The sequence below is a fragment of the Pseudomonas sp. PDM14 genome, assembly GCF_014851905.1.
Lineage (GTDB): Bacteria > Pseudomonadota > Gammaproteobacteria > Pseudomonadales > Pseudomonadaceae > Aquipseudomonas.
Genome location: NZ_JACVAQ010000001.1, coordinates 2243882 through 2468881, shown reverse-complemented (window position 1 = coordinate 2468881; position 225000 = coordinate 2243882). Strand labels below are relative to the sequence as shown.

The window sequence follows — 225000 nt, the reverse complement described above, 5'->3', positions numbered from 1 at the left end:
GCCACCAGGATCACCTGGTCGCCATGGCCGAACTGGCCGCTCAGCGCGGCGCCGAGAAGATCTACCTGCATGCCTTCCTCGACGGCCGCGATACACCGCCGAAAAGCGCCCAGGCCTCCATCGAGCTGCTCGACAGCACCTTCGCCGGCCTCGGCAAGGGTCGCGTCGCCAGCCTGATCGGTCGCTACTTTGCCATGGACCGCGACAACCGTTGGGACCGCGTCGAGCAGGCCTACAACCTGATCGTCGACGGCAATGGCCAGTTCAACGCCACCAGCGCCGTCGAAGGCCTGCAGGCCGCCTACGCGCGTGGCGAGAGCGACGAGTTCGTCAAGGCCACCACCATCGGCGAGGCCGTCCGCGTCGAAGACGGCGACGCCGTGGTGTTCATGAACTTCCGCGCCGACCGCGCCCGCGAGCTCACCCGCGCCTTCGTCGAGACCGAATTCAAGGACTTCGCCCGCGCCCGCACCCCGCAACTGGCCGGCTTCGTCATGCTCACCCAGTACGCGGCGAGCATCCCGGCGCCCAGCGCGTTCAAGCCGGCGCCGCTGACCAACGTGCTCGGCGAGTACCTGGCCAACAACGGCAAGACCCAGCTGCGCATCGCCGAGACCGAGAAGTACGCCCACGTCACCTTCTTCTTCTCTGGCGGCCGCGAAGAGCCCTTCGCTGGCGAGGAGCGCATCCTCATCCCGTCGCCAAACGTCGCCACCTACGACCTGCAACCGCAGATGAGCGCGCCGGAGGTCACCGACAAGATCGTCGACGCCATCGAAAACCAGCGCTACGACGTGATCATCGTCAACTACGCCAACGGCGACATGGTCGGCCACACCGGCGTGTTCTCTGCCGCCGTGGCCGCCGTGGAATGCCTGGATGCCTGCGTCGGCCGTATCGTCGCGGCGCTGGACAAGGTTGGCGGCGAAGCACTGATCACCGCCGACCACGGCAACGTCGAGCAGATGGAAGACGAGTGCACCGGTCAGGCGCACACCGCGCACACCTGCGAGCCGGTGCCCTTCATCTATGTCGGCAAGCGTGCGGTCAGCCTGCGCGAAGGCGGCGTGCTCGCCGACGTGGCACCGACCCTGCTGACCCTGATGGGCATGCCGATCCCCGACGAGATGAGCGGCACCAGCATCGTCACCCTCGGCTGATCAGCCACTGCGCAGCCGGCGCTCATCCGGCTGCGCAGTTGTGACGCACAGCCTGCAGCTTGCTCCGGCTTTTTTAGGCATACTAGGCCGACCCTCCGCATAGGTGCTGCACAGCCCATGTTTCGCGCCCTCGCCCTCCTTCTCCTGACCTGCCTGATCACCCCGGCGTTCGCCGATGAAAAAGCCGATGCGCAAAAGCAGCTGAATGCCGCCAAGGCCGACGTCGCCGAGCTGAAAAAGCTGCTCGAGCAGCTGCAGAAGGAAAAGTCCGGCGTGCAGAAGGATCTCAAGCGCACCGAGACCGAGATGGGCCAGCTGGAGAAGCAGGTCAAAGGCCTGCAGCAGGAGATGAACAAGAGCGAGGAAGAGCTGCAGCGCCTCGATCAGGAGAAAAAAAAACTCCAGCAATCGCGCGTTGAACAACAGCGACTGATCGGCATCCAGGCCCGCGCAGCCTACCAGGGCGGCCAGCAGGAGCCGCTGCGCCTGCTGCTCAACCAGCAGCAGCCGGAAAAATTCTCACGCACCCTCACCTACTACGACTACCTCGGCCAGGCCCGTGTCGCCCAGCTGGCGACTTTCAACGAAACCCTGCGCCAGCTGGCCAACGTCGAAAACGATATCGCCAGCCAGAAAAATCAGCTGCTGGAACAGAAGGACATGCTCGACAGCCGCCGCGACGAACTCGCCGCCGTGCGCAAGGAGCGTCAGCAGGCGCTGGCCAAGCTCAACAGCGACTTCAAGGCGCGCGACCAGAAACTCAAAGCCCGCCAGCAAGAACAAGCCGAGCTGGGCCGCGTGCTGCAGACCATCGAGGAAACCCTCGCCCGCCAGGCCCGCGAAGCGGAAGAGGCGCGACGTCAGGCACAGCAGCTGGCGCAACAGCAGCAACAGCCGCGCAATCCGGGCGCTGCCAAGAACAGCAGCGGCCCATTGGTATCCAGTGCCGGCGCGTCCTACGGGGGGCCATTCGCCAGTGCCAAGGGCAAGTTGCCCTGGCCGGTCGACGGTCGCCTGGTTGCACGATATGGAACCCCCCGCAACGGCGACGTTCGTAGCAAGTGGGACGGCGTGCTGATCGGCGCCAGCGCTGGTGCCCAGGTGCGCGCCGTTCATGGCGGGCGCGTGGTGTTCGCCGACTGGTTGCGCGGTGCCGGGCTTCTCGTCATTCTCGACCATGGCAACGGTTACCTGAGCCTCTACGGCCATAACCAGAGCCTGCTGAAAGAGGCCGGCGACATCGTCAAGGCCGGTGAATCGATTGCCACCGTCGGCACCAGCGGTGGGCAGGACACGCCGGCGTTGTACTTCGCCATACGCCAGCAGGGCCGACCGAGCGATCCTGCACAGTGGTGCCGCGCGCAGGGATAAGCGCGATTTTCTATTTTCCGGGAGTCAGTACATGCCGCATTTCCGTCGTCTCACCCCTCTGGCCCTGGCCCTCGGCCTGCTGCTCGGCAGTCCCGCCGCGCTGGCCGCCCCGGAGCCTGCGCCTGCCACGGCGACGGATAGCGGCAAGGCGCCGCTGCCGCTCGACGAGCTGCGCACCTTTGCCGAGGTGATGGATCGCATCAAGGCGGCCTATGTCGAACCCGTGGATGACAAGACCCTGCTGGAAAATGCGATCAAGGGCATGCTCAGCAACCTCGACCCGCACTCCGCCTACCTCGAACCCGAAGCCTTCGCCGAGCTGCAGGAAAGCACCAGCGGCGAGTTCGGCGGCCTGGGTATCGAGGTCGGCACCGAAGACGGCTTCATCAAGGTGGTCACGCCGATCGACGACACCCCCGCCTCGCGCGCCGGTGTGCAGCCGGGCGACCTGATCGTGAAGATCGACGGCCAGCCGACCAAGGGCCTGTCGCTGATGGAAGCGGTGGAGAAGATGCGCGGCAAGGCCGGCAGCAAGATCGACCTGACCCTGGTGCGCGAAGGCGGCAAGCCGTTCGATGTGCAGCTCGAGCGCGCGGTGATCAAGGTCAAGAGCGTGAAGAGCCAGTTGCTGGAAAGCGGCTACGGCTACATCCGCATCACCCAGTTCCAGATCAACACCGGCGAGGAAGTCGGCAAGGCCCTGACCAAGCTGAAGAAGGACAACGAGGGCAAGAAGCTGCGCGGCCTGGTCCTGGACCTGCGCAACAACCCGGGCGGCGTGTTGCAGTCCGCGGTCGAAGTGGCCGACCACTTCCTGACCAAGGGCCTGATCGTCTACACCGAGGGTCGCATCGCCAACTCCGAGCTGCGCTTCAACGCCAACCCGGCCGACGCCAGCGAAGGCGTGCCGCTGGTGGTACTGATCAACGGCGGCAGTGCCTCGGCCTCGGAGATCGTCGCCGGCGCCCTGCAGGATCACAAGCGTGGCGTGCTGATGGGCACCGACAGTTTCGGCAAGGGCTCGGTGCAGACCGTGCTGCCGTTGAACAACGACCGCGCGCTGAAGATCACCACCGCCCTGTACTTCACGCCCAAGGGCCGCTCGATCCAGGCCCAGGGCATCGTGCCGGACATCGAGGTGGCACGCGCCAAGCTGACCCGCGAGACCGACAACGAGAACATCAAGGAAGCCGACCTCGCCGGCCACCTCGGCAACGGCAACGGCGGCGAGGACAAACCCAGCAGCAAGAAGGCCGCCGGCAAGCCGCGCCCGCAGGACGACGACTACCAGCTCAGCCAGGCGCTCAACCTGCTCAAGGGGCTGAGCGTGACCCGCGGCGACTGATAAGCGCCAACCATGAAAAAGCCCGGGCATGCCCGGGCTTTTTTGCGCAACCGAATCGCCAACCGGCCTGAATCACTCCAGGTAGCTTTGCTGCACCTTGTCGACGAAGCCTTCCTTGCGCAGCGCGTCGAGGGCCTTCTGCAGGCGCTCGACCACTTCGTCCGGGGTATCCGGGTTGAGGGCGAGGAACAGCTCGGCGCTGTCGAAGCGCAGCACGGTCTTCAGACCGGTCACACCTTCCTGCTTGGCCAGGTAGCGGCCGGCGGGGTCACCAGTGGCCCACAGGTCGATGTTGCCATCGCGCAGGGCCAGGGCGTTTTCCTGATCGCGGAACGCGGTGACGGCTTCCAGCCCTTCCTTGGCCAGGTGCTCGGCGATGGCATCGCCCTTGTAGGCACCGACGCGATACTTCTTGGCGTCTTCCAGGCTGTTGAGGGTAATGGTGCTGTCCGCTCTGGCCAGCATCACCCAGTCATCCGGACCGATCGGGCCGACCCACTTGAACAGCTTGTCCCGCTCCGGCAGACGCGCGGCGACGAATACTCCGTGGTTGGCCTTGTCCAGCGCCAGCTTGTAGATGCGCGCCCAGGGGAAGCGCAGGGTCATGTTGTACTTGATGCCGGCGCGGTTGAACATTTCCCGCACCACTTCCACGGCGATGCCGTTGAGGTTCTCTTCGCGGGCGTAGTTCTTGCCGTTGGTGGCCATGTTGTAGGGCGGGAAGTTCTCGGTCATCAGCACCACCGAGTAGTTCGGGTCCAGCTCGGCGCGCGCCAGCGAGGAGAACAGCAGACCGGCACCAGCCAGGACCAGCATCAAGCGTTTCAACGTCATATTCCTTTACCTTTGCGTCTGAGGAACGGGAGCCCGGGGCTGGCTCGACCGTCAGCCGACCGGGGCCTCGGCGCATGCGCGCGCGGGTGCCGGGTCGAGGGCGCCGAAGGTTATCACGAAGCACCGCCGACCTCTGCACAGGATAGGAGATCGGCGCGATTCGGTGCGGATCGGTCACCACGCCGTCCGCGCGGTGACCATCAACCGCGTTACAGGTAGTTGTTGGTGATCTGCTCGACGTAGCCTTCGGCGCGCAGGGTATCGAGGGCTTTCTGCAAGCGCTCGACCACCTCGTCCGGGGTGTCCTTGTTCAGCGCCAGGTACAGTTCGGCAGCGTTGAAGCGCAGGACGATCTGCATGCCGCTGACGCCTTCCTGGCGCGCCAGGTAGCGGCCGACCGGGTCGGTGGTGGCCCACAGGTCGATCTTGCCGGACATCAGCTTGGCCACGTTCTCCTGATCCCGCAGCGAGTTCAGCGGTTTCAGGCCCTTGCTTTCCAGGTGCTGGCTGACCGCGTCGTTCTTGTACGCGCCGATGTTGTACTTGGCGGCGTCAGCCAGGCTGGCGACCTTGATCGTGCTGCCCGGCGGGGCCATCAGCACCCACTCGCTCTTGGCCAGCGGACCGACCCACTTGAACAGCGGCTTGCGCTCCTCGGTGAAGGTGGTGGAGAACAGGCCGTAGCTCGGCTTGTCCAGGGTCAGGCGGTAGATGCGGTCCCAGGGGAAGCGCAGGCTGAGGGTGTAGCCGATGCCGGCACGCTTGAAGATTTCACGCACCAGGTCAGCACTGATGCCATCGATGCCTTCGTCGCGGGCGAAGTTCTTGTCGTCGATGGCCATGTTGAAGGGCGGGAAGTTTTCGGTGAGCAGGACCACCTTGTAGTCCTCGCTCAACTCAGCCCTTGCAGCGCCGGCCACGAACAGCACGCCGAGAAAAAGCACCTTGCGCAGATTTTTCAGCATTGCGGTACAGCTCCAGAATTGAGTGGGAATTGGCGACATCCGCCCACTGGCGAGGACCAGCGCACCGAAACGGCCCACAGGCGTGGCCGTCGATGATGCCAGGCCGACGCTGCGGCGCACGGGAACTGCGTCACGGCGAACCGGCGATGTCGCAAGACCCACTGCAGAGGCAAGAAGCGAACCAGAAGCCGCCGCCCCGGCGAACGCGCCCGGCAGCATGCAAAACGCCCGCGCAAGGCGGGCGTTTCGGCGACGCGGGTGTGGCTCAGCGCACGACGATACCGCGGCTGGCCATGTAGGCCTTGGCCTCCGGCACGGTGTATTCACCGAAGTGGAAGATGCTCGCGGCAAGCACCGCCGAGGCGTGCCCTTCGATGATGCCCGCGGCCAGGTGCTCGAGGTTGCCGACACCGCCCGAGGCGATCACCGGAATGCCCACGGCATCGCTGATGGCGCGGGTCACGCCGAGGTCGTAGCCGCTCTTCACGCCGTCCTGATCCATGCTGGTCAGGAGGATCTCACCAGCGCCGAGGTCTTCCATCTTCTTCGCCCAGAGCACGGCGTCGAGGCCGGTCGGCTTGCGCCCGCCGTGGGTGAAGATTTCCCAGCGCGGGGTTTCACCCAGCAGCGAGACCTTCTTCGCGTCGATGGCGACGACGATGCACTGCGAGCCAAAGCGCTGCGCGGCCTCGCCAACGAACTCGGGATTGAACACCGCGGCGGTGTTGATCGAGACCTTGTCCGCGCCGGCATTGAGCAGGTTGCGGATGTCCTGCACGGTGCGCACGCCACCGCCGACGGTGAGCGGGATGAACACCTGGCTGGCCATGCGCTCGACGGTGTGCAGCGTAGTGTCGCGGCCGTCGACGCTGGCGGTGATGTCGAGGAAGGTGATCTCGTCGGCACCCTGCTCATCGTAGCGACGGGCGATTTCCACCGGGTCACCGGCGTCGCGGATGTTCTCGAACTGCACGCCCTTGACCACGCGACCGTTGTCGACGTCGAGACAGGGGATGATGCGTTTGGCCAGTGCCATGGCGACTTCTCTCGTAAGGTGCGTCGTGCGCACCGGTAACCGTCAGCGGTACGCGCAGCCTAGGCGGCCCCGCGCGCCACCCCACTCTTTAGCCCTTGAAGCTGTCGCAGAAAGCCTGCGCCTCGGCCACGTCGAGGGTGCCTTCATAGATGGCGCGGCCGGTGATGGCGCCAACGATGCCCGGCGAACGGGCCAGCAGCAGCTTCTCGATATCGCCGAGGTTGTGGATGCCGCCGGAGGCGATCACCGGAATCCGGCTGGCCGCCGCCAGGGCCGCGGTGGCCTCGACGTTGCAGCCTTGCATCATGCCGTCTTTGGCGATGTCGGTATAAACGATGGCGGAGACGCCGTCGGCCTCGAAACGCTTGGCCAGGTCGGTGGCCTGTACGGTGCTGACTTCGGCCCAGCCGTCGGTGGCGACGAAGCCGTCCTTGGCGTCCAGGCCAACAATGACCTTGCCTGGGAAGGCCTTGCAGGCGTCGGTGACGAACTGCGGGTCCTTCACCGCCTTGGTGCCGATGATCACGTAGCTGACGCCGGCACGGACGTAGTGCTCGATGGTTTCCAGCGAGCGGATGCCGCCGCCGATCTGGATCGGCAGGTTCGGGTAGCGCTTGGCGATAGCGGTGACCACCTCACCGTTGACCGGCTGACCTTCGAAGGCACCGTTGAGGTCGACCAGGTGCAGGCGACGGCAACCCCCGTCGACCCACTTGGCGGCCATGCTCACCGGGTCATCGGAAAACACCGTGGAGTCTTCCATGCGGCCTTGGCGCAGGCGCACACAGGCGCCGTCTTTGAGGTCAATCGCGGGGATAATCAGCATTGCTTGGGCCTGCTCAAATCAGAAAATCAGGGTATCGGGGTCAGCTCTTCTCGAGCGCCCAGAGGTCGCTTTCGATGCTTTCGAACCGGTCTTTCAGGTGCGTCTGCACATCGAAAATCGCTTTGTTGTAGTAGTACGGGGCAATCTCGCGGCTGAACAGCTCCAGCACTTCCTGCGCCTCGAAGGAGCCCAGCTGCAGCTCGAAGCGCTCTTCGAGAAAGCGCTTGAGGGTCTGCAGCGCGGCCTGCTCCTGGGCGGCGTCGAGCACCAGCAGCGGTGCCTTGTCCCTGCGCGCCATTACCAGCGGCCGTCCCAGCCGACGAAATTCTGCAGCAACTGCAGGCCGTGGGTGTGGCTCTTCTCCGGGTGGAACTGCACGGCGAAGCGCGAGCCATCGGCCAGCGCCGCGGCGAAATCCTTGCCGTAGTGGCCACGGCCGACCACATGCTGTGGATTGCCGGCTTCGATGTAGTAGCTGTGCACGAAGTAGAAGCGGCCGTTGTCGGGAATTTCGTGCCACAGCGGGTGCTGCACGGTCTGCGCGACTTCGTTCCAGCCCATGTGCGGCACCTTCAGGTGCTCGCCGTCCTCATGCAGGTCCTTGCCGAAGAAGCGCACCTGACCGGGAAACTCGCCGATGCAGTCGACGCCACCGTTCTCTTCGCTGCGCTCGAGCAGCGCCTGCATGCCGACGCAGATACCGAGGAACGGCCGATCCCGGCTGACCTCATGCACCAGGCTGTCGAAGCCCAGGCGTTTGATTTCGGCCATGCAGTCGCGGATCGCGCCGACCCCGGGGAACACCACGCGGTCGGCTTCGCGAATCACCGCGGCATCGCTGGTCACCAGCACCCGGCCGGCGCCCACGTGCTCGAGGGCCTTGGCCACCGAGTGCAGGTTGCCCATGCCGTAATCGATGACAGCCACCGTCTGCATCAGAGCACGCCCTTGGTCGACGGCATCTGCCCGGCCATGCGCGGGTCCAGCTCGACGGCCATGCGCAGGGCGCGACCGAAAGCCTTGAACACGGTCTCGATCTGGTGGTGGGTGTTGCTGCCACGCAGGTTGTCGATGTGCAGGCTGACCAGGGCGTGGTTGACGAAGCCCTGGAAGAATTCCTGGAACAGGTCCACGTCGAAGCCACCGACCACCGCACGGGTGAACGGCACGTGCATCTGCAGGCCCGGACGACCGGAGAAGTCGATGACCACGCGCGACAGCGCTTCGTCGAGCGGCACGTAGGAGTGGCCGTAACGGGTCATGCCCTTCTTGTCGCCGACGGCCTTGGTGAAGGCCTGGCCGAGGGTGATGCCGACGTCTTCCACGGTGTGGTGGTCGTCGATGTGCAGATCGCCCTTGCACTCGATCTCGAGGTCGATCAGCCCGTGACGGGCGATCTGGTCGAGCATGTGCTCGAGGAACGGCACGCCAATATCGAACTTGGCCTTGCCCGTTCCATCCAGGTTGATCGAGACCTTGATCTGGGTCTCCAGGGTGTTGCGCTCGACGGATGCCGTACGTTCGGCCATCACCAGCTCCCGAAATTGCTCGCTGAAAAGGCGGCCATTATAGGCGGCGCGCGGGCTACGCGGCTACCGGCGAGCGCTGCGAGGAAATGCTATCGGTACGATTGAGCTGACTTTAAACTGCGCCACCGCTTCGGAGGATGTCGCCATGCCTGTTTTCGTCGAGACCGTGACCCGCCCGTCCGCTCAGGACCATACGGACCTGACGAAGATCTATGCCGACGCGCCAGCCTGGCTGCTGGCCCCGTATGGCAGCGCCGACGCCCTGATCGCCAGCGGTATCGGCAAGGGCATTCTCATCGCCGGGCGCTTCAACGACCGCCTGCTCGGCGCCGCGCTGCTCGAGCCCGGCAGCGACCGCTGGCGCCTGTCGCACCTGTGCGTGCGCAAGGTCACCCGCCGCCGTGGCGTGGCCACCCGCCTGCTCGACGAAGCCCAGCGCCTGGCCCGCGAAGCCGGCTTGCCGCTGCACCTCGCGGCGCCGAAGGATCACCTGGAAAGCCAGGCCCTGGCCGCGCGCTCCGGCCTGCCGCTGGATAACCTCTGACAGCTCCCGCCAGAACTACGGCGTCGACGCCACCAGTGGCGCCGGGCGTGACGCCAACCAGGCCAGCCATAGCAGGCTCGCCGCGCACAGCCCGGCAAGCACCACGCCAATCAGCCACTGTCCCGGCGCCAGCCACATGCCCCAGCTCAGCGCCAGCGCTGCCATCGCCAGCAAGCGCACGAACTCCAGACGCCACAACCCGCGTCGCCCCTCGAACAGCAGGCCGAGGCTGACGCAGCCGAAGAGAATCACCAGCGCCAGCAGCCACGGCTCCCATACCGCCGCACGCTTGACGCTGGCGAGGAAGCACAGTGCCAGGGCGTTGATCGCGACGAACTGGAAAAACGCGTAGAGCTTGAGGCTGGCCGGGTAATTGGCCTGGAACAGCTCGTCACCCATCTTCGGCCAGGGCCGATCGCGCACATCCGCCGGACGCCAGCCGGTCGGCATCCACCACAGGCGCAATTTGTCCCACCAGGAGCGAGTGGCCACGGCATCGGCCCAGAGCAGGCGCCACCAGGAAAACTGCAGGCGAATCGGATCGAAGGTGCGCACCGGCGTGGTCACCCCGTAGCGCACCGGCTCGCGCTCCACGGCGTAGGTGCCGAACAGCTGGTCCCAGATGATGAAGACGCCGCCGTGGTTCTTGTCGATGTAGCAGTCGTTCTGCCCGTGGTGCACGCGGTGCAGTGACGGCGTGATCAGCACCCGCTCCAGCCAGCCGAGCCGACCGAGTGCTGGCTGTGGATCCAGAACTGGTAGACCAGCTGCACGCCGAGCAGAACCAGAAACAGCGGCAACGGAATACCCAGCAGCGCCAGGGGCAAATAGAACGGCCAGTCGAAGGCGGTCTGGAAGGCGCCCTTGCGCAGGGCCGTCGACAGGTTGAAGTCCTCACTGGAATGATGCGGCTGGTGTGCGCCCCACAGCAGGTTGTAGCGGTGCAGGCTGCGGTGCGCCCAGTAGAAGCAGAAGTCCACGGCGATGAAGCCGAAGAGCCACACCCAGGGTGAGCTGGCATCGAGGTCGAACAGCCGCACGTGCTCGTACAGCCAGGCATAGGGAATGATCAGCAGCAGGCGCAGCGGGCCTTCCAGCAACACGCGCAGTACCGCGGTGTTGATGCTGGTGGAGGCATCGGCCAGGCGATAGGTATGGCGCCCGCTGTAACGCTCGTAAGCGAGTTCGAGCAGCATCAGCGCAACGTACAGCGGCACGGCCAGCACTACGACGTTCATCGGCCTCTCCGATTCAGGGTCAGGCTGCCAGCCTAGCGCCCAATGGCACCCGGCCCTTCAGCCGCACCCGCCAATTGCAGTCGCCGCTCGCGCCAGCCAGGCTGACGCACGGGGAACCGCTCGTCGACTTGGCCATCCAACACCGGGCAAGCACCGGCCGCATTACCCGCGCCACTGAGCCGGCGCGCCGCCATAGGCTGGCGCTATACTCGGCGACCTAACGAAATGTCATTCCAAACAAGGACGCGTCCATGAAATCTATCGGCAAACTCCTGGGCCTGCTATTCCTCGGACTGTTGCTGATCATCGTCGGCCTCGGCTTCGCCCTGACCCACCTGTTCGACCCCAACGACTACAAGGACGAGATCCAGCAGTTGGCCCGGGAAAAGGCCAACCTGGAACTGAACCTCAAGGGCGACATCGGCTGGAGCCTGTTCCCCTGGCTAGGCCTGGAACTGACCGACGCCACCCTGGCCAGCGCCGACACCCCGGACAAGCCGTTCGCCGACCTGCGCCAGCTCGGCCTCTCCGTGCGCGTGCTGCCGCTGCTGCGCAAGGAAGTGCAGATGAGCGACATCCGCGTCGACGGCCTCAACCTGACCCTGCAGCGTGACGACAAGGGCCGCGGCAACTGGGAAGGCGTGGGCAAACCGCCGGCCAAGGCCGCCCCCGATGCACCGGCTGGCACGCCGCCAGCCGAAACCACCGCGCAGAGCGAGCCGGCCGAGCCACAGTCGAGCGGCCAGCCGATCAAGCTGGACATCGACAGCCTGACCCTGAGCAATTCGCGCATCGACTACCACGACGCCAGCAATGGCCGTCAGTTCACCGCCGAAGGCATTGAACTGAGCACCGGGGCGATCCGCGAAGGCACCAACATCCCGCTCAAGCTGACCGCCTTCTTCGGCACCAACCAGCCGGTGCTGCGCGCCAAGACCGAGCTGCAGACCCAACTGCGCTTCGACCGCGCACTCAAGCGCTACCAGCTCGAAGATCTCAAGCTGGCCGGCGAAGCCTCGGGCGAGCCGTTCAAGGGCAAGACCCTGACCTTCTCCACCCAGGGCCAGCTGTTGCTCGACCAGGCCGCCCAGGTGGCCGAGTGGAACAGCCTCAAGCTCACCGCCAACCAGCTGCGCGCCATCGGCGAACTGAAGCTGCGCGACTTGGACAAGACCGCCCAGCTGCAGGGTGGCCTGGCCATCGCCCAGCTCGATCTGCGCGAGTTTCTCACCGGCCTCGGCATCGAGCTGCCGGCCATGGCCGACGGCAACACCCTCAAGCAGTTCGAGCTGTCGACCCGCCTGGCCGGCACGCCGACCAGCGTCAACCTCAACGACCTCAGCCTCAAGCTCGACGACAGCAGCTTCACCGGCAGTGTCGTGGTCGCCGATATCGCCAAGCAGGCCCTGCGCCTGCAGCTCAAGGGCGACAAGCTTGACCTCGACCGCTACCTGCCACCCAAGGACAAGGATGCCAGTGCCGGTGCCGCCCGCAAGAACGAGGTCAAGGGTACCGTCGCCGCGGCCGGCGCCGGTGGCACCACGCCGCTGCCCAACGCGCCGACGCAACAGGCCTGGAGCAGCGAGACCGTCTTGCCGCTGGCACAGCTGCGCAAACTGGACATCGAGGCCGGCCTGCACATCGGCCTGCTGACCCTGAACAAGCTGCCGATCGACAGCGCCAGCCTCAAGGCCAGCGCCAAGGGCGGCGTGCTCAACCTGCAGGAACTGCGTGGCGACCTGTACGGCGGCAGCTTCAACGTCAAGGCGCAGCTCGACGCACGCCCGGACATTCCGCTGCTCACCGCGCAGAAACGCATCAGCCAGATCCCCCTGGAAAAGCTCATCGAAAGCCAGGGCGAGAAAGCGCCGGTCAAAGGCCAACTCGACCTCAACGCCGACATCCGCACCCAGGGCAACAGTCAAAAGGCCTGGATCGACGCGCTCAACGGCACCGCCAGCTTCAACCTGGCCAACGGCGTGCTGGTCGACGCCAACCTGGAACAGCAGCTGTGCCAGGGCATCGCCACCCTCAACCGCAAGTCGCTGTCCGGCGAGCCGCGCGGCAAGGACACCCCGTTCGAGGAACTCGACGGCACCCTCAACTTCCGCAACGGCGTGGCCAGCAACCCCGACCTCAAGGCGCGCATCCCCGGCCTGAGCGTCAACGGCAACGGTGATGTCGACCTGCGCGTGCTGGGCATGGACTACCGCGTCGGCATCGTCATCGAAGGCGACAAGGGCGCCATGCCGGACCCGGCCTGCCAGGTCAACGAGCGCTACGTCGGCATTGAGTGGCCACTGCGCTGCCGCGGCCCGCTAGAGCTGGGCGCCAAGGCCTGTCGCCTGGACAAGGACGGCATGGGCAAGGTCGCCGCCAAGCTGGCCGGCGACAAGCTCAACGAGAAGATCGAAGAGAAACTTGGCGACAAAGTGAGCCCGGAACTCAAGGATGCGCTCGAGGGCCTGTTCAAGCGATGAGCCCCGAGCAATTCTCCAGCGCCGTGCTCGCCTGGTATGACCTGCACGGGCGCAAGGACCTGCCCTGGCAACAGGGCATCACCCCATACCGGGTGTGGGTCTCGGAAATCATGCTGCAGCAGACCCAGGTCAGCACCGTGCTCGGCTACTTCGACCGCTTCATGCACGCCCTGCCCACCGTGCGCGACCTCGCCGAGGCGCCGGAAGACGAAGTGCTGCACCTGTGGACCGGCCTCGGCTACTACACCCGTGCGCGCAACCTGCAGAAGACTGCACAGATCGTCATGCGCGAGCACGGCGGCGAGTTCCCCCGCGACGTCGAGGCGCTGACCGCCCTGCCCGGCATCGGCCGCTCCACCGCCGGCGCCATCGCCAGCCTGAGCATGGGCCTGCGCGCACCGATCCTCGACGGCAACGTCAAGCGCGTGCTGGCTCGCTACGTCGCCCAGGAAGGCTATCCGGGCGAGCCAAAGGTGGCCAAGCAGCTGTGGGCGGTGGCCGAGCGCTTCCTGCCGCAGACGCGGGTCAACCACTACACCCAGGCGATGATGGATCTGGGCGCCACGCTCTGTACGCGGAGCAAGCCGAGCTGCCTGATCTGCCCGCTGCAGAGCGGCTGCGAGGCACACCTGCTGGGCCTGGAGATCCGTTACCCGATCGCCAAGCCGCGCAAGGAACTGCCGCAGAAACGCACCCTGATGCCGATCCTGGCCAACCGCGAAGGCGCCATCCTGCTCTATCGCCGGCCGTCGACCGGACTTTGGGGCGGCCTGTGGAGCCTGCCGGAACTGGACGACCTGCAGGCCCTCGACCCGCTGGCCGACCAGCACGCCCTGCGCCTGGGTTCGCGTCGCGAACTGGCCGGGCTGACCCACACTTTCAGCCATTTCCAGCTGGCCATCGAGCCCTGGCTGGTGCAGGTCGAGGGCAGCGCCCCCGGCGTGGCCGAAGGTGACTGGCTCTGGTATAACCTCGCCAGCCCGCCGCGCCTGGGCCTGGCCGCCCCGGTGAAGAAGCTGCTCAAGCGCGCCGCGGATGAACTGAACGCTGGACTGAATACTGGAGAGCAGGCATGAGCCGCACCGTCCACTGCCGCAAACACAAACAAGACCTGCCCGGCCTCGACCGTCCGCCGTACCCGGGCCCGAAAGGCGAAGACATCTTCAACCATGTCTCCAAACAGGCCTGGGACGAATGGCAGGCGCACCAGACCATGCTGATCAACGAGCGTCGCCTGAACATGATGAACGCCGAGGACCGCAAATTCCTCCAGGGCGAGATGGACAAATTCCTCTCCGGCGAGGAATACGCCCAGGCCGACGGCTACGTTCCGCCGAGCGCCTGACCCTGCGCAGTCGCGCGGCCAACGCCGCGCGACAAGCGTAACCACCCGTCCGCACTGCAATTTTTTTCTTGGGGCGGCTTGACACTGCCGTTTCAAATCCGTTTAATTGCGCCCCGTTGCCCAGGTAGCTCAGTCGGTAGAGCAGGGGATTGAAAATCCCCGTGTCGGCGGTTCGATTCCGTCCCTGGGCACCACTAATACCGAGAACCCCGAGCGAAGCGATTCCTCGGGGTTTTTTGCTATTTATGGTGCTGAAACCCAGATCGCACTGAAGGAGCGGAGCCCAGATGGAATTCATCCAGCTTGTCATCGACTTCATCCTGCACATCGACCGCCACCTGGCGGAGCTGACTGCCGCCTACGGGCCGTGGATCTACGCGATCCTGTTCCTCATCATCTTCTGCGAGACCGGCCTGGTGGTGACGCCCTTCCTGCCCGGCGACTCGCTGCTGTTCGTCGCCGGCGCCATCGCCACCCAGGACGCGATGAACGTGCACCTGATGGTCGTGCTGCTGATCATCGCCGCGATCCTCGGCGACGCGGTCAACTACAGCATCGGCCGCTTCTTCGGCGCCAGGCTGTTCGCCAATCCGGACTCGAAGATCTTCCGCCGCCGCTACCTGGACGTCACCGAGGCGTTCTATGCCAAGCACGGCGGCAAGACCATCATCCTCGCCCGCTTCGTGCCCATCGTGCGCACCTTTGCGCCGTTCGTCGCCGGCATGGGGCAGATGCCCTACCGCCGCTTCGCCACCTACAACGTGGTCGGCGCGGTGCTCTGGGTGACGCTGTTCAGTTACGCCGGCTACTTCTTCGGCAACCTGCCGGTGGTGCAGAGCAACCTGCACTACCTGATCGTGGCGATCATCTTCGTCTCGATCCTGCCGGGCGTGATCGAGATCATCCGCCACCGCCGCGCGGCCGCCAGAAGCGCCTGAGCGGCAGGCGACGGACGCACCGTCGCCTATCTGGTAGCCCCTCGCCACCAGTGCAATACTTTCGCCCTGCGTTGCTCCAGCCGGAGTCGGCGCACCGCCGAAGGTAATCAGTGATGACAGCCAGTTTTACGGTGGGGCATAGCCCACTCTTTGCCGACTCCTCCCTGCACCAGCAGCTGCGCCAGCACGGCGTGCAGCTGCGGGCGATCAGTCAGCCCGATGACCTGCAGGCGCAACCCATCGAAGTGCTGCTGCTCGATGGCGCACTCACGGCGCAGCATCCGCTCGACGCCTGGCAGGCCGGCGGCCCGACCCTGGTCGGCTTCGAGCTGGCGGACGGCGTACTGCCGCTGCCGGCCTCGGCCAGCGAAACGGAAATGCTTGCCCTGCTCGGCTTCGCCGCCGAGCAGTACCGCCTGCGACAGAAGACCAGCCAGCTGGCCAATGCCCTGCACAACAAGGACGGCGACCTGCAGAAGCTGGTCGACGTCGGCCTGGCGCTGTCCGCCGAGAAGGACCTGGAGCGCCTGCTGAGCAAGATCCTCACCGAGGGCTGCCGACTGTCCAACAGCGACGCCGCCTCGCTGTTCCTGGTCGACAAGAAGAACGCCGAGCAGCCGCAGCTGATCTTCAAGTTGACCCAGAACAACTCGCTGCCGACGCGCTTCCAGGAACAGCGCATGCCGCTGACCAAGGCCTCGATCGCCGGCTACGTGGCGCTGACCAGCACCGAGCTGAACATCGCCGACGCCTACGCCATTCCCTCCGAGGCGCCTTACCGCTTCAACCGCTCGTTCGACATGCAGGTCGGCTACCGCACCATGTCGCTGCTGGCGATCCCCATGCTCAACCACCGGCACGACGTGGTCGGCGTGCTGGAATTCATCAACTGCCAGAACGCCGCCGGTGAGCCGATTGCCTTCGACGAGGTGATGGCCGCCTCGCTGCGCGCCCTGGCCAGCCAGGCGGCGGTGGCGATCGAGAACCGCCAGCTGCTCGACGACATCAGCCAGCTGTTCGACGGCTTCGTACAGGCCTCGGTGTTCGCCATCGAGCAGCGCGACCCGACCTCCAGCGGTCACTCCTTCCGTGTCGCCGACCTGTGCATCGCCCTCGCCCACCAGTTGCCGATGGCGCCGCAACCGAACGTGCGCCGCCAGGCATTCAACGACGAGGGCCTGCGCGAGCTGCGCTACGCCGCGCTGCTGCATGACTTCGGCAAGGTCGGCGTGCGCGAGCACGTGCTGACCAAATCGAAGAAGCTGCCCGAGCCGGTGGTCGACAACCTGCGCTACCGCGTGGCACTGGCCAAGGAGAGCCTGCAGAACCAGACGCTCAAGCGCATGCTCCACGCCTACCGCCACCAGGGCGGGCTGGACGAAGAACTGCGCCTGCAATGGGAAACGGAGCTGGCCCTGGAGTGCGACCGCCTGGACCGCTACCTGCGCGACATCCTCAAGGCCAACGAGCCGAGCGTGCTCACCGAAGGCGACTTCCGCCATCTGCAGGACATCCAGAGCGAAGTGGTGCGCAGCCATGACGACAGCCTGATCGGCCTGCTCTCGGACAGCGAGTTCTGCGCCCTGGCCATCCGCCGCGGCAGCCTGACCCAAGAAGAGCGCGCGGAGATCGAGCGCCACGTGGTGCACACCCGCGACTTCCTCAAGCTGATCCCGTGGACGCCGGCGCTGCAGCGAGTACCGGAGATCGCCGCCGCGCACCACGAGAAGCTCGACGGCAGCGGCTACCCCAAGGGGCTGGCCGGCGACGCGATTCCCTGTGCCTCACGGATCATGACCATCTGCGACATCTACGACGCGCTGACCGCCTCGGACCGGCCGTACAAGCCGGCGGTGCCGGTGGAACACGCGCTGGACATTCTCCAGGCCGAGGTCAAGAGCGGCCTGCTCGATGGCGAGTTGGTCAAGGTGTTCATCGACTCGCGCTGCTACCTCAACCCGGGGCAGAGCCAACTGCTGCCGGCGCCACCGCCGTCACCCGCAGACGCGGGTGCAGGCTATGCCCATCACGTCTGCGACTTCGAGCCGAGCTGCAAGCACCCGCACTGATCGGCTGCAGCCGCCCGCTGCCCGCCACGCCTTGCACGTGATGGGCAACGGCGAACCTCACTTGCTCGACAGCACCTGCTGGTAGCGCTGGTCCAGGGTCAGCTGGCTGCCGTTGGCACTAAACCGGTCCAGGTACTGGTAGGTGGGCTGCAGGTGGCTGAGGCGGTCGCCGATGTTCGGGTGCACCTTGAGGAAGGTCACCAGGGCAGCGTCATCCTGCTTCATGGTGCCCATTTCCTGCAGCACGCTGGCCAGGCCGTAGGCGTCGTAGCCGGCGCGCGCGGCGATCACCGCGCCCATGGCGTCGGCCTCGTACTCGTCACCCCGGTCCAGGCCGCGGGTGTAGAGGTTGGTCACCAGCGAATCGAATTTCTGCGTGGTCTGCGCGTCGGCCACGGTCGAGCCGGACGTTGCCTGGTGGGCCTGCAGGGCGAAGTTGCCCAGGTTCGACAGCAGCCCGGCCCGAGCCTGCTGCTTGATCGCCTGCAGGTGATGCTGCTGCACCACGTGGGCCACTTCGTGGGCCAGCACGCCGGCCAGCTCGGCCTCGTTGTCCATCTGCGCGAGCATGCCGCTGGTGATGAACACGTAGCCGCCGGGCGCGGCGTAGGCGCCGACCGCCGGGTTGGCGAGCACGCCGAAACGCCACGGCAGGTCCGGGCGCTCGCTGTTCTGCGCGACCCAGTTGCCGACCTGATTGACGTAGGCCTGCACCGCCGCGTTATCCAGCAGCGGCGCCTGCTTGAGCAGCAGGGTGGCGGTGTTGGCGCCGATCACCTGCTCCTCGTTCTCGGTCTTCTCGGACATGGCGTTGATGTTGCGGCTGGCGCTGGCCAGCGGGGTAAGGTCGACGCCCTGGATGTTCACCCCTTCCAGCGCTTCCATGCCCTGGCAGGCGGCGAGGCTGGCGAACGCGGCGATCAGGGCGCTGCGGCTGACGATGTTGTGCATGGCGGGCTCCCTGCTCACTTGATGTTGGTCGGATAGGCGATGGACTGGCTGCGCAGCCCGGCGGACTGGGCGAAGGCGCGGGCGTTGCCCGGCGTCACCGAGTAGCGATCGAGATCCTGCAGCGAGTTGCTGCCGCTGCCGGTACCGGCCTCCAGGCGGTCATCGCTGACGCCGCGCACGCCGGTGGCCACACCCGTCGCCGGGGCGACCTCGGTGCTGCTTTCCAGCAGCGCGCCGATGTTGCCGCCCTTGGCCGCCGCACTCTTGTCGAAGCGTACCGCCAGCAGCGCGACCCAGCCCTGCTGGCCGGCGCTGGTCTGCACCTGGAACCAGCCGCCCTGGCGCTTGAGCACCGCCAGGCGCGCCTGCGCCGGCAGTTGCTGGACTACCGCGGCCGACGGGTTGCCCGCCTCGCGCAGGGCGGTGGCTTCGACGGTCACGGCGCTGCGCGACTCGGCGAACAGGCTGGCACTGGCCAGCCAGCCGGTGAGCAGCAGAACTGCGGTTAACACGCTCTTCATGGGGCTTTTCTCCTGGGTTCGAAGAGGACGACGGATTCATTGCGACCTTTCACCTGAAAGTCGCCATGGGCAATGAAATCGAACTGGTCGGCGCAGGCCTGCATGGTCGCGGCGGACACCAGCAGGCGTGCCCGGCCCTTGGTCAGGCCCTCGATGCGGCTGGCCAGGTTCACCGTGTCGCCGATGGCGGTGTAGTCGTAGCGCTTGCTGGTGCCGACCATGCCAACCACGGCCGGGCCGGTGTGCAGGCCGATGCCGATGTCGAAGTCGGGGTGATCGAAATCGCGCTGGTAGCGCTCGACGTTATCGATCATCTCCAGCGCCGCGTTGATCGCGTCGGCGGCCTGGTTCGGGTTGTCCTGCGGGGCGCCCCAGAAGGCCATGATCGCGTCGCCGATGAACTTGTCGAGGGTGGCGTGGTGCTTGAACAGTACGTCGACCTGGCCGGCGAAGTAGTTCTCCAGGATCTGCATGATTTCCTGCGCGCTGTGCCGCTCGGACATGGTGGTGAAGTTGCGGATGTCGGAGAACAGCACGGTGAGCTGGCATTCGCGGCTGGCCATCAGCGCCTGCGGGTCGCCGCGCGCCACCAGTTGCGCGACCACCTTGGGGTCGAGGAAACGGCTGAACATGCTGATGGTGTTGTTCAGTTGCTGGCGCCGCCGGCGGTAGAACGCCGCCAGGCCCAGGCCGAGCTGCAGCCACAGCGCCAGCACGCAGGGCAGCACGCCGACCAGCAGGCCGCCGCGCACCAGCAGATAGCTGGCGGCGAACAGCGCCAGGCTGAGCAATGGCACCAGCAGGCTGACCAGCAGCAGCCGCTCGCGCAGCAACAGCAGCTGCAGCGCCAGCAGCAAGACCAGGCTCAGCAACGGCATGGCCCAGACGGGGGCGGCATGCAGCTGTTCGCCGTTGAGCAGGTTGTCGATGGCCGTGGCGAGGATGAACACCGCCGGGTACAGCTCGTCCAGTGGCGTGCGGCGCAGGTCGTAGAGACCCGCCGCAGTGGTGCCGATCACCACCAGCTTGCCGGTGAAGTAGTCAGCGGGCAGGCGCCCCGGCTCGCCGCGGGCCTGGGCCAGCGCCTCGGCGAAGGCGATGCGTGGGTAAGGCACGCGGCTGTCGCTCTGCCAGTCGAGCAGGAAGCTGTCCTGCGCCGCCAGGGGCACGCCGCGGTCCTGCGCCACCCGCGCCGGCAGCGAGGGCATGCGCCAGTCGCCGAACGGGCGATAGAGGTCGTAGCGGCGGCCAACGCCGTCCCAGTCGGGGGTGAAGTTGATCGTGCCGGTCTTCCACACCGTCGGCGGCAAGGCGTGCGGCAGCAGAAGCAGGCCGCGGCCCTCGGCATGACCGGGCAGTAGGCCGGCCTGAGCGGGGTATGTAGCGAGCAATGGCGCCTTGGCCGGGTCGGCGGCCTGCTGCTGCAGGGCGGCCAGGTAGACCTTGTCGGTCTGCGCCAGGACCTCGGCGAAATAGGCGTCGGCATCGGGGTGGAAGCGGTCCGCTTCGCTGAACAGCACATCGAAGATCACCGCGTCGGCCTTCTGCGCCAACAGGTGTTCGACCAGCTCGGCGTGCAGTGAGCGTGGCCACGGCCACTTGCCAGCCTCGCTCGCCAGGGCCTGCAGGCTGGTGTCGTCGATGTCGATCACCACCAGGCGCGGATCGGGCTGCTGCTCGGCGGCGCGCAGGCGGGTCAGCCAGTCGGTCTGGCTATTGCTCCAGCGCTGCAGCGGCTGCCACAGGTGCAGCAACGGCACCAGCAATAGCACCAGGGCACACACCAGCCAGAGGGCCGAGCGAAAGGATTGCGATGACTGCTGCGCCTGCTGCATGACCCCTCCCCGGCAGTTCCGCGCCACGCCCTGACCCCGGTCCACTGGGTGAGCGGCGGAACTTTACCAGAGTCATGCTGTCGCGCGCAGTGGCCGGTCGGCGGTTCAGCTCAGCGGCAGGAACAGGGTGAAGGACGAGCCCTGCCCCGGCGCGCTGTGCACCTCGATGCGCCCGCCGTGGGCACGGGCGATCTGCTCGGAAATGAACAACCCCAGGCCCAGGCCGGCCACGGCGTTGGCACCGTTGGCCCGCTCGAACTGCTGGAAGATCCGCCGCTGGTCTTCCAGCGGGATGCCGATGCCCTGGTCACGCACGGTGACCTGCGCGCCACCCGGCACCGCCGCCACATGCACCGCCACCGGGTGCCCGGCGCCGTAGCGCAGGGCGTTGCTCAGCAGGTTGCTGAGCACCTGCTCGATGCGGAACTCGTCCCAGATGCCGACCATTTCGCCCTCGGCATCCAGGCTCAGGCTGCAGTCGGCGGCGAGCATCTGCTGGGCGAAGTTCTCGCTGACATTGCGCACCAGCTGCACCAGGTCAAAACGCACCGGGCGGATCGACAGCTTGCCGGTGCGAATGCGCGAGACATCGAGCATGTCCTCGATCAGGCGGATCAGGCTTTGGATCTGCCGCTCGTCACGGTCGAACATCTTGCGCAGCTTGTCTTCGCCAAACGCCGCGCTGTTGCCCTTGGCCAGGTGCAGCTTGCGCAGCTGGGTGTCGAGGATCAGGCCGTTGAGCGGCGTGCGCAGTTCGTGGGAGACCACCGACATGAAGTCGTCGCGCATGCGCACGGCGCGCTGCAACTCGTCCTGGGTGGCACGCAATTCGGCGAGCAACGCTTCCTGCTCGGCACGGCCGCGCTGCAGGGCATCGAGCTGCTGGCTCATGACCTTGCGCTGGCGGTACAGCTCGACGAATACGGTTACCTTGCTGCGCACCGCGTGGGTGTCCAGCGGTTTCTGCAGGAAGTCCACCGCGCCGCTTTCGTAGCCCTTGAACGCGTAGTTCAGCTCGCGCCCGGCGGCGCTGACGAAGACGATGGGAATGTGCTTGGTCTTCTCCGTGCCGCGCATCAGCTCGGCCAGGCCGAAGCCGTCCATGCCGGGCATCTGCACGTCGAGAATGGCCAGGGCGAATTCGTGTTCCAGCAGCAGCGCCAGCGCCTCGTCCGCCGAGTGCGCCTTGAACACCTCACGGCCGTCCTCCTTGATCAGCGCCTCGAGTGCCAGCAGGTTCTCCGGCAGGTCGTCGACGATGAGCAGTTTGCTTCCCTGGTTACTCAGCATGGCAAGGGTCCAGTCGGGCTAGCAGTGCACGAATCTCGCGCAGCGGGAGGATGTGGTCTGGCACGTGCAACGCCAGGGCAGCTTCGGGCATGGTCGGCACCGCCGCCTCGGTTGGATCTTGTACCACGCTCAAGCCACCGAACTGCTTGATCATGGTCAGGCCGGCAGCGCCGTCCTGGTTGGCGCCAGTGAGCAGAATGCCGACCAGGCGCTCGCGGTAGACATCCGCCGCGGATTCGAACAACACGTCGATCGAGGGCCGCGAATAGTGCCGCGGCTCCTCGCGGCTGAGGGAAAAACTGCGGTCCTGCTCGATCGCCAGGTGATAGCCGGAGCCGGCGAAGTACAAGGTGCCGGGCTGCAGGGTTTCCTTGTCCTGGGCCTCCTTGACGCGCAGCACCAGGCGCTTGGCGAAGAGTTCGGCGAGATGGCTGGTGCGGTCTTCGGGCAGGTGCAGCACGCACACCAGCGGCAGGCCGTAGCTCGCCGGCAGAGCGTCGAACAGGCCAAGCAGGGCTTCGACCCCACCGGCGGAGGCGCCGATCACCACGGCGTCGCGAGTCGGCTGCTTCATAGTTTACGGAACACCCGTTCCTGCCGGTTCAGGCCCTCGAAGGCCCCGGCGTAGGCGGAGAAATCCAGGCTTTCCTTGCTGCCCAGGCCGAGGAAGCCACGCCGGCAGAGGGAATCGTGGAACAGCCCGAGGGCGCGGTCCTGCAGCTGCTTGTTGAAGTAGATCAGCACGTTGCGGCAGGAGATCAGCTGGGTTTCGGAGAACACGCTGTCGGTGGCCAGACTGTGGTCGGCGAAGGTCACGTTCTCGCGCAGCAGCTTGTCGAACAGCACGCCGTCGTAGGCCGCCGTGTAGTAGTCGGAGAGCGAGCCGCGGCCACCGGCCAGGCGGTAGTTCTCGCTGTACTTGCGCATGTCGTCGAGGGCATAGATGCCCTTGCGCGCCTTCTCCAGCGATTGCGGGTTGATGTCGGTGGCGTAGATCAGTGTGCGTTCGAGCAGGCCTTCCTCGTGCAACAGAATGGCCATCGAGTGCACTTCCTCGCCGGTGCTGCAGCCGGCGATCCACACTTTCAGCGACGGATAGGTGCGCAGCACCGGCACCACTTCCCGGCGCAGGGCCAAGAAGTAGGTCGGGTCACGGAACATTTCGCTGACCGGGATGGTGAGGAACTGCAGCAACTCGTGGAACGCACTCGGGTTATGGATGATCCGCTCCTGCAGGGCGGACACCGTTTTGCAGTCGAACTGGCGCATGGCGTGAGTCACGCGGCGCTTCAGCGAGGAGCCGGAGTAGTCGCGGAAGTCGTAGCTGTACTTGAGGTAGATGGCCTCGATCAGCAGGCGCAGCTCAATATCCAGCGTGCGGTCAGGCATGTCAGATGCGCTCCAGCTTGGGTAACCAGACGCGGATCAAGGAGAACAGACGGTCCAGCTCGATCGGCTTGGCCAGGTAGTCGTTGGCGCCGGCACGCATGCACAGCTCCTGGTCGTCCTTCATTGCCTTGGCGGTCACCGCAATGATCGGCAGCTTGACCCAGCGCGGGTCCTTGCGGATCTCGCGGGTGGCTTCGTAGCCGTCCATCTCCGGCATCATCACGTCCATCAGCACCAGATCGATGTCGGGCACCTGGTCCAGCTTGTCGATGGCTTCGCGGCCGTTGCGCGCGATCTCCACCTTGGCCCCCTTGTGCTCCAGGGCGCTGGTCAGGGCGAAGATGTTGCGCACGTCGTCGTCGACGATCAGCACACGGCGCGCCTCGAACACCTTGTCGCGGCTGCGCGCGGTCTTGAGCATGCTCTGCCGCTCGCTGGACAGGGTCGACTCGACCTTGTGCAGGAACAGCGTCACCTCGTCCAGCAGGCGCTCGGGCGAACGCGCGCCCTTGATGATGATCGAGCGCGAGTACTTGAGCAGCTCGGCCTCCTCGTCGCGGGTCAGGTTGCGCCCGGTGTAGACGATCACCGGCGGGAACGAGCAGATGTCCTCGCTGCCCATGCGTTTGAGCAGCTCATTGCCCTGCATGTCGGGCAGCTTGAGGTCGATGATCATGCAGTCGAACACGGTGCTGCGCAGCGCCTCCAGCGCCCGCTCGCCGAACTCCACGGCGGTGATCTCGATGTCCTCGTCGCCGATCAGGCGCGCGATGCTGTCGCGCTGCAGGTCATCGTCCTCGACCAGCAGCACGCGCTTGACCTTCTGCGTGAGCTTGGCCTCGAGCTTGCCGAACACATCCTTGAGCTGGTCACGGGTGGTCGGCTTGACCGCATAACCGATGGCACCCAGGTGCAGCGCGGCCTCCATGCGGTCTTCGACGGAAATCACGTGCACCGGAATGTGCCGCGTGCGGGGGTTTTCCTTGAGGCGCTGAAGCACCGACAGGCCAGACTCGTCAGGCAGGCGCATGTCCAGCAGGATGGCGTCCGGGGCGTGCTCGTCGGCCAGCTGGAAGCCTTCGTCCGCGCCGTGGGCGACCAGGCAGCGGTAACCCAGTTCGTGGGCCAGGTCGAAGAGGATCTGCGCGAACTTCGGTTCGTCCTCGATCACCAGTACGCTGCGCCCGGCGAAGGCGCCGAGGCCCCGGTCGTCGGCGAAGCTGGGGATGACCTCCAGGCGCTGCGCCGGCTCGCGCGGTGGTTCGGCCACCGGCGCACGCGGCGCCTGGGGCGGAGCGACGAGCAGCGGCGGTTCATGGCTGGCATCGTAGTGTTCCGGCAGCAGCAGGGTGAAGGTACTGCCCTTGCCCACCTCACTGGCAGCCTGGATCGAGCCACCGAGCAGTTCGGCCAGGTCACGCGAGATCGACAGGCCCAGGCCGGTGCCGCCGAAACGGCGGTTGATGGTGCCGTCGGCCTGACGGAAGGCCTCGAAAATCGGCTCCAGCTGGTCGGCACGAATGCCGATGCCGCTGTCCTGCACACTGAAGGCGATGCCGCCCTGGACGCGACTGACGCGCAGGCTGACATCGCCCTTGTCGGTGAACTTCACCGCGTTGGACAGCAGGTTCTTCAGCACCTGCTCGACACGCTGGCGGTCGGTGAACAGCAGCGTCGGCGCGTCGGCGTCGACCTCCACCGTGAACCCCAGGTGCTTCTCGCTGGCGAGCGGCTGGAAGACGTTCTTCAAGCCCTCGACCAGGCGCTGCACGTGGGTATTCTCCGGGCGTACGTCGAGCTTGCCGGCCTCGACCTTGGAGATGTCGAGGATGTCGTTGATCAGGTTGAGCAGGTCGTTGCCGGCCGAGTAGATCGACTCGGCGAACTTGACCTGCTCGGCGTCGAGGTTGCCGTGCTGGTTGTCCGCCAGCAGCTTGGCCAGGATCAGCGAGCTGTTCAGCGGCGTGCGCAGTTCGTGGGACATGTTGGCTAGGAATTCGGACTTGTAGCGGCTGGCCCGCTGCAACTCGTCGGCGCGGCTTTCCAGGTCACGACGGGCATCGTTGAGCGCGGTGTTCTTCTCGTCCAGGGCATCGCGCTGCGCAGCCAGCTCCTGGGTCTGCTCGCCAAGGCGCTCGTTGGTCTGCTCCAGCTCGGCCTGCTGGGTCTCCAGGTGCGCCTGGGACTCGCGCAGCACGCGAGACTGCTCTTCGAGCTCCTCGTTGGCGGTCTTCAACTCTTCCTGCTGCACCTGCAGCTCTTCGTTGAGCTGCTGGGTCTCGGCCAGCACTTCCTGCAGACGCTGGCGGTAGCGCGAGGCCTCGATGGCGGTCCCCAGGGTATTGCCGACCAGGGTGATGAACGCCTGGTCGCGCTCGCTCAGATCGCGCAGGAAGCCCAGCTCGATCACGCCGTTGATCAGGCCGTCGTTGTCGGTGGGCGCCAGCAGTAAGGCTTGCGGCTCGCCCGAACCGAGGCCGGAGCTGACCTTGAGGTAGTCGGCCGGCAGGTTCTCCAACCGCAGCACCCGGCGCTCGGCGGCCACCTGGCCGACCAGGCCCTCGCCACTGTAGAAGGACTGATCGGTCTGTTCCTGCTCGCGGGAGAAACCATAGGCCGCGACACGGCGCAGGCCGCCGTGCTCATCGCGCACATAGAGTGCACCGACCACCACGCCGAGGTAGCCGGCGAGGAACTCCAACATGCTGCGCCCCAGCTGCGGCAGCGCTTGCTGGCCGATCAGGCGCTCGGCCAATTGATTGTGCCCGTCGCGCAGCCAGGCCTGCTCCTGCAGGGTATCGGTGAAGGCCACCTGCTTCTGCAGGGCGACGCTGTAGCTGCTGGACAGGCCGAGCAGTTCGCGGCGGCCGAAGTAGGCAAGAAGACCGCTGAAGCTCAGGCTGAAGATCAGGTAGCCAAGAATGGTGAAGGTGGCGGTGGTGCTGGCGGCGTCGTTGCGCTCGTGGCGCAGCTGACGCTCGGTGTTGATGAACTGTGAGTACTGATCACGAATACCGTCGATCAGCACCTTGCCGCGGCCGCTGCGCACATCGTCGAACACGTCCTCGCCCTGGCGACGCAGCTCGATAATCCCGCGGGCATAGTTGTCCCACTCGGCCTGCAGCGCTTCGATGCGGCGCAGTCGCTCGGTCTGCGGCTGACTGTCCTTGACCAGTTCACGCAGGCTTTCCAGCTCGGCCTTGCCCCGCGGGCGCGCTTGCTCGAAGGGCTGCAGGAAAGTCGAGTCGCCGGCGATCAGGTAGCCGCGCATGCTCGACTCCTGATCGATGGACAAGCGCAGGCTCTCATTGGCCTTGCCGATCACCACGTCGGTGTGTTCGACCCAGCTGAGCACGTAGAGCAGGTAGATGATCAGGGCGACGAACAGGCCGGCACCGAATATGCCAACACCCAGCGGCAGCGCCACATTGCGCCCGAGGATGCGGCGAAAGCCCTGCTCATCGATGGAAGGTTTACTGTTCATTCTCTGTCCCTGGCCATGCGCCGGAATGCACGCCTGATATGTAGATGAAAAAAGTGTTCCGCATGGTAATGCGCTGGTCCGCAATATCCAATCACGACGCCTCGCGCCTCAATCGACTTTCCTGCCCCGCTGTGTTTCGCTTGCCGCAGCGCCGATGCAGGCCGAACGGCAGGTGGAATTTTTCGCCACCACCTCCTTCTAAACAGCTGAATCCGCTGCCTGCACCACCCGCCTATTCATGGACTTCAGCCCTCACGGACACAGACCGATGCCGACACCCACTGAGCCCCACCCGACCCTGCAAGGCTGGGCAGTGGACAGCGACTTCCTCGCCAGCGAGGGCACCATGGCGCCGATGATCCGCGCACTGGACTGGGACAACACCGGCCTGGGCCAGATCGGTACCTGGCCAGACACCCTCAAGGCGATCCTCGGCGTCGGCCTCAACTCGCGCTTCCCCGTGTGCATCTACTGGGGTCCCGACTACCACCTGCTGTACAACGACCCCTGGAGCGCGATCCCCGGCGACAAGCATCCCTGGGCGCTTGGCCGTCCCGCCCGCGAAGCCTGGGCCGACATCTGGCCGATCCTGCAGCCCATGTTCGACGGCATCATGCACACCGGCGTGGCCGTCCACACCGTGGATGGCCTGCTGCCGATGCAGCGTTTCGGCTATGTCGAGGAGTGCTATTTCAACTACAACGTCAGTCCGATCTTCGGCTATGACGGCAAGCCGCTCGGGTTGTTCAACACAGTTATCGAGACCACCGAAAAAGTCCTCGATTCGCGGCGCAGCAAACTGCTCGGCGAGCTGCGCGACAGCCTGCAACTGGCCCGCGACATCGACGAGGTACGCAGCCGCTGCGCCGCCCTCCTGGAAGCCGCCAATATCGACCTGCCGTTCTGCCTGCTCTACCTCAACGAGGCCGGGCAGGCAGGCACGCAGCGCCTGCACACCCGCAGCGGTCTCAGCGCGGACAGCCCGCTGGCGCCTCTATATATAGATGGCCAGGTACACAGCCATATCTGGGCACCGAGCACCGTCGGCCAGCAGCACCTGTTCGTGGAGCAGCAGCTCGAGCCCTGGCCGGAACCGGTAACCAGCGCCTACGTGCTGCCACTGCAGGCAGAAGACCACGGCGTACTCGGCACCTTGGTCTGCGGTATCAGCCCACGACGGCAGCTGGACGACAACTACCGCGAGTTCCTGCACAGCCTGGCCAGCACACTCGCCATTGGTATCGCTCAGGTCATGCGCCAGGTCGAGGAACAGCGTCAGGCCCGGGACATGCAGCAGCGTATCGAGCTGCGCACCCGCGAGCGCGACCGCCTCTGGGCGCTGTCCCACGACCTGCTCTGCGTCTCGGCCAAGGACGGCACGCTGGTCAGCATCAACCCGGCCTGGTCGACCACTCTGGGCTGGAACGAGAGCGAACTGCTCGGCCGCACCACGCACTGGCTGGAACACCCGGACGACACCCAGGAAACCGACGCCAAGCGCGAATTCCTGGCCCAGGGCAATCGTCTGCTGCGCTTCGAGAATCGCCTGCGCCACAGCGATGGCAGCTACCGCTGGCTGTCCTGGAGCGCCACCCCGGATGGCGACCTGCTGTATGGCGGCGCCCGTGACATCACCGAGGAAAAGCGCACCGCCGAGGTGCTCGCGCGCACCGAAGAGGCGCTGCGCAACGCCCAACGCATGGAAGCGGTCGGTCAGCTCACCGGCGGTATCGCCCACGACTTCAACAATCTGCTGGCCGGCATCCAGGTCAGCCTCGATTTGATCGAGCGCCGCCTGCCGAGTACCGTGCGCGACGACTTGCAGCGTTTCATTCAGGCCGCGGCCGAATCCGCCCGCCGTGGTGCGGCGCTGACCCACAACCTGCTGTCCTTCTCCCGCCGCCAGGCGCTGGACATGCGCCCGCTGCAACTGAACACCCTGATCCGCGACCTGCAGCCACAGCTGGCGGAGCAGGCGGGCGAACGCACCGAACTGCAGCTGGACCTGACCTCCGACTGCACGCATATCCTCAGCGACGCCGACCAGCTGCGCAAAGCCTTGCTGCACCTGGTCGACAACGCCCGCGATGCTCTGCCAGACGGCGGCCAGCTACAGATCAGCACCCACGCAATGCGCTTCGACGGCAGCAGCACCGACCTCGCGCCCGGCGACTATCTACTGCTGCAGGTTAAGGACAGCGGCACGGGCATGAGCGAGGACATCCTCGAGCGCGCCTTCGAGCCCTTCTTCACCACCAAGGCACCCGGCCAGGGCAGCGGCCTGGGCCTGTCGATGGTTTACGGCTTCATCAAACAGATCGGCGGGCAAATTCGCCTGCACAGCGCGACCGGCCACGGCACCACGGTCAACCTGTACTTTCCCAGGAGCCAAGCAGAGGAAGACAACGTGCAAGGTGATAGTGATGCCCCAGCGGTGCCGGCCAGCCGCCCCTGCGTACTGGTCGTGGAAGATTCCGACGTGGTGCGCATGCTCACCATCGAAGTGCTCGAAGAGTTCGGCTACCAGGTGCTCGAAGCCGGCGATGCCGAGGAAGCCCTGCCGATCCTGCAGAGCGCGCAGACCATCGACCTGCTGATGACCGATGTCGGTCTTCCCGGCATGAACGGCCAGGAGCTGGCCCTCGCCGCCCGCAAGCTACGCCCCGACCTGCTGGTACTGTTCGCCACCGGTTATGCGGAGATCGTCAGCATCGATGGCAGCGACCTGGCCACGCAGATGGACGTGATCGGCAAACCCTTCTCCCTGGAAAGCCTGCGCGACAAGGTCGCGGGCATGCTCCAAGGGCGCGGCAAGGCCCGCTGACGGACGAGGCGCGCAGACCACCTGCTCGACTGGCACTGGAATTGCCGTCGAGAAATGCGTAGGGTGCGCGCCGAATTGTCCGCACCCCGCAAAAAATGCGCGTTTTTGTATACGCGCGACATAGCCCTGCGACGATGCGACACACTCCGCGCAGCCGGCCGAACTTGCCCGCCTGCCCGCTTGGCGCCCCTGATGGCGCTATGCTAGGTTGACGCCACGCCAGGAGGGCGGCCTGCAGCCGGAGCGCACTCCGAATCCAAGAGGACACCCCATGGCCGAGGCCACGCCAGCGCTGGAAATCCGCAACCTGCACAAACGCTACGGCGATCTCGAAGTGCTCAAGGGCATCTCGCTGACCGCCCGCGACGGCGATGTGATCTCCATCCTCGGCTCGTCCGGTTCGGGCAAATCGACCTTCCTGCGCTGCATCAACCTGCTTGAGAACCCGCATCAGGGGCAGATCCTCGTCGCCGGTGAAGAACTCAAGCTGAAGAGCGCCAGCAACGGCGAACTGGTCGCCGCCGACAACAAGCAGATCAATCGCCTGCGCAGCGAGATCGGCTTCGTCTTCCAGAATTTCAACCTGTGGCCGCACATGAGCGTGCTCGACAACATCATCGAGGCGCCGCGCCGCGTGCTCGGCCAGAGCAAGGCCGAAGCCACCGAAGTGGCTGAGGCGCTGCTGGCCAAGGTCGGCATCGCCGACAAACGCCACGCCTACCCCAATCAGCTTTCCGGCGGCCAGCAGCAGCGCGCGGCGATTGCGCGCACCCTGGCCATGCAGCCTAAAGTGATACTGTTCGACGAGCCCACTTCGGCGCTCGACCCGGAAATGGTACAGGAAGTGCTTAACGTGATCCGCGCGCTCGCCGATGAAGGCCGAACCATGCTGCTGGTCACCCACGAAATGAGTTTTGCCCGCCAGGTTTCCAGCCAGGTGGTGTTTCTCCACCAGGGTCTGGTGGAAGAACAGGGCACACCCGAGCAGGTATTCGACACGCCGCAGTCGGCGCGCTGTAAACAATTCATGTCCAGCAATCGCTAACGGAGCAACAACGCATGCAGAACTATAAGAAGATCCTGCTGGCCGCAGTCGCCACCCTGACTTTCGGCACCAGCGCCATCGCCGCGGACAAACTGAAGATCGGCACCGAAGGCGCCTACCCGCCCTTCAACCTGATCGATGCCAGCGGCCAGGTCGGCGGCTTCGACGTGGAAATCGCCAAGGCTCTGTGCGCCAAGATGGCCGCCGAGTGCGAAGTGGTCACCTCGGACTGGGACGGCATCATCCCGGCCCTGAACGCGAAGAAGTTCGACTTCCTCGCCGCCTCCATGTCGATCACCGAAGAGCGCAAGGCCGCGGTCGACTTCACCGACGCCTACTACACCAACAAGCTGCAATTCATCGCGCCGAAAAGCTCCGACCTGAAAGCCGACAAGGCCAGCCTCAAGGGCAAGGTCATCGGTGCCCAGCGCGCCACCATCGCCGGCACCTGGCTGGAAGACAACCTGGATGGCGTGGTCGAGATCAAACTCTACGACACCCAGGAAAACGCCTACCTTGACCTGTCCTCCGGCCGCCTCGATGGCGTTCTGGCTGACAAGTTCGTCAACTGGGAATGGCTGAAGAGCGACGCCGGCAAGGACTTCGAGTTCAAGGGCGAGCCGGTCTTCGACAACGACAAGATCGCCATCGCCGTGCGCAAGGGCGACCCGCTGCGCGAGAAGCTGAACACTGCCCTGAAGGAAATCGTCGCCGACGGTACCTACAAGCAGATCAACGACAAGTACTTCCCGTTCAGCATCTACTGAACCGCCTGACTGCCGCCGCCCAGCCGGGCGGCGGTCGTCCCTTGCAGTAGCCTCCAGATGACTCTCGATCTCCATGGATTCGGCCCCGCGCTGCTCGCTGGCGCGCTGATGACCATCCAACTGGCGTTGTGCGCCCTGGTGCTGGGCCTCGTGCTCGGCCTACTCGGTGCGCTGGCCAAGACTTCGCCGTACAAGCCCCTGCAATGGCTTGGCGGCAGCTACTCGACCATCGTCCGCGGTGTACCCGAACTGCTCTGGGTACTGCTGATCTATTTCGGCACCGTCAACCTGATGCGCAGCATCGGCGAGATGTTCGGCAAGCCCGACCTCGAACTGAACGCCTTCGCCGCCGGCACCATCGCCCTCGGCCTGTGCTTCGGTTCCTACGCCACGGAAGTGTTCCGCGGCGCGATTCTGGCCATCCCCAAGGGCCACCGTGAAGCCGGCCAGGCCCTCGGCCTGTCCAAGTCGCGCATTCTCTGGCGCCTGATCCTGCCGCAGATGTGGCGCATCGCCCTGCCGGGCCTGGGCAACCTGTTCATGATCCTGATGAAGGACACCGCGCTGGTGTCGGTCATCGGCCTGGAAGAAATCATGCGCCGCGCGCAGATCGCCGTGACCGCGAGCAAGGAGCCCTTCACCTTCTTCATGGTCGCCGCCTTCATCTACCTGGGGCTGACCATCCTCGCGATGATCGGCATGCACGTCCTCGAGAAACGTGCCAGCCGTGGCTTTGTCAGGAGCGCATCGTGAACTGGGAAGTCATCGTCAAGTACCTGCCCAAGCTGCTCGAAGGCGCCTGGCTGACCGTCGAACTGGTCACCATCGCCGTCATCGCCGGGTTGATCCTCGCGCTGCCGATGGGCATCGCCCGTGCCTCGCGCCACTGGTACGTGCGCGCCATGCCGTACGGCTACATCTTCTTCTTCCGCGGCACGCCACTGCTGGTGCAGCTGTTCCTGCTCTACTACGGCCTGTCGCAGTTCGAGTCCGTGCGCCAGAGTGTGATGTGGACCGGCACCACGCTGGCCCACACCTTCGTTCTGGGCGACTGGAGCTGGGATTTCAGCCTGCGCATCAAGGGCCTGCGCGACCCGTTCGTCTGCGCCGTGGTGACCATGACCCTGCACACCGCCGCCTACATTGCCGAAATCATCCGCGGCGCGATCCAGGCCGTGCCGCCGGGCGAAGTGGAAGCCGCACGCGCACTGGGCATGTCCCGCGCGCAGTCGATGCGTTACATCATCCTGCCGCGCGCCGCGCGCATCGGCCTTCCGGCCTACAGCAACGAAGTGATCCTGATGCTCAAGGCTAGCGCCCTGGCCAGCACCGTAACCCTGCTCGAGCTGACCGGCATGGCCCGCACAGTGATTGCACGCACCTACCTGCCGGTGGAAATCTTCTTCGCCGCCGGGCTGTTCTACCTGCTCATCGCCTTCCTGCTGGTCCAGGGCTTCAAGCTGCTGGAACGTTGGTTGCGCGTCGATGCCTGCCAGGGCCGCTAAGCCCTACGCCCCTCGATACCTGTCGAGGGGCGCATGCTGGCGCCACGGCTGCCGCCCATGATCCTCACTGGCTCCGCCCTGCTCGAACGCTTCCAGGCCCTGGATGCGCTGCTGCTCGCGCACCAGCACCTGTGGCGGCCCAAGCCGTTCACCAGTCTGCGACTGGACTGGGAACAGGAGCACGCCGAACTCGCCCACTGGCTGCGCGGCCGCAGCCTGGAGCAGGCCGAAGCAGCGCATAACCAGCCACACCTGATGGCCGGCGCGCCCGCGCCGTTCCCGCAGCTGGCGGCCAGCACGCAGACGCTGAGTCAGCTCCACGAACTACCCGGCAACCCCAGCGAAGCGCTGCCTGCGCGCTACTCGGTCGACGTGCCCGGCCGCAAATGGCAGCAGATCGAGGCGTTCTCCAGCCGCCTGCAGTTTCACCGGCAGCCGAGCCACTGGCTCGACTGGTGCGCCGGCAAAGGCCATCTCGGCCGCCTGCTGGCCCATCGCGGCGCGGAACTGACCTGCCTGGAGTTCAACCCGGAACTGGTCGGCAGCGGCCAGCAGATGAGCGATCACCTGCACATCCGCGCTCGCCATCTGCAGCAGGACGTCATGGCTGGCGACACCGCAACGCACCTGCGCGCCGACCACACCCCGGTCGCCCTGCATGCCTGCGGCGACCTGCACGTACGCCTGCTGCAACTGGCCAGCGCCAATGGCTGCCAGCAGCTGGCCGTGGCACCCTGCTGCTACAACCGCATTGCCACTGCGCACTACCAGGTGCTCTCCCGCGCCGCGCAGGGCTCACGCCTGCACCTGTCGCTGGACGACCTGCGCCTGCCACTCAGCGAAACCGTCACCGCCGGCCAGCGCCAACGCCTGCAACGCGACCAGTCGATGGCCCGGCGCCTGGCCTTCGACCTGCTGCAACGCGAGCTGCGCGGCAGCGACAACTACCTGCCAACGCCTTCGCTGCCGGTCAGCTGGCTGCACAAGGATTTCGCCAGCTATTGCCGTGATCTGGCCGAGCTGAAGGGCCTCCGCGTGGACACCGCAGTGGACTGGTCGACTCTTGAACGCAGAGGCTGGCAACGCCTGGCCGAAGTACGCAACCTGGAACTGCTGCGCGACTTGTTTCGCCGGCCACTGGAGATCTGGCTCGCCCTCGACCGCGCCCTGTACCTGCAGGAGCAGGGCTACGCCGTGCAGCTCGGCACCTTCTGCCCGCACAGCCTCACGCCACGCAACCTGATGCTGCTGGCCGAACGCTGAGTTGCCCACAGCTTCTGTGGATAAGTCTGTGAGCAGTTTCTGCAGAACTCGCTGCAACGACGGCAGTATCTGGCTGCGAAAAGGTTGGATATTTTTTGATCAGATGAAAATATTCAGCAGAAACAGCTATTTAGCGATAACCGCGAGCTACCGCACAAAAGCGACTCACCCCCACCAGTCGGCGCCTCCTTATTGTGCATAAGCAAATAGCTGCTGATACCGGAGCCTCGTTTTTTCTACCCGCAGACGGGTTTACTCGGGCCTCCCAATGGCTATAATGGCGGCCCTTGCCGGTATAGCTCAGCTGGTAGAGCAACTGACTTGTAATCAGTAGGTCCCGGGTTCGATTCCTGGTGCCGGCACCATACAAATTAAGGCTTACGTGAAAACGTAGGCCTTTTTTGTGGCCAAAATTTGGCCCGGGGTAGGATTAGGGTAGGTATTTGTGGTCTGCCCCAGGTTTCGTGGGCACCTGCGAACCTCCAAATCGAGCACGTCCGCTTCTGGCCGATTCTGTTGAACAACTCCCTCGACGATTTCCTTCGCTGAAAATTGCGCGCCTGAGGCTGAAATCTAGATCGTTGCGATGCGATTTCGCGTAGCAACGCTTGATCTGGACGTTTTTCAGGCTATGAGCGCGGCTCTGTCGCACACCTTTTCAACAGAATCGGCCAAGCAGTAGCTGGTGACAGGCAGCCATATGCCCGTCATAGCATCGGGCTCCTTTCCCTCTCTCAACGTTGTCGCCGGGCTTGATCGGCGCAGGAGAGGAAGGTGTCGACCAGTTGGCTGACGCGACGCTCAGCCAGGCAGTACAGGTACGTCTCGGTATGCACCGGATCACCTTCGATACGAATAGCACGCAACTCATCGCCGGGGATGAACTCAGCCTCTGATACCACCCCTAGCCCGATGCCCCGTGCGACCGCTTCGCGCAGGGCCTCGCGGCTGCCAATCTCCATCACCATACGCGGCGTGACATCGTGCTCGGCGATGGCCTTCTCGAAGGCTAGACGCGTAGTCGAGCCGCGCTCTCGATGCAACATGGGCTGTCCTTGCAGGGCCTGAATCGGGATGCTGTCACGTTTGGCCAGCGGGTGGTCGTGGCGGGCGAAGACAATCACTGGGTGCCGGGCATAGAGGGTGGTGTGGTAGGTCGGGTCATCATGCAGGCCGGCCAGTACGCCCACGTCGATCACGTAGTTGTCGAGGTCGGCCAACACCGAGGCAGAGTTGCCGACGCGGATTGACAGCTCGATCTGCGGGTAGTCGCGGCGGAAGGCGTCGACCATTTCGATGACATGGAACGGACCGACCGCACCCAGGCGCAACTGGCCGCGTACCAGCGTGCCGCAATCGCGCAGCAGACCATCGGCCTCACTCTCCAGCATCAGCAACTGCTGGGCGATGGGTAGCAACTGGCGACCAACGCTCGACAGCTCGGCGCGACGCCCGCGACGGTGGAACAACTCGAGGTTGTGCTGACGCTCCAGCGCCTGGATCTGCGTGGTGATGGTTGGCTGGGTGAGGCCCAGCGAGCGTGCGCCGGCGCTGAAGCTGCCGTGTCGGGCAACGGCAAGGAAAGCGCGTAGTTTGCTGTTTGCCACCTATAGATCCTTTCAATACTTTTCCGTGAAAACGCATATTGAATCGATAGCGTGACCTTCACATTACAGGCCTAGCTTAAGCGGCATTCCAACCACCAACGCCGGGAATGCCATGAAAACTCTTCGCAAGCTGTTGTGTGTCGCCAGTGTTTCTCTGCCTCTGTTCGCCAGTGCTCAGGTGCAGGCCGAAACCGCTCTCAGCATCGGCCTGATTCCATCCGAAGACTCGCAGTCGATGATCGAAAGCAGCCAGCAGGTCCTCGACCAACTGCAGGCTCAGCTAGGCATGCCGGTCAAACCTTTCGTGGCGACCGACTACAACGGCGTGATCGAGGCGCTGCGTTCGAAAAAACTCGATGTCGCCTACCTCGGCCCATTCTCCTACGTGCTCGCCAGCCAGGTGGCCGATGCCGAGGCTTTCGCCGTTGCCGTCACCAAGAAGACCGGCAAGAGCGCCTACCGCAGCCTCATCGTGGCGCGTGCCGAGAGCAGCATCAATTCGCTGGCCGATCTCAAGGGGCATACCTTCGCCTTCGTCGACCCGAGCTCCACTTCCGGTCATCTGTTCCCCAAGGCGGGCATCGAGCAGGCCGGCTACCAGCCGGACAAGCTGTTCTCCCGCGTGATCTTCTCCGGCTCGCACGACGCCAGCATTCTCGCGGTGGCCAACGGCAAGGTGGACGCCGCGGCCGTGGCCGACCGCATCCTCAACTCGGCTGTCACCTCGGGCCAGGTCAAGCAGGAAGACCTGAAGATTGTCTGGAGCTCCGACGACATCCCCGAATCGCCGATGGTCTGGCGCAAGGATCTGGACCCGGCTCTGAAGCAGAAGCTGGCTGCCGCTCTGGCCAACGTAAAAGACGTGCCATGGGGTGACCAGGGCATGCTCAACGGCTTCCAGCCCACCAGTGATGCTGCCTATGACGTGGTGCGTGGTACCGCCAAGGTGCTCGATCTCGATCTGAGCAAGATGAAATGATTCGCGTCAGCCAGCTCACCAAGCACTACGGCGAAAACCCGGTCCTGCGCGGTATCGATCTGCAGATCGGTGCCGGCGAGTTCGTCGTGGTGCTCGGCCAGTCCGGCGCCGGCAAGTCCACTCTGCTGCGTTGCATGAACCGCCTGGCTCAGGCCGATGGTGGTGAGCTGGAAATCGCCGGCATTGATGCGATGCAGGCGCGTGACGAGCGCGCCCTGCGCCGCCAGGTAGCGATGATTTTTCAGCACCACAACGTGGTGCCACGCCTGTCGGTGCTGAAGAACGTGCTCACCGGGCGCTTGGGATCAGTCTCGACCCTGGCTTCGGTGCTGCAGCTGTTCAGTCGTGCGGATGTCGAGCTGGCGCAGCAGTGCTTGCGCCGCGTGGAGTTGGCGCACAAGGCGGACTCGCGGACCGACGCGCTGTCCGGCGGGCAGATGCAGCGGGTGGGTATCGCCCGCGCGCTGGCTCAGCAGCCCAAGGTGATCCTCGCCGATGAGCCGGTGGCCAGTCTCGACCCAAAGACCGCGCGCCTGGTCATGCAGTACCTGCGCGACGCCAGTCGTGAGCTGGGCATCACCGTGGTGTGCAACCTGCACCAGGTCGAATTCGCCCGCGAGTTTGGCGACCGCATCGTCGGTCTGGCTCATGGCCGTCTGGTCTACGACGGCGATGCAGGCGGCCTCGACGAAACCACGTTGCAACGCATCTATCCCAATGCCGAGGAGCAGACCTCGGACCTGCCGCACGGCCACACGCTGCAATTTCATTACGCCAACGGTCTGGGAGGCTGACATGCGTACGCACGACTATCGCTGGATGGTGAAGACGCCGGACAACCTGCGCGGCTGGGCAGCCAGCTCCGCACTGATTCTGGCGCTGGTCGCCCTGCTGCACTGGAGCGCCGGCGGCGCGCAGCTGAGCTGGGGAGAGCTGGCGGCGGGTCTACCGCAAATCGGCGATTTCCTGTCGCGCTCCATGCCGCCGAGCCTGGATATTCTGCCCAAGCTGGTTGCTCCGGCGCTGGAGACCATCCAGATCGCCATCTGGGGCACCTTGCTGGGTATTGTTTTCGCCGTGCCGCTGGCGTTTCTCGCCGCACGTAACCTGCATAGCAATCGCTGGCTCTACCAGGGCACCCGACAGACACTGAACGTGATCCGCAGCATCAACGAACTAATCCTCGCGCTGATCTTCGTTTCCGCCGTCGGTCTCGGGCCGTTTCCCGGCGTGCTAGCGCTGGCCGTGCATGGGGTCGGCATGCTCGGCAAGTTCTTCGCCGAGAGTATCGAGGAGATCGATCAAGGGCCGCTTGAAGCGCTGCGTGCCACCGGCGCCCGGCCGCTGCAGGTCATCGTGTTCGGCGTGATACCTCAGGTGATCACCGCCTGGATCGCAGTGATCCTCTATCGCTTCGAGGTCAACCTGCGCTCGGCTACGGTACTGGGCATGGTCGGCGCCGGCGGCTTGGGCTTCGAGTTGGTCAGCAGTCTCAAGCTGTTCAAGTACCCGGAAACCGCCACCTGCATCATCGTCATCACCCTCATGGTGATCGCCGCCGATATGCTCTCCAGCCGTCCGCGCAACGCCATTCAACAGGGTGGCCGACACTAGATCGGCCTACCCCAATCACTACCTGCCCGGATCCGGGCGCACTCGATTCATCTGCTCGAGCCTGCCGCATGCCCGTATACATCGGCGCGGCTAGGCCGTGGGCGGATACCCGAACAATATGAAAGGAAGTGTCATGCCTGCCTTGTATCACAACCCCGTGGCTACCCACTTCGGCGCCGGCAGCCTGAGCCAGATCGTTGCCCTGACCGAAGGGCAGACCGTCGCCCTGGTTATTTTCCCCGAGGCCCGCGGCCTTGGCCTGCTGGAGAAGATCAAGGCGTTACTCGGCAAGCGCTTGGTGCATATCGTCGAAGATGTACAGCCCAACCCCGACGTCGGCCATCTGCGAGCCACCTACGAGCGCTTCTGGCGCGAGGCTGCGGGTTGCGAAACCGTGCTGGCGGTGGGCGGCGGCAGCGCCATCGATACCGCCAAGGCGCTGATCGTCGGCACCGAGTCGGGCTGGTTCGATGATCTGTTGGCACTGCTGGCCAGCGGCAAGCCGTTCGTCCCGGCGCGCTGCAAGGCGTTGATTGCCGTGCCCACTACTGCCGGCACCGGCAGTGAAGTAACCCCCTGGGCGACCATCTGGGATGCGGCGCAGCAGAAGAAGTACTCGCTGCACCTGGACTGTACCTGGCCGAAGGCGGCGATCATCGACCCGGAGCTGATGCTCACGGTGCCGGCCGGTGTCACCGTTTCCACGGGACTGGACGCGCTGTCCCACGCGCTGGAGTCGATCTGGAACGTCAACGCCAACCCCATTTCCGACACCTTTGCCATCTCTGCCATCGAGGACATCCTCGAATGCCTACCCCGACTGCGGCGTGACCTGGCGAGCCAAGATCTACGTGCGCGCATGGCGCTGGCCGCCCTGAAGGCGGGGATGGCCTTTTCCAACACCAAAACCGCGCTGGCGCATTCCATCTCCTACGAGATGACCCTGCGTCACGGTCTTGCGCATGGCATCGCCTGTTCCTTCACCTTGCCCTATGTGCTGGGCCTGGCCTGGGGGCGCGATAGTTCGCGTGACCACGCCTTACAGCGCGTCTTCGGCCCCGACCTGGGGCAAGCCCAGACGTTTTTGCGCACCTTCCTCCACAGCCTCGATGTGAAGACCGAGTTCAGCGACTACGGCCTGAGTGAAGCCGAAGCTGAACAGATGATCCGTGACGCCATGCACGGTGCCCGCGGCAAGAACTTCATCGGATCACGTGCCGCCTGAACAGTCGAACCCTCGGTCGGCGCCATTGACCGGGCCGGCCGCGTCATTGGAGATAGCTACATGAACTACCAGCAACCCACACACCTGCAGGCCGTCATCCTGGACTGGGCGGGCACTGTCGTTGACTTCGGCTCCTTCGCGCCGACCCAGATCTTCGTCGAGGCCTTCGACGAGTTCGGCGTGCAGGTCTCCCTGGAAGAGGCCCGCGGACCGATGGGCATGGGCAAATGGGACCATATTCGTACGCTGTGCAATGTTTCCGAGATCGCCGAGCGCTACCGTGAGCAGTTCGGACGCCTCCCGAACGACGATGATGTGACCGCCATCTATGAGCGCTTCATGCCCCTACAGATCGAGAAGATCGCTTTGCATTCGGCGCTGATTCCTGGCGCGCTCGAGGCTGTTGCTACCTTGCGCAGCAAGGGACTGAGGATTGGTACCTGCTCCGGATACCCCGCAGTGGTAATGGCCAAGGTGGTGGCCACCGACGAGGTACCGAACGGCCGCCCATACCCGGCGCAATCACTGGCCAATGTTATAAACCTGGGCATAAGTGACGTGGCAGCCTGCGTGAAAGTCGACGACACCTGGCCGGGCATTCTTGAGGGGCGCAGCGCCGGTATGTGGACCGTGGCGCTGACCTGCTCCGGCAATGCGCTGGGCCTGACCTACGAGCAGTACCAGGCTTTGCCGCCGGATAGACTTGAGCTGGAGCGCAAGCGCATCGGCCAGATGTTCGAGGGTTCCCGCCCGCATTACCTGATCGATACCATCGCCGAGCTACCTGCGGTAATCGATGACATCAATACCCGCCTGGCTCGGGGCGAGATGCCGCAGGGTTGTTGAAGCCGTTACCCTCATATGGCCGGAAGCAGCCTCTGGCGAAGGTCAGCTATCGGCCGATTCTGTTGAAAAATACGCACTTCCTTACCCAAACCATGCTTTGACATGTGCGTGGCCGCGGTGCGGCGTACATCATGCACAGTCGCATGCGGATATCCGTCAGCGACTCGCATGTCGAGCCGCTCAGCACCCTTCACGTAATCATCTAGAAGCGGCGCATCGCGCGATCGAGCGAAGGCTGCGTCTACGGCTTGGCGGGCCACCGACCCGCAACACAAACTGTCCTGGACTGGGCAGTGCTTCATTGTTGATCCAGCGCATGGTCGGTATTCCGAAGCGAAGTAGATGACCCTCGCCTTACAACTCAAACCACTTAACAGCGCCCCTAAAACCATTGAGATAGACCGCTCGGCAGATAATTACCCGCTTTACGACAGTCCTCAAAGACACGAACTAGCCTCAGTCTGGACCGTCATTTCAGTTCAACGAAGGGGGCCGTCATGAATACGCGTATACACCTCAGCATCCTTGGTTTCATGCTCGGCACCATGGCGCTCGGTATGCCTGTACAGGCGGCCACGCCAATGCGCGCAGCGGACTTCATCGCCATGCAGGGGGTGAACCTGCACATCAGCCAGGGCAGCTCGAACTACAAGAAGATGGACATGATCAAGGCCGACATGGCCTATCTGGGCATCGTCAATGTGCGCGACAGCCTGAACCCCTTCTGGGCCAATCCGCCGTACAACTATTACACCGAGTTGGCCCAGGCGGGCCTGAAATGGAACTACATCAGCGCCGTCGGCGGCACGCGCTCGCCCGAGACCATCGCCACCTTCCTGGCCAATGTCAGCAAAGTCGAGGCAGCCGCGCCGGGCTCAACGCTCGCGGTGGAGGGGCCCAATGAAATCAACAATTTCGCCCTGACCTGGGCTCCCACTGGTGCGAAAGGCCTTCCGGCGGCATTGGACTTCCAAGCCTCGCTGTTTTCGCAGACAAAAGCCTCACCACTGCTGAAGAAGGTCAAGGTGTTCTATTTCACCGGGTACAACGCCGGCGGCATTCCGAAAGGGCCCGACCCGACAACTACATCCGGCCTGTCTGACTACAACAACCAGCATCCCTACCCCTACGAAGGCAAACCACCACAGCGCTGGGTGAGACGTCCTACCGCATTGGGCAACACACCCGCCGGCGCCGGCCCCGCTGTTTACACGGAGACCGGTTACCAGATCCCCAAAACGTCTAGCGCACAAGCTGCTGCCTGGGTGCTGAACATCTTCGCCAACAGTGCGGCGGACAAAATTTACCGGACCTACCTTTATCAGTTGATGGACGAGGACGATGGCTGGGGACTTTTCTCCAAAGCAGACAATGCGCCGACCCCGGCAGCCACGGCCATTCACAATATGAACGAGATACTCAAGGACACCGGAGCAGCTGCCCGCACCTTTACACCGCAGAAGCGGGTCAGCTATTCGCTTACCGGCCTGCCCGCGACCGGCAACAGTTTCACCCTGCAAAAGAGCGATACGGAAACCGATATCGTCGTCTGGGCCGAGCCAGATGCCTTTCCCGGCCCCGCAACCCTGGTCACCGTCAGGTTCGGAGCAACGCAGGCCATGGTGCAAGTGTACGACCCGCTACAGGGAACCCAGCCGATCCAGTCTTTGCGTAATGTGGCATCGGTCCAGATAAGCATTACCGATCACCCAATCATCATTCGCCTGCCCTCGGCCACCTCTCTCAGCAGCGCCACCTTGAAGGCTGAGTAGAGACGCTATCGCCAGCCAGAACGGCAGGCCGCACCTGCTCCGGCGCCATCCGGAGCGGCCATGCTGTGCCACTCTGGAACAGCAGCGACCATTGCGGCTTGCTTCTGCCGCAGCCTGCCGACACTCTATGCATCCGAGGTCACAAGGCCAAACGGCATGCGAATTCTGATTACTGGCGGTGCAGGTTTTATCGGCTCGGCGCTGATTCGCCACCTGCTGCAACACACCGAACACCAGGTGTTCAACCTCGACAAGCTGACGTACGCCGGCAATCTGGAATCGCTGGACGCCGTTGCCGGCAGCTCTCGCTATCAATTCCTCCAAGCTGACATCGGTGATCGTGACGCCGTCTCGCGCGTGCTCGCCGATTTTCGCCCCGACGCGGTAATGCACCTGGCCGCCGAGTCGCATGTCGACCGCTCCATCGAAGGTCCCGGCGAGTTCATCCAGACCAATATCGTCGGCACCTACAACCTGCTCGAATCCGTACGCGCCTACTGGTCGAGGCTGGAGGACGCGCACAAACAGGCGTTCCGCTTTCACCATATCTCCACCGACGAGGTCTACGGCGATCTGCATGGCGTGGATGACCTGTTCAGCGAAACCACGCCCTACGCGCCCAGCTCGCCCTACTCCGCCAGCAAGGCTGCGTCCGACCACCTGGTCCGCGCCTGGCAGCGGACCTACGGGCTGCCGGTGCTGATCACCAATTGTTCGAACAACTACGGGCCGTTCCACTTCCCGGAGAAGCTGATCCCGCTGGTGATCCTCAACGCGCTGGAAGGCAAGGCGCTGCCGGTGTATGGCAACGGCTCGCAGATCCGCGACTGGCTATTCGTCGAGGACCACGCCCGCGCTCTGCTCAAGGTAGTGACGGAAGGTGTCGTCGGCGAGACCTACAACATCGGCGGGCACAACGAGCAGCAGAACATCGACGTGGTGCGCGCCATCTGCACCCTGCTCGAAGAGCTGGCACCGAACAAGCCCGCAGGGCTCGCGCGCTATGAAGACCTGATCACCTTCGTTACGGACCGCCCCGGCCACGACCAGCGCTATGCCATCGATGCGCGCAAGATCGAGCACGAGCTCGGCTGGGTCCCGCAGGAGACCTTCGCCAGCGGCCTGCGCAAGACCGTGCAGTGGTACCTGAACAACCTCGACTGGTGCCGTCACGTCCAGGACGGCAGCTATCAACGCGAACGACTGGGAGCGGCACAATGAAAGGGATCATCCTCGCCGGCGGATCCGGCACGCGCCTGCACCCCATCACCCTGGGAGTTTCCAAGCAGCTGCTGCCGATCTACGACAAGCCGATGATCTACTACCCGATCTCGGTACTGATGCTCGCCGGCATCCGCGAGATCCTGATCATCTCCACGCCCCACGACCTGCCGCAGTTCGAGAAGATGCTCGGCGACGGCAGCCAGTTCGGCGTGCAGTTCAGCTATGCCGCACAGCCGAACCCCGACGGTCTGGCCCAGGCGTTCCTGATCGGCGAGCAGTTCATCGGCGCTGACTCGGTCTGCCTGATCCTCGGCGACAACGTTTTCCACGGTCAGCATTTCACCGAAAAGCTCCTGCGCGCCGCAGACCAGCCCAGTGGTGCCACCGTATTCGGCTACTGGGTCAAGGACCCGCAGCGATTTGGCGTGATCGAGTTCGACCCGCAGGGCAATGCCGTGTCCATCGAGGAGAAGCCGGAGAAGCCCAAGTCGAGCTACGCCGTCACCGGCCTGTACTTCTACGACAACGACGTGATCGAGATCGCCAAGGCGGTGAAGCCTTCTTCACGCGGCGAGCTGGAGATCACCGACGTCAACAACGCCTACCTCGCTCGTGGCGACCTGCGCGTCGAGCGTTTCGGCCGCGGCTTCGCCTGGCTCGACACCGGCACCCATGACAGCCTGCTCGATGCCTCGCAATACGTGCAGACCATCGAGCAACGCCAGGGCCTGAAGGTGGCCTGCCTCGAGGAGATCGCCTTCCAGCAAGGCTGGATCGAGCGTGAGCGCCTGCTCATGCAAGCCAAGGCATTCGGCAAGACCGGCTACGGTCAGTACCTTTACCAACTGGCAGGAGAGCGGGAATGATCGTCACCCCGGCCGCCCTGCCAGGCATCCTGCTGCTCGAGCCCCGTGTTTTCGGCGACGAGCGCGGTTTTTTCTACGAGAGTTTCAATGCCCGCGCGTTCGCCGACGCGACTGGCGTACAGCGCGAATTCGTTCAGGACAACCACTCGCGCTCGCAGCGCGGCGTGTTGCGTGGCCTGCACTACCAGATCGAGCAACCCCAGGGAAAGCTGGTCCGCGTCACTGCAGGTGAAGTGCTGGACATCGCCGTGGACATCCGCCGCAGCTCTCCCACTTTCGGTCAGTGGACCGGCGTTCATCTTTCAGCCGCCAACAGGCTCCAGGTCTGGATTCCGGAAGGCTTCGCCCACGGTTTCGTGGTGCTCAGCGAGTACGCCGAGTTTCTCTACAAGACCACCGACTACTACGCCCCGGCCCACGAGCGCTGCATCCGCTGGGATGATCCGGAGCTGGCCATCGACTGGCAGCTGAACGAAGCGCCCTGGTTGTCGGCCAAGGACCAGGCCGGCTCGAGCCTGCGTGAGGCCGAGCTGTTTCCATGAGAGTCCTCATCACCGGGCGTAACGGTCAGGTTTCCCGTGAGCTGCAACACGCGCTGGCGGGCAGCGCCGAACTGCTGGTGCGCGGCCAGGAGCAGCTCGACCTGGCCGATGCCGACGCGCTGCGCCGGGAAATCCGCGCCCTGCGCCCGGACCTGATCATCAATGCCGCCGCACACACCGCCGTGGACCAGGCCGAAAGCGAAGCAGCGCGGGCTTTCGCCATCAACGCCATCGCGCCGGCGCTGCTCGCCGAGGAGGCCGCTAGCCTCGACGTGCCGCTGATTCACTACTCCACCGACTACGTATTCGACGGCAGCAAGGATGCGCCCTACAACGAAGACGATGCCACCGGCCCACTCGGGGTCTACGGTCGCAGCAAGCTGGCCGGCGAGCAGGCGATTCGCGCCGTGGGCGGCAAGCACCTGATCCTGCGCACCAGCTGGGTGTATTCCCTGCATGGGCGCAACTTCCTGCTGACCATGCAACGCCTGCTGCAGGAGCGCGAGGAACTGCGCGTGGTAGCGGATCAGATCGGCGCGCCGACCTGGGCCGGCAGCATCGCCCAGGCCACCCGCGAACTGATCCAGCGCTGGCGCACCGACCAGGCCGGCCCGTGGGGCACCTATCACCTGACCGGGCTGGGCGAGACCTCGTGGTTCGGCTTCGCCACTGCCATCGCCGAACAGCTGCGCGTCACGGGCAAAACCTGTGCGCGCCTGGAGCCGATCCCGTCCAGCGCCTACCCGACAGCTGCGCAGCGTCCACTGAATTCACGCCTGGACTGTTCACGCCTGCAGAGCCAGTGGCACGTAACCCTGCCGCACTGGCACGACGCCCTGCTGGAGTGCCTGGTCAACCCTCGCTGAGGCCAGGCAGTGCATAATGCGTCTGTCCAACAGGCGCGTGATATGACCCCGACACCTCTCCCCCCTCGCCCGCGCTGGCGCAGCCTGGCGTTGCTGGCACTGCTCCTGGCCCCGCTGCTGTGGCCCCTGCAGCACCTTGCCGAGCGCTATTACCGCAGCGAGCTGATCGAGCAGAACCGCCAGACCCTAGACCTCTACGTGGCCAACCTGCTCGGCACCCTGCGGCGCTTCGAGGTACTGCCACCGATCCTCGGCGATCTGCCGACCCTGCGCGGCGTCCTGCAGGGTGAGCCGGACGCGCAGTCGGTCAACGACGCCAACCTGTTGCTGCAACGCGTACGCGAGCAGACCGGCGCCGACGTGATCTACCTGATGGATGCGCAAGGCACCACCCGCGCCACCTCCAACTTCGACCAGCCGGACACCTTCATCGGCCGCAACTTCACCTTCCGGCCGTACTACCGCGCTGCCAGTGACGGGCGCCTCGGACGCTTCTTCGGCCAGGGCACCACCTCGGGCAAGCGCGGCTACTACTTCGCCGCCGGTGTACGCAACGGCGAGCAGAAGCTCGGCGTGCTGGTGCTCAAGGTCGACCTCGACTACACCGAAACCCTGTGGGGTCAGACCCCGGAGCAGCTGCTGGTAACCGACGCCAACGGCGTGGTGATCCTCACCTCCAACCCGGACTGGCGCTTCCGCGCCAGCCGTCCGCTGACCCACCAGGAACTGGCGCGCATCGCCGCCGAGCAACCCTACCCGACGCTGAACCCGCAGCCGCTGCAGATCGACGACAACCGCTGGCTGATCCAGAGCCGCGAGCTCAAGGAAACCGGCTGGACGGTGACCATCCTCGCCCCGCGCACCCTCGTCGAACGCCCGGTGCGCACGGTGCTGGCGATCAGCGGCGCCAGCCTGCTGGTTCTGCTGTTGCTGTTCGGCCTGATGCTGCAGCGCCGCCGCCACTACATCGAGCGCATCGCTCTGGATGCCCGCGCCAAGCGCGAGCTGGAAATTCGCGTGCTGGAACGCACCCGCGATCTGGAAACCCTCAACACCCGCCTCAAGGACGAAGTGCTCGAGCGCGAACAGGCACAGCAGGAGCTGGTGCGCACCCAGGATGACCTGGTCCAGGCCGGCAAGCTCACCGCCCTGGGCACCATGTCCGCCAGCATCAGCCACGAACTCAACCAGCCACTGGCGGCGATCCGCAGCTATGCCGACAACGCCGGCGTGCTGCTCGATCACCAGCGCATCGACGATGCCCGCGGCAACCTCAAGCAGATCAGCGAGCTGACCGGGCGCATGGCCTCGATCATCACCCACCTGCGCGCCTTCGCCCGTCGCGACCGCCATGCCCCGGAAAGCGTGGCGCTGCAGCCGGCGCTGGACGATGCCCTTGCGCTGCTGGCCAAGCGCCGCCGGGCGCTGGACGTGGAGCTGATCCGCGACCTGCCCGAGGCCACGCTGTGGGTGCAGGCCGGCGAAACGCGCCTGCGCCAGGTGCTCGGCAACCTGCTGGCCAACGCCCTCGACGCACTGTCGGAGAAGGGACCGCCGCGGCGCCTGTGGCTGAGTGCCGAACAGCACGCCGACGGCGTCTACCTGCACCTGCGCGACAATGGACCGGGCTTCTCCGCGGCCGCCTTGCAGCACGCGCGCGAACCCTTCTTCACCACCAAGACCAGCACCCAGGGCCTGGGCCTGGGCCTGGCCATCTGCGACACGCTGATGCGCGCGCTGGGCGGCGAGTTGTCGCTGGCCAATCATCCCCAGGGGGGCGCGCTGATCACCTTGCACCTGCGCAATGCCGCGCCGGGCGCCAACCCGGAGTCTGCCGAGGATTATCCGCATGAGTAACCGCATCGACAGCCACATCCAGGTTCTGCTGGTCGACGACGACCCGCACCTGCGCCAGGCCCTGAGCCAGACCCTCGACCTGGCCGGCTTCCGCGTCGAGACCCTGGCCGAGGCCAAGGGCCTGGCTGCGCGCCTGAGCAACGACTGGCCGGGCGTGGTGGTCAGCGACATCCGCATGCCCGGCATCGACGGCCTGCAATTGCTGCAGCAACTGCACGATCAGGACCCGGACCTGCCCGTGCTGCTGATCACCGGCCACGGCGACGTGCCGCTGGCCGTGCAGGCCATGCGCAGCGGCGCCTACGATTTTCTGGAAAAACCCTTCCCCAGCGAGGCGCTGATCGACAGCGTGCGCCGTGCCCTGGAGATGCGTCGCCTGGTCTTGGAGAACCGCAGCCTGCGCCTGGCCCTGGCCGATCGCCAGCAGCTCGGTGCCCGCCTGGCCGGCCAGTCCGCGCCGATGCAGCGCCTGCGCGAGCAGGTCAGCGCACTCGCCTCGATCAATACCGACGTGCTGATCCTCGGCGAAACCGGCGCCGGCAAGGAAGTGGTGGCGCGTGCGCTGCACGACCTGTCGAGCCGCAGCAAAGGCCCGTTCGTGGCGATCAACGCCGGCGCGCTGGCCGAGTCGGTGGTGGAAAGCGAGCTGTTCGGCCACGAGCCGGGCGCCTTCACCGGCGCGCAGAAGCGCCGCATCGGCAAGTTCGAGTTCGCCAACGGCGGTACGCTGTTCCTCGACGAAATCGAGAGCATGAGCCCGGACGTGCAGGTCAAGCTGCTGCGTCTGCTGCAGGAGCGCATGGTCGAGCGCCTCGGCGGCAACCAGCTGATCCCGCTGGATATCCGCGTGATCGCCGCGACCAAGGAAGACCTGCGCGTGGCGGCCGACCAGGGTCGTTTCCGCGCCGACCTGTACTACCGCCTGAACGTCGCACCGCTGCGCATCCCACCCCTGCGCGAGCGCGGCGAAGACATCCTCCTGCTGTTTCAGCAATACGCCGTCACCGCTGCCGAGCGGCACAACCTGCCGGGCCGCGACGTGCCGACCGCCCTGCGCGCGCAGTTGCTCGGGCACAGCTGGCCGGGCAACGTGCGCGAGCTGCAGAACGCCGCCGAGCGCTTCGCCCTCGGCCTGGACAGTGGCCTTGAGCCGGCCCCCAGCGGCAACAGCGTGAACCCGGCCAGTGGCGCCGGGCTCAGCGAACAGGTCGAAGCCTACGAGCGCGCGCTGATCAGCGCCGAGATGGCCAACGCGCACAACTCGCTGCGCAGTCTCGCCGAAGCCCTCGGCATCGCCCGCAAGACCCTGCACGACAAGCTGCGCAAGCACGGCCTGGACTTCGCCGGAAGCAATAATGACGACCACGAATAAACGGCAAAAGAACCTGTTTACGATTTTCTGAATTAGAGCCAGACAAGGCAAAAGTGCCCGAGGAAGCGCAGTTTACGAGCTGTAAATGAGCATTCCGAGGGCACTTTTAACGCCGTATGGCCGACAGACAGAAGATCGTAAGCTGGTTCTAAGCGTCGCCATAGAACGTGACTCAATAGTCACACTCCGCGTCAACCGGGTATCCCGATTCATTTGAGTCGCCACCCGGCATGTGCCGTCTGGCTGGGGAAAGCCGTTGCCGCTGCGCGCCTGTCGCCAGTTGTGCACGCGCCCCGCCTCGACGCGCTGGTCGACTGCAGGAGTTCCGAGTGATGTCTCGACTACCCGTCATCGTGGGTTTCGGTGGTTACAACCCCGCGGGCAGAAGTTCGTTCCACCACGGCTTCCGCCGTGTCGTCCAGGAGTCCCTGGACAGCCATGCGCGCCAGGAAACCCTCGCCGGCCTAGCCGTGATGATGCGTTTGGTGCAGGTGATCGACGGCCGCCACTGCACCCCCGACGGCACGCCGCTGAGCCTGGCCGAGATCGAAGCGCAGCATGCCGAAGCGATTCTCGCCGGCACCATGGTGCGGCGCATCGACAAGCGCCACCTGGATGTCGACGCTGCCCACTGGCAGAAGAACCTGACCGTCAGCCACGCGCAGTTCACCACCACCCGCAAGCAGTTGCCCGAACCGCTGCCGGCCAACTGGAGTATCGAGCCGCTGGACGACCTGCAGGTGCGGGTGACCCTGCATGACAGCTGCGATTTCAAGGTCGACAGTTACCGTGCGCTGCCAGTGAAATCCGCCGGCCAGCTGCCCAGCGGCTTCGAGCCCGGCGAGCTGTACAACTCGCGCTTCCACCCGCGCGGCCTGCAGATGGCCATCGTCGGCGCCACCGATGCGCTGCGCTCCACCGGCCTGCCCTGGGCCCACATTCTCGACCACGTGCAGCCGGACGAAGTCGCGGTGTTCTCTGGCAGCATCATGAGCCAACTCGACGAGAACGGCTTCGGCGGTATGCTGCAGGCGCGCCTCAAGGGCGGCCGCGTCACCGCCAAGCAGTGCCCGCTGGGCCTCAACACCATGCCGGCCGACTTCATCAACGCCTACGTGCTGGGCAGCGTCGGCAGCACCGGCAGCGTCACGGGCGCCTGCGCCACCTTCCTCTACAACCTGCAGAAGGCCATCGAGCAGATCACCAGCGGTCAGGCCCGCGTGGCCCTGGTCGGCAACAGCGAGGCGCCGCTGACCCAAGAATGCATCGACGGCTACGGCGCCATGGGCGCGCTGGCCACCGAAGAAGGCCTGCGCAAGATCGAGGGCCGTGACGACGTCGACTTCCGCCGCGCCAGCCGTCCGTTCGGCGACAACTGCGGCTTCACCCTCTCCGAGTCGGCGCAGTTCGTGGTGCTGATGGACGACGCGCTGGCCCTGCAGCTGGGTGCCGACATCCACGGCGCCGCCACCGACGTGTTCATCAACGCCGACGGCTTCAAGAAGTCGATCTCCGCGCCCGGCCCCGGCAACTACCTGACCCTGGCCAAGGCCGTGGCCGCCGCCATGCAACTGGTTGGCGAAGACGGTGTGCGCCAGCGCAGCTTCGTCCACGCCCACGGCTCGAGCACGCCGGCCAACCGGGTTAGCGAATCCGAATTGCTCGACCGCGTCGCCGCCGCCTTCGCCATCGACGACTGGCCGATCACCGCGGCCAAGGCCTTCGTCGGTCACTCCCTGGCCAGCGCCAGCGCCGACCAGGTGATCTCCGCGCTCGGCACCTTCCGCTACGGCCTGCTGCCCGGGCTGAAGACCATCGACCGGGTCGCCGATGACGTGCACCAGCAACACCTGAGCCTGGAAACCCGCGACCGGCAGATGGGCCCGTTGGACGTGTGCTTCATCAACTCCAAGGGCTTCGGTGGCAACAACGCCAGCGGCGTGCTGCTGGCCCCGCACGTGGTCGAGCGCATGCTGCGCAAGCGGCATGGCGAGGCAGCGTTCGGCGCCTGGCAGGCCAAGCGCGAACAGACCCGCGCCACCGCCCAGGCCTACGACCAGCAGGCGCTGCTCGGCCAGTTCGAGATCATCTACAACTTCGGCCACGACCTGATCGACGACCAGGAACTGCAGATCGACGAGCAGGAAATCCGCATCCCCGGCTTCAACCAGCCGCTGCGCTACCGCAAGGACGAGCGCTACCGCGACATGCTCTAAGCGAGCGCCGGCCGCAAGGGGAAGGTGTGACCAACAAGCTCCTGGCGCGGGCGCCGTAGGCGGCCCGCGACAATCTGCAGACGGTCAGCGGTGCAGCACGTACTGCCCGCTGAAACGCACCGCCTCGGCACCACCTGCGAGGATGCGGCTGTGCAGCTTGATCCGCGCCAGCCCGCGACGCCGATAGAGGGCCAGGAACCGCTCCCACTCGGCCGCTGCCGGCGCCGCGCAGACGGCCACGGCATCGGCCAGCACTGGCTGTGGATAGTCGATCTGCCCCTGCTGGATGACGATGTGCCCACCTGCCACACCCGCCTCGCGCAGGCTCAGGTGCAGCCAACCCCAACCGGCCAGCACCGCGCCGCAGTAGAGGCTGCCGCCGAACATGCTGCTCTTGTGGTTGAGGTTCGGCTCCAGCGGCAATCCCAGGCGCAGTTCGCCGTCAGCCCAGCCCTGCACACGCAGGCCGAGGGCCTGGGTCAGCGGGATGTCCTGGTGCAGCAGCTGCTCCAGGTAGCGGCGGTCATCGCTCATCTCAATCGAGCGTGCGCGCCAGCTGCAGCAGTTCGGTGCGCCAGGCGGCGATGCGCGGCAGGCAGAGGAAGGACGGGTTGAGGTACGACTCGCGCGCCTCGTAGGTCAGCGCCTCGCCACTCAGGTCGAGCACCTCGCCGCCTGCGCCTTCGAGCACGCCTTGCGCCGCCGCGGTGTCCCACTGCGAGGTCGGCGCCAGGCGCGGGTAGCAATCGGCATTGCCTTCGGCGAGCTGGCAGAACTTCAGCGAACTGCCAACGCTGGCCAGCTGCAGGTCGCCGAAACGCGCACTGAGGCCGGCGAGCAGCGCTTCCTGCGCGGGGCTGCTGTGGCGCTTGCTGGCGACCACGGTGAAGGCATCCACCGGCGCGATGCGCACGGCGATGGCCTGCGGCTCGCCATCACGCTCGACGCGCCAGGCGCCCAGGCTGCTGCCGCCGTAATAGCAGCGGCCACTGGCCGGGATGCCGACCACGCCGAACACCACCTGGCCGCGTTCGATCAGCGCGACGTTGACGGTGAACTCCTCGCTGCCGGCGATGAATTCCTTGGTCCCGTCCAGCGGGTCGACCAGCCACCAGCGCTGCCAGTTGGCCCGCTCGGCGAAGGCGATCTCGCTGTCTTCCTCGGAGAGCACCGGGATGTCCGGCGCCAGCGCGCTCAGGCCGGCGACGAGGATATGGTGCGCGGCCAGGTCGGCGGCGGTGACCGGCGAGGAATCGGCCTTGGCGGTGACCGCCACGTCGTTGCGCCAGTGCGGCAGGGTGGCCTCACCAGCGGTCTGCACCAGCGCAACCACGGCATTCAGGTAGGGATGGATCACAGGCGAAACTCTCCACGCTGGCTGAGGATGTCGCGCGCCAGGTACAGCGCTGCCAGGGCGCGGCCTTCAGTGAACTGCGGATGCTGGGCCAGGCTGGTCAGCTCACGCAGGCTGACCTGGTCGACGCGCATCGGCTCGGGCTCGTCGCCCGGCAGGCGCTCCTCGTACAGATCGCGGGCCAGTACCACCTGGATCTTCTGGCTCATGTAGCCAGGCGACAGGCTCAGCTCGGCGATCAACTCCAGCTGGCGGGCGCCAAAACCGGCCTCTTCCTTGAGCTCGCGGTTGGCGGCATCGAGCACATCCTCGCCAGGTTCGATCAGGCCCTTGGGCAGAGACAGCTCGTAGGCGTCGGTACCGCCGCAGTACTCCTCGACCAGCACCGCGTGCTCGTCGTCGAGCAGCGCCACGATCATCACTGCGCCATAGCCCGCGCCCTTGCCGACCAGCCGCTCGTAGGTGCGCTCGACGCCATTGGCGAAGCGCAACTGCAGCTCTTCGACGCGAAACAGGCGGCTGCTGGCGACGATCTCGCGGGCCAGCACGACGGGTTTCTCACGCATGGGATCACTCCTTGAAACGAACGAGTATCATACCCCGGCGGCCGTGATTGTTCCGTTGCAGATTGCCGCCGTACACATCCCTTCACCTTTTTCATGCCAGAACCCGCCATGCCACTGCTGCCCTGGACCGAGATCGACACCGTGCTGCTGGACATGGACGGCACCCTGCTCGACCTGCACTTCGACAACCACTTCTGGCTCGAACACCTGCCGCAGCGCTACGCCGAACTGCACGGCGTGAGCCGTGAGGCCGCCGAGGCCGAGCTGCTGCCGCTGTTCCGCGAACATGCCGGCACCCTGCCCTGGTACTGCACGGACTTCTGGAGCCGCGAACTGAGACTCTCGGTGCGCGAGCTCAAGCGCGAAGTGGCCCACCTGATCGCCCTGCGCCCGGATGCCGACACTTTCCTCGCCGCCCTGCAGCGTGCCCGCAAGCGCGTGGTGCTGATCACCAACGCGCACCGCGACTCGCTGTCGCTGAAGCTGGAGCGCATCGAACTGGCGCCCTATTTCGACCGCCTGATCAGCTCCCACGACTATGGCTTCCCCAAGGAGAACCAGCAGTTCTGGTTCGCCCTGCAGCAGGATTTCCCTTTCGACCCGGCGCGCAGCCTGTTTATCGACGACAGCCTGCCGATCCTGCGCAGCGCCCGCGATTTTGGTGTCGCCCACCTGCTCGGCGTGTGCCAGCCGGACAGCTGCAAACCGCTCAAGGACACCGAAGAGTTCGCCGCCGTGGACGACTACCGGCGCCTGATCGACGGCCTGTAACGCCACGCCGACCACCACCAGGCCCGGCAGTTCGCTGCCTCCGGCTATATTTGCCCACCCCGTGAAGTACCTCGCGCGCGTGACCCGCCGCGCTTGCCTGACGCGTCTGCGCTGGCAGGATGCCCTCGTCACTCTGCAGAGGTTTGAACCATGAAGTATTCCTCCTTGCTCCTGCTCAGCCTGGGTCTCGCCAGCGGCGCGGCATGGGCCGGCAACACCGAAGCCGGGGTCGGTGGTGCACTGGGCGGCGTGCTCGGCTCGGTGGTTGGCCAGCAGGTTGGCGGCGACACGGGCGCAGCGATCGGTGCCGGCCTCGGCGGCGCCGCCGGCAGTGCGGTGGGCGCGGACAAGCGCAGCCGGGCGCAGGCCGCCGTGGGCGGTGGCCTGGGCGCGGCGGGCGGCAATGTGGTCGGGCAGAAGCTCGGTGGTGATACCGGCGGCCTGATTGGCGCGGCAGTCGGCGGTGGTGCCGGCGGCGCGCTGGGCAACAGCTTCGGCGCCGATGACGACGATGATCGCCATGAAGGCCGCCGCCAGCGCCATGACGACCGCCATCACCACGGCAAGAAGCATCGCAAGCACAAGCGTCATCACCACGACGATTGAGGCAGAAACGAAAAAGCCCGCAGATGCGGGCTTTTTCTTGCGCGGAAGCTTAAGGAACCCCTGAAAAACTACTGCGCTCGGTTATGCAGCGTTGAAATCAGCCCGGGACGCGGCGTCTCAAAATGCTCATTTACAGCTCGTAAACTGCGCTTCTTCGGCTGATTTCGCCTTGCCTAACCATCGCTCGCTACCTTTTTCAGAGCTTCCTTAGATGCCTTCGCGGCGCAGGGCGGCGGCAGTGAAGTCGCCCTTGTTCAGCTTGACGTTGAAGTCGTACATCGGCTCGTTGTTGTCGAGGCCGTCGACGAAGTAACGGCTGCCCTTGAAGTCGTAGATGGTCTCCAGGGTGCTGCCGAACATCGGCACGTCGTAGTAGCTGATCGGGTGCGCTTCCTGCAGACTGATCAGGTCGCCGTTCTTGTCGTACAGGTCGACGGCGAGGATCTGCCAGCTGTCCTCGTCGAGGTAGAAGCGACGCTTGGCATACGGATGGCTGAAACCCTTGCGCAAGCTGGCCTCGACCACCCACACACGGTGCAGCTCATAGCGCAGCAGCTCGGGGTTGACGCTCTTGGCCTTGAGGATCTGGTCGTACGGCACGCCCTTCTGGTGCACGGCGTAGCTGTTGTAGGGCATGAGCATTTCCTGCTTGCCCTTGAGGTCCCACTCGTAGCGGTCCGGTGCGCCGTTGTAGGCGTCGACCACGTCGGCGGTGGCCATGCCGTTGGTGTCCGGCTGCAGCGCTTCGTACGCCAGCATCGGCAGGCGCCGCACGCGACGCTCGCCACGGCTGAAACGCCAGGCCTTGCGGATCGCCAGGACCTGGTCGAGGGTTTCCTGCACCACCAGCGAGGAACCGGCCAGCTTGCTCGGCGCAGTCACCTGGTACTTGTAGAAGAACAGGGTGTTGTCCAGCTCGCCGGGGGTCATGCCTTCGCGACCGTAGATGAACAGGACGTCGCGCTCGCGCTTGAGCAGCACATAGCTACCGCTGTTGAGCACCGCCGCCTGGTTGGTGATCATGCGGATCTGCTCGCCGCGGTAACGCATGATGTGGTTCCAGATCGCCTCGGTGCCGCTCTGCGGGATCGGGAACGGAATTCCTGCCGCGGTGCCTTCCACGCCGTTACCGCCGGAGATCAGCGAGGCATTGCTGACGTTGTAGCGGGTGGCATCGTAGATGCGCTGCGGCGCGGCTGCGCTGCGGCGAGTCGGGTAGACGCGCAGGTAGTAGTCCGGGTGCTGTTCCAGCAATTTCTGGAAGCCCGGCGCCAGCATGGCCTTGTACTGCGCCGCATTGCTCTGGTCGACGCGATAGAGCTGGGCATCGGTGGCATACGGATCAGGGTGGTGCATGCCCGGCTGGTAATTGGCCGGCGGGGTCGACAGGCCGCCCTCCCACGACGGAATGGTGCCCGCGGCATTGCCCGCGCGCTCACCGCCGAGCGGCATCAGGTCTTGCCCGAGGCGTGCAGCCTGGGCGGCATCGACCCGTGCGTAGGCAGGCAGAGCGACCGCTGCCAACAGCATGATTGCAATGGTTCTCAACACAGCGTTCTCCTCGCAGCGCTGACGACGCGCTGCTGTTCTTTTTATACAGCCCAGGGGGGCGGCACTTGCAGATAGCCATCGGGGGAGGTCAAAGCCATCCTGGCGCCGGGTGGTCCCGGTCATTTTTCACCCCATCCACGGGGTGTTTTGCATTATTCGCAGCGTTCGAACTTGAGGTCCCAGACCCCGTGACCGAGACGCTCGCCACGCCGCTCGAACTTGGTCACCGGGCGTTCCTGCGGACGTTCCACGTAGTCGCCAGCGACAGCGACATTGCGGTAGCCCGGCGCAACGCTCATGACCTCGAGCATGTACTCGGCGTAGGGTTCCCAGTCCGTGGCCATGTGCAGCACGCCACCCACCTTGAGCTTCTGCCGCACCAGCTCGGCGAACGCCGGCTGGACGATGCGCCGCTTGTGGTGACGGGCCTTGTGCCAGGGATCTGGAAAGAACAGTAGCAGACGGTCGAGGCTGGCATCGGCCACGCAATCGCGCAGCACTTCCAGGGCGTCACAGCTGTAGACGCGCACGTTGCTCAGGTTCTGCGTGAGCAGGCCGTTGAGCAGAGCACCGACACCCGGCTTGTGCACCTCGACGCCGATGAAATCCTGCTCCGGCGCGGCGGCAGCCATCTCCAGCGTGGAGTGGCCCATGCCGAAGCCGATCTCGAAGGTACGCGGCGCGCTGCGACCGAATACCTGGTCGAAATCACGCGGGCCATCCTCCAGCTGCAGACCAAATTTCGGCCAGCCGTTGTCGAGGCCGCGCTGCTGGCCTTCGGTCATGCGCCCGGAGCGCATGACGAAACTTTTGATGCCGCGCAGGTGGCGCTCGGTAGCGCCTTCTTCTGCCGGCTGATTGTCTTCGCTCATGAGGTTCTCGTAGAGCCTGTCTAGGGTTCGCGAGCTAGAGCCAGGCCAGGCAGAAGCAAGCAAGGGAACGGTTTTGCCAATGAGTACTCCGGGCGGCGCTCAACGACGCCCGGCCAACGTGCAGCGGACCATCAACAGGCGCTTACTTGATCAGGCCATCCAGCGGCGACGACGCGCTGGCATAGAGCTTCTTCGGCATGCGCCCGGCGAGGTAGGCCATGCGCCCGGCGATGATCGCGTGCTTCATCGCCTCGCCCATCAGCACCGGATTCTGCGCGTGGGCGATGGCGCTGTTCATCAGCACCGCCTCGCAGCCCAGCTCCATGGCAATGGTGGCATCGGACGCAGTGCCCACGCCGGCATCGACCAACACCGGCACGGTGGCTTCTTCGAGGATGATGCGCAGGTTGTAAGGGTTGCAGATGCCCAGCCCGGTGCCGATCAGGCCGGCCAGCGGCATCACCGCGATGCAGCCCATCGCCGCCAATTGACGGGCGATGATCGGGTCGTCGCTGGTGTAGACCATCACGTCGAAACCGTCCTTGACCAGCACTTCGGCGGCCTTGATGGTTTCAATGACGTTGGGGAACAGGGTCTTCTGGTCGGCCAGCACTTCCAGCTTGACCAGGTTGTGGCCGTCGAGCAGCTCACGCGCGAGCCGGCAGGTGCGCACGGCCTCGTCGGCGTCGTAGCAGCCGGCGGTGTTCGGCAGGATGGTGTAGCGCTCGGGCGAGATTACGTCGAGCAGGTTCGGCTCGCCAGGGTTCTGGCCGATATTGGTACGGCGCACCGCGACGGTGACGATCTCGGCTCCCGAGGCCTCGATGGCCTGGCGGGTTTCCTCGAGATCCTTGTACTTGCCGGTGCCGACCAGCAGGCGCGACGCATAGGTGCGGCCAGCCAGGGTGAATGGCTTGTCGATGATGGCGCTCATGGCAACTCCTCGCGGGCGGTCTAGCCGCCGCCGATGGCGTGGACGACTTCCAGCTGGTCGCCGTCATGCAGGACGGTCGCGCCATGCTGGCTGCGCGGCACGATGTCCAGATTGCGTTCGACCGCCACGCGCCGCCCGGTCAACTGCAAGCGCTCGAGCAGGTCCGCGACGGTCGTGCCGTCGGGCAGTTCGCAGGGTTCGCCGTTCAACTGGATATGCATGGCTGGGCAGTCAGAACATAAAAGGGTCGGCATTCTAGCCCGATCACCCGCGGCGACCAAGGTAAAAGGCCGCCATTCATCCCCATGATAGCTAGCGCGTTCAGCCGCTGACTTGCCCCAGGTCAGGCGGCGCGCCAGGCGGCCAGGCCCAGGCACAGCCAGCCGGCGAGAAACGCCACGCCACCGAACGGGGTGATGATGCCGAGCTTGCCGATGCCGCTGAGGGTCAGGGTATACAGGCTGCCGGAGAACAGCAGGATGCCCAGGGCGAAGGCGCAACCCGCGCCCGTGAGCAGGCGGCTGGGCAGGTGCAGGCTGAGCAGCGCCACGCCGAACAGCGCCAGCGCGTGCACCAGTTGGTAATGCACGCCTGTCTGGAACACCGTCAGGTACTCCGGGCTCAGGCGTCCCTTGAGCCCGTGCGCGGCGAAAGCGCCAAGCGCCACCCCGGTGAAACCGGCGAAAGCCGCCAGCGACAGAAACACTCGAAGCATGATTCACTCCCGAACAGACCATAAGCGCTGGCTATAATGGCCCGCTCCAACCTTTCGGCCAAGCTATCCATGCTCCGCACCCTGCTCCGCCGCCTGTTCAAACTACTGTTCTGGTTCGCCCTCGGTTCGGCGCTGCTGGTGCTGGTGCTGCGCTGGATCAATCCACCGGGAACAGCGCTGATGATCGAGCGCAAGGTCGAGTCATGGGTTGACGGCCAGCCCATCGACCTGCAGCGCAGCTGGCGCCCGTGGAGGGAATTGCCCGACCACCTGAAAGTGGCGGTGATCGCCGCCGAAGACCAGAAATTCGCCGAGCACTGGGGCTTCGATATCCCCGCCATCCAGCAGGCCCTGGCACACAACGAACAGGGCGGCAGTCTGCGTGGCGCCAGCACCTTGAGCCAGCAGGTGGCGAAGAACCTGTTGCTCTGGTCCGGCCGCAGCTGGCCACGCAAGGCGCTGGAAGCCTGGTTCACCGGGTTGATCGAAGTGTTCTGGCCCAAGCAGCGGATTCTCGAGATCTACCTCAACAGCGTGGAATGGGGTGACGGTGTGTTCGGCGCGGAAGCCGCCGCGCGTCATCACTTCGGCGTCGGCGCACCTTATCTGTCACGCCAGCAGGCCAGCCTGCTGGCGGCCGTACTGCCCAATCCGCGTGCGTGGAATCCGGGCCGCCCCGGCCCGCACGTCAGCCGCCGGGCCAGCTGGATCCGCCAGCAGATGCAGCAGCTCGGCGGCAGCCATTACCTCAACCAGCTGAGCCGACCGCTGCCGAACTGGTGGCTGGACTGGCTGCCTCGCCCCGCAACCTGAGCAGCCCCCAGGCGATCAGCGACTGGCCGCTAAAGTAGCAGCAGACGATCACCAGCACGGCATGCGGGAACGGCTGAACGAACTTGTTCACGCCGATCAGCGAATCGGCGATCACGAACAGCAGCGCCCCCAGCCACAACGGACCGGGCCGCTGCTCGACGCGCACCGCACACAGCGCCATCGCCAGCAGGCAGACGAAGTACAGGGTCACCGGAACCTTCAGCGCACCGGCACCCGGCAGCATCCAGCTGATCATCAGCACGGCATAGCCGATCACCGGCAGGCTCCACAGCAGGCGCCAGGAGCGGCTCCGCGCCAACAGGGCGAAGCCGACGATGAAGGCCAGCTGGTTGACCAGGAACGCCAGCAGCGCCTGCACGAACAGGCCGTCGCGATCACCGTAGTCGAGAAAGAAATCACCCAGTGCCGCCGCCACGAACCCCAGCGCCAGCCAGCCACCCGCGGCGCCGCGTATGGAGCGCAGGGCCAGCCAGGCGAACAGCAACATGGGCAGCGGCTTGAGCAACCAGCCGAGCGGATAGGGCTTGAACGGCAACAGCACGATGTACAGCGCGCCTAGCAGCAAGGCCAGGCCGAACAGATAACGGTGGGCAGTGGGCATGGCGACACTCCGGCTTCTTCTTGTAGTGCCGCCAGCATGGCGCGCCACGCTGCCGGCGCACCACTCTGCACACGTCACAAGCCTGTGCGCAGCGCGTCAGCGAATCGCAGGCGAAAAAAAGCCGCACCTGGGTGCGGCTTTTTTTGAGCGCTGGAAAACTCAGGCCTGGATCGAGCCTTTGAGCTTGTTCATCGCGTTCTTCTCCAGCTGGCGAATGCGCTCGGCCGAGACGTTGTACTTGGCGGCGAGGTCGTGCAGGGTCGCCTTCTCCTCGGCCAGCCAGCGCTGATAGAGGATGTCGCGACTGCGCTCGTCCAGGCCTTCCAGCGCTTCGTGCAGGTTGGCGGTGGAACTGTCGCTCCAGTCGGCATCCTCGAGCTGCATGGCCGGATCGTAGCGATGATCTTCCAGGTAATGCGCCGGCGACTGGTATGCGCTGTCGTCGTCATCGTCTGCCGCCGGGTCGAAGGCCATGTCATGGCCACTCAGACGGCTTTCCATTTCGCGCACTTCACGCGGCTCGACACCCAGGCTTGCAGCCACGGCGTGCACTTCGTCATTGCTCAACCAGGCCAGACGCTTCTTCTGGCTGCGCAGGTTGAAGAACAGCTTGCGCTGCGCCTTGGTGGTGGCGACTTTGACGATGCGCCAGTTACGCAGGATGAATTCGTGAATCTCGGCCTTGATCCAGTGCACCGCAAAGGACACCAGGCGCACGCCCATTTCCGGGTTGAAACGCTTGACCGCCTTCATCAGGCCGACGTTGCCTTCCTGAATCAGGTCGGCCTGGGCCAGGCCGTAACCGGAATAGCTGCGCGCGATGTGCACGACAAAACGCAGGTGGGCGAGAACCATCTGCCGGGCTGCTTCGAGATCCTGGTGGTAGAAGAGATTCCCGGCCAGCTCGCGCTCCTGCTCAGGCGTCAACAGCGGGATGCTGTTCACCGCATGCACGTAGGCCTCCAGGTTTGCACCGGGGACTAGGGCATGAACAGGCTGCAGAGATGTGGTCATGAAAAACCTCCGACTTTCAAAAACGGGTGCAGTTTAGCACTGCGACCTGTGACTGCAAGGTTGTGGAAAAGTTTCCTTACAGTGAGATAAACACATATAAAACATAGACTTACTAACGAGGCGCCAGTTCACTGAGGTGACGCGCCACGGCGAGCCAGGCGCCAATATAGCCCAACAGGACCGCGCCGAGCAGCAATGACAGACCATCGTCTACTGGCACGCCGCCCAGGGCAAAGTCGCTGCCGTACAACCCGGCCAGGCGCACCACCGCCGCATTCAACCAGTCCAGGCCAAATGCCAGTACCGCCCAGGCCAGCAATCCCGCGCCGACACCGTACAACGCGCCCATATAAAGGAACGGCCGACGTACGTAGCCATCGGTACCGCCAACCAGCTTGATCACCTCGATCTCGTTGCGACGGTTCTCGATGTGCAGGCGGATGGTATTGCCGATCACCAGCAGCAGGGCCAGCACCAGCAGCAGGGTCAGGCCGAAGACGAAATGCTGGCCCAGCTTGAGAATCGCCGACAGGCGCTCGACCCACTGCAGGTCGAGCTGTGCCTGCTGCACGCCGGGCAGTTCGGCGAGGCGCCCACGCAGAGCCTCGAGCGCCGCCTTGTCGACTTCATGCGGCGTCACCACCACCACGCCGGGCAACGGGTTGTCCGGCAGCTCGCGCAGGGCTTCGCCGAGGCCGGACTGCTGCTGGAACTCGGCCAGGGCTTGCTCACGGCTGATCCACTCGGCTTCGGCGACATCGCCCATGCCGGCGATTTCGTCGCGCAGGCGCTGACCGCTGGCTTCGTTGGTGTCGAGATCGAGGTACAGGGAAATCTGCGCCGCGCGCTGCCAGGAGCCACCCAGGCGCTCGACGTTATCGAGCAGCAGCGACAGACCCATGGGCAGCGACAGGGCGATGGCCATCACCAGACAGGTAAAGAAACTGCCGATCGGCTGACGAGCCAGGCGGCGCAGGCTGTCGACCAGACTGGCGCGATGGCTTTCCAGCCAGGCGTGCAGCAGCGTGGAGAAATCCGGGCCTTCGTTGATCGGCTTGTCGGCCTTGGCCTTCACCGCACCGACGCGTTCGGCGGCTTTCGGGTTGCGTTGGCTCTCGCTCATCAGCTGGCCTCCCCGTCGCCGATCAGGCGACCACGTTGCAGAGTCAGCATGCGGTGACGCATGCGGGCGATCAGCGACAGGTCGTGGCTGGCGATCAGCACGGTGGTGCCGAGGCGATTGATGTCCTCGAACACGCCCATGATCTCAGCCGCCAGACGCGGGTCAAGGTTACCGGTAGGTTCATCCGCCAGCAGCAGGGCTGGACGGTGCACCACGGCGCGGGCGATGCCGACGCGCTGCTGCTGGCCGGTGGACAGGTCCGCCGGCGACTGTTCGGCCTTGTCGCTCAGGCTGACGCGTTCCAGGGCCGCGCCGACGCGTTTGCTGATCTCTTCCTTGGACAGGCCGAGGATCTGCAGCGGCAGGGCGACGTTGTTGAACACGCTGCGATCGAACAGCAGCTGGTGATTCTGGAACACCACGCCGATCTGCCGACGCAGGAAGGGAATCTGCGCGGTGCTGATCTGGCCCAGGTCCTGCCCAGCCAGCAGCAGCTTGCCGGTGGTCGGTCGCTCCATCGCCAGGAGCAGGCGCAACAGCGTGCTCTTGCCCGCGCCGGAGTGCCCCGTGACGAACAGGAACTCGCCCCGTCGTACGTGGAAACTCAGTTCGTGCAACCCGACATGGCCGTTGGGATACCGCTTGCCGACCTGCTCGAATCGAATCATGTGCGTTCCTTCTCCGCGAACAGCGCCTGGACGAAATCCTGCGCGACGAAGGTGCGCAGGTCGTCGATCCCTTCGCCGACGCCGATGTAGCGGATCGGCAGGCCGAACTGCTTGGCCAGGGCGAAAATCACGCCACCCTTGGCGGTGCCGTCCAGCTTGGTCAGGGCCAGCCCGGTGAGGGTCACGGCCTGGTTGAACTGCTTGGTCTGGTTGATCGCGTTCTGCCCGGTACCGGCGTCAAGCACCAGCAGCACTTCGTGCGGCGCAGTGTCGTCGAGCTTGCCGATCACCCGGCGGACCTTCTTCAACTCTTCCATCAGGTTGTCTTTGGTGTGCAGACGCCCGGCGGTATCGGCGATCAGCACATCGGCGCCACGGGCCTTGGCCGCCTGCACGGCGTCGAAGATCACCGAAGCCGAGTCGGCGCCAGTGTGCTGGGCGATCACCGCGATGTTGTTGCGCTCACCCCACACCTGCAGCTGCTCGACTGCAGCGGCGCGGAAGGTATCGCCCGCGGCGAGCATGACCTTCTTGCCATCCTGCTGCAGCTTCTTCGCCAGCTTGCCGATGGTGGTGGTCTTGCCTACGCCGTTCACGCCGACCACGAGGATCACGTAGGGCTGCTTGCCGGTGTCAACCGTGAGCGGTTGCTCGACCGGCTTGAGCAGCGCGGCCAGCTCTTCCTGCAAGGCCTTGTACAACGCGCCGCTGTCGGCCAGCTCCTTGCGCGCCACGCGCTTGGTCAGACTGCCGATGATCGCGGTGGTCGCCTCGACGCCGACGTCGGCGGTGAGCAGATGGGTTTCCAGGTCCTCGAGCAGGTCATCGTCGATGGCCTTCTTGCCGAGGAACAGGCTGGCCATGCCTTCGCCGAGGCTGGCACTGGTCTTCGACAGGCCCTGCTTGAGGCGGGCGAACCAGCCGCCCTGGTTATCGCCGGGCTTGTCCTGCTCCAACGAGGTGGCCTCGGCAGGTACCACCACGTCGACAACCGGCTCCAGCGGCTCGGGGGCAGCAGGAGCATGCACCTCATGCGGCACTTCACTGCCGGCATTGATGCGAAAGCGCGAGAACACGGCTGGCTTGTCCGTGGGCTCGGCCACGGGCTCGGCCGCGACAACTGCCTCGGCGGCAGACGCGGGGTCCGCGGGAACAACCGCAGGCGACTCGATGACGGGTGCGGGCCCCGCGGCAGGAGCACTGCTGAGCGGCTCGGGCGCTATAGGCGCAGGCTCGGCCAGCGGCTCGACTGACGGCGGCACAGCATCGACGGGAACGCTCGGCGGGGTGTTCGCTGCCGCATCGTTCTGCCCTTCCTGGGGCTTCTTGCGCAGCCAGCCGAACAAGGATTTCTTCTCGCCGGCATCGCCCGGCGTCTTGCCAGCGGAAGCTGGCGACTTCTTGTCGTCTTCGGAACCAAACATGGGTCGCTTGCATCTCAGGGGAGCGGCGCAGCAGAGCCAATACAGCCAGCGCGCCGCCCCGGAAAAGGATGGGGTATCCTAGCACCTCTTCGCTCGCCGGCGGTACGACCGCCCGGGCTGTCCGACAGGTCCCGAATCAATGAATCGACTAGCCCGCCGCTGCGCCGGCCTGCTGTTAACGGCGTTGCTCGCACCTCTGGCCGCCCAGGCCGCCGAACCGCAAACCACCCACGAATTCATCCTCGACAACGGCCTCAAAGTCGTCGTCCGCGAAGACCACCGCGCCCCCGTGGTGGTCTCGCAACTCTGGTACAAGGTCGGCTCGAGCTACGAGACGCCCGGCCAGACCGGCCTGTCCCACGCCCTCGAACACATGATGTTCAAGGGCAGCGGCAAACTCGGCCCCGGCGAAGCCTCGCTGATCCTGCGCGACCTCGGCGCCACCGAGAACGCCTTCACCAGCGACGACTACACCGCGTATTACCAGGTCCTGTCGCGCGACCGCCTGGCGGTGGCCTTCGAGCTGGAAGCCGATCGCCTGGCCAGCCTCAAATTGCCGGCCGACGAGTTCGCCCGTGAAATCGAAGTGATCAAGGAAGAGCGCCGCCTGCGCACCGACGACAAACCCTCGTCGCTGGCCTACGAGCGCTTCAGCGCCATGGCCTTCCCCGCCAGCGGCTACCACACGCCGACCATCGGCTGGATGGCCGACCTCGACCGCATGACCGTCGAGGAGCTGCGCCACTGGTACGAATCCTGGTACGCGCCGAACAACGCCACCCTGGTGGTGGTCGGCGATGTCACCGGCGCCGAGGTGAAGACCCTCGCCGAGCGCTACTTCGGGCCCATCCCGCGCCGCGACGTGCCAGCGGCGAAGAAACCGCTGGAGCTGGCCGAACCGGGTGAGCGGCAGATCACCCTGCACCTGCGCACCCAGCTGCCGAGCCTGATCTATGGCTTCAACGTGCCGAGCCTGGCCACGGCGAAGAACCCGCGCGAGGTACACGCCCTGCGCCTGATCAGCGCGCTGCTCGACGGCGGCTACAGCGCCCGCCTGCCGACCCGCCTGGAGCGCGGCGAGGAGCTGGTCGCCGGCGCCTCCGCCAGCTACGACGCCTTCAGCCGGGGCGACAGCCTGTTCACCCTCAGCGCCACGCCGAACGTGCAGAAGGGCAAGACCCTGGAGCAGGTCGAGGCCGGCCTGTGGCGCGAGCTGGAAGACCTGAAGAAGACCCCACCGAGCGCCGAGGAAGTGCAGCGCGTTCGCGCCCAGGTGATCGCCGGGCTGGTCTACGAGCGCGACTCGATCACCAGCCAGGCCAGCACCATCGGCCAACTGGAAACCGTCGGCCTGTCCTGGAAGCTGATGGACGATGAACTGGCCGCCCTCGAAGCCGTCACCCCAGCCGATATCCAGCAGGCCGCACAAACCTATTTCACCCGCACGCGCCTGAGCGTCGCCCACGTCCTGCCCGAGGAGACCGGCCATGAGTAACGGCCTGCGTTACAGCCTGCTGGGCCTGGCTCTGATCCTGCTGATCGGCCTGCTCACCTTCATCGCCAGCCGCCCCGCCGACGCACCGCTGAACACCGCCGAAGCAGCCGTGGCAGAACCTGCCGCCAGCGAAGCCGGGGCAGCCACGACCGACATACCGGTCGAACAACGCATCAAGTCGCTCGCCGACCTCGACGACAAGGCCCTCAGCCGTCGCCAGCTGGACATCCAGACCTGGCAGACCGCCGAAGGCGCCAAGGTGCTGTTCGTCGAAGCCCGCCAACTGCCGATGTTCGACCTGCGCCTGACCTTTGCCGCCGGCAGCAGCCAGGATGACGGCGTGCCCGGCCTGGCCATGCTGACCAACGCCATGCTCAACGAAGGCGTGCCCGGCAAGGACGTTACCGCCATCGCCCAGGGTTTCGAGGGCCTGGGCGCGGACTTCGGCAACGGCTCGTACCGCGACATGGCAGTCGCCAGCCTGCGCAGCCTGAGCGCCAAGGAGCAGCGCGAGCCGGCGCTGGAGCTGTTCGAGCAGGTCATCGGCCAGCCGACCTTCCCCGAAGACGCCCTGTCGCGCATCAAAAACCAGGTCCTGGCTGGCTTCGAGTACCAGAAGCAGAACCCGGGCAAGCTCGCCGGCCTGCAGCTGTTCGAGCATCTCTACGGCGACCACCCGTACGCGCACCCGAGCGAAGGCACCGAAAAAACCCTGCCGGCGATCAGCGCCGCGCAGCTCAAGGCGTTCCACCAGAAGGCCTATGCCGCCGGCAACGTGGTCATCGCCCTGGTCGGCGACCTCTCGCGCGCCGAAGCCGAAGCCCTGGCCGCGGAAGTCTCCGCGTCCCTGCCCAAGGGCCAGGCCCTGGCCAAGATGCCCGCACCGCAGGTGCCGAAGCCTGGTCACAGCCACATCGAATTTCCGTCCGCGCAGACCCACCTGATGCTCGCCCAGCTCGGCATCACCCGTGACGACCCGGACTACGCGGCGCTGTTCCTCGGCAACCAGATCCTCGGCGGCGGTGGCTTCGGCACCCGTCTGATGAGCGAAGTGCGCGAAAAACGCGGCCTGACCTACGGCGTCTACTCGGCCTTCAGCGCCATGCAGGCGCGTGGCCCGTTCATAATCAACCTGCAGACCCGCGCCGAGCTCAGCGAAGGCACGCTCAAGCTGGTGCAGGATCTTCTGCGCGACTACCTGGCCAGCGGCCCGACCCAGAAGGAACTCGACGACGCCAAGCGCGAGACCGCCGGCAGCTTCCCGCTGTCCACCGCGAGCAACGCCGACATCGTTGGACAGCTCGGCGCCATGGGCTTCTACGACCTGCCGCTGACCTATCTGGAAGACTTCATGGCCCAGGTTCAGGCGCTCGACGTTGCCCAGGTCAAAGCGGCGATGAACAAGCACCTCTCGCCCGAGGCGATGATCATCGTCACCGCCGGGCCGACCGTGGCGCAGAAAGACCTGCCGCCACCCACCGACAAACCCGCCGAGCAACCGACCGGCGTTCCGGAGCACTGATGCGCAAGCCCCCAGCCAAACCAGACCACGGCGGCAATGGCCAGCTGCGCATCATCGGCGGCGAGTGGCGCAGCCGCCAGTTCAGCTTCCCCATGGCCAACGGCCTGCGGCCGACGCCGAACCGCGTGCGCGAAACCCTGTTCAACTGGCTGGCACCCTACGTCGAGGGCGCGCACGTGCTCGACTGCTTCACCGGCAGCGGCGCGCTGTTCCTGGAAGCACTGTCACGCGGCGCCAGCAGCGCCCTGGCGCTGGACAGCAACCCGAGCGCCATCAGCAGCCTGCGGCAGATCCTCGGCACACTGAAATGCGAAAACGGCCAGTTGCTGCAGACCAACGCCCTACTGCACCTGGAAAACCAGCCGGCCAAACCCTACGACCTGGTCTTCCTCGACCCGCCGTTCGGCCAGGACCTGCTGGCCCCGGCCTGCGTGCTGCTGGAAGAAAAGGGCTGGCTGGCCAAGGACGCCTGGGTCTACACCGAAAGCGAGAACGCCCCCTCGACCCTGGCCATGCCCGGCAACTGGCGCCTGCACCGCGAGCAGAAGGCCGGCCAGGTGCATTACGCACTGTGGGAGCGGCGTTGATTTGGCGCTGGAGCGCACCCCGCTCAGGGACTTCATCTACGGCAACCTGCCCTATTTTCTAGTCGTTCCGCTGGCACTGATGCTGCTGTTCGCCGACAAGGAAATCGCCTTTGGTATCTCCCGCAACGTCATCGACCCGTCACGAGGCTTCGTGCTGGGGCTGACCGAGCAACGGGTGATCGCGGCACTGGTCTTGGTATTCGCTATCCGCAAGATGTGGCTCAGCAGGCGCCGCTAAGTATTCATTCGGCCGGCCAATGATGCTTCCGGTTTGCTGCGCCAGGCTCTAGCCTGACGTCTTGAGCCCCATCAGAATCTAACCCATGACAACCGACTTCCAACCCGCCTGGTGGCTGCGCAATCCTCACCTGCAGACCCTCTGGGGCTCGCTGTGCCGCGCGGCGCCGAAGCTGGAGCGCCAGCGTGAACGGTTGTGGCTGGAAGACGGCGACTTTCTCGACCTCGACTGGCACGGCCCGCACGAGGCCGCTGCGCCACTTGTCCTGCTGCTGCATGGGCTGACCGGCTCTTCCAGCTCGCACTACATCCTCGGCTTGCAGCAACGCTTGGCCGCGCAGGGCTGGGCCAGCGTGGCGCTGAACTGGCGCGGCTGCTCGGGCGAGCCGAACCTGCTGCCACGCGGTTATCACTCCGGCGTCAGCGAGGATGTGCTGCACGCCGTGCGCCACCTGCAAGCGAAGCGACCACTGGCGCCGCTGTACGCGGTCGGTTATTCGCTGGGCGGCAATGTGCTGCTCAAGTACCTCGGCGAACACGGCGAGCAGTCGGGGCTGCAGGGCGCGGTGGCAGTCTCCGTGCCGTTCCGCCTGGATCACTGCGCCGAGCGTATCGACCGCGGCTTTTCCAAGGTCTACCAGGCGCATTTCATGCGTGCTCTGGTGGCGTACGTGCGCGACAAGCAGCGAAGCTTCGCCCACCACGGCCACACCGATCGCCTGGCCGTGCTCGAACAGCTCGGCTCGCTCGACGGCATGCGCACCTTCTGGGATTTCGATGGCCGCTTCACCGCGCCGCTGCATGGCTACAGCGATGCCGACGACTACTACCGGCGCGCCTCCAGCCGCTACTACCTGGGCGAGATCCGCACGCCGACGCTGATCATCCAATCCAGCGACGACCCGTTCGTCTTCCCCCACAGCGTGCCGGAACGTGGCGAGCTGTCGGCCAGCACCGAGCTGGAGCTGCATGCGCGCGGCGGCCATGTCGGCTTCATCGGCGGCGCCCTGCGCCAGCCCGAGTACTACCTGGAATCACGCATTCCTGCCTGGCTGGCGAGTAAGCGCGTCTAGCCCGGAGCGTCCAGCAGGATGCGCTCGAGCGGCACATGCAGCTTGCGATTCAGCGCTTCCACCGCCTGCTCCGCCTGCGCGGTGACATGCCCGCTTTCCAGCGCCAGCACCTGGTAGATGCCGCGCCGCATCATCTCCTCGCTGAGCTCGCTGGTGGTGCCGTGGATGGTGCAGAGGAAACGCACCCAGGAAGTGAGGATGATCCAGCTGTTGAGGGTCAGTGCCTCGATCTGCGTGGCGTTCATGGCCAGGATGCCGGCATCGGCGAAGCCCTGGTAGATGCTCTTCGCGCGCTGCAGGCAGTTGCTGGCGAACTCGCGGTAGGCGATGGCCAGCTCCTCGTCGGTTTCCAGCAGGTGCTCGAGGTCGCGGTGCAGGAAGCGGTAGTGCCACATCGAGGCGAGCAGCGCCTCGAGGTAGAAGGTCTTGTCGTCGACGGTCAGCGCGCGGCCCTGGGGCGGGCGCAGGAAAGCGTTGACCCGGTCGGCGTACTGGGCGAACAGCTCGGCGATGATCGCCTGCTTGTTGCGGAAGTGGTAATACAGGTTGCCGGGCGACATGCCCAGGTGCGCGGCCAGGTGGTTGGTGGTCACGCTGCGCTCGCCCTGCGCGTTGAACAGGCTCAGGCTGGCGTCGATGATGCGGTCACGGGTCTTGTTTTTCGGGGCCATTGGTCCGGCTCGAAGGATTTCGAAAGGGCAAACCTACAGGGAACCACCCGCTCTGACGACCGGGCAGTGCATGGTTTGACATATTAGAGCAATTACTCTAAAAATCACCTTCATTCTTTCCCGCCGAATCCACAAGGATCACGTGCCATGGTCGCCGACATCGCCTACCTGCAGCAGAGCCAACAGCAGATCAACCAGCTGGAACCGCTGCTGGCCAGCCAGCGCGCCGCATTCCGCGCCAACCCCATGCCCTCGGCCGAACAGCGCCGCGCCTGGCTGAAAGCCCTGCGCACACTGGTCCTCGACGAGCGCCAGCGGCTGATCGATGCGGTGTCCAGTGACTTCAGCAACCGCGCCGCCAGTGAAACCCTGCTCGCCGAGATCATGCCCAGCCTGCATGGCATCGACTACGCCAGCAAACGACTCGGCAAGTGGATGAAACCGTCGCGGCGCAGTGTCGGCGTGGCCTTCCAGCCCGCCTCGGCGCGGGTGGTGTACCAGCCGCTCGGCGTGGTCGGGGTGATCGTGCCGTGGAACTACCCGCTGTACCTGGCCTTCGGCCCGCTGATCGGCGCGCTGGCCGCCGGCAACCGGGTGATGATCAAGATGAGCGAATCGACCCCGGCCACCTCGCAGCTGGTCAAGGACCTGCTGGCCAAGGTCTTCCCCGAAGACCTGGTCAGCGTCGTGCTCGGCGAGGCCGATGTCGGCCAGGCCTTCTCGCGCCTGCCGTTCGACCACCTGCTGTTCACCGGCGCCACCAGTATCGGCCGCCATGTGATGCGCGCGGCCGCCGACAACCTGGTGCCGGTGACCCTGGAGCTGGGCGGCAAGTCGCCGGCCATCGTCAGCGCCGATGTGCCGCTGCAGGACGCCGCAGAGCGCATCGCCTTCGGCAAGACCATGAATGCCGGGCAGACCTGCGTGGCGCCAGACTATGTGCTGGTGCCGCAAGACCGCGTGGAGGGCTTCATCGAGGCCTACCGTGGTGTCGTGCAGCGCTTCTACCCGACCCTGGCCAACAACCCGGACTACACGGCCATCGTCAACGATCGCCAGCTCAACCGCCTCAAGGGCTACCTCGACGACGCCGAGAGCAAGGGCGCGACACTGGTGCCGCTGTTCGCGGAAAACCAGGGCCGGCGCATGGCGCAGACCCTGGTGCTGAACACCAGCGACGACATGAAGCTGATGCAGGAAGAGATCTTCGGCCCGCTGCTGCCGATCATCCCCTACCAGCGCCTCGACGACGCCTTCACTTACATCAACGATCGCCCACGCCCCCTGGCGCTCTACTATTTCGGCTACGACAAGCACGAGCAGCAGCGCGTGCTGCACGAAACCCACTCCGGCGGCGTGTGCATCAACGACACCCTGCTGCACGTGGCGCAGGACGACATGCCGTTCGGCGGTGTCGGCCCCTCCGGCATGGGCCACTACCATGGCCACGAGGGTTTCCTGACGTTCAGCAAGGCCAAGGGCGTGTTCATCAAGCAGCGCTTCAACGCCGCCAAGTTCATCTACCCGCCGTATGGCACCTCGATCCAGAAACTGATCCAGAAGCTGTTCGTGCGCTGACAGCAGCGCCCCCAAGCAGGTGACAACAACAATGACAGACACCTCACTCACCACCCCGGCGCTGTCGCGCCGCGGGTTGCTCAAGATCGGCCTGTTCGGCAGCGCCTTTCTCGCCACCGCAGGCGTCACCGCCAGCCTCAGCGGCTGCTCGGCAGACGTACCCGCCGCCGGCTTCACCGTGCTCCGGCAGAGCGATCTGCCGGTACTGCGCGCGCTGATCCCGGTGGTGCTGGACGGCGCCCTGCCGGCGGCCGACATGCTCGGCGCCGTGGAAGGCACGCTCAAGAGCATCGACGGCGGCCTGCACTATCTATCACCGGAAATGCTCAAGCTCACCACCCAGCTGTTCGATGTGCTGGCCATGGGCATCACCCGCGGCCCGCTGACCGGCATCTGGGGCAGCTGGGACAACGCCTCGAAAGGCGATATCGAGGCATTCCTGGCGCGCTGGGAACACAGCTCGCTGGACCTGTTGCGCATGGGCCATTCGTCGCTGCTGCAGCTGGTGCAGATGGCCTGGTACGGGCGCCCCGAAGCCTGGGGCCATTGCGGTTACCCTGGCCCGCCGAAATTCTGATTGGCGTCACCCATAACAAGAGAAACCGACATGCCCGTACCTGATGTTTTCCGCGAAGGCCTGGCCCGCGGCTGGACCACCTATGACGGCTCGCGCCTGGAAAAGGACCTGCTGCTGGAGGCCGACGTGGCCATCGTCGGCAGTGGCGCGGGCGGCGGCACCACCGCGGAGATCCTCAGCGCGGCCGGACTGCGCGTGCTGCTGATCGAGGAAGGGCCGCTGAAGACCAGCAGCGACTTCAAGATGCAGGAAGCCGACGCCTACCCGCAGCTGTACCAGGAAGGCATCGGGCGCATGAGCAAGGACGGCGCCATCACCATCATGCAGGGCCGCGCCGTGGGCGGCACCACGCTGGTGAACTGGACATCCAGCTTCCGCACGCCGGAGCCGACCCTGCAGCACTGGGCCGACGCACACGCGGTCAAAGGCCACAGCGCCGAGGAGATGGCGCCCTGGTTCGCGCGCATGGAAGAGCGCCTCGGCGTGGCGCCGTGGATCATGCCGCCGAACGCCAACAACGCAGTGATCAGCACCGGCTGCGAAAAGCTCGGCTACAGCTGGCACGTGATCCCGCGCAACGTGCGCGGCTGCTGGAACCTCGGCTATTGCGGCATGGGCTGCCCGGTCAACGCCAAGCAGTCGATGCTGGTCACCACCATCCCGGCGACCCTCGACAAGGGCGGCGCCCTGCTCTACCTGGCCCGCGCCGAACGCCTGGTGCACGATGGCAACCACGTCAGCGGCCTGGAATGCGTGGGCATGGACGAACGCAGCGTGGCACCCAACGGCCGGCGCATCATGGTCAAGGCCCGGCACTACGTGCTCGCCGGCGGCGGCATCAACACCTCGGGCATCCTCCTGCGCTCCCAGGCGCCGGACCCACACGCACGCGTTGGCAAACGCACCTTCCTGCACCTGGTGAACTTCTCCGCCGCGCAGTTCGACGAGGTGATCAACCCGTTCTACGGCGCGCCGCAATCGGTGTACTCCGACCATTTCCAGTGGGACCACGGCGCCGCCGGGCGCATGTCCTACAAGCTGGAGGTGCCGCCCATGCAGCCGGCGATTTCGGCCACCCTGCTCGGCCGCTTCGGCCTCGACAATGCGATGCGCATGGAACAGCTGCCGCACACCAACGTGATGCTCGCGCTGATGCGCGACGGCTTCCACCCGGACAGCGCCGAAGGCACGGTGGAACTGCGCAGCGACGGCAGCCCGGTGCTCGACTACCGACTCACCGATTACACCTGGGACGGCCTGCGCCGCGCCTACCACAACATGGCCGATATCCAGTTCGCCGCCGGCGCCAAGGCGGTGCTGCCGGTGCACGCCGATGCCGACTACGTGAAGACGCCGCAGGCGGCGCACGAGCTGATCGAGCGCCTTGACCTCCAGCTGTTCCGTGCCCGCCTGGCCAGCGCCCATGTCATGGGCGGCTGCGCCATGGGCGAAGACACGACGCAGGCGGTCACCAACAGCCTCGGCCAGCACCATCAGCTGGAGAACCTGTCGATCCACGACGGCTCCCTGTTCCCCACCAGCATCGGCGCCAACCCGCAACTGTCGATCTACGGCCTTACCGCCAAGCTGGCCAGCCTGCTGGCGCAGCGCCTACAAGCCTGAGCCTCGCTGATCGCGTGGCATTCATGAGCGCCCGCCTGGGGGCGCTCGGCATGCCACCGGCTTGGCCCTGGCGGCATGCTGCGCTACCATCCGACTCCCCCAAGGCTCCAGCCAGGACGTCACGATGAATCGAGTGTTGTACCCGGGTACCTTCGACCCCATCACCAAAGGGCATGGCGATCTGATCGAACGCGCCGCGCGCCTGTTCGACACCGTGGTCATCGCAGTTGCCGCCAGCCCGAAGAAGAACCCGCTGTTCCCCCTGGAACAACGCGTCGAACTGGCCCGGGAAGTTACCAAGCACCTGCCGAACGTCGAAGTCGTCGGCTTCTCCACGCTGCTCGCGCACTTCGTCAAGGAACAGAACGCCAATGTGCTGCTGCGCGGCCTGCGTGCGGTGTCGGACTTCGAATACGAATTCCAGCTGGCCAACATGAACCGGCAATTGGCGCCGGAGGTGGAAAGCCTGTTCCTGACGCCGTCGGAGAAGTATTCCTTCATCTCCTCGACCCTGGTGCGCGAAATCGCCGCGCTCGACGGTGATATCAACAAGTTCGTCCACCCGGCCGTGGCCGAGGCCCTCGCGCAGCGCTTCCAGAAGCGCTGATCGCCCACCTGCGCGGCGTCGGCCCAGGCCGCCCGCGCATGGCGCCTGTGCCGACAATCCGGCACAATTCACCCCTCACTGCCTGAACGTGTCGCGGCCGACGGCCACGACAGGAGTTTTTGATGTCCCTGAAAATCACCGACGATTGCATCAACTGCGACGTCTGCGAGCCCGAATGTCCGAATGCCGCCATTTCCCAGGGTGAGGAGATCTACGTGATCGACCCCAACCTGTGTACCGAATGCGTCGGTCACTACGACGAGCCGCAGTGCCAGCAGGTGTGCCCGGTGGATTGCATCCCGCTCGACGAAGCCCGCGTCGAGAGCAAGGACGAACTGATGCAGAAGTACCTGGTTATCACCGGCAAGGCCTGATTGATCGTCGTTAACCTGCTGCGCTCGGCCATACTGCGTTGCAAGCCGGCTCGGAATGCTCATTTACATTCGTAAACTCCGCTTCCTCGTCAGCTTTCGCCTTGTCTGACCTTCGCTCGCGACGTTTAACAACGACCAATAGCATGTTCAAAACTACCTTTTTCGCACTTCTGGTCGTCCTTGGCTGTGTTCTACAGGCGCAGGCGGCCAATCCACAGCACGCAGCCGTCGCCACCGCCCACCCGGCCGCCACCGTTGCCGGCCTGGAAACCCTGGCCCTGGGCGGCAATGCCTTCGACGCCGCCGTGGCGATCAGCGCTGCACTGGCGGTGGTCGAACCCTATGGCTCCGGGCTCGGCGGTGGCGGTTTCTTTCTCCTGCGCCAGGGCGGCGAGCCCGCCACCTACCGCTTCCTCGATGCCCGTGAACGCGCACCGCTGGCCGCCAATGCCGACCTGTACCGGCGCGACGGCAAGGTCGAGCGCGAGCTGTCGCTGAACGGCGCCCTGGCCGCGGCAATCCCCGGTCTGCCCGCGGCCCTGGTGGTGCTCGCCGAGCGCTATGGCAAGCTGCCGCTGGTCGATTCGCTAACGCCGGCCATCCGCCTGGCGCGTGATGGCGTCGGCATCGACCCGGTCTACCGCGAGCGCGCGCAGTGGCGCCAGGACGCATTGCTGGCTGACGCGGAAAGCGCACGCATCTTTCTCGAACAGGGGCGGGTACCGGCGCAGTTCGGCCTGCTGCGCCAGCCCGAGCTGGCGCGCACCCTGGAACGCCTGGCCCGTGACGGCCACGCCGGCTTCTACGGCGGCGAAACGGCGCAAAAGCTGCTGGCCGGGGTCAATGCCGCTGGCGGCGTGTGGTCTGCGCGGGATCTCGCCGAGTACCGCGTGGTCGAGCGCCAGCCGTTGCGTTTCGTGCTTGCCGAGGGCCGCGAACTGATCGGTGCGCCGCCCCCGTCGGCCGGCGGCGTCGCCTTGGCGCAGAGCCTGGCGATGCTGCAGGAACTGCCCTGGCGCAAGGCCGGGGACGTGCAGCGCAGCCACTACGTGATCGAGGTCCTGCGCCGCGCCTACCGCGACCGCGGCGCACTGGGCGACCCCGACCACGTGCGCAATCCACTGAACCTGCTGCTCGACGCCAGTTACCTGCGCAACCAGGCCCGTGGCATCGACCTGCAACGCGCCACGCCCAGCGCCAGCCTGCCGCCGGCACCGAGCTGGCGAGAAGGCGATCACACCACCCACTTCACCGTGCTGGACCGCGACGGCAACGCGGTAGCGGCGACACTGTCGATCAACCTGCCGTTCGGCGCCGCCTTCACCGTGCCGGGCACCGGCATCCTGCTCAACAACGAAATGGACGATTTCGCCGCGGACGTGCAGGGCAGCAATGTCTACGGCCTCAGCGGCAGCCAGGCCAACGCCATTGCCGGCGGCAAACGCCCGCTGTCGAGCATGAGCCCGACCTTCATCGAGAGCCCGACGGACTTCGCCAGCTTCGGCACGCCTGGTGGCAGCCGCATCCCAAGCATGGTGCTGCTGGCCGTGCTCGATTACCTGGAACAGCGTCCGGTGGCGCAATGGCCGGCCTCGCCGCGCTATCACCACCAGTACCTGCCCGATGTTCTGGAATACGAACCCGGGGCCTTCTCGCCGAGCCAGGTCAGCACCCTGGAAATGCGCGGCTATAACCTGAAGCCAGTCGAGCGGCGCTACGGCAATCAGCAGGTGCTGCTCTGGCGCAAGCAGGACGGCCAGGTCGAAGCGGCCAGCGACCCACGCGGCATCGGCCAGGCGCAGCTGTGGAAGTGAGCCGGCGGGTGAGACCAGCAGAAACGAAAAAGCCGGTCGCAAGACCGGCTTTTCTTTGGACGCCTCGAAGGATCAGTCCTTCTTGTAACCGCTCTCGGTGCAGCCCAGGCAGCGCACGAACGCGGCAGCGCCCGGCTCGACCACCAGCGCATGGCCAGCTTCCTTGATGTTGCCGCCAGCCGCGGTGAACGGCAGGCTGACCACGAACAGGCCGGCACCGATCACGGTCGCGCCGATCAGCAGCGGGCGGGCGATGAAGAAGTCACCCACCATGGCATAGGCAGGTGGGGCCTCGAGGGTGTAGGTCGGATCGCCACTGGCATTCTGCTGCTCCACAGCCGCATACGCCGGCAGTGCCAGCAGGCCAGTGGTCAGAGCCAACACCGCAGCGGTGGTGCGAAACAGAGTCATGGTTGCGGTCCTTCATTGTTTAGTTATGGCAGAACGATCTTCGTAACTATAACAGCGCTTGCGCAAATGTCAGCGTGAACGCCGTCAATCGCCGTGGAACGCATACTGCGGCTTTTTCGGCTCATAGGGCCGGAAAAAAGCCAGCAGCGTGCGCAGGTCCGCTTCGGCGTCGCCAGTGGGCATGAACGGTGCACCGATCACCACCCGGCGATTGGCGTAATCGAGCGCCGCCGGGACGATCGGCACGCCCGCGCCGCAGGCGATATGGTAGAAGCCCATGCGCCAGCGCTCCACCCGCTTGCGCGTGCCTTCCGGCGACAGCACCAGGATGAACTCATCGGCCTGTTGGAAGCGCTGCACCGCCTGCTCGACCATGTTCAGTGTCAGATGCCGCTGGATGGCGATACCGCCCCAGCTGCGCAGCAGCCCGGCGAAGGGCCAGACGAAGATGCTGTGCTTGCCGAACCAGCGTGCGTTCAGGCGCAGGACGAACTTCAACGCGATGAACAGCACGAAGTCCCAGTTGGAGGTGTGGTGCGCGCCGATGGCGACGAACTTGTCGAGCCTCGGCAGCTCGCCCTCGATACGCCAGCCCAGCAGGTTCAAGGTGGTTTGCCCCAACCACTGCGCGAACGGATTGGGCGGCAGGTAGTTGCCGGACATCGTGTCTCTCTTATTGTTGTTTCAGGTGATGCGTTTCAGCGCTGGCATTTCGGGCAGTACACACTCGCTCGCTGGCCCAGCTTGACCTCGCGCAGCGTGCTGCCACAGGCCTTGCAGAACTGCCCGCCACGACCGTAGACGAACAGCTCCTGCTGGAAGTAGCCCGGCTGGCCATCGCCGCCGACGAAGTCACGCAGGGTAGTGCCGCCGCGCTCGATGGCGTGGGCGAGGATGCGTTTGATCTCATGCGCCAGGGTCACGTAGCGGGCGCGCGACACGGTGCCGGCCTCACGGCGCGGGTCGATACCGGCGGCGAACAGCGCCTCGGAGGCGTAGATGTTGCCCACGCCCACGACCACGGCGTTGTCCATGATGAACGGTTTGATCGCCATCGAACGGCCGCGCGACAACTGATACAGGCGCTCGCCGTCGAACAGCTCGGTCAGCGGCTCCGGGCCCAGGCGGATCAGCAGCTCATGGTTGAGCGGGTCACTGCTCCACAGCAGCGCACCGAAGCGCCGCGGATCGGTGTAACGCAGCGCCAGACCGGACTCCAGCTCAATGTCGACGTGCTCGTGCTTGGCAGCTGCCAGCCCGCACTCCACCAGGCGCAGGCTGCCGGACATGCCCAGGTGGCCGATCAGCGTGCCGCTCTCGGCCTTCATCAGCAGGTACTTGGCGCGGCGCTCGACGCTTTCGATGCGCTGCCCGGAAAGGCGCACATCGAGGTCTTCGGGGATCGGCCAACGCAGGCGGCGCTCACGCACAATGACCCGGCTGACGCGCTGGCCTTCGAGGAAGGGCGCGATTCCACGCCGGGTGGTTTCGACTTCTGGAAGTTCGGGCATGACTGCGATGGAACTGGACAGGGGGCGCCACCTTAGCAGGAAGCGCCAAGGCGGTTAAGCGCCGCTCAGCCGCCGGCGCCGAGGTCGTGGATGGTTTCCTTGAGCGTCTCGAAGTCGTACTCGGACAGGCCGACGTACTCCAGCACCACGCGCTGGATGCTCTCCCACTCGTGGTCACGCTCCTGGTTGCCCAGCACGCGGTAGCAACCGCAGATGTGCTCGGCCATCTTGAGGATCGCCAGGAGGTTCTTCAGCTGCGCATCGCGGCTGGTTTCATCGCTGAAGATGGCCAGGGCGTTGTGGTGGTTGGCAATCGCCTCGCACAGGTGCAGCGGCAGGTTCCACGACTTGGCGGTGAAGTAGCCGACCACCGCGTGGTTGGTGTTGAGCAGACGGTTTTCCGTGTCCACCACGCGGCGCTCTCCACTGGCGCTGTAGTACGCCTCCTCCAGCACGGTCATGTACTGCGGGAAGCGCTTGAGCATCAGCGGGATGCCGCAGTTGTGGAACAGGCCCAGGGTGTAGGCCTCGTCCGGTGCCTCGCAGCCAATGCGCTTGGCCAGGGTCAGGCAGGTCATGGCCACGTCCTGGGCGGTATCCCAGAAGCGGTTGAGGATGACGATGGTCTCGTCGCTCATCTCGCCGCGGATCGACAGCGCGTTGATCATGTTGATCACCGACCGGCTGCCGAGCAGGTTCACCGCGCGCTGGATCGAGCTGACCTTGTTGGCCAGGCCGAAGTACGGCGAGTTGACGATCTTCAGCAGTGCGCCGGACAAGCCCGGGTCCTGGCTGATCAGCTTGGCGATGGTCTTCAGGTCAGGGTTGGGCATGACCTGTTCCATCTGCAGATCGACCATGATCTGGGGTTGCGGCGGCACACTGATGCCCTGCAGCACCTGATGGATCTGTTCGGCGGAAAGTTCTTGGGCCATGACCTGAGGAGTTTGGAAATTGGGCGGAGGTTCTCAGTTTAACCCGGAGTTTCGCCGCAGCAGGCATAACTTTGCCTGATCTTTTCATTCGCCCCCGGGTCGGACCTTTAGATGCTGCCTGGTCGCGCCCACCCATGGTGCTGCAGGCTTACCCGTACGCGGCTCTCACTCAGGAGTACCCGAACATGAGCACTTCCCTCAAAGGTAAACGTGTCGCCCTGCTGGTGACGGACGGTTTCGAGCAGATCGAGCTGACCGGCCCCAAGCAGGCCCTGGAACAGGCGGGCGCCATCGCCGAGATCGTCTCGGCCAAGCTCGGCCAGGTGAAAGGCTGGCACCACACCGACCCCGGTGACAGCTTCAGCGTCGACAAGACGTTCGACGCCATCCGCATCGAGGACTACGACGCCGTGGTGCTGCCCGGCGGCGTGGTCAACGCCGACACCATCCGCACCGATGAAACGGCCCAGGGCCTCGTCAAGGACGCCGCACGCGCCAACAAGCCGATCGCGGTGATCTGCCACGGTGGCTGGCTGCTGGCCTCGGCCGGCCTGGTCAAGGGCAAGACCATGACCAGCTGGCCCTCGCTCACCGACGACCTGAAGAACGCTGGCGCCAACTGGATCGACCAGGACGTGGTGGTCGATGGCACGCTGATCAGCAGCCGCAAACCGGACGACATCCCCGCATTCAACAAGCAGCTGATCGCCAGCCTGGCCGCCTGACAACCGGCGAGCGGCCCGCCGGTGCGCGGGTCGCTTGGGCTATAATCGCGCTCTTTTTTTCGGAGCGCCCCCATGACCCTGCCCAGCCTGCGCCTAAAAGCCAATGCCGACCGCCGCCTGCGCGCAGGTCACCTGTGGGTCTACAGCAACGAAATCGACGTCACCGCCACGCCGCTCGCCGGCTTCCAGCCCGGTGACCAGGCCATCCTCGAAGCCGCCGGCGGCAAGCCGCTGGGCGTCGTGGCGATGAGCCCGAACAACCTGATCTGCGCCCGCCTGCTGTCCCGTGACGTCAAGCACGTGCTCGACAAATCCCTGCTGGTGCACCGCCTCAACGTGGCCCTGAGCCTGCGCGAGCGCCTGTTCGACCAGCCGTTCTACCGCCTGGTCTACGGCGACTCCGACCTGCTGCCGGGCCTGGTGGTCGACCGCTTCGGCGACCATCTGGTGGTGCAGCTGGCCTCCGCCACCATGGAGCACAACAAGGACGCGCTGATCGAGGCGCTGGTCCAGGTGCTCAAACCGCGCGGAATCCTGTTCAAGAACGACTCTGCCGCCCGCGATGCCGAAGGCCTGGAGCGCTACGTCGACACCGCCTTCGGCGTGGTGCCGGAGTGGGTCGACCTGGAAGAAAACGGCGTGAAGTTCCAGGCGCCGGTGCTGGAAGGCCAGAAGACCGGCTGGTTCTACGACCACCGCATGAACCGCGCGCGCCTGGCGCCCTACGTCAAGGGCAAGCGCGTGCTCGACCTGTTCAGCTACATCGGCGGCTGGGGCGTGCAGGCCGCGGCGTTCGGCGCCAGTGAAGTGTTCTGCGTCGACGCCTCCGGCTTTGCCCTCGACGGCGTGGAGCGCAACGCCACCCTCAACGGCGTGGCTGAGCAGGTCACCTGCGTCGAAGGCGACGTGTTCGCCGCCCTCAAGGAGCTGAAGTCCGCCGAGGAACGCTTCGACGTGATCGTTGCCGACCCGCCCGCCTTCATCAAGCGCAAGAAGGACATCAAGAACGGCGAGGCCGCTTACCGTCGCCTCAACGAGACCGCCATGCGCATGCTCAACAAGGACGGCATCCTGGTCAGCGCCAGCTGCTCCATGCACCTGGAAGAAGACAACCTGCAAAACATCCTGCTGACCAGCGCCCGCCATCTGGACCGCAACATCCAGCTGCTCGAACGCGGCGCCCAGGGCCCGGATCATCCGGTGCACCCGGCCATTGCCGAGACGCGCTACATCAAGAGCCTGACGGTGCGCCTGCTGCCCAACAGCTGATGCTTTTGTAGGGTGCGCCGTGCACACCAGGGTTCCTCACCGAATACCCTCGGTGCGCACGGCACAGCCTACTAAGCGCCCCCGCCTTGCCGGGGGCGACCGCCAGCCTTTCCCAGGCCGGCGTCTGCGGCGTAGAATCGGCCCATTCCTCGCCAACCATCCCCGGCGGGCCGGTGAGCCCAGGCCGTACAAGCGGTAACCCCGCTTCGACTACGACCCACACCGAAAGCGCGGCCATCTTGCCGTCACTGTCGGTCGATCAGCGCTCATGCACACCTATAACCAGACACCTGATTAGCCAGGAAACCGTCATGCCTGATTACCGCTCGAAAACGTCCACCCACGGCCGCAACATGGCCGGCGCCCGTGCCCTGTGGCGCGCCACCGGGATGAAGGACGAAGACTTCAAGAAGCCGATCATCGCCATCGCCAACTCCTTCACCCAGTTCGTGCCCGGCCACGTGCACCTGAAGGACCTCGGCCAGCTGGTCGCCCGCGAGATCGAGAAGCACGGCGGCGTGGCCAAGGAATTCAACACCATCGCCGTGGACGACGGCATCGCCATGGGCCACGACGGTATGCTCTATTCGCTGCCGAGCCGCGAGATCATCGCCGACGCCGTCGAGTACATGGTCAACGCCCACTGCGCCGACGCCATCGTCTGTATCTCCAACTGCGACAAGATCACCCCCGGCATGCTGATGGCCGCCCTGCGCCTGAACATCCCGGTGATCTTCGTCTCCGGTGGCCCGATGGAAGCCGGCAAGACCAAACTGGCCAGCCACGGTCTGGACCTGGTCGACGCCATGGTGATCGCCGCCGACTCCACCGCCTCCGATGAGAAGGTCGCCGAGTACGAGCGCAGCGCCTGCCCGACCTGCGGTTCGTGCTCCGGCATGTTCACCGCCAACTCGATGAACTGCCTGACCGAAGCCCTGGGCCTGGCCCTGCCGGGCAACGGTTCGACCCTGGCCACCCACAGCGACCGCGAGCAACTGTTCCTGCAGGCCGGCCGCACCATCGTCGAGCTGTGCAAGCGTTACTACGGCGAGAACGATGACTCGGTGCTGCCGCGCAACATCGCCAACTTCAAGGCGTTCGAGAACGCCATGACCCTGGACATCGCCATGGGCGGTTCCACCAACACCATCCTGCACCTGCTGGCCGCCGCCCAGGAAGCCGAGATCGACTTCGACCTGCGCGACATCGATCGCCTGTCGCGCAAGGTGCCGCAGCTGTGCAAGGTGGCGCCGAACATCCAGAAGTACCACATGGAAGACGTGCATCGCGCCGGCGGCATCTTCTCCATCCTCGGCTCGCTGGCCCGTGGCGGCCTGCTGCACACCGACCTGCCGACCGTGCACAGCAAAACCGTGGCCGAAGCCATCGCCAAGTGGGACATCACCCAGACCAGCGATGAAGCCGTGCACACCTTCTTCAAGGCCGGCCCGGCGGGCATCCCGACGCAGACCGCGTTCAGCCAGTCGACCCGTTGGGAAACCCTCGACGACGACCGCGAGAACGGCTGCATCCGCAGTGTCGAGCACGCTTACTCGCAAGAAGGCGGTCTGGCCGTGCTGTACGGCAACATCGCCCTCGACGGCTGCGTGGTGAAGACCGCCGGTGTGGATGAGTCGATCCATATCTTCGAAGGCAACGCGAAGATCTACGAGAGCCAGGACAGCGCCGTGCGCGGCATCCTCGCTGACGAAGTGAAGGAAGGCGACATCGTCATCATTCGCTACGAAGGCCCGAAAGGCGGCCCGGGCATGCAGGAAATGCTCTACCCGACCTCGTACCTGAAGTCCAAGGGCCTGGGCAAAGCCTGCGCCCTGCTCACCGACGGCCGCTTCTCCGGCGGCACCTCGGGCCTGTCGATCGGCCACGCTTCCCCCGAAGCGGCTGCCGGCGGCGCCATCGGCCTGGTGCGCGAAGGCGACAAGATCCTGATCAACATCCACGAGCGCACCATCAACCTGCTGGTCAGCGACGAGGAAATCGCCCATCGCCGCCACGAGCAGGACAAGAAGGGCTGGAAGCCGGTGGAAAGCCGTCCGCGCAAGGTCACCACGGCGCTCAAAGCCTACGCCCTGCTCGCCACCAGCGCTGACAAGGGTGCGGTGCGCGACAAGGCGCTGCTGGAAAAACTGGTGCAGTAAGCGCATCCGCTCCACGAAAAAGCCCGGCAACCGCCGGGCTTTTTCTTTCGCCTTGCCAGATGCGCGCGCGGGCACGATCCGGCGCGCGCATTTGTTACCATGGCGCCCCCAGCCCTGACGACGCGCCCATGCCCGACCGTTCCCGCCCCGCCGCTCCACGCGCCCTGTTCGACACCGTGCAGGCACACTTTGCCACGCACATTGTGCCGCTCTGGCAAGGCCCCGGCTGGAACGCGGAACTCGCCCTGCCCTACGAAGCACTGGACGCAGCCCACCGCCCGCTGCCCGTGCAGCGCTACCGCGCCATGGCCTGCGCCCGCCAGCTCTACCTGTTCAGCAGCCTGATCGACCAGCCGGCATTTCCCGCCGCCCGGGAGCGCGCCGCCGCGCTGTTCCAGTCGTTGCAACGGCACTTCCACGACGCCAAGCACGGTGGCTGGTTCTACAGCATCGACCCACACGGCGCGCCGCTGGATACCAGCAAGGACCTGTACACCCACGCCTTTGTCATCTTCGCCTGCGCACACTACTGGGCGCGGGTGCGCGACGCGCAGATCGAGGCCGTGCTGGATGAGGCCCTGGCGCTGTTGCACAGCCGCTTCGCCGACGGCCGCGGCCTGTACGAGGCCAGCCTGGCGCGGGACTGGTCGTCGCGCGGTACCGGGCCCTTGCAGAATCCGTTGATGCATCTGGCCGAAGCACTGCTGGCCGTGCTCGCCGCCCGTGAAGACAGCGCCGTACAACGCACCCTGCTGGCCCTGGTCGACGCCCTGCAGGCGCGCTTCATCGAGCCGGACCATGGCCTGATGCTGGAAAAACCGCGCGGGGCGGCCGACAACTGGTTCGAGCCGGGGCATCAGTTCGAGTGGTTCTTCCTGCTGCAGTCCTCGCCGCTGCTGCGTGGCACGCCCCTGCACGCCTCGCTGGAACAGGCCTTCGTCTACGCCGAACAGGTCGGCGTGCGCGCCGACGGCGGCGTGCTGGCCATGCTCGCGGCCGACGGCACGCCGCGCGACAGCAGCCAGCGCATCTGGGCCCAGGCCGAATACATCCGCGCCCTGACCCTGCGCCCGCACGGTGACGCGCGCGTGCAGCAGCAGTTGCAGGTGCTGCACACGCGCTTCCTGCATGCCGGTGGCTGGCACGAGAGCCTCGATGGCGAGGGCCGGCTGTCGCGCCCGGACATGCCCTCGACCACGCCCTATCACCTGGCCACCTGCTACACCGCCCTGGCCGAACGCTTCGCCTGAGCGGTTCCGGGGCGTGTGCATTGCCAGGTAGCGTTCAGGCGCTATAACAGGGTGACCACCCGAGCTTGCCTAGGGTCTGTTCCCGTTTCGTTCACGGCCGCGACGTAGCCAGTATTTGCGCGGAGCTAGGCACGAGACGCGAAGTGTGGTCGGCCAAATAACGACGTTCCGCGCAAATACTGGCCCGTCCCTTCGGGTGGGGCCGCCTAGGTTGCGCGCCAAATCGCGCCATGCGGCGTTGCGGGACTTGGCAAGGGAATGACCATTACCAGCGTCCCGCGCCTTGCCTGGCGCGATTTGGCGCAGCAACGCGGTTCGCGAACGAAACGGGAACAGACCCTGGGAGCGTGCATGAAAATCGGCCTGATCTCCGACACCCACGGCCTGCTGCGCCCCGAGGCGCTGGCAGCATTGCAGGGCTGCGCGCACATCGTCCACGCCGGCGACATCGGCAACCCACAGATCATCGAGCGCCTGCGCGAGCTGGCGCCGCTGACCGTGGTACGCGGCAACAACGACGAGGACGCCGCCTGGGCCGCCGCCATCCCCAGCGAAGCGGTGCTGCGCATCGGTGGCATCGGCCTGTACGTGGTGCATGAGCTGGCCGACGTGCCCGAGCAATTGCCCGCCGGCATCGACGTGGTGGTCACCGGCCATTCGCACAAACCGGCGCAGCAGCTGCGCCACGGCGTGCTCTACCTCAACCCCGGCAGCGCCGGGCCGCGGCGCTTCAAGCTGCCGATCGCCCTGGCGCTGCTGCATGTCGACAACGGCCAGGTCGAGGCTGAAATGATCGAGCTGACCGTCTAGCTCGCCGCTCAGCAACGCCATCGGCACGCAGGCAAGCGCCACCCGAAGCCTTGCAGGAGCGCCACTAAATCATTGCCAAGCCTTGAAAAGCCCCTCCGTAGAGGCCACCTAGACAGGTACTGATTTTCAGCCTGCCCAGCCCTCAGCCAATGGAGCCCCATGACCCTCGACGACCTCAACGCCCTGCCCGGCGTCACCGGCACGCCTGACGCGGCCACCGCCGACTTCGTCTACAACCACACCATGATCCGGGTGAAGAACCTCGAACACGCGCTGGACTTCTACACCCGCGTGCTGGGCTTCAGCCTGATCGAGAAGATCGACTTCGAGCAGGCCAAGTTCAGCCTGTACTTCCTCGCCCTGATCGCCGACAAGTCGCAGATACCTGCCGACCCGAGCGAGCGCCACCAGTGGCGCAAATCGATCCCCGGCATCCTCGAGCTGACCCACAACCACGGCACCGAGAACGACGCCGACTTCAGCTACCACAACGGCAACAGTGACCCGCGCGGCTTCGGCCACCTGTGCGTCGCCGTACCGGACATCCACGCCGCCTGCGCACGTTTCGAGGAGCTGGGCGTGACCTTCCAGAAGCGCCTGAGCGACGGCAGCATGAAGGACATCGCCTTCATCAAGGACCCGGACGGCTACTGGGTCGAGATCATCCAGTTCACCCCGGTGGTCTGAGCCCCCGAAGTGCGGCAGGCGTGCAAGGCGCCTGCCGCCACCGCGCTCAGCTGACGCCCATGTAGCGCCCGGCGCGGTGGTTGACCGCCAGCACCATGTTCAGCGCCACCGCACCAAGCACCGACAGCGCGACCTTGTCCGGGGTGACGATGAAGATCGACGCCAGCACGATGGTCGCGTCCACGCCCATCTGCACCGCACCGGCACGCAGACCGAAACGTTCCTGCAGGTACAGCGCGAGGATGTTCACCCCGCCCAGGCTGGCGCGGTGGCGGAACAGCATGAGCAGCCCCAGGCCCATCGCGAAGCCGCCGAACACCGCGGCGTACAGCGGGTTCAGCGCGGCAAACACCACCCATTGCGGCGTCAGCTCGGCGAGCAGCGACACCAGGGCCACGGCACAGGCCGTGCGCAGGGTGAACTGCCAGCCCATGCGCCACAACGCCAGGGCGTAGAACGGTACGTTGAGCAGGAAAAACACCAGGCCGAACGGCCAGCCTGCCAGGTACTTGAGCAAGAAGGCCAGGCCCACGGTGCCGCCGGTGAGCAGCCCGGCGTGGCTGTAGAAGGCAATACCCAGGGCCACCATGGCGGTGCCGAAGACCATTGCCAGGGCGTCCTCCCACAGCGGATGGCGGACGAATATCTCGGCAACCGATTCCGCGTCGGCGGAAACGCTGTCGGGGGTGGTGTCACTCATGGACGCGAACCTCTTCGCCGGCAATGCAGGCGACAGCATAGGGCGTCGCCCGACGCGCGGGACGACGCAGATCAAGGGAATGCAGATGGCGAAGGCACGCGCTCAGGCGCGCCAGGTTCAACCGTAACAGCTGTCGGGCGAAGGCAGCGCCTAGCCGCGCTGCCAGGTCTCGAAGCGATAGGCTGGCGACGTCTCCAGGGCAGCATGCTCCTCGTGCTCGACGCAGCGCCAGGCGGCCTCGTCGAAGGCCGGGAACCAGGCATCGCCCTCGGGCTGCAAGGCCACACGGGTCAGGTACAGGCGCGTGGCCTGCGCCAGGCCTTGGCCGTAGAGCTGCGCGCCGCCGATCAGCATCAGCTCGTCGACACCCTGCTCCCGCGCCCACTCATCGGCACGCTGCACCGCGGCCTCCAGCGACGGGAAGACTTCCGCGCCCTCCAGCTGCAAGCCGGGCTGGCGGCTGACCACCAGATTGAGCCGGCCAGGCAGCGGACGACCAAGGGAATCCCAGGTCTTGCGACCCATGATGATCGGCTTGCCGAGGGTCTTGGCCTTGAAGTGCTTGAGGTCCGCCGGCAGGTGCCAGGGCAGTTGGTTGTCGCGACCGATCACGCGGTTTTCCGCGAGGGCAGCGATCAGGCAGAGGGGGAGCGTCGTTTTCATCGGCGCAGGATAACGGCTCGGCCGGCGCGATTGAAGCGCCAGCGCGGCTTCATGTGCCCTGACTGCCTGGTCGCTTGAGCACCACGCGGTTGCGCCCCTGCTCCTTGGCCAGGTACAGCGCCACGTCGGCCAGGCGCAGGGCATCCTGCAGGCTCTGGTGCGGCAGCGGCAGGACATAGGCCAGGCCGATGCTGATGGTCACCACCGGCGCCACCTCCGACTGCTCGTGCGGCACGGCCAGGGCCTGGATGGAAGCGCGCAGGCTCTCCAGGATCGGCAGGATGTCTTCCTCGCGCAGGCCGTACCAGAGGCCGACGAACTCCTCGCCGCCGTAGCGCGCGGTGCTGTCCAGCGGGCGCCGGGCGTGCTGGCCGATGACCTCGGCCACCGCACGCAGCGCCTCGTCTCCGGCGGCGTGGCCGTAGCGGTCGTTGTAGCGCTTGAAGTAGTCGATATCCATCATCACCACCGCCAGCGACTGGCGCTCGCGCATGGCCTGGCGCCAGCTGCGCTCGGCCCGCTCGCTGAAGGCGCGCCGGTTGAGCAGGCCGGTGAGAAAGTCCTTCTCCGCCAGGTCCTGCAGCAGGCCCTGGGCGAGGAAGTTCTGCCGCGTGGCGTAGTCGAGGAAGTAGCAGCCGACCGAGCCGATGACGTTGGCCGTGCCCAGGAAGAAGGCGTTGTACAGCAGCACTTCGCCGCTCAGGCCGCTGACCGCTTCCACCATCAGGTAGGCGAAGAAGATCAGCCAGCCGCACAACGAGGCCGCGACAAAGCGCAGGCCGGTGAGGAAGTAGAAGAACACCGTGACCAGGATGATGCCCTCGTAGGGCAATGGGAAACTGGCCTCGCGGGCGATCCAGATGATCGCCACCACGCCCAGGCCGCAGCCCAGCGAGCAGAGCCCGGCGATCAGCTGGAAGTGCGGGTGCAGCGCCTTGCGGTAGGACGCCCACCAGGTGCAGAAGAGCATCGGCAGCATCACCCCCAGACGCAGGGCGATGGTCTGGTTGCGCACGCTTTCCGGCAGGCTCACCGCGTCGAGCACAGCGAACAGCAGGATCAGCACCATGGCCACCAGCAGTGCCCAGCGCATGCGTACCATGAACACATTGATGTGGTAGCGGTTGAAAGCCTCCTCCATCTCGCCGTCGAAGCGCAGCAGACGGAAGCCGTCGCGGTGCTGACGCAGGTAGGGGGAGTCCTGATTGACCCAGTCCAGATGCGGTAACTGCACGATAGCCGCTCGCTGTATTGTTCTTATGCTCGCCAGACTAGTCTGCCGTCATACCCATAGACAAGTCGGCGCTTGCCCCGCAGCGCGTCGCAGGGGTTATGCTCTGGGCTCGACCTGCAACCGGACCACCGCGTGACTGCCGACCACTCACCCGCGCCGAACCGCCTGCAACGCCTCTGGCTGTGCGAAACCCTGAGCCTGCGCGAAGAGCACGCCGGCCCGCTGGAAGACGGCGAAGCCAACCGCCACGCCCGCGCCACCGGCAACGACCTGCGTCAGCGCATCGAGGCCCGTGCCCTGTGGCTGGCCGCGCGCGACGGCCAGGTCCAGGCGCAGCGTCACTGGCTGCAGGGCGCGCGCCTGGCCCTGTGGCTGCTGCTGATCCTGGCCCTGGCCAGTGGCGCCGGCCTCGCTGTAGCAGCGCTCGGCGATGGCAGCCGCGCGGTCAACGTGTTCTGGGCACTCGGCAGCCTGCTCGGCCTGCACCTGGCGCTGTTGATCGGCTGGGCGCTGAGCCTGATGCTGCCCGGCGACCAGGGCGCCGCGCTTGGCCGTCTGTGGCTGTGGCTGAGCGAACGCCTGGCCCGCGACGCCCGCGCCGCGCAACTGGCCCCGGCGCTGGTGATACTGCTGCAACGCCGACGGCTCAACCGCTGGCTGCTCGGCATGCTGGTCCACGGCCTGTGGCTGGTGGCCCTGAGCGCTGCCCTGTTGATGCTGCTGGCCCTGCTGTCGACGCGCCGCTACGGCTTCGTCTGGGAAACCACCCTGCTCGGCAGCGACACCTTCGTCGCCCTGACCCAGGCCCTCGGCGCCCTGCCCGGCTTGCTCGGCTTCGCCCTGCCCGACGCACAGACCATCCGCGCCAGCGGCGACAGCGCCCTGACCAGCGAGGCCGCACGGCACGCCTGGGCCGGCTGGCTGATCGGCGTGCTGCTGGTCTACGGCCTGCTACCACGCCTGCTGCTCGGTCTGTTCTGCCTGTGGCGCTGGCAGCACGGCCAGGCGCTCCTGCAACTCGACCTCAGCCTGCCCAGCTACCGCCTGCTCGCCGAACGCCTGCAGCCGCCCAGCGAACGTCTCGGCGTGCTCGACCCGGCGCCCGACCTGGTCACACCAGCCGCCAACGCCACGGCGACGCTGTCGAGCAGCGGCGCCCTGCTCGTCGCCATCGAGCTCGACCCGCAACGTGCCTGGCCACCGGCCCTGCCCAAGGGCATCGGCGACGCCGGCATCCTCGACAGCCGTGAGCAGCGCCAACACCTGCTCGAACAGCTTGGTCGCTTCCCCCCGGCACGCCTGCTGATCGCCTGCGACCCGCGCCGTTCGGCCGACCGCGGCACCCTGGCGCTGCTCGGCGAGCTGGCGCGCAGTGCCGGCGAAGCCCGCATCTGGCTGCTCCAGCCGCCACCCGGTGAGGCCCAGGACAGCCAGCGCCTGGGCGACTGGCACCAGGCCCTCGATAAGCTCGGCCTGCGCTGGTCGGACTGCGCGCCGCAGACCTGGCTGGAGAGCGGACATGACTAAGGCGCTGAAACTGGCCGTGGTCGGCCACACCAACGTCGGCAAGACCTCGCTGCTGCGCACCCTGACCCGCGACGTCGATTTCGGCGAGGTCTCGCACCGGCCAAGCACCACCCGGCATGTCGAGGGCGCGCGTCTGTCGGTCGACGGCGAAGCACTGCTCGAGCTGTACGACACCCCCGGTCTGGAAGATGCCATCGCCCTGCTCGACTACCTGGAACGCCTCGACCGGCCAGGCGAGCGCCTCGACGGCCCTGCGCGGGTCACGCGCTTCCTCGATACCGCCGAGGCGCGCCAGCGCTTCGAGCAGGAGGCCAAGGTGCTGCGCCAGCTGCTCGCCTCGGACGCCGGGCTGTACGTGATCGACGCCCGCGAGCCGGTGCTGGCCAAGTACCGGGATGAATTGGCAGTGCTCGCCGGCGCCGGCAAGCCGCTGCTGCCGGTGCTCAATTTCAGCGGCCATCCGCAGCAACGCGAAAGCGAATGGCGCGACGCCCTGGCCCGCCTCGGTCTGCATGCGCGGGTAGCGTTCGACACCGTGGCGCCGCCGCTGGACGGCGAGCGGCGCCTGTATGAAAGCCTGGCGCTGCTGCTGGAACAGGCGCGTCCGCAGTTGGAGCGGCTGATCCTCGACCACGAAGCACAGCGCGGCGCCCGCCATCAGGCCGGTGCGCGCCTGGTCGCCGAACTGCTGGTCGACTGCGCCGCCTGCCGACGCAGCGTCGCCGCCCAGGGCGACATCGAGGCCGGTGAAATCCGCGCGCTGCACACGACCATCCGCCAGCGCGAGCAGACCTGCGTCGAGGCACTGCTGCGCCTGTACGCCTTTCGCCGCGAAGACGCTCGGGCCGGCGACCTGCCGTTGCTCGACGGGCGCTGGGGCGACGACCTGTTCAACCCGGAAACCCTGCGCCAGCTCGGCATCAATGTCGGTGGCGGCATGGCCGCGGGCGCCGCGGCCGGGGTCGGCATCGACCTGCTGGTCGGCGGCCTGACCCTCGGCGCCGCCACGCTGCTCGGCGCCCTCGCCGGCGGTGGCCTGCAAACTGCCCGCGCCTACGGCGGACGCCTGCTCGGCAAGCTCAAGGGGCAGCGCGAGCTGACCGTCGACGACGGCGTGCTTCGCCTGCTCGCCCTTCGCCAGCGTCAGCTGCTCGCTGCCCTCGATGCCCGCGGCCACGCCGCGACCACGGCGATCCAGCTCGACGCGCCGCAGGACAAGAGCTGGCGCGAAGCCCGCCTGCCCGAGGCGCTGCGCAAGGCGCGTGCGCATCCCGAGTGGTCGTCACTGAATCCCGGCGCGCGTCTGGAACAGGCCGAGCGTCAGCAGCAAGTGGCCAACCTGGCCGTGGAGCTGGGCGGCAGCTGAAGGGTCGACGGCGGCAAACGCTTGCCGCCAATGGCCAGGCACTGCCGCCGCCCACGCGCCGATCAGGCCGCGCAACCTGTTGATTAAAAAGCGCTTGATCAAAAAATAGTAAAGCTGGCACCCACCTTGCTCCTGGGACAGTCCGCGCTCATGCGGACCCCAGGAGGAACCATGAACAGCATCAGTGGCATTGGCGGACACAATCCGCTGTCGGTCATCGGCCGACGCGCCAAAGAAGGCTTTCGGGAGGAGGAGCTCGCCGCTCCGCAACCGGTCATTCCCCCCAGCTTCAAGGCAACCGGCACCTACGATCACCAAACCGAAGCAGCTTACGAAGAGGCGTTCGCCAAGCTGCGGGTCAACCTGCAGAACCGCGCCGAGATCGACGGCGTGGAATCCAGCGTCAGCCGCGGCACGCTGACCCAGAGCCTGACCAAGGAAGACCCGGCCGTGCAGGCCTTTCGCGAGTACATGGACATGACCCCGGCCGAGAAGATGCGCGACGCCATCCTCAAGGAGATGGGCCTGAGCGAGGAAGAGGTCGACGCCATGTCGCCGGAGCAGCAGGAGGCGATCGAGAAGGAGATTGCCGAGCGCATGCAGGACCGCGCCGAGCTGCAGGCTGCCAAGGAGATCGAGGAGAACGCCAATGGCTTCGCCCTTGCCAACGGCAGCCCGGAAGAAGAGGCAGCCCTGCTGTCCTGAGCGCGGCGTAATCAGCGCCGACTGAGACTGGTCCAGAGCGTGGCGGCGACGATGAGCAGTCCGCCGATCCACGCCTGCAGGCTCAGCTGCTCGCTCAGCCAGAGCACCGCGAACAGCGCGCCGAACAGCGGCTCGCTGCCCATCAGCAACGATACCCGCGTCGGGCTGCTGTGGCGCAGTGCGTGATTCTGGATGAAGAAGGCGAACAGGGTGGCGAACAGCACCAGGTACAGGCTGCCGATCCAGAACGCCGGCTCGCGCGGCAAGGCCGGCAGGCCACCGGGCAACAGCAGCGTGCCGAGCAGCAGACAGCCACCACCGATCACTCCGGTCTGCACCGCCGTCAGCGCCAGCGCCGGCACGTTGGTGTGCGCGGTCAGGCGCCGCGTCAGGCACACCAGCAGCGCGCGCAACGCCGCGGCCAGCAGCATCAGGCCATCGCCCAGGTTGAAGTTCAGGTCCACCCCGCCGCTCAGCAGCCAGGTGCCCAGCAGCGACAGCCCCACCGCCGGCAGCATGCGCGAGTCCGGACGCTGGCCGAGCATCAGCCACTCGACGAAGGGCGTGATCACCACGCACAGACTGATCAGGAACGCCGCGTTGCTGGCGCTGGTGTGCAGTACGCCGTAGGTCTCGCAGAGGAAAATCGCCAGCATCACCGCGCCCAGCGGCAGGCCCGGCGCCCAGGCCTTGCGTCCTTCACCGCTCAGTTGCGGCAAGAGGATGAGGAAGGTCAGGCAGAACCGCACGGCAAGAAAACCCAGCACCGGGTAGAAGGCCAGCGCCTGCTTGGCCACGCCGTAGCTGCTGCCCCAGATCACCGCAACCAGCAGCAACAGCAGGTCGCTGCCCTGCAGGAGACGCACTCGGGACTGGCTGATCAGGGTGGACATGGGCAACTCCGCAAGGCACATCAGGACGGAGCGCCATTGTCCATTGCGACTCACGCCGTGATAATCCAGCGAAATTACACAAGACCTGTTCGCCATGAGCACAAATATTCCCGCTAACCTGCTGCCGCACATGGCCATGTTCGTGCGCGTGGTCGAGTGCGGCAGCTTCTCCGCCGCCGCGCGGCAACAGGGCAGTACCGCCTCGGCGGTGAGCCGGCAGATCGCCCACCTGGAACAGGCGCTCGGCCTGCGCCTGCTGGAACGCACCACGCGGCGCCTGCGCCTGTCCGAAGCCGGCGCCGAGGTGTTCGAGCGTTGTCGTGAAATGCTCGGCGCCGCCCAGGCGGCCATGGCGGTCAGCGAGCGGCTGATGAGCCACGCCCGCGGCCGCGTGCGCCTGTCGGTGCCCAAGGCGTTCGGCAAGTTCCTGATCAGCCCGCTGATGGCGGATTTTCTCGCGCGCTACCCGGAAGTGGACGTCAGCCTCAACCTCAGCGACCGCAGCCCTGACCTGATCGGCGAGCAGTTCGACCTGTTGGTGCGCATCACCGACCAGCCTCCACTCGGCCTAGCCGGGCGCCCGCTGTGCAGCGTGCGCCAACTGCTCTGCGCCACACCGGCCTACCTGCAGCGCCACGGCATGCCGCAGCACCCGCAGGAGCTGGTGCGCCACCCGTGCCTGGTTCTCGACGAGGTGCCGGACGATCACCGCTGGCACTTCAGCAACGGTGATGAGCAGTGCGTGGTGGCGGTCAGCGGACGCTTCGCCAGCAACCACAGCGAGGTGCGCCTGAACGGCGCACTCAGCGACCTGGGCATCGCCTGCCTGCCGCACTTCACCGCCGCCGCGGCGCTGGCCTCGGGCGAGCTGCAACAGGTCCTGCCCGACTGGCGCTACACCGGCTCTTACCAGGGCACCGCATGGATCCTCTACCACCCGACCCGGCACCTGCCGCCGAAGCTGCGGGTGCTGATCGATCACCTGGCCGAGGGGCTGGCGAAGCCAACTCTGATCTAGCTACGCAAGGGCAGACGTAGGGTGGGCTTCAGCCCACCAATAAACCACCCAATACCAATCCCCTACTCCCCAAATCGCCCTTCTAAACCATCCCGCCCGCCCCAATCCCCAGGCAAAACTCCCCGCGCAACATAATGGTGAAAACTCGAATACGGCCAGTCTCTAACCTGCGCGACCAGGCCGTGCTTCACCGGGTTGAAGTGGGTGTAATCGACATGCCGCGCCAGATCAGCATCGTCGCGGATACGGTGCTCCCAGAAGCGCCGCTGCCAGATGCCCTTTTCACGCTTGCGCGACTTGCTGGCACCGATGCTCTCTGCAGCCGGTAGCGCGCGGGAGAAGCCACTTTTGATCAAGGCCCAGCGCTGGGCGTAATCACTATCACCATCCGGCAGCGTCAAGATCGCATGCAGATGATCGGGGCAGCACGCAGATGGCAACGGTCTCGAAGGGCAGACGGCTACGTGCTTCAGCGTAAGCTTTGCGCAGCAGGGGAATGGCATCTACCAGCAGCGTGGAGCGCCGGTCCGCCAGGGTGACGGTAAAGAAGTAGGTGCCGCCGGGAATCCATTCGCGGCGATAGATCGACATGGGCAATCCTTTGCCTGATCTGCAATGTTCGAAACAATTGGTGGGCTAAAGCCCACCCTACATATGAATTACACCGCCACAGGGGCGCTGATGTGCGGGTGAGCTTCGTAGCCGACCAGCTCGAAGTCCTCGAACTTGAAGGCCAGCAGGTCCTTCACCTCGGGGTTCAGCTTCATGGTCGGCAGCGGCAGCGGCTCGCGGGTCAGCTGCAGGTCGGCCTGTTCCAGGTGGTTGGCGTACAGGTGGCAGTCGCCGCCGGTCCAGATGAAATCACCCGGTTGCAGGCCGCAGACCTGGGCGACCATCAGGGTCAGCAGCGCGTAGCTGGCGATGTTGAAGGGCACGCCGAGGAAGATGTCGGCCGAGCGCTGATACAGCTGGCAGCTGAGCTTGCCGTCGGCGACGTAGAACTGAAACAGCGCATGGCACGGCGGTAGGGCCATCTGCTCGACCAGTGCCGGGTTCCAGGCGGAGACGATCAGGCGCCGCGAGTCCGGGTTCTTCTTGATCATCTCGATCAGCTTGCCGATCTGGTCGATCGACTCGCCGTTCGGTGCCGGCCAGCTGCGCCACTGGTAGCCGTAGACCGGGCCGAGGTCGCCGTTCTCGTCGGCCCACTCGTCCCAGATGCGCACGCCGTTGTCCTTCAGGTACTTGATGTTGGTGTCGCCCTGGAGGAACCACAGCAGCTCGTGAATGATGGATTTGAGGTGGCACTTCTTGGTGGTCACCAGCGGAAAGCCGTCGGCCAGATTGAAGCGCATCTGGTGGGCGAACACGCTGTAGGTGCCGGTACCGGTGCGGTCACTCTTGAAGGTGCCGGTGTCGCGAACCAGGCGCATCAGGTCGAGGTACTGTTTCATTGCGCGGCTCCTTGGGCGTGGGCGGCTTGGCGGCGGTAGGCATAGATCATAAGCCCGGCACCACCAAGAATCATCGGCAGGCACAGCACCTGACCCATGGTCAGCCAGCCGAAGGCCAGGTAGCCGAGCTGGGCATCCGGCACGCGGACGAACTCGACGATGAAGCGGAAGATGCCGTAGCACAGGGCGAACAACCCGGACACCGCCATGGTCGGCCGCGGCTTGCGCGAGAATGCCCAGAGGATGAGGAACAGCGCCACGCCTTCGAGGGCGAACTGGTACAGCTGCGAAGGGTGACGCGGCTCCGGGCCGCCGGTAGGGAAGACCATCGCCCACGGCACGTCGGTGACCTTGCCCCACAGCTCGGCGTTGATGAAGTTGCCGATGCGCCCGGCACCCAGGCCGATCGGCACCAGCGGGGCGATGAAGTCCATCAGCTCGAAGAAGCCCTTGTTATTGCGCTTGCCGAACCACCAGGTGGCCAGCAGCACGCCGATCAGACCGCCGTGGAACGACATGCCGCCCTTCCACACTTGCAGGATCAGCGCCGGGTTGGCGACGTAGGAATGCAGGTCGTAGAACAGCACGTAGCCCAGGCGCCCGCCGAGGATCACGCCCATGGCCACCCAGAACACCAAGTCGGAGAGTTTCTCTTTGCTCCAGCTGGCATCGAACTCGGCCAGCCGGCGCGAGGCCAGCCACCAGGCACCGCCGATGCCGACCAGGTACATCAGGCCGTACCAGTGGATCTGGATGAAGCCGAGGTCGAGGGCGACCGGGTTGATATTCGGATAAGGCAGCATGGCGATTCCTTAAATGAGAAAACTCGTGCCGACGCACAGCAGCAACAGGGCGAACAAACGCTTGAGCAGGCGCGGCGACAGGCGATGGGCCAGGCGCGCGCCGAAACGGGCGAAGAACATGCTGGTCAGCGCGATGCCGACCATCGCCGGCAGGTAGACGAAGCCCAGGCTCCACTCCGGCAGGTTGGGCTGGTCCCAGCCGATGATCATGAAGCTCAGCGCGCTGGCCACGGCGATGGGCAGGCCGCAGGCCGACGAGGTCGCTACCGCCTGCTGCATCGGCACGCTGCGCCAGGTGAGGAATGGTACGGTCAGCGAGCCTCCGCCGATGCCGAAGATCGCCGAGGCCCAGCCGATCACCCCGCCGGCGGCGGTCAGGCCGACCTTGCCGGGCACTTCACGGCTGGCCTTGGGCTTGAGGTCGAGGCCCATCTGGATGGCGATGATGATGGCGAACACACCGATGATCTTCTGCAGGTACGGGCCCTGGATCGCCGCCGCGGTGAGGCTGCCGAGGCCGGCGCCAAGGAGGATGCCGAGGGTCATCCAGGCGAAGATCGGCCAACGCACCGCGCCCTTGCGCTGGTGTTCGCGCACCGAGTTGATCGAGGTGAAGATGATCGTCGCCAGCGAGGTGCCGACGGCCAGGTGGGTGAGCGTCTGCGGGTCGAAGCCGTGGGCGGTGAAGCTGAATACCAGCACCGGCACGATGATGATGCCGCCACCGACGCCGAACAGCCCGGCGAGCACGCCTGCGCAGGCACCTAGCACCATGTAGAGCAGAAATTCCATCGACACCCCCGAAAACGAAGCGGCATGGTAACGGATGGGCCCTGCGCGCTCCACCTGCGCCGCCGGGTGGAAGTGCGTCAGCGCCGACCCGCGAGCCCTTGGCTTGCGAGACGGCGGCAACAGCCCCTAGAGTGCCCGCACCCTACGAAGGAACGCTGCATGCGCGACATCGACTGCCCGACGCCCGCCGCCACCCGCCTCGCCGCCACTGCGTGTGCACACCGAGGAGCCGAGCCATGTGCCTGATCGTCTTCGCCTGGCGCCCCGGTCACGCCCAGCCACTGCTGCTGGCAGCCAACCGCGATGAATTCCACGCGCGCCCGACCCAGGCGCTGGGCGAATGGGCGGATACGCCCGGCCTGTATGCCGGTCGCGACCTGCAGGCCGGCGGCACCTGGCTGGGCGTGACCGCCGAGGGCCGCTTCGCCGCGCTGACCAATATCCGCGATCCACGCCTGCCCCAGGGCGAGCGCTCGCGGGGCGAGCTGCCGCTGGATTTCCTGCGCGGCACACAGACGCCGGAACAGTACCTGCGCGACGTGGCCGGCCAGGCGCAGCACTACAGCGGCTTCAACCTGCTGGTCGGCACGCGCGAGGCGTTATGGTTCTTCAATTCCAAGGCCGGCGCCGTTACCCGCGTGCAGAGCGGCGTGCACGGTGTGTCCAACGCAGGCCTCGACACCCCCTGGCCGAAACTGCAACGCGCCAAGGCCGCCTTCGCCGCCACTCTCGACGACCCGCAGACACCGCATCTGCTGGCATTGCTGGCCGACCGCCAAGGTGCCGCCGATGCGGATCTGCCGGACACCGGCATCGGCCTGGAATGGGAGCGCCTGCTGTCGAGCATCTTCATCTGCAGCCCGCCCTACGGCACGCGGGCCAGTACGGTGCTAAGGGTGTTGGCCGATGGCCGCCAGCAGCTGCTGGAGCGCAGTTTCGGCACGCAGGGCGAGGTCATCGGCGAGGTCGAACTGAACCTGCCACCCGCCTGAGAAGCTCGGTGTTTCCGTAGGGTGCGCGGGGCCGCCCAGGCCTGCTGAATGCCCCGTAGAAAATCCCAAGCAGGGTCTAATGGCGTTTACTCGCTGGCTGTCCAGTCGCAGAAGCAGCCGGCTGCCAGGTTGCTATCGGCCTGCACCGGGCGCCCGGCGCCGAGGGCGTCGAGGATCGGTTCGATGAAGCTGTTGGCCGAGGTGCACAGCGCGCCTTCGCTGTAGGGGCCGAAGTAGGCCAGGCGTCCATCGCGGTCCCAGATGCCCACCGCCGGGCTGGCTGGCAGGTTCTCGCTACCGGGCAACTGCTCCAGCGGCAGCAGCGCGCTGAGGGTCTGCGGCAGGCTGCCGTGACTGCCAGGGCGCTGCACGGCATAGAACATCACGCCCTGCGGCGCGTAGCGGCTGATCAGCTCGGCGAGGTGCTGCTGGTTGCCGACGTTGCACGGGCAGGCCGGGTCCCAGAAATGCACCAGACGGATCGGCCCCGGCCCGGCCAGTTCGGCCGGCAGGCGCAGCTCGGCACCGGAGAACAGCTCGGTGCGGGTATCGAACGGGCGGATGTAGCGCGCCTCGTACCACCAGAAAGCAGCCAGCATCGCCCCCAGCCAGAGAATGGCGAGCAGGCTGACCAGCAGGTTGCGACGACGCGTGGGCATGACGGCGGACTTCGACGGAAGGAGCGCTAGCTTGCCATGCCGCGCCGCGCAGCTGAATATCAGCAGCCACAGCAACGACCCGGCCCGAATCGATGACCGCCATGCCCAGCCCAACGCTAGAGCCGTTCCAGCCCGACCGCCTGCGTGCCCACCTGCGACCCTTGGCCGCAGCGCCGCGCGCCCTCAGCGCCGAGGAACAGGCCTACCAGCGGCACTACGGCCTCGACCTGGGCAGCCAGCATGCTGGCGTGCGCAGCCAGCTCGGCTGCTTCGAGCAGGGCGACCTGCGCATCGTCGTGCAGCTGTGGGCGCCCGAGCAGCCCAAGGCCACCCTGCTGATGCTGCACGGCTATTACGACCACATGGGCCTGTATCGCCACTTGATCGGTTGGGCACTGAGCATGAATTTCGCCGTGCTGGCCTGCGACCTGCCGGGCCATGGCCTGTCCGCCGGGCCGCGCGCCAGCATCGACGACTTCGCCGCCTACCAGGCCACCTTGCAGGGCCTGTTCGCCGAAGCCGCCAACCTGAACCTGCCGCAGCCCTGGCACCTGTGCGGGCAGAGCACCGGCGGGGCGATCCTGGTCGACTACCTGCTCACCGGCACGCCGCGTCCCGAGCAGGGCACGAGCATTCTCCTGGCGCCGCTGGTGCGCCCGCGCGCCTGGGGCCTGTCCAAGCTCAGCTACCACCTGCTCAGCCCGTTCAAATCGGCGATCCCGCGACGCTTCTCGGAGAACTCCAGCGACGCCGAGTTCCTCGACTTCGTCCAGCACCGCGATCCGCTGCAGCCGCGCTCGCTGCCGACCGCCTGGGTCGGTGCCCTGGCGCGCTGGATTCCACGGATCGAGGCGGCGCCACGCAGCACCCAGCGCCCGCTGATCGTGCAGGGCGAGGCGGACATGACGGTGGAGTGGCGGCACAACCTGCAGGTGCTGCAAGCCAAGTTCGACCAGCCGGAGGTCCTGCGCCTGCCAACGGCGCGGCACCACCTGGTCAACGAAAGCCCGGCGCTGCGCCAGGAGTACTTCGACTTCCTGCGCGAACGCCTGAGCTAGGCGGTTCTCAGATGCCCTGGGCGTCGGGCACGCTGTTCTGCTGGCTGCCCAGGCCGGCCTTCACCGCGGCCAGGGCGGCCTGGTAATAGGCCTTACCGTCGGCCGAGTCGGCGAAGGTGACGAACTCCTCCAGCTCCGGATCCGACAGCTCGCGGTAGACATACAGCAGGGTGTTGTCGAGGTCGGCGGTGATCTGCTTCTTCACCTGCTCGCGCTGGCTGTTGAGCAGTGCATCGGCCTGACCGCCGCCGAGCAGGCCGGGAATCATCGAGCTTAGGCTGTCCGCCGCGACACCGGCCAGGGCCATGCTGACTTCCGCCGCGGCCTCATCGGCCGGCAGCGCCTGGGCCAGGTGGCGGATCTGCAGACGACGGGTGGCACTGGCATCGCTCGGCGGCAGGCCATTGGCATTGCGCGCCAGCTGGTCGCTGCGGGTGGCCAGCACTTCGGCATTGACGATCTTGCGCCCCAGCGGCGACTCGAAGAACTGTAGCGCGGCGGTCGGGTTCGGCAGCGCCTCGCGCAGGGCCAGTTGGGCGCGTTGCTCCAGGGCCTGGCGCTCGAAGCGGCGGTTGCTGTTGTCGACCAGCGCCTGATACACCGCCGGCGGCAGCGTGCGGCTGTAGCGCTGCTGGGCGGCGCTCAGGGCATCGCTGAAATGCTCGCGCTGCTGCGGCCAGCCGGCGGCCTGGTAGAGCCGGGCATGGTCGTCGGCGAAGGACGTCAGGCTGCAGATCATCAATAGGAAAGCGAACACAACGCGCATGGGGAACTCCTGTCTGGCGCGGCTATTTTCCGGGGCGCCGGCGGGCTTGTCGAGCCGGACGCGGTGCGCTGATAGAATCCGCCGATGAAAATCGATTCGTACTCACAGCGCCTGCCGCAGATTATCGACGAGCTGGCCGAACAAGGCTGGTCGCGTCAGCTCGACTTCCTGCCACAGGCTCTGACCCGTGAACTGGCCGAAGAGTGCCGCGCGCGTGCACAACGCGGCGCGCTCAGCGCCGCCGGCGTCGGCCGCGGTGAGGCACTGGCGGTGCGCGAAAGCGTGCGCGGCGACAGTATCCAGTGGCTGGAAGCGGGTGAGCACGCGGCCTGCGACCAGTACCTGGCGATCATGGACAGGCTGCGCCAGGCACTCAACCAGGCGCTGTACCTGGGGCTGGAAGACTACGAAAGCCATTTTGCCCTCTACCCGCCCGGGGCCTTCTACCAGAAGCACCTCGATCGCTTCCGCGACGACGACCGACGCACGGTGTCCGCGGTGTTCTACCTCAACGACGCCTGGCAGGCCGAACAGGGCGGCGCGCTGCGCCTGTACCCGGACGCCGCGCCGAGCCTGGACGTCCTGCCGCGGGCCGGCACGCTGGCGCTGTTCATGTCGGCGCAGATGCCCCACGAAGTGCTGCCGGCCACCCGCGAGCGCCTGTCGCTGACCGGCTGGTTCCGCCGACGCGCGGTGTAGGCATCAACATGCAGCGGATTCTGGTCAGTCGTTGCCTGCTCGGTCATCCGGTGCGCTACGACGGCGCCGGCCACGGTCCCTTCGATCAACTGCAGCGGTGGCAGGCGCAAGAGCGCATCGTGGCGCTGTGCCCGGAAGTCGCCGGCGGCCTGCCAACGCCGCGCCCACCAGCGGAAATCCCCGGCGGCCAGGGCGCCCTGGTGCTCGATGGTGATCGCCAGGTGCTGACCGTGCAGGCCAGCGATGTCACCGCGGCGTTCATTGCCGGCGCCCAGATCGCCCTGCGCCTGGTCGCCGAGCACGGCCTGCGCATCGCCGTGCTCAAAGCGCGCAGCCCGTCGTGCGGCAACCTGCAGACCTACGACGGCAGCTTCAGCGGCGCGCTGGTCGCCGGCGAAGGCGTCACCGCTGCGGCCCTGCGCCGCGCCGGCGTGCAGGTGTTCAACGAGCACCAGCTGAGCGAAGCCGCCAACGCCCTGGCCGAGCTGGAGCAGGCCGAGCCGCGCGGATGACCACAGCCGCCAGCCGCTTTCCCTGCCGCTAACCCGTCGAAGAGCCTCATGGCGTATTACTGCACGCCATACATCCTGCGAGCGGTGCAACGATGATCGACGCCCACGAAAAAGGGAGGCCGAAGCCTCCCTTTTTCAGTGCAGTGACGCGCCTTAGAACCTGTTCACGATCTCGCGAGCTAGAGCCGTACAAGGCAAAAGCAGGCGAGGAAGCGGAGTTTACGAACTGTAAATGAGCATTCCGAGCCTGCTTTTAACGCAGTAGGGCCGACGCACAGCAGATCGTGAACAGGTTCTTAGAACAGGACGCGGCTGCGGATGGTGCCGGTGACGTGCTGCAGCTTCTCGAGCGCCAGGTCCGAGTACTCGGCGTCGACGTCGATCACCACGTAGCCGACCTTGTCGTTGGTCTGCAGGAACTGGCCGGAGATGTTGATGCCGTTGTCGGCGAACACCTTGTTGATTTCGCTCATCACGCCCGGCACGTTCTCGTGGATGTGCAGCAGGCGATGCTTGCCCGGGTGCGCCGGCAGGGCGACTTCGGGGAAGTTGACCGAGGACACCGAGGTACCGTTGTCGCTGTACTTGACCAGCTTCTCGGCCACTTCCAGACCGATGTTGGCCTGGGCTTCGGCGGTGGAGCCACCAATGTGCGGGGTGAGGATCACGCGATCCAGGCCACGCAGCGGGCTCTCGAACTCTTCGTCGTTGGACTTCGGCTCGACCGGGAACACGTCGATGGCGGCGCCGATCAGGTGCTCGTCCTTGATCGCGGCGGCCAGGTGCTCCAGCTCGACCACGGTGCCGCGCGCGGCGTTGATCAGGATGCCGCCTTTCTTGATGGCGCGGATTTCCTTCTCGCCGATCATCCACTGGGTGGACGGCAGCTCGGGCACGTGCAGAGACACGATGTCGGACATGCCCAACAGGTCGTGCAGCTTCGGCACCTGGGTGGCGTTGCCCAGCGGCAGCTTGGTCACGGTGTCGTAGAAGAACACCTGCATGCCCAGGGCTTCGGCCAGAACCGACAGCTGGGTGCCGATGGAGCCGTAACCGACGATACCCAGCTTCTTGCCGCGGATTTCGAAGGAGTTGGCCGCCGACTTGATCCAGCCACCACGGTGGCAGGAAGCGTTCTTCTCCGGGATGCCGCGCAGCAGCAGGATGGCCTGGGCCAGCACCAGTTCAGCAACCGAACGGGTGTTGGAGTACGGCGCGTTGAACACGGCGATGCCGCGCTCGCGGGCCGCGTTGAGGTCGACCTGGTTGGTGCCGATGCAGAAGCAACCGACGGCGATCAGCTTCTTCGCCGCTTCAAACACGCTTTCGGTGAGCTGGGTGCGCGAGCGAATGCCGATGAAATGCACGTCAGCGATCTTGGCCTTCAGCTCTTCGTCCGAGAGCGCGCCCTTGAGGTACTCGATGTTGGTGTAACCGGCGGCCTTCAGGGTATCGACGGCGTTCTGGTGCACGCCTTCCAGCAGAAGGAACTTGATCTTGCTCTTGTCGAGAGAGGTCTTGCTCATCGGAGTACCTGTTGTCCCACAAATAGTGTCAGGGAAAGCCTCAGCGGCAGTGCTGAGCGTGCCGTGCCATCGGCCCGGGGGCACGATTAACGGGGGGCGTATGCTAGCATACGAGCCCCGCGAAACACCCACCCCTGGCCGATGAAGCGTGCTCAGGGTGACCATGAATTGTTTGAGAGTTCCCCAGATGACCAATCCTGCCCTGATTGAAGTGCTGAAGACCCTGGTCGAGCCCGGCAAGGTGCTCACCGACGCCGACTCCCTCAATGCGTACGGCAAGGACTGGACCAAACATTTCGCCCCGGCGCCAAGCGCCATCGTCTTCCCCAAGACCATCGAGCAGGTGCAGGCCATCGTGCGCTGGGCCAACGAGCACAAGGTCGCCCTGGTGCCGTCGGGCGGCCGTACCGGCCTGTCCGCCGCCGCCGTGGCCGCCAATGGCGAAGTGGTCGTGGCCTTCGACTACATGAATCAAATCGTCGAATTCAACGAATTCGACCGCACCGTGGTCTGCCAGCCGGGCGTGGTAACCAAGCAGCTGCAGATGTTTGCCGAGGACAAGGGCCTGTACTATCCGGTGGACTTCGCCTCCGCCGGCTCCAGCCAACTTGGCGGCAATATCGGCACCAATGCCGGCGGGATCAAGGTCATTCGCTACGGCATGACCCGCAACTGGGTGGCCGGCATGAAGGTGGTCACCGGCACCGGCGAGTTGCTGGAGCTGAACCGCGACCTGATCAAGAACGCCACCGGCTATGACATGCGTCAGCTGTTCATCGGCGCCGAAGGCACCCTGGGCTTCGTGGTCGAAGCCACCATGCGCCTGGAGCGCGCGCCGAGGAACCTCACCGCGATGGTCCTCGGCACCCCGGACTTCGACTCGATCATGCCGGTGCTGCACGCCTTCCAGAACAAGCTCGACCTGACCGCCTTCGAGTTCTTCTCGGACAAGGCCTTGGCCAAGATCATGGCCCGTGGCGACGTGCCGCCGGCATTCGAGACCGACTGCCCGTTCTACGCCCTGCTGGAATTCGAAGCCACCACCGAGGAAGTCGCCGAGCAGGCCCTGGCCACCTTCGAGCATTGCGTCGAGCAGGGCTGGGTGCTCGACGGCGTGATGAGCCAGAGCGAGCAGCAGCTGCAAAACCTGTGGAAGCTGCGCGAGTACATCTCGGAAACCATCAGCCACTGGACGCCGTACAAGAACGACATCTCGGTCACCGTCGGCAAGGTTCCGGCCTTCCTGCACGATATCGACCGCATCGTCGGCGAGAACTACCCGGATTTCGAAGTCATCTGGTTCGGCCATATCGGCGACGGCAACCTGCACCTGAACATCCTCAAACCGGATGCGCTGAGCAAGGACGAGTTCTTCGCCAAGTGCGCCATCGTCAACAAGTGGGTGTTCGAGACCGTGCAGAAGTACAACGGCTCGATCAGCGCCGAGCACGGCGTGGGCATGACCAAGCGCGACTACCTGAGCTACAGCCGCTCGGCAGCGGAAATCGCCTACATGAAGGCGATCAAGGCGGTGTTCGACCCGAACGGGATCATGAACCCGGGCAAGATCTTCCCGGTTTAAAGCTGCTGCGCTCGGCCATGCTGCGTTGGCGACGCTTAAACTGCGTTCTGCAATTGGAGAAGCTGCAATGAGTTACCAGCACCAGTACATCGACGGCACCCCGATCCACTTCCCACTGGGCAAGGTGGTCTGCGTCGGCCGCAACTACGCCGAGCACGCCAAGGAACTGAACAACCCGGTACCGACCGAGCCCCTGCTGTTCATCAAGCCGGGCAGCTGCGTGGTGCCGCTGGACGGCAGCTTCGCCATTCCACAGGACCGCGGCTCGGTGCACTACGAGGCGGAAATCGCCGTGCTGATCGGCAAACCGCTGTCGCGCCAACCGAGTGCCGAAGAAGTGCTCGACGCTATCTCCGGCTTCGCCCCGGCCCTGGACCTGACCCTGCGCGACGTGCAGGCCAAGCTCAAGGAAAAGGGCCTGCCGTGGGAGCTGGCCAAGTCCTTTGACGGCGCGTTCGTACTGGCGCCGTTCGTCACAGGCGATACCTTCGTCGACTTGACCGACATCGGCATCCGCCTGAGCATCAACGGAGAAGTGCGCCAGGACGGCAACAGTCGCGATATGCTCAACCCGATCCTGCCCCTGATCCAGCACATCGCCGGTCATTTCAGCCTGCAACCGGGCGACGTGATCTCCACCGGCACCCCGGTTGGCGTCGGTCCGCTGCTGAGCGGCGACAATCTGGTGATCGAACTGGCCGGCCAGAAAGGCTTCGCCAGCAACGTGCTGTAATCCACGCCCACCTGGAACCTCATCGACTACGGACAGTCTGAGCCCCATCGTTCAGTCGAGTAGTAGTCGATGTCCCTGTTATCCCGTCTTCCCCGTCACCGCTGGCTGGCACTCGCCGGCCTGCTCTGCAGTGGTGTGGCGCTGGCCGATTACCTGCACCTCGACGACCGCGCCTGGTACTGGCTCAAGGAACGCAACCTGTCCAAGGCCGACCGCGCCGACAGCGTCTGGCTGCCTGGCTACCATGCGGTGATCCAGGCCAAGCCGCTCAACGGCCTGGAAAAGGACGAAACCTCCGACCTCGCCTACAACCCGGTGACCAAGACCCTGTTCACCGTCACCGGCAAGACTCCGCTGCTGGTCGAGCTGACCCTCAGCGGCGAAGTCATGCGGCGCATCCCGCTGCTCGGCTTCTCCAACCCGGAAGGCGTCGCCATCCTCGAAGACGGCAGCGTGGCGATCACCGACGAGCGCCGGCGCTCGCTTTCGGTGCTGAGCCTCGACCCGCAGACCCGCGAACTGAACATCGAAGATTCCAGCGAATTCGACCTGGGCTTCGCCGACTCGCGCAACAAGGGCTTCGAAGGCGTGGCCTGGGACGCCCGGCAGAATCGCCTGCTGCTCGGCAAAGAGCGCGAACCGACCGCCATGTTCAGCCTGCCCGGCGACAACAACGACGCCCTGGCCCAGGAGCTCAAGCCGCTGCCCGACTACGGCCTGGGCATGCGCAACCTGTCCGCCCTCAGCGTCGACCCGCGCACCGGGCACATCCTTGCCCTGTCCGCGCAGTCCAACCTGTTGCTGGAACTGGATGAACAGGGCCAGCCGGTCAGCTTCATCAGCCTGCTCGGCGGCCTCAACGGCCTGCACAAACGCATTCCACGCGCCGAAGGCGTGGCCATGGACGAGCACGGCACCATCTACATGGTCAGCGAGCCGAACCTGTTCTACGTCTTCAGCAAGGAAACCGCCGGCACCCAGCCGCTGCAACTGTCCGAACTGAACTGAGCGAAGCCGACGGATTCAGCTTCAATTCAGCTAGGCCATGCTACTTATGGCACCCCTTTCCCGCCGAGCACGCCCCGATGCGCCGTCTGCTGAGCCCGAAACGCCTGTTGCAGGGCCTCGCCCTGATCCTTCTGCTGGCCCTGCTGACCACGGCATATCAGTTTCACGTTTTCCAGCGCGGCTGGTTCCTGATCGAAGAGTGGCAGCACGCCAGCGCCTGGCGCGAGCGCTCGATCTGGCTGCCGGATTACCAGGCCACCCTTCAGGCCATGCCCATCGAAGGCTTGAGTGACGACGTCTCGGCACTGACCTTCGATCCCGACCGGCGCACGCTCTTCACCGTCACCAACCAGAAGCCGCGCATCGTCGAACTGTCCCTCGACGGCCGCATCCTGCGGCAGATCCCGCTGGTGGGCTTCGGCGACCCGGAAGCCATCGAATACATCAGCCGCGACCTCTACGTGATCACCGACGAGCGCAAGCAGCTGCTGGTCAAGGTACGCCTGGAAGAGGACACCCCGTTCATCGACGCCGCCGACGCGCAGCAACTGGCGCTGGGCATCGGCATGAACGGCAACAAGGGCTTCGAGGGCCTGGCCTACGACCCGCTCGGCAAGCGCCTGTTCGTCGCCAAGGAGCGCGACCCGGTGCGCATCTACGAGGTTCACGGTTTCCCGCATACCAACCCGGACAAGCCCTTTGCCGTGCACGTGGTCGACGACCCCGAGCGCGACGCGCGCCTGTTCGTCCGTGACCTCTCCAGCCTGCAGTACCATGCAGACAGCGGCCACCTGCTGGCCCTATCCGATGAATCGCGCCTGGTGCTGGAGCTGAACAGCGACGGCAAGCCGATCAGCGGACTGTCCCTGCTCGGCGGCCAGCACGGCCTGAAGAAGGGCGTGCCGCAGGCCGAAGGGGTGGCCATGGACGACGCCGGCAATCTGTACCTGGTCAGCGAGCCGAACCTGTTCTACGTGTTCAAGAAAAAGGCCGAGTGATCGCTCACTCGGCCTGATTCGGATCGACCTCCGCTCTAGCGCGTCAGCGTGCGCACACCATCAGGCGTGCCGAGCAGCAGCAGGTCCGCCGGGCGGGCGGCGAACAGGCCGTTGGTGACCACGCCGACGATGGCGTTGATCTGCGCTTCCAGCTCGCTCGGGTTGACGATGGACAGGTTGTGCAGGTCGAGGATGATGTTGCCGTTGTCGGTCACCACACCCTCGCGGTACGCCGGGTCACCACCCAGCTTGACCAGTTGGCGGGCGACATGGCTGCGCGCCATGGGAATCACCTCGATCGGCAGCGGGAAAGCACCGAGTACCGGCACCAGCTTGCTGGCGTCGGCGATGCAGATGAAGGTCTTGGCCACCGCCGCGACGATCTTCTCGCGGGTCAGCGCCGCGCCGCCGCCCTTGATCAGGTTGAGGCGCTCGTCGCTCTCGTCGGCGCCATCGACGTAGAACTCCAGCTCGCTGACCGCATTCAGGTCATACACCGGGATACCGTGGTTTCTCAGGCGCTGGGCGGTGGCTTCGGAGCTGGCCACGGCGCCGTCGAAGGCCGTCTTGTGCTGCGCCAGGGCGTCGATAAAGAAGTTGGCGGTCGAGCCGGTGCCGACGCCGATCACGCTCTTGCTGTCGAGCTGGGGAAGGATGTGGTCGACGGCGGCCTGGGCCACCGCCTGCTTGAGCTGATCCTGGGTCATGCGCGTCTGCCGGGCTGGAAAAGCGCGATTATAGCCGGGCTGCCCGCCTCGCCGCAGCGCTTCTCATCCGCCCGCACGCGCCAATGCAGCGCCAGCGACCAACAACAGCCCCAGCAAGCCGTCGGCATCCGGCACGGGTGCCACGACGCTACAACAGGGTGCCGGCGTGCTCAGGCTCGCCTGAGACACGGGGGCGGGCAGTCCGACACGCTGGCGCACGGCCGCCTCATCAAGCACGGTGCCATCGTCGAAGCGGATCTTCTCGACCACGAACGCCTTGTCGAGGAAGTAATCGCTGATGACGATGCGCTGCTCGTTGTCCAGCTCGATATAGAGCGAACCGCCGACACTGCCCTGCATGCGCAAATAAGCCGGGTCTACAGCACCGCGGATGTGCAGCGTGTCGATATTGCCGGGCGTGGTGTCATAGTCGTAGAGCTGGTGATCGCTGAAATCCCCGCCGACCACCAGGTCGACCTGGTAATAGTCGTTGCCCGGTCCGCCATAGAGCCGGTTCCAGTGATTGTCGCCGAGAAACATCGGCCTTACCGTGCCGCCGTTGAGCAGATCGCTGTAGCGGCTGCCGATCAACAGGTCGTTGCCACCGCGCCCCGAGAGATAGGTCGGCCGGTCCGCCGCCACCAGACGATCCGCCTGTTCGTTGCCGGTGAGACGAATACGCCCACCGGTGAACACCGCCGGGTTGTCCGCGCTACGCCCCAGCGACATGGACGGATCGATGTGGAAATTGCGCAGCACTTGCTCATCGGTGACCACGGTGGAGCCGAAGCGGAACACCTCGATGCGGAACGCTGGATCGAGAAAGAAATGCCGCACGGTGATCACACCTGACTCGCCGTTGATGCCGATCAGCAGATCGTCGCCAGCACGCTCGAACGGGCCGAACGCCTCCAGGCTCTCGCTGACGACCAAGGTGTCCAGGTTGACGTTGACCCAGCCTGGGCTGGGGTCGAAATCGAGGATCACGTCACGGCCGGCGGTGTTCAGGTCGTAACGGTAATAGTCACTGCCGAGGCCACCATACAGGCGGTTCTGCCCGCCACCGCCGACCAGCGAATCCGAGCCGGGGCCGTCGATCAGGACATCATCACCCTCACCGCCGAGCAGCCGGCTGGGTTGGGGGTGGGCGACCAGCAGGTCGTTTCCGGGGGTTCCAGGAACCAGCACGCGAGTAGGAGCGGCCATGGCGACACCTCATGTAGCGGGAACGGACGTGGCGCACCACAGCACGAGGGGCCTGAGCCAGCTGACTGGCCCGATTGCCGAAGGTTCCGCGCCATCGGCCGGGCGGCGCAGGTGGCCGCGGGTTGGAGCGCTGGGGTAGACTCCGGAATCCGTGAAAATGCCCGCCAGTGAAGCCCGTGATGCTCGAACAGTACGTTAAGAAGACCCTCACCTCGCGCGTCTACGACGTCGCCGTGGAAACCCCGCTGCAACCCGCCCGCCAGCTCTCCGAGCGACTGGGCAACCAGATTTTGCTCAAGCGCGAGGATCTGCAGCCGGTCTACTCGTTCAAGATTCGCGGCGCCTACAACAAACTGGCCCAGCTTTCGGCCGAAGAACTGGCGCGCGGCGTGGTCACCGCCTCGGCCGGCAACCATGCACAGGGCCTGGCTCTGGCCGCCAAGCACATGGGCGTGAAGGCGACCATCGTCATGCCGCGTACAACGCCTGAACTCAAGGTGCAGGGCGTACGCAGCCGCGGTGGCAAGGTCGTGCTGCACGGCGACGCCTTCCCCGACGCGCTGGCCTATTCGCTGAAGTTGGTGGAAGAAAAAGGCCTGGTCTACATCCACCCCTACGACGACCCGCACGTGATCGCCGGCCAGGGCACCGTGGCCATGGAGATCCTGCGCCAGCAGCCGGGCCAGCTCGACGCCATCTTCGTGCCGGTCGGTGGCGGCGGCCTGATCGCCGGCATCGCCGCCTACGTCAAATACCTGCGCCCGGAAATCCGCGTGATCGGTGTCGAACCGGACGACTCCAACTGCCTGCAGGCCGCCATGGCTGCCGGTGAGCGCGTGGTGCTGCCGACCGTGGGGCTGTTCGCCGACGGCGTGGCCGTGGCGCAGATCGGCCAGCACACCTTCGACATCTGCAAGGATTACGTCGACGAAGTGATCACCGTCAGCACCGACGAGATCTGCGCGGCGATCAAGGACATCTACGACGACACCCGTTCGATCACCGAGCCGGCCGGCGCCCTGGCCGTGGCCGGAATCAAGAAGTACGTCGAGCGCGAGGGCGTGAGCAGCCAGGTGCTGGTCGGCATCGACTCGGGCGCCAACGTCAACTTCGACCGCCTGCGCCATGTCGCCGAGCGTGCCGAACTGGGTGAAAAGCGCGAGGCAATCATCGCCGTGACCATCCCCGAGCAGCCGGGCAGCTTCAAGGCCTTCTGCGAGGCCATCGGCAAGCGCCAGATCACCGAGTTCAACTACCGTTACCACACCGACCAGGAAGCGCACATCTTCGTCGGCGTGCAGACCCACCCGGAAAGCGACCCGCGTGCCGTGCTGGTGGAAAGCCTGCGCGAGCAGGGTTTCCCGGTGCTCGACCTGACCGACAACGAGCTGGCCAAGCTGCACATCCGCCACATGGTTGGTGGCCACTCGGCGCGGGTCAACGGCGAGATGGTGCTGCGTTTCGAGTTCCCCGAACGCCCGGGCGCGCTGTTCAACTTCCTCAACAAGCTGGGCGGACACTGGAACATCACCATGTTTCACTACCGCAACCACGGTGCGGCGGACGGTCGCGTACTCGCCGCCCTGCAGGTCCCGGATGATGAACGCCACCTGGTGCCGGCCGCGCTGGAAGGCATCGGCTACCCGTACTGGGACGAAACCGATAACCCGGCATACCGCCTGTTCCTCGGCTGAACCGAGGGCGAACCCGCATCAGCCGTGATGCCGACAAGGACTCCAACTAGATGGATCACTACCTGCTTCTGAAGATCATCCACAGCCTGGTTGCCGTGCTGCTGCCACTGGGCCTGATCGTCCACGCGGTGATGCTGTGGAAGGCCCGGCGCAAGGGCGACGCCGCCGTGTTGCAACGCAAGCTGCAGCGCACCCGCTGCATCAGCCTGCCGGCCCTCGCGGTACTGGCCGTGAGCATGCCCTTCAGCGGCTGGTGGCTGGCGCACCTCGCCGGCTGGCCGCTGGGTCAGTTGTGGCTGCTGCTGAGCGCCATCCTGCTGATTCCGCTGGGCATCTTCGGCCTGCTGCTGGCCGGCCGTCTGCGTGCCTGGCAGGCGCTCGGCGACAGCCCCGCCCCCACGCGCCTGCTGGGCTTCATCGCCGCCTACGCCGGGCTGATCCTGGTCATCCTGCTGGCGATCTTCGCCCTGATGGGCGCCAAGCCGGTCTGATGCACGCATGACCCCTCGCTGCCCGCAGGCGGGCCAGGCATGAGCCTGTACCTGCTGCTCAAGACCCTGCACATCCTGTCGTCGACGCTGCTGTTCGGCACCGGCCTGGGCTCGGCGTACTACGCCCTGCGCGCCTGGCGCAGCGGCAACCTGCAGGCGATCAGTGTGACCTTCCGCCATCTGGTGACCGCCGACTGGCTGTTCATCGCCACCACCGCGGTGTTCCAGCCACTCAGCGGCCTGGCCCTGGCCAAGCTGGCCGGCTGGCCGCTGAATCAACTGTGGTTGCTGTGGAGCGTCGGCCTGTACCTGTTCGCCGGCCTGTGCTGGCTGCCGGTGCTGTGGCTACAGATCCGCGTGCGCGACATGGCCGCCCAGGCCCTGCGCGACGACACGCCGCTACCCGAGCAGGCACAGCGCTACATGCGCCTGTGGTTTGCCCTGGGCTGGCCGGCGTTTCTCGCCTTCATCGTGATTTTCTGGCTGATGGTGGCCAAGCCGCTGTAAGCGCTGAGCCATGCTGGTTTGCAGGAAACAGAGCGCACCTTGGCGCGTGCGTGGCGCCTCTCGCCGGACAGCGCTGCGTCAGCGCTGACGCGTCGATCTCGCCGAACGGACGCCTGCCAACCGCCGCTGCTGCAGCGGCGAGCAGGAATCAGGAGCTGCCGGCAAATCCGCACTCCCCGTCGCGTACGACATCCGCGCCTGTCAGTAACGCCTCCACACAATGCGTCGAGGCGAATCTGCGGACGTGCTCAGAGCTTGGCGATCGATACCTCGGTGGATTTCACGAAGGCGATCACTTCGCTGCCCACGCCCAGTTCCAGCTCGCGCACGGAACGGGTGGTGATCACCGAAGTGACGATGCCGGCGGCGGTCTGCACGTCGATTTCCGAGAGTACGTCGCCTTCGACGATTTCCTTGATGGTGCCTTTGAACTGGTTGCGAACGTTGATGGCTTTGATGGTCATGGTGGTGCTCCTTGGGACGGGGGATGAAGTCGTTGGGGTTACAGGGCCCAGCGCAATTGCGTGGGCAGGGGTGAACTGGGTTCCGGCTGAGGCGGCAATTCGGGCAGCGCCAGCACACGGTTGAGCACTTCGGCTTCCAGCGCGGCCAGGCGTGCCGAGCCACGGTTGCGTGGACGTGGCAGCTCGACGGCGAGGTCCAGGCCGATTTCGCCGTCCTCGATGAGGATCACCCGGTCGGCGATGGCCACGGCCTCGCTGACGTCGTGGGTGACCAGCAGCACGGTGAAACCATGCTGTTGCCACAGGCGCTCGATCAGTTGCTGCATCTCGATGCGGGTCAGCGCATCCAGTGCGCCGAGCGGCTCGTCGAGCAGCAGCAGGCGCGGCTGGTGGATCAGCGCACGGGCCAGGGCCACGCGCTGCTTCTGTCCGCCGGACAGCGCAGCCGGCCACTCATTGGCGCGGTCGGCCAGGCCGACGGCCTGCAGGGCATCGAGGGCGCGCTCGCGCCAGTTACCGGTGAGGCCCAGGCCGACGTTGTCGATCACCCGCTTCCACGGCAGCAGACGCGCATCCTGAAACATCAGGCGGGTGTCTTCGCGGGCGGCGCTGAGCGGGCCATTGCCCGCCTGCAGCTGACCGGCACTGGGCTGGTCGAGACCGGCCAGCAGGCGCAGCAAGGTGCTCTTGCCGCAGCCACTGCGGCCGACGATGGCCACGAACTGCCCGGCCGGCACATGCAGGTCGATGTTCTGCAGCACACGGCGTTCGCCGAAGGATTTGTGGATCGCGTCGATGCCCAGCGGAATCCCGCGCTTGAGCGTATGCAGGGCGGTCATTGCGCACCTGCCTTGGCCTGGTAAGCCGGGTGCCAGCGCAGCCACACACGTTCCAGGCCTCGGGCGGCGACATCCGCCAGCTTGCCGAGTACCGCGTAGAGCAGAATCGCCAGAACCACCACATCGGTCTGCAGGAATTCACGGGCGTTCATTGCCAGGTAGCCGATGCCGGCGCTGGCGGAAATGGTTTCCGCGACGATCAGGGTCAGCCACATGAAGCCGAGGGCGAAGCGCACACCGACCAGGATCGACGGCAGCGCGCCGGGCAGGATGACCTGCCAGAACAGGCCGAAGCCGGACAGGCCGTAGCTGCGTGCCATCTCCACCAGCGCCGGGTCGACGTTGCGGATGCCGTGGTAGGTGTTGAGGTAGATCGGGAACAGCGTGCCGAGAGCGACCAGGAAGATCTTCGCGCTCTCGTCGATGCCGAACCACAGGATCACCAGCGGGATCAACGCCAGGTGCGGCACGTTGCGGATCATCTGCACCGAACTGTCGAGCAGGCGCTCGCCCCATTTCGACAGGCCGGTGATGAAACCCAGGGCCAGGCCGATGCCACCGCCGATGGCGAAACCGATCCCGGCACGCCAGCCGCTGATGGCCAGGTGCGTCCAGATCTCACCGCTCTGCAGCAGTGTCCAGCCGGCCTCGATCACCGCACTCGGCGCGGGCAGAATGCGCGTGGACAGCAGCCCGGCAACCACGGCGATCTGCCAGGCCGCCAGCAGAGCCACGGGCAGCGCCCAGGGCGCCAGCCGCAGGGCAATCTTGTGTAGCGTTTGCGTCGTCATGCTCAACGCTTCCTTCTTCCTGTACGTTGCTGAAGCGGGGTAGGCGCCGTTGTGCGGTGCCCTGCCCAGCCGGCGCGAATGGCGCACCGGCCTCTCATGTAATGCCGCCGCGCAGGCCGGCTGCGCGATGGCAGCACGGCGTGCAGGCGGGGTCTGCTGCTCAGCTCGCCGAGGCGGCCTTGGGCAGAATGTCGCTGGAAATCATCTCGCCGAACGGGCTGACGTAGCCGCGGCTCGCCGGGCGCTCCGGTTGAGCGACATCGAGGTGCGGGAACAGCAGCTCGGCGACGCGGTACGACTCTTCCAGGTGCGGGTAGCCGGAGAAGATGAAGGTGTCGATGCCGAGTTCGGCGTACTCCTTCACTCGCGCGGCCACAGTCGGGCCATCGCCGACCAGCGCGGTGCCGGCACCGCCACGCACCAGGCCGACGCCGGCCCAGAGGTTCGGCGAGACTTCCAGGTTGTCCTTCTTGCCGCCGTGCAGGGCTGCCATGCGCTGCTGGCCGACCGAGTCGAAGCGCGCCAGGGAGGCCTGGGCGCGGTCGATGGTGTCCTGGTCCAGGTGGCTGATCAGGCGATCGGCGGCGGCCCAGGCTTCCTCGTTGGTCTCACGCACAATCACGTGCAGGCGAATGCCGAAGCGCACTTCGCGGCCCTGAGCCGCAGCCTTCTCGCGCACGGCGGCGATCTTTTCGGCCACCGCGGCTGGCGGCTCGCCCCAGGTCAGGTACAGCTCGACCTGCTCGGCGGCCAGGTCCTGGGCGGCTTCGGAAGATCCACCGAAGTACAGCGGCGGACGCGGCTGCTGGATCGGCGGATAAAGCAGCTTGGCGCCCTTCACCTGCAGGTGCTTGCCGTCGTAGTCGACGGTCTCGCCCTCCAGCACGCGGCGCCAGATGCGGGTGAATTCGACGGAGGCCTCGTAACGCTCCTCGTGCGACAGGTGCAGGCCATCGCCAGCCAACTCGTCCGGATCACCCCCGGTGACCAGGTTGAACAGTGCGCGGCCGTTGGACAGGCGGTCCAGGGTCGCCGCCTGGCGCGCGGCCACGGTGGGCGAAATGATCCCCGGGCGCAGCGCGACCAGGAACTTCAGGTTCTGCGTCGCCGGGATCAGCGAAGCGGCCACCAGCCAGGAGTCCTCGCAGGAACGCCCGGTGGGGATCAGCACGCCGCCGAAGCCGAGACGGTCGGCGGCCTGGGCCACCTGGGTCAGGTAGCCGTGGTCGACGGCGCGCGCGCCTTCGCTGGTGCCGAGGTACTTGCCGTCGCCGTGGGTTGGCAGGAACCAGAAGATGTTGAGGCTCATGGAGTGGTCTCCTTAGATGAAATCGGTGGCGCCGCGGCCCGCAAGCCGCGGCGTGGGGCTTACTGCTGGGCGACCTTGGCGGCAGCCGGCGGAGTCCAGATCACGTCCTTGATGCTGAGCTTCTTGGGGATCAGCTTGAGGTCGGTGAAGGTGTCGGCGATCTTCTGCTGCGCGGTGATCACCTCCGGGGTGATGAACTGCGCGCCGTAACCCTGGCGCTCGACGGCCTGGCGGGTGATTTCCGGCGACAGGCCGATCAATGGAGCGACCTGGCTGGTGGCTTCGTCGAGGTTGCCCTTGACCCACTCGCCAACGCCGCGGATTTCCTCGACCAGCACGCCGATCACCTGCGGGTTCTTCTCGGCGTAGGGACGGGTGGCCAGGTAGAACTGGTGGTTGTCGACCAGGCCGCTGCCATCACGCAGGCTGCGGGCCTGCAGTTGATGTTCGGCGGCGGACTGGAAGGGGTCCCAGATGACCCAGGCGTCGACGCTGCCACGCTCGAAAGCGGCGCGGGCATCGGCTGGCGGCAGGTACACGGGCTGGATGTCGCTGTACTTCAGGCCGGCGTCTTCCAGGGCGCGCACCAGCAGGTAGTGCACGTTGGAGCCTTTGTTCAGGGCGACTTTCTTGCCTTTGAGCTCGGCGACGTTCTTGATCGGCGAATCCTTCGGCACGAGGATCGCCTCACCGGTCGGGGCTGGCGGCTCGTGGGCCACGTAAAGCAGGTCGGCACCGGCGGCCTGGGCAAACACCGGCGGGGTTTCGCCGGTCACGCCGAAGTCCACGGAGCCGACGTTGAGGCCTTCGAGCAGCTGCGGGCCGCCGGGGAATTCGGTCCATTTCACGTCGACGCCCTGCTCGGCCAGGCGCTTCTCCAGCGTGCCCTTGGCCTTGAGCAGCACCAGCGTGCCGTATTTCTGATAACCGATACGCAGGACGCTCTTATCCTGAGAAGCAGCTTGAGCTTGAGTGATGGCGCCAAAGCTGATGGCCGCTGCAAGCAGGGCGACCAGGCTCCGACGCAAAGTAATAGTGCGCATGGCGCTCTCCTTTGCAGTGGGTGTCTTGGTTGGCTACCTGCTTGCCCGTTGGCGGGCGAGTAAGGCGGGTGTTTCTGTTTTTTATCGGCCCGGCGGGCGGGTGATCCGGGGTGTTGCTTCACCCGCTCGATCACCGGCACACAGGTTTCTACGCGTGTTCGTGGTTCTTCAGATACTCCAGCGGGCGTTCACCAGCCGGTCGTTCAATACGTTCGGGTCCAGCGGTTGCGGGCGTCTGGCCAGCGCGCCGAGGAACTGCTCCAGGGCATCACCCAGGCGCTGTTCGAGAATCGGTGCCAGCTGGCTCGGGGTCGACCCTTCGCCATAGGCGATCTGGCTGTCATCGGCGAACACGCCCTGCAGCATATCCTGGGCCTTGAGCGCCGCCAGTACCGGCTTGAGCGCGTAGTCCACCGCCAGCATGTGCGCCGGGCTGCCGCCGGTCGCCATGGGCAGTACCACCTTGTGCTGCAAGGCCCGTTCGGGCAGCAGGTCAAGTACGGTTTTCAGCGCGCCGGAAAACGACGCCTTGTACACCGGTGTCGCGACCAGCAGGCCGTCGGCGCTGGCGATCTGCTGGGTCAGCAGCTGGATCTGCGGGCTGTCGAAGCGTGCGTGCAGCAGGTCTTCGGCAGAGAAATCGCGGATCTGGTAGCTGACCACCTCAATCCCGTGCCGCTCCAGCCAGCGCCGCGCGTGTTCCAGCAATACCGCCGAACGCGAACGCTGACTCGGGCTGCCGCCCAGGGAAACCACCAACATCGTCGATCCTTACTTGTTCGGTTGCGGGGTCAGGCGCAGGTAGGGTTTCACCGCGCGATAGCCTTTGGGGAAGCGTTGCTTGATCTCGTCTTCGTCCTTCAGCGACGGCACGATCACCACGTCGTCGCCGTCCTGCCAGTTACCCGGCGTGGCAACCTTGTGGTTGTCGGTCAGCTGCAGCGAGTCGATCACGCGCAGGATCTCGTTGAAGTTGCGCCCGGTGCTCGCCGGGTAGGTGATGATCAGGCGCACCTTCTTGTTCGGGTCGATGATGAACAGCGAACGCACAGTGAGGGTGTCGTTGGCGTTCGGGTGGATCAGGTCGTACAGCTCGGACACCTTGCGGTCGGCGTCGGCGATGATCGGGAAGTTGACCCGAGTGTTCTGGGTTTCGTTGATGTCGTCGATCCAGCGGTGGTGCGATTCCACCGGGTCGACCGAGAGGGCGATGGCCTTGACACCGCGCTTGGCGAAGTCATCCTTCAACTTGGCAGTCAGCCCCAGTTCGGTGGTGCACACCGGGGTGAAGTCCGCCGGGTGGGAGAACAGCACCCCCCACTCGTTGCCCAGCCATTCGTGGAAACGGATATGGCCTTCACTGGAATCCTGTTCGAAGTCGGGGGCGATGTCGCCAAGACGAATGCTCATGCTGCTGCTCCTTCAGATGTTCGTTGCGTGGGGCTCACTATGCTCAGGAACGAACAGGAACAAAAAGAATAAATAACAATTTGTTTATTACTTTTTTATCTATACGAAGCTTTGACCGATTCGCGGGAAAGCCCTCAAGCTAAAACGCATAAGCAACTAACTAATTATTCTTTCAAAGAATAAACAGACACTCCTATAGTCGCCCGACTCTCAATCCAAGGACGCGCAATGAAACGACTACTGCCCGCCACTCTCCTCGCCGCCGGCCTGGCCCTCGCCCCGCTGGCGCAGGCTGCAACCCTGCTCAACGTTTCCTATGACGTGATGCGCGACTTCTACAAGGACTACAACGCCGCCTTCCAGAAGCACTGGCAGACCGAGGGTGGCGCCCCGCTGCAGATCCAGATGTCCCACGGCGGCTCGAGCAAACAGGCGCGTGCGGTCATCGACGGCCTGGCCGCCGACGTGATCACCATGAACATGGCCACTGACATCAACGCCCTCGCCGATGTCGGCGGCCTGGTACCGAAGGACTGGGCCACTCGCCTGCCGGACAACAGCGCGCCGTTCACCTCGGCCACCGTTTTCATCGTGCGCAAAGGCAACCCCAAGGGCCTGAACGACTGGCCGGACCTGCTCAAGGACGGCGTGCAGGTGGTGGTGCCCAACCCGAAGACCTCGGGTAACGGCCGCTACACCTACCTCTCCGCCTGGGGCTACGTGCTCGAAAAAGGCGGTGACGAGAAGGCCGCGAAGGACTTCGTCGGCAAGCTGTTCCAACAGGCCCCGGTCCTCGACACCGGTGGCCGTGCCGCCACCACCACCTTCATCCAGAACCAGATCGGCGACGTGCTGGTGACCTTCGAGAACGAAGCCGAGATGATCGCCCGCGAGTTTGGCCGTGGCAGCTTCGAGGTGGTCTACCCGAGCGTCTCCGCCGAGGCCGAGCCGCCGGTGGCAGTGGTCGACAAAGTGGTCGACAAGAAGGGCACGCGCAAAGAGGCCGAGGCCTACCTGAAGTACCTGTGGTCCGACGAAGGCCAGCGCATCGCCGCCAACAACTACCTGCGCCCGCGCAACCCGACCGTGCTGGCCGAGTTCGCCGACCGCTTCCCCAAGGTAACCTTCCTCAACGTGGTGAAGACCTTCGGCGACTGGCCGGAGATCCAGAAGACCCACTTCAAGGACGGTGGCGTGTTCGACCAGATCTACACCGTGCAGTAATACGCGCGCGGAAGATGAAAAAGCCCGGCCAAGTGCCGGGCTTTTTCATTAACGGCTCGCGGGTTCACCCGCCCTACGCGAGGGGTAGTACAGCGGTGATCGCTCCCACGCTCCGCGTGGGCATGCAGCCACAGACGTTCCGCGTCTGCGGGACGCGGAGCGTCCCCTGGATGGTTCCCACGCAGAGCGTGGGAACCAGCGAAAAAGCCGCACGACTCAGACCAGCACCGACTGCGAGCGCTTCAGGCCGATCAGCTCCAACTCGAGGAGCAGCAGCACCAGGCCCGCCTGGCCGATGACGAACACCTGGCGGGCATATTGGCCACGCCCCGCCCCGCCGGCGAACAGCACCACCACGGTATTCGGCACGCCGAACGACGAGACCCTGGCGGAGCTGGCCCTGGAAACCTTCTTTCCCGCCGATGCAGCCAGTGCGCAGTACCTGCGCCAGCTGCATGCATCGACTGCGGCCGAATAAAAAACGGGCCAGCGGCCCGTTCTCATCCAGTGCATAACGCTCAGATCGCGTGCGACTGATACAGCTCGGTCAGCGCTTCGCCGCGCAGGTAGGCCAGCTCGGCAGAACGGCGATCACGTGGGTGGGCCAGCGGCACCGCCAGTTCGCGCTGCAGGCGGCTCGGTGTGCCACCGAGAATCAGCACGCGATTGCTCAGGTAGAACGCCTCTTCCAGATCATGGGTGACCAGCAGCAGGGCGATGCCGTACTGGTGCGCCAGGGCGACCACCAGGTCCTGCAGCTTCATGCGGGTGAAGGCATCCACGGCGCTGAACGGCTCGTCGAGCAGCAGTACCTGCGGGCGGTTGTACAGGCCGCGGGCGATGGCCACACGCTGGGCCATGCCACCCGACAGCTGCTTGGGCAATTTGTCGCCCTGCGCAGCCAGGCCGACGTCGGCCAGCAACTGCTCGACCCACGCGCCGTCGGCGCGCTTGCCATCGGCGAAGCCGACGTTCTGCGCCACGTTGAGCCAGGGCAGCAGGCGCGGCTCCTGAAACACCACGCCGATGCCCGAGCCGTTGCCGAAACCGAGCAAGGGGTTGTGTGCCAACGCGCCGCTGAAGTCGGTGTCCAGGCCGGCGGCGATGCGCAGCAGGGTGCTCTTGCCGCAGCCGCTGGGGCCGAGCAGGCTAATGATCTCGCCCGGCGCCAGCTTGAGGCTGACATCGTCGAGCACGCGCACGCCGGCGAAGGATTTGCGGATGCCGTGCAGCTCCAGCAATGCACTCATCTCAGCTCTCCGCGCCGGTGAAGTTGTCGCGCCAGTGCAGCGCGCGTTGCTCCAGGTGCTTGAGCAGGCTGTCACTGAGCTTGCCCATCAGCGCCAGGGTGACGATCGCCACCAGCACCAGGTCCGGACGCGAGGTTTCGCGGCCGTCGGTGAGCAGGTAGCCGATGCCTTCGGTGGCCGCCAGCAGCTCGGCGGCGACCACGCACAGCCAGGCCATCGACAGGCCGTTGCGCAGGCCGGTGAACAGGTAGGGCTGCGCCGCCGGCACGAAGATCCGGCGAATCTGCTGGCCGCGCGGCAGGCGATATAGCTCACCCAGCTCGACCAGTTTGCGGTCGACGTTGCGGATGCCAGCGACCAGGTTCATGTACACCGGGAAGAACGAGCCGATGGCGATCAGGGTGATCTTCGAGGTTTCGTCGATGCCCAGCCAGATCAGCAGCAGCGGCACCCAGGCCAGGCCGGGAACGGCACGCAGGGCCTGGAAGGTCGGATCGAGGTAGGCCTCCAGGCGCTGGCTGATGCCCACCACCGAGCCCAGCAGCAGCGCCAGCGAGGCGCCGATGGCGAAGCCACTGAACACGCGCAGGCTGCTGGCCAGGATGTGCTGCCACAGCGGCCCTTCGGCAAGCTCGACGAGGGTTTGCGCCAGCTCGCTCGGCGCTGGCATCAGGTAGGCCGGAATCCAGCCCAGGCGCACCACGCTTTCCAGCACGGCGAGCAGCACCAGCGGCACCACCCAGCCGCGCAGGCCGCGCAGACGGCTGGCCAGGCCAGCCGTCGCCACGGTCGCGGCAGGCGCCGCGTTTTCTGCAACGTCGACCACATCCGGGCTGGCGCGACTCATGTCACTTGGCCTCGATGACGGGCTGCGCCAGGCGCGCGTCGATCAGGCTGTTCAGCGCGCCATCGACATCAGCGTTGCGGCGCAGCACGCCATCGGCCTGCAGCAGGCCGATCACCGGCTTGATCGCATCCAGGTGCTGCTGCCCCGGCAGCGGACGACTGAGGTCGTAGCGACCCAGTTGCAACTTGATCACCTCGACCGGCAGCTGCGTTTCACCGGCGATCAGCTTGGCGGCTTCCTCCGGGTTGGCGACGATCCAGCGACGAGCGCGCTCATAAGCCTGCAGCACGGTGCTCACCGCGTCGGGGTGCTCATCGAGGAAGCGTTCGCTGGTGTTGAGGAAGGCGCCGAGGCCGAAGCTGTCGTTGCGGTAGAGGAACCGCGCACCGGCCAGCTCGGCGGCCGCCATGTGCGGGTCGAGACCGGCCCAGGCATCCACGCGGCCCTGCTCCAGGGCCGTGCGGCCATCCGGGTGCTGCAGGTGCACGATCTTGATGTCGTCCGGTTTCAGGCCATTGGCCTCGAGCGAACGCAGCAGGAAGAAGTAGGGGTCGGTGCCCTTGGTGGCGGCCACCTGCTTGCCCTTGAGGTCGGCGACGCTGTGCAGCGGCGCGTCCTTCTGCACCAGCAGGGCGCTGGGTACATACCACAGGTAGCTGTAGAGCGCTTTCACCGGCTGCCCGTTGGCACGGCTGACGAAGGCGGAAATGCTCGAGGTCAGGGCGAAGTTGGAAGCGCCGCTGTTGAGGAATTCGAGGGAGTTGTTGCTGCCGCGCGACAGCACCCAGCGCACATCGGTGCCCTGTTTGCCGAAGGCGTCCTCCAGCCAGCCGTTGTGTTTGATCACCAGGCTTTCCGGGGAATAGAAGGCGTAGTCGAGACGGATCTCGTCGAGTTTCTCGGCGTGAGCGCCGACGGACAGGAGCGCTGCCAGAATGGCAGTCAGCCCCCGACGCAAGGTGTACAGACCCATGGGTCTTCTCCTCATGCTTGGGGTGATGCCTTCCGGCCCGACTGTCGGGCTGGTCAGGAAAGAGTGCGGGAGAGGAGCGACGCTCCTCCCCCGACAGGGGTATTACAGAAGCGGCAGGCTGTAGCTGACGATCAGGCGGTTTTCGTCCTGGTCCGCAGCAGTGGTGTTGCCACGCAGCGAAGCGTTACGCCAGGAGAAACCCAGGCCCTTGAGCGCGCCGGATTGCAGGGTGTAGTCCAGGCGGAAATCGCGTTCCCATTCCTTCTGATCGCTACCGGTCGCGTTGATGTTGTCGCCCGACAGGTAGGTGACGGTGGCTTTCAGGCCTGGCGCGCCGATGGAAGCGAAGTCATAGCCGTACTCGGCCAGCCAGGTGCGCTCGCCGGCCGACAGGAACTTGCCGATCTGACGGTCGGTGATCAGGTAGGCGGTGGCACCGTCACCCTGGTTGAGGAACGGGAAGGCGCTGTCGCCGGACACCTGCTGATAACCGGCGCTCAGTGCGTGGCCACCCAGGGTGTAGGTGAACAGGCCGCTCCAGGTGCGGTTGTCGACTTCATAGCGATGCGGATCGGCAGCGCCGGCAGCCCAGTAGCCGCTGCTGCGGTAGCCTTCGGCACGACCGGCAACGCTGCTGTTCTTGCCGTCGGAATCACTGAGGAAGTAGCGCAGGTCGGATTTCAGCACGCCCGGGCCGATTGCCCAGTTGTGGGTCAGGCCCAGGAAGTGCTGCTTGTAGAAGTCTTCCAGGTTGCCGTAGTAGTACTGGACCAGCAGGTCCTTGCCGATCTTGTAGTCGGCACCGCCGTAGTAGAACGTGTTGCTGAACTGGCCATTCTTGTAGCTGGTGGAGCTACCGTTGCCGCCAGCGATGGACAGGCTTTCGCTGCTGCTCGAAGAACGGCCCTTGGAATGCTCCAGCTGGCCGCCGATCAGGGTCAGGTTGCTGATTTCGTTGGAGGTGATCTGGCCACCTTCGAAGGTCTGCGGCAGCAGGCGACCGTCGTTGAAGGTCACGACCGGCAGCTTCGGCTGCAGGGTGCCGAGGCGGGCTTCGGTCTTGGAGATTCGCACTTTGCCGGTCAGGCCGAGGCTGCTGAAATCGTCGACCGCCTTGCCGTCGCCATCAGTCGGGAATACGGTGCCCGAGTACTTGGCCGAGTTGGCGTTGTTGTGGCGGCCCTTGCCCGAGTCGAGCTTGACGCCCAGCAGGCCGACGGCATCGACGCCCACCCCCACGGTGCCTTCGGTATAGCCGGAGGTGTAGTTGAAGATGAAACCCTGGCCCCATTCTTCCTGGGTCTGGGCATCGGCGTTACGAGTGTCTTGGTTGATGTAGAAGTTGCGCAGGCCGATGGTGGCTTTGCTGTCTTCGATAAAGCCGGCAGCGCCCGCTTGGTGGGCAATCGCGGCGAGGGCGACGGCCAGCGCCAGGGATGACTTGTTCATGCTCGATGCTCCAGATGCAATTCTTGGTTGTGTGTGCGCTGTCAGGGACTCGAGCCGGCGTTCTGCGCGCCTTGGCTGTACTGCATTGCCCTGCAGTGGCTCAGTGCGAAACCCGCTACCGGCGTGGGGCGCAATCTATGTGATTTTTTTAATCCCTAAAAAGAATTATTTTTCACTTTATTGAAACAAAAAAGAATAAAGACCGTCATGAATGTGGCCGGATCTCCATAAGCTAATTACTTAAAATTCTTTGTAGAACGTTTTTTAGATCGCTTAGCTTTCATCTACCGGACCACCGGACTTCCTTACGTTTACCCAGAAGCCCGTGTTCCGCCGCCCTCGCCGTGGTCGACACACACTATGACGAGGTCGACCCCATGTTCCGTTCTCTGCCTTTCACCCGCCGCGCGCTGCTCGGCCTGAGCCTTGCCGCGGGCCTGCTCGCCGCCCTGCCGGCGCAGGCCGACACCCAGCTGCGCATCGGCTACCAGAAATCCTCGACCCTGATCAGCCTGCTGAAGAGCCAGGGCACCCTGGAGAAAGCGCTGGCGGCGCAGGACATTCGCGTCAGCTGGCATGAATTCGCCAGCGGCCAGCCCTTGCTCGAAGCCCTCAACGTCGGCAACGTCGACCTGTCCGCCGACGTCGCCGACACCGTGCCGGTGTTCGCCCAGGCCGCCGGCGCCCAGCTCACCTATTTCGCCCAGGAAGCGCCCTCACCGCAGGCCCAGGCCGTGATCGTGCGCGAGGACTCGCCGCTGCAGAGCCTGGCCGACCTCAAGGGCAAGAAAGTCGCAGTGACCAAGGCCGCCGGCAGCCACTACCTGCTGATCGCCGCCCTGGCCAAGGCCGGGCTGAAATTCACCGACATCCAGCCTGCCTATCTGACCCCGGCCGATGGCCGCGCCGCGTTCGAGAACCGCAAGGTCGACGCCTGGGTCACCTGGGAACCCTTCCTCAGCAGCGCCCAGCGCCAACTGCCGACCCGTACCCTGGCCGATGGCACCGACCTGGCCAGCTACCAGCGCTACTACCTAACCAGCACCGCCTACGCCAAGGCCAACCCACAGGTGCTGTCGGTGGTGTTCGCCGAATTGGTGAAAGCCGGTGACTGGCTGCGTGCCCATCCGCGTGATGCCGCCCAAGTGCTCGGCCCGCTGTGGGGCAACCTCGACCCGAGCATCGTCGAGCAGGCCAATGCCCGGCGCAGTTACCAGGTACGCGCGGTACAGCCGGCCAGCCTGAGCGAGCAGCAGAAGATCGCCGATGCCTTCTTCGCCGCCGGCCTGCTGCCCAAGGCAGTGGACACCCGCGACGTTGCCATCTGGCAACCGGAGATCGCCGATGCCCGCTGAAGCCCTGCGCCCTGCTAGCGACACCCCGCCAGTGCTCGACCCGCGGCTGTTCCCGCAGGACTTCGGCCAGTACGGCGCCCGCGTCGAACACCTGGCCCAGCAGCTCGCCGCCACCGTCGTGGAACGCGACAGGCAGGGCGGCAGCGCCCAGGCGCAGCGCGAGCTGATCCGTGAAAGCGGCCTGCTGACCCTGGCCATTCCGCAACGCTACGATGGCCAGGAACGGCCGTGGCCGGAGATCTACCGCATCGTCCGCTACCTGGCCGCGGCCGACAGTTCGCTCGCTCACCTGTTCGCCTTCAACCACCTGCAGGTGGCAACCATCCTCCTGCACGGCAGCCCGGAGCAGCAGCGCCACTGGCTGACCCGCAGCGTGCAGCAGCGCTGGTTCTGGGGTAACGCCACCAACGGCCGCGACACCGGGCTCAAGCTGCAAGCCCGCGAGGAACATTACGAACTCAACGGCAGCAAGTCGTTCTGCTCCGGCGCCCTCGGCGCCGATGCCCTGGTGGTCAGCGCACCACGCGGCAACAGCGCCAGCGAACGGGTATTCCTGCTGCTGCCGAGCCAGCGCGAAGGCCTGGCGATCAACGACGACTGGGATGCCTTCGGCCAGCGCCAGACCGACAGCGGTACGGTGCAGTTCGAGAACGTCTTCGTCGACCGCGACGACCTGCTGGTTTCCGGTGGCCAGAGTCCGCGCAGCAGCCTGCGCGTCGGCATTTCGCAGCTGATCCTGACGCAGCTCTACCTGGGCAACGCCCAGGCCGCCTTGAACGCCGCGCTGCGCTATACCAACGAGCAGGCACGGCCGTGGGCCGGCAGCGGCCTCGCCAGCGCCGGCGAAGACCCGTTCATCCAGAAGCGTTTCGGTGACCTGTGGCTGAGCTACCGCGGCGCCCTGCTGCTGGCCGAGAACGCTGCCGAGCGCCTGCAGCAGGCCTGGGAAAAGCCGGCGCTGGGCGCTGCCGAACGGGGCGAGGTGGCACTGCTGATCGCCGAAGCGCGGGTGGCCACGGCACGGGCCGCACTGGACATCACCGCGCAGATCTTCGATGCCATGGGCGCCCGGGCCACCGCTTCGCGCTACGGCTTCGACCGCTTCTGGCGCAACGTGCGCGTGCACACCCTGCACGACCCGCTGGACTACAAGGTGCGCGACATCGGCAACTGGCTGGTCAACGCCGCCCCGCCGACGCCCTCGCTGTATGCCTGACGAGTGAACTGGCAGCGGCGCCAGGTTCAGCTAGGGTCTTTTGACTCCGAGCCCTGCCTGGAGCCGCTCATGGCCACTTCGCCCGATCTGATTCTGTACCACGCCCCGCGCAGCCGCTCCGGCAGCGTGCTGACCCTGCTCGAGGAGCTGGGCGTCGCCTACCGCCCGCATGTGCTGGACCTGCAGCGCAACCAGCAGCGCGAGCCGGCGTACCTGGCCATCAACCCGATGGGCAAGGTGCCGGCAATCGCCCACCAGGGCACCCTGGTCACCGAGCAGGGCGCGATCTTCATCTACCTGACCGACCTGTACCCGCAGGCCGGCCTGGGCCCGCAGCTGGGCGACCCGCAACGCGGCAGCTGGCTGCGCTGGCTGGTGTTCTATGGCTCGAGCTTCGAGCCGGCACTGGCCGACCGCGCCGCCCAGCACGATCCCGGCCCAGCGGTGCGCTGCCCCTACGGCGACTTCGACACCATGTTCGCCACCCTCGAAGACCAGCTGGGCAAAGGCCCGTACCTGCTCGGCGAGCGCTTCAGCAGTGCCGACATCCTCTGGGCGGCAGCGCTGCGCTGGACCACCAGCTTCGGCGTGGTACCGGCCACGGCGATCATCTGCGCCTACATCGACCGGGTCTGCGCGCGACCGTCGTTCAAACGCGCGGCGCAGCTCGACGAGCAGTGGCTGGCGGAGTTCGCCCGCGCCACGTCTGGCTCGGGAAGCTAGTTCGCCGCGCGGCGGTGGAACTCGGCGAGGTCTTCTTCGGCGCGCTCCAGCAGGTAATCGTCGTCGGCTTCGCGGGCTAGCTGCAGGCGTTGCTCGAAGTACGCCAGGGCGTGCGGGTTGTCGCCGCGTTCATGGGCGAGCACGCCGAGCTGGAACAGGCCATCGAGTTCGATCTCCAGCTTGCCGTGCTGGCGCGACAGGCTCACCACGCGCTGCAGGTAGGCTTCGCTCGCCGTCCAGTCGTGCAGCTCGTAGGCGTTCTGCGCGAGGTTGGTGAGCATGCCGGTGAGATCTGCCTCATCGGCGCCAAAGGTCGCTTCGGCATCGGCCAGCAACTGCTGGTTGTGGGCCCGCGCGGCAGCGTAGTCGCCGTGCTGGTGCAGCCAGTAACCGAGCTCCTGGCGCAGGCCGAACTGCTGGCGCGGGCTGAGGCTGCGGTCCTGGGGCAACAGAGCGATGGCGGCACGCAGGTGCTCGATGACCTGCTCCGGCCGCTCCAGTTCGGCGACACCCAGTGACAGGCTGTAGTGCAGCGCCAGCAGCTCCTCCGGCGGCAGCACCGGGTTGCGCCTTTGGATCGCCAGGCACTGCTCGCCGTAGGCCAGCTGCTCCTCGCGCTCGTCACGCTTGCCCTGCAGCAACGCCAGCAGCGCATACAGCTGCGCCAGCTCGGCGGAGTCGTCGCCGTGGGCCTTGGCCAGCGGCAACAGCGCGAGCAGGTCGGCGTGCATCTGCGAGCCGCTGAACAGTCCGTTGGGGTCGAGCAAGGTGGCGCGCAGCGACGTGAAGCGCTCGGCGTAACTCTGCTGCGCGACGTCGATCACCAGTGGCGGATTGGTCGAATCCTGCATGGGGTACATCCCTGTTCGGTTGCTGGAGCGCCGTTATGCCAAGCCGGCAGTAGGCTGTCCATTGCGCGCGAACGAGTTTGCGACGCGGCGCTACTGCGCCAGCTGCGCAATGCGCCGTTGCAGCTGGGCCAGCTCGGTGGCGCTGAGCAGGCCCAGTTGCTGCTCGATCAGCGCCAGCGGTGGTGCGCTACTCGGCAGGTTGAGGTGCTCGGGCTCGATCTGCTCGCCGCTGCACACCAGCAGGGCGAAGTGCACGACGTTCTCCAGCTCGCGGGTGTTGCCCGGCCAGGCGTGGCGCTCCAGGTCGAGCTGGGCGGTGGCGCTGATCAGCGGCACCGGCAGCGACAGGCGCTGGCTGTAGATGCCGAGGAAGTATTCGGCCAGCGGCAGGATGTCACCACGCCGGTCACGCAGCGACGGCAGCGCCAGACTGCCTTCGTTGAGGTAGTGGTACAGGCGCTCGCTGAACTTGCCGGCGGCGACCGCCTGGGCCAGGTCGATGCTGCTGGCGGCGACCAGGCGCACGTCGACCGGGCTGGCCTGCGCCGCGCCGACACGCAGCACCTCACGGTTCTCCAGGGCAGCGAGCAGCTGGTCCTGCAGGCTCCGCGGCAGGTCGCCGATTTCATCCAGATACAGCGTGCCGCCATTGGCCGAACCGAACAAGCCAGCGCGGCTGCTGGCGCTGCCGGCATGGGCGCCGGCGGTGTAGCCAAACAGCTCGGCCTCGCCCCAGGTCGGGCTCAGCGCGCCGCAGTTGACCGCGACGAACAGCCCGGCGCGCTCGCTTTCCCGGTGAATGTGGCGGGCCAGCAGCTCCTTGCCGGTGCCGCTCTCGCCACGGATCAGCACCGGCAGGCCGGCCGGCGCCAGGCGATCGACCTCCTCGCGCAATTGCCGCGAGCGCGGGTCGACGAACACCAGGGCCTTGGCGCGGATGCTCAGCGGGCTTTTGTCGGCGTCGGGAAAGGTCAGCAATGGCTGACCGGGATAACGGTGGGGACTCATCACAACTCCTGGCCGCACGCCCACAATCGGGCCGGCACAGTGGGCAGACCGCGCGCTTACGCGCGGCGGCGCGCCAGTTCTTCGATCTGCTGCTGCAGGCGGTACAGGTAGGCAAAGCCCTGCTCCCAGCGCTGGTGGCCGGACTTCACGTTGATATGCCCGGCGCCACTGAGAATCGCCGCTTCCGAGCCCCAGGCCCAGGCCAGTTCGAGGGCGCGCGCGGCACTGGCGGCGGGGTCGTTGTCGGAGCCGACCAGCTTGCTCGGGAAGGGCAACAGTTGCTTGGCGATTGGCGCAAAGCCGCGCAGGGCTTCGGGGCAATTGGCGCGCTCGACATCGGCCGGCGCCACCAGCAGCGCGCCGCGCACACGGCGCAGCGAACTCAACGGCGCCTGCGCGGCCCAGCGGGCCACCGTGACGCAGCCGAGGCTGTGGGCGATCAGGATCACCGGCGTTGGCTGGGCACTGACCTGGCGCTCCAGCTTGGCGATCCAGCTGGCCTGGTCGGGGCTATCCCAGTCGGCCTGCTCGACGCGGGTGGCGTTGGGCAGAATGCGCTGCCAATGGCTTTGCCAGTGCTCATCTGGCGAGCCCTGCCAGCCCGGCAGGATCAGATAACGAACGCTCTGGCTGCTCATCGCAGGCCTCCTCTCAACGCGTCAATGGAGGCCAGTCTAGGCAGATGTTTTATATCTGTTAAGGAATAAGAAATTATTTATTTATTCCATAAAGCATATAAATGACTCAGCCGAGGACGATGCAGTTCTTGCCGCGATGCTTGGCCTGGTACATGGCCTCGTCGGCGCGGATGTACAGATCGTCGAGGTCATCGTCCGGCAACAGGGTGGTCAGGCCCTGGCTGACGGTGACGCCGAAACTGCTGCTATCGGCGCTGAAGCTCAAGCGCTGCACCTCACGCTCCAGACGCTCGGCGATCTGCTTGGCCTGCTGCGCATCGCAGCCGGGGAAGATCGCCGCAAACTCCTCGCCACCGATGCGCCCGAACAGGTCGTCGCGGCGCAGCACGTAGGTGCCGCAATGGGCAATACGCTGCAGCACGCGGTCGCCGATCTGGTGACCGTGGCTGTCGTTGATCTTCTTGAAGTCGTCGACGTCGAGGAGCAGGAACGACAGCGGCTGGTCGGTCTCGCGCGCCTGCTCGAAAGCCTTGGTGGCGCACTCGAAGAAGTAGCGGCGGTTGCTGATCGCGGTGAGCACATCGGTGGTGGCGAGCATCTGCAGTTCGCTTTGCAGCTGCTTCTTCTCGGTGATGTCCTCGACGATGCCAACGATCAGCTCCTGGCCACCGGCAGTGCTGACGAAGCACTTGTCACTGAGCCAGCGGATCTGCCCGTCGCTGCGGATGATGCGGTATTCGCGCTGCTCCACCGAGCCGGTCTCGAGCACCGACTCGAGGCTTTTGGCCGCGTACTCCATGTCGTCCGGGTAGATGCTGTTGAGCCACTCGTTGTAGTCGGCCATCAGCAGCGCGGCGGAGCGGCCGAAAATGGTCTCGTACGCCGGGCTGACATAGACGATCCGTTGCTGCTGCCAGTCGAAGGCCCAGAGCACCGCGTTGACGCTGCCCAGCAGGCTGCTCACCAGTTGTTCGCGCTCGCGCAGGCGCTCCACTTCACCACGGCTGTGCAACAGCGCCAGGGTCAGGGTTTCCAGTTCGCTGGGCGCTTGGTCGTTCTCTTCCATAGGACCACCTCGGTACAACATGTAGCGCACTATGCGTCTAGCGCGCCGTCTTTAGCGATGGCGCGACCGAAGCGATGTGACGAGTGACAGAAAAAACCTTTGATTTGTGGCAGCACGAGAAATCACCGAAAAGCGCAGTGCCGCTGCAGGCTCAGACCCTGGCCCGCGATGGCAGTTCTGCCAACGACCACTTAAAACTTTTATGCATATGAAAATGAATAAATATTCTTTTTAAGAATAATCTTTCGCCCCCTACTATCCGCTCCACGCCCAACGCACCTTCCCCGCACGGGCACTTTCTTCATTAGGAGCAGAGTCATGAGCGCAAGCCTCAGAAGCGTCGAAGGCCAGGACGAAGCCGCGATCCTGCGCGAGATCCAATCCGCCCTGCAGGGCCTGCGCTTCGGCTCGGTGGAGATCACCGTGCACAACGCCCAGGTCGTGCAGATCGAGCGCAAGGAAAAATTCCGGCTGCAGGCGACCAACCCGAAACAGGCCTGACCGCTGCAGCCAATCCGACTGGATCACCGGAGGACGTGCCCCGTGAACCCGAGCATCACACTGACCAAGAGCCCGCATGCGCATCGGTCATGTAGCTGCCACAGCCGAATGCGCAGCCGAACAGAACGCTGAACCGCCACGCCCCACCTAAACAAGACCGAATTTTCCAGGAGCTGCACCATGTCCATTCGCCGTTTCGCCCTGGCCGCCCTGGCCAGCGCCCTGATTGCCGGCCCTGCCGTCGCCGCCAACGAACTGCTCAACGTGTCCTATGACCCGACTCGTGAGCTGTATCAAGAGTTCAACGCCGCCTTCAACAAACACTGGCAGGCCGAAGGCCACGAAGCCGTGACCATCCAGCAGTCCCACGGCGGCTCGGGCAAGCAGGCCCGCGCCGTGATCGATGGCCTGCGCGCCGACGTGGTGACCCTGGCCCTGGCCGGTGACATCGACGAACTGCACAAGCTCGGCAAGCTGATCCCCGAGGACTGGCAGAGCCGTCTGCCGCAATCCAGCACCCCGTACACCTCGACCATCGTGTTCCTGGTGCGCAAGGGCAACCCGGAAGGCATCAAGGACTGGGATGACCTGGTCAAGCCGGGCGTCGAAGTGATCACCCCGAACCCGAAAACCTCCGGCGGCGCCCGCTGGAACTTCCTCGCCGCCTGGGCCTACGCCCAACAGAAATACGGCAGCGAAGAAAAGGCCCAGGCCTTCGTCGAGAAGCTCTACAAGAACGTTCCGGTACTCGACACCGGCGCTCGTGGCTCGACCATCACCTTCGTCAACAACCAGATCGGCGACGTGCTGCTGGCCTGGGAAAACGAAGCCTTCCTGGCCCTCAAGGAACAAGGTGGCGACCAGTTCGAAATCGTCGCCCCGAGCCTGTCCATCCTCGCCGAGCCGCCGGTTGCCGTGGTCGACAAGAACGTCGACAAGAAAGGCACCCGTGAACTGGCCAACGCCTACCTGAACTACCTGTACAGCGACGAAGGCCAGCGCATTGCCGCGAAGAACTTCTACCGCCCACGCAACGAGAAAATCGCTGCCGAGTTCACCAAACAGTTCCCTGACCTGAAACTGGTGACCATCGACAAGGACTTCGGCGGCTGGAAAACTGCACAGCCCAAGTTCTTCAACGACGGTGGCGTGTTCGACAAGATCTACCAGGCGCACTAAGCGCGTAGAGCCACGGGATGGGTGTGAGCGCCCATCTCGCGTGTGCCTCTTCAGGGGTTAGAATCGCCGCCCCGAGCAACACGACAAAGGGAAGCCCACCGCTTCCCTTTGTCGCGAGCGAACAAGGCGAATCTGGACAGCCGGCCCTGCCGCCTCTCCGAGCGTTCCAACGCAGATATAAGGACAGACCATGTCACGCCGTATTTCCCCCGTCATACCCGGCTTCGGGCTGACGCTGGGCTACACCCTGGTGTACCTCAGCCTGCTCGTGCTGATTCCCCTGGGTGCCATGTTCGTGCATGCCGCCCAACTCACCTGGGATCAGTTCTGGGCCATCATTTCCGCACCGCGCGTGCTCGCCGCGCTCAAGCTGAGCTTCTCCACCGCGCTGTTCGCCGCGATCCTCAACGGCATCATCGGCACCCTGCTGGCCTGGGTCCTGGTGCGCTACAGCTTCCCCGGCCGCAAGCTCATCGACGCGATGATCGACCTGCCCTTCGCCCTGCCTACCGCCGTCGCCGGTATCGCCCTGACCGCGCTCTATGCACCGGCCGGGCTGGTCGGCCAGATCGCCACCTGGCTGGGCTTCAAGATCGCCTACACGCCGCTCGGCATTACCCTGGCGCTGACCTTCGTCACCCTGCCCTTCGTCGTGCGTACCGTGCAACCGGTGCTGGCCGACATCCCGCGCGAGGTCGAAGAGGCCGCCGCGTGCCTGGGTGCCAAGCCGTTCCAGGTGTTCCGCCACATCCTCATGCCGGCACTGCTACCCGCCTGGCTGACCGGCTTCGCCCTGGCCTTCGCCCGCGGCGTCGGTGAGTATGGCTCGGTGATCTTCATCGCCGGCAACATGCCGATGAAGACCGAGATCCTGCCGCTGCTGATCATGGTCAAGCTCGACCAGTACGACTACCACGGAGCCACCGCCATCGGTGTGCTGATGCTGGTGGTGTCCTTCATCCTGCTGCTGCTGATCAACCTGCTGCAGCGCCGCATCGAACGTCCCTGAGGAGGCTGCCATGTCATCTGCAACTCTTGGCGCCGCCGCTACTGCCAACGCCGCCCGCCGCGGCAATGCCGCCGGACGCATCGCGCTGATCATCGGCGCCTGGCTGGCATTCGCCCTGTTCCTTCTGCTGCCGCTGTTCGTGGTGCTGAGCGAAGCACTCAAGCTCGGCCTCGGCACCTTCTTCACCGCGCTGATCGAGCCGGATGCGGTGTCCGCCCTGAAGCTGACCCTGCTCGCCGTGGGCATCTCGGTGCCGCTCAACCTGGTGTTCGGCGTCGCTGCTGCCTGGTGCGTGAGCAAGTACGACTTCCGCGGCAAAAGCATCCTGGTGACCCTGATCGACCTGCCGTTCTCGGTGTCGCCGGTGATCGCCGGTCTGATCTACGTGCTGCTGTTCGGCGCCCAGGGCTTCTTCGGCGAATGGCTGCAGGAGCACGACATCCAGATCATCTTCGCCCTGCCGGGCATCGTGTTGGCCACCGTGTTCGTCACCGTGCCCTTCGTTGCCCGTGAGCTGATCCCGCTGATGCAGGAACAGGGCACCCAGGAAGAAGAAGCCGCACGCCTGCTCGGCGCCAACGGCTGGCAGATGTTCTGGCACATCACCCTGCCGAACATCAAATGGGGCCTGATCTACGGCGTGGTGCTGTGTACCGCGCGCGCCATGGGCGAGTTCGGTGCGGTGTCGGTGGTCTCCGGGCACATCCGCGGCTTCACCAACACCCTGCCGCTGCACGTCGAGATCCTTTACAACGAGTACAACCACGTCGCTGCGTTCAGCGTCGCCAGCCTGCTGCTGGCCCTGGCCGTGGTCATCCTGCTGCTCAAGCAGTGGAGCGAATCCCGCCTGTCCCGTCTGAAATCCGCAGACGACGAGGAGTAGGAGCCTGCCCCTTGGATAAATCACGTCTGCGCCGGCGGCTATTTTTCCGCAGGGCAAGGAGGGAGGAGCGAAGTTTGGCTATTCCAAATGAACGACGACTGACGCAGCCATGCGGAAAAATGGCCCCGGCCCTTCGGGTTGCGCCCAAAAGCACGCCATGCGGCGTTGCGGGGCTCGGTAAGGGAGTCACCATTACCTTCGCCCCGCGCCTTGCCTGGCGTGCTTTTGGGCTGCAACGCATACGCGATTTATCCAAGGGGTAGGCTCTTTCATGAGTATTGAAATCCGCAACGTCACCAAGAATTTCGGCGCCTTCCGCGCACTCAACGACATCAACCTGGACATCCAGAGCGGCGAACTGGTCGCCCTGCTCGGCCCGTCCGGCTGCGGCAAGACCAGCCTGCTGCGCATCATCGCCGGCCTGGAAACCCCGGACACCGGCAACATCGTGTTCCACGGCGAAGACGTGTCGCAGCACGACGTGCGTGATCGCAACGTCGGTTTCGTGTTCCAGCACTACGCCCTGTTCCGCCACATGACCGTGTTCGACAACGTCGCCTTCGGCCTGCGCATGAAGCCCAAGGGCGAGCGCCCGAGCGAAGCGGAAGTCGCCCGCCAGGTGCATGAACTGCTCGGCATGGTCCAGCTCGACTGGCTCTCCGACCGCTACCCGGAGCAACTGTCCGGCGGCCAGCGCCAGCGTATCGCCCTGGCCCGCGCCCTGGCGGTGAAGCCCAAGGTGCTGCTGCTCGACGAACCGTTCGGCGCCCTCGACGCCAAGGTGCGCAAGGAGCTGCGTCGCTGGCTGGCGCGCCTGCACGAGGAAGTGCATCTGACCAGCGTGTTCGTCACCCACGACCAGGAAGAAGCCATGGAAGTGGCCGACCGCATCGTGGTCATGAACAAGGGCGTGATCGAGCAGATCGGCTCGCCGGGCGAGGTCTACGAGAACCCGGCCAGCGACTTCGTCTACCACTTCCTCGGCGACTCCAACCGCCTGCACCTGGGCGAAGACCAGCACGTGCTGTTCCGCCCGCATGAAATCTCGCTGTCGCGCCAGGCCGAGGCCGAGCACCGCAGCGCGGAAGTGCGCGACATCCGCCCGCTCGGCGCGATCACCCGGGTGACCCTCAAGGTCGACGGCCAGGACGAGCTGATCGAGGCCGAAGTGGTCAAGGATCACGACAGCCTGACCGGCCTGGCACGCGGTGAAATCCTCTACTTCAAACCCAAGGTCTGGCAGGCGCAAAGCTCGCTCTGACCCTTGCCGTAGCACACGCGGAGCCGCCCTGGCTCCGCGTGGTGCGATTTGCGACGCAAATCACTCTTTTGGCTCATCCTTTGCTACGCCAAGCGCAGTAGGCTGTTGCCCACTGCGCGGCAGCTGTTCTCTGCCAATGCCCCCGCGGTTCACAAGAATAATAAGGAGTACCACGGCATGAACCGTAACCCTTTGATAAATAAATTATTTATTCTAGCTATTGGGCTTCTCTCGGTTATCGCACAACAAGCCATCGCAGCCCCCATGACCGCCGCAGAACAGGTACAGGTGTACGCTAGCCGTGCCACTGGCAGCCTACTGCTGCTTCGCGGCGAGGGTTTTCAGGAGAGCCACATGGCACGCCTGGAACAGGACATCACCGACCTCGAAGCCGCGGCGCAGAACGCCATGACCGCCAGCTCGGAAATTCCCGGCCTGACCACCAAACTTGTTACCCAGTTACGTGTCGGTGTTTCCTTTGGCCCCAAAGAGGACAACGTGCCGTGGCGCTACCCGGAAGAGCTGGCCCAGGCCCTGCGTGACCTGCTCACCGTCGCCCGCGCGGTACCGGATGCCACTCCGGCAGGCGAGCTGCCGGCCAAGGTCGAGTACCTTGCCGTGCAGTACCTCAGCCGCGCCTACATCGGCAGCTTCGAAATCGCCCGCGAGCACCCCGACACCTACGTCGGCCAGGACGAGCGCATCCTGGTGCCGGACATCGACGAGGAAATGAAAGTCCTCAACGACAAGACCAATCCGGGCATCGCCAAACTGAAGACCCGCTGGAATTTCCTGCGTGCCGCGCTGCTCGACATGAACAGCCAGAGCAACGCCCTGGCCAGCGCCTCCGGTCGCGCCTTCGCGCCGACCACCGTGGACCGCCACGCGCGCTCGCTGAGCAACCAGTGGATGGCCCTCAGCTCGCCCACGCCCTGAGTTGCCAGACGCAAAAACAGCCGGGCTCGCCCGGCTTTTTTCTGCCTGCGACTTGCCATGTTCCAGCCTGCACCCTAGGTCCAACCTGCATCGGCGGAAGCTGCTCGACACCGCCGGTATTTAACGAGCCAAACAAAAACGCCCGCCTGGCTTGCACCAGGCGGGCGTCGATCAATGACGAAGCGGGGTCAGGCCAGCGCTTTCAGATCGCGAATGCAGGTCGGGCCAGCACGCTGTTCCACCGCCTGCCGCACCTCGTCGCGCAGGCCGCAAAGGAACGCCAGCTCCGCCACCACGAACAGCGGGCCGACCACCAGGCCCATGACGTCGTCGACGAAGGCCGGCTTGCGCCCCTCGTAGTAGTGACCGATGAACTGGATGACCCAGCCGACCACGAACAGGCCCAGGCCACCGCCCAGCCACACCAGCGTGCTCTGCTGCGCCAGGGACGCACCGGCCCACAGGCACAGCGCCAGCAGCGCGGCCATCAGCACGCCGAAGCGCAGGTCCAAACGCAGGTAGAACAGCGCCGCGGCGAACGCCGTCAGCAGCGCCGGCGACAGCCACAGGCCGGCCATCTCGACACCCGGGCGCGACAGCAGCACGGCGACCGCCACCACGATCATCGGGATGCCGATGAAATGGCTGAAGATATTGCGCCGGTCGCGGTGGTACTCCGCATACTGGCCAAGGTGATCAACGAGAGACTTCATCTGGCAACTCCTCAATAATCCAGGCACGTTGCCCGATAATGGCCCCACCGCCCCGACGGTTCTGTCAATTAGCCGACAAACACTGGACGCCCGATGCCCTGCCCCGACGATCTGCGCCCCATCCTGCTCAGCGGCCACTGGTTCAGCCAGCTGCCGCGAGCCTTGCAGGATGCGCTGCTGGAACGCGCCAACATACACAACCTGGCCGCCGGGCAGCGCCTGTTCAGCCGTGGTGCGCCGCCGTGCGGGCTGTATGCGGTGATCAGCGGTGCGGTGCGCGTTGGCGCGGTCAGCCGCGAGGGCAAGGAAGCGCTGCTGACCCTGGTCGAGGCGCCGTACTGGTTCGGCGAGATTTCCCTGTTCGACGGCCAGCCACGTACCCACGACGCTTTCGCCGAAGGCCCGACCCAGGTCCTGCAGATCGGCCAGACCGTGCTGCTCGCCCTGCTCGGACGCGAGCCCGCGTACTGGCGCCACATGGCGCTGCTGATGAGCCAGAAACTGCGTCTGGCCTTCATTGCCCTGGAAGAGATGAGCCTGCTGCCAGCGGCGCCGCGCCTGGCCCGGCGCCTGCTGATGATGGCCGAAGGCTACGGCGAGAGCGGCCCGCGCCGCGTCATCCACCTGGCCCAGGAACAGCTGGCGCTGATGCTCGCCCTGTCGCGGCAGACCACCAACCAGATCCTCAAGGATCTGGAGGCGCGCGGCGCCCTGCGTCTCACCTATGGCGAAATAGAACTGCTCGATCTGGAAAAACTGCGAGAAAGCGCCCGGATCGGCTAGTGGCAATACGCCAATATGCGCGCCCTCGTCTACCCTTGAGACGGGGCCGTTCACGCATATCGCTGTTCACTTTCTTCCCGTCAGGTGTTCCTAGATGCCGCTCGCTATTCGCTGGCTGCAGGTTGTTCTGAGCATCGTTCTGCTCACCGCGCTGGCCGCCGGTGCGCGGGCCGAACTGCCGCTGCACGATGTCGCCAGCCACGGCAGCGACGCGCCGCTGCGCCTGCTCCTGCTGGAAGAACCGCACAGCACCTGGACCATCCGCGACGCCTACCCGCGCCTGCTCGCCCACGGCCAGATCGTCGACAAGACACCGTCGCTGGGCTGGAGCGACAGCTCCTGGTGGCTCGGCCTGCGCCTCAGCGACCGCGCTGGCGGGCGCTACTACCTGTGGCTCGACCACATGTACCTGGACGACGTGCAGCTGTGGGTGTTCGCCGGCGGCAAGCTGCAGCTGTACCGCGAAACCGGCGACCTGCTGCCGTTCGCCCGGCGCGACGCGCCGTTGCGCGGCTTCCTCCTGCCGCTGCCGACGCTGGGCATGGCCCCGCAGGACGTGATCCTGCGGGTAAAGAGCACCTCGTCGGTGAGCATGCCGCTGAAGCTGATCCCGGCCGAGCAGAAGGACCGCCTGCTGGTTGGCAGCTGGCTCACCGATGGCCTGATCGTCGGCGCCCTGCTGGTCATGGCGCTGTGCTCAAGTTCGCCGCCGTGCGCGAGCGCGCCCTCGGCTACTACTGCGCCTCGATCCTCAGCGTGGCCTGGTACATCGCCGCGATCAACGACGTGACCAATCTGCTGTTCTGGAGCAACCGGCCGTCGATGGTGCTGCTGGAAATCAACCTGGCCGGCGCGCTGACCCTGATCTTCAGCACCCTGTACATCAGCGCCTCGCTGCGTCTTGAGCGTGGCCCCGTGCGCTGGCTGCGCAACCTGTTGCTGAGCGTCCTGGTCGCGGCCGAGCTGTGGGTACTACTGACGCCGGGGTACGGCCTGGCGCCGCAGGTGTTCAACCAGCTGATCCTGCTCACCGGGCTGTTCCAGCTCGGCCTGACCCTGCTCGGCCTGTATCTGCGCCGCCCCTATGCCGGCTGGTACGCGCTGATCTGGAGCGCCGCCCTGCTGCTGATCCTGATGCTCTCGCTGAGCCGCAGCGGCATCCTCCCGCGCGTGGCCTGGGTCGACGGCATGCACGCCTGGTTGCCGGTGATCAGCGTGTTCCTCTTCGGCATCCTCAATGGCCGCCAGCTCGACAGCGTGCGCAAGGCGCTGTTCGCCTCCCAGGTGCAGTCGATCATCAACCTGGAGCAGTACCGCGGACTGTTCCGCAATGCCGCCGAGGGCATCTTCCGCTGCAACCGCCAGGGCCTGCTGCTGGAGACCAACCCGAGCTTCCTGCGCCTGCTCAACCTGCCCGACGACCAACCCGAGCGCCTGCAGGCACAGCCGATCCAGACCCTCATCGCCGCCGCCGACTGGCAGCACCTGTGCGCACAGATGGGCCCGCAGCAGAGCACCGCCAGCTACGAATTGCAGCTGCGCACGGCCGATGGCAAGACGCGCTGGGTGCACGTGTCGTTGCATGACCAGCAGGACCAGCACTGCTACGAAGGCATCGTCGTCGACCTCAGCGAGCGGCGCGCCCTGGAGCAGCGCCTGGCCAACCTTGCCGCCCATGACTCGCTCACCGGGCTGATCAACCGCCGCGAGCTGGAACGCCTGCTGCAGGACAGCCTGGACGGCCGCGGCCGGCATTTCAGCCACCTGATCTACCTCGACCTCGACCAGTTCAAGCAGGTCAACGACCTCTGCGGGCACTCCGCCGGCGACCAGTTGCTGCGCCAGCTGGCCTCGCACCTGCTCGGGCACATGCCGGCACAAGCCGAACTCGGCCGCATCGGCGGCGACGAGTTCGCCGTGCTGCTGGTCGAGGACGACAGCGAAGCCGCGCTGCACCAGGCGGAGCGCCTGCGCGCGGTGGTACAGCAGTTCGTCTTCAGCTCCGGCGGGCAACCGTTCCGCCTGCACGCCAGCCTCGGCGTGCTGGCGCTGGACTCCGGCGTCGGTGACTGGGAGGAAGCGCTGAACTGGGCCGACAGCGCCAGCGTGATGGCGAAGAACCAGGGCCGTAACCGCGTGCACCTGTTCAACCCGGCCGATGGCGCGCTGATCGAACACCAGCGCCAGCTGCAATGGATCACCCGCCTGCGCGAGGCCATCGAGCGCCAGCATTTCGAGCTGTTCTTCCAGCCGGTGCACGCCCTGCAGGCCGAGGAAGACGGCTGGCACTACGAGGTGCTGCTGCGCTACCGCGACCCGGACAGCGGCGAATGGGTCGCGCCCGGGCGCTTCCTCGCCGCGGCGGGGCGTTATGGTCTGCTACGCGAAATCGACCGCTGGGTGCTCAGCCGCCTGTGCCGCTGGCTCGGCGAGAACCCGCAGCACCTGGCGCGACTCAAGCGGGTCAACGTCAACCTCAGCGCGCCATCGCTGCTCGACCCGCAGTTGCACGAGCTGCTCGACCAGCTGATCGCCAGCCACCGCCTACCGGCGGACAAGCTGTGCATCGAGGTCACGGAAATGGTCGCACTGGGCGAGCTGGCGACCTCGGCCAGTTGGATCGAGGAGCTGCGCGGACGCGGCATGCAGGTGGCGCTCGACGACTTCGGCAGCGGCTTCGCCTCCTACGCCTACCTGCGCCATCTGCCGCTGGACCTGCTGAAGATCGACGGCACCTTCATCCACGGCATCGAGCACGACCCGATCAACCGCGCGATGGTCGGCTCGATGGTGCAGATCGCCCGGCAACTGGGCCTGCGCACGGTGGCCGAATTCGTCGAGAGCGCCTCGACCCTGAACTGCCTGCGCGACCTGGGCATCGACTACGCCCAGGGCTATTTCATCGACCACCCGAAACCGCTGAGCCTGCTCGCCGACGCGCCGCACGGCGTACCGCAGCGTTCCTAGTTCCCACCCGGCGTGAGGGTCTTGCTGAGCAGGGCGCGGCTGGACGCCAGCACCTCCTGCTGACGCTGCGGGGTCGCCAGCATGCGCGCCACCACCAGCGCGCCGACGCACTGGGCGAGAATCGCCCAGGCCAGATCGCCATCCTCGAGCACTGCGGCCCAGGCCTGCTGCAAGCGCACCAGCCAATGCTCGGCCTGCTCGCGCACTGGCAGCTCGGCACGGGCGATTTCCGCCCCCAGCGAGGGGATCGCGCAGCCGCTGTCCGGCTGCTCCACGTGGGCCATGCTCAGGTACAGGTCAAGGCACTTCTGCAGCTTGGCGCCACTGCCATCCTCGGCATTGCCGAGCAGCTCGACGCTGTGGCTCAGCTCGCGCTCGACAATTGCCGCGAACAACTCATTCTTCGACGAAAAATGACTGTAGAACGCCCCGCCGCTGAGGCCGATGGCCTTCATCAGGCCATCCACGCCGGTGGCGGAAAAGCCGCCGTGCTTGGCGATGGCACCGCTGCTCTGCAGCAGCCGTTCCCGGGTTTGCGCCTTGTGATCGGCCGAATAGCGCATCGCGATCTCCGCTGCTACACCTGCTTGACGATGTCCACAGCGTAGCATAACGTTCGTTTACTTAACGACCGTTTATCAAAGGTGAAAGCATGAGCAGCACGCCCGAGAATGACAAGAAAGTGGTGCTGGTGATCGGTGCCGGTGACGCCACCGGCGGCGCCATCGCCAAGCGCTTCGCCCGCGAAGGCTATGTCGCCTGCGTGACCCGGCGCAGCGCCGACAAGCTGCAGCCACTGGTCGATGCGATCCGCGCCGAGGGCGGCGAAGCCCACGGTTTTGCTTCCGACGCACGCAAGGAGGACGACGTCGCCGCGCTGGTCGAGGAGATCGAAAGCAGCATCGGCCCGATCGAGGCATTCGTCTTCAACATTGGCGCCAACGTGCCCTGCAGCATTCTCGAAGAGACCGCGCGCAAGTACTTCAAGATCTGGGAAATGGCCTGCTTCTCCGGCTTCCTCACCGGCCAGGCGGTAGCACGGCGCATGGTCAAGCGCGGCCGCGGCACCATCCTCTTCACCGGCGCCACCGCCGGCCTGCGCGGCGCCTCGCACTTCGCCGCCTTCGCCGGCGCCAAGCACGGGATCCGCGCCCTGGCGCAGAGCATGGCGCGCGAACTGGGGCCACTGAACATCCACGTCGCCCACGTGGTGGTGGACGGTGCGATCGACACCGACTTCATCCGCGATACATTCCCCGAGCGCTATGCGCTGAAGGATCAGGACGGCATTCTCAACCCCGAGCACATTGCCGACAGCTACTGGTTCTTGCACAGTCAGCCGCGCGATGCTTGGAGCTTCGAGCTGGACCTGCGCCCCTGGATCGAACGCTGGTGACGACCGGCTGCGCGACGCCCAGGCGGCGTTGGTGAGCCGCCGCGAAATGCTCATTGGCAGACGCCAACTGCGCTTTCTCGCCGACTCACCGCCTTGCCTGAGCGCCGCTCGCTCGGTCATATCGGCTCCCCTTAGAAAAACAAAAGCGAGAAACCCATGAGCAAATCCGTCGAGTTCTATTTCGACTTCGGCAGCCCCACCACCTACCTGGCCTGGACCCAGCTGCCGGGGATCTGCGCCGCAGCCCACGCCGAGCTGGTGTACAAGCCGATGTTGCTGGGCGGCATCTTCCAGGCCACCGGCAATGCCTCGCCCGTGGAGGTGCCGGCCAAGGGCAAGCACATGCTCGTCGACCTGCAGCGCTTTGCCACCCGCTACGGCGTGCCGATGCGCTTCAACCCGTATTTCCCGATCAATACCCTGGGCCTGATGCGCGGCGCTGTGGCGGTGCAGCAACGCATGTCCGAGCGCTTCGCCGATTACCTGAAGGTGATCTTCACCGCCATGTGGGTCGACGCGCAGAACCTCGGTGACCTGGCCGTGCTGGGTAAAGTGCTGGCGCAAGGCGGCTTCGACCCGCAAGCGCTGCTCGCGCTGACCGCCGAGCAGGCGATCAAGGACGGGCTCAAGGCCAACACCGATGAAGCACTCAAGCGCGGGGCGTTCGGCGCACCGACCATGTTCGTCGGCGACGCCCTGTTCTTCGGCCAGGACCGTCTGGACTTCGTGCGCGAAGCACTCGCAGCCTGAGGCGACGCTCAGACCACGTCGGCCAGACGCGGCATGCGCTCCAGCGTGCGCGCGTCCAGCTGCAGCATGCGCGCCGCCTTGTGCTGCTGGAGAGCTGAGACCGGCTGCTCCGGGCCCAGGCGCGCCGCTTCCGCCGCCAGGTTGACCACCAGCGCCTCGCGGGAGAACACGCCGCTGCCCAGGCTGTAGGCCGCGGCGATCAGCTCGCGCAGCTCCAGCGGCAGGCGCCAGCGCGTGCGCAGTGCCGAGCCGTAGGGCGCGGCGTGCTTGCCCAGGGCCTTGTCCACCGCCGCGGCATCCAGCTCGCCGCCACTGCCGTGCCAGTCCTGCAGGGTGCGCAACAGCGCCAGGTCACCCAGGCGATGCAGCAGGCCGGCGGTGAAGCAGCGCTCGGCATCGGCCTCCAGTTCGCCGGCCAGCCAGTGCGCCAGCTCCGCGACCCGCTGCGATTGCGCCCAGACCTTCAGGCCGGTGGCCGAGAGCAGCTCGTCGTCCAGGCTCACGCCTCGCTGCAGGGCCAGGCCCAGGGCAAGGTTGAGGCTGTGTTTGACGCCCAGGCGCTGTAGCGCCTGGGGCAAGGTCTGGCAACTGCCGCCACGGTGTTGCGAGGCAGTGTTGGCGGCGGCGATCAGCTGCGCGGTCAGCTGCGGGTCCGGGCGAAAGCGCAGGGCCAGCGCGTCGAGGTCCGGCACCACCGCGCCCTGCAGCAGGCCAAGGGTGTCCTGCACGCTCGCCAGCATCGGCGCACCGGCCGCCGACTCGCGGCACGCCTCCAGGTACTGGTCCAGGCTTTGCTGCGGAACACGCTCCGGCAACGGACAGACCACTTCCTCGCCCGGCTTGATCAGCACCTGGCGCAAGCGCTTGAGCAGGTCTTCGGCGTTGAACGGCTTGGCCAGGTAGGCAGTCGGCGCCAGCGACACCGCCGCCTTGACGCTGGCCGCATCGACCTTTTCGGTGATCAGGAAGAACGGCTGCGGCGGCTGGGCACGCTGACGGCGCACTTCGCGCAGCACATCCAGGCCACCGACGCCGGGCAGGCTCCAATCGGCGATCAACAGCACCGGCGACTTCTTGCGCCATTGTTCGAGCACGCTGTGGCCATCGCGCAGGGTGACGATTTCCGCATCGCAGCGGGCGCTACGCACCAGCTGGCTGAGCAGGTCGGATGTCCAGCGATCCGACTCGCCGATAATTACGCGGGGGGCTGCCTGCGCCATGGAGACCTCGCCGTCTGAAGGGAATCCGCCGCGCATACCTCGCGGCACCTATCACAGACTAGGAAAGACTGCGCTTCCTGACCATTCGACCAATTGTCACACCGACGCATGGTCCCTCCGCCGCCTTACCGCAGAAAAACAAAGACCCGCCGAAGCGGGTCTTGGTTACGCGGGCTGGCGATCAGGCCAGTTCGTCGAAGCACTCGGCGACGATGGCCAGGCCCTTGTCGAGTTGCGCGTCGGGAATGGTCACCGGCATGAGGAAGCGGATGACGTTGTAGTAGGTGCCGCACGACAGCAGGATCAGGCCCTTTTCACGCGCGCGGGCAACGATCTTGCCCACCAGCTCCGCCGCCGGCTTGTGCGTGTCGCCGCCTTCGAACAGCTCGATGGCGACCATCGAACCCAGGCCGCGTACGTCACCGATGACGCTGTGCTTGGCCTGAATCGCGCGCAGGCCGGCCTTGACCCGCTCGCCCAGCGCCTGGCTGCGTTGCAGCAGGTTCTCTTCGTCGAACACCTTGAGCACGGCCAGGGCCGCGGCGCAGGCGATCGGGCTACCGGCGTAGGTGCCGCCCAGGCCACCGGGGGCGATGACGTCCATGATCTCGGCCTTGCCGCTGACACCGGAGATCGGGAAACCACCGCCGACCGATTTGGCGAAGGTGGTCAGGTCCGGGACGATGCCCAGCTGCTCGGTGGCGAAGAAGGTGCCGGTACGCCCGGCGCCGGTCTGCACTTCGTCGGCGATCAGCAGGATGCCATGCTGGTCGCACAAGGCGCGCAGGCGCTGCATGAAGGCTGGCGAGTTGGTGTAGAAACCACCCTCGCCCTGCACCGGCTCGATGATGATCGCGGCGATGTCGGAAGGCTGCGCGTCGTTCTTGAAGATGCGCTCGATGCTGGCGATGGACTCGTCCTCGCTGACACCGTGCAGCTCGCACGGCGACTGGGCGCGGTACACACCGGCAGGCATCAGGCCCATGCCGGCGGAGTACGGCACCACTTTGCCGGTGAGGCTCAGGGTCATCATGGTGCGGCCGTGGTAGGCGCCAGTGAAGGCGATCACGCCAGCACGGCCGGTGGCGGCACGGGCGATTTTCACGGCGTTCTCGACGGCTTCGGAACCGGACGTCACCAGCAAGGTTTTCTTGGCGAAGTTGCCCGGTACGCGCTTGGCGATTTCTTCGCACAGTTCCACGTAGGGCTCGTAGGCCAGTACCTGGAAGCAGGTGTGCGACAGCTTGGTCAGTTGCTCTTGCACGGCCGCCACCACTTTCGGGTGCAGGTGGCCGGTGTTGAGCACGGCGATACCGCCGGCAAAGTCGATGAACTCGCGGCCTTCCACATCCCACACGCTGGCGTTCTCGGCGCGCTCGGCGAAGATCGGGTGGATCTGGCCCACGCCACGCGGAACGGCGGCGATACGGCGTTGCATCAGGGATTCGTTGGTCTTGCTCATGGTGCAGGTCCTCATTCGCCGCTCATCGGGCGGCGCAGCTCAAGGATGAACGCAACCGGGGAAAGGCGTGCGCAGCATACGATGATCGACTGCCACGCCCTGCCGGCTGCTCAGGTTCTTTATTACGGTGCCGCAAACCCAGATGACCGGCTCGTTGGTTGAACCTGGGTACTTCAAAGCTTCTCGCAACCCCACCGCTCAAGAGCGTCGGGGCTAAGGCCAGACAAGACGGAAGCGGACTTCAACGCGCAGCGTACTCGGGTACGTGAGCATTTGAAGTCCGCTTCCAACGCCGTATGGCCGACGACCCGGAGGTCGTAACCCTTACACGCCGAGGCAGAGGTATTTGATTTCGAGGTAGTCCTCGATGCCGTACTTGGACCCTTCACGGCCCAGGCCCGAGGCCTTGATGCCGCCGAACGGCGCCACTTCGTTGGAAATCAGCCCGGTGTTGACGCCGACCATGCCGTACTCCAGCGCTTCTGCCACGCGGAACACGCGGCCCAGGTCACGGGCGTAGAAGTACGAGGCCAGACCGAACTCGGTGTCGTTGGACAGGGCAATGACTTCGGCCTCGTCCTTGAAGCGGAACAGTGGCGCCAGCGGGCCGAAGGTTTCTTCCTTGGCCACGGCGGCATTCTTCGGCACGTCGACCAGGATGGTCGGCTCGAAGAAGCTGCCACCGAGGGCATGCGGCTTGCCGCCGAAGACCACCTTGGCGCCTTTGCTCACGGCATCGGCAATGTGTTCCTGGACCTTGGCCACGGCCTTGCCGTCGATCAGCGGGCCGGTGGTGGTGCCGTCTTCCATGCCGTTGCCGATCTTCAGCTTGGCCACTGCGGCAACCAGCTTCTCGACGAAGGCGTCGTACACGCCGTCCTGCACGTACAGGCGGTTGGCGCAGACGCAGGTCTGGCCGTTGTTGCGGTACTTGGAGATCAGCGCGCCTTCGACGGCCTTGTCCAGGTCGGCATCGTCGAAGACGATGAAGGGCGCGTTGCCGCCCAGCTCCAGGGACACCTTCTTGATGTCCTGGGCACACTCGGCCATCAGCTGACGGCCGATCTCGGTGGAACCGGTGAAGCTCAGCTTGCGCACGATCGGGTTGCCGGTCAGCTCGCTGCCGATGTCGCCAGCGCTACCGGTGACCACGCTGAACACGCCTTTCGGAATGCCGGCACGCTCGGCCAGTTCGGCCAGGGCCAGGGCCGAGAACGGCGTCTGCGACGCGGGCTTGAGGACCATGGTGCAACCGGCGGCCAGGGCCGGGCCGGCCTTGCGGGTGATCATCGCTGCCGGGAAGTTCCACGGGGTGATGGCCGCGGTCACGCCGATCGGCTGCTTGATCACGATCAGACGTTTGTCCGGCTGGTGGCCGGGAATCACGTCGCCATAGATGCGCTTGGCTTCCTCGGCGAACCACTCGATGAACGAGGCGGCGTAGGCGATTTCGCCCTTGGCTTCGGCCAGCGGTTTGCCCTGCTCGAGGGTCATCAGGCGACCGAGATCGTCCTGGTGTTCGATCATCAGCTCGTACCAGCGGCGCAGTTTGCCCGCGCGCTCCTTGGCGGTCAGCGCGCGCCAGGCCGGCAGCGCCTTGTCGGCCGCCTCGATGGCACGCCGGGTTTCCGCTGCGCCCATCTTCGGCACAGTGCCGAGGATCTCGCCGGTGGCCGGGTTGTTGACCTTGATGGTCTGGCCGCTATCGGCGTCCAGCCAGGCGCCATCGACATAGGCTTGCTGGCGGAACAGCTGGGCGTCTTTCAATTGCATGGCAGTCTCCTGTGCGCTCCACGAAAGGGGTGGCAGGCAGTGGGAAAAATAGTCAGCCAGAACAGGCTGGTGGGGTGTTTGAAATCTCAAACGAATCCTAGGGCTCGCGTGCACAAAGGGCAATAGCTCGTTCGATAAAACCAACAAAAATACGCAGAAAGTAGGACAACGTCGGCGTTGGAGCGATTTTCCGGAACAGGCGTCGCCACCATGACGTTCAAGGTGCCCAGCGGGGAAAGGCATACGCGGAACGCGCGCGCATCTGTTCGAGATCGCGAACGTTTGTGTCACGTTTCCCGCCGAACGCTGCGTGTCAGCCGCGCAGGCTGTCGCGGTACTGGCTCGGGCTCTGCCCGCTCCAGCGCTTGAAGGCGCGACTGAAGCTGCTGCTGTCGGCGAAACCAAGCAGGTAGGCAACTTCGCTGATCGAACAGTCAGCCTCGCGCAGGTGCTGCAATGCCAGGCCGTGGCGGGTGTCGGCGAGCACCTGCTCGTAGCTGCTGCCCTCGTCGCTGAGGTGGCGCTGCAAGCTGCGCAGGCTGAGGTGCAAACCATGGGCGAGCACCTCGGCGGACGGCTCGCCATTCGGCAGGCACTGCTCCAGGGCGCGGCGCAGGCGGCGGCTGACCGTATCGGGCTGCAGCGCGTCGAGGCGCTTCTGCAGGACCGTCTCGTTGTGCGCGGCCAGTTCCGGGTTGGCGTCGTCCAGCGGTCTTTCGAGGTCGGCGTTGGCGAAGCACAGCACGTCCTCGGCCGCACCGAAGTGCACCGGCGCGCGGAACACGTCGAGCCAGGCTTGCGGGTCAGCCGGCGCAGGGCGCCGCAGGTGTACGGACAACGGCGCGTAGTCGCGACCCAGGCGATTGCGGCAGGTACGCACATAGATGGCGGCGAAGGCATCGATGGCTTCCGGTGCCGGTGCGTTGCCATCGGGCAGCAGGCGCAGGTGGAATTCGCAGACCTCGCCGACATCGCGCAGCTCCAGCTCCAGCGCATCGCTGACCACCTGGTGATAGCGCACGATGCGCTCGAACACTTCGCGCAGGCTGCTGCTGGCGACGATGGCCATGCCCAGGGCGTGGAAGGTGGTGGGGCTGACGTGGCGCGAGGTGTTCAGACCCAGCGCCGGATCGCCACTCGCGGCTACGGCCAGCTGCCACAGGCGGGTGGTAGCCGACAGCGGGTAGCGCGCGTTGGGGTCATCGAGCAGGGCCGGGTCGAGACCCGCCTCGCGACACAGCGCGGCGCTGTCCAGACCAAGGGCATCGAGCTGGCGGCGCAGGGCGCGGGTCCAGCTGGCCAGGGTAGTCGGTTCACTCATGCAGGTTGGCATTCTCGGTCAACAGGTTGGCGCAGTCGGTCGGGCGGCAGGCAGCGCAGGCGCGCACAGTAGCCTCGTCGAATCACTACAACAGTCTTGCCGTTCTCGCGCCCCGCATGGCGCAGATCAGGCGGTGACAAGAGGATGCGTGTATGACCCTGACTCCTGCAACCCATGCCCCGCACAATCACCAGCAGCGTTCTGCGCACATTCGCAGCGTGGTGATGGCCCGCGGCGACGAACTGCGCCAGCGCTACCCGATCCTCAAGCACCAGGACGCCATCGGTGCCGGCATCCTGGCCTTCGCCCTGGCCGGCATGATCGGCTCGGCCTGGCTCTACCTGGACGGCGCCATCGCCTGGTGGGCCTGCCTGCTGGCCAACGCCTTCTTCGCCTCGCTGACCCACGAACTGGAACACGACCTGATCCACTCGATGTACTTCCGCAAACAGCGCGTACCGCACAACCTGATGATGGGGCTGGTGTGGATGGCGCGGCCGAGCACGATCAACCCGTGGATCCGCCGCCACCTGCACCTCAACCACCACAAGGTTTCCGGCACCGAGACCGACATCGAGGAACGCGCCATCACCAACGGCGAGCCGTGGGGTTTCGCCCGCCTGCTGATGGTCGGTGACAACATGATGTCCTCCTTCATCCGCCTGCTGCGCGCCAAGACCTGGGCGCACCGCAAGATGATCGTCAGCCGCACCCTCAAGGGTTACGCGCCGCTGGGCCTGCTCAACTGGAGCACCTGGTACGTGTTCCTCGGCTTCCACCTGATCGACTTCGTGGCCACGGCCAGCGGCGCGCCGATCGCCTGGTCCGCCACCACCCTGAGCGTGATGAACATCGTCAACATTGCCGTCGTCGTGCTGGTCGGGCCGAACGTGCTGCGCACCTTCTGCCTGCACTTCATCAGCTCCAACATGCACTACTACGGCGACATCGAAGGCGGCAACGTGGTGCAGCAGACCCAGGTACTCAACCCCTGGTGGCTGCTGCCACTGCAGGCGTTCTGCTTCAACTTCGGCAGCACCCACGGCATCCACCATTTCGTGGTCAAGGAACCCTTCTACATCCGCCAGATGACCGCGCCGGTGGCGCACAAGGTGATGCGCGAGATGGGCGTGCGCTTCAACGACTTCGGCACCTTCGCCCGCGCCAACCGCTGGGATGCGCCGCGCAAAGAAGCCGCTGCGCCCGTCCAGCAGCCCGCCTGATCGTCTTCGTCAGCCCTGCCATGGCGGGGCGTCTCCGGGGCCCGCGGGCCCCGCGCTTTTTTGGAACACTGCATGAACATCCTGATCGTCCACGCCCACCCCGAGGCGCAGTCCTTCTGCACCGCGATGAAAGACCTCGCCGTCGACACCCTGCAGCAGAGCGGGCACGCCGTGCAGGTCTCCGATCTCTACGCGATGAACTGGAACCCGGTGGCCTCGGCCGCCGACTTCCAGCAGCGCAGCAATCCCGACTACCTGGTCTACGCCCTCGAACAACGCCACGCCCATGGCCAGCAAGCGCTGGCAGATGACATCGCCAGCGAGCTGGACAAGCTGCTCTGGGCCGACCTGGTGATCTTCAATTTCCCGCTGTTCTGGTGCTCGGTGCCGGCCATCCTCAAGGGCTGGATCGACCGCGTGCTGGTCTCCGGCGTGTGCTACGGCGGCGTACGGTTCTACGACCGTGGCGGCCTGGCCGGCAAGCGCGCGCTGCTGAGCTTCACCCTCGGCGGCCAGGCGCACATGTTCGCCGACGAAGCCGCCGTGCACGGCGACTGGGAACCCATGCTGCGCCCGTTGCAGCGCGGCACCCTGGCCTATGCCGGCTTCAGCGTGCTGCCGCCCTTCCCCGCCTACCACGTGCCCTACATCAGCCAGCAGGCGCGCGAGGAAATCCTCGAGCAGTACCGCGACACCCTGCAGCACCTCGATGAACAGGCGCCGCTGAACTTCCCCTCGCTGGCCGACTTCGACCGTCACCTGCACCCCCTGGCCAAGACTGAACAGGTGCCGGCATGAAGACCTGGATCTGCGTGATCTGCGGGCTGATCTACGACGAGGCCAAGGGCTGGCCCGACGATGGCATCGCCGCCGGCACGCCCTGGGCCGAGGTGCCGGACGACTGGCTGTGCCCCGACTGCGGCGTGGGCAAGGCCGACTTCGACATGCAGGAACTCTGACCGACAGCCCGCATGGACGCCCGCGAGGCGGATGCGTATGATTGCGCCCCGCAACGCACCAGTAGCTCAGCTGGATAGAGTACTGCCCTCCGAAGGCAGGGGTCGTGGGTTCGAATCCCGCCTGGTGCGCCACATACGAAATAAAGAAGGGCCCTCGTGAAAACCTGGGCCCTTTTTGTTTGCCCGACTTTTCGCGTCAGCCTGAGCCCGCTTCATTCCACTTAGTGCTCAACACGTATCAGCGCCCGTCGCGTTTCTCCTGCTCGATTGCCAGGTATCAGCCTGGCCAATATCCGCTATCGACCCCTTCAAGTTCTCCGTTTGGCTGACCTTCCCTAACCTTGGCTCCGTCATCACCGCCGGGCCAGACCGGTCACCGAACTCAAGGAGAACAGCATGAACACACTGAGCCGCACTTTCGCCGCAACCGCCCTGACCCTCGCCGCTGCCGTTTCCGCGCAGGCCGCACCGGCGCCAGCCGTCAGCACCGCTCCGGCCACGCCGTCGAGCAGCTACGTCACCACCCAGGATGGCGTCAGCCTGTACTACAAGGACTGGGGCCCGCGTGATGGCCAGGTTGTTTCGTTCAGCCACGGCTGGCCGCTGAACTCCGATAGCTGGGAAGCGCAGATGATCTTCCTCGCCGACCGCGGCTATCGCGTCATCGCCTATGACCGCCGCGGCCATGGCCGCTCCAGCCAGCCGTGGGAAGGCAACGACATGAACCACTACGCCGACGACCTCTCGGCGGTGCTCGAAGCGCTCGACGTCAAGGACGTGACCCTGGTCGGCTTCTCCACCGGTGGTGGTGAAGTGGCGCGCTACATCGGCCGCCACGGTACCGGCCGGGTGAAGAAAGCGGTGCTGGTCTCCGCCGTGCCACCGCTGATGGTGAAGACCGCGAGCAACCCCAACGGTCTGCCGCTCAAGGTGTTCGACGACATCCGCAAGGCCTCGCTGGAAAACCGCTCGCAGCTGTACCTCGACATCGCGTCCGGGCCGTTCTTCGGCTTCAACCGTCCCGGTGCAAAAGTCTCGCAGGGCCTGATCCAGTCGTTCTGGGTGCAGGGCATGCAGGCCGGGCACAAGAACACCTACGATTCGATCGCGGCGTTCTCGGCCACCGACTTCCGTGAGGACCTGAAGAAGTTCGACGTACCGACCCTGGTGATCCACGGCAGCGACGACCAGATCGTGCCCATCGACCTCTCCGGTCGTGCCTCGGCGGCACTGATCAAGGGTGCACAACTGATCGTTTATCCGGGGGCGCCACACGGCATCACCGACACCCACAAGGACCGTCTGAACCAGGACCTGCTCGACTTCCTGCGCAAGTAGAAACGGCAAGCATCGCCCTGCTCGCGCAGGGTCGCTGAGCCACCCACCCAGAAAAAAGCCCCCGGTACAGACCGGGGGCTTTTTGTTTACGCAGAACGCCTCAGTTCATCCAGCCCAGCGCCTTGGCCCGCGCCACTGCCTGGGTGCGACGCTCGACGCCGAGCTTGACGTTGATCCGCCGCGCATGGGTTTTCACCGTGTGCAGCGAGATGTACAGCTGCTCGGCGATCTGCTGGTTGGAACAGCCCTGGGCGATCAGCTGCAGCACCGCCTGTTCGCGCTTGCTCAGCTGCGAATCGCCAGCCTCTACCGACACCGCTTCATCGGCGAGATGGCCGGGAATCGCCAGGCGCTCGCGCCACTGCCGCTCAGCGAGCTGCGGCAGTGCCTGCTCCAGCCACTCCCCCTGGCGGCGATACAGCGCCTGCAACGGGCGCAGCTGACGGCGTTGCTCGGCGTCATCCAGAGCCATGCGCACCTGGCGGTCGGCGGCATCACGACGGCCAGCGAGCAGCAGCGCCTCAGCCAGGTCGAAGCGGGTCTCGCAAGCCAGGCTGCCATGCCCGCGCAACAGGCAGTCGTCGAGCTGCGCCTGCAGCTCGACCACCGCCTCATCGGCATGCCCCAGCAGCAGTTCGGCGATGGCCAGGCCATGCCGCACGCGCAGGTGCAAGTCGTAGAAACCGGACGGCGCCAGCAGCCGATGTTCCTCGAAGCGCTGCTGTACCTGGGCCAGGCAGTTGCGCGCCTTCTGCACATCGCCCTGGCGCAGCCAGAGCATGCCGTTGGCCATCTGCAGCACGCAGCGGTAACGCACTTCCGGCACGTGCTGCCACTGCATCAGGCGCTCGGCCTTGCGCAGCAGCAACTGCGCCTCGACGAAGTCGCCCCGGTCGGCCGCCAGTTCGGCCAGGTGCTGGTAACCGAACAACACGTAGGCGTCTTCGCATTTCTCCGCTTCGCGCAGGCCATCCTTGAGCGTGCTGGTGGCCAGCTCGACCGACCCGGCATCGGCCAGCAGGCTGCCGTGCAACAGCTGCAAGCGCGCCAGCACCGGGCCACGCAGGCCGGCACTCTGGATATGTTGCAGCGACTGCTGGACCTGCTCCAGGGCACGCCCGCTTTCGCCCTGCATGCTCAGCAGGTGGATGCGGTCGACGCTGAGCAGGGCCTCGAACAGCACGCTGCCCTGCTCGCGCGCCAGCCGCAGGCCTTCGTCGCCGTATTCCTGGGAGGCCTGCAGATCGCCCTCGGCCAGCGCCTGCTGGGCCAGCGCCTGGTAGCACAGCACGCGCTGCGACCAGGCCTCGGGAGACAGGATCGCCAGGGCCTCGAGGCAGTACTGGCGTGCATCGCGCTGACCGCGCTGGCGCAGCAGCACACCCTTGATCGCCTGGTACTGGGCAATCCATTGCTGCTGGCGGCGGGCATCGGGTTGCGGGAGGAAACGGGCGAGGTCAGCGAGGCAGCCGTCGACCTCGTCCAGCCGCGCACAGATGATCAGCCCCCAGGCCTGCAGGGCGATCAGCCGGGGGGTGCTGGAAAACAGGCTGGCCGGCAGCTCGGTGCGCCACTGCAGGAACTGCGAAACGCTGTGGCCAATGAGCAGCTGCTCCTGACCGTACTGCTGGAGAAAGTTCGCCGCCACGTCGGGCTGGTCGGCCCACAGCGCATGTTCGACCGCCTCGCGCACGTCACCGCGTTTGGCGAACCACTGGCAGGCCCGCACGTGCGCCTGTTGCAGCGCCACCTGGGTGTTCGCCCGGCGCCGCAGCATCGACGCCAGCGGGCGCCACAGGCGGAACCACTCGCCATGGCTGTCCAGGCCATGGAGGAACAGCTGACGCTCGCGCAACTCGTCGAGCGGGCAGCCATCGCTTTCGTCTTCGAGCAGGTAGGTGCACAGCTCGGCGGAAAAACGCGGCATGTGCGCAAGAATCACCAACGCGCGTTTGAGCTCGTCTGGCAGGCCGGCCAGCACCTCGCGCTCGATGTACTCCTGCAGCAGGGCACTGCCACTCTTCAGGCGCTCGGCGAGGTTCTGCGCGGTGCCCTGGATCAGTAGCAGGCAGATGCCGGCCAGCCAGCCTTCATTGTTGTGCAGCAGCTGCGCCGCCAGTTCGTCGGGCAGCGCCAGCTGGCGCTGTTGCAGCAGGCCGCCCAGTTCGTCCTTGGTCAGGGCCAGGGTCTCGGCATCGAGCTCCAGCAGGTCGCCCTGCAGCAGCAGGCGCGGCAGGTTCCAGGCCGGGCGGCGGCGGCCGTTGATCCACCAGCGCAGGGTGAGCGGAGCCCGCTCGAGCAGGCGGTCGAGGCAGGCGTCCAGCTCGGCACTCGGCTGGCGTGGGTAATCGTCGAGGAAGATCCACAACGGCTGCTCGACACGGCTGAGCAGGTTGCACAATTCCTGGTAGGGATCGCCTTCGCCATGGGCCATGTGCAGGGCGGCGGCGAGGCGGGAAAGCAGATCGGCCGGGGTGAGCGAATGACCGAGCAGGTCGAGCCAGACCAGACGATTGCCGGCGCCGATCTGCCGTGCACATTCGTTGAACAGCACGCTCTTGCCGAATCCGGCCGGGGCACAGATCAGGGTCAGACGCGCGTCGCTGGCGAGCAGCTCCTGCAACAGCCGCGGGCGCGCAACATGGGCGGCCGGCAGACGTGGCAAGGGCGATTCGAGCACCGCGGGGCGCACGTGGGCATGGATGGCGCGGACCTTCTCGGGCATGGTCATGGCCTCGTATTTCTTGTTGTTATGTTGCGATCTTGACCGATCTTACCAACTTCACCGCGGGTGAACGGCACAAGGACAAAAAAGGCGACCACTGGGGTCGCCTCAAAAGGAGCAGCTCGTTGTGACTCAGCGTACGCCGGCGTTACGCAGCGCGGCCGGGGTGAAGTCGATGGCCTTGGCTGACGTGCCGTACTCGATGGAACGCTTCTCCTCGTTTTTCATGCCGATGGCGAGGTAGCGACCAACGATCACGTCATACAGGGCCTCGAAGGAGTACACCGGGGTCTGCACGTCGTAGTTCTGCAGGAGCATGGCCTGACCCACGCGCCACAGCTGGCCGCGGCCGTCGTAGTGCTCGGAAACGGCGATCTGCCAGGTGTCTTCGTCGACGAAGAAACGACGCTTGGCGTAGATGTTGCGCTCGCCGGCCTTCAGCGTGGCTTCGACTTCCCAGACGCGGTGCAGCTCGTAGCGCGCCAGATCCTGGTTGGTGTGGCCAGCCTGGATGATGTCGGCGTACTTCAGCTTGGGCGAGTCCAGCTCGTAGTTGTTGTACGGGATGTACAGCTCACGCTTGCCCACCAGCTTCCAGTCGTAACGGTTCGGTGCACCGTTATACATGTCGAAGTTGTCGGAGGTACGCAGACCGTCTGCGGCGGTACCCGGACCGTCGTAGGCCACCTGCGGGGCACGGCGCACACGACGCTGACCGGCGTTGTAGATCCAGGCCATGCGCGGCTCGGCGATCTGGTCGAGCGAGTCGTGCACCAGCAGGACGTTACCAGCCAGGCGCGACGGCGCGGTCACGCGCTGCTTGAAGAACAGCAGGGCGTTCTCGGCCTTCTTCGCCGCCAGGTCGGGCATGCCGGTCGGCATGGCCACTTCGTCCTCGAAGTGCACGAGAGTGAAGCTGCCGTTGGTTTGTGGCGTGGCCTGTACGATGCTGCGGCGCAGGTTGCCACCGCGGTAACGGGTGATGTGGTTCCACACCACTTCCAGACCGTTTTGCGGGATCGGGAACGCGTAGTAGCGGCTGTCGGTGAAGTTCTTCAGGCCGTTACCGCCTTCGACCAGCGAGGTGTTCACCGCGCTGCGCTTGGCCGCCTCGTTGATCTCCTGCGGTACCGCCGCCGTACGATGGCTGGTGTAGACCGGCATCTTGTAGGTTTCGGGGTAGCGCTTGAACATCGCCAGCTGGCCTTCGGCAAGCTTGTCCTTGTACTGGTCAAGGTTCTGCGCGGTGATGGTGAACAGCGGTTTCTCGTTGGCGAACGGGTTGGCCAGGAAGCCGCGGTCGTCCACGGCAGCGGCGCCCTTGCTCAGGCCGCCGGTCCATTCCGGGATGCTGCCGTCGGCGTTGCCGGCCTTCTCGCCACCCAGCGGGGTCAGGGTGGTGCCGAGCTTGGCCGCCTCGTCCGGCGATACCGCTGCCAGCACGCTGCTGGCGAGCAGGGACAGGGTCAGGGTGGTGATCAGGTGCATTGTTGTTTTCATAAGGTGCATGTCCTGTCTTAGAAGTTCACGCCGAAGCTGAGGGCAACGAAGTCGCGGTCAGTCAGGGTGTTGAAGTCACCGCCGAAGAAATCGGTGTACGACAGGCTGGCGGTGTAGGTGTTGCGGTACTCGGCGTCGACACCCAGGCTGACGGCCTTGGAGCCTTCGTTGAACACCGGGCCGTAGCCGTCGACGTCGTGCGAGAAGGACACGTTCGGCTTGAGGTTCACACCGGCAAACACGTCGTTGTAGTCGAGGATGCCGCGAGCGCGATAACCCCAGGAGGTGTTGGTGAAGAAGCCGTGGGTGCCGTACTCGTTGCGCGCAGCGATGTTGGAGGCCAGAGTGCCGTGCGGCGAGCCGTAGATCGAGTCGCGGCCGTAGGCCACTTCGTCACGGCTTTCCAGGCCACCGATGCTGGTCAGGCCGACTTCACCCACCAGGGTCAGACGCGAGGCGCCCAGCACCTGATCGAAGAAGTGGGTGAAGGTGCTCTGCACCTGGGTCACTTCCTTGCGGTTGTAGCCTTCGCTGACCAGGCCAGCCGAACCCGGACCGGTCACGGTATTGGCCAGTTTGGCGGTCATGTCAGTGCCGTTGATACCCAGCGGCATGTTCGGCCGGTAGCTGATTTCACCCGACCAGGCAGTGCCGGTAGGCAGCGTGGTGGAGAAGCTCAGGCCATAAAGCTGGATGTCTTCCGGGTATTCGAGGTAGTAACTGCCGCTACCAATCAGGACTGCCGAGGCCAGTTGGCCAGCCAATGCAGCGGTGCCAATAGCCGTGGCGTTAGCGTTCTGGAACATCGCGTTCGGGGTACGACTGTGGTAGTTCATGAAATAGGCGCCGTACTCGGTGTCATCGCCCATCCAGCGTAGCGCCGCGCCCCATTGGCCTGAGTCGCGCGCATCACGATCACCGCCACGCCGCACTAACAAGCCTTCATCCAAAACGGTCAAGCCGCTAGTTACGAGCTGTGCTCCAACACCAAGCGCGCCTGACTGAGCCGCCTGGAGTGTTCCGACTGTAGTCGCATCGAGAATGGTGTAGTTGCTGTCGCAACCATCGGCCACTACGTCGCTGGAGGCGAAGAAAGTGCCACAGTTGTCGGCGACAGTTTGGTCCCACTCCAACTGGTAGAACGCTTCAGCCGACAGTTGATCGGTGATGCTCTGCGAGACGTAGAACATGTTGACCGGAATCAGGCCTTCCTTGATTTCCGCGCCTGGGCGGCGGAAGGCGGCGGCGTCGATCGGGTTGATCGAGTTGATGCCGTTGCCGATGAAGGTACTTTCACCCCAGCTGACCACCTGCTTGCCCACACGCACGGTGCCCGGCAGGTTGGCAATTTCGTAGTTGTGATAGACGAAGGCGTCGAGGATCTGCGCGCCGGAAGACTGCGCAGCTTCCTTGCGGTTGTGGTCGTCGATGTCCTTGAACAGGCGGCTCTCGTCCTTCAGCTCGAAGTCGTACCAGTACTTGCCGCGCACGAAAACGCCGGTGTCCTTGTACTTCAGCTCAAGGTCGTGGATGCCCTTGAAGATTTTCGAGAAGGTTTCGCCCTTCTTGAAGTTCAGACGACCGTCATCGCCGGTCTGGGTGAAGCCGGTGCCGCCGTTGGCATTACCGACCAGATCCTTGTCTGCGCTCTTTGTCGCCCAGCTGGCGCCGACCGACAGGGACGAGTCGAACTGCCCCTCGATTTCCCCGATGTTGAATGTGACGGCATGCGCCGGGGCAGCGACGCCCAATGCGACGGCGATTGCCAGAGTGTGTGGCTGGAAGATTCCGGGCCTTTTTGTTGTTGTCATGAGGCTCTCCTGGTGTGGGGTGGAACACGGAGAAACCTACGCAAGGGGTGACAGGCGCATAAGCGCTCGAAGGATGTATTCGCGGTGTAGCCCGAAAGGATGAACATGCTTGCCCGCTGGGCCCTGGCGCGACCAACACCGCGCTGAATGACGGCGCATCAACTAGGCCATGACACTTTTTTCACAGGAATGAAAAAAGCCCCGCCGAGGCGGGGCTTCAAGGGTGATGCGTAGCGCTTGGGATCAGACGGTCTTCAGCTGCGCACCGGCTGCTGCGCTACCCGGCTCCGGGGCCCACTGCTGCAGACGCTGCAGGCTGTCGCGGTAGGGTTTGAGACCCATCCACAGCAGGATGATCGAGCTGACCACCGCCAAGGCGGTGACGATCAGCAGCGAGTAGCGCAGCGCCTGGTCGCTGGCGAAGACGAAGTCGGTGACCAGCGCCACCGCGGTCGGGCCGAGACCGAGGCCGATCAGGGTGATGACGAACAGGTAGATCGCCGAGGCCTGGCCGCGCATCGAGTTGGGCATGATTTCCTGGATCGCCGCCGGGGCGACGCCGAACGGCATGCTGAGGAAGAACACGGTCGGCGCCATCAGCACGGAGACCATCACCGCATTGTCCAGCAGCGGGAACGAGACCACGAACGGCAGGGCGCCAAGGGCGGCGATCAGGCCTACGCGCATGTTCGCGTCGCTGCGCCCGCGCTTGGCCATCCAGTCCGCCAGGCGGCCGCCGAAGACGATGCCGAGGCAGCCGAACACGGCGACGATGCTGCCGTAGACGATGCCCACCTGGCCGGCATCCCAGCCGTAGGTGCGGATATAGAAGGTGGGAATCCAGGCGCCGCTGCCGTAGCCGGCGAAGGCCAGGCCAGCGAAGCCGAAGTTGTGGCACAGCACGGTGCGACGGTTGCTGCGGATATAGCGACCGACTTCCGCCAGCGGCACCGCGACGCCCGCGCCGACACCACGGCGCGCCGGCTCGCGCACGGCGAGCATCAGCAGGGTGAACAGCACCCCGGCGGCGCCGAGGATGAGGAAGATCAGCTGCCAGGGGCGTACGTGGCCGATGACCGGCAGGATCACGTCACCCTGCGCCGAGGCGAACTTGATCACCAGGCCGCCGAGCAGGAAGGCCAGGCCCGAACCCAGGTAGACGCCCATCGAGTAGACGCTGATGGCCGTGGCGCGACGCTCCGGCGGGAAGCTGTCGGCGATCAGCGAATAGGCCGCGGGCGACAGCGCCGCCTCGCCGACACCCACGCCGATGCGGCAGATGAGGAACTGCCAGTACAGCTTGGCCATGCCGCAGGCAGCGGTGGCGGCACTCCAGAACAGCACGCCGACGGCGATCAGGCCGCGGCGGCTCTTGGTATCGGCCAGACGGCCGAGGGGGATGCCGCAGATGGTATAGAACAGGGCGAAGGACAGGCCCATCAGCAGGCTCATCTGCGTGTCGCTGATGACCAGGTCACGGCGGATCGGCTCCACCAGCAGGTTGAGGATTTGCCGGTCTATGAAGGACAGCACGTAGGCGATCATCAGGATGACGACCGTGGTCCAGGCATAGAGGTTAGAGGGGTAGCCGTTGTTATTTTTAGGCACTGGCGTTCTCTCCTCGGCACCGCAAGTGCGATGCACGATGGGGTTAAGGAGTAGTCAGCTTAGGTCCGAATAAGCACGGCTTAGTATCGCTCTAAGGGATTATCAGCAGATTGAATGAGGATGATGACCTTGTGCGAATGTTTCCGAATGCCCGAATGGTCCGTCGCAGACCACTCGGTCAAACCACCCCGGCGTCACGCAGCGCGGCGATCTCGGCGACATCAAGGCCCAGCAGCCGCTGCAGGATCGCATCGCTGTGCTCGCCCAGCAGCGGCGGTGCGTTGCGGTACTGCACCGGGCTGGCGGACAGGCGCAGCGGGCTGGCCACCTGCGGTGTGCTACCGGCCAGCGGATGCGGCAGGTCCACGCGCAGGCCACGGGCGACCACCTGCGGATCGGCAAACACCTGGGCCAGGTCGTTGACCGGCCCGCACGGCACACCGGCCTGCTCCAGCAAAACCACCCATTCGGCGGTGGTCCTGAATACCGTGACCTGACGGATCAGTGGAATCAGCTCGCCTCGATGGGCCACACGCTGGCTGTTGCTGGCGAAGCGTGGGTCACTGCCCCATTCGGCGCGACCGGCGACTTCGCAGAACTTGCGGAACTGGCTGTCGTTGCCAACGGTGAGGATCAGGTCGCCGTCGGCGGTGGGGAAATCCTGGTACGGCACGATGTTCGGGTGGGCGTTGCCCAGGCGCCTGGGCGACGTGCCGGTGGTCAGGTAGTTCATCGCCTGGTTGGCCAGGCAGGCGACCTGCACGTCGAGCAAGGCCATGTCGATGTGCTGGCCCTCGCCGGTCTTCTCGCGGTGCGCCAGGGCGGCCAGCACCGCCACCGTGGCGTACAGCCCGGTGAGGATGTCGGTCAGCGCCACGCCGACCTTCACCGGGCCACCGCCGGCTTCGTCATCCGGCTTGCCGGTTAGGCTCATCAGCCCGCCGAGGCCCTGGATCATGAAGTCGTAGCCGGCGCGCTTGGCGTAGGGGCCGTCCTGGCCGAAGCCGGTGATCGAGCAGTAGATCAGCCGCGGGTTGAGCGCCTTGAGGCTGGCGTAATCGAGGCCGTAGGCGGCCAGGCCGCCGACCTTGAAGTTCTCGATGAGGATGTCCGACTGGCTCGCCAGCTCACGGGCGATGCGCTGGCCTTCAGCCTGGGTGAAGTCCAGGGTCAGCGACTGTTTGTTGCGGTTGGCGGAAAGGAAATAGGCCGCCTCGCTGGTGTCGCGCCCTTCGCCATCACGCAGGAACGGTGGGCCCCAGTGACGGGTGTCGTCACCGGCGCCGGGGCGCTCGACCTTGATCACCTCGGCGCCGAGATCGGCCAGGTTCTGCCCGCACCAGGGCCCGGCGAGCACACGGGACAGGTCGAGAACGCGCAGATGGGACAGGGCACCGGGCATGGGAAATTCTCTGAATGGGCTTGATCGTGTGGGCCTGCACCCTCCGCACGCTCCGCGCCCGCAAGGGCAGGTGACGTGGAGCATCGCGGGCGGCGTTCCCACGCAGCGCGTGGGAACGATCATCCGGGCGGGTTTAGAAGAACGCCTGAATGCCGGTCTGCGCGCGGCCGAGGATCAGCGCGTGCACGTCATGGGTGCCCTCATAGGTGTTGACCACCTCCAGGTTGACCAGGTGGCGGGCCACGCCAAATTCGTCGCTGATGCCGTTGCCGCCCATCATGTCACGGGCCAGGCGGGCGATATCCAGCGCCTTGCCGCAGCTGTTGCGCTTCATGATCGAGGTGATTTCCACCGCCGCGGTGCCCTCGTCCTTCATCCGCCCAAGGCGCAGGCAGCCCTGCAGGGCCAGGGTGATCTCGGTCTGCATGTCGGCCAGCTTCTTCTGGATCAGCTGATTGGCGGCCAGTGGGCGGCCGAACTGCAGGCGGTCCAGAGTGTACTGGCGGGCGGTGTGCCAGCAGAACTCGGCGGCGCCCAGGGCGCCCCAGCTGATGCCGTAGCGCGCGGAGTTGAGGCAGGTGAACGGCCCTTTCAGGCCGCGCACGTCGGGGAAGGCGTTTTCTTCCGGGCAGAACACATTGTCCATGACGATCTCGCCGGTGATCGAGGCGCGCAGGCCAACCTTGCCGTGAATCGCCGGGGCACTCAGGCCCTGCCAGCCTTTTTCCAGAACGAAACCGCGGATCTCGCCGGCATCGTCCTTGGCCCAGACCACGAACACGTCGGCGATCGGGCTGTTGGTGATCCACATCTTGGCGCCGGTGATGCGATAGCCGCCGTCGACTTTCTTCGCCCGGGTGATCATCGCGCCGGGGTCGGAGCCGTGGTCCGGCTCGGTGAGGCCGAAGCAGCCGATGTATTCGCCGCTGGCCAGTTTCGGCAGGTACTTCTGTTTGGTCGCTTCATTGCCGAATTCGTTGATCGGCACCATCACCAGCGAGGACTGCACGCTCATCATCGAGCGATAGCCGGAGTCGATACGCTCCACCTCGCGGGCGATCAGCCCGTAGCACACGTAGTTCAGGCCGCTGCCGCCGTAGGCTTCGGGAATGGTTGCGCCGAGCAGGCCGGTGTCACCCATCTCGCGGAAGATCTTCGGGTCGGTCTGTTCGTGGCGGAAGGCTTCGAGCACGCGCGGCGCCAGTTTGTCGGCGGCGAACTGTTGGGCGCTGTCGCGCACCATGCGCTCTTCATCGGTGAGCTGTTGATCCAGCAGCAGCGGGTCGATCCAGTTGAAGCTTGCCTTGGCCATCGCGAAAAACCTCGAAGTCAGCGGAATGCAGCGTGGCAGGAACAGCCAGCCGCGACATGGCATTGATCCTAGGCGCGCCCGGCGGTGCAGGCAAACGAGGATTTCGCATGCTGTTGTGCGCTTTGCTCACTTCGAGATAGCCTGAACAGCCTTCATACCGACCGACAAGTGAGGCGAATGCATAGATGCGCCGTAAGATCCCCAGCACCGCCGCGCTCGTCGCGTTCGAGGCCGCCGCCCGCCAACAAAGCTTCACCCGCGCCGCGGAAGAACTGGCCCTGACCCAGAGTGCCATCTGCCGGCAGATCGCCAGCCTCGAGGAGTTTCTCGGTGTGGCCCTGTTCCGCCGCTCGCGTCGCGGCGTGGTGCTCACCGAAGCGGGCAGTGCCTATAGCCGCAAGGTCGCCGCACAGCTGGATGCGGTAGAGCGCGACACCCTGGCACTGATGGGCCCGCAGGGTGCGATGAGCATCGAGCTGGCGGTGGTGCCGACCTTCGGTACGCAGTGGCTGCTGCCACGCCTGCGCGATTTCCAGCGCCAGCACCCGGAAGTCACCGTGCACCTGACCAACCGCACGCGGCCCTTCCTGTTCGCCGACACCAGCTTCGACGCCGCCATCTATTACGGCGATGCGGAATGGTCCGGCACCGAGGCCCACGTGCTGATGCCCGAATACCTGCAGCCGGTATGCAGCCCGGCCCTGCTCGGCGGGCGCAACCTGTTCAGCCACGACGAGCTGGCCGTGCAGCCCCTGCTGCAACAGACCACGCGCCCCTACGCCTGGCGCCAGTGGTTCAATGCCCAGGGTCTCAGCGTGCCGCGCGACATGACCGGGCCGCGCTACGAGCTGTTCTCCATGCTCGCCCAGGCCGCCCAGCACGAGATGGGCGTCGCGCTGATTCCACCCTTCCTTATTCAGCGTGAACTGGCCGAAGGCAGCCTGGTTCCCGCCCACGCGCAGACCCTGCACAGCGCCGACAAGGCCTATTACCTGATCATCCCCGAGCGCAAGGTCGAGTCCGCGGCGCTGTGCGCCTTCCGCGACTGGCTGCTGCAGGCCGCTCGCGACTACGCAGCAGGCGCCGCCTAGAGCCGCCTCATCGACGTAGTGCTTCGCACACGGCACTACATGAAAAACCTCATGAAAAGGCTGCAGCCCGCGTGGCTGCTGGCCGCGAACAGAATTTCGAACAAACCGTGCAATACCCTGTACGCCCCAGCCCAATCGACGAACGGTTATTCACGTTTCGTATGGCCATTCGCCCTACAGGCCCCGTCAGGCATGGTTCAGGCCACTGCTGGCAAGGGTTGTGGCTGGTATAAAAGCCAACGACACCACCTATAACTTGTAGTTATCGAATTCCAAAACTCCATAAATTCTTGAAGGCCTTGGCGTTCGCCTGCAAAATGCCGCGCCCGCCACCTTTCGAGCGGGTTATGTGCTGATCCGCCCCCGCCGACGCGCCAACGTAGTGAGTCGGTTCATCAAAAACGATCACGCAGGAGAATTTGAAGTGCACATCGGTGTTCCTCTCGAGACCCATGCCGGTGAGACGCGCGTAGCCGCGACTCCCGAAACCATCAAGAAGCTGATCGGCCAGGGCCACCAGGTCACCGTGCAGAGCGGTGCGGGCGTCAGCGCCAGCATCCCGGACAGCGCCTACGAAGCTGTCGGCGCCACCATCGGCAGCGATGCCGCTGCCTTCGGTGCCGAGCTGGTGCTGAAAGTGGTCGCCCCGACCGACGCCGAACTGGCCCACATGAAAACCGGTGCCGTGCTGGTTGGCATGTTGAACCCGTTCAGCAACGAGACCATCGCGCGCCTTAACGCCCGCGGCGTCACCGCCTTCGCCCTGGAGGCCGCCCCGCGCACCTCCCGCGCGCAGAGCCTGGACGTGCTGAGCTCGCAAGCCAACATTGCCGGCTACAAGGCCGTGCTGCTGGCCGCGCATCACTACCCGCGCTTCATGCCGATGCTGATGACCGCTGCCGGCACCGTGAAGGCCGCACGCATCCTCATCCTCGGCGCCGGTGTGGCCGGCCTGCAGGCCATCGCCACGGCCAAGCGCCTGGGTGCGGTGATCGAAGCCTCCGACGTGCGCCCTGCCGTTAAAGAGCAGATCGAATCCCTCGGCGCCAAGTTCGTCGACGTGCCGTTCGAGACCGACGAAGAGCGCGAGTGCGCCCAGGGTGTCGGCGGTTACGCCCGCCCGATGCCGGCTTCGTGGATGGAGCGTCAGGCCAAGGCGGTGCACGAGAAGGCCAAGCAGGCTGACATCGTCATCACCACCGCGCTGATTCCGGGCCGCAAGGCACCGACCCTGCTGCACGAGGCGACCGTCGCCGAAATGAAGCCAGGCTCCGTGGTCATCGACCTCGCCGCGGCACAAGGCGGCAACTGCCCGCTGACCGAAGCCGAACAGGTGGTGGTCAAGCACGGCGTGACCATCGTCGGCCACAGCAACCTGGCGGCCCTGGTGCCGGCAGACGCCTCGGCCCTGTATGCGCGCAACCTGCTCGACTTCCTCAAGCTGGTCCTCGACAAGGACGGCCAGTTCCACGTCAACCTCGAAGACGACATCGTCGCCGCGTGCCTCATGTGCCGCGACGGCCAAGTCGTCCGCACCAACGGCTAAGGGGAGTACCGGACATGGATATGATTTCCGACGGCATCTACAACCTGATCATCTTCGCGCTGGCCATCTACGTGGGTTACCACGTGGTGTGGAACGTCACCCCGGCCCTGCACACCCCGCTGATGGCGGTGACCAACGCGATCTCCGCGATCGTCATCGTCGGCGCCATGCTGGCGGCTGCCCTGACCGTGACCCCGCTGGGCAAGGCCATGGGCACCCTGGCCGTGGCCCTGGCCGCGGTCAACGTCTTCGGTGGCTTCCTGGTCACCCGACGCATGCTGGAAATGTTCAAGAAGAAAGCGCCTAAAGCCGCGGCGGAGAAGCACTGACCATGAGCATGAACCTGATCACTGTTCTCTACCTCGTTGCCTCGATCTGCTTCATCCAGGCACTCAAGGGTCTGTCCCACCCGACGACATCCCGTCGTGGTAACGCCTTCGGCATGATCGGTATGGCCATCGCCGTGCTGACCACCCTGGGCCTGATCCACAAGCTCGGCAGCGAGCTGGCGCTGGAAGGCATCGGCTACGTCATCGTCGGCCTGCTGGTCGGCGGCACCGCCGGCTCGATCATGGCCAAGCGCGTCGAGATGACCAAGATGCCGGAACTGGTCGCTTTCATGCACAGCATGATCGGCCTGGCCGCGGTCTTCATCGCCATCGCCGCCGTCGTCGAGCCGCAATCGCTGGGCATCGTTGCCGCCCTGGGCGACGCGATCCCGGCCGGTAACCGCCTGGAGCTGTTCCTCGGCGCCGCCATCGGTGCAATCACCTTCTCCGGTTCGGTGATCGCCTTCGGCAAGCTGTCCGGCAAGTACAAGTTCCGCCTGTTCCAGGGCGCGCCCGTGCAGTTCAAGGGCCAGCACCTGATCAACCTGCTGTTCGGCCTGGCCATCGTCGGCCTGGGCCTGTACTTCACCTTCACCGGTGACATCCGCGCCTTCGCCCTGCTGGTGGCCCTGGCCTTCATCATCGGCGTGCTGATCATCATCCCGATCGGCGGCGCCGACATGCCGGTCGTGGTGTCGATGCTCAACAGCTACTCGGGCTGGGCGGCGGCCGGTATCGGCTTCTCGCTGAACAACTCGATGCTGATCATCGCCGGTTCGCTGGTGGGTTCTTCGGGCGCCATCCTCTCGTACATCATGTGCAAGGCGATGAACCGTTCGTTCTTCAACGTCATCCTCGGCGGTTTCGGTGGTGCGGCTGAAGAAGCCGGCCCGGCTGGCGCCAAGGAAGCCCGCCCGGTGAAATCCGGTTCGAGCGACGACGCTGCCTTCCTGCTGACCAACGCCGACACCGTGATCATCGTTCCGGGTTACGGCCTCGCGGTTGCCCGTGCCCAGCACGCGCTGATGGAGCTGGCCGAGAAGCTGACTCACCGCGGCGTCACCGTGAAGTACGCGATCCACCCGGTTGCCGGCCGTATGCCTGGCCACATGAACGTCCTGCTGGCCGAGGCCGAAGTGCCTTACGAGCAGGTGTTCGAGATGGAAGACATCAACTCCGAGTTCGGCCAGGCCGACGTGGTGCTGGTGCTCGGCGCCAACGACGTGGTCAACCCGGCCGCGAAGAACGACCCGAAGTCGCCGATCGCCGGCATGCCGATCCTCGAGGCCTACAAGGCCAAGACCGTGATCGTCAACAAGCGCTCGATGGCCAGCGGCTACGCCGGCCTGGACAACGAACTGTTCTACCTGGACAAGACCATGATGGTCTTCGGCGACGCCAAGAAAGTCATCGAAGACATGGTCAAGGCCGTCGACTAAGACACCCTGCTCCGCCACGAAAAACCCGGCCATGTGCCGGGTTTTTTGTTTTGACGCCACGCCCGCGAGCGTTTATGCCGGCACCGCTGGTGCGCAATCGAACGGACGAGCACCTTGCTGTCACGTCCATAGCGCGCGATGCTGGCAAAGACCCCCCCATCGGAGTATCCAACATGTTCCCTTTCCGCCTGTTCTCGCTGGCAGCTCTGCTGTCCCTGGCCACCACGGCCTCCGCCACCAGCTTCGTCGTCACCACCGACACCATCGGTAGCGCGCTGGCGGGAACCACCGATGTCAGCGTCGATATCTCCTCGTCGTTCAATGACGACAAGCTGGTGCTGGCCGCCCGTGATGACGCCGCCAGTTTCGTCGCCAGCCAGGGCGCCGTGCGCGGTGCGCAACTGGAAGCGGCCCTTTTGCACATTCGCCAGGTAGCGCCGCAGCTGACCGCCAGCGACGAGCAACTGGCGCAGGCGATTCTGGTGCTGTAAGCCACGCCCGGCGAGGCGTGCGCTGATCGCGTGATGGCCTTGGCGTCCCGCTACTCGCGGGCTTGAACTGCTGCGCACTATTTTCGTCAAATACGCCACATCCGTTCGTCCATGCCCTGGAGCACTCATGCGCAGCCTGCTTTCCGCCCTCCTCCTGTCCAGCCTCTGCCTCGGCGCCACCGCCGTTCACGCACAGACCCTGGTCGCCACCAGCAACATCATCATCCGCGCAGTGGATCGCAGTTTCGACTTCACCTCCGACACCACCACGTCGATCCGTGACATGAAGGTGATCCGCGCCGCCCGTGACGACGCGGCCAGCTTCGTCGCCAGCGCTGGCGAAATCCGCGGTGCACAGCTGGAGGCCGCCTTCGGCACCCTGCGCGAGCGCCTGCCGGAAGCCCGTCAGGCCGATGACCAGGCGCTCGCCGAAGCCATCCTCGCACTGTGAGTTCGCGCGTCGCCCGCTGGCTGGCAGCCTTTGCCCTGCTGGCCAGCGGCAGCGTTCAGGCCAATCTGCGCCTGAGCCTCGATGCGACGACGCTCACCCCTGATCAACGTCGCGCCAGCCAGGCGCTGCTCGACCAGGCCCTCGCAGCCCTGCCGCCGCTGTTCATCCAGCGCCTGGACCGCGAGGTCCGCGTCAGCTGGTCCGACGACCTGCCCAGCAATGCCTACGGGCGCATCACCACCCTCGACTCGCTGGCCCTGAATGCCAACCTGCTACCGCGCCTGCTCGACCCGCAGCAGGCCGACGCCCCCAGCGGGCGCCCACATGGCAGCCTGCGCCGCGAGCTGCTGGCCACGGTGCTGCACGAGCTGACCCACCTGTACGACCGCGCGCGGGCCTGGCCCATCGCCGAGCAACAGGCCCTGCGCCGCTGCCAGACGCGCATGACGGTGAACGGCGCCGTCGGCCTGCCCGACGGCTGCCGCGGCCAGGACGCGCGACGCTTCACCCTCAGCGACGACCCGCGCCTGCTCGATCTCGCCGGCTGGCAGCAGCAGGTCGGCAAGCGCGGCGCCCGTGACCTCAGCAATGGCCAGGACGCCCGCAGCCCCGACCTCTACGAGCTGAGCAACCCGCGCGAGTTCGTCGCGGTGAACATGGAGTATTTCCTCCTCGACCCCAGCTACGCCTGCCGCCGCCCGGCGCTGCAGCGCTATCTGCGCACGCATTTCGACTGGGCACCGGCGCAGCAGGAGCCTTGTGCCGGCACCCTGGCCTACCTCAACGCCGGCCGCGACTTCGACCGCGAACCGCTCGGCCAGCTCGACCCGGAGCGCGTCTACCAGGTCGACTACCTGCTCGCCGAGGCCAACCAGCAGTGGGCCAGCCGCTGGGGCCACAGCATGCTGCGCCTGGTCATCTGCGCGCCGGGCCGCCCGCGCGGGCCGGACTGCCGCCTGGATCTCGACCACCACCTGGTGCTGTCCTACCGCGCCTTCGTCGGTGACGTGCAGCTGTCGAGCTGGGACGGCCTGACCGGCGCCTACCCCTCGCGCCTGTTCGTCCTGCCGCTGGCGCAGGTGATCGACGAATACACCAAGGTCGAGCTGCGTGGCCTGGCCTCGGTGCCGTTGAAGCTGTCACGCGACGAGCTGGAGCAACTGGTCGAGCGCGCGGCCGAACTGCACTGGAGCTACGACGGCGACTACTGGTTCATCTCCAACAACTGCGCCGTGGAAACCCTCAAGCTGCTGCGCAGTGGCACCGGGCGCCGCGAGCTGCAGAGCCTCGACAGCATCATGCCCAACGGCCTGCTGGACGTGCTCGCCGGGCGTGGCCTGGCCGACCGCAGTGTGCTCGATGACCCGCGCGAGGCGCTGCGCCTGGGCTATCGCTTCGACTCCTTCCGCGACCGTTATCAGGCGATGTTCGGCGTGCTGCGCGAACGCCTGGCGGTGCCACAGAGCCGCGTCGAGGATTGGCTGGAACTGCCGGCTAGTGCCCGCGCGCCCTGGTTCGAACAGGCCGACCTGCGCGCCAGCGCCGCGCTGCTGCTGCTGGAACAGGCGGCCATGCGTCGGCAGTTGCTGCTGGCCCAGGACGACCTCAAGCAGCGCTACCTGCAAGCGCGGGAAAATCACCAGCCGGGCTTCGCCAGCGCCGACGACACCCTGCGCCAGATTCTCGCCAACAGCGGCTTCCTCAGTCGCCCGGCAGAAATGCTCGACGCCGGCTACGGCCTGCCGCAGAGCGCCGAATGGCAACGCCTACAGGCGCAGAGCAGCGAGCGCCAGCAGACCCTGCGCCGCCTCAGCGACGAGCTGGATCAGGAAGTCCGCCGCCTGCTGCAGCCGGAGCGCCGCGCCGAGATCGAAGCGGGCGAGGCCAACCTGGCGCTGCTCGCCAGCCACCTGCGCGAACTGCACAAGGCCAGCGGCGGCTTCGTCCTGCCCTGAACGCTCAACTGCCGGCGATGAACTCGCCGGCTTCCTCGGGCAGGTGCTCGTCCAGGTGCAACCAGGGCAGGCGGCTGGTCACCCAGATGTGGCGGTCCGCCGCTGCCTGCGCGACATCGTCGAGAGTCGCCACGGTGACATCCAGCGTGGCCGGGCTGTGGCGGGTGAACAGCGCCAGGTTGCAGCCGCAGTCACGGCAGAAATAGCGCGTGCAGCTGCTCGAGGAGGCGTACTCGCCAGGCGTGCCGGCCAGCCAGTGGAAGCTCGCCAGCGGCACGCTTATCCAAGTGGTGACGATGCCACCGGTGGTGCGTCGACAGATCGAACAGTGGCAATGGGCGATGTCGCGCAACGGCGCGTCGAAGCGATAGCGTAGCTGCCCGCACTGGCAGCCTCCGGTGTGCGACTCGGTCATCCCGCTCTCCTTCATTCAAGCCCTTCGCCCTGCCGACCCTACGCAGCCGACGAGCCGCGCGCAACGCACGTGGCCACTGGTCAGGCACGAGCACGAACCGGCGATTGAAAGCTGGCTGAAAGTTTCGCTTCGTAGCATCGGCGCACCGTCGGCATCAGACCGACCGGCTCGGCGTGGCATTTTTCCGCGTTCGGGCACCCCGACAACAACAAGATGGGTGATTGCCATGCCTCGCTCCAGCCGCCGTTCCGGCCGCTTCACGCCTTCCCTCCGTTCGCCGCACGCCCCGCGCTGACTCGTCGCGCCCGCGTTTAGCCCCCATTCGACCGGAGATATCCCCCATGCTGACGTTCCTTGGCTTCGCCATGGTTTCGACGTTCATGTTCCTGATCATGAGCAAGCGCCTGTCGGCGCTGATCGCCCTGATCATCATCCCGATCCTCTTCGCCCTGATCGGCGGCTTCGCCACCCAGATCGGCCCGATGATGCTCGAGGGCATCGGCAAGCTCGCGCCGACCGGCGTCATGCTGATGTTCGCCATCCTCTACTTCGCCATCATGATCGACTCAGGGCTGTTCGACCCGCCCGTACGGCTGATCCTCAAGCTGGTCAAGGGTGATCCGCTGAAGGTCGCGGTCGGCACCGTGGCCCTGGCGCTGATCGTCTCGCTCGACGGCGACGGCTCGACCACCTACATGATCTGCGTCGGCGCCATGCTGCCGCTGTACAGCCGCCTGAAGATGAGCCCGACCATCATGGCCGGTCTGATCATCATGGCCGGCGGCATCATGAACATGACCCCCTGGGGCGGCCCGACCGCACGCGCCGCCAGCGCCCTGCACGTAGACCCGTCGGACGTGTTCGTGCCGATGATCCCGACCATGATGCTCGCCGCCCTGGTCCTGTTCGGCGTCGCCTACCTCTACGGCCTGCGCGAGCGCAAACGCCTGGGCGTGCTGCACCTGCCGGACGAGCAGAGCGGCCAGGAAGACATCAGCGTCTCGCAGTTTCCCGAGGCGCGCCGGCCCAAGCTGATCCTGATCAACGCGGCACTGACCATTGTGCTGATGACCACCCTGATCGCCGGCCTGCTGCCGCTGCCGGTGCTGTTCATGATCGCCTTCAGCATCGCCATGATCATCAACTACCCCTGCCTGCAGCAGCAGAAGGACCGCATTGCTGCACACGCCGGCAACGTCCTGGCGGTGGTCGGACTGATCTTCGCCGCGGGCATCTTCACCGGCATTCTCAGCGGCACCGGCATGGTCGACGCCATGTCGAAAAGCCTGCTGGCGGTAATTCCCGATGCGCTCGGCCCGTATCTCGCGGTGATCACTGCACTGGTGAGCATGCCGTTCACCTTCTTCATGTCCAACGACGCCTTCTACTACGGCATCCTGCCGGTGCTCACCGAGGCCGCCTCCAACTACGGCATCAGCCCGGTGGAAATGGCCCGCGCCTCGATCGTCGGCCAGCCGGTGCACCTGCTCAGCCCGCTGGTGCCGTCCACCTATCTGCTGATCGGCCTGGCCAAGATCGAGTTCGGCGACCTGCAGCGTTTCACCCTGAAATGGGCCGTGCTGATCTGCCTGAGCATCCTGCTCGCCGCCCTGCTGCTGGGGGTGTTCCCGCTGTTCGGCGGATGACCGTGCGACTGACGGAAATTTCACGCAAAGCCAGATAGAATTCGCCGCTTGGCCGACGCCGCGCGCCAACCGACCACACTAATTTGCAAGGAATAGATAATGGAATGGCTGACCAACCCGGAAATCTGGGTTGCTTTCCTGACACTGACGGCCCTGGAAATCGTCCTGGGCATCGACAACATCATCATGATCGCCATTCTGGTCGGTCGCATGCCGCCGCACATGCAGGCGCGCACGCGCTTCTTCGGTCTGGCGCTGGCCATGGTCACGCGCATCCTGCTGCTGCTGTCGATCACCTGGATCATGCGTCTGACCACCGACCTGTTCCACCTCTTCGGCCAGGGCATTTCCGGACGTGACCTGATCCTGTTCTTCGGCGGCCTGTTCCTCCTGTGGAAGAGCAGCAGCGAGATCTACCACGGCCTGGAAGGCGAAGACGAAAGCGAAGGCACTGCCTCGGGCGGCGCCGCGCGCAACTTCATCGGCACCATCATCCAGATCGCCATCATCGATATCGTGTTCTCCCTCGACTCGGTGATCACCGCCGTCGGCATGGTTTCCCACGTACCGGTGATGGTCGCCGCGATCATCGTCGCCGTGCTGGTGATGATGCTGGCCGCCGGCACCATCAGCGACTTCATCGACAAGCACCCGTCGCTGAAGATGCTCGCCCTGTCTTTCCTGATCGTGGTCGGTACCGTGCTGATCGCCGAATCGTTCGAGATTCATGTGCCGAAAGGCTACGTCTACTTCGCCATGGCCTTCTCCCTGGCCGTCGAAGCGATCAACATCCGCATGCGCACCGCACGCAAGAAGAAGGTCGACCCGGTGAAACTGCGCAAGGACATTCCGGGGCAGTAAGCCACAATCTCGCAGACAGGAAAACGGGGCCATCAGGCCCCGTTTTCGTTTTCACGCCGGCGGCTGCAGTGGGGCTCGACGCGCACCCGGTCGCGAGGCGAACCCGGCTGTTGCATCATGAGCTCCCCTTGCCGTGCGCTAACCCCATTCGATCAGGAGACACCCGCCCATGGCCGACCAGGACATCGCCGAAACCCTGCATGAACAAGCCATGGCCCTGCAGGATGAGGGTGAGGAGGCGCAGGCCCTCGCGCTGTATGCACGCGCCCTCGAACTCGACTACGCCCGCCCGGTGACCCACTACAACATCGGCCTGATCCACAAGTACCAGCGGCGCTGGGTCGAGTCGCAGGAAGCCAATCGGCTGGCCGTGGAGTTCGAGCCCGAGGATGAGGCGAGCAACTGGAACCTCGCCATCGCGGCCACCGCCAACCACGACTGGCGCACCGCGCGGGAGGTCTGGCAGCGCCTGGGCCTGGCCATCGAACCTGGCGATACACCCATCGAGCAGGACTTCGGCCAGACGCCCGTGCGCCTCAATCCCGATGGCGACGCCGAAGTGGTTTGGGCCCGGCGTATCGACCCGGTCCGCGCGCGCCTGCTCAACATCCCCTATGCCGACTCCGGATTCCGCTACGGCGATATCGTGCTCAACGACGGCGCGCCCGTCGGCGAGCGTGAAGTGGAGGGTCGCGTGTATTCGGTATTCAACGTGCTGGAGCTGTTCCAGCCCTCGCCCAACAGCACCTTCGAAGCCGAACTGCGGGTCAGCGGCACCCAGGATGTCGACGCGCTGCTGCAGCAGCTGGAGGCGGCGGGCATCGCCGCCGAAGACTGGTCACGCTCGGTTCGCACCCTGTGCCGGCAGTGCTCGGAAGGCCTGCCCCACGAGCACCATGAGCAGCACGACGTGGTGCTCGACGACCGCCAACCGATCCGCCTGATCGCCATCGCCGGCCCGGATGAGCAGGCTATCCGCCAGGCCCTGCACGCCTGGAGCGATGCGCAGCGCCAGCTGACACGCCTGGACTGCGTGCTCGCCGCCGGCAAGCCGCACTGATACTCAGGCCCTGAGGCAGCGCCACCGCCCGGTAAAGCGGTGGCGCCGGTCCGTTATTCCAGGGTGAACCACTGCACCTCGACGCGGCGGTTCTTCTCGCCGTCCTGGCCGAGCGGCTCTTCCCAGCCACGGCCGACCAGTTCGATGCGGTCTTCCTTGATGCCGGGGTGGCGCGCCAGCAGCGCGTCCTTGACCGCCTGGGTGCGTTGGCGCGAAAGGTCCATGGCCTTCAGCGCCATGCTCTTGACCAGCGCCGGGCCGCCCTGGCGCTCGAAATCGCCGACCATGGCGTTGTCGACGTGGCCGCGCAGCAGCACGATGGAGCCGGGGCTGACCTGGAGGAATTTCTTGATCGTGTCCAGGTAGTCCTGGTTTTCCTTGGCCTGCTTGTCCAGCTCGGCCGAGTTGGCCTCGAAGAAGAAGCGGATGTCCTTGCTCAGCAGCGCATCGCCTTCCAGGGCCACCTTGCCGCTGGTGCGGATCGGCGCGATGGCGATGGCCTGGCCTTTGAACTGGCCACTGCCATCCAGCGCCTTGAGGTGCTGCACGTCGGCGAAGCGCGCCGGGTCCGCGGGGTTCTTGATCAGCGCGCCGTAGGCCAGCACCGAGGACTGGAAGATGCCCTGGAACGAGCCCGCCGAGGCGATGCTGCCGTCGAAGAACGCCAGGTTCTCCGGCAGGTTGCTCAGGTGCACCTTGCTCAGCTCGTCGAGGGTTTCCTCGCGGGTCCAGCCGAAGGCCTTGGCCACCACGTCGGCATGCGCCTGCGGGTTGTCGCGCAGCAGGCGGTTGCCTTCGAGCAGGCCGTGGACCAGGCCCTTGACCTTGTCCGGGTTGGCCGTGGCGAAGCCCTTGTTGACCACCAGGATGTCGGCCACCACCAGCAGGTTGCGGTTGGACACCAGCATCTTCGCCGCACCGGCGGACTCGGCGACCACTTCGTCGGTGCGCGGCGACCAGCCCACGCAACCGTTCAGGCGGCCGCTGCCAGCCAGCTCGGCGGCGTAGGCGTCGCAGGCGATGAAGGCGTCCTCGTAGAACACCAGGCCCAGCTCGTTCGGCGCCGGGCGGCTGTCCAGATCACGCAGCACCTTGACCGGCACGCCGGCTTCGGAGGCCAGGTAGCGGATGAAGAACTCGCTCTCGTTGAACTGGCTGGCGCCGAGCACCTTGCCCTTGAGCTGGTTGACGCTGGCGATGCCGCTGTCCACCACCACCTGATCGGCACCGCGGGAGAAGGCGATCTGCGCCGGCACGGTGACATCGAACTGGCGACCGAGCACGGCAAGCACGTCGGTGGTGGTCGCCACCGCGCCCATCTGGCCGTTGTTCAGCGCCGACCACTCTTCGCTCTCGCCCTTGTTCAGGCGCACCTGGAAGCCGTACTGCTTGGCGAAGATCGACTCCGGGTTGGGCTCCAGCCCGCCGTTGGCGACGATCAGGCCGCCGTAGCCGGCGTACTCGCTCATGTCGATGTCGATGATGTTGTTCTTCATCTCGTACGGCGCGGCGGACTGCAGCACCGGTGTGCCGGTGACCGGTTCCACCGGGTCCGGCGCCGCCGTGCCTCCGGTGAGGCTCGATTGCAGCCCGGCCAGCGGGCTGTCACCGTCCTGCTTGAGCATGTCCTTGGTCACCAGCCAGCCGCCGAGGCCGAGCAGGCCGAGCACCAGCACGATGGTCAGCAGCTTGCCGGCGGCGCTGCCGCGCTGGCGCAGGCGGGATAGGGTTGAATGCATGACGTGTCTCCCTGTCAGTGGCGGCAATCGCGCGCCAATCAGTGTCCGGCCGACTCGGCCGTGGCTGTTTTTTTGCCCTGACCCTGCAGCACATAGCGCGGCAGGGCCTGTTGGTCGTTGAGTTCGAGTACGCCGATCAGATCGCGCTGGCTGTTCAGCCAGCGGCTGGCTTCGTTGAAGGACGACGTCAGCGCATTCAGCGCCACGCCGATCTGTTCTTCGTCGGTGGCCAGCAGCGTCTGTTCGCGGATCAGCGCGATCTGCTGGTCGATGCGTGCAAGCTCCGCATCGACATGCTCCTTGCGCCGCAGCCCTTCGGCATGGGCGGCCTGGCGCGCGTCGATCACCTGCTTCTGCTGCTCCAGACTGCGGCGCAGGTCAGCGCCGATATCGCTGGCGGCCAGGCGCTTGTCGATCTGGTCCTCCTGGGCCTGCAACTCGGCGCTGTCCGCGGCGGCGGTATCGACCACCACGGTCAACGCCTGGCCGGCGACCAGCAGACGCAGGTTGAGCCACACCAGCTGCGACAGGGCATCGGCGTGCGAGGCCATCACCGGGGAGCGCGAGAGCAGCTGCAGGACCTCGCGAGCACGCCCTTCGATGCGTTGCTGACGCTGCTTCTGGCGCTCGTCGAGCAACGCCAGGCTGGCTTCGTAACGGTCACCAGCCGGGTCCACCGGCAACTGACGGGCATCCACCGTACGGCGAAAGCGCGCGTTACTCGACAGCACGCCGAGGTAGGCCAGCTCCAGTGCGCCGCCGATGATCCAGAAGCCCGGGCTGATGAACGCGCCGAGCAGGCCGAACGTCGCCAGGCCAAACCAGTTCAGCGGCAGCGGCATGCCCAGCGCACGGGCGTTGAACGCGGCCCACAGGTACTTCATGCGGCGCCTCCTTCCTGGCCCAGCGAACGAAGCGCCGCGGGCACGAAGGCGACATCGGTGGCCTCACGGATGGCGATGACCATCTGCTGACGCAGCACCTGCGGCGACACCGGCGGCTGGTAGCCCTGCAGACACTGTTCGAGGGCCGCCAATGGCGCCAGACTCGCGGTACGCACCTGGCGGTAGACCTTCACCGCCAGTGCCTCGGCAGCGCCCGGGGTGAGCAGCAGCGGCAGCTCCAGGCGCTCCAGCGCGGCGCTGTCGAGGCTGATGTCGAAGCGCTTGAGCATGGCGCGCAACAGCGCGGCGCTTTCTTCCACCGTGGTGGTCGGCAGCAGCGGGATCTTCACGTCGACGCGGCCCGGGCGCTTGAGGTCGACCTCGATCAGGTCCGGGCGCGACGAGGCAAGAATCCACACCACCTTGCCGCGGTTGTCGGCGGCGCCCATCTCCTGGGCGATCATCGAGTAGATGCGCCCGGACAGCCCGCCGTCGCCGCTGCCGCCATCGCGCTTGCCGAGGGTCTGATCGGCTTCGTCGATGAACACGATGCAGCGGCCGAGGCCACGGATCAGGCGGAAGATCTTTTCCAGGTTGCCTTCGCTGGAACCGACCCAGCGATCGCGGAAGTTCTTCAGCTTGACCACCGGCACGCCCGCTTCGCCAGCCAGGCACTCGACCAGGTAGGTTTTGCCGGTGCCGACCGGGCCGCAAAAGATGTAGCCCTTGGGCAGCGCGCGCAGGTCACTGGCCTGCCACAGCGCCATGTCCTGGCGCAGCCAGGTCTTCAGCGCGTCCTGGGCGTGGTAGTCGTCGAGGGTACGCGCGGACTCGATGAATTCGACCAGCCCGGCGCTATCAGCCTCGACCAGCTCCTTCTTCGCTGCGATCCAGTCCTGCGGGCCAAGCACCTTGCCCTCGTGAGCGCGGCGCCTGACCAGGCTGGCGAGGGCACTGAGGCTGACCCCGGCGAGGGTCTGCACCGCGCCGGTTTCCTCGGCGGCGAAGGCCTTGGCGTGGTCGATGCGCAGCTGCGCCAGACACTGTTCGAGGCTGCTGGCGTCCGGCAATGGCACCTGCACGCGGTCGATGCGCGGGTTGTTGGCCACCAGCGGGTGCAGGTCGTTGAGGTTGTCGGCGAGTAGCAGGCTGGCGAAGGCCATGTCGCTGAACGGCGGCTCGGCGGCCCAGTCGCGCACCAGGCTGGCCAGGCTCGCCGTGGCAAAATCGCCCTGCTGGCTGGCCGGCAGGATCAGCTCGGCGCCGCGCAGGATCACCGCAACGTGCTCGCTGTCGCCACGCCCCAGCGCGCGCAGGTTGGCGCGGTAACGCAGGTAGCGGCTGATCAGCTCCACCGCTTCGCGCGGGTCATGCGGCCACGGCTGCACCTGCGCTGCCGCCGGCCATTCGGCGAAACGCTCGGCGCCGCGCAGCAGGCTCAGGCCGTTGCCCGGGTCGTAGAGAAAGACGATGTCGAAAGTGCCGAGCAGCCGCGCATCGAGATAGCGCGTCAGGCTGACCAGGCGGCCGTCCAGCAGGAAGCGGTCGGCGACGTTGCCGTACAGCACGAACTGGCCGTGGGCACCGCTCTCGTACGCCAGGCGCAGCTCCTCCAGCCAGGCAGGTGCCTGCGGGGCTTGGACCGCGGCCATGACTTACTGGCTTTCCGACTGCGGGTTGCTACCCATGCTGCGATTGGCGGCGGGCACTTCGGTGGTTTCCTGGCCAGGCAGGGCGATGCCTTCCTTCGCCGCGAAGTCCGCCAGAGCCTGGTCTGCCAGGGCATCCATCTCGGCTTCCTTGAGGTTCACTTCGCTCATGTCCATCGAATCGCGGGCCATGCGCGCGCGGCCGGCGGCCTTGGTGCGCTCTTCCTCGACCATCTCGTGCAGGCGATTGAGGGTGTCGCCCGAGCCGCCGATGGTGCTGACCATGCCGGCCGCCATCTCGTTCATCTCGGCCATGGCGGTCTTCATGCGCATGTCGTTGATCGCGCCCTTGAGCGCTTCGATCTTGGCGCGCGCGGCGTTCACCGCCACTTCGCGGGCCTTGGTCAGGTTCTGATAGGTCTCTTCGGCCTGGGCCAGTTGGCGGCGGTTCTCTTCCAGCTCGCGGGCCAGGGTCTGCAGGCGCAGGGCGTTCTGTGCGGCAGCGGATTTGTTGCCGGCACGCAGGTGCGCGGTGGTGCGGGCATGCAGTTCACGCTCTTCGGTTTCCTGCTTGCGCACCTGGCTCATCAGGCGCTCGGCCAGGCCGGCGTGGGCAGCCAGGCCCTGGTTGAAGTTGGCGATCTGTTTGCGCAGGTTTTCCTGCTCCAGCTCCAGCAGCGCTTCCGGATTCTTGCGCTCCAGGTCCTTGATGAACAGGGAGAGGATGCCTTTGAAGACATTGGACAGGCGGGCAAACATGGCGACTCCTTGCGGTATGTACGGTCCATCCTGAGCCGGCGGCCAGGGCCGGCAGGGCTTGGCGCATTCTTCGCGAGCAGGCCGGCAGATGCAACCGCGACGGGCGAGTTTAGCCACGGCGTTGGCGATAGATCACCTTGCGATTGCCTCCCGTAGGGTGCGCCGTGCGCACCAGAAGCCCGCACATGGTTTGTGGTGCGCACGGCGCACCCTACGTGTGTAAAGCGTCAGAAGAGGTCGAGCTGATTACCCAGGTTAGCCGCGGAAGGCGTGACGCTGGCCGGCGCCACAGGCGTTACACCCAGGCGCTCGGCCAACCCCGCCGCGCGCTCGGCCTTGCTGTTCACCGCCTCGCTCAGGCGTGCCGGCAGGGCCCAGATTTCCACCTGCTGCTTGGCGCGGGTGATGCCGGTGTAGAGCAGTGCGCGGGTCAGCAGCGGGCTGGGCAGGTCGGGCAGCGCCAGCAGCACTTCGCTGAATTCCGAGCCCTGGCTCTTGTGCACGGTCATGGCGAAGGCGCTGTCGTGGCTGGGCAGGCGTGCCGGGGCGAAAGCGCGGTAGCCGTCTTCACCCTCGAAATAGACGCGTAGGCCGTGTTCGCCGTGCAGGCACAGGCCGATGTCGCCGTTAAACAGGCCCAGCGCATAGTCGTTCTGCCGCACCATCACCGCACGGCCGGGGTACCAGCGCTCGCGCTCGGGCAAGCTCAGGCGTCGCTTGATCCGCGCCTCCAGCGCCTCGTTGATGCCGCTCACACCCCACGGCCCTTCACGCTGTGCGGTGAGCGCGCGAAAAGCGTTGAAGGCGGCGAAGGCCTGGACCGGATCACCGTTACGCGCGGCCTGCAGGTAGGGCCGGTAGCCCTGGTCGAGGCGCTCCAGCAGCGCGGCCGACGTCGGCTGGTCCTGCCAGTGCAGGTCGGCGCGGCGCTCGCGCAGCAGGTTCAACGTACCCGCTGCATCGCCGCCATTGATCCGCCGCGCCAGTTCGCCGATGCCGCTGTCGCCGGCGAAGCGGTGGCTGTGGGTGAGCAGCACCACGGCGTCACCAAGCCGCGAGCGCGGCGGCTCGACCGGTACGACCTGGCCGGTGATGCGCTGCAGATCGGCCACCGCCACGGCGTCAAAACCGCGGCCTTCGCAGAGTTCGGCGAACACCGCGCCGGCTTCCACGGCAGCCAGCTGGTCCTTGTCACCGAGCAGGATCAGCCGCGCGTGCGGCGGCAGCGCGTCGACCAGTTTGGCCATCAGCGCCAGGTCGACCATCGAGGCTTCGTCGACCACCAGCACGTCCAGCGCCAATGGCCGCGCCGCGTCGTGACGCACCTTGGGCGTGTCGCCGCGGCTGCCGAGCAGGCGGTGCAGGGTGCGCGCTTCCTCAGGCAGGGCCGCCTTGATCGCCTCGCTGACCGGCAGCGCCGCCTTGGCGTTGCGGATCGCCTCGGCCATGCGCGCCGCCGCCTTGCCGGTGGGCGCGGCCAGGCCGATGGCCAGGTTGGCACCGCCCGACTGCTCAAGGAGTGCCGCGAGCAGGCGCACCACGGTGGTGGTCTTGCCGGTGCCAGGGCCGCCGGAGATCACCGCCAGGCGCCGCCGCACCGCCTGCGCCGCAGCCAGGCGCTGCCAGTCCGGCGTGTTGCTGTTGAAGGCGAACAGCCGCGTCAGGCTTTCACCCAGCGCCGCTTCATCGACCGCCGGCACGTCCGCCGCGCGCTGCAGCAACTGTGCGGCGAGCTGGGTTTCGTAGGCGTGGTAGCGGGCCAGATACAGGCGCTGGCCGTCGAGGATCAGCGGGGCGAAATCACCCGGCACGCCGACCAGGGCGCTGGCCTGCAACTGCGTGCGCCAGTCGGCCAGGCTCGGCAAGATAAAGGCGAATTCCGCCCAGGGTCGGCGACCGGCGTAACGCGCTAGCGGCAGGCACACATCGCCACCGGCCAGGGTTTCAGTGCACAGCGCGGCGGCGGCCAGCACGGCCTCCGGTGCCGCCGGATCGAGACGGCGCAGGCTGTCGACCAGCGCCCGCTCCAGTGGGCCGAGGGGCAGATCGGCAAGATTCATCGGCAACTCCCGTAGGGTGCGCCGTGCGCACCGACTGGGCCCGAGCCGATCACGGTGCACACGGCGCACCCTGCGAAACGGCGCATCACTGGCCCTCCGCGAACAGTCGGTCGAGGGCATCCAGCAGTTCGTCACTGGGCCGGGCGAAGTACACGCCGGCTTGCGGCATGCCGCGCAGGAACAGGTAGTAGGCGCCGCCGAGCTGATCATTGCTGAAGTCGGCCAGGCGCTGACGCAGGAAACGCCGCAGCGCCACCAGGTAGATCAGGTACTGCAGGTAATAGTGCTCGCCGGCCAGGGCCTGCAGCAGGCGTTCGCCGCCGTAGTGGCTGGCGTCCGGGCCGAGCCAGTTGGACTTGTAGTCGAGGATGTACCAGCGCCCATCGTGCTCGAAAGTGAGGTCGATGAAGCCCTTGAGGAAGCCCTCCAGGCTGTCGAACTCCAGGCGCTCGGCGGCCAGGCGCAGCGGCTCGGCCAGGCCCATGGCGGGGTCGGCCAGGAGTACGCGCAGGCGCTGTACATCGAGGTTCTTTACCGGGAAGGTGAAGCCCAGCTCGGGCAGGCGCCGCCCGCGTTGCAGGCTGGCCAGGGTCAGGCCGCTGCCATCGAGGTCGGTGTCCAGCACCTGCTGCAACTGCTGCCCGGCAACCGCGCTCCACAGCTCGGCATCGATGCCGTGGGCGGTCAGCGCCGGGGCGACCAGTTCGGCCAGCGGCGCCTTGTCCCGCGCCCAGTCTTCGAGGATGGCGTGCAGGCAGGTACCGGCGCGCGCACCACGGGGGAAGGCAAAGAAACCGGCGCCCGGTTCGCTGGCGGCGGGCAGCGCCAGGGCGTCGCGGTCCGGTGCCTCCATGTGCATGCCGGCGGACAGGCCGGAGAAGCTGCCGATGCGCCAGGCGCTGTGCAGGCTGCGCTGGAACGGCTGCAGCGCGGCCGGTGCCTGGGCGCGCTGTTCGCCGCCGGCACTGGCCTCGCGATTGAGCAGCGCGATGCGGGCGATCATGCCCTCGCTGCTCTCGGCCAAACGGTCCAGCTCGGCACCGAGAGCGACGCCAGGCTTCTCGTTGAGGTACGCGGCCAACTCGGCGAGAGCGTCCTCGCCGAGCAAGTGGCGACCGTGTAGCAGCCAGGCCAGGGCACTGCTGTGCAGGCCTTCATCGGGCAGGGCAGCGGTCTTCTGATTCGGCTTGGGCACGGCCACCGGGCCCCAGTGCAGCCACAGGCGGTCGCGCGCGCGGGTCAGAGCCACGTAGGTCAGGCGCAGCTTCTCGGCGAATACTTCACGCCGCGCCGTTTCCAGGTGCTCATCGAGCTGGGCGCTACCCAGGTCGAGCAACGGCTGGCCGTGTTCATCGTGGCAACGGGCGCTGTCGGTGTGCTGGCCGAGCAAGCGGCCGTCCCACAGGAATGGGCAGAACACCAAGGGGTATTCGAGGCCCTTGGAGGTGTGGATGGTGACGATCTGCACACGCTCGGCATCGCTTTCCAGGCGCAGCTGCGCATCCTCTCCCGCGCCCTCGCTGCCCCGCTGGCCGTTGAACCAGGCGAGCAGCGCTTCCAGGCCGGGGCGCTGCAGGCACTCGGTCTGCAGCAGTTCGGCCAGGTGCAGCAGGTTGGTCAGCCGACGCTCACCGTCGATGCCGGCCAGCAGGCGCTCGGCCACCTGCTCCTGATCCAACCACGCTCTAAAGACGCGCATAAAGCCGTGCTGCTGCCACAGCTGGTGGTACTGCTCGGCGTCGGCGCGCTCCTTGTCCCAGGCACGTTCGTCGTCCTGGCAGCGCGCCAGTTGCGCGGCATCACGGCCGAGCAAGCGGCTGGCCAGGGCGTAGCGCAGCACGCCCTCGCGGCCCGGCTCGGCATAGGCGGCGAGTACCGCCGCCAGCTCGCCGGCTTCCTCGCTGTGCCACACGCTGTCGCGGCCACGGCGCACGCTGGGCACGCCGCGTGTGGCCAGTTCGCCGGCGACGCTGGCGGCCTCACGGTGGCTGGCGACCAGCACCGCGATATCGCCGCCACGCAGCGGTGTGCGCTGGCCATCGTCGGCGAAATAAGCCGTGCCCTCGGCGCTGGCGGCGAGCAGGCCGGCGATGCGCTGGGCGGTGTCGATGGCGGCGATCTCACCGGCGCGGCCCTTGTTGAAGCCCTCGTCGCCAAGCCAGACCAGTGCCAGCGGCGCTGCGTCTATATCGTCCGGTAGCACAAGCTGCGCACGGGGCTTGTCGCCGGCGCTCACCCGCGGATAGTCCAGGCCGATTTCGGCAAACGGTTGCGGGCGGTCGAACAGGCGGTTCAGCGCGTCGATCAGTTGCGGCGTGGAACGGTAGTTGAACGGCAGGTCGTAGCAACGCGCGGCGGCATCGCGAGCGGTGAGGTAGGTCGCCAGGTCGGCGCCGCGGAAGGCGTAGATCGCCTGTTTGGGGTCGCCGACAAAACACAGGTCACCACCTGCAGTGCCCGGAACAACCGGGTAGATGCGGTCGAAGATCCGGTACTGCACCGGATCGGTGTCCTGGAATTCGTCGATCAGCGCCAGCGGGTATTGCGTACGCAGGGTCGTTGCCAGGTCATCGCCGGCCGGGCCGTGCAGCGCCTCGTTGAGGCGGTTGAGCAAATCGTCGAAGGCCAGCAGGCGCTGCGCCGCCTTGCGCGCCGGCAGCTCGGCGTTGAGCTGGTCGAGCAGCTGCACCTGCAGGGCGATGAGCTTCTGCCGCCCGGCCGGCACCGCAGCGCCGAGCGCTTCGCTGAGCCCGTCGAAGGCTTCGGCGATGGCGCTTTGCGGCGCGTCGAAGCCTTTCTTGGTGGCCTTGTGCAGCGCGGCGGCGCCGAACTTGCCCAGGCCATCCGGCACTTCGAACAGCGCAGCCGGGTCGGCGAAGTAGGCGTCCAGGCCGGCAGCCCACAGCTGGAACTTGGCCGCCTTGTGGGTGCTCTGGCTGAGCCCGTCATGGCCGCGCAGCTGCTCGACGAACGCCGCACCCTGCTCGCGCCATAGCTGCTCGGCACGCTCCCAGGCGCGACTGGCGGCATTCAGCTCGTCACCGCTGGCCTGCTCGCGCGGCTCGATGCGCAGGTACGGCTTGCCCAGGTGGCTGCGCAGGCGCTGGCGCAACAGCGCCGGGGTGATTTTCTGCTTGGCCAGGTAGCGCGCCCAGGCCGGGTCGGCCTCGGCCAGCACGTGACGCCAGGCATCGCCGAGCAGGGCGTCGAGCACCTCGCGGTCGTCCTGGGTCAGCTCGCTGTCGAAGTCGCCGCCGGCCTCGAAGGCCGAGTCCTGCAGGGCGCGCTGGCAGAAGCCGTGGATGGTGAAGATCGCCGCCTCGTCGAAGCCATGCACGGCCAGCAGCAGGCGCCGACGCGCGTCTTCGCCGGGATGGCGACGGTGCAGTTCGGTGAGGAAGCCATCCTTGCTCGGCGTGCCTTCGTAGACCGCGAGCAGTTCGGCCAGGCGCGCGCGAATGCGCTCGCGCAGCTCGGCGGTGGCGGCAGTGGTGTAGGTGACCACGAGGATCTGGCTGACGCTGAGTTGCTGCTCCAGCAGCAGGCGCGCGTACAGCGCGGTCAGGGTCCAGGTCTTGCCGGTGCCGGCGCTCGCCTCGATCAGCGAGCGGCCGGTGAAGGATGAGGTCTGCAGGTCGAGGCTCATGCGTCCTCCTCGTCGGCGGCCAGGGCCAGCAGCGCCGGGCCGAGCAGCTGTTCGGCGAGTTGTTCGAAGCGTTCGCCGAGCGGCTCGCGGTCACGGAAGGCCAGGGCGTACCAGGCATCCAGCGCCTCGCCGGGAATCGGGCTGAAGTCGGCACCGAGCCAGGCGCCCAGCGCTGCGCCACGGGCGGCGTCGATGGGTTCTTTCTTGCTGCGCGCGCTGGGGGTGACCAGCGCCTTGGCGAAGTCGTGGCTGCTGCGGGTGAGGAACGGCAGCGGCGCGCTGAGCGCTTCGCGGTAGGCGGCCAGCCAGGGTTCGAGCAAGTCGCGCGGATTGCCCAGCGGGCCGAGTTGCCAGTCGCCGGCCGGGGAAATCAGCAGGCTGTGGCGGGCGATGTCCGCGTCGGCGGCGATGTTCAGCAGCAGGTGGCGCAGCCAGAAGCCGGGCAAATCCCAGGCGCCGGGAGCATTGAGGCGCCAGTCGAACAGGCCGCTGGCGGTCACGCCGTCCAGCCAGCCATGCACCCGCACGCCTGCCTGGGTGACATCGACTAGCAGCGGCTGCGGTGCATCTGCCGGGCGCGCTTCGAACAGCCGTGGAGCAAAGGCACGCACCGGGCCACGCAGCTTGCCCCACAGGGCGTGGCCGAGTTCGCCGGGCGGCAGCCAACCGGCAGCGCGGGCGATACGGCGTTCCTGCTGCTCGCTCCAGTCGCGCTCCACCGCCTGCAGCGCCAGGTTGCGCAGGCCACGACGGGCCGGGCCTTCGAGGCTGAACGGCTCGTCGCTGGCAATCGCTTCTTCCTCGTCGGCCAGGCGCAACCCCAGGCGTTGTTCGAGAAGAAAACGCGCGGGGTGGCGGAAGCAGTGCAGCAGCTGCGACGGCTCGATGGTCAACCACTCTTCGCCCGGTTCCGGCAGCTGGACGAGGAAGGGCGGCGGGCTCAACAGCGGCGCCTCGGCCAGGCGCTGGGCGGCGCGGAACCAGGAACCGGAGAAGCCCAGCTGCTGCCCGGTTTGCTGAAAGTTGCCGGGGGCGAAGGGTTGCAGCGGGTGGGCGACGGTGATGGCGGTGCTGGCTTTGCCACTCAGCGCGACGCTGGTGCTGTCGACGGCTTCGAGCAGTTCGCTGACCAGCACCGAGGGCGGCAGCACGGCGTTGTCGCGCGGGTCGCGGCCAACGTAGCTGAGGTACAGGCCGTCGCGCGCCGAGAGCAGGGTTTCCAGCAGCAGGTAGCGGTCGTCCAGGCGCCGCGCACGATCACCGCGGCGCGGCTTCTTGCCGATCAGGTCGAAGCCGGCCACCGGCGTGCGCCGTGGCAGCGCGCCGTCGTCGAGGCCGAGCAGGCAGACCTGGCGGAACGGCAGGCTGCGCATCGGCACCATGGTGCAGAAGGTCACCGCGCCGGTGAGAAAACCCGAGGCACCGCCACCGGCCTCCAGCGCGGTGCCGAGCTGCTGGCGCACCAGGGCCAGTTCCAGCGGGCGGCTAATGCCGGCGTCCGCGGCCTGGCGCGCCAGCGCGGCGCAGGCCTGGCTGAGCAACAGCAGGGTGTCGCCGGCTTCACGCTCGTCGAACAGGTTGTCGATCAGCCCTTGCAGGTCGAGCGCCCAGTCAGCCAGCGGGCGCGCGCGCTGCAGGCTTTCGGCCAGGCCGGCGAGCTTGCCGACGAAAGCACAGAGGCGCCCGAGCAGTTGCCCGCGTGCGCCTTCCAGGGCGTCCAGCGGCAGGCTGTCACCGAGCAGCGGGATCGCTTCACCGGCCAGTTGCGGCGGCGCGGCAAACCCGAGCAGCAGGCGATCCAGGCCCTGGGCCCAGGTGAAGGCATTGTCATCGGGCAGGCCGAGGGCGCGGCGGTGCTCGCCATCGCGGCCCCAGCGCACGCCGGCGTCGCGCAGCCAGTCGCGCAGCAGCGGCAGGTCTTCGGCCTCGATGCCGGCGCGGCGGGCGATGGCCGGTTGCTCCAGCCAGGCCAGCACTTCTTCCGCGGCGAAACGGCTTTCCGCCAGGGCGAGCAGGTCGAGAAAGGCTTCCAGCAGCGGCAGTTCGGCGCGCAGGCTGCGGTCGGCGAGGCTGAACGGGATGCGCGGGGCGGTCTGCCGCGAAGCACCGGTGCGCGAGGAGAACACCGCCTCGATGTACGGCGCGTAGCGTTCGATATCCGGGGTCAGCACCACCACCTGATCGGGGCTCAGACTGGGGTCGGCGGCGAAGCGCGCGAGCAGCTGGTCATGCAGGATTTCCACTTCGCGCAGTGGCGAGTGGGCGACGTGCAGCTCCAGCGAGCGGTCGTCCGCGCGCAGGGTGATGCGCTCGTCAGGCTGGCGGGTGCGCAGGCGCAGAATGTCGTGCTGCAGGGCGTGCAGCAGGCTGTCGTCGAGCAGGTCGGCGTCTTCCGAATACAGCCCGGTTTCCTGCCCACCCTCGGCCGAGGCCAGGCTGAACAGGCTGTCGAAGAAGTCGCGACCCTGCTTGCCGAGGCTGGCCAGCAGCGGATGGCCGACGTCGAGATACCACTCGTCCGGGCTCAGCTCCGGTTGCCTGGCCAGTTCGCGGATGTCGCGGATCTCGCCCCAGGCTTCGCGGCACGGGTTGAGGGCGAACACCACCACCTCGGTGTGCCGCGCCAGGCCGTCGAGCACGCGCAGGTGGTGCGGCGGCAGCGAGCTGATGCCGAACACCAGCAGGCGCTCGGGCAGGCCGGCGATGGGCGTGGCGTCGTACAAGCGTTGCAGCAGGTCGTCGAGCAAGCGCGCGCGGTGCGGGTGGCCGTCGGCGGTCAGCTCGCGCCAGAGCAGGGCCTGCCAGGCTTCGTCGGCGCCGAGGTCGCACAGCTCGCCGCGCTCCCAGGCCGCCAGCCAGTCATCGCGATAGAGCAGGTACTGGTCAAACACGTCGGCGATCTTCGCCGCCAGGGACAGCCGCCGGCGTTCGTCGCCACCTTCCAGGTAACGCTGCAGGCGCTCGGCGCGCTGCAGGTTGGCCGGCTCGCACAGCCAGTCGTAGAGGCGCCAGGTCAGCGTCACCGGGGTGAAGGCCGATTGCTCCGGCAACTGGCCAAGCACCTGGCGCGAGAGGTCCCAGACGAACGCCGACGGCAGCTGCACCTCCAGCTGCATGGCGATGCCCTGCTCGCGCGCCAACTGCAGTGTCAGCCAGCGGCCGATGCCCTGGCTCGGTACTACCACCCGCGCCGGCGCGAACGGGTCGCGCTGCGGCTGGGCGAGCAGACGCGTGGCCAGGGCGCCGAGGGTTTCCAGGTCGGGGGCGTGGAAGAGGTTGAGCATGGGGGGCCGGGAATCCTGTCGAGGTCGCTAGGTTACCAGCCTGATGCCGCCTCGCGACAACCGGCGTCGCGCTCGTCAGCGCAGGAAGCCTGGGGCTATCCTTGGCCCTTCGATGAGCAGGCGATGGAACGGCGCAATGAGCGAGCACAACGACCCGGCGGATGTATTCCCCTACCTGCAACTGATGCATCAGCGCGGCGCCTCGGACATGTTCTTCAGCGTCGGCGCACCGCCGCACATGAAGATCGAGGGCCACAGCCACCCGGTCGGCCAGTACGCGCTCAAGGCCGGTGACGGCCAGCAGCTGGCCTACCAGCTGATGACGCAGAAGCAGATCGCCGAGTTCGAGCGCGACCTGGAGATGAACCTCGCGGTGAGCCTGCAGAACGCCGGGCGCTACCGGGTCAACGTGTATTACCAGCGCGGCGAAGTGTCGATGGTGGTGCGCCTGATCAAGAGCCACATTCCCGATTTCGCCAGCCTCGGTCTGCCGAAGATCATGGAGAAGCTGGCACTGCAGGACCGCGGCCTGATCCTCGTCACCGGCGCCGCCGGCTCCGGCAAGTCGACCACCCTGGCGGCGCTGCTCGACTACCGCAACCAGCACCGCAGCGGGCACATCGTCTGCATCGAAGACCCGATCGAATTCCTCCACCCGCACAAGCAGTCGATCGTCGACCAGCGCGAGGTCGGCCTCGACACCCACAGCTTCGCCGACGCCCTGCGCAACGTGCTGCGCGAGGCGCCGGACGTGATCATGCTCGGCGAGATCCGCGACGCCGCGACCATGCTGCACGCCCTGCACTACGCCGAGACCGGCCACCTGTGCGTCGCCACCCTGCACGCCACCAGCAGCAGCCACGCCATCCAGCGCATCGTGCGTTTCTTCCCCGACGAGGCGCGCAAGCAGGTGCTCGCCGACCTGGCGCACAACCTCAAGGCAGTGGTCGGCCAGCGCCTGGTGCCGGGCAAGACACAGAAGCGCGTCGCCGCCATCGAGCTGATGCTGGGCACGCCGTACATCCGCGACCTGATCCAGCGTGACCAGCTCGACGAGCTGCGCGAAGCCACCGCACGCGCCCTTGAGCAGGGCCTGCAGACCTTCGACCAGCACCTGTTCACGCTCCTCGAAGAAGGCCGCATCGACCTCACCGAAGCGCTCAAGCACGCCGACTCGCGCACCGACCTGAGCCTGCGCTTCAAGCTCGAGCGCGGCTTTTCCGCAGACGACGCGGAGATGAAGGTACTGCGCGACAGCTGATCGCACTGGCGCAACCCGACAAGGCGAACAAAGCTGTAATGGAGCGTTCACAATCAGGGTCGCTCCAGGAACCCGCGCTTATGCTCACCCTGCTCAATCTGCTGTCCGCCATCGCCCTGCTGGTCTGGGGCACGCACATCGTGCGCACCGGCATCCTGCGGGTGTACGGCACCCAGCTGCGGCACATCCTCAGCCACAACATGGACAACCGCTTCGCCGCCTTCGGCGCCGGCATCGGTGTCACGGCGCTGGTGCAGAGCAGCAACGCCACCGCCCTGCTCGCCACCTCCTTCGTCGCCCAGGGCCTGATGGCGCTGCCGCCGGCGCTGGCGATCATGCTCGGCGCGGATGTCGGCACGGCGCTGATGGCGCGGGTGCTGACCCTGGACCTGTCGTGGCTGTCGCCGCTGCTAATCTTCAGCGGCGTGCTGCTGTTCCTCTCACGCAAGCAGAGCCGCCTCGGCCAGGTCGGTCGCGTGGCCATCGGCCTGGGCCTGATCATCCTGGCGCTGCAACTGATCGTCGAAGCCGCACACCCGATCGTCCGGGCCAACGGCATCGAAGTGCTGTTCGCCTCGCTCACCGGCGACCTGCTGCTGGATGCCCTGGTCGGAGCGCTGTTCGCCCTGCTCAGCTACTCCAGCCTGGCCGCCGTGCTGCTCACCGCGACCCTGGTCGGCACCGAGGTGATCGGCCTGCCGGTGGCCATCGGTCTGGTCATCGGCGCCAACATCGGCAGCGGCGTGCTGGCGCTGATCAACAGCAGCATGCAGTCGCCGGCCGGGCGCCGCGTGGCCCTCGGCAGCCTGCTCTACAAGCTGCTCGGCCTGCTGCTGATCGTGCCGGTGAGCGGCCCGCTGGTGGCCTGGATGAGCACCCTGCCATTCGCCCCGGCAACCCTGGTGATCGGTTTCCACCTGGCCTACAACAGCCTGCGCTGCGTGCTGCTGTTGCCCACCGTGGGCCTGATGGCGCGCCTGTGCAGCCTGCTGCTGCCCGAGCGCGCCAGCGACGATGGCGTGGCCAAGCCGCGCCACCTCGATCAGACCGCCCTGGATACGCCCAGCCTGGCGCTGGCCAACGCGGTGCGCGAAACGCTGCGCATCGGCGACCTGATCGAACAGATGCTCGGCCGCCAGCTCGAGGTGCTGCGCAGCGGCTCCAGCGAAGCCGGGCGCCAGGTGCGACGCCTGGATGACGATGTCGATGCGCTGTACAACGCGGTCAAGTTGTACCTGGCGCGCATGCCGCGTGATGACCTCGGCGAGCAGGACAACCGGCGCTGGGCGGAGATCATCGAGCTGGCGGTGAACCTGGAGCACGCCGGCGACCTCATCGAGCAGATGGTCGGCAAGCTCAACAGCCACAAGCGTCCACGCCTGCAGGCGTTCTCCGACAGCGGCCTGGACGAGCTGACCGAGCTGCACACCGACCTCACCGCCAACCTGCGCCTGGGCCTCAACGTGTTCCTCAGCGGCGACCGCACCAGCGCCCAGCAGCTGCTGCGCGAGAAGCGCCGCTTCCGCCTGCGCGAACGCAAGCTGGCCCACGCCCACGTCAACCGCCTCAGTCGCCAGGTGGTGCAGAGCCTCGAGACCAGCTCGCTGCACCTGGAGCTGATCGCCGACATGAAACGCCTCAACTCGCTGTTCTGCAGCAGCGCCTACGCAGTGCTGGAAAACCAGGACACCGGCGCCCTCGCCGTCGGCCCCGAAACGGCGCCGGAGAACCCAGCGCAAGAGCGTCACGAAACCGCCGTCAATTATCCGCTCAGCGGGCGCCAGGCCGCGGACTGAGCGGCTTGCCGATGAATGACCGGGCGCACTCACCGGCGGCTTGACCCGGATCAATGGCCACGTACCGGCTTATCGCCACCATGGGATCACCTTTCCCACCGCAGCCAGCCAATGCCCACCAGCCCCGTCATCATCTGCACCGACCCCCGTCTCGCCTGTCGCCTGCGCGAGACGCTGGGCGCCGAACTGGGTGAGGACGCCATCCTCGAGGAAGCCGCGCAGTGCCGCCACGCGCCGCTGTGTCGCTGGCTGAAACCCTCGGCACTGGGCCCCAGCGGCCAGGTGCAGGCGGTGCTGTGCGATGCCGTCGCGACCCTGGAGCGCACCCGCCATGCCTTTCGCTCACGAGAACTGGGCATGTTGCGCCGGCGCCTGCAACAGCTATTGGAAGAATTGTCGGCACAGCCCGAATAGCGTAGAAGACCCCATCACAACCAAGGTTCCGCCCACCGGCGGAGACCGGCTTTGCCGGGCAGGACGTACGGGCCTGCAAGACGAAGCGCCGCACTGGCTGACCCCTCCTTACGGAAGGGGGCTGCCGGGTGGCGCTTTTTTTGTGCCTGCAAAAAATAGCCACTGAGGGTCACACACATGGAGTCCGTCGAAGTACTCAGGGAACTGATGCGCCGCATCACCCTCGACCGCCACGAGATCGAAGAACGCTGCCGCCTGCTCGACTGGAGCAGCGCCGATGCGGCCAACCTCAACGCCGCCGCCGAAGCCACCGAGCAGGCCCAGCGCGAATTCGTCGAGCGCCTGTACCAACACCTGGGCGCGTTCCCCGGGCCGGCCAGCATGCTCGGCGGCCCCGGCGTGCTGACGCGCCTCAAGCACAGCCAGCTCGACTACTACCAGCGCCTGTGGCACGGCCCCTACAACGGCGACTACATCGACAGTCGCCTGCGCATCGGCCTGATCCACCAGATCGCCGGCGTCGAGCTGAAGTGGTACCTGGGCGGCTATCGCCTGTACCTCGACGAGATGCTCGCCAGCCTGTTCGACGACCCGCGCAGCATGGCCATCTACGCCAGCCTGCTGAAGGCGGTGTTCTTCGACATGACCCTGGCCATCGACACCTACACCGCCGCCCAGCGCAAGGCCCTGGAGGACAGCGAGGCGCGCTTCGCCCGGGCGCTGCGCGGGGCCAACGACGGCATCTGGGACTGGCACCTGGAACACGACCGGCTGTACGTCTCCGAGCGCTGGGCGGGCATGCTCGGACTCAGCCGCGACAGCCTCGGCGAAGGCAGCGCCAGCTGGTTCTGCCGCGTGCACCCGGACGACCTGCCCGGCCTGCGTCAGGCCATCGACGCACACCTGAACGGCGACAGCCCGTTTTTGCATCACGAATACCGCATCCGCCGCGCCACCGACGAGTACCTGTGGGTGCTAACCCGCGGCGTGGCCGAGGCCGACCACAACGGCCAGCGTCGCATCGCTGGCTCGCAGACCGACATCAGCACGCGCAAGACCGTGGAGCAGCAACTGCGCCACGCTGCCCGCCACGACCCGCTGACCGGCCTGGCCAACCGCCTGCGCCTCGACGAACTGCTGCAGCTGGCCCTGCAACAGCTGACCAAGAGCGGTGCACGCGAGGCCGCACTGCTGTTCATCGACCTTGACCGCTTCAAGCTGATCAACGACAGCCTCGGCCACCATGTCGGCGACCTGGTGCTGATCGAAGTCGGCAGCCGCCTCAACCAGTGCCTGCGCCCCGGCGATCACCTGGCGCGCTTCGGTGGCGACGAGTTCGTCGTGCTGCTGGCCGACCTGGCCCATGCCAGCGACGCCGAGCATGTCGCCCAGCGCATGCTGGAAAGCCTGCACCAGCCGCTGCACCTGGAGCAGCAGACCCTGGTGGTCAGCGCCAGCATCGGCATCGCCCCGCTGGAGGCCAGCGCCGACTCGCAGGACGCCCTGCAGGCCGCCGACCTCGCCCTGTACCGCGCCAAGCAGGCCGGCAAGGCGCAGTTCGCCCTCTACAGCGCCGAGCTGCAGGCCGCCGCACGCCATCAGCTGGACCTGGAAAGCGCCCTCGGCCAGGCCCTGCACCGTCGCGAATTCGTCCTGCACTACCAGCCGATCTGCCGCATCGACCCGGACAACACCCGCCTGATCGGCGTCGAGGCCCTGCTGCGCTGGCAGCGCGGCGACACGCTGGTCTCGCCGCTGGAGTTCATTCCTTCGCTGGAAGAGTCCGGGGAAATCCTCCAGGTCGGCCAGTGGGTGCTGCAACAGGCCTGCCGCCAGGTGCGAACCTGGCAACTGGCCGGGCAGGCGCAGCTGCAGTGTTCGGTGAACCTCTCCAGCCGCCAGCTGCAACAGGAGGATTTCGTCGCGCGGCTCACCGACATCCTTCTCGACAGCGGCCTGCCGCCGGCCAGCCTGACCCTGGAAATCACCGAGAGCCAGCTGATGCGCGACTGCACCGCGACGCTGATCACCCTGCGCGAGCTGGCCAGCCTCGGCGTGCGCCTGGCGCTGGACGACTTCGGCACCGGCTACTCCTCGCTCGGCTACCTCAAGCGCTTCCCGCTGCACATCCTCAAGGTCGACAAGAGCTTCATCGGCGCCACCCCCGCCGACCCGGAACTGACCGCCATCAGCCGCGCGATCATCGGCCTCGGCCACAGCCTCGGCCTGGAAGTGGTCGCCGAGGGCGTGGAGCGCGAAGAACACCTGAAATTCCTCCGCAGCGAAGGCTGCAGCCTGGCCCAGGGCTACTGGTTCAGCCGCCCGCGCCCGGCCGCCGAGCTGCAGCGCCTGTTCAGCGGCGAAGACTGTTTCGAAGGGCTCTGGTGCCTGCTGCCGGAGCCCACCACCCACGCTACCGCCCCCAGTACGACCTCGGAAGTACAACCATGAAGATCAACCAGCCGGTTACCCAACGCTGTCTCTCGGTCAACCCGCACGCCAACATCCTCTCCACCACCGACCTCAAGGGCGTGCTGACCTACGCCAACCCGGACTTCACCGCCATCAGCGGGTTCAGCGAAGCCGAGCTGCTCGGCAGCAGCCACAACATCGTGCGCCACCCGGACATGCCGCCGGCGGCCTTCGCCGACCTCTGGCGCACCCTCAAGGCCGGGCGCTCGTGGCTCGGCCTGGTGAAGAACCGCTGCAAGAACGGTGACCACTACTGGGTCAGCGCCTACGCCACGCCGGTGCTGCGCAACGGCCAGGTGGTGGAATACCAGTCCGTGCGCACCAGCGCCGACTCCACCTGGATCGCCCGTGCCGAGCAGGCCTACGCCGCGCTGCGCGCCGGGCGCAACGTGCCACAATTGCACGCGCCACGCCTGTCGCTGGCCCAGCGCCTGGGTCTGTATGGCGCGGCGCTGAGCCTGGGCGGCAGTGGCCTGCTCGGCGTGCTCGGCGTGGCTCCGCTGCTGCCGCTGCTGGGCGCCGGCGCGCTGATCGCCAGCGGCTTCGCCCTGATTCTGCAGCACGGCCTGCAGCCGGTCGCCGCACTGGAACGCCAGGCCCGCGCGATCAACCACAACCCGTTGAGCCAGTGGGTCTACACCGGGCGCAGCGACGGCTTCGGGCAGATCGCCTTCGCCCTGCACAGCCTGGAAGCCGAAGCACGCTCGGTGGTCGGGCGCATCGCCGACTCCGCCTGCCAGCTGCACCTCAATGCCGACCAGCTCGCCACCGCGCTGGACAGCAGCAACCAGGCCAGCCTGGAGCAGCAGGACGAAACCGCCCAGGTCGCCAGTGCCATCGCCCAGCTCGCCGCCAGCGTGCAGGACGTGGCGCGCCACGCGCAGCTCAGCGCCAGCGCCGCCAGCGAGGCCGACGCGGAAACCGGCAGCGGCCTGCGCCTGGTCGAGCAAAGCCGCCAGCTGATCGCCTCGCTGGCCGACGAGGTGCAGGAAAGCAACAACGTGATCCGCCAGCTGGAGCAGCACAGCCAGGAGATCAACCAGGTGCTCGACGTGATCAAGGGCATCGCCGACAAGACCAACCTGCTCGCCCTCAACGCCGCCATCGAGGCCGCGCGGGCCGGCGATGCCGGGCGTGGCTTCGCCGTGGTCGCCGACGAAGTGCGCGGCCTGGCCTCGCGCACCCAGCAATCGACCGCGCAGATCCACCGCATCATCAGCAGCCTGCAACAGGGCGCCGGCGACGCCGTGGCCGCCATGAGCCGCAGCCATGACCGCGCCCAGGCCAGCGTCGAACAGGCCTTGCAGGCCGCCCAGGCGCTCGGCGGGATCAACCGTCGGGTCGGCCAGATCAGTGACATGAGCCTGCAGATCGCCACGGCGGTGGAGCAGCAGAGCACGGTCGGCGACGACATCCAGCTCAACCTCTGCGGCATTCGCCAGGCCAGCGAGCGCAACGTCGTCGCCAGCCAGCAGAGCCGCAGCAGCGCCGACCATGTCGCCGACCTCGCCGCCCGCCTGCAGCTGCTGGTCGAGCAGTTCCGCGGCCGGCAACGCGGCGCCCAGGCCGCCAGCGCAGGCGCCCCACTGGCGAGCCCGGATGGTCGGTGATTAACGCAGCCGGCGCGGCGTGCGATCATGCCCGCCCCCCGCCGCGTTTCTATCCCTGCCCATGACGCACTGGAAACTGCTCCTGCTTCGCCTGCTCAACCTGCTCAAGCGCTACCCCGGGCTGATCGCCCTGTTCGGCTTCGTCTCCGGTATCGCCAGCTTCATCCTGGTCGACCGTCAGGAAGGCGTCGGCCGGGTGATCGCCGTGCTGATGCTGCTGAGCTGGGTCTGGCTGCTCTTCGAGAGCCTGCTCACACGTAGCGCCGCGCGCTGGCTGGGCCTGGAAGTACCGCCGGTGGTGCTGCGCTACGTGACCCAGCTGATCCACCAGGAAAGTCTGTTCTTCGTCCTGCCGTTCTTCTTCGTCACCACCGCCTGGAACAGCGGCCAGGCGCTGTTCACCAGCCTGCTCGGGCTCGCCGCGCTGGTGGCGATCGTCGACCCGCTGTATTACCGCTGGCTGGCCCGGCGCCGCTGGATGTACCTCGGCTACCACACCCTGACCCTGTTCGCCGTGCTGCTCACGGCGCTGCCGCTGATCGTCCACCTGACCACTGCCGAGAGCTACCGCCTGGCCCTGGCCGCCGCCCTGCTGCTGTCGTTCCCCAGCCTGGCCAGTTCGCTGCACATTCGCCGCGGTTGGCGCTGGCTGGCCCTGTGCGGGCTGATCGCCGCGCTCGGCGGCGTCGGCTGGCTGGCGCGGCCGTGGGTGCCGCCGGCAACCCTGTGGCTGACCGAAGTGGCGGTGACCGCGCAGATGGACAACGCCTCGCGCGCGCCAGGCGAGACCCTGCGCCAGATCGACGCCATGCAGCTGCGCAGCAACGGCCTCTATGCCTACACCGCGATCAACGCCCCGCGCGGGCTGGACGAGCGCATCTACCACGTGTGGCGGCACAACGACGAGGTGGTCGACCGCATCGCCCTGGACATCCACGGCGGGCGTAAGGCCGGTTACCGCGCCTGGACGCACAAGCGCAATTTCCCCGGCAACCCCGAGGGCGACTGGCAGGTGTGGGTGGTGACCGAAGCCGGTCAGCAGATCGGCACGTTGCGCTTCAGCGTGACCGGTGCCGGCGAGGCGACCAACACCAACCCGCTGCACAATTTCCTGCGCGGCGACGCGCCAGAGGAAGACACGCAAGCGCCACCGGCCGAGCCCGAGGTGCAGCAGAAGCAGGAAGAGCAGCCAGCTGCGGACGCCGCGGAGCCTGGGCCAGACACGCCAGCGGCATCGCCCGCTGATGCCAGCGAGCCCGCCGCACCAACGCCGTAACCGCAATCCCGTAGGGCTCGCGGGGCCGCCCAGGCGGTGCGCATCAGCGAGCCCGCAGACGACCTCTGGTGCGCACGGCGCGCCCTACGAGGACTAGCGCCGAGGGGCTCGCACAGCGCTACAGGCGGAAGCGCTGCACCATTCCGTTGAGGTCACTGGCCAGCCGCGCCAGCTGATCGCTGGCCACCGAGGTCTGGTGCGCGCCTGTGGCGTTCTGCGCGGCAATGTCGCGGATCGCCACCAGGTTGCGGTCGACCTCGCGCGCCACCTGCGCCTGCTCCTCGGCGGCGCTGGCGATCACCAGGTTCATCTCGTTGATCTGGCTGACCCGCTCGGAAATCACCAGCAGCGCGTTGTCCGCCTCGCTCGCCATCGACTGGCTGCGCGTGGCGTACTCGCTGCTCTGCGCCATGGCGCTGACCGACTCCTGGCTGGCGTTCTGGATCGCGCTGATCATTCGCTCGATTTCCTGGGTCGAGGTCTGCGTGCGCTGGGCCAGCGCGCGCACCTCGTCGGCGACCACGGCAAACCCGCGGCCCTGGTCACCGGCCCGCGCGGCCTCGATGGCGGCGTTCAGCGCCAGCAGGTTGGTCTGCTCGGCGATGGTGCGAATCACCTCGAGCACGCGACCAATGGAAATCGCTTCCTCGGCCAGGGTGCTGATGGTGCTGGAGGTGATCTGCAGGCGCTCGCTGAGCTGCTCGATGGTACTGCGCGTGGTGCTCACCTGCTGGCGCCCGCTGTGCGCGGTCTGCTCGGCCTCGCGTGACGAGTCGGAGGTGTGATTGGCGTTGCGCGCCACCTCGTCTACCGCCGCCGACATCTCGGTGACCGCGGTGGCAGCCATTTCGATCTCGTCGTTCTGCCGGGAAATGCCCTGGGCCGAATTCTCGGTCACCGCATGCAGCTCTTCGGCGGCCGAGGCCAGCTGCGTGGCCGAACTCTGGATGTTCTGCAGGGTGTCGCGCAGGGTGTTCTGCATGCCGCCCAGGGAGCGCTGCACCTGAGTGACCTCGTCGTTGCCATCGGCACTCACCGGCTGCGTCAGGTCGCCGCCGGCGATGCGCTGCGCCGACGCCGACAGCTGCGCCAGCGGCTGGGTGATGCTGCGGCTGAGCAGCCAGGCCGCGGCCACGGTGAAGATCACCGCCGCCCCGAGGATCAGGCTGAAGGTCACCGTTGCCGCATCGGCGCTCTTTTCCGCACGACTGCCGGCATCCTCGGCGCCCTTGTTGTTCAGCGCGATCAGCTGGTCGAGGGCGCTGATCAGTGCATCGAAATCTTTTTCCGAGCGCTCCGTCAGCGCCGGCTCCGGCTTGCCGGCGGCCAGGGCCGCGAGCACCTGTTCCAGGCTCTGCTCATAGGCCTTGCTCTTGCTGTGGTAGGCATCGAACAGGCGGCGATCCTCGTCGAGGATGATGGTCTTGGCGTAGGCATCGTCGTTGCCACGCACGCGCTGCTCGAGCATGGTGATTTCCGTGCGCAGCGCCGCCAGCTCCTCGGGCTGGGCCAGCGCCTCGTTCTCGTCGAGACGGATCTGCTGGCGATCGGACTTGATCTTGCCCATCAGGTCCAGCCCGAGCATCCACACGTCCTTCACTTCGAGCAGATCACCACGCAGGCTGGACAACTGACCTAGGGCGACACCACCGGTACACAGCAGAATCAGGGTCAGCACCCCGAAACCGATGGTATTGCGCAGACCGACACTGAACGAACGCAGGAACATGGCGAACTCCCGAAGCAAGAGGGGGTTCGCTGAGTCTAGCCAGTGCGCGCGCACCTGCACTTCGAGCCCTGCATATAGATAGGAAGGCTCGCGCGGCCTGAACGGTGCGGTGTCAGCGCAGGGACAGCACCTGCCAGCCGCGCTGCTCGGCGACGGCGCGCAGGGTGTCGTCGGGGTCGACGGCGACCGGGTGGGCGACCCGCTCCAGCAGCGGCAGGTCGTTGCGCGAGTCGCTGTAGAAGTAGCTGTCTTCGAGGCTGTAGCGGTTTTCCTGCAGCCACTGGTTCAGGCGCACCACCTTGCCCTCCTGATAGCAGGGCACGCCGGTGGTCTGGCCGGTGTAGCGGCCGTCCTGCATGCCGCACTCGGTGGCGAGCAGGGTGTCCACGCCCAGGCGCGCGGCGATCGGTGCGGTAACGAAGCGATTGGTCGCGGTGATGATCAGCAGCTTGTCGCCGGCCTCGCGGTGCTGCGCCAGCAGCGCCTCGCCCTTGGCCAGGATGATCGGCTCGATCACGTCGCGCATGAATTCGGCCTGCCACTGCGCCAGCAGCGCCGGTGCGGTACGACCGAGAATCGCCTGGCTGAAGTTCTGGTAGGCCACCACGTCGAGCTTGCCGGCGCAGTAGTCGGCATAGAAGGCATCGTTGCGCGCCCGGTATTCGCGGGCGTCGACCAGATCGCGCTGGCAGAGGAACTCACCCCAGCTGTGGTCGCTGTCGCCGGCCAGGAGGGTGTTGTCGAGATCGAAAAGGGCTAGGCGCACGTGTCGGTACCGCTTCACTGAGGCGAAAAATGGCGCCCAGAATAGCCGCTTTAAGACGCACTGCCCATCGGCCGAACCGCGCGTTTGCTGCGTTAAAGGGCTTTGTGGAACAATGCCGAAATACGCGTTTTGCAAGGTGCTATGCCGTGATCGATTCCGATGGTTTCCGCCCCAATGTCGGCATCATCCTGACCAACGATGTCGGCCAGGTGCTCTGGGCACGCCGGATCAACCAGGATGCCTGGCAGTTTCCGCAGGGCGGCATCAACCCCCATGAGTCGCCGGAACAGGCCCTGTACCGGGAACTCAACGAAGAAGTGGGCCTCGAACAGCAGGACGTGAAAATTCTCGCCTGCACCCGGGGCTGGTTGCGCTATCGTCTGCCGCAACGCCTGGTGCGCACGCACAGCCAACCGCTGTGCATCGGGCAAAAACAGAAATGGTTTCTCCTGCGCCTGCTCTCCGACGAGCAGCGGGTACGCATGGACCTGACCGGCAAGCCGGAATTCGACGGCTGGCGCTGGGTCAGCTACTGGTACCCGCTGGGCCAGGTGGTCACCTTCAAGCGTGAAGTCTACCGCCGTGCCCTCAAGGAATTAGCCCCGCGCCTGCTGGCGCGCGACTGACGGAAACGAGCATGCTCAACACGCTGCGCAAGATCGTCCAGGAAGTAAACGCCGCCAAGGATCTCCGGGCGGCGCTGACGATCATCGTGCAGCGGGTGAAAGAGGCCATGGGCAGCCAGGTCTGCTCGGTCTACCTGCTCGACCCGGAAACCAACCGCTTCGTGCTGATGGCCACCGACGGCCTCAACAAGCGCTCGATCGGCAAGGTCAGCATGGCGCCCAACGAAGGCCTGGTCGGCCTGGTGGGCACGCGCGAAGAGCCGCTCAACCTCGAACACGCCTCCGAGCACCCGCGCTACCGCTACTTCCCGGAAACCGGTGAAGAACGCTACGCCTCCTTCCTCGGCGCACCGATCATCCACCACCGTCGGGTGATGGGCGTTCTGGTCGTGCAGCAGAAGGAGCGCCGCCAGTTTGACGAGGGCGAAGAGGCCTTCCTGGTGACCATGAGCGCGCAGCTCGCCGGCGTTATCGCCCACGCCGAAGCCACCGGTTCGATCCGCGGCCTCGGCAAGCAGGGCAAAGGCATCCAGGAGGCGCGCTTCGTCGGTGTGCCCGGTGCGCCCGGTGCCGCAGTGGGCACCGCGGTGGTGGTGCTGCCACCGGCCGACCTGGAAGTGGTGCCGGACAAGCCGATCGACGACATCACCGCCGAACTCAAGCTGTTCAGCAACGCCCTGGAAGGCGTGCGCGCCGACATGCATCGCCTGTCGGCCAAGCTGGCGACCCAGCTGCGCCCGGAGGAGCGGGCGCTGTTCGACGTCTACCTGATGATGCTCGACGACGCCGCCCTCGGCAGCGAAGTGACCAAGATCATCAAGACCGGGCAATGGGCCCAGGGCGCCCTGCGCCAGGTGGTCAACGAGCACGTCAAACGCTTCGAGCTGATGGACGACTCGTACCTGCGCGAGCGCGCCGCCGACATCCGTGACCTCGGTCGCCGCCTGCTCGCCTACCTGCAGGAAGAGCGCAAACAGAACCTGGTGTACCAGGACAACACCATCCTGGTCAGCGAGGAGCTGTCGCCGGCGATGCTCGGCGAGGTGCCGGAAGGCAAGCTGGTCGGCCTGATCTCGGTGCAGGGCTCGGGCAACTCCCACGTCGCCATCCTCGCGCGGGCCATGGGCATTCCCACGGTCATGGGCGTGGTCGACCTGCCCTACTCCAAGGTCGACGGCATCCAGCTGATCGTCGACGGCTACCACGGCGAAGTCTTCACCAACCCCAGCGAGCTGCTGCGCAAGCAGTACGCCGAAGTGGTCGAGGAAGAGCGCCAGCTGGCCCAGGGCCTCAGCGCCCTGCGCGAGCTGCCCTGCGAGACCCTCGACGGCCACCGCCTGCCCCTGTGGGTCAACACCGGCCTGCTGGCCGACGTGAAGCGCGCGCAGGAGCGCGGCGCCGAAGGCGTCGGCCTGTACCGCACCGAAGTGCCATTCATGAACGGCGAGCGCTTCCCCAGCGAGAAGGAACAGCTGGCCACCTACCGCGAGCAGCTGGCCGCCTTCCACCCGCTGCCGGTGACCATGCGCACCCTGGACATCGGCGGCGACAAGGCGCTGAGCTATTTCCCGATCAAGGAAGACAACCCCTTCCTCGGCTGGCGCGGCATCCGCATCACCCTCGACCACCCGGAGATCTTCCTGGTCCAGGTGCGCGCCATGCTCAAGGCCAGCGAGGGCCTGAACAACCTGCGCATCCTCCTGCCGATGATCTCCGGCGTGCAGGAACTGGAAGAAGCGCTGCACCTGATCCACCGCGCCTGGGGCGAAGTGCGCGACGAAGGCGTCGACGTACCGCTGCCACCCGTTGGCGTGATGATCGAGATTCCCGCAGCGGTCTACCAGGTGCGCGATCTGGCGCGTCAGGTCGACTTCCTCTCCGTCGGCTCGAATGACCTGACGCAGTACCTGCTGGCGGTCGACCGCAACAACCCGCGGGTCGCCGACCTCTACGACTTCCTCCACCCGGCGGTGCTGCACGCACTGCGCCTGGTGATCGAGGGCGCCGCCTTGGAAGGCAAGCCGGTGAGCATCTGCGGCGAGATGGCCGGCGACCCGGCCGCGGCCGTGCTGCTGCTGGCGATGGGCTTCGACAGCCTGTCGATGAACGCCACCAACCTGCCCAAGGTGAAGTGGCTGCTGCGCCAGATCAGCCTGAGCAAAGCGAACGAGATCCTCGCCCAGCTGATGCGCATGGACAATCCGCAGGTCATCCACAGCACCCTGCACCTGGCCCTGCGCAACCTCGGCCTGGGCCGTGTGATCAACCCGGCGGCCACCATCCAGAACTGACCGCCGGCGCCCCGAACAAGGACCGTTCATGCGCGCTTTCCTGCTCTGCCTGGCCCTGACCGCCCTGCCGGTCGGCGCCAGCGAAATCGTCAACGACATCACCGGCCTCAATCCGATCCGCGTCGCGCAGGTTCTCGCGCCCACGCGCCTGGAGCAGATCGTCGACGCAGTACGCCAGCATCCGGGGCCGATCAGCATCGGCGGCGGGCGCTATAGCATGGGCGGGCAGACCGCCAGCGACGGTGCCCTGCAACTGGACATGCGCGACTTCGACGAGGTGCTGGCGTTCTCCGCCGAGCGCCGCGAAATCCGCGTGCAGGCCGGCATCACCTGGCGCAAGATCCTCGAATACATCGACCCCCATGACCTGTCGCCGCAGATCATGCAGTCCTACGCCAACTTCAGCGTCGGCGGTTCGCTGTCGGTCAACGTGCACGGCCGCTACGTCGGCGAGGGTGCCATCGTCGGCTCGGTGCGTGCACTGAAGATGGTGCTGGCCGACGGCCAGGTGGTCGAGGCCAGCCCGACACGGAACGCCGAGCTGTTCTACGGCGCCATCGGCGGCTACGGCGGCCTCGGCGTGATCGTCGAGGCAACCCTGGGCCTGGCCGAGAACAGCCGCCTGCTGCGTGAAAGCCAGGTCATGCCACTGAGCGACTACCGCGCCTGGTTCTACCGCCACGTGGCCGGCGATGACGAACTGGTCATGCACAACGGCTTGCTCTACCCCGGCGACTTCGACACGGTGCGCGCGGTGTCCTACCGGCGCACCGAGCAGCCGCTGACCGAAACCGCACGACTGACGCCGGCCGATCGCAGCTACCGCGTGCAGCAGACCGGCATCCGCCTCACCGCGGCGTCGGCCACCGGCCTCAAGCTGCGCGAGGCGGCCTTCGACCCGCTGCTGTACCGCGCCCATCAGGTGCAATGGCGCAACCACGAGGCCAGCCTCGACGTGCGCGAGCTGGAGCCTATTTCCACCGCGGACTTCAGCTACGTACTGCAGGAATACTTCGTGCCGCCAGCGCAGCTGGAGCACTTCGTCGCCGAACTGGCGCGGCTGACCCACCAGCACCAGGCCAACCTGATCAACGTCTCGATCCGCCACGCCAAGGCCGACCCCGGCACACTGCTGGCCTGGGCACCGCAGGAAGTCTTCGCCCTGGTGCTGTACTACCGCCAGGGCACGAGCGATGTCGAACGCGCCAAAGCCACCGCCTGGACCCGCGACCTGATCGCCGCGGCGCTGGCCTGCGAGGGGCGCTACTACCTGCCGTACCAGATCCACGCCAGCCGCGAACAATTCCTCGCCGCCTACCCACGCGCACCAGCCTACTTCGCCCTCAAGGCTCGCCTCGACCCCACCTACAAGTTTCGCAACCGCCTGTGGGACGCCTACTACCCGGCCGCGCCCTCCGGCAGCAACTTGGCCCGATAGGCATCAGGGGCGATGCCGTACCAGCGGCGGAAGGCGCGGTAGAACGGCGACAGTTCGGCGAAGCCGCAGGCGCGGCAGACATCGCGGATCGCCTGGCCGGCCTGCAACAGCTCATGGGCCCGCGCCTGCTGCACTGCCTCGCGCACCTGGCGCAGGGTGCTGTTCTGCGCGGCCAGGCCACGCTGCAGCGCGGCGGCGCTCAAGCCCAGTTCGCCGGCGCAGGCCTGCAGCGAACAATCGGCCTGGCCCAGGCGCACACCAAGCAGGTAGCGCAGGCGATTGAGCAGGTCGTTCTCCACCAGTTGCGCCAACTGCTCCTCGGCGTGCTGCCAGAGCAGGCGATGCAGACCCGGATTGGCCGTGCGCGACGGGCGCTTGAGCAGCGCCGCGGGAAAGTGCAGCGCGTCGTGAGCGCAGGCGAAGCTCGGCTGCAGGCCGAACAGACGGCGGTGCTCGCCCAGGCGCCGCGGCCGTGGATGGCGGAACGCCAGGGCGACGATATGGAATTCGTCGTCGGTGATGAAGCGCAGCAGCTTGAGGAACAGCAGCGCCAGGCATTCCATCTGCTGGCGCAACGGCGCGAAGGCCTGGTAGTTGAGGTCGAGCACCAGGCGCGCCTGCTCGCCCTCCACTTGCAGCTGGGCGACGAAGCCGCCGGCAAGGATGTGCTGGAAGCGCAGGAAACTACGCAGCGCCTCATCCAGGTCGCGACTGGCCAGCAGCAGGTAACCGACCACGTCGAGCAGGCGTGGCTTCATCACCTCGCCCAGGTGCAGGCCGATGTCCGGGTCACCGGTCAGGCGGTCGGCGGCCAGCCAAAACAGCGGCGCCTCGTCGTGGCTCAGCCGCCCTTCCATCGGCGGTGGCACCAGGCGCCGGTACTGGTTGGTGCCGCGGTAGATCGCCGCCGGGTCGAAGCCCAGCTCGGCCAGCCCCTCGTACAGCAGACGGCGCAGCGTGGCGGAATGGGTCAGGGGCGAGGTCGGCCAGGACTCGCTCGCGAGTGGGTTCATGCAATCTCCTTTTATTGACCGGAGAATTCCAGCCAACTGACCTTTGGTCAATGATCGCCACCCGTCGGCTGTCCAGAATGCGCGTACAAGAACAAGGAGTACACCGATGAAACGCAGCCTGACCCTTCTCGCCGTGGCGATTGCCGCGGTCGCCGCTGGTGCCACCTGGTACGGCCACAGCAAGCAGCCGGTGCGCGATGGCAACCTGAGCCTGGCCAACTTGCAGGCGCCCGTCAGCGTGCGCTACGACGAGCGCGGTGTGCCGCATATCCAGGCGCAGAACGAGGCCGACATGTACCGCGCCCTGGGCTTCGTGCACGCCCAGGACCGCCTGTTCCAGATGGAAATGCTGCGGCGCCTGGCGCGCGGCGAACTGGCCGAGGTGTTCGGCGCCAAGCTGGTCGACACCGACCGCCTGTTCCGCACCCTCGGCATCCGCGAGCATGCCGACCGCTACACCGCCACGCTGGACCGCAACAGCCCGGCGGTGAAAGCCCTGCAGGCCTACCTCGACGGCATCAACCAGTTCCAGGACGGCCGCCCGGCGCCGCTCGAGTTCGACCTGCTCGGCATCAGCAAACGCCCCTTCACCCTCGAAGATACGGTGTCCGTCGCCGGCTACATGGCCTACAGCTTCGCCGCCGCGTTCCGCACCGAGCCGGTGCTGACCCATGTGCGCGACAGCCTCGGCGCCGACTACTTACGCGTGTTCGACCTCGACTGGCACCCCGGCGGCGCGGTCGGCCAGCGTCTTGGCAACGACGACTGGCAGGCGCTGAACAGCCTGGCGCGGCTCAGCCAGCAGGCGCTGGTCGACGCCGGCCTGCCGCAGTTCGAGGGCAGCAATGCCTGGGCCGTCGCCGGCAGCCGTACCGCCAGCGGCAAGCCACTGCTGGCCGGCGACCCGCACATCCGTTTCGCCGCGCCGGCGGTGTGGTACGAGGCGCAGCTCAGCTACCCCGGCTTCGAGCTGTACGGTCATCACCAGGCGCTCAACCCCTATGCGTCCCTCGGGCACAACCGGCAGTTCGCCTGGAGCCTGACCATGTTCCAGAACGACGACCTCGACCTGATCGCCGAGAAGGTCAACCCGGACAATCCCGAGCAGGTACAGATCAACGGCCAGTGGGTCGACCTGCAGCGCCGCGAGGAGACCATCCAGGTCAAGGATGCCGAGCCGGTCAGGCTGAGCCTGCGCCGCTCGCCGCACGGGCCGATCATCAACGACGCGCTGGGCGACCAGGCCGGCGCAACGCCCATCGCCATGTGGTGGGCGTTCCTCGAGACCGAGAACCCGATCCTCGAGGCCTTCTACCAGCTCAACCGCGCCGACAGCCTGGACAAGGCCCGCGCCGCCGCCGAGAAGATCCATGCCCCCGGCCTCAACGTGATCTACGCCAACGCCAGCGGCGATATTGGCTGGTGGGCCGCCGGCAAGCTGCCGCGGCGTCCGGTGGGGGTCAATCCGAGCTTCATCCTCGACGGCAGCAACGGCGAGGCGGACAAGCCCGGCTACCTGCCGTTCACTGCCAACCCACAGGAAGAGAACCCGCCGCGCGGCTACATCATCTCCGCCAACTTCCAGCCGCAGTCCCCCAGCGGCGTGGCGATTCCCGGCTACTACAACCTCGCCGACCGTGGCGAGCGCCTCAACCAGCGCCTGGCGCAGCCCGAGGTGAAGTGGGACCTGCACAACAGCCAGGCGCTGCAGCTGGACGACGGCACCGGCTACGGGCCGCGCCTGCTGGCGCCGATTCTCGCCGACCTGCGCGCCGCGGCGGCAGACGACGGCGAACGCGCCCTGGTCGAGCAACTGGCCAGCTGGGACGGCGCGCACCCGCTGCAGTCTACGGCCGCCACCCTGTTCAACCAGTTGACCTTCGAGCTGGCCAACCAGGCCATGCGCGACGAGCTGGGCGCGGCCTTCTTCGACAGCCTGCTGCAGACCCGCGTGCTCGACAGCGCGTTGCCACGCCTGACCGCCGACGCCAGTTCGCCGTGGTGGGACAGACGCGACAGCGAAGCCGTGGAGACGCGTGCCGAAACGGTGAAGGCTGCGTGGCAGGCCAGCCTCGCCCACCTGCGCCAGACCTTCGGCGCCGACAGCAGCCAATGGACCTGGGGCAAGGGCCACACCCTGACCCACGAGCACCCGCTGGGCGGGCAGAAGCCGCTCGACCGGCTGTTCAACGTTGGCCCGCTCGCTGCACCGGGTGGCCACGAAGTGCCGAACAACCTTTCCCACCGGGTCGGTCCGGCGCCCTGGTCGGTGGTCTACGGCCCTTCGACACGGCGCCTCATCGACCTCGCCGACGGCGCACACGGCCTGGGCATCAATCCGCTGGGCCAGAGCGGTGCTCCCTTCGATGCGCACTACGCCGACCAGGCCGAGGCGTACATCGAAGGCCAGTACCTGCCGATGCATTTCGATGAGGAAGAGGTCCGGGCCAATACCCGCGGAACGCTGCTGCTGACGCCGGCAAAGTAGGCCGGCAGTGGCCGCTTGATGGGCCGTCGGTGGATAAGCCGAGCGTCATCCACCGTTCGCCCCCCAGACAACACCTGAAAAAACAAAGGCCACCCGAAGGTGGCCTTTGTCGTTATTGCGGTGACGGGTGCGGCTTACGCCGGCTTCCAGTTGGACTTCTCGACCTCGCCGGCCGTGGACTCCATGGCTTCCAGGATCGCCCGCTTGCGGCTCTCTTCGGCGCGACGGGCAAAGAACCAGGCGCAGAAGGTGAACAGCGAGACCACCAGCAAAATCAGGCTGGCAACGGCGTTGATCTCCGGCTTCACACCCAGGCGCACGGCGGAGAACACCTCCATCGGCAGGGTGGTGGAGCCGGGGCCGGAAACGAAGCTGGCCAGTACCAGGTCGTCCAGCGACAGGGCGAAGGACATCATGCCGCCAGCCGCCAGCGACGGCGCGATCATCGGGATGGTGATCAGGAAGAACACCTTGAACGGCTTGGCGCCCAGGTCCATCGCGGCTTCCTCGATGGACAGGTCCAGCTCGCGCAGGCGTGCCGACACCACCACCGCCACGTAGGCGGCGCAGAACGTGGTGTGGGCAATCCAGATGGTCACCAGGCCACGCTCGGTGGGCCAGCCGATCAGTTGCGCCATGGCCACGAACAGCAGCAGCAGCGACAGACCGGTGATCACCTCGGGCATCACCAGCGGCGCGGTGACCAGGCCACCGAACAGCGTGCGGCCCTTGAAGCGGGTCACCCGGGTCAGCACGAAGGCCGCCAGGGTGCCCAGCGCCACCGCGGCGATCGCCGTGTAGCAGGCGATCTCCAGCGAGCGCATCACTGCGCCCATCAGCTGACTGTTGTCGAGCAGGCCGGCGTACCACTTCAGCGACCAGCCGCCCCACACCGTCACCAGCTTGGAGGCGTTGAACGAGTAGATGACCATGATCAGCATGGGCAGGTAGATGAACAGCAGCCCGAGCCAGAGCATTACCGTGGAGAAACGAAGGCGGTTCATGCGCGGCCCTCCATCTCTTTGGCCTGGTTACGGTTGAACAGAATGATCGGCACGATCAGCACCGCCAGCATCACCACCGCCAGCGCCGAGGCTACCGGCCAGTCGCGGTTGTTGAAGAACTCCTGCCACAACACCTTGCCGATCATCAGCGTCTCCGGCCCGCCGAGCAGCTCGGGGATGACGAATTCGCCGACCACGGGAATGAACACCAGCATGCTGCCGGCGATGAGGCCGTTCTTGGACAGCGGCACGGTGATCTTCCAGAAGTTGTTGAAGTTGCTCGAGCCCAGGTCGGAAGCGGCTTCCAGCAGGCTGTTGTCGTGTTTCACCAGGTTGGCGAACAGCGGCAGGATCATGAACGGCAGGTACGAATAGACCACGCCGATGTACACCGCGAGGTTGGTGTTGAGGATCTGCAGCGGCTCGTCGATCAGGCCGATGCTCAGCAGCAGGCTGTTGAGCAGGCCGTTGGTGCTGAGGATGCCCATCCAGGCGTAGACGCGGATCAGGATCGCAGTCCAGGTCGGCATCATGATCAGCAGCAGCAGTACGGTCTGCATTTCCTTGCTGGCCCGGGCGATGGCGTAGGCCATCGGGTAGCCGATGAGGATGCACAGCACGGTGCTGATGAAGGCCATCTTCAGCGAGCCGAGGTAAGCCGCCAGGTACAGCTCATCTTCGCTGAGGAAGATGTAGTTGCCGAGGTTGAGCACGATGGACAGCTGGTTTTCCGCCCAGCTGTAGATTTCCGTGTACGGCGGAATGGCCACGTCTGCTTCGGCGAAGCTGATCTTCAGGACGATGAAGAACGGCAGCAGGAAGAACAGGAACAGCCAGAAGAACGGAATGCCGATGACGACGTGGCGCCCCGTTGGCAGGTATCGCTTCAGACGGGAGAGTTTCATGATTGCAGTACCACGCCGCTGTCGTCTTCCCAGTACACCACCACGGCGTCGTCCCAGGTCGGACGCTTGCCGCGGCGCTCGGCGTTGGCGATGAAGCACTGCACGACCTGCCCCGAGGTCAGCTTGACGTAGTACACCGAGTGGCCGCCGAGGTAGGCGATGTCGTGGACGTGGCCGTTGCTCCAGTTGTAGTTGGCGTGCTCATGGTCGGCCGGCAGTTCGGTGGCCATCAGCAGTTTTTCCGGGCGCAGGGCGTAGCTCAGGCGCTTCTCTTCGGCACGGGTACTGATGCCGTGGCCGATGTAGATCGGCTTGTCGAGTTGCGGGCAATCGATCACGGCGTGGTCGATGTCGTCGGTGACCAGGGTGCCCTCGAACAGGTTGACGTTGCCGATGAACTCGCAGACCAGGCGGCTGGCCGGAGTCTCGTAGATGTCCACCGGGCTGCCGATCTGGGCGATCCAGCCGAGGTGCATGATGGCGATGCGCTGGGCCATGGTCATGGCCTCTTCCTGGTCGTGGGTCACCATCACACAGGTCACGCCAACGCGCTCGATGATTTCCACCAGCTCCAGCTGCATCTGCGAACGCAGCTTCTTGTCCAGGGCGCCCATCGGCTCGTCGAGCAGTAGCAGCTTCGGTCGCTTGGCCAGCGAGCGGGCCAGGGCCACGCGCTGACGCTGGCCGCCGGAGAGCTGGTGCGGCTTGCGCTTGGCGTACTGGGTCATGTGCACCAGCTTGAGCATCTCGGCCACGCGCTCGTCGATCTCGCTCTTGGACAGGCGATCCTGCTTGAGGCCGAAGGCAATGTTCTGCGCCACGGTCATGTGCGGGAACAGCGCGTAGGACTGGAACATCATGTTGATCGGCCGCTCGTAGGGCGGCATGTCGGTGATGTCGACACCGTCGAGGAAGATGCGCCCTTCAGTCGGTCGCTCGAAGCCGGCGAGCATGCGCAGCAGGGTGGACTTGCCGGAGCCGGAGCCGCCGAGCAGGGCGAAGATCTCACCCTTGTTGATGGTCAGCGAGACGTCGTCGACGGCGATGGTTTCGTCGAACTTCTTCGTCACGCGATCGATTTTCACCAACACCTCTTTGGGTTGTTGGCTGCCTTCTAGGGCTTTCTTGTAGGCGCTGGACGCAACGGCCATTTTGCAAAACTCCCGGTACGAAATAGGGCCCGGCGGCGAGGCCGGGCAAAGAGGCTCACTTACCCGACTTGACCTTGGTCCAGCTGCGGGTCATCAGGCGCTGCACTTTTGGCGGCAGCTCGGCGGAGATGAACAGATTATCCAGCACTGCCTGTGGAGGGTAAACGGACTCGTCGGTGCGCACGTCCTGGTCCATCAGCTCGCCGGCCTTGGTGTTCGGGTTGGCGTAGCCGACGTAGTCGCTGACCTTGGCGATCACCGCCGGGTCGAGGATGTAGTTGATGAACGCGTGGGCTTCCTTGACGTTCTTCGCGTCAGCCGGAATCGCCAGCATGTCGAACCACAGGTTGCCGCCTTCCTTGGGAATGGCGTAGGCGATCTCGACGCCCTTGCCGGCTTCGTCGGCACGGTCGGCGGCCTGCAGGATGTCGCCGGAGAAGCCGGTGGCCACGCAGATGTCGCCGTTAGCCAGGTCACCGATGTACTTCGAGGAGTGGAAGTAGGTGACGTACGGACGCACGGCCAGCAGCTTGGCTTCGGCCTTCTTGTAGTCCTCGGGGTTGGTGCTGTTCGGGTCGAGGCCCAGGTAGTTGAGCATGGCCGGAATCATTTCGTCGGCCGAGTCGAGGAAGGCCACACCGCAGGTGCTGAGCTTCTTCATGTTTTCCGGCTCGAAGACCATGGCCCAGGAGTCGATCTTGTCGACGCCGAGCACTTCCTTGATCTTCTCGACGTTGTAGCCGATGCCGTTGGTGCCCCACAGGTAGGGGACGGAATACTGGTTGCCGGCGTCGTTGGTTTCCAACAGTTTGAGCAATGCCGGGTCGAGGTTCTGCCAGTTGGGCAGCTGGGCGCGGTCGATCTTCTGGAAGGCACCGGCCTTGATCTGCTTGCCGAGGAAATGGTTGGACGGCACCACGATGTCGTAGCCGGAGCGGCCCGCGAGCAGTTTGCCTTCCAGGGTTTCGTTGGAATCGAAGACGTCGTAGACCGGGTCGATGCCGGTGGCCTGCTTGAAGTCGGCCAGGGTGGTTTCGCCGATGTAGTCGGTCCAGTTGTAGATATGCACTGTCTGTGCAGCCTGCGCGGCACTGGTCAGCCCCAGTGTCACGGTGGCGGCGATCAGGGTTTTGCTGAGGGAAATTCGCACACGTTAGTCCTCATTCTTATTGATCTACTGGCCGCTTCGGCGACCGGGATTGGTGGAAAACTGCGTTGTCCGTTGCCTAAACCTGCATACGACGCCCAGCCGCCCGCGCACGGAGCTGTGTGGGACTCGTGTTGAGCGGTAGACGGTGCAGGAGTTGGAGCATGGTGTCCTCCTGGCAGGTCTCCGGCGGGAGCACCCGCCGGAGGGTGTCGCTGCTGTTATTTGCCGGACTTGATCTTGGTCCAGCTGCGGGTCATGGTGCGTTGCACCTTGGCCGGCAGGTCGGGGAAGGTGTAGATCTTGGCCATCACTTCCTCGTTCGGGTAGATGCCCGGGTCGGTGCGCAGGGCCTCGTCAACCAGCGGGGTGGCCGCCGAGTTGCCGTTGGGGAACTGCACGAAGTTGGTGATTTCAGCCATGATTTCCGGCTTCATCAGGAAGTTGAGGAAGGCGTGAGCGCCTTCGACGTTCTTCGCATCGGCCGGGATGGCGAGCATGTCGAAGAAGCTGCCGGCACCTTCTTTCGGGATGCTGTACAGAATGTTCACGCCATTCTTGGCTTCTTCGGCGCGGGACTTGGACTGGTACAGGTCACCCGAGTAGCCGACGGCCACGCAGATGTTGCCGTTGGCCAGGTCGCCGATGTACTTCGAGGAGTGGAAGTAGCCGGTGGACGAACGAACCGACATGAACAGTTCTTCGGCTTTCTTCAGCTCGGCCGGATCGGTGCTGTCCGGTTTGAAGCCCAGGTAGTTCAGCGCGGCCGGGAGGATCTCGGTCGGCGAGTCGAGGAAGGACACGCCACACTCTTTCAGCTTGGCCATATTCTCCGGCTTGAACACCAGGTCCCAGGAATCCACCGGGGCGTTGTCGCCGAGCACGGCCTTGACCTTGTCGACGTTGTAGCCGATGCCGATGGTGCCCCACATGTAGGGAACCGAGTACAGGTTGCCTGGGTCGCTGGGGTCCAACGCCTTGAGCAGGCCGGTATCGAGGTTTTTCCAGTTCGGCAGCTTGGCGCGATCCAGCTTCTGGAATACGCCCGCCTTGATCTGCTTGGCCAGGAAGGGGTTGGACGGTACGACGATGTCGTAACCGGAGCTGCCCGCCAGCAGTTTGGCTTCCAGCACTTCGTTACTGTCGAAAACGTCGTAGACCACCTTGATGCCGGTTTCCTTCTGGAACTTGTCCAGGGTGTCCGGGGCAATGTAGTCCGACCAGTTGTAAACGTGCAGCACCTTGTCGTCAGCCTGCGCCAGGCCGGTCACAGCGCCCGCCAGGGTCAGGGCGAGCAGTGTTTTACCGAAGGTCTTGATCATGCGGGTAAGCTCCATTTGTCATTGGAAGTATCCGGGGGTCGCGCCGCCTGAGCGGCACACCTCCCGGTGAGCCTGGCCAACGCACCGGCGCAGTCTGGCAAGGTATGGCGTGTCGCTCAAGCCTCAGACCAGTACAGCACGTGCGGTGAGATCGAGGCACTTGCGTGCTTTTTCGATCAGCTCGTCAATCTCGCTTTTGCTGATCACCAGCGGTGGCGCGATGATCATGGTGTCGCCGACGGCGCGCATGATCAGTCCGTTCTCGAAGCAATGGCCGCGGCAGATCATGCCGACGCCCGTTTCGCTCGGGAAACGCTCGCGGGTCTGCTTGTTCTTCGCCAGTTCGATGGCGCCGAGCATGCCCACACCGCGGACTTCGCCCACCAGCGGATGATCCGCCAGTTCACGTAGACGCTTCTGCAAATACGGTGCCGTTTCCGCCTTCACCCGCTCGATGATTTTTTCTTCGCGCAGGATGCGGATGTTTTCCACGCCCACCGCAGCGGCAACCGGGTGCCCGGAATAGGTGAAGCCGTGGTTGAAATCACCACCGGCGTTGATCACCTGAAACACCTTGTCACTGACTACCAGGCCACCCATCGGCACGTAGCCGCTGGTCATGCCCTTGGCGATGGTCATCAGGTCCGGCTTGTTGCCGAAGTGATCGCTGCCGAACCACTCGCCGGTACGACCGAAGCCGCAGATCACTTCATCAGCCACGAACAGGATGTCGTACTTGGCGAGGATCTCGCGCACTTTCGGCCAGTAGGTATCCGGCGGAATGATCACGCCGCCGGCGCCCTGGATCGGCTCGGCGATGAAGGCCGCGACGTTGTCTTCGCCGACTTCGAGGATTTTCTTTTCCAGCTGCTCGGCGGCCCAGATGCCGAACGCGTCGGGGGTCATGTCGCCACCCTCGCCGAACCAGTACGGCTGCGGGATGTGCACGATGCCCGGAATCGGCAGGTCGCCTTGTTCGTGCATGTAGGTCATGCCGCCCAGGCTGGCGCCAGCCACGGTGGAGCCGTGGTAGCCGTTGAGGCGGCTGATGATGACCTTCTTGTTCGGCTGGCCCTTCAGCGCCCAGTAGTGGCGAACCATGCGCAGCATGGTGTCGTTGCCTTCGGAGCCGGAACCGGTGAAGAACACGTGGTTCATGCCGGCCGGGGTCACGTCGGCGATCGCCTTGGCCAACTCCAGCACCGGCGGGTGGGCGGTCTGGAAGAAGGTGTTGTAGAACGGCAGCTCGCGCATCTGCTTGCTGGCCGCCTCGACCAGTTCTTCACGGCCGTAGCCGATGGCCACGCACCACAGGCCAGCCATGCCGTCGAGAATCTTGTTGCCTTCGCTGTCCCACAGGTAGACACCGTCGGCCTTGGTGACAATGCGCGGACCCTTCTCGTGCAGCTGCTGATAATCGCTGAACGGCGCGAGGTGGTGCTCACGGCTCATGGCCTGCCACTCACGGGTTTTCGGGTTGTTCGCTTGGTTGGTCATACTTCACCTCAGGATTAAACCAGGGTGCCGGGCAGGTCTTGCGCCGGCACCCGCCCCAATCAGACGGAAAGCAGCAGGAACTCACGCTCCCAGGAGCTGATCACGCGCTTGTAGTTCTCATGCTCGGCGCGCTTCACCGCGACGTAGCCACGGATGAACTTCTCGCCCAGGTACTTCTCGGCGTCCTTGCAGGCTTCCATCCGCTCCAGCGCGCTCTCGATGGTAACGGGCAGGCGCAGGTTGCGTCGTTCATAACCGCGACCTTTCACCGGCGCGCTGGCCTCGACGCCTTCGACCATGCCCATGTAGCCGCACAGCAGCGTCGCCGCCAGCACCAGGTACGGGTTGGCGTCGGCACCGGCCAGGCGGTTTTCCACACGGCGGTTCTGCGGCGTGGCTTCCGGCACGCGCAGGCCCACGGTGCGGTTCTCCTCGCCCCATTCCACGTTCACCGGCGCCGAGGTGTCGGGCAGGAAACGGCGGAACGAGTTGACGTTGGGCGCGAACAGCGGCAGCAGCTCCGGGATGTACTTCTGCAGGCCACCTATATAAAGCAGGAACAGTTCGCTCATGCCGCCATCATCGTCGGAGAAGATGTTCTTGCCGGTCTTGATGTCGATCACGCTTTGGTGGATGTGCATGGCGCTGCCCGGCTCATCGGTGATCGGCTTGGCCATGAAGGTCGCCGCCACGTCGTGCTTGAGCGCGGCCTCGCGCATGGTGCGCTTGAACACCAGAATCTGGTCGGCCAGGTGCAGGGCGTCGCCGTGACGGAAGTTGATCTCCATCTGCGCCGGGCCTTCTTCGTGGATCAGGGTGTCCAGGTCCAGGCCTTGCAGCTCGCACCAGTCGTACATGTCCTCGAACAGCGGGTCGAACTCGTTGGCCGCGTCGATGGAGAAGGACTGGCGGCCGGTTTCCGGGCGACCGGAGCGGCCGATCGGCGCCTCCAGCGGGAAGTCCGGGTCGCTGTTGCGCTTGGTCAGGTAGAACTCCATCTCGGGCGCGACGATGGCTTGCCAGCCCTTGTCGGCGTAGAGCTTGAGCACGTTCTTGAGGATGTTGCGCGGCGACAGCTCGATCGGGTTGCCCTGCTTGTCGAAGGTGTCGTGGATCACCATTGCAGTGGGCTCGATGGCCCACGGCACGACGAATACCGCGTTCTCGTCGGGACGGCAGAACATGTCGATGTCCGCCTCGTCGAGCAGGTCGTAATAAATGTCGTCCTCGACGTAGTCGCCGGTAACGGTCTGCAGCAGCACACTCTCGGGGAGGCGCATGCCCTTCTCGTCGAGGAACTTGTTGGTCGGCGAAATCTTGCCACGGGCGATGCCGGTAAGATCGCTGATCAAGCATTCTACTTCGGTGATTTTGCGTTCTTTCAGCCAGCTGGTCAGCTGGTCGAGCTTGCTAGTCATAAAGACCTCAGGGTTGGTAGAGCGGCTTCTGCGGACCGGTGAAAGCCTAGCGAAACCTCAACGTTCCGCCTGCCGGTTGCCTCACCTACTCAGCGTTGCCCCGCCCTCTCCCTGCAAGCCTCACCAAAGGCCTGGAAGATGGCGAGATAATTCGGGTTGGATCGTACCTGCCATTCCGGGTGCCATTGCACCCCGAACGCAAAGCGTGGCGCACCTTCGACGGAGAAGGCTTCGATCAACCCGTCAGGCGCCAGTGCTTCTACGCGAAGGCCCGGCGCCAGACGCTGAACGCCCTGGCCATGAATGGAATTGACCAGAAACTCGTCCGGCAAGCCGAGGCCGGAGAGCACACCACCGGGCTGCACATGCACCAGGTGAGCGGGACCGTACTGCACCTCGAGCGGCTGATCTTCCGGCTCGCGGTGGTCCATCATGCCGGGGACTTCATGCACCTTCTGGTGCAGGCTGCCGCCGAACGCCACGTTCATTTCCTGGAAGCCGCGGCAGATGCCGAGCACCGGAATACCGGCGGCCACGGCCTGGCGAATCAGCGGCAGGGTGGTCTGGTCACGCGCGACATCGTGCTGCGTGCCTGGCTCGCTGGCGGGGCCACTATAATGATGGGGTTCGACGTTCGAGGGTGACCCGGTGAAGAGCAGGCCATCGAGGTTGGCCAGCAGGGTCGGCTGGTCGATCAGCTCGGCCAGCGAAGGAATCACCAGCGGGAGACCGCCGGCAGCCACGGCGACGGCGCGGACATATTTGTCGCCGACTATGTGGTACGGATGAGGACCGATCTGCTTGCTGCAGGCGGTGACGCCGATTAACGGCAGGCGCGACATGGAACACCTGTTTTATTGCTGTTATGAGGTTGAGGCCGAGATTAGCCTTGTTCATTTTTTTACACAATAGGGATGTAAAAAATTGAACACAGGCCACTGAGCACCGCGTGGCGCGCGGTCGAGAAGCGCTCGAGAATGCCCTGAAATGCCCTAAAAACGGCCATGACGCTCCATTTGAGGGCAAAAATGGCTGCTATTGACAGCGCAAGGTGTTTAAGATTGACTCACAGTTGTGCGATTGCATGATTGAAATTTTTAACAAAAAAGGTGTTGCATCATGTCGGTACCCCCGCGTGCCGTTCAGCTTAACGAAGCGAACGCGTTCCTTAAGGAACATCCTGAGGTCCTGTTCGTCGACCTTCTAATTGCAGATATGAATGGTGTAGTGCGCGGCAAGCGCATCGAACGAAACAGCCTGCATAAAGTGTATGAAAAGGGCATCAACCTGCCCGCCTCCCTCTTCGCTCTCGACATCAATGGTTCCACCGTCGAAAGCACCGGTCTGGGCCTGGACATCGGCGACGCGGACCGCATCTGTTTCCCCATCCCCAACACCCTGTGCAACGAGCCCTGGCAGAAGCGCCCCACCGCGCAGCTGCTGATGACCATGCATGAGCTCGACGGCCAGCCATTCTTCGCCGACCCGCGCGAAGTGCTGCGCCAGGTCGTGGCCAAGTTCGACGAGATGAACCTGCGCATCTGCGCCGCCTTCGAGCTGGAGTTCTACCTGATCGACCAGGAGAACGTGAACGGCCGTCCGCAGCCGCCGCGCTCGCCGCTGTCCGGCAAACGTCCGATCTCCACCCAGGTGTACCTGATCGATGACCTCGACGAATACGTCGACTGCCTGCAGGACATGCTCGAAGCCGCGAAGGAACAAGGCATTCCGGCCGACGCCATCGTCAAGGAAAGCGCCCCGGCGCAGTTCGAGGTCAACCTGCACCACGTCGAAGACGCGATGAAGGCCTGCGACTACGCCCTGCTGCTCAAGCGTCTGGTCAAGAACATCGCCTACGACCATGAGATGGACACCACCTTCATGGCCAAGCCCTACCCGGGCCAGGCAGGTAACGGTCTGCACGTGCACATCTCGCTGCTCGACAAGACCACCGGCAAGAACATCTTCACCTCCGATGATCCCCTGGAGAACGCCGCTCTGCGTCATGCGATCGGCGGTGTCCTGGAGACCATGCCTGCGTCGATGGCGTTCCTCTGCCCGAACGTCAACTCGTACCGCCGCTTCGGCGCGCAGTTCTACGTACCCAACGCGCCGAGCTGGGGTGTCGACAACCGTACCGTGGCCGTTCGCGTGCCCAACGGCAGCCCAGATGCCGTGCGCATCGAACACCGCGTCGCCGGTGCCGATGCCAACCCCTATCTGATGATGTCGGCGATCCTCGCCGGGATTCACCACGGGCTGACCAATCAGGTCGATCCGGGCGAGCCCATCGAGGGCAATTCCTACGAGCAGCTGGAACAGAGCCTGCCGAACAACCTGCGCGATGCCCTGCGCGAGCTGGACGACAGCGAAGTGCTGAACAAGTACATCGATCCGAAGTACATCGACATCTTCGTCGCCTGTAAGGAAGCCGAGCTCGAAGAGTTCGAGACCACGATCTCCGACCTCGAATACAACTGGTATCTGCATACCGTATAAGCACCACCTCGACGCCGGCCTCTGAGCCGGCGTCGCTTTTTTCCCTGCCAGCGTTGCGCGTTCCGCCACATCCCGTGTGCGGAAGGGCGAAGCTTTGCCTTGCATGGCTTGCATCGCCACCACACCAAGGAGGTCGTCATGTTTCGCGTTCTTGCTCCGTTGCTGCTGGCAGTTTTTCCGGGCCTGTCGATGGCCGAGTCGATCCGGGTCTACAACTGGAACGACTACATCGCCCAACAGACCCTGGCCGATTTCACCAAGGCCACCGGCATCGATGTCGAGTACCGCACCTATAGCTCGGCCGAGGAGCTCGACGCGGCACTGGCCAGCGGCGAGAACATCGACATCGCCGTACCCTCGCACAACGACCTGCCGCGCCTGATCAAGGACGGCCGCCTGCAACCGCTGGACCTCTCCCGGCTGCCCAATCGCAGCCACCTGGACAAGCAGCTGCTGAGCAAGCTGGCCGCCGTCGACCCGAGCAACCGTTACGCCGTGCCTTACCTGTGGGGTGCGGTCGGCCTGGCGATCAACACGCCGCAGGCCGAAGCCGCCTATGGCGGGCCGCTGCCGGAAAGCTGGAGCCTGCTGTTCGACCCGGCACAGAGCGGCAAGCTGGCGAGCTGCGGGATCAGCGTGCTGGACGCCCCGGACGAAGTGCTCTCGGCGCTGATGAACTACCAAGGCAACAGCTTCTCGCGCAGCTCGGCCGGGCGCATGCGCCGTGCCGGCGAGGTGCTGCAGGGCCTGCAGCCGAACCTGCGCTACGTCGACAGCGAGCGCTACATCGACGACCTCAACAACGGCCACCTGTGCCTGGCCGTGGCCTGGGTCGGTGACGCCCTGGCCGCCGCACAGGCCGGCCAGCCGGTGCGCTTCGTGGTACCGCAGGAAGGCTCGGTGCTGTTCATCGACAACCTGGTGATCCCCAGCAGCGCCCGCCGCGCCGACCTCGCGCACACGTTCATCGACTTCATCATGCGCCCGCAGGTCGCCGCGCAGATCACCACGGAAACCCTCTACCCCAACGGTAACGCCGACGCCAAGCAGTACCTGGCCGCCGAACTGCGCGAGCAACCCGGCCTGTACCCGGATCGCGACACCAAGCGCCGCCTGTTCGCCCTCGATGCGCTGCCGGAAAAACTGATCAGCACCCGCACCGAGGTCTGGGACCATTTCCGCGCCGGCAAGGCGGCGCCGGCACAACTGGTCGAAAGCACGCCGTAAGGCGACTTGCCTCCCCTGCCGGTCTGGCGTCCAATAGCGCCAGCCACGGACAGGAGACCGGCATGACCCGCCCCGCGACACCCCGCAAGCCCCGCGCCAGCAGCCAGGCACGCATCGCCGTGATCCTAGCCGCGGCGCGCGCGCTGCTCAGCGAACAGGGTTTCGCCGGGCTGTCGATCTACAGCGTCGCCGAGCGCGCGGAAATTCCACCGTCGTCTGTCTACCACTTCTTCGCCAGCGTACCGGCGCTGCTCGAGGCGCTCACCGCCGACATCCACGCCACCTTCCGCGCCTGCCTGCAGGCGCCGGTGGCGCATGACGAGCTGCGCGACTGGCGCGACCTTTCGCGTATCGTCGAGCAGCGCATGCTGGCCATCTACGCCGACGACCACGCCGCCAGCCAGCTGATCCTCGCCCAGCATGGCCTCAGCGAAGTGATCCAGGCCGACCGCCAGCACGACCTCGAACTCGGGCGCCTGATGCAGGCGCTGTTCAACCGGCATTTCCCCCTGCCGAACCTGCCGGACGACATCGACGTGTTCGCCCTGGCCATGGAGCTTGGCGACCGCGTCTACGCCCGTTCCGTGCAACTGCACGGCTGCATCACGCCACGCCTGGCCGAAGAAGGCATGCGCGTGTTCGACGCCTACCTCGGCCTGTACCTGCCCCTCGCCCTACCCAAACGCTCGACCGCCCTCGCCTAAGTCAATTAGTACACCCTGAAGGCAGATTTTTATTTGCCTGAACGGGTTAATTTCCTCTGATAAATCTTAAATTCACTTTTAAAGCCGATTTTTATCGGATATAAATCTGCCATCCGCCCTGATGGTCGAGTGACGCGTCACGGCTCAATCGTCGGTCTCTGCACTGCACAGACGACCGCCTACCTGCTCCCTGTGAGGTGTTCCATGTCGCGTTTCGTAACCGTCGCCGCCACCCAGATGGCCTGTTCCTGGGACAGCGCGGCGAATATCGCCCGCGCCGAGAAACTGGTGCGCGAGGCCGCCGCCAAAGGCGCGCAGATCATCCTGATCCAGGAACTGTTCGAGACCCCGTACTTCTGCCAGAAGCCCAACCCGGACTACCTGCAACTGGCCACGCCGGCGGAGAGCAACCCGGCGATCCTGCACTTTCAGAACGTTGCGAAGGAGCTGCAGGTGGTGCTGCCGATCAGCTTCTTCGAGCGGGCCGGGCGGGCGCGCTTCAACAGCATCGCGATCATCGATGCCGACGGCGAAAACCTCGGGATTTATCGGAAAAGCCATATCCCCGATGGCCCCGGCTACCACGAGAAGTACTACTTTAACCCGGGCGACACCGGCTTCAAGGTGTGGAACACCCGCTATGCGCGGATCGGCGTGGGCATCTGCTGGGACCAGTGGTTTCCGGAGAGCGCACGCAGCATGGCGCTGCTCGGCGCCGAGCTGCTGTTCTACCCGACCGCTATCGGCAGCGAGCCGCACGATCCGAGCATCAGCTCGCGCGACCACTGGCAGCGCGTGCAGCAGGGCCACGCCGGCGCCAACCTGATGCCGCTGATCGCCAGCAACCGTATCGGCCGCGAAGAACAGGACGGCTACGCCATCACCTTCTATGGTTCATCGTTCATCGCCAACCAGTACGGCGAGAAGGTAGAGGAGCTCGGCGAGCGCGAAGAAGGCGTACTGGTGCACCGCTTCGACCTCGACCAGCTCGAGCACACCCGCAGCGCCTGGGGCAGTTTCCGTGACCGCCGGCCGAACCTGTATGGCCCGCTGAAGACGCTGGATGGCACGCTCGAGTCCTGATCCGCACTGTCGCGACAGGAGCCAGCTGGCTGGCGATCGTGCCAAACTTCCCCCCTCGCACGTTGCTGGAAACCCGTGATCGTAACTACACAGGCGTCCACGAAACCGTTCACCGCATAGGTAAAGCCGATGACCACTCTGACCACCACCCCGCGCGCCGACGGCTTCCGCATGCCGGCCGAATGGGAATCCCACAGCCAGACCTGGATGGTCTGGCCCGAGCGCCCGGACAACTGGCGCCTTGGCGGCAAACCGGCGCAGGCCGCTTTCAGCGCCGTGGCCAGGGCCATCGCGCGCTTCGAGCCGGTGACCGTGTGCGTCTCCGCCGGGCAGTATGAAAACGCCCGCGCGCGCCTAGACCAGGCCAACATCCGCCTGGTGGAAATCAGCACCGACGACGCCTGGGTACGCGACACCGGGCCGACCTTCGTCACCAACGCCAGCGGCGAAGTGCGCGGCGTGGACTGGGCCTTCAACGCCTGGGGCGGCTTCGACGGCGGCCTCTACGCGCCGTGGAACCGCGACGAGCAGGTGGCCAGCAAGATCCTCGAAATCGAACGCAGCCCGCGCTACCACACCGCAGGCTTCGTGCTGGAAGGCGGCTCGATCCACGTCGACGGCGAAGGCACGCTGATCACCACCGAGGAATGCCTGCTCAACCGCAACCGCAACCCGCACCTGTCCCGCGAAGAGATCGAGGAGGTGCTGCGCGAGCACCTGGCCATCGACACGGTGATCTGGCTGCCAGACGGCCTGTTCAACGACGAGACCGATGGCCACGTCGACAACTTCTGCTGCTACGTGCGCCCCGGCGAAGTGCTGCTGGCCTGGACCGACGACCAGAACGACCCCAACTACCCGCGCTGCCAGGCCGCCATGCGCGTGCTGGAAAGCGTCCGCGATGCCAAGGGCCGTCAGCTCGTCGTGCACAAGATGCCGATCCCCGGCCCGCTCTACGCCACCGCCGCCGAGTGCGCCGACGTCGACCTGGTCGCCGGCAGCCAGGAGCGCAGCCCCGAGGTGCGCCTGGCCGGCTCCTACGTCAACTTCCTGATCGTCAACGGCGGCATCATTGCGCCGAGCTTCGACGACGCCAAGGACGAGGAGGCCCGCGCCATCCTCGCCCGCGTGTTCCCCGAGCACGAAGTAGTGCTGGTACCGGGCCGCGAAATCCTCCTCGGCGGCGGCAACATCCACTGCATCACCCAGCAGCAACCGGCGCCGCAACAGCGCTGAGCCGTAGGGGCCCGCATCGCCTGGTGCGGGCCACCTGCCGCCAATGATGGCGCAATGACATCTCGTCGGAAATTCCTCTACCCGAGTTGTACGCTCCCGGCTTATCTCATACCGTCGGGCGCAAGCATGGATGTTTCACGTCTTTCCTGTACAAGCGTCGTACAGGAAAGCGCGCGCGTGCCCTCCGCTCCCGGTAGCCATGGCATGCCGATCACCTGAGTTGTGTGATCGCCCGATCAACCATGCTGTCCGAGGTCGAGATGTTCCGCTCCCGCCTGAAGCAAGAACTGGCCACCAGCCAGGAAACCCTCAGTTCAATCCGTGCCGAACAGAACGCCATCGACCAGTCGCTGGCGATCATCGAGTTCGATCCACAGGGCCGCGTGCTCACCGCCAACCGCAACTTCCTCGACGTGCTGGGTTACAGCCTGGAGGAAATCCGCGGCCAGTCGCACCGCCAGCTCTGCTCCAGCGAATACGCCAAGAGCGCCGAGTACCAGACCTTCTGGCAGCGCCTGGGCCGCGGCGAGGCGATCACCGGCAAGTTTCCCCGGCAGGACAAGCAGGGCCGCACCGTCTGGCTGGAAGCCAGCTACAACCCGGTGCTCGACGCCAGCGGGCGGGTGACCAAGGTCACCAAGCTGGCCAGCGACATCACCCAGGCGGTGGAGCAGGACCACGAGCGCGGCAGCATCATCAACGCCCTGCAGCGCTCCATGGCGATCATCGAATTCAACCTGGCGGGCGAGATCCTCACCGCCAACCAGAACTTCAGCGCGGTGATGGGCTACTCGCTGGCGGAGATCAAGGGCAAGCACCACCGGATCTTCTGCACCCGCGAGGAAAGCCAGTCGGCGGCGTACCAGGCCTTCTGGCAGCGCCTGAACCGCGGCGAGTTCATCGCCGACCAGTTCAAGCGCGTCGGCCGCAACGGCCAGACCATCTGGCTCAGCGCCACCTACAACCCGGTGTTCGACCACGACCAGCGCCTGTGCAAGGTGATCAAGTTCGCCAACGACATCACCGAGCAGGTGCTGCGCCAGGAAGCCGAATCGCGCGCGGCGAAGATGGCCTACGACATTTCCCGGCAGACCGACGCCATCGCCCAGCGCGGCGCCAGCGTGGTTCAGGAAGCGGCCGCGGTGATGGGCAAGGTGGCCAGCGAAGTGAGCACCGCGGTGGCCAGTATCGAGGCGCTGAGCCAGCAGTCGCAGAGCATCAGCAACATCGTCAACACCATCAGCGGCATCGCCGAGCAGACCAACCTGCTGGCCCTCAACGCCGCCATCGAAGCGGCGCGCGCGGGCGAACAGGGCCGTGGCTTCGCGGTGGTCGCCGACGAGGTGCGCAACCTCGCCGCCCGCACCAGCCAGGCGACCGTGGAAATCGTCGACGTGGTGCGCCGTAACCATGAGCTGGCCCAGGCGGCCGTGATGCAGATGGCCTCCAGCAGCGCGGAAACCGCCCAGGGCGTGAGCCTGGCCAACCAGGCCGGCGCAGTAATCCTGGAGATTCAGGACGGCGCGCAGCAGGTGGTCAGCGCCATCGGCCAGTTCGCCTCGCGCCTGGAACAGGTCTGAGCCAGCCGACAACGAAAAAGCCCGCCGAATCGCGGGCTTTTTTCATCGTCGGCTCGTATCACTCGAACGGATGCGGGCGCGGCGTCTGATTGGTCGACGGCGGCAGCTGCGGTACGGCGAAGTTCGGCTGCTCACCGGTGAGGGTCTTGAGGAAGGCGGTGATCTTGTCCACTTCCTCGGCCTGCAGCGTGCGCCCGAGCTGCAGCCGCGCCATCACGTCGACGGTCTTCTCCAGCTCCCAGTAAGCGCCATCATGGAAGTAGGGGTAGGTCAGCTCGACGTTACGCAGGGTCGGCACCTTGAAGGTGAAGCGGTCGACGTCCTTGCCGGTCAGGCCCGCCACCCCTTCGGCCGGGTTGCTGGTCTGGTAGGGCGCCACCAAACCCATTTTCTGGAACGAGTTGCCGCCCACGGCCGGGCCGTTGTGGCAGGCCACGCAGCCGATCGACTTGAACAGCTGATAGCCCTCCAGC

Annotated in this window: 204 protein-coding genes, 3 tRNA genes and 4 pseudogenes (2 of these 211 only partly in view); 113 read left to right on the top strand and 98 right to left on the bottom strand. The window is 65.8% G+C overall.

Annotated features, from left to right (window positions below; all coding sequences use genetic code 11):
• The 3 genes from gpmI to IB229_RS11625 all read left to right on the top strand — a co-directional run.
• Positions 1-1160 carry the 3' portion of a 2,3-bisphosphoglycerate-independent phosphoglycerate mutase gene (gpmI, locus tag IB229_RS11635; protein WP_192328727.1) on the top strand. The gene continues 376 nt to the left of window position 1, outside the view, so only the last 1160 of its 1536 coding nucleotides appear in the window; its start codon lies beyond the left edge, outside the window; its stop codon occupies positions 1158-1160.
• A gap of 117 nt (positions 1161-1277) precedes the next feature.
• Positions 1278-2531 (top strand): murein hydrolase activator EnvC family protein, encoded by a 1254-nt coding sequence (locus IB229_RS11630; protein ID WP_192328724.1) that lies wholly within the window; start codon positions 1278-1280, stop codon positions 2529-2531.
• A 31-nt stretch (positions 2532-2562) separates the two neighbouring features.
• Complete coding sequence (locus IB229_RS11625) at positions 2563-3876, top strand: S41 family peptidase (protein ID WP_192328721.1); 1314 nt, start codon at positions 2563-2565, stop codon at positions 3874-3876.
• Positions 3877-3948: 72 nt separating this feature from the next.
• Here IB229_RS11625 and IB229_RS11620 read toward each other — a convergent pair whose 3' ends face one another.
• The 7 genes from IB229_RS11620 to hisB form a co-directional block, all read right to left on the bottom strand.
• A complete protein-coding gene (locus tag IB229_RS11620) occupies positions 3949-4710 on the bottom strand; it encodes a substrate-binding periplasmic protein (RefSeq protein WP_192328718.1) in 762 nt (253 codons plus the stop codon).
• Between the two features lie 209 nt (positions 4711-4919).
• Positions 4920-5675, bottom strand: coding sequence for a substrate-binding periplasmic protein (locus tag IB229_RS11615; protein ID WP_192328715.1), 756 nt, complete (start codon positions 5673-5675; stop codon positions 4920-4922).
• A gap of 265 nt (positions 5676-5940) precedes the next feature.
• Entirely contained in the window at positions 5941-6711 is a 771-nt protein-coding gene (hisF, locus tag IB229_RS11610; RefSeq protein WP_192328712.1) for an imidazole glycerol phosphate synthase subunit HisF, read from the bottom strand.
• 88 nt (positions 6712-6799) lie between these two features.
• Positions 6800-7537, bottom strand: a complete 738-nt coding sequence (gene hisA / locus IB229_RS11605) for a 1-(5-phosphoribosyl)-5-[(5-phosphoribosylamino)methylideneamino]imidazole-4-carboxamide isomerase (protein WP_192328709.1) — start codon at positions 7535-7537, stop codon at positions 6800-6802.
• Positions 7538-7577: 40 nt separating this feature from the next.
• A complete protein-coding gene (locus IB229_RS11600; RefSeq protein ID WP_192328706.1) occupies positions 7578-7835 on the bottom strand; it encodes a DUF2164 domain-containing protein in 258 nt (85 codons plus the stop codon).
• Complete coding sequence (gene hisH, locus IB229_RS11595; RefSeq protein WP_192328703.1) at positions 7835-8473, bottom strand: imidazole glycerol phosphate synthase subunit HisH; 639 nt, start codon at positions 8471-8473, stop codon at positions 7835-7837. The genes IB229_RS11600 and hisH overlap by 1 nt, the downstream gene beginning before the upstream one ends.
• Complete coding sequence (gene hisB, locus IB229_RS11590; protein ID WP_192328699.1) at positions 8473-9066, bottom strand: imidazoleglycerol-phosphate dehydratase HisB; 594 nt, start codon at positions 9064-9066, stop codon at positions 8473-8475. Before hisB ends, hisH begins: the two co-directional genes overlap by 1 nt.
• A gap of 145 nt (positions 9067-9211) precedes the next feature.
• Between hisB and IB229_RS11585 the strand changes: the two genes are divergently transcribed.
• Complete coding sequence (locus IB229_RS11585) at positions 9212-9610, top strand: acetyl-CoA sensor PanZ family protein (protein ID WP_192328696.1); 399 nt, start codon at positions 9212-9214, stop codon at positions 9608-9610.
• A gap of 15 nt (positions 9611-9625) precedes the next feature.
• Here IB229_RS11585 and IB229_RS11580 read toward each other — a convergent pair whose 3' ends face one another.
• Together IB229_RS11580 and IB229_RS11575 are read right to left on the bottom strand one after the other, a co-directional pair.
• Positions 9626-10318, bottom strand: coding sequence for a sterol desaturase family protein (locus tag IB229_RS11580; protein WP_192328693.1), 693 nt, complete (start codon positions 10316-10318; stop codon positions 9626-9628).
• The gene (locus tag IB229_RS11575; RefSeq protein WP_192328690.1) at positions 10312-10848 is read right to left on the bottom strand and encodes a sterol desaturase family protein; all 537 of its coding nucleotides are present in this window, start codon (positions 10846-10848) and stop codon (positions 10312-10314) included. The genes IB229_RS11580 and IB229_RS11575 overlap by 7 nt, the downstream gene beginning before the upstream one ends.
• Positions 10849-11099: 251 nt before the next feature.
• Between IB229_RS11575 and IB229_RS11570 the strand changes: the two genes are divergently transcribed.
• From IB229_RS11570 to IB229_RS11545, 6 genes are all read left to right on the top strand, one after another.
• Positions 11100-13328: an AsmA family protein gene (locus tag IB229_RS11570; RefSeq protein WP_192328687.1), complete on the top strand. Its 2229-nt coding sequence runs from the start codon at positions 11100-11102 to the stop codon at positions 13326-13328.
• Positions 13325-14404 (top strand): A/G-specific adenine glycosylase, encoded by a 1080-nt coding sequence (gene mutY, locus IB229_RS11565; RefSeq protein ID WP_192328684.1) that lies wholly within the window; start codon positions 13325-13327, stop codon positions 14402-14404. The genes IB229_RS11570 and mutY overlap by 4 nt, the downstream gene beginning before the upstream one ends.
• Positions 14401-14673 carry an oxidative damage protection protein gene (locus IB229_RS11560; RefSeq protein WP_192328681.1) on the top strand — a complete coding sequence of 91 codons (273 nt, stop codon included), beginning with the start codon at positions 14401-14403 and terminating at the stop codon, positions 14671-14673. The genes mutY and IB229_RS11560 overlap by 4 nt, the downstream gene beginning before the upstream one ends.
• A gap of 118 nt (positions 14674-14791) precedes the next feature.
• A tRNA-Phe gene (locus tag IB229_RS11555) sits at positions 14792-14867 on the top strand.
• A 93-nt stretch (positions 14868-14960) separates the two neighbouring features.
• The gene (locus tag IB229_RS11550; protein ID WP_192328678.1) at positions 14961-15611 is read left to right on the top strand and encodes a DedA family protein; all 651 of its coding nucleotides are present in this window, start codon (positions 14961-14963) and stop codon (positions 15609-15611) included.
• 113 nt (positions 15612-15724) lie between these two features.
• Positions 15725-17680 carry an HD domain-containing phosphohydrolase gene (locus IB229_RS11545; protein ID WP_192328674.1) on the top strand — a complete coding sequence of 652 codons (1956 nt, stop codon included), beginning with the start codon at positions 15725-15727 and terminating at the stop codon, positions 17678-17680.
• Between the two features lie 57 nt (positions 17681-17737).
• Here IB229_RS11545 and IB229_RS11540 read toward each other — a convergent pair whose 3' ends face one another.
• From IB229_RS11540 to IB229_RS11510, 7 genes are all read right to left on the bottom strand, one after another.
• Positions 17738-18631, bottom strand: coding sequence for a M48 family metalloprotease (locus IB229_RS11540; protein ID WP_192328671.1), 894 nt, complete (start codon positions 18629-18631; stop codon positions 17738-17740).
• A 14-nt stretch (positions 18632-18645) separates the two neighbouring features.
• The gene (locus tag IB229_RS11535; RefSeq protein ID WP_192328668.1) at positions 18646-19152 is read right to left on the bottom strand and encodes an SH3 domain-containing protein; all 507 of its coding nucleotides are present in this window, start codon (positions 19150-19152) and stop codon (positions 18646-18648) included.
• Positions 19149-20987 (bottom strand): CHASE2 domain-containing protein, encoded by a 1839-nt coding sequence (locus tag IB229_RS11530; RefSeq protein WP_192328665.1) that lies wholly within the window; start codon positions 20985-20987, stop codon positions 19149-19151. The genes IB229_RS11535 and IB229_RS11530 overlap by 4 nt, the downstream gene beginning before the upstream one ends.
• Before the next feature lie 105 nt (positions 20988-21092).
• Complete coding sequence (locus tag IB229_RS11525) at positions 21093-22277, bottom strand: hybrid sensor histidine kinase/response regulator (RefSeq protein WP_192328662.1); 1185 nt, start codon at positions 22275-22277, stop codon at positions 21093-21095.
• Positions 22267-22851 carry a chemotaxis protein CheB gene (locus IB229_RS11520; RefSeq protein ID WP_192328659.1) on the bottom strand — a complete coding sequence of 195 codons (585 nt, stop codon included), beginning with the start codon at positions 22849-22851 and terminating at the stop codon, positions 22267-22269. The genes IB229_RS11525 and IB229_RS11520 overlap by 11 nt, the downstream gene beginning before the upstream one ends.
• Entirely contained in the window at positions 22848-23666 is an 819-nt protein-coding gene (locus tag IB229_RS11515; RefSeq protein WP_192328656.1) for a CheR family methyltransferase, read from the bottom strand. Before IB229_RS11515 ends, IB229_RS11520 begins: the two co-directional genes overlap by 4 nt.
• Before the next feature lies 1 nt (position 23667).
• A complete protein-coding gene (locus IB229_RS11510; RefSeq protein WP_192328652.1) occupies positions 23668-27150 on the bottom strand; it encodes a response regulator in 3483 nt (1160 codons plus the stop codon).
• A 268-nt stretch (positions 27151-27418) separates the two neighbouring features.
• Between IB229_RS11510 and IB229_RS11505 the strand changes: the two genes are divergently transcribed.
• The 7 genes from IB229_RS11505 to IB229_RS11475 all read left to right on the top strand — a co-directional run bounded on the left by IB229_RS11505 (position 27419) and on the right by IB229_RS11475 (position 34919).
• Positions 27419-29974, top strand: a complete 2556-nt coding sequence (locus tag IB229_RS11505) for an ATP-binding protein (RefSeq protein WP_192328649.1) — start codon at positions 27419-27421, stop codon at positions 29972-29974.
• A 271-nt stretch (positions 29975-30245) separates the two neighbouring features.
• A complete protein-coding gene (locus IB229_RS11500) occupies positions 30246-31019 on the top strand; it encodes an ABC transporter ATP-binding protein (protein ID WP_192328645.1) in 774 nt (257 codons plus the stop codon).
• Positions 31020-31033: 14 nt separating this feature from the next.
• On the top strand, positions 31034-31786 hold the full coding sequence (locus IB229_RS11495) for an ABC transporter substrate-binding protein (RefSeq protein ID WP_192328642.1): 753 nt from the start codon (positions 31034-31036) through the stop codon (positions 31784-31786).
• 57 nt (positions 31787-31843) lie between these two features.
• Positions 31844-32539, top strand: coding sequence for an ABC transporter permease (locus IB229_RS11490; RefSeq protein WP_192328638.1), 696 nt, complete (start codon positions 31844-31846; stop codon positions 32537-32539).
• The gene (locus IB229_RS11485) at positions 32536-33291 is read left to right on the top strand and encodes an ABC transporter permease (RefSeq protein WP_192328635.1); all 756 of its coding nucleotides are present in this window, start codon (positions 32536-32538) and stop codon (positions 33289-33291) included. Before IB229_RS11490 ends, IB229_RS11485 begins: the two co-directional genes overlap by 4 nt.
• Before the next feature lie 33 nt (positions 33292-33324).
• Positions 33325-34554, top strand: coding sequence for a methyltransferase (locus tag IB229_RS11480; RefSeq protein WP_192328632.1), 1230 nt, complete (start codon positions 33325-33327; stop codon positions 34552-34554).
• Between the two features lie 289 nt (positions 34555-34843).
• Positions 34844-34919: transfer RNA gene (locus IB229_RS11475), tRNA-Thr, on the top strand.
• Positions 34920-35288: 369 nt separating this feature from the next.
• Here IB229_RS11475 and IB229_RS11470 read toward each other — a convergent pair.
• Positions 35289-36161: a LysR substrate-binding domain-containing protein gene (locus IB229_RS11470; RefSeq protein ID WP_192328629.1), complete on the bottom strand. Its 873-nt coding sequence runs from the start codon at positions 36159-36161 to the stop codon at positions 35289-35291.
• A gap of 112 nt (positions 36162-36273) precedes the next feature.
• Here IB229_RS11470 and phnD point away from each other — a divergent pair, with 112 nt between their 5' ends.
• The 13 genes from phnD to IB229_RS11405 all read left to right on the top strand — a co-directional run bounded on the left by phnD (position 36274) and on the right by IB229_RS11405 (position 51540).
• Positions 36274-37140 carry a phosphonate ABC transporter substrate-binding protein gene (phnD, locus tag IB229_RS11465; RefSeq protein ID WP_192328626.1) on the top strand — a complete coding sequence of 289 codons (867 nt, stop codon included), beginning with the start codon at positions 36274-36276 and terminating at the stop codon, positions 37138-37140.
• Positions 37137-37934, top strand: a complete 798-nt coding sequence (gene phnC / locus IB229_RS11460) for a phosphonate ABC transporter ATP-binding protein (protein WP_192328623.1) — start codon at positions 37137-37139, stop codon at positions 37932-37934. The genes phnD and phnC overlap by 4 nt, the downstream gene beginning before the upstream one ends.
• Before the next feature lies 1 nt (position 37935).
• Positions 37936-38754, top strand: a complete 819-nt coding sequence (phnE, locus tag IB229_RS11455; protein WP_192328620.1) for a phosphonate ABC transporter, permease protein PhnE — start codon at positions 37936-37938, stop codon at positions 38752-38754.
• Positions 38755-38887: 133 nt separating this feature from the next.
• Entirely contained in the window at positions 38888-39979 is a 1092-nt protein-coding gene (psrA, locus tag IB229_RS11450; protein ID WP_192328617.1) for an iron-containing alcohol dehydrogenase PsrA, read from the top strand.
• Between the two features lie 60 nt (positions 39980-40039).
• Positions 40040-40825: a phosphonoacetaldehyde hydrolase gene (gene phnX / locus IB229_RS11445; protein WP_192328614.1), complete on the top strand. Its 786-nt coding sequence runs from the start codon at positions 40040-40042 to the stop codon at positions 40823-40825.
• 497 nt (positions 40826-41322) lie between these two features.
• Positions 41323-42597 (top strand): hypothetical protein, encoded by a 1275-nt coding sequence (locus IB229_RS11440; protein ID WP_192328612.1) that lies wholly within the window; start codon positions 41323-41325, stop codon positions 42595-42597.
• Positions 42598-42753: 156 nt separating this feature from the next.
• Entirely contained in the window at positions 42754-43818 is a 1065-nt protein-coding gene (gene rfbB, locus IB229_RS11435; RefSeq protein ID WP_192328610.1) for a dTDP-glucose 4,6-dehydratase, read from the top strand.
• Complete coding sequence (gene rfbA / locus IB229_RS11430; RefSeq protein ID WP_192328608.1) at positions 43815-44687, top strand: glucose-1-phosphate thymidylyltransferase RfbA; 873 nt, start codon at positions 43815-43817, stop codon at positions 44685-44687. Before rfbB ends, rfbA begins: the two co-directional genes overlap by 4 nt.
• Positions 44684-45229 (top strand): dTDP-4-dehydrorhamnose 3,5-epimerase, encoded by a 546-nt coding sequence (rfbC, locus tag IB229_RS11425; protein ID WP_192328605.1) that lies wholly within the window; start codon positions 44684-44686, stop codon positions 45227-45229. Before rfbA ends, rfbC begins: the two co-directional genes overlap by 4 nt.
• On the top strand, positions 45226-46095 hold the full coding sequence (gene rfbD, locus IB229_RS11420; RefSeq protein ID WP_192328602.1) for a dTDP-4-dehydrorhamnose reductase: 870 nt from the start codon (positions 45226-45228) through the stop codon (positions 46093-46095). The genes rfbC and rfbD overlap by 4 nt, the downstream gene beginning before the upstream one ends.
• A gap of 42 nt (positions 46096-46137) precedes the next feature.
• The gene (locus tag IB229_RS11415) at positions 46138-47952 is read left to right on the top strand and encodes a sensor histidine kinase (protein ID WP_192328600.1); all 1815 of its coding nucleotides are present in this window, start codon (positions 46138-46140) and stop codon (positions 47950-47952) included.
• Complete coding sequence (locus tag IB229_RS11410) at positions 47945-49324, top strand: sigma-54-dependent transcriptional regulator (protein ID WP_192328597.1); 1380 nt, start codon at positions 47945-47947, stop codon at positions 49322-49324. Before IB229_RS11415 ends, IB229_RS11410 begins: the two co-directional genes overlap by 8 nt.
• A 332-nt stretch (positions 49325-49656) precedes the next feature.
• On the top strand, positions 49657-51540 hold the full coding sequence (locus IB229_RS11405) for a beta-ketoacyl synthase (RefSeq protein WP_192328594.1): 1884 nt from the start codon (positions 49657-49659) through the stop codon (positions 51538-51540).
• An 84-nt stretch (positions 51541-51624) separates the two neighbouring features.
• Here the strand turns inward: IB229_RS11405 and IB229_RS11400 are convergent, their stop codons facing one another.
• The 3 genes from IB229_RS11400 to nudE are packed head-to-tail and all read right to left on the bottom strand — an operon-like array spanning position 51625 to position 53460.
• Entirely contained in the window at positions 51625-52074 is a 450-nt protein-coding gene (locus IB229_RS11400; RefSeq protein ID WP_192328591.1) for a YiiD C-terminal domain-containing protein, read from the bottom strand.
• Between the two features lies 1 nt (position 52075).
• On the bottom strand, positions 52076-52897 hold the full coding sequence (gene cysQ, locus IB229_RS11395) for a 3'(2'),5'-bisphosphate nucleotidase CysQ (RefSeq protein WP_192328588.1): 822 nt from the start codon (positions 52895-52897) through the stop codon (positions 52076-52078).
• Positions 52894-53460, bottom strand: coding sequence for an ADP compounds hydrolase NudE (gene nudE, locus IB229_RS11390; protein ID WP_192328585.1), 567 nt, complete (start codon positions 53458-53460; stop codon positions 52894-52896). Before nudE ends, cysQ begins: the two co-directional genes overlap by 4 nt.
• 108 nt (positions 53461-53568) lie before the next feature.
• On the opposite strand from nudE, the gene yrfG reads away from it, so the two are divergent.
• Positions 53569-54231 carry a GMP/IMP nucleotidase gene (gene yrfG / locus IB229_RS11385; RefSeq protein ID WP_192328582.1) on the top strand — a complete coding sequence of 221 codons (663 nt, stop codon included), beginning with the start codon at positions 53569-53571 and terminating at the stop codon, positions 54229-54231.
• Between the two features lie 150 nt (positions 54232-54381).
• A complete protein-coding gene (locus IB229_RS11380) occupies positions 54382-54837 on the top strand; it encodes a hypothetical protein (RefSeq protein ID WP_192328579.1) in 456 nt (151 codons plus the stop codon).
• Between the two features lie 207 nt (positions 54838-55044).
• On the opposite strand, the gene IB229_RS11375 is transcribed toward IB229_RS11380, so the two are convergent.
• The 5 genes from IB229_RS11375 to IB229_RS11355 all read right to left on the bottom strand — a co-directional run bounded on the left by IB229_RS11375 (position 55045) and on the right by IB229_RS11355 (position 58909).
• Entirely contained in the window at positions 55045-56367 is a 1323-nt protein-coding gene (locus IB229_RS11375; RefSeq protein WP_225579125.1) for a DUF1329 domain-containing protein, read from the bottom strand.
• A gap of 173 nt (positions 56368-56540) precedes the next feature.
• Positions 56541-57212, bottom strand: coding sequence for a tRNA (guanosine(46)-N7)-methyltransferase TrmB (trmB, locus tag IB229_RS11370; protein ID WP_225579124.1), 672 nt, complete (start codon positions 57210-57212; stop codon positions 56541-56543).
• A gap of 190 nt (positions 57213-57402) precedes the next feature.
• On the bottom strand, positions 57403-58194 hold the full coding sequence (locus IB229_RS11365; RefSeq protein WP_192328570.1) for a thiazole synthase: 792 nt from the start codon (positions 58192-58194) through the stop codon (positions 57403-57405).
• A gap of 20 nt (positions 58195-58214) precedes the next feature.
• Positions 58215-58415 carry a sulfur carrier protein ThiS gene (gene thiS / locus IB229_RS11360; protein WP_192328567.1) on the bottom strand — a complete coding sequence of 67 codons (201 nt, stop codon included), beginning with the start codon at positions 58413-58415 and terminating at the stop codon, positions 58215-58217.
• 122 nt (positions 58416-58537) lie between these two features.
• Entirely contained in the window at positions 58538-58909 is a 372-nt protein-coding gene (locus IB229_RS11355; protein ID WP_192328564.1) for a DUF423 domain-containing protein, read from the bottom strand.
• A gap of 69 nt (positions 58910-58978) precedes the next feature.
• Here IB229_RS11355 and mtgA point away from each other — a divergent pair, with 69 nt between their 5' ends.
• The gene (gene mtgA, locus IB229_RS11350; RefSeq protein ID WP_192328561.1) at positions 58979-59722 is read left to right on the top strand and encodes a monofunctional biosynthetic peptidoglycan transglycosylase; all 744 of its coding nucleotides are present in this window, start codon (positions 58979-58981) and stop codon (positions 59720-59722) included.
• Here the strand turns inward: mtgA and IB229_RS11345 are convergent.
• From IB229_RS11345 to ftsY, 5 genes are all read right to left on the bottom strand, one after another.
• Complete coding sequence (locus tag IB229_RS11345; protein WP_192328558.1) at positions 59658-60344, bottom strand: lysoplasmalogenase; 687 nt, start codon at positions 60342-60344, stop codon at positions 59658-59660. The genes mtgA and IB229_RS11345 overlap by 65 nt on opposite strands.
• Before the next feature lie 159 nt (positions 60345-60503).
• Positions 60504-61358, bottom strand: a complete 855-nt coding sequence (gene rpoH / locus IB229_RS11340; protein WP_192328555.1) for an RNA polymerase sigma factor RpoH — start codon at positions 61356-61358, stop codon at positions 60504-60506.
• A 112-nt stretch (positions 61359-61470) separates the two neighbouring features.
• On the bottom strand, positions 61471-62481 hold the full coding sequence (ftsX, locus tag IB229_RS11335) for a permease-like cell division protein FtsX (RefSeq protein ID WP_192328553.1): 1011 nt from the start codon (positions 62479-62481) through the stop codon (positions 61471-61473).
• Positions 62481-63149 (bottom strand): cell division ATP-binding protein FtsE, encoded by a 669-nt coding sequence (ftsE, locus tag IB229_RS11330; protein ID WP_192328551.1) that lies wholly within the window; start codon positions 63147-63149, stop codon positions 62481-62483. Before ftsE ends, ftsX begins: the two co-directional genes overlap by 1 nt.
• A complete protein-coding gene (gene ftsY, locus IB229_RS11325) occupies positions 63146-64573 on the bottom strand; it encodes a signal recognition particle-docking protein FtsY (protein ID WP_192328549.1) in 1428 nt (475 codons plus the stop codon). Before ftsY ends, ftsE begins: the two co-directional genes overlap by 4 nt.
• 139 nt (positions 64574-64712) lie before the next feature.
• Here ftsY and IB229_RS11320 point away from each other — a divergent pair, with 139 nt between their 5' ends.
• From IB229_RS11320 to IB229_RS11300, 5 genes are all read left to right on the top strand, one after another.
• Complete coding sequence (locus tag IB229_RS11320) at positions 64713-66068, top strand: M16 family metallopeptidase (protein ID WP_192328547.1); 1356 nt, start codon at positions 64713-64715, stop codon at positions 66066-66068.
• Complete coding sequence (locus tag IB229_RS11315) at positions 66061-67590, top strand: M16 family metallopeptidase (protein WP_192328545.1); 1530 nt, start codon at positions 66061-66063, stop codon at positions 67588-67590. The genes IB229_RS11320 and IB229_RS11315 overlap by 8 nt, the downstream gene beginning before the upstream one ends.
• Positions 67590-68177: a 16S rRNA (guanine(966)-N(2))-methyltransferase RsmD gene (gene rsmD / locus IB229_RS11310; protein ID WP_192328543.1), complete on the top strand. Its 588-nt coding sequence runs from the start codon at positions 67590-67592 to the stop codon at positions 68175-68177. The genes IB229_RS11315 and rsmD overlap by 1 nt, the downstream gene beginning before the upstream one ends.
• 1 nt (position 68178) lies before the next feature.
• Complete coding sequence (locus IB229_RS11305; RefSeq protein ID WP_192328541.1) at positions 68179-68415, top strand: hypothetical protein; 237 nt, start codon at positions 68179-68181, stop codon at positions 68413-68415.
• A gap of 85 nt (positions 68416-68500) precedes the next feature.
• Positions 68501-69487, top strand: coding sequence for a hydrolase (locus tag IB229_RS11300; protein ID WP_192328539.1), 987 nt, complete (start codon positions 68501-68503; stop codon positions 69485-69487).
• Here the strand turns inward: IB229_RS11300 and IB229_RS11295 are convergent.
• Positions 69484-70158, bottom strand: a complete 675-nt coding sequence (locus IB229_RS11295) for a TetR/AcrR family transcriptional regulator (protein WP_192328530.1) — start codon at positions 70156-70158, stop codon at positions 69484-69486. The two genes, IB229_RS11300 and IB229_RS11295, sit on opposite strands and share 4 nt — an antisense overlap.
• 147 nt (positions 70159-70305) lie before the next feature.
• Between IB229_RS11295 and IB229_RS11290 the strand changes: the two genes are divergently transcribed.
• The 6 genes from IB229_RS11290 to ggt all read left to right on the top strand — a co-directional run bounded on the left by IB229_RS11290 (position 70306) and on the right by ggt (position 76731).
• Positions 70306-71736, top strand: coding sequence for a coniferyl aldehyde dehydrogenase (locus IB229_RS11290; RefSeq protein WP_192328527.1), 1431 nt, complete (start codon positions 70306-70308; stop codon positions 71734-71736).
• Positions 71737-71767: 31 nt separating this feature from the next.
• Positions 71768-72313 carry a twin-arginine translocation pathway signal protein gene (locus IB229_RS11285; protein ID WP_192328524.1) on the top strand — a complete coding sequence of 182 codons (546 nt, stop codon included), beginning with the start codon at positions 71768-71770 and terminating at the stop codon, positions 72311-72313.
• A 30-nt stretch (positions 72314-72343) separates the two neighbouring features.
• Entirely contained in the window at positions 72344-73936 is a 1593-nt protein-coding gene (locus IB229_RS11280; RefSeq protein WP_192328521.1) for a GMC family oxidoreductase, read from the top strand.
• A 124-nt stretch (positions 73937-74060) separates the two neighbouring features.
• Positions 74061-74543 carry a pantetheine-phosphate adenylyltransferase gene (gene coaD / locus IB229_RS11275; RefSeq protein ID WP_192328518.1) on the top strand — a complete coding sequence of 161 codons (483 nt, stop codon included), beginning with the start codon at positions 74061-74063 and terminating at the stop codon, positions 74541-74543.
• A gap of 122 nt (positions 74544-74665) precedes the next feature.
• Entirely contained in the window at positions 74666-74917 is a 252-nt protein-coding gene (locus tag IB229_RS11270) for a YfhL family 4Fe-4S dicluster ferredoxin (RefSeq protein WP_192328516.1), read from the top strand.
• A gap of 143 nt (positions 74918-75060) precedes the next feature.
• Positions 75061-76731, top strand: a complete 1671-nt coding sequence (ggt, locus tag IB229_RS11265; protein WP_192328513.1) for a gamma-glutamyltransferase — start codon at positions 75061-75063, stop codon at positions 76729-76731.
• Between the two features lie 72 nt (positions 76732-76803).
• On the opposite strand, the gene IB229_RS11260 is transcribed toward ggt, so the two are convergent.
• The 4 genes from IB229_RS11260 to IB229_RS11245 all read right to left on the bottom strand — a co-directional run bounded on the left by IB229_RS11260 (position 76804) and on the right by IB229_RS11245 (position 79534).
• Positions 76804-77142, bottom strand: a complete 339-nt coding sequence (locus IB229_RS11260) for a multidrug transporter (RefSeq protein ID WP_192328510.1) — start codon at positions 77140-77142, stop codon at positions 76804-76806.
• Positions 77143-77226: 84 nt separating this feature from the next.
• Positions 77227-77805: a lysophospholipid acyltransferase family protein gene (locus tag IB229_RS11255; RefSeq protein ID WP_192328506.1), complete on the bottom strand. Its 579-nt coding sequence runs from the start codon at positions 77803-77805 to the stop codon at positions 77227-77229.
• Between the two features lie 35 nt (positions 77806-77840).
• Positions 77841-78653: a bifunctional DNA-formamidopyrimidine glycosylase/DNA-(apurinic or apyrimidinic site) lyase gene (gene mutM, locus IB229_RS11250; RefSeq protein WP_192328502.1), complete on the bottom strand. Its 813-nt coding sequence runs from the start codon at positions 78651-78653 to the stop codon at positions 77841-77843.
• Between the two features lie 65 nt (positions 78654-78718).
• Positions 78719-79534 (bottom strand): HDOD domain-containing protein, encoded by an 816-nt coding sequence (locus IB229_RS11245; protein WP_192329382.1) that lies wholly within the window; start codon positions 79532-79534, stop codon positions 78719-78721.
• Positions 79535-79773: 239 nt separating this feature from the next.
• On the opposite strand from IB229_RS11245, the gene IB229_RS11240 reads away from it, so the two are divergent.
• From IB229_RS11240 to gloA, 6 genes are all read left to right on the top strand, one after another.
• On the top strand, positions 79774-80313 hold the full coding sequence (locus IB229_RS11240; RefSeq protein WP_192328499.1) for a type 1 glutamine amidotransferase domain-containing protein: 540 nt from the start codon (positions 79774-79776) through the stop codon (positions 80311-80313).
• Between the two features lie 72 nt (positions 80314-80385).
• Positions 80386-81582: a class I SAM-dependent rRNA methyltransferase gene (locus tag IB229_RS11235; RefSeq protein WP_192328496.1), complete on the top strand. Its 1197-nt coding sequence runs from the start codon at positions 80386-80388 to the stop codon at positions 81580-81582.
• 311 nt (positions 81583-81893) lie between these two features.
• Positions 81894-83741, top strand: coding sequence for a dihydroxy-acid dehydratase (gene ilvD / locus IB229_RS11230; protein WP_192328493.1), 1848 nt, complete (start codon positions 81894-81896; stop codon positions 83739-83741).
• Positions 83742-83869: 128 nt separating this feature from the next.
• A complete protein-coding gene (locus IB229_RS11225) occupies positions 83870-84991 on the top strand; it encodes an AGE family epimerase/isomerase (protein ID WP_192328489.1) in 1122 nt (373 codons plus the stop codon).
• Positions 84992-85342: 351 nt separating this feature from the next.
• On the top strand, positions 85343-85801 hold the full coding sequence (locus IB229_RS11220) for a metallophosphoesterase family protein (protein ID WP_192328486.1): 459 nt from the start codon (positions 85343-85345) through the stop codon (positions 85799-85801).
• 159 nt (positions 85802-85960) lie between these two features.
• Positions 85961-86488 carry a lactoylglutathione lyase gene (gene gloA / locus IB229_RS11215; protein WP_192328483.1) on the top strand — a complete coding sequence of 176 codons (528 nt, stop codon included), beginning with the start codon at positions 85961-85963 and terminating at the stop codon, positions 86486-86488.
• A gap of 46 nt (positions 86489-86534) precedes the next feature.
• Here gloA and IB229_RS11210 read toward each other — a convergent pair whose 3' ends face one another.
• Complete coding sequence (locus IB229_RS11210) at positions 86535-87188, bottom strand: YitT family protein (RefSeq protein ID WP_192328480.1); 654 nt, start codon at positions 87186-87188, stop codon at positions 86535-86537.
• Here IB229_RS11210 and IB229_RS22040 point away from each other — a divergent pair.
• On the top strand, positions 87187-87315 hold the full coding sequence (locus IB229_RS22040) for a hypothetical protein (RefSeq protein ID WP_263864153.1): 129 nt from the start codon (positions 87187-87189) through the stop codon (positions 87313-87315). The two genes, IB229_RS11210 and IB229_RS22040, sit on opposite strands and share 2 nt — an antisense overlap.
• Before the next feature lie 23 nt (positions 87316-87338).
• On the opposite strand, the gene IB229_RS11205 is transcribed toward IB229_RS22040, so the two are convergent.
• Positions 87339-87851 (bottom strand): dihydrofolate reductase, encoded by a 513-nt coding sequence (locus tag IB229_RS11205; RefSeq protein WP_192328477.1) that lies wholly within the window; start codon positions 87849-87851, stop codon positions 87339-87341.
• 49 nt (positions 87852-87900) lie between these two features.
• Positions 87901-89085: a sensor domain-containing diguanylate cyclase gene (locus IB229_RS22095; protein WP_192328474.1), complete on the bottom strand. Its 1185-nt coding sequence runs from the start codon at positions 89083-89085 to the stop codon at positions 87901-87903.
• A 132-nt stretch (positions 89086-89217) separates the two neighbouring features.
• Between IB229_RS22095 and IB229_RS11195 the strand changes: the two genes are divergently transcribed.
• The 3 genes from IB229_RS11195 (at position 89218) to IB229_RS11185 (ending at position 92683) form a co-directional block, all read left to right on the top strand.
• A complete protein-coding gene (locus tag IB229_RS11195) occupies positions 89218-90612 on the top strand; it encodes a DUF2868 domain-containing protein (protein ID WP_192328471.1) in 1395 nt (464 codons plus the stop codon).
• Positions 90605-91978, top strand: a complete 1374-nt coding sequence (locus IB229_RS11190) for a DUF3482 domain-containing protein (RefSeq protein WP_192328468.1) — start codon at positions 90605-90607, stop codon at positions 91976-91978. The genes IB229_RS11195 and IB229_RS11190 overlap by 8 nt, the downstream gene beginning before the upstream one ends.
• Before the next feature lie 171 nt (positions 91979-92149).
• On the top strand, positions 92150-92683 hold the full coding sequence (locus IB229_RS11185) for a hypothetical protein (protein ID WP_192328465.1): 534 nt from the start codon (positions 92150-92152) through the stop codon (positions 92681-92683).
• 11 nt (positions 92684-92694) lie between these two features.
• Here IB229_RS11185 and IB229_RS11180 read toward each other — a convergent pair whose 3' ends face one another.
• A complete protein-coding gene (locus IB229_RS11180; protein ID WP_192328463.1) occupies positions 92695-93576 on the bottom strand; it encodes a DMT family transporter in 882 nt (293 codons plus the stop codon).
• Positions 93577-93670: 94 nt separating this feature from the next.
• On the opposite strand from IB229_RS11180, the gene IB229_RS11175 reads away from it, so the two are divergent.
• Positions 93671-94594, top strand: a complete 924-nt coding sequence (locus IB229_RS11175; RefSeq protein WP_192328460.1) for a LysR family transcriptional regulator — start codon at positions 93671-93673, stop codon at positions 94592-94594.
• 62 nt (positions 94595-94656) lie between these two features.
• On the opposite strand, the pseudogene IB229_RS11170 reads toward IB229_RS11175, so the two are convergent.
• The 4 genes and pseudogenes from IB229_RS11170 to IB229_RS11155 all read right to left on the bottom strand — a co-directional run bounded on the left by IB229_RS11170 (position 94657) and on the right by IB229_RS11155 (position 97643).
• Positions 94657-95185: pseudogene (locus tag IB229_RS11170) on the bottom strand (REP-associated tyrosine transposase).
• 68 nt (positions 95186-95253) lie between these two features.
• The gene (locus IB229_RS11165) at positions 95254-96048 is read right to left on the bottom strand and encodes a thymidylate synthase (RefSeq protein WP_192328458.1); all 795 of its coding nucleotides are present in this window, start codon (positions 96046-96048) and stop codon (positions 95254-95256) included.
• Positions 96045-96851 (bottom strand): prolipoprotein diacylglyceryl transferase, encoded by an 807-nt coding sequence (gene lgt / locus IB229_RS11160; RefSeq protein WP_192328455.1) that lies wholly within the window; start codon positions 96849-96851, stop codon positions 96045-96047. Before lgt ends, IB229_RS11165 begins: the two co-directional genes overlap by 4 nt.
• A gap of 9 nt (positions 96852-96860) precedes the next feature.
• The gene (locus tag IB229_RS11155) at positions 96861-97643 is read right to left on the bottom strand and encodes a sulfite exporter TauE/SafE family protein (RefSeq protein WP_192328452.1); all 783 of its coding nucleotides are present in this window, start codon (positions 97641-97643) and stop codon (positions 96861-96863) included.
• 236 nt (positions 97644-97879) lie between these two features.
• Between IB229_RS11155 and IB229_RS11150 the strand changes: the two genes are divergently transcribed.
• A complete protein-coding gene (locus IB229_RS11150) occupies positions 97880-98635 on the top strand; it encodes an NRDE family protein (RefSeq protein WP_192328450.1) in 756 nt (251 codons plus the stop codon).
• 86 nt (positions 98636-98721) lie between these two features.
• On the opposite strand, the gene IB229_RS11145 is transcribed toward IB229_RS11150, so the two are convergent.
• Positions 98722-99294 (bottom strand): DUF6436 domain-containing protein, encoded by a 573-nt coding sequence (locus IB229_RS11145; protein WP_192328447.1) that lies wholly within the window; start codon positions 99292-99294, stop codon positions 98722-98724.
• Positions 99295-99395: 101 nt separating this feature from the next.
• On the opposite strand from IB229_RS11145, the gene IB229_RS11140 reads away from it, so the two are divergent.
• On the top strand, positions 99396-100352 hold the full coding sequence (locus IB229_RS11140) for an alpha/beta hydrolase (protein ID WP_192328444.1): 957 nt from the start codon (positions 99396-99398) through the stop codon (positions 100350-100352).
• Positions 100353-100359: 7 nt separating this feature from the next.
• Here IB229_RS11140 and IB229_RS11135 read toward each other — a convergent pair whose 3' ends face one another.
• Positions 100360-101118: a hypothetical protein gene (locus IB229_RS11135; RefSeq protein WP_192328441.1), complete on the bottom strand. Its 759-nt coding sequence runs from the start codon at positions 101116-101118 to the stop codon at positions 100360-100362.
• A gap of 84 nt (positions 101119-101202) precedes the next feature.
• Here IB229_RS11135 and IB229_RS11130 point away from each other — a divergent pair, with 84 nt between their 5' ends.
• On the top strand, positions 101203-101817 hold the full coding sequence (locus IB229_RS11130; RefSeq protein WP_192328438.1) for a 2OG-Fe(II) oxygenase: 615 nt from the start codon (positions 101203-101205) through the stop codon (positions 101815-101817).
• 8 nt (positions 101818-101825) lie between these two features.
• Complete coding sequence (locus tag IB229_RS11125) at positions 101826-102329, top strand: DUF523 domain-containing protein (RefSeq protein WP_192328435.1); 504 nt, start codon at positions 101826-101828, stop codon at positions 102327-102329.
• A 296-nt stretch (positions 102330-102625) separates the two neighbouring features.
• Here the strand turns inward: IB229_RS11125 and serA are convergent, their stop codons facing one another.
• Complete coding sequence (serA, locus tag IB229_RS11120) at positions 102626-103855, bottom strand: phosphoglycerate dehydrogenase (protein WP_192328432.1); 1230 nt, start codon at positions 103853-103855, stop codon at positions 102626-102628.
• 187 nt (positions 103856-104042) lie between these two features.
• On the opposite strand from serA, the gene IB229_RS11115 reads away from it, so the two are divergent.
• The 4 genes from IB229_RS11115 (at position 104043) to IB229_RS11100 (ending at position 108176) form a co-directional block, all read left to right on the top strand.
• Positions 104043-105437: an FAD-binding oxidoreductase gene (locus IB229_RS11115; protein WP_192328430.1), complete on the top strand. Its 1395-nt coding sequence runs from the start codon at positions 104043-104045 to the stop codon at positions 105435-105437.
• 67 nt (positions 105438-105504) lie between these two features.
• The gene (locus IB229_RS11110; RefSeq protein ID WP_192328427.1) at positions 105505-106170 is read left to right on the top strand and encodes a fumarylacetoacetate hydrolase family protein; all 666 of its coding nucleotides are present in this window, start codon (positions 105505-105507) and stop codon (positions 106168-106170) included.
• A 69-nt stretch (positions 106171-106239) separates the two neighbouring features.
• A complete protein-coding gene (locus tag IB229_RS11105; RefSeq protein WP_192328424.1) occupies positions 106240-107178 on the top strand; it encodes an SdiA-regulated domain-containing protein in 939 nt (312 codons plus the stop codon).
• A 77-nt stretch (positions 107179-107255) separates the two neighbouring features.
• Entirely contained in the window at positions 107256-108176 is a 921-nt protein-coding gene (locus tag IB229_RS11100; protein ID WP_192328421.1) for an SdiA-regulated domain-containing protein, read from the top strand.
• Positions 108177-108211: 35 nt separating this feature from the next.
• On the opposite strand, the gene rpiA is transcribed toward IB229_RS11100, so the two are convergent.
• Together rpiA and IB229_RS11090 are read right to left on the bottom strand one after the other, a co-directional pair.
• Positions 108212-108883 carry a ribose-5-phosphate isomerase RpiA gene (rpiA, locus tag IB229_RS11095; RefSeq protein ID WP_192328418.1) on the bottom strand — a complete coding sequence of 224 codons (672 nt, stop codon included), beginning with the start codon at positions 108881-108883 and terminating at the stop codon, positions 108212-108214.
• Positions 108884-108946: 63 nt separating this feature from the next.
• Positions 108947-110089 (bottom strand): calcium-binding protein, encoded by a 1143-nt coding sequence (locus IB229_RS11090; protein WP_192328414.1) that lies wholly within the window; start codon positions 110087-110089, stop codon positions 108947-108949.
• Positions 110090-110268: 179 nt separating this feature from the next.
• Here IB229_RS11090 and ilvA point away from each other — a divergent pair, with 179 nt between their 5' ends.
• From ilvA to IB229_RS11075, 3 genes are read left to right on the top strand one after another with little or no spacing between them, the layout of a single operon-like run.
• The gene (gene ilvA / locus IB229_RS11085; protein ID WP_192328410.1) at positions 110269-111783 is read left to right on the top strand and encodes a threonine ammonia-lyase, biosynthetic; all 1515 of its coding nucleotides are present in this window, start codon (positions 110269-110271) and stop codon (positions 111781-111783) included.
• 50 nt (positions 111784-111833) lie between these two features.
• Positions 111834-112274 (top strand): DUF2269 family protein, encoded by a 441-nt coding sequence (locus tag IB229_RS11080; RefSeq protein ID WP_192328407.1) that lies wholly within the window; start codon positions 111834-111836, stop codon positions 112272-112274.
• Between the two features lie 39 nt (positions 112275-112313).
• Positions 112314-112781, top strand: coding sequence for a DUF2269 family protein (locus IB229_RS11075; RefSeq protein WP_192328404.1), 468 nt, complete (start codon positions 112314-112316; stop codon positions 112779-112781).
• Between the two features lie 248 nt (positions 112782-113029).
• Here IB229_RS11075 and IB229_RS11070 read toward each other — a convergent pair whose 3' ends face one another.
• The 7 genes from IB229_RS11070 to IB229_RS11040 all read right to left on the bottom strand — a co-directional run bounded on the left by IB229_RS11070 (position 113030) and on the right by IB229_RS11040 (position 118637).
• Positions 113030-113245: a TOBE domain-containing protein gene (locus IB229_RS11070; protein WP_013793202.1), complete on the bottom strand. Its 216-nt coding sequence runs from the start codon at positions 113243-113245 to the stop codon at positions 113030-113032.
• Between the two features lie 38 nt (positions 113246-113283).
• Entirely contained in the window at positions 113284-114084 is an 801-nt protein-coding gene (gene ssuB / locus IB229_RS11065; protein WP_192328400.1) for an aliphatic sulfonates ABC transporter ATP-binding protein, read from the bottom strand.
• Entirely contained in the window at positions 114081-114875 is a 795-nt protein-coding gene (ssuC, locus tag IB229_RS11060; protein WP_192328396.1) for an aliphatic sulfonate ABC transporter permease SsuC, read from the bottom strand. Before ssuC ends, ssuB begins: the two co-directional genes overlap by 4 nt.
• Before the next feature lie 160 nt (positions 114876-115035).
• Positions 115036-116184 (bottom strand): FMNH2-dependent alkanesulfonate monooxygenase, encoded by a 1149-nt coding sequence (ssuD, locus tag IB229_RS11055; protein WP_192328393.1) that lies wholly within the window; start codon positions 116182-116184, stop codon positions 115036-115038.
• Positions 116185-116243: 59 nt separating this feature from the next.
• Positions 116244-117227: a sulfonate ABC transporter substrate-binding protein gene (locus IB229_RS11050; RefSeq protein WP_192328389.1), complete on the bottom strand. Its 984-nt coding sequence runs from the start codon at positions 117225-117227 to the stop codon at positions 116244-116246.
• 168 nt (positions 117228-117395) lie between these two features.
• Complete coding sequence (ssuE, locus tag IB229_RS11045; protein WP_192328386.1) at positions 117396-117989, bottom strand: NADPH-dependent FMN reductase; 594 nt, start codon at positions 117987-117989, stop codon at positions 117396-117398.
• A gap of 9 nt (positions 117990-117998) precedes the next feature.
• The gene (locus IB229_RS11040; RefSeq protein ID WP_192328383.1) at positions 117999-118637 is read right to left on the bottom strand and encodes a peroxiredoxin; all 639 of its coding nucleotides are present in this window, start codon (positions 118635-118637) and stop codon (positions 117999-118001) included.
• A gap of 228 nt (positions 118638-118865) precedes the next feature.
• Between IB229_RS11040 and IB229_RS11035 the strand changes: the two genes are divergently transcribed.
• Complete coding sequence (locus tag IB229_RS11035; protein WP_192328381.1) at positions 118866-119861, top strand: sulfate ABC transporter substrate-binding protein; 996 nt, start codon at positions 118866-118868, stop codon at positions 119859-119861.
• A 216-nt stretch (positions 119862-120077) separates the two neighbouring features.
• Here the strand turns inward: IB229_RS11035 and IB229_RS11030 are convergent, their stop codons facing one another.
• Positions 120078-120230: a hypothetical protein gene (locus IB229_RS11030; protein ID WP_192328378.1), complete on the bottom strand. Its 153-nt coding sequence runs from the start codon at positions 120228-120230 to the stop codon at positions 120078-120080.
• Here IB229_RS11030 and IB229_RS21890 point away from each other — a divergent pair.
• Positions 120208-120339 (top strand): annotated as a pseudogene (locus IB229_RS21890) (transcriptional regulator); the annotation flags it as partial. The gene IB229_RS11030 and the pseudogene IB229_RS21890 overlap by 23 nt on opposite strands.
• Before the next feature lie 40 nt (positions 120340-120379).
• Here IB229_RS21890 and IB229_RS11025 read toward each other — a convergent pair.
• The 4 genes from IB229_RS11025 to IB229_RS11010 form a co-directional block, all read right to left on the bottom strand.
• On the bottom strand, positions 120380-121111 hold the full coding sequence (locus IB229_RS11025) for an ABC transporter ATP-binding protein (protein WP_192328375.1): 732 nt from the start codon (positions 121109-121111) through the stop codon (positions 120380-120382).
• A 1-nt stretch (position 121112) separates the two neighbouring features.
• Complete coding sequence (locus IB229_RS11020) at positions 121113-121958, bottom strand: ABC transporter permease (RefSeq protein WP_192328372.1); 846 nt, start codon at positions 121956-121958, stop codon at positions 121113-121115.
• Between the two features lies 1 nt (position 121959).
• A complete protein-coding gene (locus tag IB229_RS11015) occupies positions 121960-122931 on the bottom strand; it encodes an aliphatic sulfonate ABC transporter substrate-binding protein (RefSeq protein WP_192328369.1) in 972 nt (323 codons plus the stop codon).
• A 102-nt stretch (positions 122932-123033) separates the two neighbouring features.
• Positions 123034-124380, bottom strand: a complete 1347-nt coding sequence (locus tag IB229_RS11010) for an OprD family porin (protein WP_192328366.1) — start codon at positions 124378-124380, stop codon at positions 123034-123036.
• 377 nt (positions 124381-124757) lie between these two features.
• On the opposite strand from IB229_RS11010, the gene IB229_RS11005 reads away from it, so the two are divergent.
• From IB229_RS11005 to IB229_RS10995, 3 genes are all read left to right on the top strand, one after another.
• Complete coding sequence (locus tag IB229_RS11005; protein ID WP_192328363.1) at positions 124758-125735, top strand: aliphatic sulfonate ABC transporter substrate-binding protein; 978 nt, start codon at positions 124758-124760, stop codon at positions 125733-125735.
• On the top strand, positions 125725-126951 hold the full coding sequence (locus tag IB229_RS11000) for an acyl-CoA dehydrogenase family protein (RefSeq protein ID WP_192328360.1): 1227 nt from the start codon (positions 125725-125727) through the stop codon (positions 126949-126951). Before IB229_RS11005 ends, IB229_RS11000 begins: the two co-directional genes overlap by 11 nt.
• A gap of 69 nt (positions 126952-127020) precedes the next feature.
• Positions 127021-127674, top strand: coding sequence for a glutathione S-transferase family protein (locus tag IB229_RS10995; RefSeq protein WP_192328357.1), 654 nt, complete (start codon positions 127021-127023; stop codon positions 127672-127674).
• On the opposite strand, the gene IB229_RS10990 is transcribed toward IB229_RS10995, so the two are convergent.
• The 4 genes from IB229_RS10990 to IB229_RS10975 all read right to left on the bottom strand — a co-directional run bounded on the left by IB229_RS10990 (position 127671) and on the right by IB229_RS10975 (position 131237).
• Positions 127671-128525 (bottom strand): tetratricopeptide repeat protein, encoded by an 855-nt coding sequence (locus IB229_RS10990; RefSeq protein WP_192328353.1) that lies wholly within the window; start codon positions 128523-128525, stop codon positions 127671-127673. The genes IB229_RS10995 and IB229_RS10990 overlap by 4 nt on opposite strands.
• 90 nt (positions 128526-128615) lie before the next feature.
• Positions 128616-129533, bottom strand: coding sequence for a sigma 54-interacting transcriptional regulator (locus IB229_RS10985; protein ID WP_192328350.1), 918 nt, complete (start codon positions 129531-129533; stop codon positions 128616-128618).
• Positions 129534-129589: 56 nt separating this feature from the next.
• Positions 129590-130171 carry an alpha/beta hydrolase gene (locus IB229_RS10980; protein WP_192328347.1) on the bottom strand — a complete coding sequence of 194 codons (582 nt, stop codon included), beginning with the start codon at positions 130169-130171 and terminating at the stop codon, positions 129590-129592.
• 106 nt (positions 130172-130277) lie between these two features.
• On the bottom strand, positions 130278-131237 hold the full coding sequence (locus tag IB229_RS10975) for a GGDEF domain-containing protein (protein WP_192328344.1): 960 nt from the start codon (positions 131235-131237) through the stop codon (positions 130278-130280).
• 318 nt (positions 131238-131555) lie between these two features.
• On the opposite strand from IB229_RS10975, the gene oscA reads away from it, so the two are divergent.
• The 6 genes from oscA to IB229_RS10945 all read left to right on the top strand — a co-directional run bounded on the left by oscA (position 131556) and on the right by IB229_RS10945 (position 137006).
• Positions 131556-131738, top strand: coding sequence for a sulfur starvation response protein OscA (gene oscA / locus IB229_RS10970; protein ID WP_192328341.1), 183 nt, complete (start codon positions 131556-131558; stop codon positions 131736-131738).
• 180 nt (positions 131739-131918) lie between these two features.
• Positions 131919-132917 (top strand): sulfate ABC transporter substrate-binding protein, encoded by a 999-nt coding sequence (locus tag IB229_RS10965; protein ID WP_192328338.1) that lies wholly within the window; start codon positions 131919-131921, stop codon positions 132915-132917.
• 190 nt (positions 132918-133107) lie between these two features.
• Positions 133108-133926, top strand: a complete 819-nt coding sequence (gene cysT, locus IB229_RS10960; protein WP_192328333.1) for a sulfate ABC transporter permease subunit CysT — start codon at positions 133108-133110, stop codon at positions 133924-133926.
• Positions 133927-133936: 10 nt separating this feature from the next.
• Complete coding sequence (cysW, locus tag IB229_RS10955) at positions 133937-134809, top strand: sulfate ABC transporter permease subunit CysW (RefSeq protein ID WP_192328331.1); 873 nt, start codon at positions 133937-133939, stop codon at positions 134807-134809.
• Positions 134810-135080: 271 nt separating this feature from the next.
• Positions 135081-136070, top strand: coding sequence for a sulfate/molybdate ABC transporter ATP-binding protein (locus tag IB229_RS10950; protein ID WP_192328328.1), 990 nt, complete (start codon positions 135081-135083; stop codon positions 136068-136070).
• 177 nt (positions 136071-136247) lie between these two features.
• Complete coding sequence (locus IB229_RS10945) at positions 136248-137006, top strand: hypothetical protein (RefSeq protein ID WP_192328326.1); 759 nt, start codon at positions 136248-136250, stop codon at positions 137004-137006.
• Between the two features lie 188 nt (positions 137007-137194).
• On the opposite strand, the gene IB229_RS10940 is transcribed toward IB229_RS10945, so the two are convergent.
• Positions 137195-137719 (bottom strand): DUF962 domain-containing protein, encoded by a 525-nt coding sequence (locus IB229_RS10940; RefSeq protein ID WP_192328323.1) that lies wholly within the window; start codon positions 137717-137719, stop codon positions 137195-137197.
• Between the two features lie 93 nt (positions 137720-137812).
• On the opposite strand from IB229_RS10940, the gene IB229_RS10935 reads away from it, so the two are divergent.
• The 3 genes from IB229_RS10935 to IB229_RS21875 all read left to right on the top strand — a co-directional run bounded on the left by IB229_RS10935 (position 137813) and on the right by IB229_RS21875 (position 141469).
• Positions 137813-138502, top strand: a complete 690-nt coding sequence (locus IB229_RS10935) for a Crp/Fnr family transcriptional regulator (RefSeq protein WP_192328319.1) — start codon at positions 137813-137815, stop codon at positions 138500-138502.
• Between the two features lie 94 nt (positions 138503-138596).
• Positions 138597-139292: a 7TM-DISM domain-containing protein gene (locus tag IB229_RS21885; RefSeq protein WP_225578949.1), complete on the top strand. Its 696-nt coding sequence runs from the start codon at positions 138597-138599 to the stop codon at positions 139290-139292.
• Positions 139196-141469 (top strand): putative bifunctional diguanylate cyclase/phosphodiesterase, encoded by a 2274-nt coding sequence (locus IB229_RS21875; RefSeq protein WP_318652096.1) that lies wholly within the window; start codon positions 139196-139198, stop codon positions 141467-141469. The genes IB229_RS21885 and IB229_RS21875 overlap by 97 nt, the downstream gene beginning before the upstream one ends.
• On the opposite strand, the gene IB229_RS10925 is transcribed toward IB229_RS21875, so the two are convergent.
• Entirely contained in the window at positions 141466-142032 is a 567-nt protein-coding gene (locus IB229_RS10925; protein ID WP_192328316.1) for a TetR/AcrR family transcriptional regulator, read from the bottom strand. The genes IB229_RS21875 and IB229_RS10925 overlap by 4 nt on opposite strands.
• Positions 142033-142121: 89 nt before the next feature.
• On the opposite strand from IB229_RS10925, the gene IB229_RS10920 reads away from it, so the two are divergent.
• Positions 142122-142865, top strand: coding sequence for an SDR family oxidoreductase (locus IB229_RS10920; RefSeq protein WP_192328313.1), 744 nt, complete (start codon positions 142122-142124; stop codon positions 142863-142865).
• Between the two features lie 156 nt (positions 142866-143021).
• Positions 143022-143615 (top strand): 2-hydroxychromene-2-carboxylate isomerase, encoded by a 594-nt coding sequence (locus tag IB229_RS10915; protein ID WP_192328310.1) that lies wholly within the window; start codon positions 143022-143024, stop codon positions 143613-143615.
• 8 nt (positions 143616-143623) lie between these two features.
• On the opposite strand, the gene IB229_RS10910 is transcribed toward IB229_RS10915, so the two are convergent.
• From IB229_RS10910 to IB229_RS10895, 4 genes are all read right to left on the bottom strand, one after another.
• Positions 143624-144835 carry an HDOD domain-containing protein gene (locus IB229_RS10910; protein WP_192328307.1) on the bottom strand — a complete coding sequence of 404 codons (1212 nt, stop codon included), beginning with the start codon at positions 144833-144835 and terminating at the stop codon, positions 143624-143626.
• A gap of 181 nt (positions 144836-145016) precedes the next feature.
• Positions 145017-146297 (bottom strand): 4-aminobutyrate--2-oxoglutarate transaminase, encoded by a 1281-nt coding sequence (gene gabT / locus IB229_RS10905; RefSeq protein ID WP_192328304.1) that lies wholly within the window; start codon positions 146295-146297, stop codon positions 145017-145019.
• 324 nt (positions 146298-146621) lie between these two features.
• Complete coding sequence (gene gabD, locus IB229_RS10900; protein ID WP_192328301.1) at positions 146622-148070, bottom strand: NADP-dependent succinate-semialdehyde dehydrogenase; 1449 nt, start codon at positions 148068-148070, stop codon at positions 146622-146624.
• A 313-nt stretch (positions 148071-148383) separates the two neighbouring features.
• Positions 148384-149391, bottom strand: coding sequence for an AraC family transcriptional regulator (locus tag IB229_RS10895; RefSeq protein WP_192328298.1), 1008 nt, complete (start codon positions 149389-149391; stop codon positions 148384-148386).
• 152 nt (positions 149392-149543) lie between these two features.
• Here IB229_RS10895 and IB229_RS10890 point away from each other — a divergent pair, with 152 nt between their 5' ends.
• From IB229_RS10890 to IB229_RS10870, 5 genes are all read left to right on the top strand, one after another.
• The gene (locus tag IB229_RS10890) at positions 149544-150614 is read left to right on the top strand and encodes a fatty acid desaturase (protein WP_192328295.1); all 1071 of its coding nucleotides are present in this window, start codon (positions 149544-149546) and stop codon (positions 150612-150614) included.
• A gap of 72 nt (positions 150615-150686) precedes the next feature.
• The gene (locus tag IB229_RS10885; RefSeq protein ID WP_192328292.1) at positions 150687-151412 is read left to right on the top strand and encodes an NAD(P)H-dependent oxidoreductase; all 726 of its coding nucleotides are present in this window, start codon (positions 150687-150689) and stop codon (positions 151410-151412) included.
• Positions 151409-151573, top strand: coding sequence for a rubredoxin (locus IB229_RS10880; RefSeq protein ID WP_192328289.1), 165 nt, complete (start codon positions 151409-151411; stop codon positions 151571-151573). Before IB229_RS10885 ends, IB229_RS10880 begins: the two co-directional genes overlap by 4 nt.
• Positions 151574-151628: 55 nt before the next feature.
• A tRNA-Arg gene (locus IB229_RS10875) sits at positions 151629-151705 on the top strand.
• Between the two features lie 264 nt (positions 151706-151969).
• Positions 151970-152911, top strand: a complete 942-nt coding sequence (locus IB229_RS10870; RefSeq protein ID WP_192328286.1) for an alpha/beta fold hydrolase — start codon at positions 151970-151972, stop codon at positions 152909-152911.
• Positions 152912-153011: 100 nt separating this feature from the next.
• Here the strand turns inward: IB229_RS10870 and IB229_RS10865 are convergent, their stop codons facing one another.
• The 6 genes from IB229_RS10865 to IB229_RS10840 all read right to left on the bottom strand — a co-directional run bounded on the left by IB229_RS10865 (position 153012) and on the right by IB229_RS10840 (position 163269).
• On the bottom strand, positions 153012-155636 hold the full coding sequence (locus IB229_RS10865; protein ID WP_192328283.1) for a LuxR C-terminal-related transcriptional regulator: 2625 nt from the start codon (positions 155634-155636) through the stop codon (positions 153012-153014).
• A gap of 132 nt (positions 155637-155768) precedes the next feature.
• Positions 155769-157136 (bottom strand): DUF1329 domain-containing protein, encoded by a 1368-nt coding sequence (locus IB229_RS10860; protein ID WP_192328280.1) that lies wholly within the window; start codon positions 157134-157136, stop codon positions 155769-155771.
• A gap of 17 nt (positions 157137-157153) precedes the next feature.
• Entirely contained in the window at positions 157154-158947 is a 1794-nt protein-coding gene (locus IB229_RS10855; protein ID WP_192328277.1) for a DUF1302 domain-containing protein, read from the bottom strand.
• Between the two features lie 243 nt (positions 158948-159190).
• The gene (locus tag IB229_RS10850) at positions 159191-160555 is read right to left on the bottom strand and encodes a spinster family MFS transporter (RefSeq protein WP_192328274.1); all 1365 of its coding nucleotides are present in this window, start codon (positions 160553-160555) and stop codon (positions 159191-159193) included.
• A 178-nt stretch (positions 160556-160733) separates the two neighbouring features.
• On the bottom strand, positions 160734-161957 hold the full coding sequence (locus IB229_RS10845) for a CaiB/BaiF CoA transferase family protein (protein WP_192328271.1): 1224 nt from the start codon (positions 161955-161957) through the stop codon (positions 160734-160736).
• A gap of 133 nt (positions 161958-162090) precedes the next feature.
• On the bottom strand, positions 162091-163269 hold the full coding sequence (locus IB229_RS10840; RefSeq protein ID WP_192328268.1) for an acyl-CoA dehydrogenase: 1179 nt from the start codon (positions 163267-163269) through the stop codon (positions 162091-162093).
• A gap of 185 nt (positions 163270-163454) precedes the next feature.
• Here IB229_RS10840 and IB229_RS10835 point away from each other — a divergent pair, with 185 nt between their 5' ends.
• Complete coding sequence (locus tag IB229_RS10835) at positions 163455-164360, top strand: LysR family transcriptional regulator (protein WP_192328265.1); 906 nt, start codon at positions 163455-163457, stop codon at positions 164358-164360.
• Between the two features lie 262 nt (positions 164361-164622).
• On the opposite strand, the gene IB229_RS10830 is transcribed toward IB229_RS10835, so the two are convergent.
• The gene (locus IB229_RS10830; RefSeq protein ID WP_192328262.1) at positions 164623-164790 is read right to left on the bottom strand and encodes a hypothetical protein; all 168 of its coding nucleotides are present in this window, start codon (positions 164788-164790) and stop codon (positions 164623-164625) included.
• Between IB229_RS10830 and IB229_RS10825 the strand changes: the two genes are divergently transcribed.
• The 6 genes from IB229_RS10825 (at position 164785) to IB229_RS10800 (ending at position 170571) form a co-directional block, all read left to right on the top strand.
• Positions 164785-165906 carry a Re/Si-specific NAD(P)(+) transhydrogenase subunit alpha gene (locus tag IB229_RS10825; protein WP_192328259.1) on the top strand — a complete coding sequence of 374 codons (1122 nt, stop codon included), beginning with the start codon at positions 164785-164787 and terminating at the stop codon, positions 165904-165906. The genes IB229_RS10830 and IB229_RS10825 overlap by 6 nt on opposite strands.
• Before the next feature lie 14 nt (positions 165907-165920).
• The gene (locus tag IB229_RS10820) at positions 165921-166235 is read left to right on the top strand and encodes an NAD(P) transhydrogenase subunit alpha (RefSeq protein ID WP_192328256.1); all 315 of its coding nucleotides are present in this window, start codon (positions 165921-165923) and stop codon (positions 166233-166235) included.
• Between the two features lie 2 nt (positions 166236-166237).
• On the top strand, positions 166238-167674 hold the full coding sequence (locus IB229_RS10815; protein ID WP_192328252.1) for an NAD(P)(+) transhydrogenase (Re/Si-specific) subunit beta: 1437 nt from the start codon (positions 166238-166240) through the stop codon (positions 167672-167674).
• 173 nt (positions 167675-167847) lie between these two features.
• Positions 167848-168165 carry a DUF2388 domain-containing protein gene (locus tag IB229_RS10810; protein WP_192328249.1) on the top strand — a complete coding sequence of 106 codons (318 nt, stop codon included), beginning with the start codon at positions 167848-167850 and terminating at the stop codon, positions 168163-168165.
• Positions 168166-168292: 127 nt separating this feature from the next.
• Positions 168293-168616, top strand: a complete 324-nt coding sequence (locus IB229_RS10805; RefSeq protein WP_192328246.1) for a DUF2388 domain-containing protein — start codon at positions 168293-168295, stop codon at positions 168614-168616.
• A complete protein-coding gene (locus tag IB229_RS10800; protein ID WP_318652095.1) occupies positions 168613-170571 on the top strand; it encodes a DUF4105 domain-containing protein in 1959 nt (652 codons plus the stop codon). Before IB229_RS10805 ends, IB229_RS10800 begins: the two co-directional genes overlap by 4 nt.
• Positions 170572-170575: 4 nt before the next feature.
• On the opposite strand, the gene IB229_RS10795 is transcribed toward IB229_RS10800, so the two are convergent.
• Positions 170576-170986, bottom strand: coding sequence for a GFA family protein (locus IB229_RS10795; protein WP_192328243.1), 411 nt, complete (start codon positions 170984-170986; stop codon positions 170576-170578).
• A 341-nt stretch (positions 170987-171327) separates the two neighbouring features.
• Between IB229_RS10795 and IB229_RS10790 the strand changes: the two genes are divergently transcribed.
• The 3 genes from IB229_RS10790 to IB229_RS10780 all read left to right on the top strand — a co-directional run bounded on the left by IB229_RS10790 (position 171328) and on the right by IB229_RS10780 (position 174553).
• Positions 171328-172632 carry a CitMHS family transporter gene (locus tag IB229_RS10790; protein WP_192328240.1) on the top strand — a complete coding sequence of 435 codons (1305 nt, stop codon included), beginning with the start codon at positions 171328-171330 and terminating at the stop codon, positions 172630-172632.
• 99 nt (positions 172633-172731) lie between these two features.
• Positions 172732-173493, top strand: coding sequence for a TerC family protein (locus IB229_RS10785; RefSeq protein WP_192328237.1), 762 nt, complete (start codon positions 172732-172734; stop codon positions 173491-173493).
• Between the two features lie 169 nt (positions 173494-173662).
• Positions 173663-174553 carry a tetratricopeptide repeat protein gene (locus IB229_RS10780; protein WP_192328234.1) on the top strand — a complete coding sequence of 297 codons (891 nt, stop codon included), beginning with the start codon at positions 173663-173665 and terminating at the stop codon, positions 174551-174553.
• Between the two features lie 53 nt (positions 174554-174606).
• On the opposite strand, the gene IB229_RS10775 is transcribed toward IB229_RS10780, so the two are convergent.
• From IB229_RS10775 to recC, 7 genes are all read right to left on the bottom strand, one after another.
• On the bottom strand, positions 174607-176292 hold the full coding sequence (locus IB229_RS10775; protein WP_192328231.1) for a phosphate ABC transporter substrate-binding/OmpA family protein: 1686 nt from the start codon (positions 176290-176292) through the stop codon (positions 174607-174609).
• 38 nt (positions 176293-176330) lie between these two features.
• Positions 176331-177176 carry a hypothetical protein gene (locus IB229_RS10770; protein WP_192328227.1) on the bottom strand — a complete coding sequence of 282 codons (846 nt, stop codon included), beginning with the start codon at positions 177174-177176 and terminating at the stop codon, positions 176331-176333.
• A complete protein-coding gene (locus IB229_RS10765; RefSeq protein WP_192328224.1) occupies positions 177173-178828 on the bottom strand; it encodes an AAA family ATPase in 1656 nt (551 codons plus the stop codon). The genes IB229_RS10770 and IB229_RS10765 overlap by 4 nt, the downstream gene beginning before the upstream one ends.
• 3 nt (positions 178829-178831) lie before the next feature.
• Positions 178832-179584: a PspA/IM30 family protein gene (locus tag IB229_RS10760; protein ID WP_192328221.1), complete on the bottom strand. Its 753-nt coding sequence runs from the start codon at positions 179582-179584 to the stop codon at positions 178832-178834.
• Positions 179585-179811: 227 nt separating this feature from the next.
• Positions 179812-181644, bottom strand: coding sequence for an exodeoxyribonuclease V subunit alpha (gene recD / locus IB229_RS10755; protein WP_192328218.1), 1833 nt, complete (start codon positions 181642-181644; stop codon positions 179812-179814).
• Positions 181645-181729: 85 nt separating this feature from the next.
• The gene (gene recB, locus IB229_RS10750; protein WP_192328215.1) at positions 181730-185290 is read right to left on the bottom strand and encodes an exodeoxyribonuclease V subunit beta; all 3561 of its coding nucleotides are present in this window, start codon (positions 185288-185290) and stop codon (positions 181730-181732) included.
• The gene (gene recC, locus IB229_RS10745; protein WP_192328212.1) at positions 185287-188574 is read right to left on the bottom strand and encodes an exodeoxyribonuclease V subunit gamma; all 3288 of its coding nucleotides are present in this window, start codon (positions 188572-188574) and stop codon (positions 185287-185289) included. The genes recB and recC overlap by 4 nt, the downstream gene beginning before the upstream one ends.
• Positions 188575-188710: 136 nt before the next feature.
• Here recC and IB229_RS10740 point away from each other — a divergent pair, with 136 nt between their 5' ends.
• The 6 genes from IB229_RS10740 to IB229_RS10715 all read left to right on the top strand — a co-directional run bounded on the left by IB229_RS10740 (position 188711) and on the right by IB229_RS10715 (position 197403).
• Complete coding sequence (locus IB229_RS10740; RefSeq protein ID WP_192328209.1) at positions 188711-189835, top strand: PilT/PilU family type 4a pilus ATPase; 1125 nt, start codon at positions 188711-188713, stop codon at positions 189833-189835.
• 80 nt (positions 189836-189915) lie between these two features.
• Positions 189916-191631 carry a Na/Pi cotransporter family protein gene (locus tag IB229_RS10735; protein ID WP_192328206.1) on the top strand — a complete coding sequence of 572 codons (1716 nt, stop codon included), beginning with the start codon at positions 189916-189918 and terminating at the stop codon, positions 191629-191631.
• A gap of 111 nt (positions 191632-191742) precedes the next feature.
• Positions 191743-192045: a hypothetical protein gene (locus IB229_RS10730; RefSeq protein WP_192328203.1), complete on the top strand. Its 303-nt coding sequence runs from the start codon at positions 191743-191745 to the stop codon at positions 192043-192045.
• 177 nt (positions 192046-192222) lie between these two features.
• Positions 192223-194496, top strand: a complete 2274-nt coding sequence (locus IB229_RS10725; RefSeq protein WP_192328201.1) for a putative bifunctional diguanylate cyclase/phosphodiesterase — start codon at positions 192223-192225, stop codon at positions 194494-194496.
• A complete protein-coding gene (locus tag IB229_RS10720; protein WP_192328198.1) occupies positions 194493-196127 on the top strand; it encodes a methyl-accepting chemotaxis protein in 1635 nt (544 codons plus the stop codon). The genes IB229_RS10725 and IB229_RS10720 overlap by 4 nt, the downstream gene beginning before the upstream one ends.
• Positions 196128-196188: 61 nt before the next feature.
• Complete coding sequence (locus tag IB229_RS10715; protein ID WP_192328195.1) at positions 196189-197403, top strand: DUF5924 family protein; 1215 nt, start codon at positions 196189-196191, stop codon at positions 197401-197403.
• A 118-nt stretch (positions 197404-197521) separates the two neighbouring features.
• On the opposite strand, the pseudogene IB229_RS22265 reads toward IB229_RS10715, so the two are convergent.
• From IB229_RS22265 to IB229_RS10705, 3 genes and pseudogenes are all read right to left on the bottom strand, one after another.
• Positions 197522-198517 (bottom strand): annotated as a pseudogene (locus tag IB229_RS22265) (methyl-accepting chemotaxis protein); the annotation flags it as partial.
• Positions 198518-198607: 90 nt separating this feature from the next.
• Positions 198608-199132, bottom strand: a pseudogene (locus IB229_RS22260) (MCP four helix bundle domain-containing protein); the annotation flags it as partial.
• 112 nt (positions 199133-199244) lie between these two features.
• A complete protein-coding gene (locus tag IB229_RS10705; protein ID WP_192328189.1) occupies positions 199245-199898 on the bottom strand; it encodes an HAD family hydrolase in 654 nt (217 codons plus the stop codon).
• A gap of 146 nt (positions 199899-200044) precedes the next feature.
• On the opposite strand from IB229_RS10705, the gene IB229_RS10700 reads away from it, so the two are divergent.
• The 3 genes from IB229_RS10700 to IB229_RS10690 are packed head-to-tail and all read left to right on the top strand — an operon-like array spanning position 200045 to position 204253.
• A complete protein-coding gene (locus tag IB229_RS10700) occupies positions 200045-200524 on the top strand; it encodes an RNA pyrophosphohydrolase (RefSeq protein WP_192328186.1) in 480 nt (159 codons plus the stop codon).
• Positions 200525-200535: 11 nt separating this feature from the next.
• Positions 200536-202815, top strand: coding sequence for a phosphoenolpyruvate--protein phosphotransferase (gene ptsP, locus IB229_RS10695; RefSeq protein WP_192328183.1), 2280 nt, complete (start codon positions 200536-200538; stop codon positions 202813-202815).
• A 28-nt stretch (positions 202816-202843) separates the two neighbouring features.
• Complete coding sequence (locus tag IB229_RS10690) at positions 202844-204253, top strand: FAD-binding oxidoreductase (protein WP_192328180.1); 1410 nt, start codon at positions 202844-202846, stop codon at positions 204251-204253.
• Here IB229_RS10690 and IB229_RS10685 read toward each other — a convergent pair.
• A complete protein-coding gene (locus IB229_RS10685) occupies positions 204214-205266 on the bottom strand; it encodes an AraC family transcriptional regulator (protein ID WP_192328177.1) in 1053 nt (350 codons plus the stop codon). The two genes, IB229_RS10690 and IB229_RS10685, sit on opposite strands and share 40 nt — an antisense overlap.
• A gap of 106 nt (positions 205267-205372) precedes the next feature.
• Between IB229_RS10685 and IB229_RS10680 the strand changes: the two genes are divergently transcribed.
• On the top strand, positions 205373-207754 hold the full coding sequence (locus IB229_RS10680; RefSeq protein WP_192328172.1) for a penicillin acylase family protein: 2382 nt from the start codon (positions 205373-205375) through the stop codon (positions 207752-207754).
• Between the two features lie 134 nt (positions 207755-207888).
• On the opposite strand, the gene IB229_RS10675 is transcribed toward IB229_RS10680, so the two are convergent.
• The 8 genes from IB229_RS10675 to IB229_RS10640 form a co-directional block, all read right to left on the bottom strand.
• Positions 207889-208758 (bottom strand): ABC transporter permease subunit, encoded by an 870-nt coding sequence (locus IB229_RS10675; RefSeq protein WP_192328169.1) that lies wholly within the window; start codon positions 208756-208758, stop codon positions 207889-207891.
• Complete coding sequence (locus IB229_RS10670) at positions 208755-209636, bottom strand: ABC transporter permease subunit (RefSeq protein WP_192329379.1); 882 nt, start codon at positions 209634-209636, stop codon at positions 208755-208757. The genes IB229_RS10675 and IB229_RS10670 overlap by 4 nt, the downstream gene beginning before the upstream one ends.
• Before the next feature lie 23 nt (positions 209637-209659).
• On the bottom strand, positions 209660-210814 hold the full coding sequence (gene potA / locus IB229_RS10665) for a polyamine ABC transporter ATP-binding protein (protein WP_192328166.1): 1155 nt from the start codon (positions 210812-210814) through the stop codon (positions 209660-209662).
• A 55-nt stretch (positions 210815-210869) separates the two neighbouring features.
• A complete protein-coding gene (locus tag IB229_RS10660; RefSeq protein WP_192328164.1) occupies positions 210870-211964 on the bottom strand; it encodes a polyamine ABC transporter substrate-binding protein in 1095 nt (364 codons plus the stop codon).
• Between the two features lie 218 nt (positions 211965-212182).
• A complete protein-coding gene (locus IB229_RS10655; RefSeq protein WP_192328161.1) occupies positions 212183-213283 on the bottom strand; it encodes an extracellular solute-binding protein in 1101 nt (366 codons plus the stop codon).
• A gap of 123 nt (positions 213284-213406) precedes the next feature.
• Complete coding sequence (locus IB229_RS10650) at positions 213407-214780, bottom strand: aspartate aminotransferase family protein (RefSeq protein ID WP_192328158.1); 1374 nt, start codon at positions 214778-214780, stop codon at positions 213407-213409.
• 59 nt (positions 214781-214839) lie between these two features.
• Positions 214840-216198, bottom strand: a complete 1359-nt coding sequence (locus IB229_RS10645) for a glutamine synthetase family protein (RefSeq protein ID WP_192328155.1) — start codon at positions 216196-216198, stop codon at positions 214840-214842.
• A gap of 89 nt (positions 216199-216287) precedes the next feature.
• Positions 216288-217040: a gamma-glutamyl-gamma-aminobutyrate hydrolase family protein gene (locus IB229_RS10640; RefSeq protein WP_192328153.1), complete on the bottom strand. Its 753-nt coding sequence runs from the start codon at positions 217038-217040 to the stop codon at positions 216288-216290.
• A gap of 277 nt (positions 217041-217317) precedes the next feature.
• Between IB229_RS10640 and IB229_RS10635 the strand changes: the two genes are divergently transcribed.
• From IB229_RS10635 to IB229_RS10610, 6 genes are all read left to right on the top strand, one after another.
• Complete coding sequence (locus IB229_RS10635; RefSeq protein ID WP_192328150.1) at positions 217318-218697, top strand: glutamine synthetase family protein; 1380 nt, start codon at positions 217318-217320, stop codon at positions 218695-218697.
• A gap of 138 nt (positions 218698-218835) precedes the next feature.
• Entirely contained in the window at positions 218836-219924 is a 1089-nt protein-coding gene (locus IB229_RS10630; RefSeq protein WP_192328147.1) for a polyamine ABC transporter substrate-binding protein, read from the top strand.
• A gap of 62 nt (positions 219925-219986) precedes the next feature.
• Positions 219987-220628 carry a TetR/AcrR family transcriptional regulator gene (locus IB229_RS10625; protein ID WP_192328144.1) on the top strand — a complete coding sequence of 214 codons (642 nt, stop codon included), beginning with the start codon at positions 219987-219989 and terminating at the stop codon, positions 220626-220628.
• Positions 220629-220832: 204 nt separating this feature from the next.
• Positions 220833-221711 carry an N-carbamoylputrescine amidase gene (aguB, locus tag IB229_RS10620; RefSeq protein WP_192328141.1) on the top strand — a complete coding sequence of 293 codons (879 nt, stop codon included), beginning with the start codon at positions 220833-220835 and terminating at the stop codon, positions 221709-221711.
• 129 nt (positions 221712-221840) lie between these two features.
• Positions 221841-222947 carry an agmatine deiminase gene (aguA, locus tag IB229_RS10615; RefSeq protein WP_192328138.1) on the top strand — a complete coding sequence of 369 codons (1107 nt, stop codon included), beginning with the start codon at positions 221841-221843 and terminating at the stop codon, positions 222945-222947.
• A gap of 260 nt (positions 222948-223207) precedes the next feature.
• Positions 223208-224527 (top strand): PAS domain-containing methyl-accepting chemotaxis protein, encoded by a 1320-nt coding sequence (locus IB229_RS10610; protein WP_192329377.1) that lies wholly within the window; start codon positions 223208-223210, stop codon positions 224525-224527.
• Positions 224528-224585: 58 nt separating this feature from the next.
• On the opposite strand, the gene IB229_RS10605 is transcribed toward IB229_RS10610, so the two are convergent.
• Positions 224586-225000, bottom strand: partial view of a cytochrome-c peroxidase gene (locus tag IB229_RS10605; RefSeq protein ID WP_192328136.1) — the end only. It continues 578 nt past the right edge of the window; the window shows 415 of its 993 coding nt (coding positions 579-993); its start codon lies beyond the right edge, outside the window; the stop codon is at positions 224586-224588.

Excerpts from the sequence above, each read along its gene's own strand:
- IB229_RS11630 (WP_192328724.1), top strand. The coding sequence starts at position 1,278 with ATGTTTCGCGCCCTCGCCCTCCTTCTCCTGACCTGCCTGATCACCCCG.
- IB229_RS11625 (WP_192328721.1), top strand. The coding sequence starts at position 2,563 with ATGCCGCATTTCCGTCGTCTCACCCCTCTGGCCCTGGCCCTCGGCCTG.
- IB229_RS11620 (WP_192328718.1), bottom strand. The coding sequence starts at position 4,710 with ATGACGTTGAAACGCTTGATGCTGGTCCTGGCTGGTGCCGGTCTGCTG.
- IB229_RS11615 (WP_192328715.1), bottom strand. The coding sequence starts at position 5,675 with ATGCTGAAAAATCTGCGCAAGGTGCTTTTTCTCGGCGTGCTGTTCGTG.
- hisF (WP_192328712.1), bottom strand. The coding sequence starts at position 6,711 with ATGGCACTGGCCAAACGCATCATCCCCTGTCTCGACGTCGACAACGGT.
- hisA (WP_192328709.1), bottom strand. The coding sequence starts at position 7,537 with ATGCTGATTATCCCCGCGATTGACCTCAAAGACGGCGCCTGTGTGCGC.
- IB229_RS11600 (WP_192328706.1), bottom strand. The coding sequence starts at position 7,835 with ATGGCGCGCAGGGACAAGGCACCGCTGCTGGTGCTCGACGCCGCCCAG.
- hisH (WP_192328703.1), bottom strand. The coding sequence starts at position 8,473 with ATGCAGACGGTGGCTGTCATCGATTACGGCATGGGCAACCTGCACTCG.
- hisB (WP_192328699.1), bottom strand. The coding sequence starts at position 9,066 with ATGGCCGAACGTACGGCATCCGTCGAGCGCAACACCCTGGAGACCCAG.
- IB229_RS11585 (WP_192328696.1), top strand. The coding sequence starts at position 9,212 with ATGCCTGTTTTCGTCGAGACCGTGACCCGCCCGTCCGCTCAGGACCAT.
- IB229_RS11575 (WP_192328690.1), bottom strand. The coding sequence starts at position 10,848 with ATGAACGTCGTAGTGCTGGCCGTGCCGCTGTACGTTGCGCTGATGCTG.
- IB229_RS11570 (WP_192328687.1), top strand. The coding sequence starts at position 11,100 with ATGAAATCTATCGGCAAACTCCTGGGCCTGCTATTCCTCGGACTGTTG.
- mutY (WP_192328684.1), top strand. The coding sequence starts at position 13,325 with ATGAGCCCCGAGCAATTCTCCAGCGCCGTGCTCGCCTGGTATGACCTG.
- IB229_RS11560 (WP_192328681.1), top strand. The coding sequence starts at position 14,401 with ATGAGCCGCACCGTCCACTGCCGCAAACACAAACAAGACCTGCCCGGC.
- IB229_RS11550 (WP_192328678.1), top strand. The coding sequence starts at position 14,961 with ATGGAATTCATCCAGCTTGTCATCGACTTCATCCTGCACATCGACCGC.
- IB229_RS11545 (WP_192328674.1), top strand. The coding sequence starts at position 15,725 with ATGACAGCCAGTTTTACGGTGGGGCATAGCCCACTCTTTGCCGACTCC.
- IB229_RS11540 (WP_192328671.1), bottom strand. The coding sequence starts at position 18,631 with ATGCACAACATCGTCAGCCGCAGCGCCCTGATCGCCGCGTTCGCCAGC.
- IB229_RS11535 (WP_192328668.1), bottom strand. The coding sequence starts at position 19,152 with ATGAAGAGCGTGTTAACCGCAGTTCTGCTGCTCACCGGCTGGCTGGCC.
- IB229_RS11530 (WP_192328665.1), bottom strand. The coding sequence starts at position 20,987 with ATGCAGCAGGCGCAGCAGTCATCGCAATCCTTTCGCTCGGCCCTCTGG.
- IB229_RS11525 (WP_192328662.1), bottom strand. The coding sequence starts at position 22,277 with ATGCTGAGTAACCAGGGAAGCAAACTGCTCATCGTCGACGACCTGCCG.
- IB229_RS11520 (WP_192328659.1), bottom strand. The coding sequence starts at position 22,851 with ATGAAGCAGCCGACTCGCGACGCCGTGGTGATCGGCGCCTCCGCCGGT.
- IB229_RS11515 (WP_192328656.1), bottom strand. The coding sequence starts at position 23,666 with ATGCCTGACCGCACGCTGGATATTGAGCTGCGCCTGCTGATCGAGGCC.
- IB229_RS11510 (WP_192328652.1), bottom strand. The coding sequence starts at position 27,150 with ATGAACAGTAAACCTTCCATCGATGAGCAGGGCTTTCGCCGCATCCTC.
- IB229_RS11505 (WP_192328649.1), top strand. The coding sequence starts at position 27,419 with ATGCCGACACCCACTGAGCCCCACCCGACCCTGCAAGGCTGGGCAGTG.
- IB229_RS11500 (WP_192328645.1), top strand. The coding sequence starts at position 30,246 with ATGGCCGAGGCCACGCCAGCGCTGGAAATCCGCAACCTGCACAAACGC.
- IB229_RS11495 (WP_192328642.1), top strand. The coding sequence starts at position 31,034 with ATGCAGAACTATAAGAAGATCCTGCTGGCCGCAGTCGCCACCCTGACT.
- IB229_RS11490 (WP_192328638.1), top strand. The coding sequence starts at position 31,844 with ATGACTCTCGATCTCCATGGATTCGGCCCCGCGCTGCTCGCTGGCGCG.
- IB229_RS11480 (WP_192328632.1), top strand. The coding sequence starts at position 33,325 with ATGCTGGCGCCACGGCTGCCGCCCATGATCCTCACTGGCTCCGCCCTG.
- phnD (WP_192328626.1), top strand. The coding sequence starts at position 36,274 with ATGAAAACTCTTCGCAAGCTGTTGTGTGTCGCCAGTGTTTCTCTGCCT.
- phnC (WP_192328623.1), top strand. The coding sequence starts at position 37,137 with ATGATTCGCGTCAGCCAGCTCACCAAGCACTACGGCGAAAACCCGGTC.
- phnE (WP_192328620.1), top strand. The coding sequence starts at position 37,936 with ATGCGTACGCACGACTATCGCTGGATGGTGAAGACGCCGGACAACCTG.
- psrA (WP_192328617.1), top strand. The coding sequence starts at position 38,888 with ATGCCTGCCTTGTATCACAACCCCGTGGCTACCCACTTCGGCGCCGGC.
- phnX (WP_192328614.1), top strand. The coding sequence starts at position 40,040 with ATGAACTACCAGCAACCCACACACCTGCAGGCCGTCATCCTGGACTGG.
- IB229_RS11440 (WP_192328612.1), top strand. The coding sequence starts at position 41,323 with ATGAATACGCGTATACACCTCAGCATCCTTGGTTTCATGCTCGGCACC.
- rfbB (WP_192328610.1), top strand. The coding sequence starts at position 42,754 with ATGCGAATTCTGATTACTGGCGGTGCAGGTTTTATCGGCTCGGCGCTG.
- rfbA (WP_192328608.1), top strand. The coding sequence starts at position 43,815 with ATGAAAGGGATCATCCTCGCCGGCGGATCCGGCACGCGCCTGCACCCC.
- rfbC (WP_192328605.1), top strand. The coding sequence starts at position 44,684 with ATGATCGTCACCCCGGCCGCCCTGCCAGGCATCCTGCTGCTCGAGCCC.
- rfbD (WP_192328602.1), top strand. The coding sequence starts at position 45,226 with ATGAGAGTCCTCATCACCGGGCGTAACGGTCAGGTTTCCCGTGAGCTG.
- IB229_RS11415 (WP_192328600.1), top strand. The coding sequence starts at position 46,138 with ATGACCCCGACACCTCTCCCCCCTCGCCCGCGCTGGCGCAGCCTGGCG.
- IB229_RS11410 (WP_192328597.1), top strand. The coding sequence starts at position 47,945 with ATGAGTAACCGCATCGACAGCCACATCCAGGTTCTGCTGGTCGACGAC.
- IB229_RS11405 (WP_192328594.1), top strand. The coding sequence starts at position 49,657 with ATGTCTCGACTACCCGTCATCGTGGGTTTCGGTGGTTACAACCCCGCG.
- IB229_RS11400 (WP_192328591.1), bottom strand. The coding sequence starts at position 52,074 with ATGAGCGATGACCGCCGCTACCTGGAGCAGCTGCTGCACCAGGACATC.
- nudE (WP_192328585.1), bottom strand. The coding sequence starts at position 53,460 with ATGCGTGAGAAACCCGTCGTGCTGGCCCGCGAGATCGTCGCCAGCAGC.
- yrfG (WP_192328582.1), top strand. The coding sequence starts at position 53,569 with ATGCCACTGCTGCCCTGGACCGAGATCGACACCGTGCTGCTGGACATG.
- IB229_RS11380 (WP_192328579.1), top strand. The coding sequence starts at position 54,382 with ATGAAGTATTCCTCCTTGCTCCTGCTCAGCCTGGGTCTCGCCAGCGGC.
- IB229_RS11375 (WP_225579125.1), bottom strand. The coding sequence starts at position 56,367 with ATGCTGTTGGCAGCGGTCGCTCTGCCTGCCTACGCACGGGTCGATGCC.
- IB229_RS11365 (WP_192328570.1), bottom strand. The coding sequence starts at position 58,194 with ATGAGCGCCATCATCGACAAGCCATTCACCCTGGCTGGCCGCACCTAT.
- thiS (WP_192328567.1), bottom strand. The coding sequence starts at position 58,415 with ATGCATATCCAGTTGAACGGCGAACCCTGCGAACTGCCCGACGGCACG.
- IB229_RS11355 (WP_192328564.1), bottom strand. The coding sequence starts at position 58,909 with ATGCTTCGAGTGTTTCTGTCGCTGGCGGCTTTCGCCGGTTTCACCGGG.
- mtgA (WP_192328561.1), top strand. The coding sequence starts at position 58,979 with ATGCTCCGCACCCTGCTCCGCCGCCTGTTCAAACTACTGTTCTGGTTC.
- IB229_RS11345 (WP_192328558.1), bottom strand. The coding sequence starts at position 60,344 with ATGCCCACTGCCCACCGTTATCTGTTCGGCCTGGCCTTGCTGCTAGGC.
- rpoH (WP_192328555.1), bottom strand. The coding sequence starts at position 61,358 with ATGACCACATCTCTGCAGCCTGTTCATGCCCTAGTCCCCGGTGCAAAC.
- ftsX (WP_192328553.1), bottom strand. The coding sequence starts at position 62,481 with ATGAGCGAGAGCCAACGCAACCCGAAAGCCGCCGAACGCGTCGGTGCG.
- ftsE (WP_192328551.1), bottom strand. The coding sequence starts at position 63,149 with ATGATTCGATTCGAGCAGGTCGGCAAGCGGTATCCCAACGGCCATGTC.
- ftsY (WP_192328549.1), bottom strand. The coding sequence starts at position 64,573 with ATGTTTGGTTCCGAAGACGACAAGAAGTCGCCAGCTTCCGCTGGCAAG.
- IB229_RS11320 (WP_192328547.1), top strand. The coding sequence starts at position 64,713 with ATGAATCGACTAGCCCGCCGCTGCGCCGGCCTGCTGTTAACGGCGTTG.
- IB229_RS11315 (WP_192328545.1), top strand. The coding sequence starts at position 66,061 with ATGAGTAACGGCCTGCGTTACAGCCTGCTGGGCCTGGCTCTGATCCTG.
- rsmD (WP_192328543.1), top strand. The coding sequence starts at position 67,590 with ATGCGCAAGCCCCCAGCCAAACCAGACCACGGCGGCAATGGCCAGCTG.
- IB229_RS11300 (WP_192328539.1), top strand. The coding sequence starts at position 68,501 with ATGACAACCGACTTCCAACCCGCCTGGTGGCTGCGCAATCCTCACCTG.
- IB229_RS11295 (WP_192328530.1), bottom strand. The coding sequence starts at position 70,158 with ATGGCCCCGAAAAACAAGACCCGTGACCGCATCATCGACGCCAGCCTG.
- IB229_RS11290 (WP_192328527.1), top strand. The coding sequence starts at position 70,306 with ATGGTCGCCGACATCGCCTACCTGCAGCAGAGCCAACAGCAGATCAAC.
- IB229_RS11285 (WP_192328524.1), top strand. The coding sequence starts at position 71,768 with ATGACAGACACCTCACTCACCACCCCGGCGCTGTCGCGCCGCGGGTTG.
- IB229_RS11280 (WP_192328521.1), top strand. The coding sequence starts at position 72,344 with ATGCCCGTACCTGATGTTTTCCGCGAAGGCCTGGCCCGCGGCTGGACC.
- coaD (WP_192328518.1), top strand. The coding sequence starts at position 74,061 with ATGAATCGAGTGTTGTACCCGGGTACCTTCGACCCCATCACCAAAGGG.
- IB229_RS11270 (WP_192328516.1), top strand. The coding sequence starts at position 74,666 with ATGTCCCTGAAAATCACCGACGATTGCATCAACTGCGACGTCTGCGAG.
- ggt (WP_192328513.1), top strand. The coding sequence starts at position 75,061 with ATGTTCAAAACTACCTTTTTCGCACTTCTGGTCGTCCTTGGCTGTGTT.
- IB229_RS11260 (WP_192328510.1), bottom strand. The coding sequence starts at position 77,142 with ATGACTCTGTTTCGCACCACCGCTGCGGTGTTGGCTCTGACCACTGGC.
- IB229_RS11255 (WP_192328506.1), bottom strand. The coding sequence starts at position 77,805 with ATGTCCGGCAACTACCTGCCGCCCAATCCGTTCGCGCAGTGGTTGGGG.
- mutM (WP_192328502.1), bottom strand. The coding sequence starts at position 78,653 with ATGCCCGAACTTCCAGAAGTCGAAACCACCCGGCGTGGAATCGCGCCC.
- IB229_RS11240 (WP_192328499.1), top strand. The coding sequence starts at position 79,774 with ATGAGCACTTCCCTCAAAGGTAAACGTGTCGCCCTGCTGGTGACGGAC.
- IB229_RS11235 (WP_192328496.1), top strand. The coding sequence starts at position 80,386 with ATGACCCTGCCCAGCCTGCGCCTAAAAGCCAATGCCGACCGCCGCCTG.
- ilvD (WP_192328493.1), top strand. The coding sequence starts at position 81,894 with ATGCCTGATTACCGCTCGAAAACGTCCACCCACGGCCGCAACATGGCC.
- IB229_RS11225 (WP_192328489.1), top strand. The coding sequence starts at position 83,870 with ATGCCCGACCGTTCCCGCCCCGCCGCTCCACGCGCCCTGTTCGACACC.
- IB229_RS11220 (WP_192328486.1), top strand. The coding sequence starts at position 85,343 with ATGAAAATCGGCCTGATCTCCGACACCCACGGCCTGCTGCGCCCCGAG.
- gloA (WP_192328483.1), top strand. The coding sequence starts at position 85,961 with ATGACCCTCGACGACCTCAACGCCCTGCCCGGCGTCACCGGCACGCCT.
- IB229_RS22040 (WP_263864153.1), top strand. The coding sequence starts at position 87,187 with ATGGACGCGAACCTCTTCGCCGGCAATGCAGGCGACAGCATAGGGCGT.
- IB229_RS11210 (WP_192328480.1), bottom strand. The coding sequence starts at position 87,188 with ATGAGTGACACCACCCCCGACAGCGTTTCCGCCGACGCGGAATCGGTT.
- IB229_RS11205 (WP_192328477.1), bottom strand. The coding sequence starts at position 87,851 with ATGAAAACGACGCTCCCCCTCTGCCTGATCGCTGCCCTCGCGGAAAAC.
- IB229_RS11190 (WP_192328468.1), top strand. The coding sequence starts at position 90,605 with ATGACTAAGGCGCTGAAACTGGCCGTGGTCGGCCACACCAACGTCGGC.
- IB229_RS11185 (WP_192328465.1), top strand. The coding sequence starts at position 92,150 with ATGAACAGCATCAGTGGCATTGGCGGACACAATCCGCTGTCGGTCATC.
- IB229_RS11180 (WP_192328463.1), bottom strand. The coding sequence starts at position 93,576 with ATGTCCACCCTGATCAGCCAGTCCCGAGTGCGTCTCCTGCAGGGCAGC.
- IB229_RS11175 (WP_192328460.1), top strand. The coding sequence starts at position 93,671 with ATGAGCACAAATATTCCCGCTAACCTGCTGCCGCACATGGCCATGTTC.
- IB229_RS11165 (WP_192328458.1), bottom strand. The coding sequence starts at position 96,048 with ATGAAACAGTACCTCGACCTGATGCGCCTGGTTCGCGACACCGGCACC.
- lgt (WP_192328455.1), bottom strand. The coding sequence starts at position 96,851 with ATGCTGCCTTATCCGAATATCAACCCGGTCGCCCTCGACCTCGGCTTC.
- IB229_RS11155 (WP_192328452.1), bottom strand. The coding sequence starts at position 97,643 with ATGGAATTTCTGCTCTACATGGTGCTAGGTGCCTGCGCAGGCGTGCTC.
- IB229_RS11150 (WP_192328450.1), top strand. The coding sequence starts at position 97,880 with ATGTGCCTGATCGTCTTCGCCTGGCGCCCCGGTCACGCCCAGCCACTG.
- IB229_RS11145 (WP_192328447.1), bottom strand. The coding sequence starts at position 99,294 with ATGCCCACGCGTCGTCGCAACCTGCTGGTCAGCCTGCTCGCCATTCTC.
- IB229_RS11140 (WP_192328444.1), top strand. The coding sequence starts at position 99,396 with ATGCCCAGCCCAACGCTAGAGCCGTTCCAGCCCGACCGCCTGCGTGCC.
- IB229_RS11135 (WP_192328441.1), bottom strand. The coding sequence starts at position 101,118 with ATGCGCGTTGTGTTCGCTTTCCTATTGATGATCTGCAGCCTGACGTCC.
- IB229_RS11130 (WP_192328438.1), top strand. The coding sequence starts at position 101,203 with ATGAAAATCGATTCGTACTCACAGCGCCTGCCGCAGATTATCGACGAG.
- IB229_RS11125 (WP_192328435.1), top strand. The coding sequence starts at position 101,826 with ATGCAGCGGATTCTGGTCAGTCGTTGCCTGCTCGGTCATCCGGTGCGC.
- serA (WP_192328432.1), bottom strand. The coding sequence starts at position 103,855 with ATGAGCAAGACCTCTCTCGACAAGAGCAAGATCAAGTTCCTTCTGCTG.
- IB229_RS11115 (WP_192328430.1), top strand. The coding sequence starts at position 104,043 with ATGACCAATCCTGCCCTGATTGAAGTGCTGAAGACCCTGGTCGAGCCC.
- IB229_RS11110 (WP_192328427.1), top strand. The coding sequence starts at position 105,505 with ATGAGTTACCAGCACCAGTACATCGACGGCACCCCGATCCACTTCCCA.
- IB229_RS11105 (WP_192328424.1), top strand. The coding sequence starts at position 106,240 with ATGTCCCTGTTATCCCGTCTTCCCCGTCACCGCTGGCTGGCACTCGCC.
- IB229_RS11100 (WP_192328421.1), top strand. The coding sequence starts at position 107,256 with ATGCGCCGTCTGCTGAGCCCGAAACGCCTGTTGCAGGGCCTCGCCCTG.
- rpiA (WP_192328418.1), bottom strand. The coding sequence starts at position 108,883 with ATGACCCAGGATCAGCTCAAGCAGGCGGTGGCCCAGGCCGCCGTCGAC.
- IB229_RS11090 (WP_192328414.1), bottom strand. The coding sequence starts at position 110,089 with ATGGCCGCTCCTACTCGCGTGCTGGTTCCTGGAACCCCCGGAAACGAC.
- ilvA (WP_192328410.1), top strand. The coding sequence starts at position 110,269 with ATGCTCGAACAGTACGTTAAGAAGACCCTCACCTCGCGCGTCTACGAC.
- IB229_RS11080 (WP_192328407.1), top strand. The coding sequence starts at position 111,834 with ATGGATCACTACCTGCTTCTGAAGATCATCCACAGCCTGGTTGCCGTG.
- IB229_RS11075 (WP_192328404.1), top strand. The coding sequence starts at position 112,314 with ATGAGCCTGTACCTGCTGCTCAAGACCCTGCACATCCTGTCGTCGACG.
- IB229_RS11070 (WP_013793202.1), bottom strand. The coding sequence starts at position 113,245 with ATGACCATCAAAGCCATCAACGTTCGCAACCAGTTCAAAGGCACCATC.
- ssuB (WP_192328400.1), bottom strand. The coding sequence starts at position 114,084 with ATGACCGCCCTGCATACGCTCAAGCGCGGGATTCCGCTGGGCATCGAC.
- ssuC (WP_192328396.1), bottom strand. The coding sequence starts at position 114,875 with ATGACGACGCAAACGCTACACAAGATTGCCCTGCGGCTGGCGCCCTGG.
- ssuD (WP_192328393.1), bottom strand. The coding sequence starts at position 116,184 with ATGAGCCTCAACATCTTCTGGTTCCTGCCAACCCACGGCGACGGCAAG.
- IB229_RS11050 (WP_192328389.1), bottom strand. The coding sequence starts at position 117,227 with ATGCGCACTATTACTTTGCGTCGGAGCCTGGTCGCCCTGCTTGCAGCG.
- ssuE (WP_192328386.1), bottom strand. The coding sequence starts at position 117,989 with ATGTTGGTGGTTTCCCTGGGCGGCAGCCCGAGTCAGCGTTCGCGTTCG.
- IB229_RS11040 (WP_192328383.1), bottom strand. The coding sequence starts at position 118,637 with ATGAGCATTCGTCTTGGCGACATCGCCCCCGACTTCGAACAGGATTCC.
- IB229_RS11035 (WP_192328381.1), top strand. The coding sequence starts at position 118,866 with ATGAAACGACTACTGCCCGCCACTCTCCTCGCCGCCGGCCTGGCCCTC.
- IB229_RS11025 (WP_192328375.1), bottom strand. The coding sequence starts at position 121,111 with ATGAGTGCATTGCTGGAGCTGCACGGCATCCGCAAATCCTTCGCCGGC.
- IB229_RS11020 (WP_192328372.1), bottom strand. The coding sequence starts at position 121,958 with ATGAGTCGCGCCAGCCCGGATGTGGTCGACGTTGCAGAAAACGCGGCG.
- IB229_RS11015 (WP_192328369.1), bottom strand. The coding sequence starts at position 122,931 with ATGGGTCTGTACACCTTGCGTCGGGGGCTGACTGCCATTCTGGCAGCG.
- IB229_RS11010 (WP_192328366.1), bottom strand. The coding sequence starts at position 124,380 with ATGAACAAGTCATCCCTGGCGCTGGCCGTCGCCCTCGCCGCGATTGCC.
- IB229_RS11005 (WP_192328363.1), top strand. The coding sequence starts at position 124,758 with ATGTTCCGTTCTCTGCCTTTCACCCGCCGCGCGCTGCTCGGCCTGAGC.
- IB229_RS11000 (WP_192328360.1), top strand. The coding sequence starts at position 125,725 with ATGCCCGCTGAAGCCCTGCGCCCTGCTAGCGACACCCCGCCAGTGCTC.
- IB229_RS10995 (WP_192328357.1), top strand. The coding sequence starts at position 127,021 with ATGGCCACTTCGCCCGATCTGATTCTGTACCACGCCCCGCGCAGCCGC.
- IB229_RS10990 (WP_192328353.1), bottom strand. The coding sequence starts at position 128,525 with ATGCAGGATTCGACCAATCCGCCACTGGTGATCGACGTCGCGCAGCAG.
- IB229_RS10985 (WP_192328350.1), bottom strand. The coding sequence starts at position 129,533 with ATGAGTCCCCACCGTTATCCCGGTCAGCCATTGCTGACCTTTCCCGAC.
- IB229_RS10980 (WP_192328347.1), bottom strand. The coding sequence starts at position 130,171 with ATGAGCAGCCAGAGCGTTCGTTATCTGATCCTGCCGGGCTGGCAGGGC.
- IB229_RS10975 (WP_192328344.1), bottom strand. The coding sequence starts at position 131,237 with ATGGAAGAGAACGACCAAGCGCCCAGCGAACTGGAAACCCTGACCCTG.
- oscA (WP_192328341.1), top strand. The coding sequence starts at position 131,556 with ATGAGCGCAAGCCTCAGAAGCGTCGAAGGCCAGGACGAAGCCGCGATC.
- IB229_RS10965 (WP_192328338.1), top strand. The coding sequence starts at position 131,919 with ATGTCCATTCGCCGTTTCGCCCTGGCCGCCCTGGCCAGCGCCCTGATT.
- cysT (WP_192328333.1), top strand. The coding sequence starts at position 133,108 with ATGTCACGCCGTATTTCCCCCGTCATACCCGGCTTCGGGCTGACGCTG.
- cysW (WP_192328331.1), top strand. The coding sequence starts at position 133,937 with ATGTCATCTGCAACTCTTGGCGCCGCCGCTACTGCCAACGCCGCCCGC.
- IB229_RS10950 (WP_192328328.1), top strand. The coding sequence starts at position 135,081 with ATGAGTATTGAAATCCGCAACGTCACCAAGAATTTCGGCGCCTTCCGC.
- IB229_RS10945 (WP_192328326.1), top strand. The coding sequence starts at position 136,248 with ATGAACCGTAACCCTTTGATAAATAAATTATTTATTCTAGCTATTGGG.
- IB229_RS10940 (WP_192328323.1), bottom strand. The coding sequence starts at position 137,719 with ATGAAGTCTCTCGTTGATCACCTTGGCCAGTATGCGGAGTACCACCGC.
- IB229_RS10935 (WP_192328319.1), top strand. The coding sequence starts at position 137,813 with ATGCCCTGCCCCGACGATCTGCGCCCCATCCTGCTCAGCGGCCACTGG.
- IB229_RS21885 (WP_225578949.1), top strand. The coding sequence starts at position 138,597 with ATGCCGCTCGCTATTCGCTGGCTGCAGGTTGTTCTGAGCATCGTTCTG.
- IB229_RS10925 (WP_192328316.1), bottom strand. The coding sequence starts at position 142,032 with ATGCGCTATTCGGCCGATCACAAGGCGCAAACCCGGGAACGGCTGCTG.
- IB229_RS10920 (WP_192328313.1), top strand. The coding sequence starts at position 142,122 with ATGAGCAGCACGCCCGAGAATGACAAGAAAGTGGTGCTGGTGATCGGT.
- IB229_RS10915 (WP_192328310.1), top strand. The coding sequence starts at position 143,022 with ATGAGCAAATCCGTCGAGTTCTATTTCGACTTCGGCAGCCCCACCACC.
- IB229_RS10910 (WP_192328307.1), bottom strand. The coding sequence starts at position 144,835 with ATGGCGCAGGCAGCCCCCCGCGTAATTATCGGCGAGTCGGATCGCTGG.
- gabT (WP_192328304.1), bottom strand. The coding sequence starts at position 146,297 with ATGAGCAAGACCAACGAATCCCTGATGCAACGCCGTATCGCCGCCGTT.
- gabD (WP_192328301.1), bottom strand. The coding sequence starts at position 148,070 with ATGCAATTGAAAGACGCCCAGCTGTTCCGCCAGCAAGCCTATGTCGAT.
- IB229_RS10895 (WP_192328298.1), bottom strand. The coding sequence starts at position 149,391 with ATGAGTGAACCGACTACCCTGGCCAGCTGGACCCGCGCCCTGCGCCGC.
- IB229_RS10890 (WP_192328295.1), top strand. The coding sequence starts at position 149,544 with ATGACCCTGACTCCTGCAACCCATGCCCCGCACAATCACCAGCAGCGT.
- IB229_RS10885 (WP_192328292.1), top strand. The coding sequence starts at position 150,687 with ATGAACATCCTGATCGTCCACGCCCACCCCGAGGCGCAGTCCTTCTGC.
- IB229_RS10880 (WP_192328289.1), top strand. The coding sequence starts at position 151,409 with ATGAAGACCTGGATCTGCGTGATCTGCGGGCTGATCTACGACGAGGCC.
- IB229_RS10870 (WP_192328286.1), top strand. The coding sequence starts at position 151,970 with ATGAACACACTGAGCCGCACTTTCGCCGCAACCGCCCTGACCCTCGCC.
- IB229_RS10865 (WP_192328283.1), bottom strand. The coding sequence starts at position 155,636 with ATGCCCGAGAAGGTCCGCGCCATCCATGCCCACGTGCGCCCCGCGGTG.
- IB229_RS10860 (WP_192328280.1), bottom strand. The coding sequence starts at position 157,136 with ATGAAAACAACAATGCACCTGATCACCACCCTGACCCTGTCCCTGCTC.
- IB229_RS10855 (WP_192328277.1), bottom strand. The coding sequence starts at position 158,947 with ATGACAACAACAAAAAGGCCCGGAATCTTCCAGCCACACACTCTGGCA.
- IB229_RS10845 (WP_192328271.1), bottom strand. The coding sequence starts at position 161,957 with ATGCCCGGTGCCCTGTCCCATCTGCGCGTTCTCGACCTGTCCCGTGTG.
- IB229_RS10840 (WP_192328268.1), bottom strand. The coding sequence starts at position 163,269 with ATGGCCAAGGCAAGCTTCAACTGGATCGACCCGCTGCTGCTGGATCAA.
- IB229_RS10835 (WP_192328265.1), top strand. The coding sequence starts at position 163,455 with ATGCGCCGTAAGATCCCCAGCACCGCCGCGCTCGTCGCGTTCGAGGCC.
- IB229_RS10820 (WP_192328256.1), top strand. The coding sequence starts at position 165,921 with ATGGATATGATTTCCGACGGCATCTACAACCTGATCATCTTCGCGCTG.
- IB229_RS10815 (WP_192328252.1), top strand. The coding sequence starts at position 166,238 with ATGAGCATGAACCTGATCACTGTTCTCTACCTCGTTGCCTCGATCTGC.
- IB229_RS10810 (WP_192328249.1), top strand. The coding sequence starts at position 167,848 with ATGTTCCCTTTCCGCCTGTTCTCGCTGGCAGCTCTGCTGTCCCTGGCC.
- IB229_RS10805 (WP_192328246.1), top strand. The coding sequence starts at position 168,293 with ATGCGCAGCCTGCTTTCCGCCCTCCTCCTGTCCAGCCTCTGCCTCGGC.
- IB229_RS10795 (WP_192328243.1), bottom strand. The coding sequence starts at position 170,986 with ATGACCGAGTCGCACACCGGAGGCTGCCAGTGCGGGCAGCTACGCTAT.
- IB229_RS10790 (WP_192328240.1), top strand. The coding sequence starts at position 171,328 with ATGCTGACGTTCCTTGGCTTCGCCATGGTTTCGACGTTCATGTTCCTG.
- IB229_RS10785 (WP_192328237.1), top strand. The coding sequence starts at position 172,732 with ATGGAATGGCTGACCAACCCGGAAATCTGGGTTGCTTTCCTGACACTG.
- IB229_RS10780 (WP_192328234.1), top strand. The coding sequence starts at position 173,663 with ATGGCCGACCAGGACATCGCCGAAACCCTGCATGAACAAGCCATGGCC.
- IB229_RS10775 (WP_192328231.1), bottom strand. The coding sequence starts at position 176,292 with ATGCATTCAACCCTATCCCGCCTGCGCCAGCGCGGCAGCGCCGCCGGC.
- IB229_RS10770 (WP_192328227.1), bottom strand. The coding sequence starts at position 177,176 with ATGAAGTACCTGTGGGCCGCGTTCAACGCCCGTGCGCTGGGCATGCCG.
- IB229_RS10765 (WP_192328224.1), bottom strand. The coding sequence starts at position 178,828 with ATGGCCGCGGTCCAAGCCCCGCAGGCACCTGCCTGGCTGGAGGAGCTG.
- IB229_RS10760 (WP_192328221.1), bottom strand. The coding sequence starts at position 179,584 with ATGTTTGCCCGCCTGTCCAATGTCTTCAAAGGCATCCTCTCCCTGTTC.
- recD (WP_192328218.1), bottom strand. The coding sequence starts at position 181,644 with ATGAATCTTGCCGATCTGCCCCTCGGCCCACTGGAGCGGGCGCTGGTC.
- recB (WP_192328215.1), bottom strand. The coding sequence starts at position 185,290 with ATGAGCCTCGACCTGCAGACCTCATCCTTCACCGGCCGCTCGCTGATC.
- recC (WP_192328212.1), bottom strand. The coding sequence starts at position 188,574 with ATGCTCAACCTCTTCCACGCCCCCGACCTGGAAACCCTCGGCGCCCTG.
- IB229_RS10740 (WP_192328209.1), top strand. The coding sequence starts at position 188,711 with ATGAGCGAGCACAACGACCCGGCGGATGTATTCCCCTACCTGCAACTG.
- IB229_RS10735 (WP_192328206.1), top strand. The coding sequence starts at position 189,916 with ATGCTCACCCTGCTCAATCTGCTGTCCGCCATCGCCCTGCTGGTCTGG.
- IB229_RS10730 (WP_192328203.1), top strand. The coding sequence starts at position 191,743 with ATGCCCACCAGCCCCGTCATCATCTGCACCGACCCCCGTCTCGCCTGT.
- IB229_RS10725 (WP_192328201.1), top strand. The coding sequence starts at position 192,223 with ATGGAGTCCGTCGAAGTACTCAGGGAACTGATGCGCCGCATCACCCTC.
- IB229_RS10720 (WP_192328198.1), top strand. The coding sequence starts at position 194,493 with ATGAAGATCAACCAGCCGGTTACCCAACGCTGTCTCTCGGTCAACCCG.
- IB229_RS10715 (WP_192328195.1), top strand. The coding sequence starts at position 196,189 with ATGACGCACTGGAAACTGCTCCTGCTTCGCCTGCTCAACCTGCTCAAG.
- ptsP (WP_192328183.1), top strand. The coding sequence starts at position 200,536 with ATGCTCAACACGCTGCGCAAGATCGTCCAGGAAGTAAACGCCGCCAAG.
- IB229_RS10690 (WP_192328180.1), top strand. The coding sequence starts at position 202,844 with ATGCGCGCTTTCCTGCTCTGCCTGGCCCTGACCGCCCTGCCGGTCGGC.
- IB229_RS10685 (WP_192328177.1), bottom strand. The coding sequence starts at position 205,266 with ATGAACCCACTCGCGAGCGAGTCCTGGCCGACCTCGCCCCTGACCCAT.
- IB229_RS10680 (WP_192328172.1), top strand. The coding sequence starts at position 205,373 with ATGAAACGCAGCCTGACCCTTCTCGCCGTGGCGATTGCCGCGGTCGCC.
- IB229_RS10675 (WP_192328169.1), bottom strand. The coding sequence starts at position 208,758 with ATGAACCGCCTTCGTTTCTCCACGGTAATGCTCTGGCTCGGGCTGCTG.
- potA (WP_192328166.1), bottom strand. The coding sequence starts at position 210,814 with ATGGCCGTTGCGTCCAGCGCCTACAAGAAAGCCCTAGAAGGCAGCCAA.
- IB229_RS10655 (WP_192328161.1), bottom strand. The coding sequence starts at position 213,283 with ATGATCAAGACCTTCGGTAAAACACTGCTCGCCCTGACCCTGGCGGGC.
- IB229_RS10650 (WP_192328158.1), bottom strand. The coding sequence starts at position 214,780 with ATGACCAACCAAGCGAACAACCCGAAAACCCGTGAGTGGCAGGCCATG.
- IB229_RS10645 (WP_192328155.1), bottom strand. The coding sequence starts at position 216,198 with ATGACTAGCAAGCTCGACCAGCTGACCAGCTGGCTGAAAGAACGCAAA.
- IB229_RS10640 (WP_192328153.1), bottom strand. The coding sequence starts at position 217,040 with ATGTCGCGCCTGCCGTTAATCGGCGTCACCGCCTGCAGCAAGCAGATC.
- IB229_RS10635 (WP_192328150.1), top strand. The coding sequence starts at position 217,318 with ATGTCGGTACCCCCGCGTGCCGTTCAGCTTAACGAAGCGAACGCGTTC.
- IB229_RS10630 (WP_192328147.1), top strand. The coding sequence starts at position 218,836 with ATGTTTCGCGTTCTTGCTCCGTTGCTGCTGGCAGTTTTTCCGGGCCTG.
- IB229_RS10625 (WP_192328144.1), top strand. The coding sequence starts at position 219,987 with ATGACCCGCCCCGCGACACCCCGCAAGCCCCGCGCCAGCAGCCAGGCA.
- aguB (WP_192328141.1), top strand. The coding sequence starts at position 220,833 with ATGTCGCGTTTCGTAACCGTCGCCGCCACCCAGATGGCCTGTTCCTGG.
- aguA (WP_192328138.1), top strand. The coding sequence starts at position 221,841 with ATGACCACTCTGACCACCACCCCGCGCGCCGACGGCTTCCGCATGCCG.
- IB229_RS10610 (WP_192329377.1), top strand. The coding sequence starts at position 223,208 with ATGTTCCGCTCCCGCCTGAAGCAAGAACTGGCCACCAGCCAGGAAACC.